Source organism: Paenibacillus sp. FW101-FHT12H11 (genome assembly GCF_058790355.1).
The window spans coordinates 801,453-1,032,138 of sequence record NZ_JBYTCO010000001.1; the positions used below are offsets into that span (position 1 = coordinate 801,453).

Genomic DNA, 230,686 nt, shown 5'->3' on the forward strand with positions numbered 1-230,686 from the left:
ATGGAGAATTGTCCGTCTCCCTAGCCAATGGGGAAACGACCGGTTTGAAGGACGCATCTCAGCTTGTTGGCTATCAAGGGTTGGCGGACGATCCTTCAGCAATTTTGTTGAAAAATAACGGGATACATGTTGAAATCCAAATCGACCGCCAACATCTTATTGGCCAGAATGATCTGGCAGGCGTGAAAGACATCCTGATGGAAGCAGCGCTAACAACGATCATGGACTGTGAAGACTCTGTTGCTGCAGTTGATGCTGAGGATAAAGTACTGGTGTACAGGAACTGGTTGGGACTAATGAAAGGAAATCTCTCGGCTTCCGTACCGAAGGGAAATAAAATCATTACAAGGACTTTGAATCCTGACCGCATCTATACATCTCTTGCAGGCGAGGAATTTAGTTTGCCTGGTCGTTCGCTTCTATTTGTCCGGAACGTAGGACATCTGATGACAATTGATGCCGTATTAGACCAGAACGGGCAAGAGGTTCCCGAAGGCATATTGGACGCCGTTGTAACCAGCCTCATTGCCAAACACGATCTTTTGAGAAATAGCGCGTATCAAAATTCGCTTAAAGGTTCCGTATATATTGTAAAACCAAAAATGCACGGCTCCGAGGAAGTGGCTTTTGCTAATCTTTTGTTTAATCGGACGGAAGATATGCTCGAGTTGGAGCGCAATACGATCAAAATCGGTGTGATGGACGAGGAACGCCGTACGTCCGTAAACTTGAAGGCTTGCATTCGCGAAGTGAAGGATCGCATTGTTTTTATTAACACAGGGTTCCTAGACCGTACAGGCGACGAGATGCATACCTCAATGGAAGCAGGACCTATGGTTCGGAAAAATAATATGAAGTCATCCCGTTGGCTGCAAGGCTATGAGAAATCAAACGTTACCATAGGGTTAGCGTGCGGCTTGCAAGGTCGTGCTCAGATTGGCAAAGGGATGTGGGCCATGCCGGACCTGATGAAGGATATGATGCATCAAAAGATTGCTCATCTACAGGCTGGTTGCAATACGGCATGGGTGCCGTCACCTACAGCAGCGACATTACACGCACTTCATTATCATCAAATGGATGTAAAGGAAGTCCAGAACGAATTAAAAGCGGGCGGGAAAGATTATCTGAATGAGATACTAAATATTCCTGTGGAAGCAAAACCCCAATGGACTCCTGAAGAAATTCAACAGGAACTGGACAATAATGCTCAAGGTATTCTAGGTTACGTTGTCCGCTGGGTAGAGCAAGGCATTGGTTGCTCCAAAGTTCCGGATATCAATAATGTGGGACTGATGGAAGACCGCGCCACCTTGCGTATTTCCAGCCAACACTTGGCTAACTGGCTTCATCACGGGATTTGTACAGAGGAGCAAATTCTTAAGACTATGCAGCGTTTAGCCAAGGTGGTCGATGAGCAAAATGCCGGAGATCCTGCTTACCGTCCGATGGCCGATAATTTGGATCACTCGGTAGCCTTTCAAGCTGCGTGTGAGCTGGTGTTCAAAGGGTATGAACAACCAAGCGGTTACACAGAACCGATCTTGCATCGCAGACGCAGGGAATTTAAAGCAATGGTGCCGGCTTCAAATAGATAAAGACGTTATTGGCCAGGAAAAAAGAATTTCCGTATTACGGAGGGGGAGAAGTATAGTGAAATCTTCATCTAACAGCCTCATCTTGCGTATAGAATTGGATCAGAAGGTGACTACTTTCGGAGAAGTGGCGAATGCGGTAAGTCGTGCCGGTGGAGATATCGTCGCCATTGACGTGATTCGTTCCGATAAGCAATCGACCACGAGGGATATTACCGTCAATCTGGGTGAACAAGCCGAGGAATTGATAGCGGATAAAATCAGAATGCTACCGGGTGTTATTCTGCATCATATCTCGGATCCTACGTTCCTAGTGCACCTGGGGGGGAAAATTGAAATCCAACCCAAAATACCGGTGAAAAATCGGGATGATTTATCAAAGGTTTATACACCTGGTGTAGCCAAAGTCTGCATGGCGATTCATGAAAATCCGGAAAAAGCCTTTACGTTGACGATTAAACGCAACACTGTTGCTGTGATCTCCGATGGTACAGCTGTGCTAGGTTTAGGGGATATCGGTCCTGAAGCAGCGATGCCGGTGATGGAAGGAAAGGCAATGTTGTTTAAGCAATTGGCCGGTGTGGACGCTGTCCCCATCTGCTTAAATACCAAAGATACGGAAGATATTATTCGAACCATTAAGAATATGGCGCCGGCCTTTGGTGGAATTAATTTGGAAGATATCAGTTCTCCGCGCTGCTTTGAGATTGAAACCCGCCTGAAGGAAGAGTTGGACATTCCCGTGTTTCACGATGACCAACACGGAACAGCGGTGGTTGTTTTAGCCGGACTAATCAATAGCCTAAGGTTAACCAAAAAGAAAATTGAGGATATCCGAATTGTTGTTGTGGGGATTGGTGCAGCGGGAGTTTCCATCGTTAAAATGCTGTTGGGAGCTGGGGCGAAGACCATCCTTGCTGTGGATCGCCAGGGCATTTTGACACGTGACCACACCTACGAGAATCCATTGTGGGACTGGGTGGCGCGGAACACCAATCAGGAGAACACAAAAGGCAGCTTATCTGATGCTATGAATGGCGCAGACGTTTTCATTGGTGTATCCGGACCGAATGTGTTGAAGCTGGAAGAGGTCCATCGAATGGCTAATGATCCGGTCATTTTCGCCATGGCGAATCCAACGCCTGAGATCGATCCGGAAGCGGCTGCTCCTTTTGTTAGAGTGATCGCCACGGGCCGTAGCGACTTTCCGAACCAAATCAATAATGTACTATGTTTTCCAGGTATATTCCGAGGGGCGCTTGATTGCAGAGCGAGCCAGATTAATGAAGAAATGAAACTGGCCGCATCGAAGGCCATTGCTTACACGGTCACAGATGATGAGTTAAATGAACAGTATATTATTCCTTCCATTTTTAATGAGAAAGTCGTACAAGAAATTCGCGATCAAGTGGTGCAGGCTGCCATTCAAACAGGAGTTGCACGTCGAATACCGCCTGAGTTTAGAGGCTCGAAATTCGCAGAACGTAAGTTAACGCCGATTAGTTAAGATAAGGTCGACCGGAATTTATCCGGTTGGCCTTTTTGCTGCTATCGCTTGAGCGGTTTCTCCTGGGCAGGAAGGGGAACTGCAGGGCGCTATTTCTGCGAAATAGCCACTTTTTCGCACGGAGGGGAACCGTGGGCCGTTATTTGTCCTTCTTTTTAAAGAAAACAGGATTAGGCGGTCAAATAAAGCCCAGCAGTTCCGCTAGAGCGAGGAATGGGCTGAATTTGCTAGAATAGCGGCCGGTAATTCCTCTAGTTTGAGATTAACCTGCTTCAAGTGTGTCACAGTAATGGTTACGGACAAAAAATGATCAGGAAGACAATTATTGTCCCTGAATAAGCAGGAAGGGGACATCAAGAACTGACGGTTCTATGCCTCGAAATCACTTGTTACAATCAAGCTGGAAGCAACGATAACGATAATGCCTTAATGAGGGGAAGGAGTGAGCTGAAAGTGACTACGACCGTTGTGTATCACAAGGATTCATCGATGATCCGTTTTGCAGCTTCTAAGCTGCTAGACACCATTGCACGATTTGAGAGGACAGCTAAACCTTTGGATATAGCAGCTAACGTTATATCTGCGAGCGTAATGATCATCTCCGATAGGGAGGAAGCCGCCAGTCAACATGGCGTAACCATAGATAACTCTGTCGCTCCAGAGGGTTTCGAACTCCGTAAGCGGGAAGGGCATGGCTCCTTAACCTGGTACATTTTGGCCGGGGATGAAGCGGGGGCGATGTACGGAACGCTGGAGCTGGAAGAGCGGCTCCGGAATTATGGATCGCTGATGGCCATCCCACCATGTGTCATGAATGCTCGTTTTCCATTCCGTGCGATCAAATTCAATCTTCCTTGGTCAAGCTACCGAAAGAATGCGTGTTTTGAGCTTCAAAAAGACACGGTCCGTGATCTTGCCTTCTGGCAAAAGTTTCTCGATATGATGGCTGAGAACCGCTATAACGTGTTAACGCTTTGGAATCTGCACCCGTTTCCCTACATGATTCGTCCTGCGCATTTCCCGAAGGCATGCCCTTTCAATGAGGAAGAACTATCGGAGTGGAAACAATACTGGACCGCTTTATTCCGGATGGCCAAAGAACGTGGAATCGAGACGTATATGGTCAATTGGAACATTTTCGTATCGGAAGCCTATCGGGAGCATTACGATCCACAAGCGATAAGCGACGAAACCTTTTATCATTATGGAGATTCTTACTCCACGGACATGATCAAACAATACACCCGGGAATGTGTCACTCAGCTGATTGAAGAGTATCCGGATCTTACTGGACTCGGTATTTCGCTGGGGGAAAGAATGAACGATATGACGCCGCAAAGTCGGCAGGATTGGGTGAATGACGTTTATTTTGAGGGGATGAAGCAAGCGAGCCGGGCGGTGAAATTCATTCATCGCGCACCGTTTTCCGTAGATCCTTCCATCACGCGAAATGCGATAGAAAGCAACGGCTTCATGCCTGAACCGGTATGGGTGGAAGTAAAATTCAATTGGTCGCATGCCTACTCCTCTTCGAAGCTGCTGCTGACGCATGGAGGCTCGAATGGGATGGAGGGGTATTGGAAACCGTCGCCATCGAATTACAAAATCACCTGGATGGTCCGCAACGAGGACTTCTTCACGCTTCGCTGGGCGCAGCCGGATTTCATCCGGGAGCATATTTCAGAGAACGGGCAGGAATACGTTGGAGGTTACTATATCGGGTCGGAATGCATGATTCCCGGCATTGATTACGCCCATTTGAAGGATAGCGATCATATGGACTGGACCTATCTGTTTGAAAAAAACTGGCTTTATTACATGCTATGGGGAAGGCTGCTGTATGAACCGGATACACCCGACCCTGTATTTGAGAAAGCGATTGAACAGCGCCATCGTGCACCGATTGGAGTGCCATTATTGAAAGCGTATGCAGCTGTTTGTAAAATGCCAATGGCTCTCGCGTCCATGTACTCGTTCACATGGGATTTCACCTTGTATGCCGAAGGCTTCATGTCCACGGACGAAGCGGAATATGATGGAGGCGCATCGTTTATTTCGTTGCAGGACCTTCTGGTGCGGAAAACGTTCAATCCTGAGTATCTATCTGTGTCCGAATATGTGAATCAACGCTTAGAAGGACAAAAATCGGACAGAATTTCACCTATTAAGCTGGCAGAGACGTTAGAGGCGGATGCCAATCACGGGCTCGAATGGTTGGCGGCTATTAAAGCCGATACGCCTGTACTCTGTTGTGAAAAGGCTGACATAGAAGCATGGGCTCATTTGAATTATTATTTTGCGGATAAACTGCGGGCTGCTGTTTCTTATGAGCTATATAGAAGAACTGGCGATGAAGCCGAACGCCTTCATGCGATTCAGCTTCTGGAGGCGCCGCATGCAGCCGGACATTGGGAGCGGCTGATCGCAGTGACCAAAGCGCACTATGTAGAACATCCTTTGATGCACCTTGGCAAGACACCTTTCTCATGGGAGCTGTATCGTCCGCAGGTACTTGAGGATATTGCCTTTGTACACGCCGGCGGTAATCAGACGTAAGCGAATAGATGACTTCTACTTGCTTAACAACGGAAGGACAGATTATGACTTCTTGGACAAATATTGCGCTGAGCAAGAGCGGGGGCATCGTAACAAAATGTGTCTATAGGATGCGGCATTAACCGTATCTATAATCAGATTGGGCAGAGTTCACACTACGCATATTGGAGGATGAATATGGCAAAATCGGATTGGTTGAGCGAGCGAAGCAGAGGCGTACATCTGACAATCAGGGATATCGATTGTCTTGATTTTGACACGGAGCGTTTTGCGAAAGATTTGAACGAACTCGGTGTAAATGTGTTGTCGTTTTTTTGCGCAGGGTATGTTACGGTTCATCCTACTAACTTGTCGATCAGAAAAAGCCCTTTTTTGGGCGATCGGGATCTGACAGGGGAAATTGTGAAAGCGGTTCAATCTTATGATATCCGCGCAGTGGCGGCAATGGACCTAAGTTTGATTCCAGGTAATGCTGCGTTAGAACATCCCGATTGGTGCTCCTGTGACCATGAAGGCAAGCCGTATAAAGCAAATCAGGATTTGGGAGATTTCTATATCGCATGTCCGCTAAGCGGATATCAAAATGAATATTTAGCGGAAATTTTACGTGAAATCGTGAATCGCTACAACGTCGACGGCATCAAATTCGGCGGAGGCAGCTACGGCTTTTCCTCTTATGGCAACGGTATTTGCCACTGTGCCCGCTGCAGAGAAGCATTCGGAGCTTATGCCGGCAGCCAGATTCCGGTGAAGGAGGATTGGAACGATCCTGTCTGGGGAACTTTCCAACGGTGGCGGCAGCAGCGTGTCGTGGAGCGTTCCAAATTTTTGTATGACTTAGTGAAATCGCTTGATCCGAATATGCCGGTGATGTGTAACAGCGTGTGCTTTGGGGAAACGGGATGGACGACCAAAGGCGCGTTAGATATTGAAGGAATGGCGGCCTATATCGACGCGGTTCAAGTGGAAGCGCAAACCCGGATTCGTGTGGAAGGGGAGTCAAGCCATTGGGACTTTCTGCTGTGGCCTGCGGAGGAAGCGAACTTCCTGGACAATGTCAGCGATCATCAGCCTTGGGTGCTGGCTTCCTATTTCCAAGCGTGGCCGTGGCGCAGAAATGCTGTACCGCCGGCTGAGCAGAAGGTGTATATGGCCCAGATTTACGCTAACGGGGGCAATGCCATCTTGAATCTATCCGGAGGGCCGATTCAGGGGCATCAGGATCAGAGAGGTTTTCCGGCCGTGAAATCGCTATATCACTTTGTAGCCGGCAATCAAGCATATTATAACGATGACCGATCCGGTGCAAACGTAGCCATCGTATACTCCCAGGATACCCTCTTTTACTACGGAAAAGAGAAGCCAAAGATGAACTATGTCGATGCGATCAGAGGAATTGAATTGGCGCTATCGGATAATCACATTCCGTTTGATATCATTTCGGATGCCGTCGTGAAGAAGGGGAATCTCAGCAAATACCGGACAATCATCCTGCCTTCCACTGCCTGCATGTCGGAAGAGACAGCTGCTGCACTCAGCCAATATGCGAAGAACGGGGGGGGTGTCATCGCCACGTTTGAAACTTCCTTGTTCGATACGGATGGCAGCAAGCGCTCAGACTTTTTACTGGCCAATTTATTAGGTGCCTCCTATATAAGCACGAATTCCGTGATGGGAGAGGAGAATGGCGTATATAAGCAAAGCTACTTGAATGTACAAAATTCCTCGCATCCTTTGCTGGATAGGCTTGGGGATACATCGGTAATTCCGGCTTCAAACGCTTATTGCCGGGTCGCCGCAGACCAAGACTCCGACGTGCCGTTGACGTTGTCCGCGCCATTCCGTGTGTTCCCCGAGGGGCAGTCGTACACGTTGGAACCGGATACCGGAATGCCGATGTTGATTGCGAAAGAGCATGTTGGCGGTGGCCGAACGGTCTATTTTCCGGGACAACAGGATACCGCGTTTGCACGATACGGTTATCCGGATTGGGCGCTTATGCTGGTGAATGCGGTGTTATGGACGACAAAGGAACGGTTGCCGTTGCAGGTGGAGGGTCCGGACACGCTGTTGGCCACATTAAGGGTTCAAGAAAAACGGCGCCTGGTTCATCTTGTGAACGTGAATGGCGGACGGAGAATGTTCAGACAACTCATTCCGGCCCGTGACGTGACGATTCGTTTGCCGTTAGGTGATGGTTTCGAGCCACAGCGAGCCTTCAGGCTGTCCGACCATAGCCCGTTAACGATGACCAGAGAAGGAGATGCTGTTTCTGTCATCGTATCCAGCATCCTCGATTATGATGTCGTTGTTTTTGAATAAGGGGGGTGCTCAGCATGATTCATGAGATTTTGATGCCGGTGAGAATCAGCATAGGATTAGGTGCTTTCTCAGAGGTGGCTTCCTATGCATCGAGTCTGGGAAGCAAAGCCCTAATCGTTAGCGATCCCGTTATGGCTCAAATCGGCCACGTCCAGACATGCAGAAATTATTTGGAACAAGCAGGCTTCTCCTGTGCGATCTATAGCGGTGTTGAGACGGAGCCAACCGACCGACATGTGGATGAAGCGCTCGCCATCTGCCGGCAGGAGCAGTGCGATGTGATTGTCGCTTTGGGAGGAGGCAGCTGCATTGACGCCGCCAAAGCGACTGCTGTCATGATGACGAACACAGGATATATCGCAGACTATGCCGGCGGTATGAAAAAGTTCGAGAATCGGCCATTGCCGTTAATTGCCATACCAACGACGGCGGGTACAGGGTCTGAGGTCACAAAAGTGACGGTCATCATTGATACCCGCAGGGATGTCAAAATGATGATCGCCCAGCCGGAGCTGGTGCCGCAAGTTGCGATTATAGATGCACTGCTGTGCATGTCGTGCCCTCCGTCCGTGATCGCTTCGTCAGGCATTGATGCTTTGTGCCACGCCATCGAGGCGTATTGGTCCCGGAAGGCCAATCCGCTAAGTGACGGTTGGGCTCTGCAAGCCATAGCCTTACTGATCAAACATTTGCCCGTCTGTTATGCAAAAAAGGGGGATGCGGAAGACTTCGCGCAAATCGCACTTGGCTCTATGTTGGCAGGTGCCGCATTCTCCAACGCTTCGGTGACCTTAATTCACGGGATGTCCCGACCGTTGGGAGCGCTATTCCACGTTCCTCACGGAATTTCCAACGCGATGCTGCTGCCTGCCGTTCTTGAATTTACAGCAGGCTATGCGCAGGAGCGTATAGCTGAGATCGGGCACGTGATGCGGCCCGACCTCGTTAATAGCGGAAGAGACAGGCTGTCAACCTCCGTCATGGAGGAGGTTCGGACACTATGCAGCCTCATGAAAATTCCGAATTTACGCGATTGGGGAATCGAGCGCGAGGCGTTTGAAAAGGCGATTCCACAGATGGCTTCTGACGCGATGGCCAGCGGAAGTCCCGGCAATCATCCGAGAGCTGTAACCGCAGGTGAAATTGAAGCTCTATATCGATTTTGTTACGATTACGAATTAAAGCAAGAAGAAGGAGCGGCGCGATGACAACGATTCCGGTTATACAAAATTATGTAGGGGGCAGATGGGTTCCGTCCGATAGCTCCTCCTATGAGATCGTGCCGAACCCGGCGACAGGAGAACCTATTGCGCGAGTCCCTCTGTCTACGCGCAGTGACCTAGATGCGGCAGTAGAAGCAGCACGCAGCAGCTTCACAGCCTGGAAAGAGACCCCTGTACCGAAGCGTGCGCGCATTCTTTTTAAATACCAGCAGCTCTTGGTAGAACACTGGGACGAGCTTGCCCGGCTTATTACGCAGGAGAACGGCAAAAGCTACACGGAAGCCTATGGTGAAGTGCAGCGCGGGATCGAATGCGTCGAGTTTGCGGCGGGTTCACCGACGCTGATGATGGGTTCCCAGCTGCCCGACATTGCGACGGGTATCGAATCGGGCATGTACCGGTATCCGCTTGGTGTCGTTGCGGGCATCTCGCCCTTTAACTTTCCGATGATGGTGCCATGCTGGATGTTTCCGTTGGCGATTGCTTGCGGGAACACGTTTATTCTGAAGCCATCGGAACGAACTCCGCTGTTAGCGAACCGGTTGGCAGAGTTGTTCTCCGAGGCAGGGCTTCCGGTTGGCGTGCTTAATATAGTGCACGGCTCAAAGGAGATCGTGAACGGGATCATCGAGCACCCGGACATCCAGGCTATTTCGTTCGTAGGTTCCCAACCTGTTGCGGAGTATGTGTACAAAACATCCGCCGCTCATGGCAAGAGAGTTCAAGCGCTGGCAGGAGCCAAAAATCATAGCATTGTGCTGCCTGACGCGGATCTGGAACTTACGGTCAGCAATATCTTGGGCGCAGCGTTCGGCTCGGCCGGCGAACGGTGTATGGCTTGCTCCGTCGTCGTAGCCGTAGGAGACATCGCTGATCCTTTGGTTCATAAATTGAAGGAAGCAGCAAGCCAGTTGAAGATTGGCAACGGGCTTGAACCCGAGGTCTTCCTCGGTCCGGTTATCCGGCCGTCCCATAAAGACAGGACGATCGACTATATTGAAGCGGGTATTCGCGAAGGAGCTTCAATGGTCGTGGACGGACGAGATGCGGCGGCGGCACAGGGGAGCGGATTTTTTGTCGGCCCGACGATATTTGACGGGGTGCAAACCGATATGAAAATTTGGCAGGATGAAATTTTTGCACCGGTCTTAAGCATTATTCGCGCAAGCAGCTTGAAGGAAGCGATTGAGATCGCCAACCGTTCGGAATTTGCCAATGGCGCGTGTTTGTATACAGACAGCGCAAAAGCGATCAGGCAATTTCGCGAGCAGATCGATGCGGGTATGCTTGGCATCAATGTCGGAGTTCCTGCGCCTATGGCTTTCTTTCCATTCTCAGGTTTCAAGAAATCCTTCTATGGGGATCTGCATGCTAATGGCAGAGACGGGGTTGAATTCTACACCCGCAAGAAAATGGTAACTTCGCGCTACTAAGAGGCTTGCCGCCCGTGCTACAATGGGGAGCAGACAGTTTATTGCCGCCCGGACAAAATTTGCGGTTGGCTCCAAATGGCCGCAAGAACAAGAAGTGTCACTAACTTGCTTCCGGATGAGAAGCTAGAATAAGGAATGTAAGCGTTACCGAAATACAGCGGGCTTGCGAATGGTCACGCGATTCGAAATAACTTGAGGAGGGGTTCCGATGTCGAAGTTTTATCGAAAGTGTTTCAGTTTGATAATGGCTAGCATGCTTTCCGTTGGCGTCTTGGCAGGATGTGGGGAGAACAGCGCACCGGCGGGAGGTGCAGACAATGCGGCGAAACAGGGGGATTCGAACAAGGCAACACCAGCATCAGCGGAGCCGTTGAAACTTCAATTCCTTGTTCCTTCTTATGCGGATGTGCCGAACATGAATGATGAGTATTGGACGGAATGGCAGAAGAAAACCAATACCCAATTAAATGTGGAATGGGTTCCATCCGGCGACTACGATACGAAATTTGACCTGGTGCTGGCATCGGGGAATTTGCCTGAAATCATTGTATCCACCAATATGACCCGACCTACTTTGCTTCAGGCCATCAATCAAGGAGCTTTCTGGGATTTGACGCCATTCCTCGGCGATTTCAGCAAATACCCGAACATGAAAAATAATAGTGGCCCGAACGTTTGGAACTATATGAAATTAGATGGAAAGGTATACGGCATTCCTCGCAACCGTCCACAAATCGATTTGGGCATTAAAATGCGCAAAGATTGGCTGGATAAGCTAAACTTGCCTATTCCTACTACGATTGATGAGTATGCGGCAGATCTGAAAAAGATTGTGGACAGTGACGTAGACGGCAACGGCAAGAAGGATACGATTGGCATCATTGGTCACGGCTTCTTACTGGCTGACGGTGATGATACGTATTCAGGAGCCTTCGGCGCGCTTGACCCGGTTTATGATAAAGACGGCGGCTTGATCAAAAATCAATTAACGCCTAATTATACCGCAATGGTCGAATGGCTCCGCAAACTGTATGCAGACGGCATTCTGGCGAAAGAATTCTCTTCGATGAAGAAAACACAAGCGGAAGAAATGTACGCAACTGGGCGCGCCGCCTCCTATGTACGAAATATCTGGCGCGATTATACGTGGGAGCAGATGAACCAGAAGACACAGCCCGATGCGAAAGTCATTACCCTCCCGCCACTTAAAGGGCCTGGCGGTGTGACGGTCAGTTTGGCGAATCCGACATTCGGCGCATTCTATATTTCCAAAAAGGTGCCGGAAGCCAAAGTGAAGCAAATTCTTGATTATTTTGAGAAAACCACGACGGCTGAATATACGGATTTTAACTACTACGGTATCGAAGGTGTGCACAACAAAGTCGTAGATGGCCAACCGCAGCTGACGGATTTGGGAGTCAAGCAGGTTACCACCAATGCGAATCAGGTATTTTCACTGGCGTTTAACAACAAGATGAAAGTGCTCAATCCATCAGCGCCAAAAGCTTACAACGATGCCAAAATGAAAGAAGTCGAAGTCTACGGACAAGTAGGAAAGCTTAATCCGTTCTCGATTATCAATTCCAATACGTGGACGAACGTGTGGCCAAAATATGAGAAGGAATGGCAAGCAATGGCAACGAAAGCGATTGTTGGCCAGATTACGATGGAAGAGTACAAGAGTTATGTAGATAAACTGAATGAAAATCAGGACTTGAAGAAAGCCTACAAGGAATTTGCGGAAAGCTACAAGCAGTATTTCGGCAAATAAGAATAAGCAGGAGGAGATCGCAGGCTAAGGCCTTAGACTCCTCTTTGCTATATGAAAGGGCTTAAAATGAATACCTGCTGCCAAAGGGTTCGTCTTAGGACAAAGCGAAGTATACTTAGACCGTATAAACATGCAAATGGATGTGGGGGGCAATATGAGTAACTGGATAAAACACATTCGTCAGTCAGGTTCCAAACATGTCACCAGTCATGGTAGGTATTTGTATAAGCTGATTTGGCTTGGATGCATTTCTGTTTGCATTCCTTTAATACTGGCTAGTGCAGTGTACTATCAATTCGCTATGAACCGGGCGCAGGAGCAAATCATGAACGAAAGCAATTCGTCGTTATCGAGCATGAAGGATCGTGCGGAGAGAATTTTTCAGACCATTGAGCAGGAATCGCTTCAGCTCGCAGTTGATCCTATTTTAACAGGCTTCTTCCTAGACCCGAATCAAGACAACAGCTGGCTGTGGCATCGGGATTTCCTGGATAAAATCAATTTGGTCAAAAATAGCGACAGTTTTATTGATGAAGTTTATTTTTACAATACCGTGGAAAATGTGGTGTTATCGAACCGTTACGGAGTTATCGAAAAAGAGAGTTATCCCTATAAAAATGATATTGATACGATTATCGCTAGCGAAGAACTCTCTCAGTGGGCCTACTTGCCTTCTGCGCAGAAGGACGGTTATGTGACATTTGCCCGCCGGCTTCCTAATATGGGCGACGGTCAAGCGCAAGGTATTCTTGCTTTTGAAATTGAAAAGTCTGCGATCAGTGAATTTTTGGATTCCGACACGTATTTACTGCCGATGGGACAGAATTTGTTCGTCATTCATCATAAGGTTGTTCCTGGCAGTGAGGAGCTGGGTTACGATCAGGTTCTTGCTTTAATGAAAGGTTTGGGCAGCATAGACGGTATCAAGGATAGAAGCAGCAATACTGGCAGTTTCCTGAGCAAAGGCATCGATGGGGAACAAGCGCATTTTCTATATACCAAAAATATATACGGGCGAATTTACGTTACCATCGTACCTGAGAAAACCATTGCCGGCCAGCTGAACTGGATACGCAATGTAACCCTTCTATTTTTGTTTATTTTCATTACCTTCGGAGTCGTATTGACCTATTTCAATTCCAAGTGGGCTTATAACCCCATCGGACAGTTGATGAAGCATAGCAAGGCGCTGAGGATCGGGCAAATCCAAAATAAACAAAATGAACTCGATTATATCAAGGAATGTCTGGATTTTCTAAACATGGAAACGGAAAAGCTAGGTGGTTTTATGGCTAGCATTCAACCTACACTGAGGGAGAAATTTCTTCAGCAGTTGATTAACGGCGAATACTTAAGAAAAGAACCGCTGCTTCGTGATTGTGAAGCCAATGGCATTACCGTACATGCGACGAATGTCGCCATCATTGTGGATGCCGATAATATTGCGAGGGAGAAGCGTTTTCGGCCGGATGAAAAGGGAATCATTGCCTTTGTCATCTCCAATGTCATGCAAGAAATCATTCAGACTTATCCCAGCGTGCGCGGGTATGTGATTCCTGACAGAGGCCGGGGGGTAGCGCTGCTGCAGTTCAGGGCGGATACGGAGCAAGAAGAGATGCTTCGTCTTACAGAAGAATATGCGGAATCCGTCTGCGACTCCTTGAAGGAGCATCTGTCGATGAAGGCGACGGCTGGCGTCGGCCGGTTCTACTTTCATATCGAGGATGTGCCCGTTTCTTGCAAAGAAGCGGAAAGCGCGCTGCAGTATCGCATTTTTAACCATACGAAAAACGTCCTGTTTATTGAACATTTGGAAAATGAGAAGAAGCAGACGGCTTTCCGCTACCCTCGGGAATTCGAGACCGCCATTATTGACGCCTTGGATAAAGGGGAGCTGGAGCTGGCAGTGGAAGGTTTATGCGCTTTTTCCGAAGCGATTCGCGCTTCCCAGTCCTATCGTTTTATTTATCAAAGCTATCATCTACTGCTGTCCACGCTCATTTCATCTTTGGAAAAGCAAGGAGCCACACTTCTCGATATCTTGGATCACGACTGGTTTGGGCAGCTTCACACCAGGCAGACGTCGCAGGAAATCGCGGATTGGTTTGCAGGCAGCTTATTTCCGATGTACATCTGGCTGACAACGAATTACCGGAACGAATCCGGCCAATCCGTTATCCAGCAAGTATGCAAGCATATTCGGGCGAACTGCGGCAGCGATTTGTCATTGGTGCAATGCGCCGAGCAAGTAGGGCTCAGTCCTTCGTATTTAAGCCGTCTTTTTAAAAAGGAGATGGGTGTGAACTTCCTTGATTTCGTTGTGGAGTGCAAGGTCGATGAGGCGAAGAGGCTGCTCACGGAAACGGATCAAAACGTAAGTGAGATCGCGCTGGCCGTGGGGTATTCCGAGCGTAACCTGAACCGTATCTTTCAACGGTTTATTAAAATGTCTCCGAGTAGTTTTCGGACACGTCAACGTTAACAGCAGTTGGAGGTTGTTCCGAAAGCCATGGCAATGGCGGGGGCAGCCTCTATTGGGTGCTGGGGTAAGCGAAGCTTACCCCTATATTTGCGTTGAGCACACCGTTCTGTGAAATTCGCTGCTATGGATACCGGACAGATCTTGCTGCAAGGACAATTCTTGATGTTCGCACAGTCAGCCCAAGTTTCTCAAGAATTGTCTATAGGATGCCTAACAGTCCGGTTATATAGTAAGAATTGTATTGAAAGGGTTTACATGAATTCGAGCGTAGAACATCAGAACATCCAGGAATCTAAAAAGAGAGGTGCAAGATGATGCCGTCGACAGCAGAGTTAACGACCAAACCTATGGCGAAGACCCACTCCCGCAGCTGGACAAATTTGGCCCGGCACAAATATGTCTATTTACTTGCTTTACCTGGCGTGCTTTATTTCATCGTCTTTAAATTCGCTCCGATGTGGGGGCTGGTGCTGGCCTTTACCGAGTATAATCCCTATGCAGGAATAAGCGGAAGTGAATGGGTGGGGATGAAGCATTTCGTGGAGCTGTTTTCGGATCCCAACTTTTATATCATGCTGCGCAATACGTTTGCGATCAACATCTTTGGTTTGATCTTCATGTTTCCTGTTCCCATTGTGCTTTCACTCATGCTGAATGAAGTGCGACATGAAGCGTTTAAACGCTTTAACCAATCTATCGTCTATTTGCCGCACTTTTTGTCCTGGGTAGTCGTTGTCAGTCTAACATTCTTTATCTTGTCTTCGGATGTGGGGATCGTAAACAAAGTCATTACGGGCTGGGGGCATGAGTCGATCGCCTTCTTATCCAATCCGAATTATTTCTGGGCGCTTATTACCGCACAAAATATGTGGAAGGAAGCCGGCTGGGGAACGATCATCTTCCTGGCTGCCATGGCTGGGGTAGATCCCCAACGGTACGAAGCAGCCGTCGTAGACGGAGCAAGCCGCTGGAGACAGATCTGGCATATTACACTGCCTGCCATCCGGCCCACGATTATCATTTTATTGATTTTGCGTCTCGGGCATATGGCGGATGTCGGCTTCGAGCAGGTGCTTCTCATGATGAACCCACTTGTTTCTTCCGTAGGGGAAGTCTTCGATACGTATGCCTACAGCATAGGCGTATTGCAAGGGAAAGTCAGCATCGGTGTGACGGTTGGGATGTTTAAAGGCGTGGTCGGTTTGGTACTGGTCTTGGTTTCCAACTATATTGTGAAGAAGCTTGGGCACGAGGGGATATATTGAGCTGATCAGGGATTGAAAAAGGGAGGATGGAACGATGAGCTTTGTTGCCAAAAAGAAACTAACCATGTTTGATTATGTGAACTATTCGCTGTTGGCCTTGATCTCGATTGTGTGTTTGTTTCCGTTTATTTATGTGTTTAGCGTATCCTTTACCGATCCGAAGGTGTACATCCCGCTGAAATTTTATTTGTTTCCAGACAAGTGGTCGTTGTCCGCTTATAAATATATTTTATCGACCAACAGCTTTATCCATGCGCTAAAAAGTACGGTGTTTGTCACGGTCATCGGAACAATCTTGAATCTCATTGTCTCTTTCAGCTTCGCTTATGTGCTGACCAAGAAAACACTTCCGGGAAGAAAGATCTTACTGGCAGCCGTCATTTTCACGTTGGTGTTTAATGCGGGCATATTGCCGAGTTATTTGCTCATCAAGCAGCTGGGACTGCTGAACTCGTATTGGTCGCTGATTTGGCCAACGCTTACCAGCGCGTGGAGTTTGCTTGTCATTAAAAGCTTCCTGGAGTCGCACCCGCCGGAGCTGGAGGAATCCGCACGCATTGACGGGTGCACGGAGGTTGGGGTATTTCTGCGTATCATCATCCCGCTGTCGATGCCGGCAATCGCCGCATTTATGCTGTTTTTTGCTGTCTCCCATTGGAACACGTACTTCAACGCACTCATCTATATCTCGGATTCCAAAAAGTGGACGCTGCAAGTGTTGATTAAATCCCTTGTCATCGATTCGGACTCCACTGGTGTCGGACAAGCGGGCGCAGGCGGAGACGACAGGATTGTGCCTCAGGAAACGATCCGCATGGCGGCTATTATGCTGGCTATGGCTCCTATCCTGCTCGTTTATCCTTTTTTGCAAAAGCATTTTGCCAAAGGTGTCATGCTGGGTTCTGTCAAAGGGTGATCGTAGGTAAATCTGTATAACAAATTTTAAAGTCAAAGGATGGGTATAAGAATGAATGAACTAGCATCAGCAGGAAAAGCCAAAGTCGGTTTTATCGGTCTGGGAGTAATGGGTAAAAGCATGGCGCGAAATCTGATGAAAGCCGGATATGACCTGTACGTATACAGCCGAACAAAAAGCAAGGCGGAAGACCTGCTGCACGAGGGCGCTATATGGAAAGAAGGCGCTGCGGACGTAGCTCGCCAAGCGGATGTGACGATTACCATGGTCGAGTATCCGAGTGATGTGGAGGAGATTTTCCTAGGGCCTTCAGGAATCGTAGCTGCTGCGAAACCAGGTTCCTACTTGATAGATATGACGACCTCAAGTCCAGCATTGGCGGCGCGGATTTACGAGGAGTCTCGGCAAAGAGGACTCCAATCGCTGGACGCACCAGTCTCGGGCGGAGATATTGGGGCTAGAGACGGGAAGCTATCCATTATGGTTGGCGGTGGCGAAGAGGCTTTCGAAGCCGTCCTGCCTGTCTTTCAGGCGATGGGGAGCAATATCGTTTATCAAGGAGCAGCAGGCGCTGGTCAACATACGAAAATGTGCAATCAAATCGCGATTGCAGCCAACATGATGGGTGTTTCTGAAGCGCTGGTTTATGCTGAACGATCGGGCTTGAATCCTGCCAAGGTGCTAAAAAGCATAGAAACCGGAGCTGCCGGCAGTTGGTCGTTAAGCAACCTTGCACCAAGGATTATTCAAGGCAATTATGAGCCTGGATTTTATGTCAAGCATATGATCAAAGACTTGGGCATTGCCTTGCAGTCCGCTGAGGACATGGGGCTTGAGGCATACGGGTTATCGCTGGCAAAGACGCTGTATGAGAAGTTGGCTGCGGCAGGAGAAGAGAGCAGAGGTACGCAGGCACTGGTCAAAATATACCGTTAAAATCGCCAGATTTTCTAATGAAGCGGAGGGACGTCTATGAAACTCGTTTACGACCACCAGGATGAGATGATCCTGTTCGGGATGAATCAAATCAAGAAGAGTTTGGAAGTGAAGGGACAGTTTTTCGTCGAGCAGTATAATGGCAAGGGCTTGGTACTGACGCCTGAACGGGGAATCCTCGTTCAGAAACTACCTGTAAAGAAAGGGGAATCCGCTGGCGAAGAACAGGCTTTTCACCTGTCCCGCCAAGGGGAACTGATAAGCATTGAAGGTGTCGATTCGCGTGGACTTATGTACGGTTGCCTAGAATACGCAGAACGGTTGGCACGTGGAGCGGAATTGGCGGATGGGGAAGAGATGTACCGTAAGCCGGCAATGCGCTTGCGCGGTATTAAATTTAATTTGCCGTACGCACCTTTCGACTCGGGAGACCCCTTCGTCTTGAATGAGGGAACGTGCATGGATATTGGTTTTTGGAAAGCCTATATCGATATGCTCGCCCTAAACCGGTACAACTGTTTAAGTTTGTGGTCAGAGCATCCCTACGATCGAATGGTTGTCTCTCCGAAATTCAGAGACGCCAATCCGTACAGTGATTCGGAAATCAATCAGAATATTCGGTTCTTCCGGGAGATGTTCCGCTATGCCGCCAGCAGAGGGATCGACATTTATCTCTTTACGTGGAACATTCGTATAACCCCGGAAGTGGCGAGAGGTCTGGGGCTCCCTGAAGCTGTAGGAGATTTCGGCAATATGTACGATAACCTGATCCACCGGGTGGGATACCCGCTGAATCGCTTTCGCGGTGCATCAGAACTGATTAGGGATTACATTCGAGAAATGGTGCTTCAACTGTTGCTCACGTACCCTGAGCTGAAAGGCTTAGGGACTTCGGCCAGCGAATGGATGGACGGCAACGGGTATGAGCGGGAGAAGTGGATTGTCGAGACGTATGTGGAGGCGATCAAACAGTCGGGAAGAGACATTCCGTTTATTCACCGCACCAATATGCAGAATGCGGGCAAAGAAATTAAAGAAATGGTGCAGAGCCAATTCGATTCCAACCAATTTTATATCAGCTGGAAATATTCAAATGCTCATTGCTATTCCCATCCGGAACCCCAGTTTGAGCGTCTTTGGGGTGCTTGGGAGGGCATCGACCTGGAGAAGACCAACATTCTGTACACGGTTCGTAACGATGACGTGTTCACCCATCGGTGGGGAGACCCCGACTACGTCCGCGCTTATGTCAAAGGAATGATCAAGCCACATGTGAAAGGCTTCTACTGGGGAGCAGACGGATACTTGTGGGGCAACGATTTTCAACATGTGGAGCATGGACACAAGACATGGAAGTACGATTTTGAACGGCATGTCTTCCAGTTCCAGCTCTGGGGCCGGTTGTCGTACGACCCTGAGACAAGTGACGATGTTTGGGTGCATCTATTGAAGCCCCATTATGGTCCGGTTCATGCGCCTCTATTCTTGGAAGGATTGCGAAGCGCATCATCGGTTATACCGGCTGTTAACCGTTTGTTCTGGATCGATTATGACTTCCAGTGGCATGCCGAAAGCTGCTTGTCGGAAGTCAGCGGTTTCAAGACAATCCTGGATTTCGTAAACGCTGTCCCCATGCCTGGGGTCGGTGTTATGTCCATAGCCGACTATGCAAAAGCAGAACGGGAAGGCAGCGTAGAGGGACTGCTCGAAGAGTACCGTGAAACACCTGCTGATATCTTGAAGCTGCTGCAAGAGGCTGCCGATCAAACCGAACATGTCGCTATCCAGCTGTCCAACGAGCTTGGTGAGTTATGCTGCAGTCATGCTGCATGCACACTTCACGATCTTTTTGCCTACGTAGAGATGTCCAGGTATTATGCCTGTAAATTCAAAGCCTCTCTGGAGCTTAATCGCTTTAGACTGAGCGAACATACAGAGCATAAGGCCGAGGCAGTAACGCATTTGGAGCAGGCAGCTGTACATTGGGAGAAACTTGGTCATTACTGGAGCTTGCATAATAAGCCTTACTTTATGGCTCGAGTCAAGCGCACCTTCGGGTATCCTTATTACTTGGAAGATGTAAGAGCAGATATTGAATTGGCACGTCGATTTGAAAAATAAGAAGGAGTTATTTCAATGCGTGGTTTTGCCATTTTGCTGGGATTCAACATGCTGGGAATTGGGCTCCAGCATTTCGCCTACATTCCGCTTCCCGGTAATGTTATCGGGTTGCTCCTATTTACGCTGGCTCTGTTTAGCGGCATCGTCCGGTTGGAATGGGTGGAAACCAGCACGCAGTTTCTGCTGCGCCATATGCTTGCCTTTTTTGTTCCCTATATCGTGGGGATCTTGGCCATATGGCCGCTGCTCCAAAGCATGCTGCTTCAGATTGCGCTGAGTCTCGTGGCGAGTACACTTGTCGGCCTGCTCGTCAGCGGCTGGGTGACGTCGGCTATGCTGAAGAAAAGGGAGGCTTCTTCAGGTGGATAATGCCTTTTTTCAACAGCCGATGTTTGGCGTTTCATTAACGCTTATCGTGTATGCGATCGCGCAGGGACTGCACAAAAAGTGGAACAAGGTACATCCCCTTTTCATCACATCGGCGGGTATTATTGCGATATTGCTTATATGCGGCATTCCCTATGAATCATATCGGGTTGGCGGGGATTATATTGCGTTGCTGCTGGGTCCGGCTACGGTAGGTTTGGGCGTGCCGCTTTACAAGCAGACGAGGTCGATTGGCCGTAATCTGCCGGCTATTCTGGCTGGGCTTACAACCGGTTCCATCAGCGCGTTAGTCTGCGCGGGGGGTATAACGTGGAGCTTGGGAGCAGCGAAAAACATTTGGGTAACGATGATCCCTAAGTCGGTGACGACACCGATCTCGGTGGAGATTGTCCGTCATTTGGGCGGCATTCCCGAGCTAGGCGTTATCGTGACAACGTTAACAGGCCTGATAGGGAGCATGATTGGCCCCGAGTTGTTAAGGCTGTGTGGCGTCAGGGCCGATATCGCGATCGGAACCGCCATCGGAACGGCTTCTCATGGGATCGGAACCGCCAGGCTGGTCAAGGAATCGGAGCTGCAGGCCGGTGTCAGCGGTTTCGCCATGGCGGCAACCGGGATTTTTATTTCGTTGCTTGTTATTCCGTTGTATTGGATTTTGAAGTAAACAAGGCTGTCTCGAAGGGAAACGGCTGATGTGGTCCCGCACAAGACTAACCACCGTTTCTAGCAGGCTTTCTAAAAATATCATTCGAAGATGAGGGGTGTCGCTTGCCTCAATGAATTTCTAAACGAATGCCTCTCATCTGCGATGATTTAGGGATGGATTATGCTCTAAGCTTCTTCATCCAATTTATGATTTGCGCGGCTCGATGGTCATAGGTGTGGTATTGACGTACATAGTTTTGCGCTGTACCCGCAATAAGCTGCGCTTCTTGCAGGTTATTTAAGTAGTAATCGATTTTATTCATCAAATCATTCCTCGATTGATACAATACGAAATGAGTCCTGTCCTGAAACAACATCTCCTGCTCGGGCGCATAGTCCGAAAAAACCAAAGCTCCACAGCCCATTCCTTCGAAAATCCGCATATTAAAAGCCTTAATCGAATCAGCTGTATGATTAAACACAATTTTGGATTTACCGTAAAGTGAGCTCAGATCCTGGAGAAAGACTTTTTTATTGAAAGAAACCGTTCGTTTGCCCTTGAGTTCCGTTTCCATATATTTCATTCTGGCCTCCCGCGTACGGTACAAAGCGCTTTGTCCACCGACAAAAGAAATGTCAACCGGCCGTTCTACCAAAGGAGTCGCCGAGTGAAAAATATGCGGATCGACGCCGAACGGGAAGAAACGAACCGGAGACGGGAATTGATGCGCGAGATGAAGGGAGTGAGCCATAAGCAGCAGATCCGGTTTATACCATCCGCACATCTCAATGTTCGCGTTAAGGCGATTTTCGCCGTGATGGATCCAGAACAGTTTCGGAATGGTAACGAGATGTATGTTTTTGACAAGCACTTTCGGGCGAGAGGGACTTTCAACAAAGAGTACGCCCAGATAGGAGCTCATATTAATCGCTGCAAAATCAACGGTTTCTTCCATTCGAACGACTCGGACACCAATTCGGCGAAGAGCGTCTTCTAAGTATCTTCCTGGCGTGTACGGAGTTTTTCCATAGCACATTAATAGGGCAGGTTGCGGTTTTGCTAGTTCAGGGGCGTCCATTGCGCAGCTCCTCTCTTAACGTGTTTACAAAAAAGGCGGCTGACAGCCTTCCTGCATATTTGTTGATCTCTTTCTTCAGGGTACGAACCAGAGTAGCGTGGTTTTTTTCAATGTCTTGGGATAAACGCAGGATTTCAAGGTTTACGGCAGGGTTATCGGTCGGTATGACAAAAGGCAGCATAGAGATCGAGGCTGCAAAGTCAAACATTTTGAAGCGGTAACCAAGTGAGATAAACGGAACCTGCATAACGGCAGAGAAAATAGCGGCGTGCAGCTTTAAATTGATGGTAAAGCGGCACTTCTGGATTAAGGCCATGAGCTGATAAGGATACACGGTATCCGCGAGCTTCACTTTCCCGGGCCTGTTAATTTTATTGAATAACCGTTTGCTGGCGGGGATATCCTCGGGCCATACATTATATAAAAGAATAGAGTAGCCTTTATGGATCAATAACTTAGCGGCCGCTGCAAGCTGATCTTCGACAATGTCTTCTTTGCCTCCAAAAATTTGATTGTTTGCCGTTCCCCAATTGATGCCGACAACCGCTTCCTGCGGATCGAAATATTGCGTAAACAACCCTTTGGCCCTGTCACCCGGCTGCAGTAAGAAAGCGGGATCTCCGCTGATCTGGACTTTCGCTGTATTCACGCCAATGGATTGTAGGAATCGGTGGCTTAGCGGACCTCTGACTGCTGTGTAGCGAGAATATGAAATGATTTTATTTAATTGGTTGACGATGTTTGGATCGACAAAATTCACTGGCAGTTGTTTCTTGTGTAATAAGCTGTCCAGACCGGCTCTTCCGGCAATTTTATCGATTCCTGAGCCCCAAATATAGATTGATTTGTTCAGCTCCATCGCTTTGCTAAGCAAGGAGATATAACTTGGAGCAAGCAGAGAACCGCCGCCAAGGACGATGATATCGTAGCCGGAGATATGCGCATACTCTTGCCTGCAAGCTTCCAATAAGCTCAATTCATTGGGGATGAATCGTCTGGCTTCCTGCTTGAAGATGTCCCACATGACTTCGTCTCCTGCATTTCGATACCCAATTTCACCCAAATATAATAGTTTGGCCAAGATGTGACCTCCGTTCAGAAAAAGTTGCTACAACTACATCATATTCAATGTTGACACATATGTTATATATTCATAGAAATCAGGCTGTCGACACGTAGTCGACAGCCTGATAGGCATTCATTTCTTAATCTTAGGACTCAGCTGTAACGACAACTTCATCAATATAAGTGCCAGCAACGCCTAATTCAATTAATGAAGCAAACAGGATAAAGCGAATTCTGGCTTGCTCAGCTAGGGCAGGTTTAGGACCTGTCACAACAACGTGTGTTTCCCACTCTAGTGAAAGATTTATATCCGTACCTGGCATGTCTTCCAGAACTTCGGTGGATATTGGAGCGTAAGCGCCATCTGCTCCTCGTTGCCATACGATTTGAACTTGGATATTTCCGTTTACGATCGGAGCTACCGCCACAAGTCTACGAAGCGCATAGCTCACACGCAGGTTAACGGCATCAGCAGCTACTGGGAATGCTTGGCTTATGACTGCATTGCCGGGAAGTAGTGCGACAAGTGGACCTAATGTGCCGACAAAGCTGCCTTCGAATGCGCCTGTTAAGGGATTTACTGTACCAGCTGTACCTGCTGTTTGCCATGGAGTAATGCCAGTTTCAAAGGAAAAGTTTTCGATTAAGTTAAGAGACATTTTAGTTGCACCTCCTCCTTTTTCAGACTTGCCATATCATATGCGCATTATTTACCAAACTCTTCCATCAAGCGTCTAAGTCTTCTAAAATGTATGTTTGCTAGGGATTCATAAAACTAGATTTCCTAATAATAGGTATATCCAATCCGTCATCTGCCCCTTTCCATCTCATGATAGGGTGCATCTATTAGAAGTATAGAGATGAAGCCGGAGGGTGAATGATGAGAGAAGTGATACCAGACCGTGTAAGTATCATCGTTCCTTGCTATAATTCGGAAGCTTATGTGCAATCGTGTTTGAATAGTGTTTTTAAACAGACCTATAAGGAAATAGAGATCATTGTTGTGGATGATGGATCAACGGACTTAACTTGGAACAAGATTCATAGGTGGAAGGAGATCAAAGAACAAACGGCAAAAACATTCTCGTTTGAAGATCGTTTCTATGCCGTGAAGCTGCCGCGCAATACAGGTTATGCGGGAGCGGTGAATGTGGGCATGTATTTGGCCAAAGGCGAATTTATTGCCATGCAAGATTCAGACGATTTATCGCATTCCAGAAGGATTATGAGGCAAGTCCAAGCCATGCGCGAGCATCCATCCCTTGATATGATTGGAACCTCCTATGAATATTTCCAGGATGGCCATTTCGAAAGCCGTAAACGGGAGCAATGGCTCAGCTATGGCGTTCCTAAAATAAATGCTGTCTATAAAAACGGGGGTCATTGTGTTTGTCATGGAACGATATTATTCCGTGCCGGTGTGTTCGATCAGATCGGAGGACCGATTAGGCGTGGTGTCGGCGTCGAGGATTACGATTTCATTGCTAGATGTATAGCAGCGGGTATGAAGGTCGACAATCTGAAAGAAACTCTGTATTTCTACAGGAGACACGAAAACCAACGCTCAAGAGAGTTTTTCCGAAAATAGAAATGATCTGACATGAAGAGTCAGGAAGGGAGACTAGGATGCGAAAAGTTTTCTATGTGGGTTGGATCGGTTTCGGTAATATCGGGGACGATTTAATGTGGGATGTTTTTCGTGAAAGTGCTGATCTCTTGATGCCCGAACAAACTGTTACGGTCGTACCCTCCATGCCCGGTGTAAGTTTACAGGATGTGGCTGATTATGATGTCGTGGTACTTGGCGGGGGTTCCCTGCTTATTCCAGGTTATGTGGACGTCTTGCATCATGCTTTGAAGCAAGGGAAGCAAGTGGCCGTATGGGGAAGTGGCGTCGATTGGATAACTAAAAAAGATATGTTAAATCTATTAAGCGGAGATACAGGGAAGATTCAGTATCAAGCAACGCCTGAACATAGGAAAATGCTGAAGAACATAAGCCAAAATGCTATATTCTCCGGCGTGCGGGGGCCGCTTACCAAAAAGCTGCTGGAATATCTTGAAGTGGATACCGATAGGTTCATTGTAAGCGGAGATCCGGGTGTACTGCTGCGTCCGGATGACTTGGAGCCGCCTATTAATACCAAAATGTGGCCTTCTAATGAGAAGGTCGTGGGGATCAATTGGGGGACTTCCTATAACCGGATTTACGGGGGGCAGGAAGAGCTTTTGGAGAATCAGTTGGCTGAAGCTTGCAAGATGTGGATAGAAGCGGGCTACAAGTTATATTTGTATTACGTATGGAACCCTGATAGAGAAGCATTGACAAGGTTGGCGGATAAGATCGGCAGCACGGAAGCTGTGCGGATCGCACCGAAGGTTTATTCGGCGCAAGCCTTAATGAGGATTATGAAGCGCTGTGCATTCACGGTAAATTTCAAACTGCACGCCAATGTCATGTCAGCCGCGGCTGAAGTTCCCTTCATCGCACTTGGTTATCGGATGAAAACCTTTGATTTCGTAGAATCGATCGGGCTGCACTCCTCTGTTGTTTCAACGGACGAAGAGCGGCTTGCGGAGAAATTAGAACAAACCTCATCTCACATTCTAGAGAATTGGAAACTCGATAGACATCGCCTGCAAGCTAACATTGCTGCTTATCAAACAAGCTTACGCTCTCCTTTCCTTCAGGCATGGAGTTGAGAAAATGGGTTTTATGGAAATTTAAGTAATCGTTATAAGCAACCATGCGAAGATCGTCCTCCTGTCATACATTATAGGAGTACAAGACAAACAGCCCCGGTGCGAGCGCACATGGAAGGAGTGAGGATTTTGCCGTTGCCGAAGAGAAAAGTAATTTCTTCCTTGCGCAAACCAACCAGGAAGAAACCATCTTCCCAGAATCAAAATGTGATTGTCATTAAAAATGAAAAAAGCGGTACTATTCATTTGAAGGATGTTGTCCGCTTTGAAGGCAAGCCGCAGATGGTGCAGCTCCCTGCTTCGGAAATTCGCAGAATGCAGAAACATCTGCGAGTCCTTCTGGTCATCGACCAGTTTAACGTAGGGGGAACCGAGACGCATACATTAGGTTTAGCTCGTGAGCTAATGAGAAATGGTGCGCATGTGGTCGTTGCGGCGAAGACCGGAAGAATGTTAGACGCCTTTGCTGCCCTTGGCTGCCCGGTGTATACCGTCGATTTTGTAACCGATGAGTTCAAAGAGAATACAGGGAAAAAAGCTGAAATTATCGATTATTTAAAGCTTATTATCCGTAACGAAAATATTTCCCTCTTGCATGCTCATCAGTGGCCATCAGGTGTTTTCGCCGTACAGGCTGGGAAGGAAATGAACATTCCAGTCGTGTTTACGGTGCATGGATTCGTTGATGATGCCTTAATTCCATTAGTCAAACAATGCGACACCGTGCTGGCTGTAAGCCAATCGATTGTTAAAACATTGAAAGCTAATCACGTTACCTCTATCTTGCTGCAAAATGGGATCGATGTGTCGGAGTTTTCCTCTCACAAGTCGACCAAACCTTATGTGCGTGCATCCTGGGGAATCGACCATGACGCTCCAGTCGTCACTTATGCAGCAAGGTTGTCGTTTGAGAAAGCGGATATTTCACTTGCGATTATGGAAGCTTGCCGCCGACTGATTGCAGGGGATTATCCGGAACTCAAGCTGATTATTGTCGGTGGCGGGCATCATAAGGAACTAGTTCAAACAGAAATGGCGCGAATTCAAGAAGAAGCCGGCGTCGATTTTATACAACTGGCAGGGGAGTCTCTGCATATGTGTGCTTACTACTCCGCAAGCGATTGTTTTATTGGCACAGGGCGTGCTGCGTTAGAGGCACTTGCCTGCGAATGCCCTACGATTGTTGCAGGAGCTACGGGATATATGGGGGTTATGAGCAAGGAGCTGTATGCCAAAGCATGGGAAACCTGGTTTTGCGATCACGGACCGAGCAAGCCTTGGACGGTTGAAGAGTTCGAGTCCGACATTAAGTCGGTATTGGAGTTGAAAGAGCGGGAACGGGAAGATCTCGGATGGGTAGGCCGTAAATTTGTTGAGGACAAATTTAATGTGCACGATACGATTCCAGCGCTTTTCGATGTTTACTTGAAGCATTTAAAAACATTGCCCTCGACGGAACGAGCTGCTATTCGATCGGAGATAGGAAATAGATAAGCGGAGGTTGAAGAAAGCCACTATATTGGTGGCTTTTTTTTGTTATATAAGAACACTGATTAAGTGTGTCGCGTAAAGTTCTCGAACTAAGTAGCCAAATCGCTCAGCCTGTTCGCCTCACGCCAAGTAACCAACCCGCGCAGTCTGCCCGCCTCACACTAAGTAATCATAGTGCTCTGCATGATCGCCTCGCGCCAAGTAACCAACCCGCTTAGCCTCACCGCTTCACGCCACGGCCTCTCGCTTCCAGTTCTATGCTGCACTTTGTACAACCTAGAACTGCTTTAAACCCCATCACCCCGATCTTCATTGCACAAAGTGCAACGAATTCAGTGGAAATAGCGTGAAAACCGCCTTTTTCTGCCCTTTACGTTGTAGTTTGTACAACGTAGAAGCCGGCAGCGACCGATCTGAGGCCTCTATATTGCACAAAGTGCAGCATAGAGAAAGCAATGGCCGTTGCTTTGCGCTGTCATCGGATTTCATCCGATTTCAGCCGAGGTGCAGGGCTTTAATGAAATAACTGGAGTTTGTGCAGCTAATTCAGTCGCTTTATCTCATTTCTGACGAATATGGCGGAATTAACTGTATAATCCCCATCTATTGGCTACTTGAGCAGCCGAAATGAACAAATTAGCAGTATTTTTTCCTGATAACAAGTAAAAACAAATTAAAACAAATTAAATACACAAAATTAAACTGCATTTAACATTATGATGACAAACCAAGTGTAAGATGTCCATATAGAAACAACCAAATCCAACTAGAGGTGAACATATGCCAACCAAACAAGAGCAGCAAGCATTCATGAAAACGGAAGGCGATATTAATTTAACGGAAGCAAGAAGTGAATGGTGGACAGCTCAAATTGATGAGGCAGCACGAGCTCGTTTGCAAGAGGATGAAGATATCTTTTTGCACCAAACGTTGTCTACACCTTGTCTGAATGTACTCTCCTCCTGTGAAGGAATTTATGTCGAAGATAGCCAAGGCCGCAGAATCATGGACTTCCATGGCAATAACGTGCATCAGCTTGGTTTCGGTCATCCGGCCGTTATAGAAGCTGTAAAGCAGCAATTAGACCAGTTATCCTTCTGTACGAGAAGATACACGAATTTGCCTGCCATCGAGCTTGCTAATAAATTAGTTGCTTTAACAGACGGAGCCCTGCAAAGAGTTCTATTCGCGCCAGGAGCGACATCCGCCATCGGTATGGCACTCAAACTTGCGCGCGCAGTAACCGGCAAATACAAAACATTATCGATGTGGGGAGCGTTTCACGGAGCATCGCTGGATGCAATATCCGTAGGCGGAGAAGGGGCTTTCCGCCGTGGCTTAGGTCCGCTGCTTCCCGGCGCTGAGCATGTGATCCCTTTTAACTCGTATCGCTGTGTGTTTGGCTGTCAGGATGAAGCGCACTCCCTATGCTTGAAGCCTATTGAGTATGTGCTCGAACAAGATGGAGAGATTGGTGCCGTAGTCATCGAAATCATTCGAAATACGGATGTGCAAATTCCGCCTGTCGCATACTATAAAAAGCTTCGAGAGCTCTGCGACCGCTATGGCGCTTTGTTGATCGTTGATGAGACGGCAACGGCTTTTGGCCGAACAGGGAAAATGTTCGCCTACCAGCATTACGGGATTGAACCCGACATGATGGTGCTGGGAAAAGGCTTGGGCGGCGGCGTATTCCCGATGGCGGCTTTACTCGTGAAGGAAGAGTTGAACAAAGCGCAGCAAATGTCGATCGGGCATTACACACATGAGAAATCGCCGGTAGGAGCTGCTGCCGGGTTGGCGACGATCCGAGTCATCGAGGAAGAGAACCTGCTGGAGCATGCGGACCGTATGGCCGAGCTTATGGCTAAGCGTTTGAAAAGCATGATGGAGACGTATCCTCTTATTGGAGACATCCGTCAAATCGGTTTGCTTGTTGCTGTCGAGCTCGTAACCGATCGTGAGAGCAAGGAACCTGCCGTACAAGAGGCCGAGCGCGTTATGTACAGCTGCTTGAGCAGAGGGCTTAATTTCAAAGTGTCCAAGGGGAATGTCCTTACGCTTTCACCTCCTTTGATCATTACGGAAGATCAGCTCAATGAAGCCCTGGATATTCTCGAAATGAGCATCGCCGAACTTGCGTAATTTCATCTAAATATCAAGCATAGCGATTCATCGCTATGCTTTTTGCATATCCAGAAAAGGAAGGGTTCGAAATCTTGCTGTCATCTTCGAACCGTCTTATTTTTGCGCAAACCTTTTGCTACAATGAGGTCCTGACGCCGTTGTCGTTTAACGCACATAGAGAATTTGCCATGGAGGTGCGCATCGTCCGGGTTCACATCGATGAACAACTGCAGGTGGAAGGTCATCCCAATTATATCGATCCGGCAAGGTGGAAGCCGATGATCATGAACTTTTGCGAATATTTCGGTTTAGGCCAGCAGTTGTCTTCATCCAGATTAGCGCCTGTATTTGGTCCTAAGTAAGCGATTTGAGGAATCTAATTGCCTTGGCAGGGGGGAAATCATATAATTTGCTTGAAAGAACAAGAACAACTTCTTATGGATGAGATCAGGGGAGGCAGTAATGGTAACAAATAACAGGCTGAACGTCCCTCTTCATAAATATTGGCAAGAACAGCAAGGAGAAATATCTGGTTTTCTGTCCATCGCAGAAGGCATTACGGAAGCGGTCATGGCTTTGCATAACGCAGACGAAGTCCATTGCCGCTTGAGCCCGGTTACGATTTTAATTGAAGACTCACTCAGGATCACTCTGAGCAGCGATGTGTCGGAAACATCCTGGGCTTATCGTGCGCCGGAACAGTCGGGTCGAGTGAAGCGAGACACGGATGCACGCACGGATTTGTATGCCCTAGGGGTGATCTACTACGAGCTTCTGGTGGGAGAGCTTCCGTACCAAGCGGATGAGCCGGCGGAATGGATTTATGCTCATTTGGCGAAACGTCCCCCGCATCCTAGTGAGGTAAATCACCGCATACCGCAGCAGATCGGCGACATCATCATCAAGCTGATGGCCAAAGCACCTGAAGAACGGTATCAGAGTGCGTATGGTCTTTTATATGATCTCAAAACATGTAGAAGTGAATGGGATCAAAATGGCGTTATTGGAGCATTTGCACTGGGAAGCAAGGACTTTGCAGGCCTTTTGCGAATGCCAATTTTTCTGAGCGGGCGAGAAGCGGAAATGACGGCCTTAACTGATGCTTATGCTGAAAGCTTGAATGGGAAGACGGCGTTTGCTGTCGTTAGCGGGGGCGCAGGCGTCGGGAAGACGACGCTTATTCGTGAATGGTACAGAACGCAGCAGCAAGAGAGAGGTTATTTCATCTCGGGAAAAGCGGATCCGCTCATTAGGGAGGTCCCGCATGCACCGCTGATTCAAGCCTTTCAAGAACTCATTCATCGGCTCCTTTCAGGGAGTGCGGAACAGTTATCACGGTGGAAAGACAAGCTGACTGCGGCACTTGGTAACCATGCAGGCATTGTGGCAGAGATTATTCCGAACATGCACCTGATTATCGGCGAGCAGCCGGATGCTGAGACATTGCCGTGGATGGAGTCTAGAAACCGGCTTCATTTTGCTTTTCAAGTGATGATTCGTACGTTTGCTGGAAAAAGATCGCCTTTTATTTTGTTTCTTGATGATGCGCATTGGGCGGATGCAGCCACGTTGGATTTTATTCGCAGCATGTCAGAAAGTCGGGATCTAGGGTATTTCTTATGTATACTCGCTTATCGTGACAAAGACATGCAGCCTGGACATTGGTTGAGTCATCATCATCGGGGGGAATTTGACCATCGGCGGATTATGCTTTCTTCCTTAACGTTACTGGAAACGGAGCGATTTCTGCGCCAAACGTTACAGTTGGAAGCGTCCAGGGGGCGGTCGCTGGCTGAAGCGGTATTCCAGAAGACTGCCGGCAATCCCCTTTATATGAAGCAATTCGTACAGACGCTCTATGCTCAAAAATGGCTGCGTTTCGATACGCGTGCGGAAACTTGGCTGTGGGATACAGACGAAATCCACAAGCAGGATTCGCTTGACGATGTTTGGGACCTGATGCTGGACAAGCTTCCCTATCAAGCGGGATCTGTGCTGCGCATGGCCGCGTGTATTGGCCATGCGTTTGATTTGCACACGCTGGCTGCTATTTGCCTGCAATCTCCCGAGCAAGTCATGGAACAATTGGAGCCAGCGCTGACGGAAGGTTTAGTACTTCCCGTCAGAGAACGTGAAAGGTGGCGTGGGCTGAATAGGGCTGCGGATTTCTCGTTACTGGACTCGGCAGAACCGAATGTATGGTTCGTATTTATTCACGATACGATTAGGCAGGCAGCCTATGATGCCGTAACGGCCGAAGAGAAAGAGCAGGTTCACGCGGGAATTGGCCGGTATCAATGGGGACTTCAATTGAATGACAAGCCGGATGACCTCATGTATACGACGCTAAATCATTTCATGCTTGGGCAAAATCAATTGACGGACCGTGAGGAAAAACGACTTGTCGCCGAAATGGCGCTACAGGCAAGCCGTAAAGCTAGAAAGTCGGCAGCATACTTATCGGCAGCGAAGTATCTTGCCTTCGGTACAGGGCTTCTGACCGATATGGATTGGGAGGAGCATCATGCGTTAACTTATGGCCTGTATATGGAACGCTTGCAAGCTGAGGTGTTATGCGGTCACTTGGAAACAGGGGAGTTGTTGTTCGAGCAGCTCGTGGCCCGCTCGCATACCCGTTTGGAGGAGCTGCGGACTTATGCGGTGAAACTGGAGCTTGATATCAATCGCGGCAGTGCCAGAGAGGCTTTCCACGCAGGTGTGCAGCTGCTGAGCAGATTGGGCATTGAGCTTCCCAAACAAGTAGGGGCTGATAGGCGCCAAAAGGAACTGAGTCAAACGCGCAGATTGCTTCGCGAAGGAATAGCGAAAAAGCTGGATGCTGAACGCAGGGAGGAAACGTCACCGCTCCAATTGGCCATCCTGCAGCTGCTGCCGCTCGTGGCGCGAGCTTCCTCTTTTGTGGATATGAATCTATTCGTTGTAATCATTTGCCGAAGTATACGTCTGATGCTTGAACACCATGCGGCGAACCGATTTCCGGAAATCATTGCGATTTTTGCCTCGTATATGTCCAGTGAGGAAGGGAGGCATAAGGAAGGATGCGAGCTTTCGGAAGCAGCACGGCATCTGGGTGATGCGGCTCATTCGCCAGTGAAGGCGAAGCTTGCGTTTATTTATGCGTTATCCCACTTCTGGCGCATGAGCGCTCAGGAAACGTGGCCGTTATTCAAAGAAGCTCATCGCCTCAGTCTCGCGAGCGGCGATATGTATTATGCCGGTTTTTCGCTTCGCGGCATGAAGTTCAGTTTGTTTTTCGGTGGACATCTGGAAGAACTGTACGAGTTTTGCCAAGTCCAAGGCGGCGCTTCTCATAAAAAAGATCCTTTCCTCATGAAATCGTTCACGTTATATCAGCAGTTTGCCAAATGCCTAAAAGGAGAGACGGCAGGCCGTCTGACGATGAATGATGATGCGTTCGATGAGGATTCTTTTCTTCAATCGATGAGTCCTGCAGAGACCCGTATAGGACTTGTGTTTGAATATTATATTTGCAAAATTCAACTGCTGTACGTATTCGGAAGCTATCAAGAAGCTGCGGAGCTCTGGGAACGGACGGAGCATAGCGAGCGATACTACAAGTACCATTCGCATTTGCCTGAGGGTATGTTGTACGGCTTTTTAGCCATGTCCAGTGTGTATTGTGACCAATCTGAGAAGCAACAGGAGTTGGTGGACGGAAAGATGCGGGGGATGCTGGGGCAAATGCGAAAATGGGCCGAATTAGGGCCCAGCCATTTCATGCCTAAGTTGTTATTGATGAAGGGTGAAGCGGCCCGTCTGAAAGGGAGATGGGAGCAAGCTTTAACCTGTTACGATGAGGCGATAGACGCGGCGCATGAGAACGGATATACCCATCTAGAGGCCATTTCTTGTGAGCTTGCCGGTAAATTGCTTCTAGCCATCGGTAAAAAGAAGTTTGCCAAAACGTACCTATTGGATGCGTATCATGGTTTTAAGGTGTGGGGAGCTAACGAAAAGTGTTTGCAGCTTCGCGAGCAGTTTTCTGAATTATTCCAACGGTCGAGTGAGGATGGCCGGGTATGGGAGCAAGATTTGAAGCTCACACGCGAGTCCACGCATACGGACTACAAGGATGGAAGCATGGAGCCTTCCGTGGAAGTGGAGCGGGATATGTTCAAGAAAGCGGCAGCCCGTCTAATGCAAGCGTACGGTTTCGAACAGCTGCTCGGCCACTACTTAGTGACGCTCATGGAAAATGCCGGAGCAGCCAAAGGGTTCTGGATTGTGAATAAAGCCGGCGATTTGTGGATTGAAGCCGAGCATGACATTAATCGGAACATATCCAAGAGCGGTCATTCCGCTTCGCTGGAAAGCTGCTTTGATTTACCGATTTCCGTGATCCGCTTCGTAGCCAGAACCAAGCAGCCGCTTGTCCTGGAGGATGCGCATCTGGACGACTTATTCGCGTGGGATCCTTACATTCGCAGCGTTCGCCCGCGATCGATGATTTGCTTGCCCGTTCAGCAGCTGGACCGACTAGCCGGAATCGTCTATTTGGAAAATGAAGCGGTGACCGGGGCGCAAGCCAGCCAACGTTTGGAGTTGATGCAGATGATGTCTGCCCAGCTGGCTGTGCTAAATCGCTTTGCGAGTGAGGGTACCGTTGTGAAAACGGAGCCGCTTGTCATGGATACAGGAAAGCCGAAGCTGGATACCAGTCTGCTCACCCAATCGCTGACCGAACGTGAGAAGGATGTCATGCAGCTGATGGTGAAAGGTTTATCGAATCCGGAGATTGCGCAAAGACTTGAACTGGCCGTAGGCACAGTCAAAAACATCACGCTGTCCATCTATGGCAAACTACAAGTGAATCGCCGCACACAGGCGGTTGCCAAGGCGAAGGATTGGAATATTTGGGAGTAACGAGATAGCGGTAACTTATAAATGAGCTAGGCGGATCTTTATCTGCTTAGCTCTTTTTATTTCCTAGGAAATTCCAGTATACATTAGGTCTTTTCTCATCTTTTATTTCGGGAAAATGACCTTTGGTACTATCGATATTTGTCGAAATTCGCGTAGAATGTGGGGGTTCCAATTCAGCAGGTTCGATTAAAAGGAGGCTTTATGAGAAAAATTTGGGGGCTCTTCACAAGCATGATGCTATTGGCAGGTGTCGTCTTACCCTATCCGATAACAGTAAAGGCGGCAACCTTAGCGCCTGCTGGGGCTGTCAAGCAGCCTACAGCTGCCACGATCAGTTCAATCGGAGCCACGGTTTCTCCGGTAAACGGCAAATATTTTTTTACAGCAGGACAGACGATCAAGATCAGTGTTCCCTTCGAATCGTCGAGCCCCTCTGTGAAATGCGATATGGAATCAACGATTCCCATTTCCATGAACGGTACGCAAGACTGGATGCGTTTGTATAATGCCGTGTTTGAGGGGTACTCCTCTCCGGTCTATGCCTTAGGGATTACCGCGGAAATGCCTTCGGGGCTTGTAGATATTCAAAGAGGCCCGGATGGCTGCGGTCCTTCGGATGGCGTGAACATGCCTACGAATATGTGGAACGCAACCTCGAGTGGGATGACTTATTTTACGGATGGCACGTCCATGAATAATGTGGTTTATTTCAAAAGCTTGATTCCGTCGCCCATCTATATCGACAACGCGCTACCTACCATTACGTTCGGCAATCTGCCGGCAGATACGAACTATAAGAAAACGTTAGGGATAACCGTAACCGCCAGTGACTTGCCGTTGAATGAAAACGTTAAGCTTACGTATACGTGGACACAAAGCCAGACAACACCCGCTGCGGCAGACATTAATACGGTTATCACGAGCGGTGCTGCAGTTGTAGATCCTGTAGTACCTGGCATTTACTTCCTGCACGCCAAAGCGGTGGACGTTGTAGGTCATGAAGTGATCCAAACCAGAGGGCCTTTTTATTTGGATAACACTGTTCCCACGCTCACTTTCGGCAAACAATCGGATGCCACATATAAAAAGAGCCATGGCGTGACAGTCACGACCTCCGACACACCGGCAACAGCGAACACGAGTCTCTTCTATGTATGGTCCCAGAGCGCAACGCCACCAGCGGCATCAGGTATTTCAGGAAGTCTTATTAACGGGGCCGCCCCCATTGAGCCGACGGGTACAGGCGCTTATTATTTGCATGCAAAAGCGGTCGACCTTGCAGCGAATACGGTCATAAAAACAGCGGGACCTTTTAATTACGATAACCAAGCGCCAACCATCAGCATGAATCCGACATCGGGAACAGCCAAGACGAGCCATACATTAACCTATACCGTCGCAGATCCGCATTCCGGAGTGAAACAAGTCAACTACGAATGGTTCAAAGACGGGGTTTCTTACTCAACTGGGACAGGGAGCATGACCGGTGGTACGCTCAACGTACCGAACAGTGTGGAAGGAAGCTACAAGCTGAAGCTAACGGCTGCGGACAATTTGAATAACGTTGGCACCTTGGAAAGCTCCAATTTTAACATTGATAAGACAGCACCGAGCGTTACCTTTTCAGCGCAGGGCAATAGCGCGCCAGGAACTGCCCGCCAAGTGGGCTTTACGTTGCTGGATTCGCAAGGTACGTTAGGGCAGGCCTTCTACTTGTGGGGAACGAGTGTAACGACGCCTGCAGCGAATGATTCCGGTTGGCAGATGTTTTTTGATGGAACCGGCAGCAAAACAACGGTAACAACAACGCTCTCTTCGCCCGCAGGCGCTAACGGTACGCAATATCTGCATATTAAGACAATCGACAGTGCAGGTAACATTGGATATGCGAAAACAACGCAGGGCTTTGTTCTCGACAATACGAAACCTACAGTAACGTTTACGCTTCCGAGCACAGCAGCCTACAGTAAGACGCTGTCAACGGATTTGAATGTGACGGATAACATAACAACAAACCTGGCGAATTTTGTGATTAAATATGCGGTAACAACGCAAGCAACGACGGATGGGAATGATTCGACATGGGCGACGTCTACGATTAGGACCCTCTCCATAACGAATCAAACCGGCACTTTTTATATTCATACCAAGGTTTATGACGAAGCCGGCAACTGGACGTTGGCAACCGGTGGGCCCTATAAGCTGGATAATGAAATGCCAACAGGGGCTGTAAGCATCCCGAGAAAGTTCACGAACGTTACGACAGTGCCTATCCAGCTGAGTGCTACTGATTTGCAAGGTACGGTGGATAAGATGAGATTCGCCGTGGATAGCGGTGTATGGGGGAGTTGGGAGACGTTTACGACTGACAAAACGATCACGATCCCTGCCACACAAGGCACGCGAACGATAGCGGTTCAGTTTATGGATTCGGCGGGCAACATCTCAACGACATATTCCGATACGGTAACTTTTGATACGACGAAACCTGTATTGACGAATATTGCTTATAGCACAACAGCATGGACGAATCAGCCCGTTTCTGCGACATTGTCGGCCACTGATAATGTGACGCCATCCGCTGACATAACGGTAGATGGGCTTACAGGGTTGACCTATGTTTTTCAGACCAATGGCACTTATACGTTCAATTTCCGAGATAAAGCCGGCAACGTGAATACGGCTGTAGCAACCGTAACCTGGATCGATAAGACCAAGCCGGTCATTACGTTAAGCACCAATGGATCATCTCAGCAGAAAAGTGTGAGCACGATTGTTTATGCGACGGATTCGGGGGCTTCACAGAGTGAACTCACTTATGCGCATGCCTGGTCGACATCCAATACGACGGAGCCAACAACGTGGACGTCGCTCGGAGCGGATCACAAAGCGGATAAAAGTGAAGTGACCGGCACTTGGTATTTATGGGTGAAAGTCACCGATAAAGCGGGGAATGTGACGACATTCTGCAGCAATCCGTTTCTGCTTGATAACACAAGTCCGATCGGTACAATATCCTACAAGCCTGCTGGCTTGACCGCCAATAATGTGACGGCGACGCTCACCACCAACGAGCCTGTCGTCGTAACGAATACGGAGCTTGGAAAAAAAGAACATGTATTTACAGATAATGGCCAGTTCCAGTTTGAATTTAAGGATGCAGCGGGGAATGTTGGGGTCGCTATGGCTGAGGTTGGGTGGATTGATCGCAGCTTGCCATCCTCGGATGTCACGCTCACCCCGAACGGTTGGACGAACGGACCTGTTCGTGTCACAGTTGATGCGGCAGGTAGTCCTGAGCGTGAATTAATGGATTTGACGATCACCGGTGAAGCGCAAGTGATCAGCCAGTCGGTGACGAAGGTTGTTTATGAATTTACGACGAATGGGTCTCTCCACTATAAAGTGCGTAATGTGAGCACAGGCATCGTAAGCAATGATGAGGTCTTCGTTGACAAAATTGATCAGCAGCCGCCAACAGGGGAGTTGGTCTACAGTACGGAAAGGCCGACGAATCGGGATGTTACCGTTACGCTGATCACCTATGATGACAATAACGGGACAGTTACAATTCTCAATAATGGCGGAAGCCCTTGGTATACCTTTGTAGAGAACGGACAATTCACCTTTGACTACAAAGATGAGGCAGGCAACATCGGCCACCGAACAGCAGTGGTGAGCTGGATAGATAAGGTAGCGCCTCAGGCAGAGCTCAGTTTCAGCAGTTCAACTTGGACCAAGGATAATGTTGATGTAGAAATTTCCTTCACGGATCAATCTCCAGTGACAGTAACGAACAATGGGGGCAGCAAGCGGTATACGTTTACAGACAATGGTACGTTCGTGTTTGAGTATCGCGATGCGGCAGGCAATGAAGGACAGACGGTCGCTTCAGTTACCTATATTGATCGAGAAGCTCCCGAGGCCATTGTTACCTATAGCCATATAGGGTGGACGAATCAAGATGTCGTGGCAACATTGACCGCTACAGATAACTCGGGCGTACCTGTACAGATTCTTAGTACGGGGAACAACACGCATACGTTTACGCAAAATGGGTCCTTTACTTTTGTGTTCCAAGACGTTGCTGGAAATGAGCGTGAGTTGGCGGCGACCGTTGATCGGATCGACAAGACGCCGCCTGTCGCTTCCATTCAATATTCGGAAACGACAAAAACGCGATCGGATGTGCGGGCAACCGTTCTAGCGAATGAACCCATCACCGTGATCGGCAATAATGGCAACACGGCTTACGATTTTACAAGCAATGGAACTTATTCATTCGTCGTTGTAGATCGGGCCGGCAATCAAGGTTTCGTTCAGGCGACTGTCAATTATATCGATCGAACACCACCTACACCGCGATTATCTTACAGTACGACAGCAGCTACAAAGGATGATGTCATCGTAACGGTAGATGCGGATGAGCCGTTCTATGTATTGAACAATAATCGTGCGAAGCAGGTAGTGTTTAAGGATAACGGTACGTTCACCTTCTATTTGCAGGACGTTGTAGGAAATTTGACGGAGATTCAAGCTACGGTAAAGAACATCAATAAAACAAAGGCAAAAGTGACCTATACCTATAGTGAAACAGCACCAACGAAAAATAATGTGAATGTAACCATTACTTCCGATCAAGCACTTACTTTCACAGGTATGAGTGGAAATGTAGTCACTTTTACGAGCAACGGCACACGTTGGATTGACGCTGTAGATACGCTGGGAAATAAATATGCGTTACGTATTGATGTAAGCAATATTGATCGCGAAGCACCGAAGCTTACCTTTATCGGCGGCGAGCCCTTGCTGCTTGAAGTGGGAGCCGTGGTGAAACCACTGGCGGATGTCACTGCGACAGATCAGGCAGACGGCGATATGACAGCAAAAATCAGCGTAGCTCAGAATACGATCAATTCTCAAGTACCTGGTGAATATGCGGTCGTGTATAAAGTGAAGGATCGTGCAGGCAACGAAGCGGTAGTGACTCGGAAGGCGATTGTCATCGCACCGACGGAGTTCACCGTTTACGTCAATTCCGTGAAAGTGCAGGATACCGATGTGGTTGTGTACGGCGATGCGATCCAACTTTCGTTGTTCGGCATTCAAGGAGCGAGCTCTGTGAAATGGGCGAAAGGGCCGAAGAGCATCGGAGATTTCAAGGCAAATGGCAGTCTGTTAACCAATGGTGTTTTACCTATAACGGAATATGGCTATTACACGTTACTCATTCAAAATCAAGAACGTCAGTTGAAGCTCATTCGTGTGTATATTTTACCAAGACAAGCTTCTTAGGAGTGTGAGCAATGATCAAGGATCGATTTCAGATAGGCAAAAAATTAGCGCTCATTGGAGCCGCGTTTGTCCTGCTCTTTCCGATCGGAAGCGGGTTGGCGTTGGCCGCAGAAGATGAGCTGACACCACTTACAGTTTCCAATGCATTCATGGAAGTCAGCGTGAATAAAGAGACGGGAAGGTTCAGCGTCAATACCAAACAAGGCTCTCCGTTAAAGAGCGGCGACGATAACAAGGCGCTGCTCTTTAAAGAACAGCTCCCGGAGACTTCTTTCACGACGTTCCGCATTAACGGGAAGGATTATATTTTCGGCAACGGATATGGCTTCCTCGGATCGAACGGAAGCTTTACCTCTTCCCCGGCAAATCAGGGATTGACGAATAAGTCGGTATGGAACATCGAAGGTATGAATATTACGCAGACGCTAACACTCGTCGACGATCCTACGAATCCTAACGCAGGCAATATGAAAGTTTCGTATCAAGTGAAAAATAAAACCAATCAGAATCAGAGTGTGGGCTCCCGGATTTTGCTGGATACGATGCTCGGACCGCAAGACGCTTCTCCCATTTCGGTCGCTGGCGGGAATACGTACATTTCCAATGAAAAGGTTATTACAGGGCAGCTCCCTTATTATTGGAGTGCGACGGACAATCCAATCAATCCCAAGGTGATGTCATACGGCTTTATGCAAGGCTGGGGAAACAAAGCGCCAAATCAGATGATTATTGCCCATTGGAATGGCATTTCCCAAACCAAATGGGATTACACCGTAAATCCGTTGCTCGATTTTACGAACAAGCAGAACGCTTACGGTTCTGCCGATAGTGCAGTCGCCCTTTATTGGGACCCGGCTAACATTGCCCCGGGTGGTGAGGCTGTATTCGAGACGTACTACGGTCTAGGCAGCTTTTTCACATCAAAAAAAGAAGCTACGTACCGGTTGCAAGTGGGTGCGCCCAAGCAGCTGATGCTTAACGATGATCGTAACGGCTACAAGGAAAATGAGTTTGAGATACGCGTTGATATTGATAATGCGATTGACCGTTCGGTGAATATGGAGGGCGTTCAGGTCACACTAGGCTTGCCTGATGAGCTCGAGCTCGCACCCGGACAGGGAATAACGAAAGTAGTAGGCCGTATGAAGGTCGGCGAGACACAATCCGTTTCCTGGCGCGTAAAACCTAAAGTGCAGCTTGCTTATAAAGCAGCGCAATTTCAAGTTATCGCCCAAGCAGCAGGCGGAGAGGAGAGCATTCAGGCTTCTTATGTTGTTCTTCCTGCCTTAACGGGGGAAATTCCCAGCATGCAGTTGATGGAGGTTTTCCCGAGAAAACTGTACACGCTCGATGAGAAACCTGCGCTAACGCTGCAAGGAGCAGGGTTTGAGATTTTGAAAGGGTCATCAGGTTGGAACCTGGACGTTATTCGAGATCGCGATGGAGCAAGTGTAGCGATTCCTGCTTCGGACGTATCCATTCAAGATGATAAACAAATTACGGCCAAATTGAATTTAACCAGCGACCTGTGGAAGCAGCATAAGCTTGAAGTAGGCTCCTACACGGTGAGGTTGACAGCAGGCAGCAAAGTATTCGAGAAAAAAATCGAGTTTACGCTGGATAAAAGCTTTAAATCGAAAGATTACGGTATTCTGCTGGTCGTTGGCGATAACATGACGCAAGAGACGGGGCAAACCTACCGTTTGCTGCCTGTAAAGAGTGAAACCGAGCTTGCGAATTATAAAATGGAGTTCGAACGATCCGGCGGCCGCCAAGTTTCGCTGCTGGAAATCCGTGGTTCCATCTTGGCGAAAAACGGCGATGGCGGGAAAGTTGTCTATGAAATTGATAAAGGTTCGACGATCAACTCTGTCATTCACCACGATACAACAGAGATGCTAACCGCTATCTTCGGAGAGGCTTCGCAAAAGATTACCATTCAGAAGAGCGCCAAAGATAGCACGCACGATCATGATTATATCAATTTGAAAGGAAATGGGGCACTTTCGATCCCGAACTTCAAATTTGCCTATGGGCCTTTCAGCGTTGAGTTGGAGGACGGTAAAAAATACGCGCTGGAAGCCAAGGAAGATGAGCAGGAACAGAAGATTGAAATCAAGTGGGACGTATTAAAAGGTTTATCGATTATTCAACGACTCGCGTGGTTTCAACTTAATATTAAGAACGCTGTGATTGGAACAGAAAGCGTATCCTTCGGTGGCCGGCTTGCCCTGGACTTCGAGCCAGGCCCTAAGAAAGACACGGGGAAAGAGGGGGACTCAGCCAATTCGTCGAATCCACCGACGAATCCGCCGACAGATGTAACGGAGAATGTAGACGGCGAAGACGATGGAGCAGGCTCCGTGTTGGTCTCCGTCGATTTGGATGAGGCTAAATTCGGCGTTCGGCAATTGGACAATGCTTTTGGGCCTGCAGGTAAATTCGGTTTTCTAGGTTTGCGAGCCGAAGGGGAAGCCGGGCTCCCGAAAAATCTGGTCCCAGGACTTGATCTGGGGGTAGACGGTGTTGTTCGGGTAGATACGTTCGAGAAGAAATATGAAATTGAAGCCAATGTTCAATTTAAAGTGGTCGAATTGAACGGAATGCTGACCCTACGATTAACCGATACGAATTTTCCGATTATCGATAATTTCCGCTTCGTTGTCGGCGGGGAACCGGGTATTCCGCTGATACCAATCGCTCCGGTTGCGTATATCACAAAGGGTGGAGGCGGAATTTATAACATCTACGATACGTTAATGGGCAATTATCAGTTTCTGCCACCGCTTAAATTAGAAATGATTGGCGGCTTGAGCATCGCCAAAGTGTTTAAAGCGGATGATGCCACGGTAGGGCTATCGATGCGGGGGGTTGAATTCTCCGGCGCATTCGAGGTGCTCGGGATACAGCTCCTGGAAGAAGTATACGGAAGCGTATTGCTCAAGGACTCCTTCTCGCAGTTTGGCGTTGAACTCAAGGCTGGAGCCAAAATTAATATTAAAAATTTGCTCACCGGCGAAGTCTACGTTGTCTTCCGGTACGATCCGGAGCAGCATGGCAAGCTCGGACCGGTTTATTTGGCTGGCGGCGGCAATTTGCAAGTGAAGCTTCCGAGAGGTTTGGTGCTTGCAGCGGCCGAGGGCGAAATTAGCTCGGAGAAAGTGGCAGGAAACGTAGAATTTATTGGCATTCCTTGGGGCTTTGAGTATGAATGGGGCGACAAAAAGCCGTCCATCACGTTGGGCAAGCGTAACTTAATGAGCAGCAGAAGCTTAATGGCTGGAGAGGCAGCACCAAGCAATGAAGGAGCGGCTCCCGAGCAGTCAGCTAAGAGCCTCATTGAACAGACGTATTATGATGAGTCAGGGAGCGTTTCCGGCACGATGAGCTTCGGAACGAACATGAAGACCGTTGCCAGCTCAGGGCCAAGAAGTAATGTGCAGCAGCCAACGAGAAGACTGTTGAAAGCTGCCAATCCGAATGTGTACGCCATTCCGGTTTCTTCGGAGCAAGAGATGGCCTTACTGGACATTACGTTCTCAGGGGATCCCGCTGAGCTCCAAGTCGTGGATCCAGCCGGCAATCCGTACCCGCTTGTCTCCGGCGAAAATTACGACATTCAGGAAGTTCCAGCTGAAGAATCTGCTTCCGGAGAGCGTGAGCAAAGCGTTTTGATCTCGATGAAACATCCCATGGCCGGCACCTGGCGTGTAACGACAGATCGTGAACTGGAGTGGACACTTGAAAATGTTACCGTACCTCCAACATTCACCAATGTCGATATTCAACAACCGGATGCCACGAATCCGCAACAGATATCGGTAAATTGGCAAAGTGATCATACGACGAACGAAAAGGTTTCCTTATTCCTTAGCACCAACAATGAGAACGACCCAGGCAGTCTGCTTGTTCAAGACCTTGACGTTTCCGCAGGTTCTGCGCAAATCGTTTTGCCGAACCCGACGCCCAGCGGTACGTATTATGTGAAGGCAGTTTTATCACAGGGCGATACGAATGTAACCAGCAAATACAGCAGCCAACCGTTGCACCTGGTGAATCCGCATCAACCGGCTTCTCCAGGTCAGGTTCACTTGCGCCCGGCAGGCAATGGACTGATCGAGCTTTCCTGGAATGAGCAAGCGGTAGATGGATACACCGTACAAGTGTTGGACGAGAATGGGAAGGCCATACCTAGCTTGGGTGTTATTGAACTGGCAGGCGATGTTCACAAGGCGAATATCGGAGGGACTTTGCGGAATGAAGCCGGTGAAAAAGTCGGTATGCTGCCTGGCTCTTCTTACAAAGTGTCCATCGGCGCTTACAAATTAGTTGACGGCGTCAAAGTCTACTGCGAGCCTGCGGTTACGGATGCGGTCCTTTTACCGGAACCACAGCCTGCCCATATACAATTGTCGGTGCTTCATGCCAATCATGAGCCCATTACCAATATGTATACGCAGGATGGAACGACAACCTATATCACGAATGAAAACAGTACGCTCTTGCAAATGCATGCGGATCAAGCTGTATCGTCCGACGTTATTGTAAATAACTTAAAGCAAGAACCGCAATCAGGGACCGATTGGGAACGATCCATTTCGTTAAATGAAGGGGAGAACGTCATCCAATTATTCTCGACGAATGCGCGAGGCGATACCACAGCTTCCAGCGTTCGTGTGATTTCGGATACGACTGCGCCTGATTTAAAAGTGGAAAGTGCTCGCACCGCATCTGACCAGCAAACGGTCATCGTGAAAGGGATGGCGGAGCCAGGGAGTACGGTAACGATAAATGAGGAGCCGATTGACGTTCAGACGAGTGGCGCCTTTGAGAAATCGATACCTATGGAGGGCTACTTGTCCAAACCTATCGTTGTAACTGCGAAAGATATCGCAGGGAATGAAAACCTGCTGAATGCCGAAGTTGTCAATAGTCAACTGAGCTCACTAATCAAAGTGGAGCTGCGTGCGAAAGAAGGACTGATGAATGACGATGTGTTGCAGGTAGAAGCAGGCAGTGATCAGTCGTTGGAACTCATAGGGACAGACAAAGACGGACAATCGTTCAGCATTGATCCTAACAGTGTGAAGTGGAGCGTCCTCTTGGGGGATACGAATGGGGACATTTCAGAGCAGGGACGCCTACAGGCTGAATATGAAGGTGATATGGTCATCAAAGCTTCCTATTCGGTGGCTGGAGATTTTGCTTTTGAGGATACGATGGCTGTAAAAGTAATCAAACCGCGTGGAGCGCCGGAGACTCCTCCTGTTCAATACGATGATTGGTATGTGCCGCCAACGTCCGGCGCGTCCGAACATGGCGATGGCAGTGGCGGTGAATCCACAGATTCACCCGTAAAAGATACGCTGCAAAAAATTCTGCAAAGGTTGATTGAGCAGGAGCAAGGCGTTGATTACATTACGTCTGCTATTCTTACCAACAATCAGGAAAGTGTCGTTAAAATTCGCAATCGTGCAATCATTCGCATACCGGCTCAGCCGCTTCAGGAAAGCGTTGGACTGGGCATTGGAGCCGTGCGGGATCCGAAGAAATATGAGGCAGGTCGTCTGAAAGTGATTGGCGACATTTATGAGTTTAAGTTCGATAAACCTACGGTGCTTCAAAAACCGGCAGAACTGACAGTTCGCTATAGTCTGGAAGAACTTCAGGATCCAAGTCGAGCAGCGATATACTGGTATGATGAACAGATGCATAAGTGGGAATATGTCGGTGGTCGCGTAGACCCGGCAGCAGGCACGATAACCGCTTCGTTGCCGCATTTTAGCAAATATGCCTTATTGTATAACGGTGATTTGCCGGTGTTCGAGGATATGCCACCTAGTCATTGGTCCCATGATATGGTGTACAGATTAGCTTCAATGGGAGTAGTAAATGGGGTTCCTTCTGGGAATGGTTTAGTCTTTGAACCAGAGCGTTCCATTAAGCGGCAAGAGTTTGCCAAAATCGCCGTGGGTGCCGAGGGCACAGCGTCCGTCACCACCATACACGAGATCTCACCTGAGTTCGTGGATCAAGAGCTTGTCGCTTCGTGGGCAAAGCCTTACGTAACAGCGGCAATAGAACAAGGATGGCTCGGAGGTACGAAGAGAGACGAAAAACGATATTTGGACCCTACGGTACCGATATCCAGAGCGGAGGCCATTGCGATTATCGGCCGCATGATGAAAGTGGATACAGCTGCAGCGGGTGGTGCAGAGGAGTCCTTCACCGATGCTGAAGCTATCCCCGGCTGGGCAATGCCGTATGTGCCGATGCTTGTGAAGCTTGGCGTCATCAGCGGATACCCGGACGGCTCGCTTCATCCGGAGGCACAGATTACTAGAGAAGAGGCCGCCGCCATGATTAGCAAAATGCTGGACGCCAAGAGAAGAAAATGAATCATTGCAAAAGACAACCCTTGTGGTTGTCTTTTTTGTTATTCAAGCATGTAAGACCATGTACTGTTGTCTTATGGTAAATTTGCGGATATTACACAATTGCAGGAAGCGCACATTCGAATCTTGTCTTCTTAACATATGATGACAAGATAGGGACATCATGAAAAGGATGTGTGCTGTATGAGAAGAACTTATCATCACCCCACAAGAAAGCACGGCCGCGTCAATGCCGGACAGAAAGGACGAACGCCTTCTTCGCCAACGATCGCCGCGCAAGCAGCAGCCAGTCTAGGAACACCGGTATGCGTAGTACTCAAAGATGGTTCTGTCTATTATGGCGTTCTGAAAGAAGTGCAGGTTAGTCAAGTTGTTCTCCAAGGATTTAAAGGCGACAAGAAGATTCCACGAAATAAAGTGAGATCTAAAGCGCATATATCCAGTTTCGGCGGTTTAGGTAACATACTTGGGCTGCTTGGTGGCGGAGGACTTGGCGGTTTATTTGGAGGGGGCTCCGCAGGTGGCGGATTACTGGGAGGTCTTGGTCAAGGTGCTGCCAAAAGCGCAGGCGGATCTGGCGGTTTGTTTAGCAACATAGGCAGCTTTATGAAACTTGGCATGGGTGCCATTCAATTTATCATGCCGTTGATGAAAGGTTTTTCGATTTAAAATAGACAACCAAAAGTCCGGGGATTTATATCCTTGGGCTTTTTGGCCTTTCATCCTATTTTCAGCAATAATCGTTTACATATTGAGTTTCCGCGTCCCAAGCCATTTGACCTTAGCATGAAAAGTTTTATTTGGCCAAAATAACATTTCCCAACGATACATATTTTTGTCTTCCTGTTTAATAATAAAGAACAAGAATTTAAGTTTGTAGCGAACAGGGAGAAAGATATGCCTAATGAAATAGAGGAATTAAACGTTAAAGAGAGCCGAATGGAGTTCGATTACTGGCTGCAACAAGACGTTTTTTCATTCCAGTGGTGGGTTATCGTCATTGTTAATCTGGTAGTTTTTGTGCTGCTGCTGATTGCTATGGATCGTAAAAGGACACTCAGCATCGTATTAGCCTTCATGACGGCATTTATTATTGTCGGGGCTGTCGACCAAATCGGTAAGTTTTTCGACTTGTGGCGCTACCCGCATCAGCTAATCCCATTTACTGAGAACTTAAATGCCGTCGACTTCTTTGTGGTTCCCTGTATTTTTGCCTATTTGTATCAGAGGTTTTCCAGCTGGAAGTCATTTCTGATTGCTGGTGTAGTGGCTTCGCTAGTCATTTCGTTTATCGGTGAGCCCATTTTCGTGTCCCTCGGTATGTATCAGCTTATGAGATGGTCCTATTGGCAGTCGTTCATCGTCTTAGTTCCCATTGCAATTCTGGTAAAAGGATTCGTTGACCTGACTCAGAGCAACGTGCTCCATTTTAACGTCGATCGGGAATTGGTCATCAATTTTAATACTAGGAACAAAAAGAAAATAAGATGAATAGAGAGCTCCACAAGACTGCTCTTTAATTGGAGATGACATCATGATAAAGCAAGCAGACTCCATAAGCTCATCAGAGCTCGGGACACTTTGGCTTACCTATCAGCAAAAGACACTCATTCTTCGGGTGTTGGATTACTTCATAGCGAAAACAGAAGATCATGAAGCAAGAAATATTATGGGTGGCTTATGGCAGGATCTCGATCATTATGTGAATAAAATTACCAAATTGTTTGAAAATCAAGGCATTGTCGTACCTGTTGGTTTTACCAAAGGGGATGTCAATTTAGAGGCGCCGAAACTGTATGACAATGGATTTGATATCATGTTCCTTCGCATTTTGAAAGAAATAAGCATGGGCATGTATACCCTCAATTTAAATATGTCCTACCAAGGCGAGGTGATGGATATTTATGAGGGGTTAACCGTCATTACTCAGAATATCTATAAACGATCGACCGAATATTTGCTGAAAAAAGGGATTCTCACTACGCCACCCAAAGTGACGATGCCTATTGCCAATGAGTTTATTGAGAGCAAAGACTATTTAAGCGGATTCAATCTCTTTGGGGATAAAAGGGCTTTAAATACAATCGAAGTCGGCATTCTGCATCATGGGATTGAGACAAACAATGTGGGGTTGCAGCTCATTTCAGGCTTTGCCCAATGTGCGAATACCCCGGAAGTAAAGGAATATTTTGTGAAGGGCATGGAACTTGCAAAGAAACAAATTACAATCTTTGAAGATATCCTCCTCCAAAGCAATATCCAGTTCTCGGCTACTTCCGGGAGTACCGTAACAACTTCTACGATGGCCCCATTTTCGGAGAAACTGATGATGTTTTGCATTCACCTTCTCAATACGTTCGGCATGGTCAGCAGCAGTTTTGGCACTATTTTCACGTTGCGAAATGATTTGAATTTAAAGGCAGGACTACTCGCCAAGGATATCTATGTCTATACCCACGATGGCATTAAGCTGATGATTAAACATGGTTGGTTGGAGGAACCGCCGCAAATGGAGGACCGCAAACAACTAATCAAGCAGTAAAAACAAATAAAGAAGAGACCCCTATGACAAAAGATGAACTTGAGAAAATTTTATGGAGCATCGCACTGCCAGGATTCCCTCAACTTTTGGATGGCAAGATTGCAAAAGGCGTTCTTTTCATTGGATTAGAAATATTAATCAATGTCCAATCCAATTTTAATACAGCTATCATGTTAAGTTTTCAAGGGAAAATGGAGGAAGCAGCGCAGCTATCCAATTATCAATGGCTAATGTTTTATCCTTGTCTCTATTTCTTTGCTATGTGGGACGCTTATCGAGATGCGATTGGTGAAAAAAGGCCATTCATGTATATACCGTTCGCTTTCTCTGCCTACTTGGTTACGGTCGGTGTGATGTATTCCACAACATTCCGTATAAAAAATGTGCTGCTAGGCCCGATATGGCTTCCTATGATTTGCGCGCCAATTGGTTTAGGGGTCGGGTTCATGTTGATGAAAGTAACGAAGCGATTTATACGGTCCGAAGATCAGAAATAAGGAATAGTCCATTGAAAAAGACCGGCTCACGGGTATGAGGCGGTCTTTTGCTTCCTGGATTCATTTAATTGGAAAAAGGCAGCGTTATTTCGATGAGAGTGCCTTTATTGACGTCACTTTCAACTTTGATTTTACCGGCGTGATTTTCTATGATTTTTTTGCTTACCATAAAGCCCAGGCCGGTTCCATTTTCTTTGGTTGTATAAAAAGGTTGACCTAGCTTGGAGAGAGCTTCTTTGGGAATTCCGCAGCCTTGGTCAGCTAGACGAATCATCATCTCTTGATCATTTTCGCTACTGACTTCAAGCGTTATTTTACCCCCATCGCGCATGGATTCAATGGAATTTTTGATAAAATTGATAAATACTTGCTTCAACTGATTTTCATCGCAGTAAAGATGTGTAGCTCCTGGCTTGAACTCAGCCAGAAATTCAACATTGTTCAGGATCGCTTGTGAATCCAAAAGCGTCATAACCTGGCTCAGCAGCACCCGAATATCTTTTCTCTCAAATTTAATCGATTGCGGCTTCGCCAGTATTAACAGTTCGCTTAGAATCAATTCGATCCGTTCGATTTCGGACGTCATGATATCGAAATAGAGGGGTTTTTCTCCAAACCCTGACTTCATCAATTGAATGAACCCTTTAATGGACGTAATAGGATTCCTGATCTCATGAGCGATACCAGCGGCTAACTGCCCGGCTACGGATAATTTCTCGGAATTTTGAAGATGTTCTTGGGCAATTTTCCACTCTGTAATATCCCTGAAGATAACGGACCAACCAATCTGTTTTCCTTTCCCGTCAAGAATAGGCGAAGCGGTTAATAGCACGTTAACCAGATTCCCATTTTTATGTAACCGTTTCGTTTCGACACCATTGACGGACCGCCCGGTCTGTACTTGCTCACGGCTATGCTTGAACTCCTCTGAACATTCAGGAGGAATGAAGGGGAGGAGATGTAATTTAACGCCAATGACTTCTTCCTTCGACCACCCGAAAATATGGACAAATGCCTCATTTACTCGTTGAACAAAACCTTCGTTATTAAAAATTAGAATGGCATCCGCATTATTTTCAATAAATGATTCCAATTGCTCGGTTTTCGCTTTCAGATCCTCTTCGGCTAACTTTCTTTCTGTAATGTCCTTAATTTGCGTTATAAAATATAAGGGCTGTCCACTTTCGTCCTTCATGCAATTGATAGCCAATAGTACCCATACGGTGTAACCATTTTTGTGGATAAATCGTTTCTCCATTTGGAAATTATCCATGTTGCCATCTAAAATTTGATCCCTTATATCCCACGTTTTGTCTATATCATCCATTTGAAGGATGTCTTGAATCGTCATGTCAAGGAAGTCTGATTCCGTATAACCCGTAATTCGGCATAACGATGCATTCACTTTCAGCCATTTTCCTTGCATGGAGAGTAAAGCTATGCCAATCGGGGAGTATTTGAATACTTGAGAGAACAGTTCGGGCTGTGAAACATCCAAATTCTTTGCCATATATCCTCCTAAAACGTCGTAAGATCCATATTAAAAGAATTGGACAAAGAGCAGCGTTTTCCTTTTTCATTGCGCACAAAAAGCCCCTTACCCTGACAGATGGGAGAGGCTCCTCGTTGTAGTTTCAGCTATTAACTTCGAATACCCTTGTAAATAAATTCAATAACTTCTTTCTCAATTGGATAGTCGCCGGCCTCTTTTTCTCCAATGATCACTTCTAGCATTCCGGTATGGGAGACCGAGATCATACTCATACTCCCAAAGATAAAACGCAAAGCATTCGAAAGGGATTCAAATTGAAAAACACCTTGTTCCCGTCCGTTTTCCAGAATGCTCTTTAATTTATTTGTAGAGTTTTGAATAAACGTAATGATTTTGTCCGCTCTTGTGCTATTCATGGCTAGTTCTTGTCTAACAATTAATGAAATTTCCCGATCTTGTTGATAAAAAGCAATCATAACCTCTAGATATTTCTGCAAATCTTGCTTGGGGTCCCCGGTTTCGGCAGAAAAGGGCAGTTTCTCAAGCGGTTCAAGAATAGCCAGAAATACGTTTTCCTTGCCTCCGAAATGATACGAAACCAGCGGCAATGATACACCGGCCTCGTCACAAATCTTTCTGACGCTTGTCCCTTCGTAACCTTGTTCGGAGAACAGCTTTTTGGCAGATATGATAATTTTTTGTTTAACATCGATTTCTTGTTTGTTCATGTAGGATTCAACTGCACCTCCGTATAACAGTTGTTAGCAACACCTGTTCTAACGAATTTTATAGGAGAATATCACAATAGTCAAACGCCTGTGGCTCCTTAAAAAGGAGTGCGGGTTATTTTATTTTTGGGGAATCGATTGTCGGAAAAATTTTCATTGACGGCTCTAATCCCGAGGTCATATAATAACGACCATAGAGTTTAACGTTTGTTAAAAACGAATGTTAAAAACAAGTGTTAAACGGAAAATAAGAAAGAGGAGAAAACATGAAACGAAAAATTATGCTGTATGTCATTTTAACCGTTATCGTTCTTGGCGGAGGCAGTATTGCCGGGTATTTCTGGTATGAAGGACAGAACTTCATCTCGACCGAGGATTCCCGACTGGCCGGCGATGTCTATAAAGTGATGCCACGTATTACGGGGAAAGTGACGTCCCTGCAGGTCGATGAAGGTGCGCATGTGCTTGCCGATCAGATCGTCGGACAACAGGATAGCAACAATTTGGCCACGAGCAGCTTGGATCAAGCGGCATTAAGATCTCCGATCGCAGGCACGGTGATCAAGACCTTGATTAAGACTGGCGAAGTGGCGTCAGTCGGCCAGGCTGTAGCGATGATTGTAGACCCTACCAAGCTATTTGTGTCAGCCAATATAGAGGAAACGGCCATCAATAAAATTCATGAAGGCCAGAAAGTTGAGATTAAATTGGATAATTTCCCAGGCAAGGTCTTAACAGGGAAGGTAAAAGAAATAAGCAAAGCTACCGCATCGACCTTCTCGCTGCTGCCTTCAACGAACACAAGCGGGAATTTCACTAAGGTCACACAGCGTATTCCTATCAAAATATCGATTGAAGACAATCAAGGGCTTGACCTATTGCCGGGAATCAGCACAACCATCAAAATTCACTTGAAGAGCAATTAAACAAAGAGGAGCCAGTTCAAATGAATCGATTAAATCAACTAATAGTTCCCGCTGTTTTCGTGCTTGCTACCCTTACTGTTCTACCTGCATGTGGGGCGATTGAAGCAGAAGAATCAGGAGCGTCAGGCGTTCCTGTTCAAGTCATCAAGCTGGGGCAAGGAGCAGCGGCTGGCCTGAATGGCAAAATCATTCCTGATCAGAGCATTAATATCGTTTCGAAGGCGTCCGGTAAAGTAGCCGAAGTTCGCGTGCAAGAGGGCAGCAAGGTGAAAAAGGGGGATGTGCTTGTTCAGTTGGAGACCAGCGAGTTGACCCAACAGGTTAAACAAGCTGAATACTCTTCCACCGCAGCTCAGGCTAAGCTGGCTGATACGCAAGCGGGTGCCCGTACGCAAGAGATTACAGGACTCCAGAGTTCTATTCTTGCAGCGGGTGGGGCTTACCAACAGACAACAGCGGCCGTAGAGCAAGCTAAAGCAGGGTTGGATCTTGCTACAAGCAGTTATAATCGTCTTCGCAATGCGTTCGAGAGCAGCTCGAGTGTATCGCAAGATGATTTGGATAAAGGAACGCTTGACTATGAAAAGGCAAAAGCCGGTTACGAGCAGGCTTTAGGCGCACAGAAATCTGCCGAAGCTCAATTGAGAGGGGCCGAAGCTAAGCTGGAGCTTGCCAAAGTGGGCCCGACAGAAAATACGATTAAAGCGCTCCAAGCGGATGTTGAGCGGTTGAATGCTACGCTTGAGCTTGCGAATAGCGGGCTAAGCAATGCGACAATTACGGCTCCAATCGACGGAGTCATTGTGAAAAAAGGCATTTCACCAGGTGAGTTGGCACAGGCCGGAGTGCAGATCCTCTCACTTGTCAATATGGATCAAGTCCAAGTAGAGCTTAGCGTGATGGATAGCCAGATTACACAGGTGAAAGAAGGCATGGCCGTTGAAGTGAAGGTGCAGAATATACCGGATAAAAGTTTTCAAGGCGTGATTTCATTCGTCAGCCCGGTAGCCAACACTAACAGCAACACATTTCCAGTTAAAGTAAAAGTCGATAACAAAGACGGTTTGTTATTTGCCGGCATGGTGGCGGAAGTCCAGCTGAATGCTGCACAGCAGAGTCGTCTGGAAGTGCCGAAGAGCGCAGTGGTCAAAAAGGACCAAAAAGAATATCTGTTCACCGCAGAGGGCAGCACAGCACATCTCGTTGAAGTGAAAACAGAAGAGAAAAACCAGGATTGGCTCTACGTGATGCCTAACGATAAGATCAAAGCCAATCAACAAATCATCGTGAAGCCTGCCGATAACTTGGCTGAAGGCACGAAGGTCAAAGCCGAATAGGAGGCGCTGCAATGGCTGATGAATCGGTGGTTACCCAACATAAATCGGAAGGCAATGGCCAGATGTGGCTGTCGCTGGTTGCTATCGTCACAGGTACGTTTGTCGCTGTATTGAACAGCAGCTTAATGAACGTAGCCATGAATAAATTCGTTGCCGTATTCGGCTCGGATCTCACGACCATGCAGTGGATTATTACCGGATATACGCTGGCTTCCGCCATGGTTATTCCGATGAGTGGATATTTGGGCGGAAGATTCGGCAATAAGAATTTGTTTATCTACTCTGTAGCCGGGTTTACGATATTTTCTGTATTATGCGGTTTGGCGTGGAGCGCCAACACCATGATTATATTTCGAATTATTCAAGGGTTCGCCGGCGGCTTCATCATGCCGGTCGGGATGTCGATTATTTTCACCACGTTCCCGAAGGAAAAGACAGGTACGGCCATGGGACTATGGGGGATTGCAGCCATGGTGGCTCCCGCGCTCGGGCCGACTTTCGGCGGGTATTTGATCCAGAATTTCAGCTGGAGGCTCCTGTTCTTCATCAATGTGCCGATCGGAATTCTGGCTGTCGTGCTGGGCAAGATACTTATGAAGGAATCGCCTCGCACAACAGGATTAAAATTTGATACGCCAGGGGCCATCTTGTCCATGACGTTCTTCGGGAGCTTGCTGCTAGCTTTGAGCAAAGGGCAGTCTGAAGGTTGGACTTCGTTGTTCATTGTCAGCCTGCTATTTGTTGCTATCTGCAGTTTAATGCTCTTAATTTGGGTGGAGCTAGGAGCCAAGCAGCCTGTTCTGGACTTGAATTTATTCAAAAATGTTAAGTTTACGATTAGCGTTATCTCAGGCAGTTTGGTCATGATGGCCATGATGGGCGGAACATTTTTAGCCCCTGTGTATTTGCAAAGTATTCAAGGGCTTAATGCCATGCAGACGGGAATCCTCTTGATGCCGCAATCGATTGCCATGGCGGTGATGATGGCGATTAGCGGGAAGCTGGTTGAGAAATTCGGGGTTGTTCCCATCTGTATTGCCGGTCTGGCTGTACTCGGGATCACGACGGCGGAATTGCATCTGTTGACGGCTGATACGCCGAATCATTGGCTGAATGCCTTATTAACGATCCGTGGGATTGGCATTGGTGTTTGCCTGATGCCGCTAACCTCTGCGGGAATGAACGCAGTGGCTCCGGAACAAATTAGTAACGCTTCGCCGCTTTCCAACGTTCTAAGGCAGGTAGCGGGTTCGCTAGGCATTGCGATATTTACCGCTATCATGGGCAACCGTCAAATCGTGCATTATCAGCACATTTCGGAGAGTGTAGCTGTGGATTCCGTTATGGCAAATAACACGGTATCCGCACTCACCGGGGAGATTTATGCTTGGGCGGTAGACAGGGCTACGGCTGCCGGTGCAGCGAGTTCTTACCTCGCCGGTTTTATGCAAAAAGAAGCCTATGTCAGGTCTATCGCAGATACTTTTTATATCTCAGCTATTCCGGCTTTTATCTGTATTCCTTTCGTTCTATTTTTTATTAAGAGAAAAACACCAGTTGAAATAAAAGAGTAACAGCTTGAAAGAATTCATCGGGAGGCACTAGTCAATGAAAAAGAGTTTAACAGTTATAATCAGCGCGTGCATGGCCTCTACCCTGTTATCTGTGGCTGCACAAGGTGCCGCTTCACCTATATCCTCTGTAGATTTCAATGATTTGGGCCAATTGGATGCGGGTACGAAAGCTAAATTTGATACCATGATTGCCGCAGGGATTTTTGATGGTGTGAGCGAGGGGGTATTTGGTCTCCATGACAAAATGAACCGTGCCCAGTTCGCGAAAGCTGCTGCCATGATTTTCAACTTGAAGGTGGACACCTTAAGCGGCACTTCCAGCTTTAGCGATGTGAGCGCTGCGGATCCCGCCAACGGTTATGCGCTTCCGTATATTGAGGCATTGAAAAAAGCCAATCTGACGGATGGATTTGGCGAAGGCACCTATAATCCCGCTGGTGAGGTAACCAAAGAGCAACTAGCCGCATTCTTGATCCGGGGTTTGAATAAAGAGGCTGAAGTGAAACGGGATGCAGCAACGAATGATAGCACGGTATCCAGCTGGGCTAAGGGGTATGTCGCTCTGGCTGTGCAAATGAATTTGATGGGGAATCAAACGGACGGTAAGTTCGGCGGAATGACGCCAGCCATGCGAGAACTGTTAGTTACCTCTTCTTATGAAGCTAAGCGCCTGTATGTCCCTGTGACACCGGCTGCACCGGCTGTAGCTGAGCTTCCCGTAGAAGAGATGAAAGCTTACAATTTGACGGAAAATACGCAGGCTCAAGTGAAAAGTGTCACCCAAGAAAAATCGGCAGACGGCTGGAGAGTCGGCGTTGTCATAACATTAACGAACACATCCGGATCAACAAACCGAATTCCAGATTATGAGCTTCGTATCCAAACTGGGGAAGGGACCGTTTATACGCTTCAAGCGAGCGCAAGCAATACTCGTTCCATACCTCCGCAGGGGAATGTGACTTTAAGTTATATGGCAGAAATCGGTGTGAACAAGGATGTCCAGTTGAGGAATCTTCTTTGGGTAGATGTCGATCAAAAAGTGTACCCTAAAGTAGAGAGAGTACTAGCCGCTGCTGATATCAGCTCTATCATATGGCGTGGACAAGATGCCAAAATAGACGATCCCTCCCGGTTAGGCGATTGGGGCGCAAGATTCTCCCTTCCTGGCATCCATTCCGATTTGAAATATTCTGCGGTGAAGCTGTCTAAGCAATTTACGGGCCAAACACCGAGCTATATCGTGGAAATTCAAGCGGAAAACGAAGGAAGCTATGCGGAAACCATACCGGATTTTACCTTGAGCGGGACATCGGGGGGGCAATCCTTCATCGGCAAAAGGGTGGAGGAGACGCCAATTCGTCTTGATGCAGGAGCCAAGAAGTCTCTTCATTTTGCGATTACGACCGATACAAATACGACACTGGAAGCCTTCTATGTGCTTTCACCTGAGAGTTTCTTGAAACAAGGTCAGACTGTTCCGGTTCAATATTTCACAGGGCGCCTAGGATTCAGACTCCCTGCGAACGAAGGTAACGTTTCAGGAACAGTTGCTGGTAGCTATGTTTTTGGCACGCCGATCGCATTCACGCCAAGGAATGATTTCATTAATCCGAATTTAAATATTTCACTGGAAGAGCTGCATGTCACAGATAACGAAGAAACAGGAAATAAAACGGGAGTGGCTAAATTTAAGCTTTTCAATAAAAGCGATAAACCTATTCCGGTGCCGGCTTTTGGAGCCGAATTAGCGGGGAAAGATGGCAACGCGTACGCAGGAAAACGCCAGACTGTAAGCATGGCAGAGATTGCGCCTGGAACAGGAATCGTCGTTAGCTACGGATTCACCCTTCCAACCACGGAGCAAAGTGAACAGTTTCAATTGAATGTACAAGAAGTGTTATCAAACTCTGCCTACAAATCTACAATTGCCAGCTATCCTGTAAATGTTCAGAGTGAGAACGATCATAACAACATCTCGTTGTTTCCATTCAAGCTAAACTTGAAAAGTTGGACGTTATCGCAGTTGACTGCGATGGGGACCACTGGATTTTCATACACGTATAAATTGAGTTTGGATATGGACATGCAGCGGGAATCCGAAGTGGTTCTGGATAATGCCTTTTCCAAGTTGAAATTTGAATTGGTGGATGCATCAGGGCGTTCGCTGGGCTCGAGTTCATTTCCTTTCACCGGGGCAAATCGTTTGGTCAACGGTTCTCAAATGCTGACCTTTAGCAACCTTACGCAAGATCAGATTCAGTCCCATGTATCTGTTAAAGTTTATGAAACCATCCCTACGCCGACTGGTGATGTGGATAGGCTTATTGCGGAATTGAAATAGCTTGAAGGAGACGTCTTCTAATGGGAGGCGTCTTTTGTTATATATGCGTAAGCAGATATCTCGCGTTAAGGCTTTGGGGCAAGCTTGGCTTCCCCTTATTGGTGTTCGTTGGTGGAGTAGCTGGAATTTCTACCGTTACAAATGGCGCGGAGTATGACCTCATTTCCCTAGGTACTCTTTAATTAGGGGGCCAAACAGATAGGAAGGAATTAGCGGTGCTTTTTCCAGGTAAAAGTGAGGTCTGACCGCGAATGCGGTCTTTTGTTATTTGGAGGGAACTACAGTCTGCTATTTTGTCGAAAAGGCACACTTTCCACGTGAAAGTGGAACTACAGGCCGTTATTTTTGTGGATTTCACCTATATAACAGCTACTGCGGACAAATAAGACCCTGTAGTTCCCATTGGGAGGGGGAAAAGCATGTTTTCCGCCAAATAGCGGACGCCAGTTCCCTTGAAAGTGCTTGAGCTGAAACCAGTGGGGGAAAACCCAAATATTCCCTTCATAGAAACGACATATAAATCAGGTGAATTGCCTTTAAATGACATTGATAATCATTTTCACTGTAGTATAATAAAGACATTGTAATAATGATAATCATTATCATTTAAGGTATCATCGCGTACAACACCATCAGCATCACAGTATCACCAGCATCACCAGCATCACCAGCCACAGCACCACCCAGCAATAGCACCAGACCAACAACACTAATCTCAAAGAAAAGGTGGACGAAAACATGTCATCACTAGTCATTATGGATCGCGGGGAAGCGTTAACTCTGAACTTCGCTGAGCTTCGCAACTATCACGGGAATCTAGCCTTGATGGCGATTGGGGTAGGCTTCCGCGCGGTAAAGGCAGCATTGCAAGAATTATACGGAGAAGAGTCTGCGGAGCGAAGCTCGCTCACCGTCCGCTCCGGTCATGCTGGACCGGGCTTCCGCGATGCGTTCGAATATACGACACGTGCCGTGACTCGGGGAGCTTACATCGTTGATGTGAATTATCCTGTAGCCCAATATGATCCGCACCGGGCACAGTCGTATGCCTTTGTCATTTCCGATTTACAAGGAGCTTCCGTCGAAGTGGCGCTAAAAGAGAACTTCCTGCCAGGAGTTTTCTATGACTATTTGAAAAAAGGAAGAGAAGGCACCATGACGCCTGAGGATAAAGCGGCCAATGAAAAGCTGAAAGCGGACTTATGCGAGAAAGCCCTTGCGCTGCCGCAAGATGAGCTGTTCGAGGTTAAGCGATTGTCATGACAAATCCTGCGCCAATGACAATGGACTTTTTAATGCTGGATTCGGGGGCCATCTTCAGTGAGCAGACGGTTCGCGGAGGTGAAAGCAATCCTCGAGCCAAGGTGCTGGACCAATACGACCTGCCTTCATACGATTTGCTTGGAGCGGGGCACAAGTTCCTCATCATCGACGAGTTTATCGATCAGGAGCTCATGGCCCAGCAACGAGAACGGATTCGCGCTTTTTTAGACCAGGGCAATATTTTGTCCTTTGGCGGGCATTTGTTCCGTTCCTGGATTCCGGGGGCTTCGGCTTTTATTCCGAAAACAATACATAGCCACCATGACTATCAGGTTACAGTAGGGGATCATCCGATTTTTGAGGGTGTGCGTTCCGAAGACATCACGTATAACAAAGGGGTTGCAGGCTTTTTCAGCCGTGGCCACCATCCGGTGCCGGAAGGCGCGGAAATTCTGCTAAGGCTGGCCGGAGAAGAGCCGATTACGTATATCGACCGCCAAAGCAGCGAAGGCACCATCGTCGTCCATGCCGGCCGCAATCTGCTTAATTATCGCCAGTCAGATACAAGTACAGGCCGTATAGGGGAGCAGTTCCATCGCTTCCTGTATGAAGAGCATGAAAGGCTCCAGCAAAGGCAAAGGAGGGCCTACGTATGAGAAAGATCGCAGTACTCTACACAGGCAGCTCGCATCAGCATCGTTCTTTTACAGAACCGAAATATCGCCGGTATATTGCCGATCTCTTGTATTTGCCGAAGCTGGCTGAAATTGATCTTCATGCGTACGACGTGCTGATCATTCCTTCGCAGATTCATCAAGGTTTGGTGACGCGTCATCTGCCGCAAATTCATGAATTTCTGAACAGCGGCAACGTGGTAGTGGCTTTGGGCGCGCAGCCTAACGACTGGTTCAGCGGCCACAACTGGGAGCATCGGCCGACGAATTTCTGGTGGTGGCTGGAGCCCGGCGCCAAAAGCGGTTTGGTGATAAGAAGTCCAAGTCACGATCTGTTCAGCCATATTCAGCTGGAGGATGCCACTTGGCATTATCACGGCGTCTTTTTCCCGGAGCAAAAAGTTGAATCCCTGATCGATATCGAGCAGGACGGCTCCATCTTTTATGTGGATAAGCAAAGCACGCCGGGAACTCTCGTGGTGACGACGCTAGATCCGGAGTATCATTACGGTTCGTATTTTATGCCGGCTACGGAACGGTTTTTAGACGGTTTCTTGCCATGGTTGGCAACCGGCCGCATTTAATAATAGATGAGGAGAAAAGAAGGATGTTACATACAAAAATTAAACTTACGGCGTTAACGATGGCAAGTTTACTTGCACTCCTGTCTGGATGTTCGACAGGCAAACAGGAAAGCGCTGCACCGAGCAGTTCCCCAGCCCAAGCAACTCCAGCGGCCAGTGCTGCGGCTCCTGCAGCAAAAACGGTGGATCTGCTCAAAATCGCAGGCAGCAACAACGGTTACCCGTCTCCGTTTGCTTTTAGCTCGTCGGGTCCTTTCGGCTATTTACGCAACTCATTTATTTTCGATACGCTGACTTGGAAAGATGACAAAGGCGTCATCCCGTGGCTGGGCAAATCGTGGGAGGTGTCCAGTGATGGCCTGACCTACACGTTTAAGCTGGAGGAGAATGTGAAGTGGCATGACGATCAGCCGTTTACAGCGGACGATGTCGTATTCAGCTTCAACTACTACAAAACGTATCCGTTTAACTGGAACGGCGACATTGGCCAAATCAAAAGCGTAGAAAAAGTAAACGATTTGACGGTGAAATTTACGCTGAATAATAAATACGCCCCATTTCTTAGTGACTTAGTCGGTATTGTGCCGATCATTCCAAAGCATGTCTGGGAAAAGGTGACGAAACCGGCAGAGTATCGTGATCCGGCTGCACTGATTGGAACGGGTCCGTATAAGCTGACCAAGTACGACTCCGCTTCCGGCCAGTATTTGTATACGGCGAACGATAAGTTTTTCAAAGGCCAGGTGCTTGTGAAGGAAATCGCTTATGTCACCGCATCGAATAAACTGTTGGCGCTGCAAAACGGTGAAATTGATGAGACCTATAGTGTTAGCTATGCCGATGTTCAGACTGCGGAGAAAGCGGGACTCAAGACGATCAAGAGCGAGCCGACCGGCAGCGTCGTGCGGATTTCGTTCAATTTAGAGCACCCTCAGCTAGGTGACAAACGCTTGCGTCAAGCACTGGCTTATGCGCTTAATCGTGAAGAAATTTCGGCCAAAGTCACAGGCGGGAAGCCGATGGTAGGCAGCGCCGGTGTCGTGCCGACCGACTCCCCTTGGTATAACCCGAAAGTGAAGCAATACGGCTATGACACGGCCCAAGCGGAGAAAATTCTGGACGAGCTTGGCTACAAGAAAAATGCGAGCGGGGTTCGCGAGGATCTGAAGTTGAAGTTGATGACTTCCTCGGCGATGCCGGATGCGACAATGATGAAAGAAATGCTGAAGAAAGTAGGCATCGAATTAACGTTGGTGCAGCTGGATAACGCCGCATTCACTACTGCGATGGGTGAGAACAAGTATGATATTGCGATAACCGGCCATGTTGGCGCAAGCGGAGATCCGGATTATCTGCGCTTATGGTTCTCCGGCAAAGCGGCTAATGCGTATTCCTCGCGCGGGAAAAGCTTGAAGCTGGATGAGTTCCACAAGCTTGCCGATCAACAAATGCAAGAAATGAATGAAACGAAACGGCATGAAATCGTGAACCAAATGCAGGATATTTTAGCGGAAGAGCTGCCTACGCTGGTCCTGTACCACCGCCCGTTCTATGAGATTCATAAAGCCGATAAGTTTGACGGTTGGAAAAACACGTTCGGCGGAATCGCAGACGGCATGCCGCTGTGGGAAAACAAGGCGTTCTTGATCGATGCCAAAAAATAGCAAATACCGCTCCTACCTCTTGGTGCTGGTATTTGTGATTGTACTCAATTTCTGGCTCCCCCGGTTGCTGCCTGGGGGGCCCATTGAGTCTATTGCGGGCGGCGGCGAAGACGGCGCTGTTTTTTTGACGGAAGCGCAAAAGACAGCGATGCAGCAGTATTATCATTTGGACGCTTCCCTGGGCGCACAGTTTGTTGCCTATATGAAAGGTCTTTTTACATTTGATTTCGGTTCTTCCATTCTATATAAAGCCTCTGTGTACGACATTATTCTGGAACGGTTGCCTTGGACGTTGTTCATTCTAGGGATCGCCAGCTTGTGTTCGATCGTCATCGGGCTGCTCGCCGGGCTCTATTCGGCCTGGCGTTATCCTGGCAAAACCGACCGCAGCTTATTCTTGTCGATGCTGGGTCTAAGCACAATTCCCGAGTTTCTCATCGGGATGGTGCTGCTGATGGCGATGGCCGTCAAAGTCAAATGGTTCCCGCTGAGCGGAGCCAAAACCGCCTTTATGCGCTCGGATCTATGGCTCGACCATGCGCTGGACATTGCTCGCCATGCCGTGCTGCCCGCGTTTACCTTGACGCTTGGAAGCGTAGCGAGCATCTACTTGCTCATGCGCAATGAGGCGGTCCGTGTGCGGCATGAACCTTACATTGAATTCGCATCGGCTAAAGGGATAAGGACCTCCGGCATCCTGTTCCGGCATATCGCCCGCAATGCCGCTTTACCGCTTGTCACCCTGATCATTATCCGTATGGGTGCGCTGATGGCAGGCTCCATTTTGGTGGAAACCGTGTTTGCTTACCCGGGTGTTGGGAAACTGCTGCAGGAAGCCATTTTGGGGCGTGATTATCCGCTGCTGCACGGTTTATTTTTGATGATGACGCTTATTGTGTTAGTACTGAACTGGATTGCTGATCTGATTTACCCCTATCTGGATCCGCGAATTGCCGGGAATCGAGGTGTGCAGAGATGAAGTCATGGTTGGCAAAACTTACGGTGTCTCAGCGCGTGGGCATGTTATTGTTCGGTCTGATTGTCGTGTTTGCCCTTGCAGGGCCTCTGATCCACACGGCTTCTCCTTTTGCCATTGACGCAGAGCGGCTGCTGCCGCCGTCCGAACAATATTGGCTCGGGACGAATGCCATCGGACAGGATCTTTTCAGCCAGCTCATGCACGGGTCAAGAACAACGCTCTATATTGGCCTCATGGTGGCCTTGATCAGCACCTTCTTGAGTGCAAGTCTGGGCTTGTTATCCGGCTATTCCAATAGACTGGGACTGGCGATCAACGGTTTGGCGAATATGATGCTAGTACTGCCGTCGCTGCTGCTTATTCTCATAGTCGCTTCTTTTACAGGAGGAGGGACTTGGCAGCTGATTTTAACCCTAAGTTTGCTTACTTGGCCGGGGTATATGAAGCTGATTCGAGCTTCGGTGCTTTCGTTAAAAGAACGGGAGTTTGTCAAAGCGGCCCAACTTTACCAGGGGAAGACCTGGTATGTGCTGTACTATCATTTGCTGCCGTTTATTTGGCCATTGGTTCGTACGAAATTCATTATCGCTTTCCAAACAGCGGTTGCAATGGAAGCCAGCCTGTCATTTCTGGGTGTCGGGAATCCAAGCACAGTCTCCTTGGGTAAAATGCTTCAGGACGCTTTATCGCGCACGCAAACTTTTTTGAACGATGCCTGGCAGTGGAGCATTGTGCCGCCTGCTTTGATCATTCTTATTGTGACTGTTGCGCTTGCGCTGATTGGGGAAAAAGCCGTGACGGCGAATCGCAGCGGTGCAGAACTGCCAGGGAAAGACCACCGGACCAAGCGGAGGATGTCAATGCCGCAGCAGCCTGCGGGAGATCAGCCATCTGCGGTGGCCGTTCGTGATTTACAGGTAAATTATGGCGCGAGACCGATCGTTTATCCGATTTCTTTTGAGGTAAAAAGGGGTCAGATCACTTCCTTGGTAGGGGAGTCTGGCTCGGGTAAAACAACGATGGCGCGCACCCTCTATGGGTTGACGCCTGCTGAATCGGTGAGCGGAAGCATCGTGGTGAATGGGCATGCCGTGTATCCTTCGAATGGGCAGCCAAGTACCCTGCAGCGATGGGGAGATGCCGCTTATATTTTTCAGGATCCGCGAAGCAGCTTTAATCCGATTATGACGCTCGGTGCGCAGTTCTATGAAACGATGCGACTGCAACCGGGCATAAGTGAGAAGAGAGCAGCGGCTATTGCGGCTTTGGCGGAGGTGCAGCTCAGCGAGCATGTTTTGGCTTTATATCCGCATCAATTAAGCGGCGGTATGCTTAGCAGAGCTTTGATCGCGCTGGCGCTGGTGAATAAACCGAAGGTGCTCATTGCTGACGAGCCGACGGGTGCTTTAGACCCGATTGTGAAGAGGGAAGTGTTCGATCTGCTGGTGAGCAAAGTGAAAGAGCACCAGTTGACGCTGCTTCTCATCACGCATGATTTGCCTGCGGCGCTGCATATTTCGGATGAAATCATCGTGCTGCAAGACGGTGTTCAGCTTCAGGGCGAGCAAAAGCAGCGCTATTTACATAACGGGAAGCAGTTGTTTCAGCAAGCTGTTTCCGTTTAATAACTGGCAGGAGGCGAGCGTCTTGTTACACTTAGAAAAGGTGTCCAAACAGTATGGAGGCAGCCGAAAGGAGCAGGTTGTCAAGGCAGTAGATGACGTAACGTTCAGTCTGCAGGAGAACGAAATTTTCGCCTTGATCGGGGAAAGCGGCTCGGGCAAGTCGACTTTGGCCGAGCTGATCGTGGGCCTGCAGCAGCCGACTGGCGGCTCGATCAAGTGGGCGAATGAGCAGAAGAACTCGCCGGTTTCACGCATGCAGATCGTCTTTCAGAATCCGGACCGCTCCATGAATCCTTACTGGCGTGTCAAAGACATCGTCACCGAACCGCTGCGTTTGAGCGGATTGCCGCGTAAGCAAGCCTACGCCAGGGCGGAGTCGCTGCTCGGCAAGGTGAGGCTGCCCGCCGAGTTTTTGGAACGGTACCCGTTCGAGTGCTCCGGCGGGCAAAAACAGCGAATCGCCGTGGCGAGAGCGCTCTCTATGTCGCCGCAGCTGCTGGTGGCCGATGAAATTACGTCGGCGCTGGATCCTTCCACCGAGCATGAGCTTCAGCAGCTGTTGTTGTCGCTCAAGCAATCGGAAGGCATGACGATTCTGTATATTACGCATCGGCTGGAGACGATTGCCGGCTTCGCCGATCGAGTCGCCGTGATGAAGGACGGCGTCATTCAGGAGATGGGCGACACACGGTCGCTGCTCGATGAGCCAAAGACGTCGTATACGCGAGCGCTGCTGCGAGCTGGGGTTTTTGGCTAAGGGAGTCTGCGAGAATTAGAAAATGAAGCTGCCGGTATGGATCGGCAGCTTCATTACGTTAAGGGCACAAAATAATCTACTGACCCCCACCTTATCAAGGGTCAGAACTTCTATATATAATAAGATAAAGTTAACGATTATTCTGTGGAGGGATCTTATGACCATACGATATGAGAGCATTAGAAGCGCTTGAGAACATTTTAAGTAAGGAAAAAGACAGGAAGGTATTATTCAATGCGATGTGGTCCTTGAAACAACAAAAAACACGTTTATTGGACCAGACTCTCTAAGTCGGGCTGTAATTTATTCCGCAGAATATACAGCATGACAGCACCAACAAGGAACGCGGCGGCATCTGAGATGACGAGCGACCAGACAACCCCGTGGAAACCATTCATTTGATTGGCGATATATAACACTGGAATTAACGTAACCCCTTGAATAATGGACATAATAAATGCGGCGGTTCCTTGTGCTGTTGCTTGGAAGATTCCTGTAAACAACGCGGTTATTCCTGTTATGAACAAGGACAAAAACGTCACATGAAGAATATAACTGCCCATCTGAATTAATTGCGGGTCATTCGTAAAAAGACCAATCAAGTGGTCGGAAATTAGAAAAACGATGATGCCGAAAAAGACGGCTAACGCCACAATTGCTTTGATTGTGAATTGAATGGTATGTTTCATGCGTAATTTATTCGCTGCAAAAGAGAAGGCAATCAACGGTACGACCCCTTCGCATAAGCCCATCAAAATAACCTCAGGAAATTGCAATAAACGTGATGAAATTCCGAATGCCGCTACGGCTTGCTCCCCATATTCGACCAGATAACGGTTGAAGATAAGCGACATTGCACCCAAGAAGATACTCATAATAAAGACGGGAACTCCGATTTTGAATACATTGCTTAGTATATCTTTAGAAGCCTTGAACCATCTTAAGGAGACAGTTAGGAATTGGCTCTTATATCCGATATGGAAAGCATAGAATACACTCGCAACCAAGTTAGCAATGACGGTAGCAGAAGCTACTCCGATCACGCCCCAATGGAAGACGAAGATGGCTAGCGCATCAAGAATAATATTGACGACAACACTGAGAATCATACCGATCATGGACGTGATTGCTGAGCCTTCCGCACGCACGATATTCTCAAGGGTGAAAAATAAGACGATGAATGGGGAGCCAGCAATCATTAGCGTGACATAGTCCTTCGTGAAGCCAAAAGAGTCAGGCGTCGCTCCCAAGCCATGAACGATGGAGTCGATGAATAGGAGACCGACGGCCATCAAGATAAGGCCGAGCACTATACTGCTGTAAAAAGCAAACGAGGACACATGTTTGGCGTCATCGTATTTTTTTTCTCCCAGCAAACGGGAAATGAATGCACTGCTGCCCATGCCAATCAAGTTGCCTAAGGCCATGATAGCCGCGAATAACGGCAAAGTTAATGCGAGTGCGGTTAACATAGCTGTATTGTCGAGTGTGCCAAGGAAAAAGGCATTCAAGATGGAATATATAACACTCATTGACATGCCTAACATCATGGGTACAGCGAAGTGAGCTACGGCTTTGGCGATGGGTGCTTTTTCAAAATAATGAAGGTTTTCTGTCTCCATATGCGTCACCACTTTCTGATTTATTTGTAGATGGGATCGATCCAATCTTACAGTGTTAGATTGAACCTTACAGTGTTAGATGTTATCATATGCGTATGCACCTGTAAAGCACAATCTTACACTGTTAGATAAAGGGCGGATACCGATGAAAAAGCAGCAGCCTCAGATTTCGGAGGATAAGATTTTGGAAACCTCGTGGGAGCTTCTTGGAGAGGATGGCATCGAGAAGTTCAGCATGCGACGATTAGCGGACCGTTTAGGAATTCAGGCTCCTTCCCTGTATTGGTACTTCAAGAGCAAGCAGAATCTCTTTCAGCGTCTGGCCAATCAGGTATCGAAAATGATCGTGGAGGAGTTCCACCCCGAAGGGGATTGGAAAAAGCAACTGACCGCGTTTGCGGTAACCGTGCGGAGTGTGCTCTGTCGATACCCTTGCTCAACGCAGCTTATGATGCAAACGATACCCATCGAGCCGGACATGGTTCGGTTTACCAACCGCATGCTGCTCTGCGTGGAGTCCACACCCCTGGAAGAAGAGCAGAAATTACAAGCGGTTCTTACGCTAGTGAACTATGTCTTCTACTTCGTGCTGGATAATTATCAGCATCAGCGTCTTTTCTCCACGGTCAGTAAGGAGCAGGAAGAGGAACTCGGAAGTGAGATGATCCGTCTTCTGGATGCCATGAGCGAGGCGGATGCCGGGCTGTTCCGTAGCATGTACAAAAGCGGGCTGTTCGAGCTTATAGGGACAGATAAGTCGTTTGAATTTGGCTTAAAGCTCATTCTGTTGGGGATTGAACGGGTAATCGAGGAGCAAAATTAACGCAGTATGACAGTTTAATAAAAGAACATACTAAGGCGGCCAATAATGGCTGTCTTTTTCCTTTTGAGTTCTACGAATGGGAGAGCAACATTTCATAATTCCCCTTGTGTTATAACTATCGTGTACTTATTTGACACAGGAGGAGATTAAGATATGAGCAGATTACATGGTAAAGTTGCTTTGGTTACGGGTGCAAGCCGGGGGATTGGTCGTGCCATTGCAACACGGTTAGCACAAGAAGGAGCCTTAGTAGCTGTTCATTATGGCACAAACCAGGCCGCAGCCGAAGAGGTAGTACGAGATATTGAGCTGAATGGAGGGACTGCATTCACCATTGGCACGAAACTCGGTACGATCGAGAGCATACAGAACCTTTTTAAGAGATTGGATGAGTTGTTGAAGGAGCGTACAGGTGACACCCATTTTGATATCCTGGTGAATAACGCAGGGATTGCCCTGGTAGCCCCAATTGAGGATACAACAGAAGAGGCGTACGAAGAAATGATGCAAATAAATGTAAAAATGCCATTTTTCCTAACACAACATGCTTTGCCGCGTTTGAGAAATGATGGTCGAATTATTAATTTGTCGTCCTCTATAACAAGAATTTCACTGCCTGCTATTCCTGCGTATAGTATGAGCAAAGGGGCAATCAACACGCTAACGCTTGCTTTATCCAATCAACTCGGCTTACGTGGAATTACGATCAATGCCATCCAACCTGGATTCGTAGCCACGGAGATGAATGCCGCCATGCTGCAAGATCCTGCCTCACACCAATATGGCGCTGATTTTTCTATCTTTGGCAGATGGGGGCAACCGGAGGATGTCGCGGATATAGCAGCTTTTCTGGCCTCTTCCGACAGCCGCTGGGTAACAGGGCAATTAATTGACGCCAGTGGGGGCTCTCATTTGTAAGTGGCGAAATAGGAGATTTGATTCGGAAGGAATTCATTATTTTTGCTAGAATAATATGCATAAATGATCTACATTAGTGATGAGCTCAGCATTTAAAGGAGATAGAAATGAACGAAGAAGACGTTAAGCAGCGTATTAAGGATTACCAGCAGGCAGAAGGGGTAAAATCTCTTACTTGTGGGAACAACAGCAGCCACGAGAAATTATACCCAAAAGTGCTTGAGCAAGGGTTGGTGCTTCTATGCCCTAATTGCAACTACACGCAGACATACATCCCTGATCTTTTTTTCGATGATGGGTTTTATGACTGGCTTCGCGGTATGAAGAGTTTAATTTAAATCAATTAATTCCTGAACAGCCTGGCTGTGTGTAAACACAGAAGGCTGTTTTATTTTTTTCATAGTAGATTTATAGGGCAATATGACTTTTTGCATCATAGCGGAGAAATGAATCATGGTCCAAATAGCGGAGAAACGGAACTTTGAACGCCATTTTGGCTATTCAAATGGTCAAAAATGGTATGCTATGCTCCTCGTGTAAGACAAACCAATGACATGGGAGGATTTATTCTATGAAATAAAACGGGCGATGTTGATTTACTTTCACTATTTGTAAACGTATACAATATTGAAAAACAAGACTTAAAGGGCAGGTTTTATTAACAATTGAAAGGACGTGACCCTGTTTGAAGAAGATGAAGCAAGTAACCCTGCTAGTTTCATTATTGTTAATTATTAGCATGTTTAATACGGTAATTGCCGATGCAGCAGCGCCAGTGGGCATTAGCCATGCTAGAATGATGCCCGTCGACAGCATTGCCAATCACGGTTCCACCATGGTAGAACTGCCAGATGGCACGCTTTTCTCGGTATGGTTTAATGGAGTTGGAGAAAGAGATGGGAATTTAACCAAACTTATCGGTTCTCGTTCGAAAGATGGCGGGAAAACTTGGACTGAACCCTTTGTTGTTTATGATACATGGGATTTCCCGGATAATAACCCGGTTCTTTTTGTCGACAGTCAACAAAGATTATGGTTGTTCTACGGCGTTATCTACAACGGCCAATGGGTATCTACGCAAACTAAATTTATGTACGCCGATATGGGCAACTATGAATATGCCGTTCGCAATGGCGGAAATGCAAAGTGGCACTATCCACAGCCCTTGTACACGAATGTAGGGGAAGGCATGTTTGGCGAAGGAAAGTATTCCAATGGACAGTGGAACTATGGCATCAAGGGTGCTGAGATTAAGTTTGTAAATCCAAGTTCTGTGACGGCAGCAACTTACTTAGATCCTTCTCAATATGTACCGGTCACGACAAGGTTTGGCGGCGCTACCCGTTTTATTACAGACAGCTTTGTTGTCTCGATGAGAAATAAATATGATCAGTACGTTGCCTATTTAAAATCCTCCAAGCCATACGATGATGTCTATGCGGGCAGAACGGATGAAATTATCACGATGCTGACCACGGGAGTTTCCGTAAAAGAGCCTTCCATTATTAAAAATTCAATTGAGCGTTCATCCGGCGCAGATAACGATGTCAATACTTGGGGGCCGATTTACCGCAGGCTTGGATGGCAAACAAAAAATAAGCCGATTGAAGTAACGCTTGCGGATGGCGTCACCAAAAGATTAATTTTGCCGTTGTATTCAGATTCATTGGCGAATTCCGTTTGCGCGTACACCGATGATCACGGCATCACCTGGAAGTTTAGCGACCCGATTGTAGGATCAGGAACGATCCAAGGCTCGCTGATTCAAAAGAAGGATGGCACGATTCGCGGTTATTTCAGAAGCGGTAAGTTAGATGGCCGTAACGGGCGCATGGCTTGGCACACGACTTATTCGGAGTCTACGGATTTCGGAGTAACGTGGAGTGTTCCGAAAGTTGATCCTTATTTAAAAAATGACGGCGGCTTTGAACTTTCCAAGCTTCCAAACGGTGACTGGCTGATAGCTACCAATCAAGAAACTTCACGCAGTGTAGTGAAGAAAACGCTAGACGGAAATAGAAATTCTTTCAGTTTATTGCTCTCTACCGATGAAGGAATGAACTGGAAACCGATCATGATCAAGGATGGCATGAATAATGGCGAGAGCTACGAATACCCGTCGGTTCTCGTTGATAGAGCAGGGAACGCTTTGATGAACTATACGTACAAAATTCCTTCGGCCGGGGCTACGATAGGCTTCTCCAAAATTGCAAGCAGCGAGATGGGGAGTTTGTTTGATTCGGTAATAACTGCAACGTATGGCGCTGGAAGTTCGCTGAATTTTGATAGTGTTGTCAAGTTGCCGACAATCGAACTGAACGTAGGACAAAGTACACAAACGACCTATAACCTAGCAATAGGTGGACAATCGTTTGATGCAACAATGGATACACTTACTTTGACATCCGATCTGCCTGCAGTAGCTACAATTAACACAAGCGGAACCGTCACGGCCATTCAAGCAGGAACGGCAATGGTAACGGCTGTAAGCAATAAATACGGAACTATATATAAATTCATCGTTAAGGTTACGCAATGAAAGGAGTCATGCAGATGAACAGGAAATTCAAGCTATTAATGTCTATGACGGTTTGTATCGCGATATCTGCAACAAGTCTAATTCCTGCCTTGGCTGCAAGTCCGGGAACATTCACCATTTCCGATCAAACGGTAAGTATTTTTAAACCAATTAAGGATAATGGGGCTACAGGTGATCACGTACATGGCTCCAGCATTGTAGAATTACCAAACGGAGAGTTGCTGTGCGTATGGTTTCAAGGAAATGGCGAGCGGGATGCGACTACGACACGGATTATGGGAGCACGTTCAACCGATGGTGGAAAAACATGGCTGAAGCCGTTTGTTGTCACCGACGCTCAAGACATCGCAGACATTAATCCTGTCGTCTACGTTGATGCCGGGGACCGCCTCTGGTTTTTCTGGTATCCCGTCTTGGCGGGCAGATGGCAAACTTCCCAACCTCGCTATGCGTATGCTGAAAAAGGCAGTTATGAGCTTGAGGAGGTTGGCAACAAAGCACCGAACTGGACTTTTTCAGAAAATGTCGGCATTAAACTTGGTAAAAATATTGGCGGCGTGGTCATTCCGAGCAGCGCAGACGACAATATTAGCCAGTCGCTCGATGATAGAGCAGGAGCCACTTCAAGACCTTCTTGGGCTACAGCGCCTGTTGTTGCGCGTCCTGAGTTGGCCAAAGGTTTCGTCAATACGGTAAAGGCCAAGCTTGATGAGCAAAAAGAGTATTTGTTCAAACCGGTTGCAGATGGCGGAGCAGGGATGAGCCGGAAAATGAATGAAGCTGAATTTGACGGTCTAGTCACGGAAACCATGCAGTTAATTGGCGGCGATCCAACCAAATATTTGTATGCTCCTACAGTTGCGGACACCATTACGGAAGCCCGTTCCGGTTATCCGTACGCCCGCCGACTCGGCTGGCAAACCAAAGATAAGCCTTTTGCCGCCGATTTAGGCAACGGCAAAGTTCGTCTGATCCTGCCTCTCTATTCGGACATGTTGGAAATGAGTATTATGGCTTTTACAGAGTATGACCCTTCCAAACCTCTTTCGGACAATTCGCTTCGGTGGGAGATGAGTGAGCCCATAGTAGGTATCGCCAACATTCAGGCCACGATGGCTCAAAGAAAAGACGGCACCATTGTAGCTTATATGCGTGACAACGGGCCAAGGCCTTATCGTGTGGTGGCTTCCGAGTCCAAAGACAAAGGATTGACATGGTCAACGGTCAAGGATGTGCCGGAACTGCAGGATCCGGGCGTAGGGCATGATCTTTTGCAGCTTAAGGACGGTAATTGGGCTTTCGTTCACGTAGATACGGAATCAAACCGGAACACATTGGCTGTCGCCCTTTCGGATGATGAAGGTAAAACGTGGAAATACAGAAGACATCTTGCCCTGGATACAAGAAGCAGCACGGGAAGCTACCATTATCCTGCCATTACGCAAGCGCATAACGGAGATATTCTGATCAGCTTCAGCCGGTTTTTCTCGTCGCTTGATACAGACTCTGCCAATCAACCTTTGGGCAGCTATAAAAACATTACGTTCTCCAGAATAACAGAGGACTGGATTAAGCAAGGAGATCCTGTAACCGTTATCAGAGAATATGAAAGCATCGATCGAGAAGTTGCCGTACCTGCTTCTTTCAATATCAGTACGGCATCCGATAGTGCGATTAAGGCCCTTTTCCCATCTACCATTAAAGCTTATACCTCTTATAAACCTGGTGCAGAAAATGCTGTTCTTCCTTCCGTCGATCTGCCGGTGGTATGGGATGTTGCAGCTATTAAAGCGAACTATAAGCTTAATTCCTTGATTAGCAACCTTACCGGCGTTGTGGATGAGAGCAAGCTGCCGCAGGGGATAACGAGCGATATGCTGCCATTTTTCAAAGCACCTTTGAGGGTATATCTCTACAATGATCCCAATGCTATTGCGGCCCAAAGTTTGGCGTTAAATAAAAATGACCTTGCTCTGTTCAAAGGGCAGTCTGAAGCATTAATTGCGACAGTACTCCCAAGTCAAACCACGAATAAAACAGTGCTGTGGAGTTCAAGCGATTCCAGTGTTGCTACAGTAGATACGGACGGTATTGTTACGGCTGTTAATAAAGGAGCGGCTGTCATCACAGCGAGAACACTTGACGGTAACTTTACTGCGACAGCTAATGTGGAAGTAAGAATCCCTGCTGCAAGCGTTACAGTTACACCTGGCGAAATTACGCTAAATAGCGGACAATCCAGTGTTTTGGCAGCAACAGTAACGCCGGATGACTCAACGGTTCAATCCATCAACTGGAGTTCAAGCGATGAGAAAGTTGTTGTAGTGAATGATAAAGGGGAAGTTACAGCCAAGAGTGTTGGTCAAACAATTATTACTGCAAAAGTCATTGATGGAAGCAACATAGCGTCTGGAACGGCGGTCGTTAAAGTACTGGGAAGCAGCGGTGGTGGAAGCGGTGACGGTGGTAACAATGGTAACACTGGGGGCAGCGGCACAGGCAGCAGCAACACAACAACTCCGCCTTTAGTGCCGCCTGTAACGGAGCAACCTCCTGTGAATCCACCGACGAAGCAGCCGGACACAACGCCAAAACCAGTATTTACAGATGTAAATGACAACTACTTATGGGCACAAGAAGCTATAGAAGCCTTGGCTAGCAAAGGAATCGTTAACGGTACCTCGGAGATGACGTTCTCGCCTGAGAAAAATATTTCGAGAGCTGACTTTATGACAATGGTTGTCAGAGCGCTTAATCTGAAGGCGGAAATTAACAGTAACTTCGATGACGTGAACAAAAACGATTATTATTATGAAGCGTTGGCAATAAGTAAGGCTTTGGGGATTGCGGATGGGGTAGGCGGCAATACCTTTAATCCTCAAGGGGAAGTTAGCAGACAAGACTTGATGGTGCTTGCTTCCAGAGCCCTTCAAAAAGCAGGAAAGCTGCTGTCTAAAGGCAACCTTGACGCATTAAATTCCTTCAAGGATGCATCCAGCGTTGCGGAGTATGCCAAAGAAAGCGTCGCTTTACTTGTGGAGGCTGGAATTATTGAGGGCAGTGACAACCTGATCAATCCGGAAGGCAAAGCAACAAGAGCTGAAGTGGCAACTATTGTTTATCGCGTTTTAAAATTGCTAAACTAATGGCAAGAGGGTGTCCCCGAGTTGTTGGGGACATCCTTTTTGTGTAGCGCGAGTAGCCCAAGAACGGTTCCAAGGTGAACTACCTTGGGCGTGAACTTGGCGGCCAACTCTAACGGACTCCACAGCCGTTATTATCGTAAATATCGCCCTGTTTCATTTCTAACGGACACAGGAGTTCTTATTTGCCTATTTCGAGGCGAAACCACGGTAGAAACAAGCAAATAACAGCGCTGGAGTCCGTTAAATTTTCAAAACGGCTATATTTCGCCGAATAAGAGCAGCTGAGTCCGTTAGACGAACGGGGGGAGTTTCGCTGGGCAACCACCGGTGTGCCTCGCCGTTCCGTTTGATCTTGTCCGCCCCGCTCGCCCGTCCTTCCTGATCCGTCTCGCCCCTCCCGCCCGTCCTCCTTGTTCCGTCTCATCCCGCCGTTCCGTCTTACCCCGTCCTGATCCGTCCGACCCGCCATGTTGACTATTTGCATCATAGCGGAGAAATGAATCATTGCCGGATAAGCGGAAAAACGGCACTTTAAACGCCGAATTGGACGTTCATTTGGGCAAAAATGGTGTGCTATGATCCTCGTGTAAGGCAATCCAATTACATAGGAGGATATATTCGATGAAAGCAAAAAAGGGGATTATGACAGTAACCGGCTCATTGCTTTTGTTATCAAGTGTGCTTAGCGGTTGTGGAAGCAGTTCAACCACTTCGCCAGCTTCAACCAATAATGCTTCGACTGCGGCTCCGGCAACGACAGCTGGTGCGGCGAGCACACCGGCAGCGGCCCAACCGCTATCGCTGACCTGGATGAGGTACGAACACCCGTCGCAAGCGATTGTGGCGAATTCGAAAGCTGTTCAGGAAATTGCCAAACGTAAAAATGTCAAATTAAATCTCCAAAGTGTACCTCAGAGCAACTACGATGATAAAAAGAAAACATTGATCGCAACGAATACCCTGCCTGATATCATGCTCGTCAAACAAGACGATATTCAGAACTTTGCCGACTCGGGAACCTTTCTAGATTTGACGCCTTATTTGGACAAAATGCCTAATCTGAAGAAGGTCATTTCCCAGCAGCCGGAAATCAATAAAAACAAAATTGACGGGAAGCTGTATGGATTCCCTCTCGTAGCCAATTGGCAGGGGGTTGGCGGCCAGCTTTCGATGATCCGTATGGATGTGCTTGACAAGTTAGGTTTGAAAAAGCCGACAACTTACGATGAATTATATCAAGTGATGAAGAAAATGAAAGAAGCGAATCCGGATTCCTATCCGTTCACGGCTCGTGCCGCCAATGGACTTACTGGCACAGAAAATTTAATCAATCCCATTTCGTTCGCATTTGGTAGCGGATACACAACTTTTAACGGTACGAAGGTGTACTACGAGCCCAAAGATAAAACTTACAAATTCGGTCCGGCGATGCCAGAGTTCAAAGAGGCTATTACTTGGTTGAATAAACTGTACAAAGAAAAACTTCTAGATCCGGATTATGCTACGGCTACATCGCAAATTTGGCAAGAAAAGCTAAACTCGGGCAAATCCTATTATTTCCAAGATAATAATGGTTTCGCCAGCACATTTAACATCAATTTGCAGAAGAAGGACCCGAATGCGAAGTTTGATATGTTGGATACGATGACGACGCCAAGCGGTGCAAAACGGAACCTGATCTACGCACTTGGCCACTTATCGGAATCTTACGTTATTAATGCGAAAGTTAAGAATCCGGAACAGGTTGTTCAATTCATGGATTGGTTCTATTCCCAAGAGGGAATCGAAGTTACCAACTTCGGTGTCAAAGGGGAAGATTTCACTGGCGAAAATGGCGATTACAAATTGACGGACGCTGTCGTGAATAAATACAAGGACAGACAGCCGAGCGCATTTTATGCGCTGCAATCGGAGTATGGCACAGGCTACCTGGGACTTGGTTTGAACAATGACGATCATGCCGGATTGCCGTTCAATACGAAGGAATGGGTAGATTGGAACAACAAAGCATCCAAAGGTTTGGCGGCAGGCGAGAATGTGCAATTCGTTAACGACCCGCCATTTACCAAAGACGAGCGTGAGAAACTGAAGCAAATCCGTACACAGCTCGACGCTTACCTGGCTCAAAACATGGATAAGTTCATTGTGACAGATGGAGCGCTTAAGGATTGGGATAACTTCGTGAAACAACTCAAATCCAAGGGTGCAGACGATATTGTCAAAATCTATAACGATGCCTTAGCACGCGTGAAATAAGCTCAAAGTTCAAAGTTCAATTCATATCGTGAGAGGGCAGGTTGCTAAGGCATACCTGGCGGCCTGTCCCTTTCTTTTTCGGGAAGGAGTGAAATGATTGACACCAGCTGTTGAGATTAAAAAGAATATCCGCAAGAGCATGCCCTTATATCTTATGTTTGCATTACCGTTTGCCTATTTTGTCATTTTTCATTATGCGCCAATGGTTGGGAATCTGATGGCATTTGAAGATTATTCGATCGTCAAAGGCTTCTTTCATAGCCCGTGGGCAGGGACGAAATATTTCCGCCAATTTCTGACGGATCCGTATTTTTGGCAAGTCGTGCGCAATACCGTGCTTATTAACTTGTATTCTCTTATTTTTTATTTCCCGTCATCGCTCATATTCGCTTTATTGTTAAACGAGCTGCAGCAAAAAGTTTTCAAAAAGTTTATCCAAAGCATCACGTATATCCCGCATTTTTTATCGACTGTCGTAGTTGTAGGTATGCTGGTCAACTTCCTCTCCATCGACGGGCTTATTAATGAAGTCGTGAAACTTTTTGGCGGAGAAGCGAAGACCTTCATGTCTATGCCGCAGTGGTTCCGAACGATTTATGTAGGCTCAGAAATTTGGCAGGGGATCGGTTGGAACTCCATTATTTATTTGGCGGCCCTGACTACGATCGATCCACAACTTTATGAGGCGGCAACGATGGATGGAGCAAACCGCTGGCGGAAATTGCTGCACATTACACTGCCTGGCATTTCAACGGTCGTTACGATCATGCTGCTTTTAACGCTCGGCAAAATGCTTTCCGTCGGATTCGAGAAAATTTTATTACTGTACAGTGGTCCCACGTATGAGACGGCCGACGTTATCCAAACATTTGTTTATCGCCGTGGGTTGATCGACAGTGACTTTAGCTTCGCTGCAGCCGTAGGTATTTTCCAATCGGTATTGGCTTTTGCGCTTGTCATATCAGCGAATCAAATATCCAAAAAATTGAATGGATCCCGGTTGTTCTAGCAGGAGGAATTGAGATGCGACTTCGTAACTTTTCTGTTTTTGATACGATTAACTTAGCTTTTATGTTGGCTATGATCTTTATTACGCTTTATCCCCTTTACTATATGGGAATAATTTCCATAAGCTCGGGATCGTCCGTTAGCAGCGGCGAAGTATTTTGGCGCCCTATAGAGATTAATTTTAAAGCCTACAATGTTATTTTTAATGATCCCGCGATTGTACGTTCCTACGGAAATACCATTTTCTATACGGCTGCCGGTGTGCTTATTAACTTGGCAATGACGGCTCTTTGCGCCTATCCTTTGTCCCGTAAGCATATGTATGGACGTTCTGTTCTTGCCTTGTTTGTGGTATTCACTATGTTCTTCGACGGTGGACTTATCCCGCGGTATATGGTGGTTCATGCGTTAGGAATGGTGAATACGGTATGGGCGATATTAATTCCGACTGCGATCAATGTTTTCAATATGATTCTTATGAGAACATTTTTTGAAGATATTCCAGAAGCGCTGCACGAGTCTGCCATTATGGACGGCGCTGGAGAGTTCCGAGTTTTCACCAAAATTGTGCTGCCGCTTTCTTTGCCTGTTATGGCCACGATGTTTCTTTTTTACGCGGTGGCGCACTGGAACAGCTTTTTTCCTGCCCTTATTTATTTAAATGAGAAAAATCTGTACCCCATGCAAATCATTTTGCGCAATATCGTCATATCAGGAGATATGGCTACACAATCCGCACAGCTTGGGGCAGCAGAGGCAGGGATGGCGGTCATGACGGAAAATATCAAATACGCCTGCGTGTTCGTTGCGATTTTGCCCGTGCTTGTCATATACCCGTTTGTGCAAAAATACTTTGTACAAGGAGCAATGCTTGGTTCTGTAAAAGGTTAAACTCTACTCATTTAGGGGGATAACATGGCTGTCGAAACGAAGCTTCATTTAATAGGAAACGCGCATTTGGATCCGGTTTGGCTATGGCGCTGGCAAGAGGGATATGCGGAAATCAAGGCGACTTTTCGTTCTGCGTTGGATCGATTGAATGAGTATCCTGATTTTGTATTTACATGTGCTTGCGCGGCGTACTACAAATGGGTGGAAGAGAACGCCCCTGGGATGTTTGCCGAAATTAAGCTGCGTGTTGCCGAAGGAAGATGGGTCATTACAGGCGGGTGGTGGATCCAACCGGACTGCAATTTGCCGTCAGGCGAATCGTTCGCGCGGCACAGTTTATACGGACAACGCTATTTTATGGAAAAATTCGGCGTGATGGCACGGGTCGGATACAATGTGGATTCGTTCGGCCACCACGGCATGATGCCGCAGCTTTTGAAGCTAGGCGGGATGGATTCCTATGTATTTATGCGTCCAGGTGCTCATGAGAAGACGCTGCCGCACGATTTATTTTGGTGGGAGTCGGAAGATGGCAGCCGCGTGATGACGTTCAGGCTAGCTGACAGTTACGGCAATTGGGCGAGCAATGGCATGGAAGATAAGATTCGGAGTCACAGAGCTATGGCAGTTGCAGGCGGGCATGCGTTCATGTCCTTCTACGGAGTTGGTAATCATGGGGGAGGACCGACTATCCAGAATCTCGAGCTCATCCACCAGCTCCAAGAACGGCCTGACATGGAGGGCATTCAGTTAAGTTCTCCGAATCGATATTTCTCAGAAATGAGGCGGAAGAATCCGGATATTCCCGTTATTAAGGATGAAATGCATATGCATGCCATCGGCTGTTATTCCACGCACTCGGAATCCAAAGCCGCGAACCGCAGAGTCGAGCACCTGATGCTTACGGCTGAGAAAATGTCTTCTTTGGCCAATTTGATGCGAGGTTTGCCGTATCCTATGGAAGCGCTTAATCGTGCGTGGGAAAACGTGATGTTTAATCATTTTCACGACATTATGGGCGGCTGCAGTATTAAGGAAGCTTTTGACGATGTTCGGGATTTTTACGGTGAAGCGTCCAGTATAGGAGCAAAAGCAATAAACGCCGCCCTTCAAAAGATATCTTGGTCCATTCATACGATGAAACCAGGCGTAAAATCGTTAAGCAAAGAGAAGGACTGGCAGCTCTGGGAGCAAGATGATCTAGGCTCTCCTCTAGTGGTGTTTAACCCCTTATCGTGGGAGGTGGAGGCACCCATTGTCATAAATAAGAAAGTGGCCGGTGTGACAGATGCTGCAGGCATTCCTCTGCCGTTTCAAACGGTCAGGGCCTCTCGGACTAATACCAGTGATAAATGGGATACCTTCATTAAGGGGAAAGTTCCGGCTTTTGGCTATCAAGTATTTTGGGTCTATCGAGATAAAGCCTTCAACGTTGTAGAGCCGGCGGATGCCGTCAGGGCAGAGGGATGTTGGTTGGAGAATAGTCAAATATACCTTGAACTTGATCCGGGCACGGGGTATATCCGTCGTTGGATTGACAAGCGGAATGGCGGCAGAGACGTACTAGCCAGCGACGGAGCGGTGCCAATTGTCTTGGATGAGAGTCACAGCGATACCTGGGGACATGGTCTTACGCACTATCGGGATGAGCTGGGACAATTCGGGGGCGCTGAATTAAAGGTGCTGGAGCATGGACCGCTGCGAGCGACGATCAGAGTAACCAGCTATTATGGAAGTTCCGTATTTCGCCAGGATATCAGCTTACTGCCTGACAGCTCTGATGTGCATGTCAAGGTAAAGCTGGACTGGAGAGAACAGCATAAGATGCTGAAACTGGCTTTCCCTGTTAACGTGGAGCAGCCTAAAGCCTTGTTTGAAATTCCCTATGGGTATATCGAACGTCCTGCCAATGGGAATGAAGTGCCTGGGCAGATGTGGGTGAATCTATCCGGCAATGAGCCAGGTGTAACGGACAGTAGAGAGTCAACGACGTTCGGTCTTTCATTCATCAATAATGCAAAATACGGATACGATGTGCAAGGCAATGAGCTGAGGATGACGGTGGTGCGAAGTCCGATTTATGCCGACCATTTCGGCGAACGCGATGAAGAAGTGGAATTTATGGATCAAGGCGTACAGGAATTTGCCTATGTCCTTTCAGCTCATAGCGGTTCTTGGCAAAATAGCGGAGTTGTACGTAAAGCCTACGAATTGCATAATCCGCTGCTCCAAGTGTGGGAAACGTATCACGAGGGGGATTTGCCGCAGATTTCGGAGGGAATTTCCATATCTTCAGACCATGTGATTGCAGTAGCCTTCAAACCAGCTGAGGAAGGGAAAGGATGGATTCTCCGCTGCCAAGAGATTTATGGAAGGGAAGTAGAGACGGAATTGAGCTTGCCTTCCTTGAATCGCAGCTGGCGAAGCACGTTTGGAAAATGTGAGATCAAAACGTTCTTTCTGCCTTCCAAGCTGCATGAGCCGATTGAGGAAGTGAATTTTATAGAAATGAAACATACGGAGGAGAGAGAGAGCCAATGAAAATTAACAACCCCAACGGCGTATGGCCGACGATGATTACTTTGTACAAGGAGTCAGGCGAGATAGATTTTGATGCGATGGGACGTATGGTTGAATGGTTTATTCATAACAAAGTTGACGGATTATTTGCTGTCTGTCAGTCCAGCGAGATGTTTTTCTTGAGCTTGGAAGAGCGCGTGAAGCTTGCCGCTTTTGTCGTGGAGAAGGCTGCGGGAAGGATTCCCGTCATTGCGTCGGGACACACCGCTGACTCGATTGAAGACCAAGCTCGAGAAGTGATGGCGATGTCAGAAACAGGCGTTGAGGCGGTTATCCTGATCTCGAACCGATTGGCGGACGAAGATGAGTCGGATGAAGTGTGGAAGGTTAATGCTCAGAAGCTGATTGAACAACTGCCGGAGCATATTGCGCTTGGAATCTATGAATGTCCATTTCCTTATAAGCGGCTATTAACGCCATCGACATTGAAGTGGTGTGCAGATACGGGAAGATTTTTCTTCTTAAAGGATACTTCTTGCGATGTGGAGATGATCAAAGAAAAGCTGGAAGTGATCAAAGGAACTTCATTAAAGCTATTCAATGCCAATACCGCTACGCTCTTGGAAACATTGAAGCTGGGCGTTGACGGTTACAGCGGGGTTATGGCCAACTTTCACCCGGATCTTTATGCTTGGCTTTTGCATCATTGGGAGGAGCAACCTGAAGAAGCGCAGTACTTGAGCGATTTGCTGAGTGTTGCTTCATTTATTGAGCGGCAGTTATATCCGATTAACGCGAAATATTATCAAATGAAGGAAGGCATCAGTTCGAATTATCACTCGCGCGCGAGAAATCATGACGAGTTCACAGCTACGAATAAACTCGAAGTGGATGAGTTACACCGTCTCTCCAAGAAGTTATCGCAGCAATTTTCATTCCAACGTTAACAGATAAGCAGGAAGCACACTATCGTGCTTCCTGCTTATCCTTTTATTTTCCTTTTAGAAGAAGGATTCATGTAGAAAGATGAGAATAATAGTATTTGTAACCGCTTACTATTAAAGGTAGAGCATTCATAATGGGGGAGTAAACTTGAATTGGAGACACTTGCAGCAAACGTTGAATAAAAATAGATTGTTTTTTAAGATCCTGCTTTATTTCCTTTCTTTGCTGATCCCGATTGTCATCCTCGGAGTCATCGCCTATTTGAATGCGGATCAATTAATCAAGAAGGATGCCTCCGGAAAGCTTACGGATAATTTGGTTGCCTCCTCCAAAACCATTGATATCTATTTAGGTATGGCACAGTCAACCAACAACAGCTTGCTGCTCAGCGATACCATTCAACAATATTTACGACCGTATCCATTACTTACTGATGAAGAAAAAATTAAATTGCCTTCGATTGTGAGATCCATTGCGGGGAATCGCAATACGATAAGCCACTTTGTCGACAATATCTTTCTATTTGTGGATGATCAGCGTGTTTATTTTAGTGATGGCATGGTTGACTTTGATGTTTTCTTTGACACTTTTTACAAATTCGATGGTTACAATAAAGATTTCTGGCGAAAACAATTACACGAAAGCAGCCTGTTCGAATTATTAACGCCAACGCGAGTGGCGAATCCGAATATGAATACGAATCGTGATGTCATTCCGAGTGTTACGACCCAATATTTGAATGGTCATTTGGCAACGATGGTGACGACCATTTCTATCCCTACAATCGCAGCCACGCTGCAAAACAACTCCATTTTCTCGACCACCCACTATATTGTTATGGATAAAGATAATCAAGTCATTTTGCAAAGCAGCGAATTGGAAGCAAGGGATGTGGAGCAAGTTGTTGCTGGTTTTTCGAAGGAAAAGGCAAGTAACGGAGCGCTTAACATCGGACAAGAGCAGAATTGGATTGTTCAAACCACCTCCGAATATGGATGGAAGTATTATTCGATTACGCCGGTGAGCTCTTTTAACCAGGAGTCTTCGAGCATTTTTAGCTTGATCATCTGGATCTGTATCAGTTTAATCATCATCGGTATCGCCTTTTCTGCCATATTTAGCGTTCGGCTGTATAACCCGATCAAAAATATCAGAGATATTTTACAAAAAACCGAACGAATAGAAGAAGGCAACCAAGGAACACCACGCAGCGGCGAACTTCAACGGATTGGGAATAGCGTCAGCCAATTGGTCCAGCAGCATAAGGACGCGAATATGAAAATTCATACCTTCTCAGAGGAAATTCTCGAGCAGTTTTTCACGAATTTGATTAAAGGCGTTCGTGGGGGACAGCCGTATGCGGTTAACCAGATTTTAAAAGAAATTGATTTTCATACAGGTACCTATTTATGCTGCTGTTTTGTGTTTATGTTCAGGGATCAATTCTATCATGACATTCTGGAAGCGGATCGCTTACTGATTTTCGAGAAGATGAAAAATGTACTATGGGGCATTATGAAAAAGTACGTGAATTGTTATTTGGTGGAATATGAGCCCTACTTATATGTTTGCATGGTTAATTTGAAGAGTGAGGCAGATCGTGAACAGCTGGAACAAGCTTTGGAAATGATTACAATGACCTTTGCTTACGACACCATGTATTGTGAATTAGTTATTGGGTTAGGAAAAAGATACGACAAGATTGAGGATTATTCCAAATCTTATAGTGATGCTATTACGGCTATAGATAAGCGGACAGATTCATCCAAGACGGTCATCGTCGATGCAGCGCATTTGGATATCGATCAGAACTACTATTATTCTTTCCTGGATGAGACCAAAATCGTCAATAAGCTGAAATCAGGCGATCGGGAAGGCTTAAGAGGTGAATTGGAAGGAATTATTGCTTTGAATAAAGCAAGAGGGGTTTCTTATCACTTTCTTGGGGCTTTGCTTGTGGAGTTTTTCCATACAGGCAACCGTTATTTGACTGAAAAAGGACTTCGTATGCATGACTTTCTTGAGGCTAATGAGCATGATTTTTTAAGCCAAAAGGAGCTATTGCCGACAGAGTTTGATGCAAGGCTGAAAATGATATTTGAGTTCTACGATAAAATGATCACCGAAACGTTGTATAAACCCGAAAGCAAATCAGGTACGGTCGTATCGCTTATTACGGCTTATATTGAGAAGCATTATGAAAAGGATTTATATCTGGAGGTCATTGCAAACGAGATCGGTCTGTCCGCCAAGTATGTGTCCAGGATGTTTAAAGAGACGACAGGGACGAATATTTCGGACTATATCAGCCTGATTCGGATTGCAAAAGCGAAAGAACTGTTAGCCGATACGGATATAAAGATTAGTGATATTGCAGATCAGATCGGCATTTTCAGCCGCACAACCTTCTTGCGTTTATTCAAAAAACATGAAGGCATTTCACCCAATGAATATCGGCAGATACACGGCAATAAGCAGAAATAGCTTGAAAATGGACGATTCAGGCAAGGTAGAAGAATGAATCATGGAGACTCAAGTGGAAGAATGGTTCATCGTAGGCTGATTTGGTTCTTTTAAAGCGAGGCAAGTCGCTTATACAATAAAAATGGCCAGAACAAATCCAGGTTATGGAGGGGGACCACCATGGATTTCAGAAACAGGAGATTGGTAACTGCCTGCTGTTCGCTGGTTGTAGTAGGGAGTTTAGCAGCGGGGTGTGATTACATACCAAATCATACAGTCAAGCCATCGGCGAGAGTAAGCTCTTCACCATCGGACAATCCGATGACGCTTTCATGGATGAGATACGAGCATTCTTCCCAAGCGTTAGATGCAAATTCGGTCGTTGTTCAAGAAATTCAAAAAAGAAAATACGTCAAGATTGCCTTGCAAAGCGTTCCACAGAGTAACTATGAGGACAAAAAGAAAACCTTAATGGCTACAAATTCGATTCCCGATGTCATGATGGTCAATCAAAATGATCTTACGGATTTCGCGGATACCCGCATTTTTCTAGATCTCACACCGTATTTGGATAAAATGCCGAATTTCCATAAGCTCATCGCGCAGAAGCCGGAAATCAATAAAACGAAAGTGGATGGCAAGCTGTACGGTTTTCCTTTAGTAACGAAATGGAGCGTTCAATCTGGTCTACTGCCAATGATGCGCACAGATTTGTTAGCGAAACTTCATTTAAAAGCGCCAACGACGTACGAAGAGCTGTATCAGGTACTTAAGAAGTTTAAAGAAGCTTATCCAGCGTCTTATCCTTTTACGAGTAGAGCGGCGAATGGTAAAACAGGAACAGAAAATTTGATCAATCCTATTGCTTTCGGCTTTGGAAGTGGCTATACGAATATTACGGGAACTAAAATTTACTATGAACCGCTGACGCAGCAATATAAATTTGGTCCTTTTGCCCCTGAATTCAAAGAGGCTATCGCCTATCTTCATAAACTTTACAAAGAAAAACTGCTTGATCCAGATTATGCCGTAGCAACCTCCCAAATATGGCAGGAGAAATTAAGCTCTGGCAAATCGTTCTTTTTTCAAGATAACAATGGTTTCGGAGCGAATTTTAATAAAGCACTTCAGACGAAAGAACCGGAAGCCAAGTTTGAATTGTTACCTGCTCTGGCGAGTAATAAAGGAGTTAAACGCAATACCATTTATCAGCTGGATCACCTTGGTGAAATGTACGCAATAAGCGCTAAGGTTAAGAATCCGGAAGAAGTGATTAAGCTCATAGACTGGATGTATGGGGAAGAGGGGACGAATCTAACCAGTTTCGGAGTAGAAAATGTGGATTACACGCTGGTTGGCGGCGAATATCAGATATCGGATGCAACGAAGCTGAAGTTCAAAGATAAACAAGATCCCTTCCGCTCGATGCAATCTGCCCTTGGTACCGGCTATCTTGGCTTAGCGTTTCAATCTGACGACCATCCGATCCTGTTATCTTCTGCACCGGAACTAATTAAATGGTCTGAGAAGGCAACCCAGGATCTGGCTGACGGAATGAATTACCGGGAGATCAATGATCCTCCATTTAATAAACAAGAACGAGATCGGCTTAAACAACTCCGCACACAATTGGATGCCTATTTAACTCAAAATATGGACAAATTCATTGTCAGTGAAGGGGCATTAAACGATTGGGATGCTTTTATCAAGCAATGTAAAGACAAAGGGGCAACGGAGATTGAAAAGATTTACAATACGGCACTTGCACGAGTAATAAAGTAACTTGAGTAAGGGGGTACTACGGAATGAACGCTATTTTGAGTTCAATGACGACACGTTATCCAGAATTAATAGGCTGTTTACCAGATATCGAATTGGGGTTTGAGCTGCTAAACCATTCGTTTCATCAAGGAAATAAGCTGTTATTATGTGGTAATGGTGGAAGTGCCGCAGATTGTGAGCATGTTGTAGGCGAACTGATGAAGGGATTTATCTCCAAAAGGCCTTTATCCGCATCTGTAAGCGATCGTTTTGAACGTGAATTTCCGGGAGAAGGGTTGGATCTTGCTGTTAAGCTCCAAGGGGCGCTGCCGGCGATTTCACTCGTAAGTCACTCAGCTTTGATAAGTGCTTATGCGAATGATGTTGATCCAGAAATGATTTTTGCCCAGCAAGTGTATGGCTACGGCCGTTCAGGGGATGTATTGATTGCATTCAGCACATCAGGCAACTCTACGAATATCCTTCGGGCTCTGCAGGTTGCCAAGGTGCAAGGGTTGAAAACCATTGGTTTCACGGGGGATAGCGGCGGGAAATTGAAGTCTTTATGTGATGTGACGATATGTGTGCCTTGGGAGAAAACCCTCGACATTCAAGAGAGGCATCTGCCGATCTATCATGCGTTATGCCTGATGTTGGAGGAGGCGTTTTTCCCAAAATGACTCTAGTTGCAGCAGTCGATATCGGTGGAACAAAATGCGCAGTAAGCTTGGCTGTTGTCGAGAAGGATAGCGTCGTATTCGTGGATAAAATAAGCTTTCCGACCCCATCTGGGCCGGAAATGGCAATTGGTGAAATCTGCGCATCTCTTGATACGATGTTAATGCGTTATCCAGATCGGACACCTGAAGCCATAGGTATCAGTTGTGGAGGTCCGCTTAACAGTCAAGCGGGCGTCATTCTCTCGCCTCCGAATCTTCCCGGTTGGGATCATGTTGATGTCGTATCTCCTTTGCATGTACGTTACGGTGTTCCAGTCGGATTACAGAATGATGCGAATGCTTGTGCCTTAGCTGAATGGCGTTTTGGAGCGGGAAAAGGCAGCCGCCATATGGTTTTCCTTACTTTCGGCACAGGCATGGGAGCGGGATTGATCCTTAACGGCCAGCTTTATATAGGTAAGAATGATATGGCAGGTGAAGTTGGGCATGTTCGTTTGGAAGCCGATGGCCCCTGGGGATATGGCAAGGCGGGTTCATTTGAGGGCTTCTGCAGTGGCGGCGGTATTGCGAAGCTTGCTCGGACAATGTCGCTTCAAGCCATTCAGGAAGGCAAACCACCTTCTTATTGCCAAACAATGAACGATCTGAGCAGCTTGACGGCGGAAACGGTAGGAAAGGCTGCGGAAGCGGGGGATTCCATGGCGATTGAAGTGTATGAGACGGTAGGCCGCCGCTTGGGGCAAGGAATTGCTATGTTAATTGATGTGCTTAATCCGGAGAAAATTGTAATTGGCAGTATCTATGGACGGCAGCACAAGCTGCTGGAGCCTCTGGTAATGGCAACATTAAGGCAGGAGGCGCTATCGTTCTCCTTAGATGTTTGTGAAATCGTGCCTGCTGGGTTGGGGGAACAGGTAGGGGATTATGCAGGCGTATCTGTTGCAATGGAGATGTTGAGGGGGAATTCATGATGGAGATCGGGGGCAAAAAGTACGCCATTGGCGTCGATTATGGCACGGAAAGCGGCCGGGCTGTATTGGTGGATGTGCAGACCGGTGAGGAAATAGCGGCACATGTAACGGCTTATGCACACGGTGTAATCGATCGTCAGCTGCCGGGTTCGGAAGTGATCCTTGCGAAGGATTGGGCTCTGCAGCATCCAGGGGATTATCTGGATGTGCTTCGCCAATCGGTCCCCGCAGTGATTCAGCAGGCAGGAATTCCGCCGGAGTCTGTGATCGGCATCGGTATTGACTTCACCGCTTGCACGGTGCTGCCCGTGAATGCGGATGGCGTTCCGTTATGCTTCTTCGAGGAGTATCGGAACGATCCGCACAGCTGGACCAAGCTTTGGAAGCATCATGCGGCGGCCCCGCAAGCGGAACGTATAAACCATTTGGCCAAAGAGAGGGGCGAAGATTTCCTTCCTCGTTATGGCGGCAGCATCTCTTCGGAATGGCTTCTGCCCAAGCTGCTGGAGACGGCCGAACAGTCACCGGCTGTATTCGATGGGGCCGATCGCTTCGTGGAGGCGGCGGACTGGGTTGTCTGGCAGCTTTGCGGCGAGCTGGCCAGAAGCAGCTGCTGTGCAGGCTACAAGGGAATCTGGCATAAGCTAGAAGGTTACCCGACCACGGAGTTCCTGAAGCAGCTGGATCCGCGGTTTGAAAGTTTGTACCAAACCAAGTTGGTTGGAGCTGTAGTGCCCGTTGGCTCCCGTGCAGGGGGATTGGAACCGCGGATGGCCAAAGAGCTCGGTTTGCTTCCAGGCACAGCTGTTTCTACTGCCATCATCGATGCACATGCCGCCGTACTCGGCTGTGGTGTAACTGACCCAGGCAGTATGGTTCTGGCTATGGGAACTTCGCTGTGCCACATGGTTCTCGGCGACGAAGAACATCTCATTCAAGGAGTTAACGGCGTGGTGGAGGACGGCATAGTACCAGGCATGTTCGGCTATGAAGCGGGTCAACCGGCCGTTGGCGACATGTTTGCCTGGTTCGTCAACACAGCGGTATCCGAAGAGATAACGCGTAAGGCTGCCGCCGAAGGAATCGGCGTTCATACCTGGTTGGAGCGTGAAGCCGGCCAGTTAAGTCCCGGGCAGTCGGGTCTGCTCGCGCTCGATTGGTGGAACGGAGGGCGTTCCCCCATCCTGGACGAAGCGTTATCCGGACTGCTTGTCGGGCTGACGTTGCGTACAACGCATGCGGAGATCTATCGCGCGTTGCTGGAGTCGGCAGCTTTCGGTACAAGACGGATCATCGAAACCTTTGAAGAGAGCGGTGTGCAGATAGCTTCTCTCTATGCGTGCGGCGGGTTGCCGCAAAAAAATAAGCTGCTGATGCAAATTTTTGCCGATGTTTTGGGGAAGGACATTAAGGTGGCGAAGTCGACCCAACCTGTTGCGCTTGGCGCAGCCATCTGCGGAGCGGCTGCAGCGGGCAGCCAAGCAGGCGGCTACGACAGCCTGAGTGACGGTATTCGCGCGATGGGGCAAACGAAGGAGCAGCCCATCCGTCCGAATCGTGAGCACAAGGCTGCTTACGACAGGTTATACGCCCAGTATCGTGCGATGCATGAGGCGTTCGGAGTACCTTCCGGCCCAGTGGGGAAGGTAATGCGTGAGTTGAAGCGCATGCGAACTGGGGGTTAGAACGTTTTGGAATGGCCTGACGGACAAAATGTACTCGGCCTGTGAATCTGCGTGTTCCTTTGGAACTGCGGGTGACAGGCTTTTTTGTGGTGGCATGCACCGGGTCACGAGTCGGTTGACTGTATCCCGAGGGATTGGGGGCGCAGTCTAAGATTAACGGGAAATACTACCGCAATTTAGTGGATTAATCAAGCTTCAGCGTGAATAAATGGATTTTCTCCTGTTAATGATAGCGGCTGAGCTAGGAAGCAGGGATGATGCGGTGAATTAACGGTGTTTTTTCCAATTATTTGGAATCGCAGTTGAAAAATGCTTTAAATAACGGGATTTTTTCCTGTTAATGGATGAAGCTCTATAATAGTGAGCTGTCAAAAGTGATTTGTGATGCAAAGGAATTATTAGAGAAATCTAGAAACTAGTATAGAAGAAAAAGAAAAGAAAGGTGCTGTGATGGCGGATGTTCTTCGTTAATTCTCGTGCGATCATTGAAAGAATGCAAGATGGAACAATCGAAATTGTCGTTCAGACACGAAATAAACCTGGTGAACCTCAACGGATTGAACTACCTGGTGGGCGAATAGAGCAATACGAATCGTTAATAGCAGCGCTTATTAGAGAAGTAAAGGAAGAGACTGGCCTTGATGTTGTAGAAATTGAAGGTGAGGATACAAAAATTGATACCGTTGGTATCGATCCGAGTTTTGAAGTGGAGTGTGTAAAACCCTTCGGGGCTTATCAGACCCTTAACGGCCCTTTTGATTCGGTTGGCGTCTACTTCCGTTGTAAAGTGCAAGGGGAGTTAGTGCAATCAGGTGATGAAACTAAAAACCCGAGATGGATTGCTGTAGATGAATTAAGACAACTAATGAATGATGATCCTCATCAATTTTCCAGTGTAGACAGAGCGGGAATTATGTTTTATATGAAGTATTTGGAGAAACAGAGACGGGCGTTATAAAAGACTTTGTAAATCTATTGTCTTTTTACTAGATTCAATAGATAATAATGGTAATTTACTGGATGGTGGAATTTGGGGGAAGAACAGCATGTTTAGAATCTACTTACGATGATAGGATTGAGCCCAAAAAAATTATACTTGGTGTTGCCCCGCAACGATTTATTATTGATCCAAAAGGTAACATTATCATTTATGATGATATGTATAAGATGCTCAGAAGAATTAATGTGTTTAAGTAAGGTGATAGGAAGATAGAATCAGTGTATACCCAAAAACAAAAGCTGCCGGAATCATCCGGTGGCTTTATTGACATAGTTTTGGGTAAGCGAAGCTTCCCTGCACACCGGCCCTTGACATTTGTTGCTATCGCTCGGGCGATTCCTCTCCAACGAGGGGAACTACAGGACGCTATTTCATCGAAATAAGCTCATTTTTTCGTGGAGGGGAACTGTGGTCCTCTATTTGTCCGTTTTCTTCAAGAAAACGGGATCAGGCAATCAAATAAAGCCCTGTAGTTCCGCTCAAACGCGGAAACGGGCTGAATTTGTAAGAATAGCGGCCTGTAGTTCCTCAAAGATACATCGTTAACCAACTTAACACAGCTAGTATGAGGCTACCATCTCCGCCAATTGTCTCAGTAACGTTGAATTTCTAGCGGCGCTTAATCTTCTCCCCCAAAAAAATTCGCTCCTACCAGGCTCTTAACAAGCTAAACGAAGGAGGAGAAGAGAACTCCTCCCGATCCCTTCCTCTCCAGCAAACCTACAGGGCGCTATTTCAAAGAAATAGCTCCTTTTTCACGTTTTAGCAGGATTCGTTAGCAATGAACCGAAGCTCCAAAGCATGCACAATTCCTCGAATTGAGACATTTTTGCATTAACACTTTCTTGTTCCCGCTCTCAAATTCTGGGAAAATGTGCAAATCGCGGATCGGTTCATCCCATAGAGGATTGAACGATTGTCACGGCATCTCCCCAGCAGGTAAGATTGCGGTACTAGACGTGAAGGAGGCTTGCGACAGTGGCAAAGATGTATACCGAGGCTAAGCCCGGAATCACACATAGCGATGCGAAGCATGCGAGGTTAGCGCAAAATCGATATCTCCTAAATATGCGAAAGCATTGGATGCTTTATCTCATGATCATCCCGGGGCTCGTGTATTACCTTATTTTTAAATACGTGCCGCTCATGGGAAGTGTTATCGCCTTTCAGAATTATCAAATTTTCAAAGGCATGCTGGGAAGCTCTTGGGTTGGATTGGATAATTTCAAATTCATCTTCACGTATCAAGATTTCTATCATGTTTTAAGAAACACGGCGACGATCGCCACGTATCACCTCGTGTTCGGATTTCCTGCACCGATTATTCTAGCGCTTCTATTCAATGAAGTGAGGCTGATGCTGTTCAAACGGGTCGTACAAAGCATGTTCTATCTTCCGCACTTCTTATCGTGGGTCGTTGTCGGAGGCATCGTCTTTGAACTACTGTCCACGCAAGGCGTGGCGAACATGGTCCGGGGATGGTTCGGTTTCGAGCCGATCTTGTTCATGCAGCAGCAGAGTTATTTTCGCACGATTGTCGTCTTGTCGGGCATTTGGAAGGAAGTCGGATGGGGCACGATTATTTACCTTGCCGCAATTGCCGGCATCAATCCGAACTTGTATGAGGCGGCTGTGATGGACGGGGCGAATCGCTGGAAGCAGACGCTTCATATTACGCTGCCGATCCTGTTTCCTACAATTCTGGTGTTATTTCTACTGAACATCGGCAATTTCCTTGAGCTCGGTTTTGACCAGATTTATAATCTGTTGACGCCTATGACCTATTCCGTGGGTGATATCATTGAGACGTATGTGTACCGGGCAGGGGTTTTGCAGGGCCAGTATAGCGTTACGACAGCTATTGGATTATTCCAGTCCGTCATTGGTTTCGCGCTGCTGTGGATTTTTAACCGAATGGCCAGAAAGACAGAACAGGGGTTGTGGTGATGAAACAAACGTATGGAGAAAAGGTTTTTCAAGTAGTCAACTATTTGTTCCTGGCCGCAGCTGCAGGCACGATGTTGATGCCGCTTGTTCATCTGTTGGCGGTTTCGCTCAGTTCACCCCTTGCGGCTGATTCGAAAACAGTATTCTTACTACCGGTAGAATTTACCTGGGCATCGTGGGGGCATATCCTGCAAAATAAGGGATTATGGAGCGCATTCGGCGTAACGCTATACATCACGATTGTTGGGACACTGCTGAGCATGCTGTTCTCAGTATTGACAGCGTTTCCGCTGTCCCGCAAGGAATTTCTCATTCGCAAGCCGTTTATGCTGGCTGTGATCATTACGATGATTTTTAATGCGCCGATGATCCCATTTTTCCTGACCGTTCGGGAGCTGGGCATGATGAACTCCCTGTGGTCGCTAATTTTGCCAGGATTAATTGGAACGTTTAACATGATTATTATTCGAACGTTTTTTATGGGGATACCGGCGGAACTCGATGATTCAGCGCGAATGGACGGCTGCACCGATGCAGGCATTTTGTTCCGGATCTACCTGCCTTTATCCAAGCCGGTGCTCGCGACGGTCAGTTTGTTTTATGCCGTCGGATATTGGAATACTTTCCAGAGGGCCGTGCTGTTCATCCGTGATCCTAACAAATGGCCGCTGCAAATGAAGCTGCGCGCTTACTTGCAGTCACCGGAGGAATTGGCTGCTGTGAATCTGTTCCTTGGCGATTACGATTTCAATACGACAACATTGAAAGCGGCAACAATACTGTTCGCAACAGTGCCGATTATTTTAGTATACCCGTACTTGCAGAAGTATTTTGTAAAGGGTTCCATGCTAGGCTCGCTGAAGGAGTAAAGACCGCAATACGGCTGGCTTCATCATATGATGTGCTAAAAAAGGGAGGATACATGTATGAAGAAACGTTTATTCGGGAAAAAGGGAGCGATTACGGCGGCGGTTTCGCTGCTTGCGGTTACAGTCCTTGCGGGTTGTGCGCAAACCGGTGACAAAACCCCAGTCGCAGAAGGCGGCGCCCAGAACGACAAGCTTGTACAGGTAAAGGTATTCAAAAGCCATATGGGCGTAGGCACCATTCCGGATGCGAACAACGCGCATGTCAAATATGTAGCGGAGAAAACAGGCGTTGAATATCAATTAACGACCACACCTCCGGGTTCAGAACCGACAGAGTTCCTTAATTTGATGATTGCCTCGAATGACTTGCCGGACATCCTACGCCCGATTGGCGGCATCGAGCAGACGTTGATCAAACAAGGTGGAGCGCTGCCATTGGAAGATCTTCTTCCAAAGTACGCACCTAATGTATGGAAGAACATTCCCAAAGAGGCATGGGATGTCGTTCGTTCAGCCTCGTCCGATGGGCATATTTATTATGTGCCGAAGGTGTTTCTCGTTCCTGAACGCGCACCGATGATTCGTAAGGATTGGCTGGATAAGGTCGGATTGCCTATGCCGAAGACAGCAGCTGATTATAAGGAAGTGCTGAAGGCCTTCCGTGACAAGGATCCAAATGGCAACGGAATAAAGGACGAGCTGCCAACTTCGGGCCGGGAATTCGGCAAATGGATGGATCACCTGTTTGGCATGTACGGCGTCGCCATGTGGGAAGGGAGTCCGGAGTGGGACCTGTATGACGGTAAAATTCAGTATGCGGGCGTAACCTCTAACATGAAGGCGGCCATCGGATATATCCGCGAGTTGTATGCAGAGAAGCTGCTCGATAACGAGACATTCCTTAACAAGGGCGACGTATGGCAGGCCAAAATCAACAATAATCTGGTTGGCAGCTGGTACCACCTCCCGGCAAGTGTGCGCGATCGCTATACAGCGATGCTGAAGGGAGCTCCTGATGCTTATATCGTTGGCATGCCCGTGCCTAAAGTAGATGGTTTCCAAGGTTTTGTTACGATGAAAACGATGGGGGAGCCGGAATGGATCATTCCTGCAGCAGCAAAAAACAAAGCCGAAGCCTCCCTGAAGCTGCTCGACTTCTTCTATGATACAAGCAACGATGAGTTCATCCGTTTTGGGATTGAAGGACTTCAGCATCAAGTCGTGAATGGCAAAAAGGTCCTGCTGCCGCCGGAGGACAGCCGCCCTCTTGCTCTCGGCATGCGTAACCTGACGACCAAAGAAGATATGGATATCCGGATCAAGGAAACCATTCCAGAGAACATGCAGAAGATGGTGCAGGACATTTTCACCGTCAATACAGCGGATGCCCGACGAATCGCAGGAGATGGACTGCCGAACACGGTATACGAAGGTTTCCCGGATATTCAATCGCATAAGCTTTTTCAAGAATATTTGACCAAAATTGTGATCGGTGAATGGCCGATGGCGAAATTCGATGAGTTTGTGGACCGTTGGAACAAATCGGGAGGCGACAAGGTCACGCAGCGCGCCCAAGAATGGTACGCACAAGTGAAGAAATAACAACTATCCGGCGTAAGGTCCGCCCGCAGGGACGGCTCAGCCTCCTGCGGGCCCAAACGCGCTGAGAAGATAAATGACAGCAGCCAAAGAAGGGGATGTAGCTCATGAAAAAGCGATATGCAATCTGCGGGGTAAGCGGTCGGGCGCTTGGCATGTTCGCTAAGCCCATTACGTCGACATTCTCCGCCAGAAGCGAGCTCGTCGGCTTACTGGATCGCGACCAAGCTCGCTTTGAGCTGTTTCGAACGAGATTTCCAGAGCAGCAGGAAGTCCGTACTTACGGCGAGCATGAATTTGACCGGATGGTGGAAGAGACGCGCCCGGATGTTATCATTGTCGCTGGGCGAGACGATACACATGCGAAATATATTATAGCGGCCCTTGAGCATGATTTAGACGTGATCACGGAGAAGCCGATGGTGACAACAGGAGAGGACGCAAGGCGTGTAATGGAGGCGGAGTCAGCAAGTAAAGGGACGGTCACCGTTACTTTCAATTACCGATATGCGCCCATTCATACGAAAATTAAGGAAATGCTACTGGAAGGCAAGCTTGGCAGGATTACTTCGATTGACTTGAATTGGTATCTCGACACCTATCATGGTTCAAGTTATTTTAAACGTTGGAATCGGGTTAGAGAGCTGTCCGGAGGGTTGTCTATCCATAAATGCACGCATCATTTCGATCTGGTGAATTGGTGGATTGGGCAGCAGCCTGTCGAGGTGTTCGCATATGGCGCCTTAAATTATTACGGAGCTGAAGGGGAAGCGAACCCCAAGAAGGAGGATGGCCGTTTCTGCACGACCTGTGAGCTAACGGCGGAGTGCGACTACTACTCACGTTGGAACACACGGAGCAAAAATATTCAAGTGCAGGATGATCATCTCGGATCGCTTGGTGCAGTGAAAAGCAATTTTCCTTACTCAGACTATCGGCCTGATCAATGTATCTTCGATTCCCAAATTGATATTGAGGATACCTATGCAGCAACGGTCAAATATAACGGTGGCGCACTCCTCAGCTATTCAGTTAACTTCTCTTTGCCGTATGAGGGGTATCGCTTGGCCATTAACGGTACGAAGGGGAGGCTTGAGTCGGTGGAGTATCATATGCCGAGCCGCACTCCATTTCCGACACCTGTGCAGACCATCGATTATTTCCCTTTGTTTGGCTCTAAGGAAACGATTCATGTGGTGCACCGAGAAGGCGGGCATGGAGGCGGAGACCCGCTCTTGCTTGAAGATTTATTTATGGGCGAAGATCGCCGCAGGCCTTATCGAATTTTATCCGGAGCTGTGGATGGCGCGTTCTCCGTGGCGACTGGGGAAGCGGTATGGCGCTCTGTGAAGGAACACCGTCCGGTTACCATCGGGGAAGTGCTTAGCGGTGGATTTTCTGAGAAGTCTCTCAGTTTAAGCGGGAAAGGAGTGGCAGGACAATGACGACATCTTTGACCCGCTATATAGATTCAGAGGAAAGTATGGCTGCCCAAACGGACGGTACCAACATTCCTCATGTCTTGACCGTCATGGCTCAGCGTTACATCGGCGAGCATCCGCCACACGGTCCGGTATACAGAGTGACACGCGCTAGTGAAATCCGCAAGTTGGAAAATCACACGTATTCGTTTCCGATTGAACGTATTTTCCCGGAGATGCAGGTGGGACAACGGGTATATGCCTGGGCGAAGCTGTGGATCGAGGAGCCGCAAGAGTTTATCTTTCTGCTTCGATGTCTCGGATCTGTCCGATTGTACCATAATGGGGAGCAGCGTTTTGGATCTGCCCCTGAGGAGGAAGCGGAAGGGGCACCTCCGCTGAAACTGAAGATCGGGATGGTGCGGGGCTGGAACCACTTTGTTTTGGAGCTTGGCCAACGTGCAGACGGACGATGCGGAGTGGAATTTGGCTCTGGCAATCGCAAGAATAAGCCCTATACCTTTCTTGCACCTTCACTAGAGCGTGAGGGGGAAGAGGGCTGGATCTATACGTCTCCGATGGATAGTCCGCTTGCACAAATGCCAGCTGCGACGATGAGGGAACAGGTAGCAAGTGCGGCGTCTTGGCTGCCGAAGCGCGGAGACACCAGTGGCTGGCAAGGCAGGCTAGAACAACTCTACGGTCTGTCCCCGGGTTTGAAGGCTATCTCTTGGACGTCCGTCCGAGTCGACCCGGCGATGACCGGTCCTGTAACGGTATCGGGGGTCGCCTATGGACCTGTCGCCTTCATTTGGAATGGACATAAGGTTTATGAAGCTGCTGGAGAGGGCTCGTTCAGTTTTAATTTAGAATCGTGCCGGCGAAGCGGAAGCCTCGTGGCATACTGCACGTGCAGTGGGGAGAGTTGGGGGTTTCAGCTGTTTGAGGATTTGACGAATGCCGTGCTGCACTCGCCGGTCAAAGTCCATGGCTATGCAGGCAAATGGCTGCATCTGGGGCCTTTCGCTGCTGACGCCGAGCTGCGCGCTAATGACTATATGAAGATGGATATGGTGGCGGCCGGCTCTTCAGGTGAGGTGTTCTGGACGACGAATGAGCCTGAAGCTTTCGTTAGACCCTTTCTGGAGAATGAGCTCTTCGGCCGATGGAACTATCCGCTTGGCGTAACCTTGTTCGGGCTACTAGAGACAAGCCGTTTGCTAGCGCGCAGCGACATAACGGATTACGTAACTCGTCACGTGGAATTTGCGACGTCAACGTATGCGTATTCCCTCTGGGATCGGAAGCAGTTTGGAGCGGCAGGATTAAATAATCAGTTATCGCATATTGACAGCTTGGATGATTGTGGGTCCTTTGGAGCACTTGCTATTCTAGCGAACAGGTTACGGCAGCTGAAGGGAGCACGTGAGGTTTCAGATGACATCGCCCATTACATCATGAATGTACAGGACCGTCTGGAAGACGGAACGCTTTACCGCCGTATCGGCGTATCCCCGAGCATGCATAATACGATGTGGTGCGATGATATGTACATGAGTGTGCCGTTCCTATGCCGTTATAGCGAGCTATCCGGGGATTTGCGATATGTAGAGGAAGCTTCCCGTCAACTGCTTTTGTATAAAAAGTATTTATATATGCCTGAGCAGCAAATCATGTCTCATGTGTATGACGTAAGCAGCGGCAAGCCGTCATTGACGACTTGGGGGCGGGGGAACGGCTGGGTCTTTTTCTCGCTCTCCGTGTTATTGCAAGCGCTGCCGAAAGGGCATTCCAGCTACAAGGGGATCCTCCGCTTTTACCGGGAGTTGGCGGAAGGGTATCTCCGTCTGCAGGGCAAAAACGGCCTGTGGCATCAGGTACTGACAGATCCTGAGTCATATGAGGAAGCATCGTGTACCTCCATGTTCATGTACGGCTTCGCACTCGGCGTGCGGCACGGTTGGTTGCTGGAGCCTCAAGCATTCACTCGAGCGGTAATGTCCGGCTGGAATGGCTTGTGCGCTCGTGTCATTGATAAGCATGGGAACTTGTACGGCGTATGCAAAGGCTCCAGCTGGTCCTACTCGAATGCGTATTATAAGCATGAGCTTGGATGGAACTTGAATGACACACACGGGATTGGCATTGTGCTTTTGGCCGGCATAGAAGCGAACGCCATGATGAACAGCTTAGGTATAAAAAGCTGAGGTGTTCCAGAGTGAGGATGAGAGGGAATCATTGGAAAGGATCGTGTCGCGAGGGAACAGATCGCGTTATAATAGTAAGATCTCCTAATAAGGTGGGAACCCTAACGTGACGCAATCCTTGAAGAAATGGCTGAAATACAATTTAGCCCATACGCAGACCCGGCTCGTACTCATTTTAACCATATCGGTGTTTCTCATTATTCTGGCCGTCAGCCTGACATCCTACTATACGTCAAAGTCTGTCCTGCAGGAAGAACTCAGCGAGCCGCAGCGCCAAATGCTTCAACTGAATATGAACGTCATTGATGACGCTATCAAAGAGAGTGATAAGGCTGCCATTCAGGTTGCTTTGAACGCAAATATTTATAAGTTTCTGACCAGTGAGGTGCAGAATTCATACGCTAACATATCGGACATTTATCAATTGTTGTCAACTCTGATAGGCAATTCTAAATATATCAAGAGCATCTACGTGTATGACATGACAAAAGGGAGCTTCATTGCAATTCCGCAGGGCTACAGCTCGAGCAAGCTGAACTTTGACGATTCGGATTGGATTAACGTGGTGGACGAGTTCGGCGACGGGATGACGGTCATCAAAAAACGTCAGGTGCCGGAAGGCGCGGGTAGAAAGGGCTCCGAAGTTACGCTGTTTCGTAAAATTATGATTCAAGGCCAGTTTAAGGGGATTGTCACTGTCAATCTCAAGGATGAGGAATTGTTTGCTAAGCTGAATCCTCCCGTGCTTAATAATTTAAATCGGATGCGCTACATCATCGACGAGCATGATGAGATCCTGTACGCGGTCTCCAACTATGATTTCGATCAGGAGTCCATTCGGCAGGCGCTTGCTCAACTGCGGGAAGATGGCAGCAGTGACATTACTCATCAGAACCGCAAACTGCTGGTTAATCAACTTGTTTCGCCAGTAACGGGCTGGAAATACGTGTCCATTGTCGTTCAGGACAGTTTGCTGGCCAAGTCCAAAAAAGTACGCAATGTCGTGTTGACCGTTTCCGTGGCTGCACTGGCGCTTGGTTGCGCGACGATTTTCTATATTAATGCCGCTGCTTTCCGACCGGTCCGCAGGCTGATGCAGCTGTTTAGCAGCTACGACCGCAAGTCCATGAATCCTGAAGGCATCGATTTGGAGAAGCTGGCCGGTGAACTGCTTAGCAACCATGCCCATCTGTCTCAGCTCGTCAGAGAAACGATGTCAGAGGCTTCATCCAAGCTGCTTTACGATATGTACACGGGGAATTTGACCGGCAAGCGGGATATCGAGGAAAAGTGGCATCGTTACTTTGGCGAATGGTCATCAGAGCCTGTGACGGTAGCGGTCATTTCAATCGACCGATATGAGGATTGGTCGCGGAAGTATACGGGCGACGATCAGTCGTTGCTGAAATTCGCCATGGCGAACATCGTCGCCGAGCTGTTCGAGCAAAGATGGCGGGTCGTTTGCGCCGATTTTGGCAAAGACAAGATGGCGATATTGCTGCAACCGCTTGAAGCGGGGATCGTGCTTGAGCGCAAACTGGAGGAAGCTGTTGAGGTTGTTTCCAGACTGCTCAAGTTCAGCGTTTCGGTAGGTGTAAGCACCCCTCAAACGGAAGTTGCCCGACTGCGCCAGGCGATGCTGGAGGCGGAGAATGCGCTGAATTACCGGCTGTATCAAGGTTATGGGCAGATTATCCCGTTTCATGAAGTATCGGGGCACGAAGTCAGGGAGACGGTTGTGGATGAAGGAAAGCTGGAAGAGCTTTCGCAATTGATTGAATCGGGAGACGAAACCGGATCGCTGGAAGCGATTGAACGTCTAATCTCCGATGTGCGTAGCCAATACGGGTATCCATCAGCGGCTTTAACCTTTTTGCGGGCCGTGCTTGAACGCATAGAGCAGTTATGGCAGGCTGATGACAAATGTGCGGAGGGCAGCGCGTTCGAGAGTTACTATACGTTTCATCTAGGGGATATCCAAGAGGCTCTCTGTAAGCGGGTTCAGCCGTTGGTTCAGCGCTTCCACAAACTTATTCAAAGCAAGGATTTTATTACATGCCACCGCATGATTGATTATATGAAGCAGCATTTGAGCGAGACCATCGGGATCCCGGAAATTGCTGACGATGTGGGAATTAGCAGCAGCTTGGCAAGTCAGATTTTCAAGCAAGAAACGGGAGAAACGATCTATAACTATTTGACGCGCCTGCGTTTGGAACGTGCGGCGGACCTGCTGCTGAAGACCGAAAACAAGATTTCGGACATTGCGGTCATGGTTGGTTACCAGCATGAGAACAGCTTTATTCGAAGTTTCCGCAAATTCAAGAATATAACCCCGGGCAAATACCGGGATATGATGAGAACCCGTACGGACGCGATGCTGGAATAGATAACCGGCGTCAGTCGTATTGGATAAGCGAACCTAGGAGGAACTATGGACAGACGACAGATCGTACAACGGCATAATCCCGAGTTGAACAAATGGGACCCTTTGTCCCCATTTTCCGTAGGGAACGGTGAATTCGCCTTTAGTGCGGACATCACCGGACTACAGTCATTCCCGGATCAATATGAGGTACCGCTAGGCACACAGTCCAATTGGGGTTGGCACTATACGGGCGGTCGAAATCGATTTACGGATCAAGATGTTGAATACCAAATGTTCGAAACGCACGGAAGGCCGGTCGGTTACCCGATGAAACCCGGGAGTACGGCGGAGGCTTATCACTGGCTGAGGATGAACCCGCATCGCCTGCAATTAGGCCGAGTTTCTTTTCGCTTCCTACTGGAATCGGGTGAAGTGGCAGAAGCGGCCGATGTGGCGCCGACCAGCCAGCAGCTCGATCTCTGGTCGGGCGTATTGACTAGCGCATATACCATTCAAGGCGTCCCGGTTCATGTGACCACGGCTTGTCATCCTTCCATTGATGCGATTGCAGTGCGTGTGGAATCCGGTTTAATTGCACAAGGCCGAATGCAGGTGTTCATGCGTTTCCCGGCGCCCGATATGACGAATACAGGTTGGGCGAAGGCTGTATTTCCTGACTGGGAGAATGACGATAGGCACAGGACGGAACTGCGCGAAGGCAGCGGCAACGAGGCCTTGTTGGAACGTACGATGGACGAAGATAAATACGAGGTGCGCTGGGCTTGGAGTGCCGGCAGCCTTACGCGGACAGGAGCACATGAGTTCACACTGCTCCCTCCTTCAAAACAAGTTGAATTAATTGAATTTTCTGCAACTTTTGCTCCGGAATCGTCACAAATTGCGCCGTCATTTGAAGAGACGATGGCAGCAAGCAAGCTCCACTGGGAGCAATTTTGGCTCGGAGGGGCGGCAATCGATTTCTCTGGCAGCTCCGATCCCAGAGCCTACGAGCTTGAACGGCGCGTTGTTCTGTCACAGTTCCTGTGCGCTATGCACAGTGGTGGCTCCTTACCTCCGCAAGAGACGGGACTTATGTACAACAGCTGGTTCGGCAAATCCCACTTGGAGATGCATTGGTGGCATGGCGCGCATTTTCCATTATGGGGACGGGAACATATTTTGCTGAAAAGCATGGATTGGTACAGCCGGATTTTACCGGTTGCTCGCGAGCTCGCTCAATCGCAAGGATATGAAGGCGCCCGCTGGCCCAAAATGGTGGACTTTGAAGGAAAACCGTGCCCTTCGCCTGTAGCGCCAGGGTTGATCTGGCAGCAGCCGCACCCGATGACGCTTGCGGAGCTATGTTATAAAGCTCAGCCGACGAGGGAGCTGCTGGAGCGTTTCCGCGATATTGTCTATGAATCGGCGGATTTCATGGTTTCTTATGCGCATTGGGACGAAGCTAAGCAAGTCTTTGATCTAGGCCCGCCATTAATCCCGGCCCAAGAGTGTCACTTGCTTGCAGGCAGTAAAAATCCTCCGTACGAGCTCGAGTACTGGAAATATGGCCTGGAGATTGCGATTCGCTGGGCGGAGCTTTTGCAGGAAACGCCTCATGCGAAGTGGGTGCAGGTTGCCGGAATGATGGCCACTCCTCCACAGGCTGAAGGGGTATATCTGGCCCATGAGCTGTGTCCGGATACCTTTACAGCTAAGAATCATGATCATCCATCCATGCTCGGTGCGCTTGGCGTTTTACCTGGCACGATGATTGACCGCAAAGTCATGCTTAACACCCTGTTAAAGGTGAAAGAAGTATGGAAATGGGGCTCCGCCTGGGGCTGGGACTTCCCGATGTGTGCCATGACGGCGGCACGTTTGGGTGAACCGGATCTTGCAGTCGACTTCCTGCTGATGGACGCTGCCAAAAATACATATTTAACCAATGGTCACAACTATCAGCGACCTGGTTTGTCAGCGTATTTGCCAGGTAACGGAGGTTTACTGACGGCAGTAGCAATGATGGCTGCCGGCTGGGAAGGCGGCTCGGACTTGAATAACCCGGGTTTTCCGCAGGATGGCAGCTGGAACGTGAGATGGGATGGATTAAAGCCTTGGTTGTAGGTCAACTTGCACGTTGAACGAAATGAATAATCAGGAGGAGAACGTATGGGTAAAGGAACAATATGGCCCTCGGAACGCAAATCGGCAACGGATCGATTCACTGGCCTTGAAGTGATACAGCTGACGGATTATAAGTCACACAGCCATCATTTATATTTTACGGAAAGCGGTTGGTATGACGGGGAACAACGTCTTATTTTCGTCTCGGATCGTGGCAACAGCACGAATTTGTACAGCATGCATGTGGAGAGCGGAGAGATTACGCAGCTGACTAATTACCCGGGAAATGATCATATCGATGCTTGTTTGCTGCCGGATGGGAGTGCTGTATACATTAAGCTCGGAACGCGGATTATTCGCCTGGATTTACTCGGAGATTTCGATGAAAAAGTGGTTTATGAAGCGCCACAGGGATATCACCTCGGTAATGTAAGCGCCAGCGCCGATGGACAGCATGTCTGTACTTGTGTTCAAGAAGACTTGTCGCACCGGATTCGACTGGACCTAGGCAACGGTTATGTGGGTCATCGAGAACTTATGGAAGCGGCTCCCCACAGCATGATCATACGCATTGACGCAGTGAATGGCGGCGCGGAAACCATTTATGAAGCCCATCGTTTTATTACGCATATCAACGCGTCTCCCAAAGAGCCTTGGCTGATGACTTTTTGTCATGAGGGACCTTGGCATTTGGTTGATCACCGCATTTGGGGACTGGATTTGCGCACCGGCGAAGCGTGGAAAATTCGTGAGCGTCTTGAGCCGGAGGAGAAGGTCGGCCATGAATTTTTTTATCCCGGCGGCGTAACGATTGGCTATCACGGGTTCCGTACGAACGGAACGAATTTCTTCGGCAGCATCCGGTATGACAATACAGAGATGGAAGAAACGGATTTTCATTTTGATACCTGGCATGGTTATGCAGACGGTTTGGGGCAAGCCATCGTTGACGGCAAAAGTGCGGTGAAGACGCTGAGCATTTGGCGAAAACAGGACGGGGTTTACGACGGACCTCGTATGCTCTGCGAGCTGCGCTGCAGCTTTCATTCGCAGAAAGTACATGCCCATCCGCGTTTTGATGCGCAAGGCAAGCGTGTGCTATTTACGAGCGACAAGAACGGATATGGAAATTTGTATTTGGTTCATGTTCCGGAGGATTTTACCGTATTGCCGTTATTCACGCCATAACAAATGAAGCGAGAGGGGGCATAAGCCATGAAGGCTTCCATGCTGGATACGAAAATCGAACGAATGTCCGTTAAGGTTGGCGAAGCGATTTTGTCGCATAGTCAAGACGGTTACCACCCCAAAATGGCCAACCAATGGGGTTATGTCGCAGGAATGGCGCTTGCAGCCATCGATAAGCTGGGGGATTGGACCGGCGAGGCCAAATATCATGATTTCGTCAAGCGGCATATGGACGTATTTATTCAAGAAGACGGCTCGATACGTGGTTACAAGCTTAACGATTACAACCTTGATCATATTAATAAAGGAAAAAACCTTTTCCGTTTATGGAGGGAAACAGGCGAAGCGAAATATGAGGCGGCAGCACGTTTGCTGATTACGCAGCTTGTCGGTCAACCCCGTACGAGTGAAGGTGGATTTTGGCATAAAAAAATCTATCCCTTCCAAATGTGGTTGGACGGCTTATATATGTCTTCTCCCTTTATGGCTGAATATGCCCACACCTTCCAAGACAACAGCTGGTTCGATGAGGCCGCTCATCAGTTGCTGCTGGTCGAACGGCATACGCGCAATCCGCAGACGGGTCTGCTGCATCATGCTTGGGACGAAACCCAAGAGCAGCGATGGTGCGCTAGCGGAACAGGCCAATCGAGACATGTATGGGGACGGGCCATGGGCTGGTACGCCATGGCGCTGGTGGATGCGCTTGCGTATTTTCCAATCGGGCACCCGAAACGCGGGCAGCTCATGGGCATTTTTGAAAGGATGGTCAATAGCGTTGTACGTGCGCAGGATCAAGAAAGCGGAGTTTGGTACCAGATCATGGATTGCAATGGCCAGCAGGGGAACTATCTGGAGTCATCGGGCTCCTGCATGCTGACTTATGCAATTGCGAAGGGAATCAGGCTGCAATATTTGGCGGAAATCGACCGTAGCGTTGTAGAACGAGCTTATGAAGGTATCCTGCAGCGTTTTGTGACGGAAGATGAGCAGGGGGTGCACCTGCATCAGATTTGTCATGGTGCGGGCCTTGGAGGCCGTAAATACCGTGACGGATCTTATGCGTATTATTTAAGCGAAACGATCGTAAGCGATGTGTTGATGGGGGTTGCTCCGCTGCTGCTTGCCACGCTTGAGATGGAGCAGCTGCGTGAGTCGTGTGCGGAATGAGATGCCGGATCAAGCAGAGAATCGAAACGATGATCAGCTGATGATGAGCTACCCGGCCTCCTGGTGGCGGAATATGTGGCGCGAGGCACTGCCTGCCGGCAACGGCGTGCTTGGCGCGTCCGTATTCGGTGGTGTTCAGGAGGAAACGGTGCTGCTGAACCATGCGAAGTTGTGGCACTGGGGACAACGAGATGAGCTTCCCGATGTCAGCTTCACGCTTGAGCGCACGCGGAAGTTGATGGATGAGGGGCGCTATCAGGAAGCGAGCCCGCAGCTGGCGAATGCCCTGAAAGAGCAGGGGTACGGGACGAAGCTGGCCTCCCGATTTCCACTGGCCGCCATCCGTCTGACGATGCCCAGCAAGCAGGCTTTTCGCGGATATAGCCGTACGCTTGACATGGATAGCGGCGAAATAACGGTAGCTTGGAAGGATGGAGACTGCCAGTACAAGCGGACGCTGTTCGTATCCCGTGCTGATGATTGCATCGTCTACGCGATAGACAGAGAAAGGGGGAGCGGCATAACCGGCGAAATCGGTTTGCAGCTTCATCCGAGCGACCGCTGGGCAGACACGCCTGAGTACAAGGAGCTGGAGAGCTCCGTGGAAACAGGTGCGGATGATGCTTATGCGTGGTATTCGGCAGCTAACGATGATGGAAGCGATTTTGGCGCTGTGCTGAGGGTTGTGCAGGAAGGCGGACAGATGGATATCGGACAATCCGCTGGAGCAGAGGGCGCAATCCGTTTCATGGGAGCAACTCGTGTGCTCGTGCTGGTTAAAGTATTTACACATGGGAAGCGAGCAGAAGACTGGCCTCGTTTGAAGTTGGAGCTTGCCGATCTGCTTCGCGATGAGGAAGCTAGCGCTGGCGTTGTTTATGAACGCTTGCTGGAACGGCATGTCGCGCTGCATCGACCGCTATATCACTCGGCGCAGCTTGTTCTAGGTGATCGAGAGCAGGATTCGCGCTCGAACGAGCGATTGCTGCTGGATGCCTATGAAGGAGAAGCTTCTGAGACTCTTATTCGGAAAATGTGGGCTTACGGCAGGTATCTATTCCTTAGCGGCACCTCAACGGCGGAGGAGGCTGAGCCCTTCGGCTTGTATGGGTTGTGGGGAGGGGACTATCGTCTGGTCTGGAGCCATAACATGGCTAACGAGAACATCCAGATGATGTACTGGCATGCGCATGTCGGTGGATTAAGCGAGCTGGTTCCCTCATTATTCCGGTATTACGAGTCGCTGATGGATGATTTCCGCGATAATGCCCGCAAGTTGTACGGGTGCCGGGGAATTTACATACCGGCAGGAACGACAGCAGGCGTCGGCGTACCCAGCCAGATCGTTCCTGTTATTTTAAACTGGACGGGAGCCGCTGGATGGTTGGCACAGCATTATGTTGAATACGCTAAGTTTACGAATGAAGCCGGCTTCCTGGAAAAGCGGGCGCTGCCGTTCATGAGAGAAGCCCTGCAATTTTATAAAGAGTTCCTTGTCCTTGACGAAAGTGGCCAATACAAGATTTACCCTTCTGTATCACCGGAAAATACACCGCTTAATTACATGCCGAAGGATGGCAAGCCGCTGGCGCATCCGATGCCTACAGCGATAAACGCGACGATGGAAATCGCCATTTTGAAGGAATTGTTGCGGCATTTGATAGAATTGGTTCAAGCGGTTGGGGATGACCGGAAGGAAGTTGAGGATTGGCAGGAGATGTTGGAGCGTCTGCCTGCTTATCGGGTGAACGGTGACGGAGCGGTGAGCGAGTGGGTGCATACAGACTTCGAGGACCGGTATGCTCACAGGCATTTGTCACATCTGTACCCTGTGTTTCCAGGGCACGAAGTGACCAGGGAGAAGGATTCCGCCCTGTTTCAAGCTTTTGAGATGGCAGTGAGAAAACGTGAAATTGGGGCGCAAACCGGTTGGTCATTTGCACACATGGCTGCGATTTATGCTCGGTTTGGCGATGGTGAGAGCTCGCTGGACTGCCTGGATATGATGTCGAGAGCCAGCCTGCTGCCCAACTTGTTCACGCTGCATAATGATTGGCGGGGGATGGGGCTGTCGATGAATATGCCGACGGCGCCCGTGCAGCTCGATGCCAATCTGGGTTGGGTGAACGCCATTCAAGAGATGCTGCTCCAGGTATCGCCGGGAATTATCAAGCTGCTGCCTGCGCTGCCCGGAAGATTGAAGCGAGGGAAATTGTCCAGCTGGAGATTTCATACGGGCAAAGTCGCGCTCCAGTGGGACACTGGCGCTGGGATGTTCCGAGCGGAGCTAACTGCGGACCGGGAGACGGATACCGTCGTCAAGCTGCCGGATTGGGTGCGCACCTGCACAGTTACCGGTGGGCACTTTGAGAGGTCTCCACTAGGGGAGCACTACTATTCGGTTAAAATGAAGCGGGGAGATCATCCGGTAATTTTTGAGGCGGCGGGGAGTTGATTCAAATTGCAATTACCGTTGACGGTGGGGGATTAGGATTGCTTGTAATGATCCAACCGTTGACACCGGTTTATTCCTACAATAAAATGAATTTATATTCATTATTATGTATTAATATACAGGACGGTGATCGCGTGACTCCTCATATATTGTCTTTAAAAGAACTCGATAAGGATACTTTGTTAGCCATTATTCAAAAAGGGATTGAGATCAAACGCAATCCAACGGATTTTTACCACTCATGCGAAAGAAAAGGGCTATTCATGCTTTTTCAGAAAACGTCGACCCGAACCAATTTGTCCTTCCAGTCTGGCATAAACCAAATGGGCGGTTACGCTGTAACCATGGATTGGGATTCGAGTAATTTTAGCCTGTCCCCGATTCAGTATGAAGTTCGTTATGCCTCAAGAAACTGTGATGTTATCATGGCTCGGTTGAAGAAACATGCTGATTTACTGGAGTTAGCTAACTATTCGAGTGTCCCTGTCATTAATGGATGCTGTGATAAATACCACCCGTGTCAGGCATTAGCTGATTTGATGACGATCCAAGAAGTAAAAGGCAGCTTTGATGGCGTAACTTTAACCTATGTAGGCATTCATAATAATGTCGCTAATTCCCTGGTAGCAGGTTGTGTGACATTAGGCATAAAACTTTTTTTAGTAACTCCGATCGTGAATGAGGCTTCATGGGATGAGGAATTGATGCGTACGGCATATGCAAGTGGGTGCGTTGAAACTTTGAGCAGTATGTCTGAGGCTATTCGCAGAACGGACTTTATCTATACCGACACTTGGGTTGATATGGAACATTTTTATGATGCCGACTATCAGGAGGAGAAAAATAGAAGGATTCGCACTATGATGCCATTTCAAATTAATAAGCAAAATTTAAGCGGATATTCTCCTTACATCATGCACGATATGCCCATTCATCCCGGCTATGAAATCGAAGAGAATTTGATTGAGTCGGAGCACTCTATTATTTATCAGCAAGCTGAGAATAGAATGCATGTTCAGAAAAGCTTGTTATGGCATCTATTAGAAGCTAAAACGTTGGTGGGTAGCTGAGTTTGGTGCTTTGGTGCATCTGAGGGGGGCTGTCGTTCCTCAATGGTGTATCGTTGGCGAGTGAGGGGAACTACAGGGTGCTATTTATGCCAAATCTACCACTTGGGCTAGGGGAAGGGAACTAGGGTCCGCTATTGCGCCACATTGGAGGGATTGCAGCATGATTGAGAAGAAATAGGACCCTATAGTTCCCCTGAGGCTCTGATATGCCGTGTTTTGTCTGAAATAAGGGAACCCAGTTCCCCTAATTGGGGTATCCCGAGTAGGAAAATTATAACAACTGTCGAATCAATAGTTGATCCTATCGAGATGGAGGAGTAGCCATGATTCATACGTTCAACCCTCAGCTTTATTATCATACAATGGGCAATCATCCCCCTGTATGGACGGTGTATGATGGGGATACAATCATTACCTCAACAGTCGATGCGAGAGGCTGGGACAAAAATGGTGAATGCGCAGCTGATCGCGGGAATCCGATGACAGGACCTTTCTATGTCGAAGGGGCGATGCCCGGCGATACGCTAGCGATTCGATTCGAGTCTATTACACCGAACCGAGAGTGGGCATGGACAACCAATATGCTTGCTCCAGCCGTTATTGAACCAGCTGTTGCGGCTGCATTGCCGGCATCGGATATCGTGCACTGGACGGTGGATGTCGCTCAGGGAGTTGCGTATCTGAAGGAGCCAACGCCGGGGCTTGCCCAATTGAAGCTGCCTCTGCGGCCTTTTTTAGGATGTTTTGGTGTTGCACCCTCCAAAGGGCAGTTCATCTCAACGGCTACAAGTGGCGAATACGGCGGAAACATGGACTACAAAGGTCTGGTCGCAGGCACTACCGTCTATTTTCCGGTGTCGGCTGAAGGCGCGTTGTTTTATTTGGGTGATGGTCATGCTTTGCAAGGTGATGGAGAAATCATCGGCACAGGTCTCGAAATATCCATGGATGTTCGGTTCACTGTCAGCGTTCAAAAGGGAAAAACAATCAGCTGGCCGCGGGGCGAAACGGACACGTTTTGGTTTTGTATCGGCAACGCCCGGCCGCTTGATCAGGCGCTTCAACATGCAACGACCGAGATGTTACGGCTGCTGCAGGAAGATTGCGGCTTAACCTCTTCGGAAGCCAGCTTGTTGATGGGGCAAGCCGTTGAATATGAAATTGCGAACATGTTCAACCCCGCTTACAGTGTAGTCTGCAAATTGCCGAAGGCGGTACTAACATCATTGATCTCCTAAAAAAGAAAGCCCTCAAACCTGGCCGTAAGCTAGGTTTGAGGGCTTTTTTAAATAAACTCTCGTCCACCGTCAGTTTCTGTATAAATAGAGATCAGCACGATTGCGATGTCATCTCCTATGTTTCTCACCACATGGGGCGTGCAGGCGTTCCAACTGAACGAATCGCCTTCTCCGAATTCTGCCGCATCTTCACCCTGTTCCGCGTGCACTCTTCCTTTGATAACGACATGAACCTCCTCACCTTCGTGAGCATGAGGCAACTCTCCCGTTGAGGCACCTATGGGAAATTCTACCAACATCATCCTGACATTTTTTGTAGAGCTCAAATGCTCCACCTTCAAATGGCCAGAACCACTTGTCGTAATTCTTCGTTCATCCTTGCGGACAATATGCATACGGTCCTCTTTCTTCAAGAGCAAATAAGCCAAAGGTACCTTTAGTACCTGTGCGATATTTTCAAGTGTAGAAATGGAGGGGGAAGTTTTGTTCGTTTCAAGCTGGCTCATGAAGCCTTGTGATAAGCCGGTTTCTTCACAAATTTGGGCAATCGTAATGTTCTTGCGCTTTCGAATAGCCCGTATCGTGGAGCCGATGTCCATCCCGACAGCACCTCGCATCAAATATTAGTAATACAAAACTTAATTACATATTAGCAAAATTTCTGTTGACATGCTAGGGGATGATATATTAAATTACTCATAAAAACTTTAATTTTATATTACTTATATTTTAAGGAGAGGATAATTAGAATGACAAAAACAGCACTTGTTTCGATGATTATGCGTGTGTTAATGGGAATTATTTTTATCTCCCACGGAATTGCCAAGTTTCAAATGGGACTAAGCAATGTAGAAGGATGGTTCAGTTCAATCGGTATCCCTGGATTTTTGGCTTATGCGGTAGCGGGGCTTGAGCTTGTGGGCGGGATTATGCTCGTTGCAGGATTGTTTACCCGTTATGTATCGGGCTTGTTCGTAGTGATGCTGATCGGCGCAATGATTACCGCGAAGCTTTCCGTTGGACTTCTTGGCAATGCACAGTCGCCAGGCTACGAGCTTGATCTCGGCTTTCTGTTGATTTCGTTATATTTAGTTGTCGCAGAAACGTCTCCACTTTCAGTCGACAGATTTATTATGAGAAAACATAGCGCGTAACATACAACAGAGGAGGATTATGATGAATCCGGCGTACCCATATGATGTGCATCTACCGGCGAATATAGACCCAGACAAGAAATATCCGGTCATCTTTACTTTGCATGGTAAGGGCTCCAACGAGAAAAATATGTTTGGCCTTGTCGCTCCGTTAGCTGACGACTTCATTATTATCGGCATTCGCGGCAATCTGCCTCTTGGCTCAGGTTATCAGTACTATAGTTTGAAAAGTTTAGGAAATCCCATTCGGGAGATGTTTGACGAAGCGATAAAAAACCTTGAAGCATTCATTCAATATGCAACAGAGAAGTATCCGATCGACCAGAGCAAGCGTTATTTGCTAGGTTTTAGCCAAGGTGCGATATTATCGATGTCGCTTGCGCTTACGATGGGTGAACAGTTGAAGGGGATCGTTGCGCTGAACGGGTACATTCCTGATTTTGTGAAGACAGAGTATGCTTTGAAAAGCGTGAAGGAAGTATCCGTATTTGTCTCGCATGGCGAGTTCGACTCCATTTTTCCTGTTCGGATTGGCCATGAATCGGCAGCGTATTTCCAAGATCAGACGCCGCGTTTAACCTTTCATTTATATCCTACGGACCATGGCGTATCGGAAGAAAACCAGCTTGATTTTCTAAATTGGCTTAAACAAGACCTTAATTTAATAACTACGAAGGAGCGTGAAGAGGCATGATGCCTTCCTATTTTTTCGCGCATGGCGCGCCGTCGATTGTGCTTGAGGATAACGCATATACACAACTGTTAAAACACTTTAAGGAGCATACACCTAAACCTAAAGCGATTGTCCTTTTTTCCGCTCATTGGGAGGAAACGGTTCAGAGTGTAAGTGCTGCTGAAACTTATGAAACCATTTATGATTTTGGCGGGTTCCAGGATGAGCTTTACCAAATGACGTATCCGGCCAAAAGCGACCGCTCTCTGGTAGAACAGATTCAAAAGCTGTTTGATCAGCAAGGCATTCAAAATGTTCGAAATGAGCAGCGAGGACTCGACCACGGTGCTTGGGCTGTATTGAAGCTGCTGTATCCTGATGCGGACATTCCGGTCGTCGCTTTATCCGTGAACAGGAATTTGCCTAACGAGCAGCAATATCAAATCGGTAAAGCATTGGCAGCGCTCAGAGAGCAGGATGTTCTCATTATCGGCAGCGGCGGCACTGTCCACAATTTGAGAAAATTGAATTGGCGGACTGGTGGTATTGATGAGTGGGCAGAACAGTTCGACAGCTGGCTCCAAAACAAGCTCGAGGCATGGGACACGGAAGCGTTGTTTCAGTATCGCGAACTTGCGCCTTTCGCCCAGGAAGCCGTGCCGACGAGCGAACACTTTATTCCATTGCTGCTTGCGATGGGGACCGGGGACTCCAACCGGCAGGCGAAGCTGCTTCATCGCAGCTATCAATATGGCAACTTGAGCTTAAGTTGCTGGCAGTTTAGTTAAAGCAGGAAGGCAGTCGACGATAAATCGGCTGCCTTCTCTGAGTTAAACTGTGCTCCCATCCGGATCAGGCTTTATAGTGAATAGAGCCAAAACAGCAGCAAGTACGCAAAAACCGGTAATCGTATAGAACATAAAGTGAGATGAGATTTTCACCAGGATGGCAGCAAGCGGAGGACCAATCGCCACACCAATAAATCGCATGGAGCTATAAATCGAAGTGATGGTTCCGCGCTCACTCTTATCAATGCCTTCCGTGATCATGGTATCCATACATGGCAAGGTTACACCGATTCCGATTCCTCCCACACTAATTAAACCTATCAGCCAAGCAATGCCATGCAGCATACCACTTATGATAAAACTAGCGGCGGCTAAGGTGATTCCTCCAAAGGTGATCCATTTCATGAGCATTTTATTTTTACCAATTCGTTTACCGGTAATGAATGAGGCTATGCACAAGGCAGCCGATGGGATTGCTAAAATACAGCCTTTGATGATCCCTTTCACATGGTATTCATCCTCAAGAGTGTCAGACAAATAAAACAACGTTCCGAAGATAGCGAGCATACATATACATCCGATAGCAAAAATGGCCAATAACCATTTCCCGTTATCGATGAAAATTTGTTTCAAATGGGTTCGAAATTGGGCAAAGGTGACCTTTTCGTCTTTCTTTTTAGCAGGCGATTTGACCAGAAAGGCCACTAATATAGCGGAAATCACACAAAGAACAGGAATCGCAAGAAAGGGAGCAAACCATACCATTAAGGCAAGCGCCGATCCCAGTATGGGGCTAAGAACTTTGCCAAAGGTATTCGCGGTCTCCACGACGCCTAGACTGCTGCTTACATCACTTTCTTTTTTGAAAATATCGCCGACAAGCGGCAGTACGATTGGAAAAGCACCAGCGGCACCTATGCCTTGCAAGAATCGGCCTAACATAATAACCAAGTAAGAATTTTCGATCCACCAAGCGCCTAAACCACAAATTAGCCCGCCAATTCCAGTAATGATCAGACTCGGGATAATAATGATCTTCCTGCCAAAGCGATCGGAGAGGTAACCGGCGACAGGGATAAGCAGGATGGCTACGGCGGAGTAGATCGTTATCAATAAGCTCACCTGGAGAGACGTTATTCCTAATTTGCTGCGAATGGAAGGCAGCACAGGGATGAGCATTGAATTTCCTAGTGTCATAATAAGTGGTATAGAAGCAATTGATACAAGGTCCCACTTTTTATTTTCCACCTATTACACCTAGCCTTCTTAATTTAATTGCTTGTATGAGATCTGTACGACTAACTTACTATTCCCCTATATATATTCCCAAACCAAAACACATTTATCCCACTTGTATAATCGGAATAACTGTTGTAAAATGATGAGAATTATCGTTATCTGCCAATTGGTTAACCAAAGGCTCCCTAACATAAGGTCTCCGTACAAGTTCCATGTGCGGTTGTCCTTAGTCGGGAGCCTTTTCTAATTTCACACATAAGGTGGTATCGTTATGAGCAAAAAACAACGTCAACTTCATCTGAACTTGTTCGTTTCCCCAATGGGACACCATGAGGCTGCTTGGCGGCATCCGCAGTCGAACCTCGATCAGCTGCTTGATTTCTCTTTGTACCAGCGTCTGGCTGCAAAAGCGGAAGCAGCGAAGCTGGATTCGCTGTTTTTTGCGGACCGGGTAGCGACCAGTCCGAACGCGGCCAAGTATGGCGCGATCGGCGGGTATGAACCGCTGACGCTTCTGTCGGTACTTGCCGTGGTCACGCAGCGAATCGGTCTGATCGCGACCGTGTCCACGAGCTTCAACGAGCCGTTTAATCTGGCTCGGAGGTTTGCCTCTCTCGACCATCTTAGCCGCGGCCGCGCCGGTTGGAACATCATTACATCCGGAACGGATGCGGAAGCGCAAAATTTCAATTATGAGCAAATCCCGGAACATGCTGCGCGTTATGAGCGAGCGCGGGAGTTTTTGGACGTAGCTACGAAGTTGTGGGATAGCTGGGAAGACGATGCCCTTGTCAGAGACAAGGAAGCAGGCGTTTTTGCCGATAGCTCCAAGGTTCATGAGCTTAACCATAAAGGGGACCACTTCTCCGTGAAGGGGCCATTGAACATATCCCGTGGACCACAGGGGCGGCCGCTGCTTGTCCAAGCCGGTTCTTCGCAGAATGGCAGACATTTCGCTGCAGAGTACGCGGAGGCGATTTTTACGGCTCAGCAAACTTTTGAGGAAGCGGAGTCGTTCTATAGAGATATGAAACAACGGGCGGTTCAGCTGAATCGGTTGCCGGAACATATCGTCATTCTGCCGGGAATTTGCCCGATTATCGGGCGCACCGAAGAGGAAGCCAGAGAGAAGGAAGCGAAGCTCGTGGAGCTCTCTAACCCGGCTCACAGCTTGTTGATGTTATCCAATCGAATCGGCTACGACCTGACGGGCTATCCGCTGGACGGCCCGATGCCGCAGCTTCCGGTTGAAGAAGTGAGAGGCCATCAAAGCCGCACCGGCTTGATCGTCGAGATGGCTCATCGAGAGAATCTGACGCTGCGTCAGGTGCTGGAACGCCTGGCCGGGGGACGCGGTCATCGGACAATAACAGGCACGCCTCAGCAGATTGCTGATGTGATGGAGCATTGGTTCAGGAACGGAGCGGCCGACGGCTTCAATATTATGCCGCAGCTGATGGCAGGCGGGTTGGAGGATTTCTTGGACCTCGTCGTTCCTGAGCTGCAGCGCAGAGGATTGTTCCGAACGGAGTATACGGGTACGACCCTTCGTGATCACTACGAACTTCCGTATCCCGGCAGTCAGTTTGCGGAAACCTCGCATGCGGGGAATGGTACGAAGTGGTACAGCGCGTAATAAATGCAAGTTTCAATCGGGGCCGAGCTCATTTAGCGGGCTCCTTTTTCATGATATTACCTAACGTTCCGGAGGAACTGAATTGGAACAGGATCCGCTCCTTCATGGGGAAGTAGCAGGTAGTGCATTACTGCACCCCATTGGGAAGAGGAATCTGGTAATGGCTTCGTCTATGCCAATCAAAGCAAATGAGAGGAACTACAGTCCGCTATTTCGCTGAATAGCGGAGTTTGGGTACCCCGAGGGGAATTACAGGGCTTTATTTCTTCAGCAATTTCGGCAATTAACGGCCCCTTTAGTTCCTAACCAAAAAAAGGAACCATCAGGAAGAAAGAATCTGACGTTTTTATTCTCTCCTATAGAACTTTTAAATAGATGAATAGAAGAATGCGATATACACTGCGGCCATCTGTTGGGATATAGTATTCCTATGAAATTAAATCCGATTATACACATCGGTATTAATGGTTAAAAGGAGAGTGACTTCAATGTCCAAGAGACAACTTAAGCTGGGAGCTAATTTGAACGGAGTCGGAAACAGTATATCCTTCTGGCGGCATCCCGAAGTGCCAACCAATGCGAGCGTCAATTTGGCGTTCTATAAAGAACAGGCCCGCAAAGCGGAACAGGGGAAATTCGACCTTTTGTTTATCGCCGATGGCTTATTCATTAATGAAAAGTCCAATCCGCATTTCCTGAACCGTTTTGAGCCGCTGACACTGTTGTCAGCCTTAAGCGAAGCGACTAGCCATATCGGGTTGGTTGCAACTTTATCTACTTCCTATAGTGAGCCATTCACGGTTGCTAGACAGTTTGCTTCCATCGACCATCTCAGCGGAGGCCGAGCAGGCTGGAATGTTGTCACATCACCTTTGGAAGGTTCGGCGCTTAACTTCGGCAAAGGCGAGCATCCCCATCATTCGCTGCGTTACGAGATTGCTGAGGAGCATCTTGAGGTTGTAAAAGGACTTTGGGACTCCTGGGAGGACGATGCGTTCGTTCGAGACAAAACAAGCGGGGTATTTTTCGATTCCGCCAAGCTTCACACCCTGAACCATAAAGGCAAACACTTTGCGGTTCAAGGTCCGCTGAATGTCGCACGTTCCAAACAAGGCTACCCTGTTGTTTTCCAAGCGGGATCCTCGGATTCCGGCAAAGATCTTGCAGCCAAGTCGGCGGATGCCGTCTACACGGGACACGAAACATTCGAGCAAGCGCGAGCTTTTTACCAGGATGTAAAAGGCCGAGCAGCTGCCTATGGTCGCCAGCCGGATGATATTTTGATTTTTCCGGGTATCGGACCTATTGTCGGGAGAACGGAAGAGGAAGCCGAGCGCAAATATCAGGAAATCGCTGAACTTGTCACCATTGATCAGGCATTGAACTATTTGGGGCGTTATTTTGAGCATTATGACTTCTCGCAGCATGCTTTGGATAAGCCGTTTCCGGAACTCGGCGATTTCGGCAGCAACAGCTTCCGCAGTACGACGGACCGCATTAAGCAGGAAGCCAAGGAGCAGGGGCTCACACTTCGCCAGGTCGCGCTGCGGGCATCCACGCCAAGAAGCAATTTCATCGGAACCCCGGAGAAGGTGGCTGATCTCATCCAGCAATGGTTCGAGGGAGGGGCTGCCGATGGCTTTAACATTCGAACGGTCGTACCGAATGGACTCGCTGATTTTGTAGATTTGGTTGTGCCAGTGCTGCAGGAGCGCGGGATATTCCGCAAGGAGTATGAAAGCGACACGCTGCGGGGCAACTTGGGGTTGAATGTTCCCGTGAACCGTTACATCCGGCAGGCTGAAGCGGTAAGGGGGAACTAACATGTCAACCGCGATCGATGTATCGGTAAGGGAGGCCAGACCGGATGAGCGGGAGAAGGCTGTTGCTTTAACTGTGGAGGCATACCGCCAGTATGAGCCAGGCTTTGGTCCCGCGTTCTGGGAACAGTACATAAGCAATATTAAAGCGCAGTGGGAGCGCACGGAACCTACTTGGCGTCTTGTCGCCGAGCAGGAGGATAAGCTCGTAGGGGCGGCGCTTCTATACCCGCCTCAAGAGGGGTTGTATGAGAAGCTGAGCGAGACGATTCCGTATCCGGAAATCCGCCTGCTCGGCGTACATCCTTCTGCAAGAAGCAAAGGCGTTGCTACCTCGCAGCTCGCAGAATGTGCCCGGCGTGCCAGACAAGGCGGGTACTCTTATCTTGGCTTGCACACGTCGAGCCGCATGCCCGACGCCGTACGGCTATATCTGAGGCTGGGCTTCGAGCGCGAGCCCCGGTACGATTTCTTCGCAGCTGACCAAACGACGGTGGTTGAAGCCTATCGTTTGGCGCTGGCTAAAGTCTAAACTTCATAAATAAATAGGAGGATGTATCTATGAAATTATTGAAATCGACGAGCTTTATCCTGGCTTCCGCGTTGCTATTCGCAGGTTGCGGAGCTAAAGAAGAAAAGGCAGCCTCTCCAGCAGCGGGCGGGGCTTCACCAGGAGCCTCACCGGCAGCAGCACCAGCCGCCGCAGCGCCACAGAAGGTGAAAAAAATCGTGGTCGGTACGAGCGGCACCTTTAAAGACGTGACTTTCCTCGATGATAAGGGCGTTTTAACCGGCTATGATATCGAATTGACGAAGGAAATTGATAAGCGTCTGCCTGACTATGAGTTTGAATTTAAAACGATGGAATTCGCCAATATCCTCCTGAGCCTGGAAGCGGGTAAAGTCGATCTGGCCGTAAATCAATATGAAGTGAACAGCGAACGGCAAGCCAAATTTCTGTTCAACGACGAAGCCTATAACGTATGGCCGAGCAAAGTCGTTGTGAACAAAGACAACAACACGGTGAATTCGATTGAAGACCTTAAGGGGAAAAAAGTGATCACCTCTCCGGGGAGCAATGGCGCCGTTTGGCTGCAGGATTACAATAAGAGCAAAGGAAACCCTTTTGAACTGGTCTTCTCCGGCAGCGGCGGAACGAATGATGTGATTAATCAGATAAAAACAGGCCGTGTAGACGCAACCATATCGACACCGTTCCAAGTAGCAGGCCGCAATAAAGATGCGGATGCGCAGCAAAAAGTTGTTGGCCCTGTCCTTTACACATCCAAGATTTACTATGTGCTGCGCAAAGACGAAACGGATCTGAAAAGCAAGATCGATGAGGCGATAAAAGAAATCAAAAAAGACGGCACATTAGCAAGCCTCAGCAAAAAATGGTTAGGTGAAGATTTCACCGTGACACAATAATGGGAAAACCTTTTGATTTTTCACTGATTTGGGTGTACTTGCCGAAGCTGCTGTCTTACTTGCATGTCACGTTGTTCATTGTACTGGCCTCCGTTGTATGCGGCGTACTGCTTGGCCTCGTTATTGCACTGCCAAGGCTATACCGGATCCCCCTCCTTAACCGGCTTGTGATTATTTATATTTCTTATACAAGAGGCACGCCTATACTGATTCAGCTATTTCTTGTCTATTACGGTGTGCCGGAACTGTTGAAAGCTGTTGGAATTGACGTAAGCGATGTTCAGCCCTTAGTCTTTGTCATCCTCACTTATGCGCTTCATTTCGCAGCCTACTTCTCTGAAATTGTCCGCTCTTCGGTTAATGCCATAGATCGCGGTCAGGCGGAAGCCGGTTATTCGATCGGCATGGGCGGCTACGCCGTGCTGACGCGAATCGTTTTGCCTCAGGCGTGGAGAGTAGCACTGCCAAATGTGGCCAATCTGACGATCGGCACACTGAAGGATACCTCGCTTGCTTACACGCTGGGCGTTATGGATCTGGTGGGGCGAGCGGAGATGCTGGGTACGACCTATCATTTCCTTGAAATCTGGATTGCATTGTCGATTATTTACTATGTCGTGGTCCTTTTCATGGAATTTTTGTACCATCGTTTCGAACGCAGGGTTCAACGTTTTGAGCAAGTTGTCACGGCTTTTGATTAGAGGAAAAGGGGGAGGCGGCCATTCACATCGATTTCACGTTTATGCTTGAAGCTTTTAGAGCCATGTTAAAGGCATTGCCGCTAACGCTGGTTATCTCGATTGTCCCCTTGTTTTCGGGATTCATTGTTGGTGTGCTTGTCGCTTTTATTCGGATGTACAGAATTAAATATATTCACCGTGTGGCGCAGTTTTATGTTTCCTTCTTCAGGGGCACTCCGCTACTGCTGCATATTATGCTTGTTTATTTTGCTATTCCTATGATCTTCGATTACCTCGCAGTCCGCTATGGCTGGAGTGTTCGCTCGAGCGTGATCCCGCTCATCCTGTTCATTTTCGTGGCGTTCACGTTGAATATCGGCGCTTATATGTCGGAAACCATTCGCTCGGGCATTTTGTCCGTTTCCAAAGGCCAGCTAGAAGCCGGCTACTCGGTTGGCATGACAACCTGGCAGGGGATGAGGCGTATTGTCCTTCCGCAAGCGCTGCACGTAAGCCTACCGAACCTGCTGAGCAAATTCATCGGCTTGCTGCATGGCTCTTCGCTTGCTTTTATGATTTCTCTGCAGGAGTTGAACGGCACTGCGCACATCGTAGCGATGAGGAATTGGAAATACCTTGAAGCCTACATCGCAGCGGCTGTGATTTATTGGATTTTAACCATTTTGGCCGAAAATATCTCCACTTTATTGGAAAAACGTTTGAATACTTACAATCGCAGTGGTGTCGCCTAAGTAATATTCCGGCATTTCGAAAAGGTGTATTGAATTGTTGAATCGATGTATAGAAGAACTCTATTAGACGAGAGCTTAAAAAAGATGATAAGGTTAGATCAGCTCAAATTCTTAGTAATTATATCGGAATTATATGTTTAAAAGAGATCGCGCAGGGAAAGGAGGCTCCTCATGATTCATTTATCCAATATGACCAAATCGTTCGGTCGCAACCAGGTGCTCAAAGGTATCAATCTTACGGTTAACAAAGGCGAAGTCGTCGCCATCTTGGGGCCGAGCGGTTCAGGGAAAACGACACTGCTTCGATGCTTGAATTATTTGGAAAAGCCGAATGACGGCGCGATCATGATTGATAATTTTAGCGTGGACTGCAAAAAAGCAACCAAAAAGGACATTCATCAGCTGCGCCTTAAGACGGCGATGGTGTTTCAACAATACAATTTGTTCCGCCACAAGACAGCGCTTGAGAACGTGATGGAAGGATTGCTGATTGTCAAAAAAGTTCCCAAAGAAGAGGCCCGGCGAATTAGCGTCGAGCTCCTGCAAAAGGTCGGTCTTGGAGAGAAGCTGGATGCTTATCCCTCTCAATTGTCCGGCGGACAGCAGCAGCGAGTCGGCATAGCGAGAGCATTGGCGCTAAATCCTGAAGTTATTTTATTCGATGAGCCGACGTCGGCACTAGATCCTGAACTTGTTGGCGAAGTGCTCGCGGTCATCCGGAAGATTGCCAAAGAAGGCATTACGATGATTATTGTTACCCATGAAATGACGTTTGCGCAGGATGTCGCCTCTCACGTGGTTTTTATGGACGAAGGCGCCATCGTTGAGGAAGGGAAGCCGAACGAGTTGTTTAACCGTCCCAAAGAAGAGCGGACCAAACAGTTTCTGAGCCGCATTCGTCCAGAACTTTCATATTCCATCTAGGAGGCACCCCTATGACGATATCAATAGGCATATTGGATCAAAGTCCGATCTACCCCGGAAGTACAGCGTCGGAGGCGCTTGCCCAAACCATTCGGTTAGCTCAAAAAGCGGAGGAGCTCGGCTTCCAACGATTTTGGGTGTCGGAGCATCACGATTCCGAATCTCTCGCCGGATCTTCGCCGGAAGTACTGATCTCACACTTGTTAGCTAAAACAGAGCGAATCCGCATCGGATCAGGCGGCATCATGCTGCAGCACTACAGCCCCTATAAAGTTGCTGAGAATTTCAATGTATTGGCTTCCCTTGCACCGGGAAGAGTCGACTTGGGTGTCGGGAGAGCGCCGGGCGGATTGCCTCGCAGCACACAGGCGCTACAGCGTGGCGTGACGGAACCTCAGACGCTGACCGAAAAGCTCGTAGAGCTTGAGGCGTACGTGACCAACCAAGTTCCGGAAAGTCATCCGCTGCATGGGATTAAAGTATCGCCTGTTGCCGGCATTCCGGCCGATATTTACTTGCTTGGAGCGAGCCTCGATAGCGCACAGCTTGCCGCTTCGTTGGGTCTTCCCTATGTCTTCTCCTTATCGATTAACGGGGACAGATCAACAGCAATTGAAGCTATACAGGTGTATAAATCAAACTTTCAGCGAAAGTCCAATCGATCACCACAGGCTATTCTAGCTTTGTCCGTCATTGTGGCAGACACAGATCAAGCTGCCCATGAGCTTGCTTTCGAACAGAAGCACTACAAAGTGTATTTGGCCAGCGGTAAGAAAGCGACTGTAGGTACGCTGGAGCAAGCGGAGGAATTCGGCAGACAGGCGAATGAGCCCTACACGATCGAGGAGAAGACAACGGAAGTCACCCGCGGTTCCAAAGAAACAGTTCGTGAACAGTTGGTGGATTTACAGCGGCTCACAGGCGTTGAGGAATTCATCGTGACTGCTAAAATTGAAGATTTCGCAGAAAGAGTCCGCTCTTATGAAAGGCTGGCGGAAGCGTTGAACGGTGTAGAAACAACAGCATAGAACTGCGCAGTATATGAACTATTCATTTTTTAGGAGGATAAAACGATGAGCCATTCTGACATACATCCCTATTTGGATACGTATAACCAATTACTTAAAGCCGTAGAAGGGTTAAGCCAGGAACAATTAAGCTGGAAAGAAGCCCCTGCTTCGTGGAGCGTAACGGAGGTTTTGACACACTTAGCTGATCATAGCCTAGTTATTTCCTTCCGTATTCGTGACATTTTAGCGGGGACGACGGTTCGACTGCCTGCTTTTAACCAAGACGCTTGGGTTAGCGGACAAAAGGCCAATGACGGCGCTGCTGCCGAAAATTTGACGATCTTTCATCAATTGCTACGATATAACAGCTTGTTATTTGAGCGTTTAAACGATGAGGATTGGCTAAAGACCGGCATCAATGCAAAAGGCGACACCGTAAGTATTACGAACATTATTCAGGGCTTTACGAAGCATGTGAATAACCATCTTTCCCAAATTGATCGCATTAAACGCTCTTACGCTAGCGCCAACCAGCCAGAGGTGAGCTCGCCATGAGCGAAACCTATCGCCTTGCTGAGCCCAGAGATGCCAAGAGGCTGCTGGAAATCATCTACGATGCGTACACCACAATACGTGAGCTGAAGCTGCAATGGCCCGCAGCACATGCGGATTTGGCATTAATCGAAGAAAATATCGCCAAAAACGCTTGCTACGTTTTGGAAAAGGATGGGCAGATTGCCGCTACGCTAACGTTATCCAAGGAGACTGGCAACAAGTGGAACAGGGAGTATCCGTTTCTCAAATGGTTCGCGGTCCATCCCGATGCACAAGGCGGTGGGCTTGGTACGAAGCTGCTGGCTTGGGTGGAGGAAGCCATCATTCGCGATGAACTGGGCGAATCGGCGGTCACCCTTGCCACAGCGGAGAAACATCCTTGGCTGCTGGATATGTACGAACGAAAAGGCTATGAACGCATTGATGCTATTGACCGGGGCAATGGCGACGGAACGATGTATTTGCTGCGTAAAATTGTGAACCCTCCCTTGCATGCCGACATCATTCGCCGGCACCGCCAAGGAGGTCAATGATGAAATTCGCTTTATTCAGCTTAGTGATGAATATCCGCAATGCGGTTACGGGTGAAACGCTGACAACGCAAGAGAAGTTCCAGAACATTCTCCAGCAGGCCGTTTATGCAGAAAAGCTTGGATTTGACGCCTATGGAATCGGGGAAAGACATGGGCCTCCGTTTCTTTCTTCCTCACCGGCTGTGCTACTGACGGCTATTGCTGCGCACACTTCGCGTATTCGTCTGCTGACGACGGTCGCAGTGCTTAGTTTCCTCGATCCCGTTCGCGTCGCCGAAGATTATGCCACGTTGGATCACTTATCGGGAGGCCGCTTGGAGTTGATTATCGGGAAAGGCAATGACCCACGGCATTATCCGCTATTTGGCATCAAAGAAGAAGAGCAGTGGGATTCGCTTGCTGAGCGATATGCCCTGCTCAAACGATTATGGAGCGAAGAAAATGTCAGCTGGGATGGCAAGTATCGGCCTCCATTGCGGGAAGTTACCATTTTGCCTAGACCGCTTCAATCTTCGATCCCGATCTGGCATGGCAGCGCCTCGTCGCCGCTCTCCACGGAACTAGCCGCCCAATATGGCGAACCTATTTTTTCGTCCAATACGTTTCATCCCTTACCGAAGTACAAAGCGTTGATTGATCACTACCGGGAGAGATGGGCTTATTACGGACATGATCCTCAGCGCGCTGTAGTTGGAGCAGGGGCAGGCACTCTATATTTGGCTAAAACAACAGAGGAAGCGATTCGGCGATATCGTCCGTATTACGAGGCGTTTCATTCTACGGATACCGCGAAACATAACCAGTCGCCTTTTACTTCTCTGGAGGATAACTTAGCCAACGGGCCTTTGCTAGTGGGCAGTCCTGAGCGTGTTATTGAGAAAATATTGACCTATCAAGCCGCTTACGGCCATCAGGTCATGTCGATAAGTGTAGACGGTTTGACGGAAGCTGAGCAGCGCGAGCAGATGGCGTGGTTTGCTTCTGAGGTAGCGCCAGTGCTACGCAAGGAGATTTCAAGCAATGTTTGGTCTGCTTAAATTTGGTCCGCTTAAATCTATTTATTTGACATAGGAGTGTGCGCACGATGAGGAAATTACGTTATATACCAGTCACGTTACTGCTGGCAGTTGCCATGACAGTGATGTCGGCTTGCGCAGGAGCTGGCGGCACAGGAAGCCCAACGGCCTCACTTGCAAGCTCGGCTCAAGCTGCAGGGAACGGGCAGGCGACGAGCGGAGGTGAGATTTCATTTGCTCTGGCAACCTCGCCGGATACGCTTGATCCGCATCGCAGCGGTTTAGCCGTTGCCGTTCGAGTATTCCGGACGATCTATGACAGTCTGGTCGTGCAGCTGCCGGACAACACGATTAAACCATGGCTGGCAACGGAATGGTCCATTTCGCCGGATGGTAAAAGCTACACCTTCAAGCTGCGCAAAGATGTGAAGTTTCAGGACGGGACGCCTTTTAATGCAGAAGCCGTGAAATACAGCTATGACCGTATTCTGGATCCAGCCACGAAAGCAGCTAATGCTTCCGCTTTGCTTAAGCCTTACAAATCGTCGGAAGTCATTGACGAGTATACGATTAAGATCAATCTGGAGTCGCCATCCGTCGCTTTCCTCGGTAACTTAAGCCAGGCGATGCTAGGCATCGTATCTCCAACAGCAGCCAAGAAATACGGCGATCAATTCGGTAAAAATCCAGTAGGAACTGGACCTTTTAAATTCGTTAAATGGGATGACAATTCCGAAATTAAAGTCGAGCGCAATCCGGACTATAACTGGGCTCCTGCGCTGGTTGACAATAAAGGCAAAGCCTATCTGGACGCGATTACGTTCAAAATAATTCCCGAAGAAGCGACACGGCTTGGCAGTGTGCAGAGCGGGCAGGTCACGGCGGCAGAAACGGTGCCACCGCAAAATATCGTGGCGCTGAAAAATGATGCCAAGCTTCAGCTGCTGCAAGTGAATACAAGCGGCTTGCCGTACACGCTCTTTTTTAACCAAAGCAGAGCTCCTTGGAATGATGTGAAGGCACGCCAGGCTGTGCAATCCGCCATTGATGTTGATTCCATTGTCAAAACGTTATATCTGGGCACTTATCAACGTGCTTGGTCGCCTTTGACACCTACGATTTTCGGTTACGATGCTTCGCTTGAAAATAAGATAAAACCGGATCTGGACAAAGCGAACCGCCTGTTTGATGAATTGGGCTGGGTGAAAGGGACAGACGGCGTACGCGAGAAAGACGGCAAAAAACTGACGCTGCATTATGTAGACGGTTCGCCGAACCGGGAGAAGCGCAATGATATTGCCGCCATTATCCAGCAGCAGCTGAAGAAAGTGGGCGTATCCGTCGAAGTTGAAATTACGAAGGACGTTCAAAGTGTCATTTATACCGCTCAAGCCTATGACCTCTACGGCAACAGCCAAGTCAATTCCGATCCAGTAGCCTTGAATTCCTTCTACCATACAACTGCACCGAATGTCCGCCCATCCCTTTCTCATTTATCGGATCCGGCTATCGATAAGCTGCTCGAACAAGGTGTTGTGGAAGCGGATGAGGCTAAGCGTAAGGAAATTTACAAAAATGTACAGAACTATATCATTGACAATGCCGTCATTATTCCGGTTTACATTTTCCCCTACACCGTTGCTGTCTCGAAAAATGTAAGTGGCATCAAATTCGACTCATTAGGCTACCCACTGTTCAATGACGCGTCTATCCTCAAAAAGTAAGGAGGCCGTTCAGATGGTTAACGCAATCATCGTAAGATTCATCAGCTCGTTAGGCGTTATTGTGGGGTCTTCGGTCTTGGTGTTTTGTGTGCTTTATGTGCTGCCTGGCGATGTGGTGATGAACATCATTGATCCGAGTACCATGAGTCCAGAAGCGATTGCGAATTTACGCCATCAGCTTGGGGTGGATCGGCCGTTTTTGGAGCAGTTTACGACCTATTTCAGCCATGTGCTTGTTGGCGATTTTGGTAAATCCCTGGTAAACTCAGAGCCTGTTCTGCCCAAGATCATGATGCACTTCCCGGCGACATTGGCACTCACAGCCGCAGCTTCGCTGGTTTCTGTTTCGGTTGGGCTTGTCCTTGGGGTCTTATCGGCGATTCATCGCAATAAACCCATTGATATCATCGCCAGAATTGTCGGGTTGTTCGGTATTTCCATGCCGACTTTCTGGTCAGGCATTTTGCTTATTCTCATCTTTTCGGTGTATCTTGGATGGCTGCCTGCGCTTGGCTCCAACGGCTGGCAGACGCTGGTTCTGCCGGCGGTGACTTTGGGCATGCTGGGAGCGGGTTTTATTGTTCGCATGGTGAGAAATGCCATGCTGGAAGTACTTGGAGAAGCGTTCATTACAACGCTTCGCGCCAAGGGCTTGCTCGAGCGCTCGGTCATGTACCGTCATGCGCTGCGCAACGCCTTGATTCCTGCCGTTACGATGCTGGGGATTCTTCTTGGCGAGATGTTGGCCGGCACGGTTGTCATTGAGACGGTTTTCTCGCGTCAAGGCATCGGGAGAATTATCGCGGATGCCATTATGGCCAAGGATTTACCGGTCGTACAGGGGGTAATTTTATTCTCCGCGATGATTTACATCCTGGTGAATCTTCTTGTCGATATCTCTTATGCCTATATAGACCCTCGGGTTAGACGTTTTCAAAGTTAACTTTAAGGAGGATGCCTAAGATGAGGGAAGCAGTTAACGCGAAGCCCTTATGGCGGGTCAAACGAACCGGTCTGACCGTTCACCGTAAGAATCTGAATCTGAGCCCTTCACGTTTCATTTTATATGCGTCAACGGTTGTTGTTGTCTTTCTCATCATTTGCGCTGTTGTGCCCGGGTGGATTGCACCATACGTACCGACAGACATGCAAGCGGATCAAATCTTGCTCCCTCCGGGTGGCGTCCATGTGCTAGGGACAGATTATTTTGGCCGGGATGTGTTCAGTCTTATTGTGTACGGCGCCAGGGAATCTCTGTTTATCGGTTTTGCTTCTGTTATTGTAGGCGGGCTACTGGGAGGGCTGATCGGCGCTTATGCGGGATATTTCGGAGGATGGACGGACCGTGTGCTGATGCGGCTTAATGATATCGTCATGACCGTTCCCAGTGTGTTATTGGCTTTAGCGATTGCTGCGGCGCTCGGGCCAGGGCTATGGAATATCGTGCTGGCTGTTGCTTTGGCAGCAGTTCCTAACTATGCGCGTGTTATGCGCGGGCAGATCCTAAGCGTGAAAAATCGTCCGTTCATTACCGCTTCCCGTTCCATCGGGGCGACACAACTTTCTTTATTCTTGAAGCATGTGCTGCCGAATTCGTTATCTCCACTGCTGGTTATGGCGGCTATAGGCGTGGGTACCTCAATATTGACTGGTTCCGGTCTCAGTTTTCTGGGGCTTGGCGTGCTCAAAGAAATACCTGATTGGGGTGCTCTGCTTTCCCAAGGCAGGGGATATTTAACCGTAGCTTGGTGGATATGTACGTTTCCGGGTTTGGCCATTACTTTGTTCGTATTGTCTATCAATGTTCTCGGCGATGAACTGCGCGATACGCTTGATCCCAAGAAACGGCCATCATAGGGGGGAACAGGGGATGGGTGAACGGCTATCAGTAGATCGACTTGATGTAGAGTTTGCTGTAAATCGAAATGTGATGCAGGCTATCAGCGATATCAGTTTTTCCATTCAGCCGGGCGAGATTGTTTGTCTCGTCGGTGAATCCGGCAGCGGTAAGTCCGTTACGTCCAAAGCGATCATGCGCTTAATTGAACATGAGAACGGGTCGATTGCGTCAGGCACGATCAAGCTTGGCGATGTCGATGTCACTTCGCTTTCGCAGCAAAAACTGCGCTCCTTGCGGGGGAAGAGAATTGCCATGGTTTTTCAAGAACCGATGGCGGCATTTGATCCTGTTTTTACGATTGGCAGCCAAATCATCGAGACAATTAGGCGCCATGATCGTCATATCACGGTCCGAGAGGCAGAGGACGAGGCTGTTCGGCTGCTTCAGCGAGTAGGCATTCCAGAGCCGAAGCTTCGACTCAAGCAGTATCCGGGCGAGCTGTCCGGAGGGATGCTCCAACGGGCCATGATCGCGATGGCTCTAAGCGGCAAACCGGAACTGCTGATCGCAGACGAGCCGACAACCGCTCTGGACGTCACGATTCAGGCGCAGATTTTGCAGCTCCTGCAAGAGCTGAAGAGCGAATTCAAGATGTCCATCCTGCTGATCACCCACGATCTTGGGGTTGCAGCAGAGATGGCAGACCGAATCATTGTCATGTATGCCGGTCAAATCGTCGAGCAATCGACAGCCGTGGATCTATTCACTCAACCAAGGCATCCGTACACGTTGGGGCTATTACGCTCGATTACGACACTGGACAGTGATCGCGCCCAGCCGCTTTATGCCATCCCCGGTTCGATACCCGGTATGAACAATCTCCCTTCGGGATGCCGATTTCATCCCCGCTGTGCCTATGCAACAGAGCTGTGCTCTCGTGAGGCGCCGGCGTTGGAGGATCGAGGCGGCCGCCAATCGGCTTGCTGGTATGCCGATCAGCTGCCGGAACTACAAGATGCCCGAGTGCCAGAGCAGGTTCTTGAACTTGAAGTCCGTGAGCGCTCTACGCTTGATGTAACGAACTCTAAGCAGGATGCTGTACCGAAGGATGTACCGCTCATTGAGCTGCGCCATGTTACGAAACATTATCCAGTGAAGCGGGCTTTTCTTTCAAAGGATCGGCAATGGATTCAAGCTGTCGATGATGTATCCTTCACGATTCGAAAAGGCGAAACCTTCGGTCTGGTCGGCGAATCGGGCAGCGGCAAGTCGACGCTTGGGCGGTTGCTGCTTCATTTGGAGAAGCCTACCTCCGGTACTGTCTTATTTGAGAGTCAGGACCTGGGCGCATTGTCAGGCCCCCTATTACGTCAACAACGGAAGAACATGCAGATGATCTTCCAAGATCCGCATGGCTCCGTCGACCCCCGATGGAAGGTAGGGGATATTATCGGCGAACCGTTCGCGGTTCATGATGTGCGGAAGGGGAAGGAAAGAAGGGAATCCGTGGAGTCACTGCTACACCTTGTGGGACTTGATGCAAGTGCTTATGACCGCTATCCGCATGAATTCTCCGGCGGACAACGCCAGCGCATCGGCATTGCGAGAGCAATTGCTCTGGGGCCTAAATTCCTTTTGGCTGACGAAGCGGTTTCGGCCCTTGATGTGTCCGTACAAGCGCAGATTATTAATCTGCTGCAGCAACTGCGCAAGCAGCTTGACCTTACGATGCTGTTTATCGGCCATGGCCTGCATGTTGTCCGGTATGTCTCAGACCGTATCGGCGTCATGTATTTAGGCAAGCTGATTGAAATTGCGCCCAGCGAGCAATTGTTCCGCCATCCGGCACATCCCTACACAAGAGCGCTGGTGGCGTCCATCCCGGCTCCCGATCCGCTTCGGCAGCGCTCGTTCAAAGCCATTGAGGGGGAAATTCCGTCACCGGCCAGTCCCCCGTCAGGCTGCAGGTTCCGCACGAGGTGCCCGGCGGCGACCGCTAGATGTGCTGCGGAAGAACCGTTGTTTCGCGAAATAAGCCAAGAACATTATGTGGCCTGCCACGATCCATTGTTATAAATGTGTAAATTCCGATTGACATACTTGGTATTTATCGGTAAAGTATAGAATAATTCAATAGCTGTCAACCGGGCAGCCGGAGACCTGTGAAGCCTTGATCTGTATGTTCGTCAGATGAAGTGCTCGGAGGTCTTTTTGTGCTTGGATGCTGACTTATCTTATTCTATTTGATCTGGGGTACCGCGTATGAATATTGAAAACATTGAGGCATTTGTTTATGTGTATCACTACGGCAGTTTTAATAAAGTAGCGGAAGTTTTGTTCCTGTCGCAACCCTCGGTTACTGCCCGCATTCAATCGCTCGAACGCGAGTTGGACATTCGGCTGTTCGACCGGTTGGGCAAGCAAGTACAGCTCACGGAGAAAGGCAGGCAGTTTTTGCCTTATGCCCAGCAGCTGCTGCAGGTGTATCAGAAAGGCAAGCAGCACATCCAGCGCCAGCGGACGGATCCACAGGAGCTTCGATTGGGCTGCACCGTGTCTGCCTCCAACTATATGCTGCCGGAATTGCTGCCTAAGCTGAAACGTCAGTTTCCGGGACTTCAAATCAAATTAACAACAGCAGGGACCGACGAAATCATGTCTAAAGTTCTGAATAAAGAGCTGGATATCGGTTTTGTTCGGAATATTAGCCATCCTAATTTGCATTCGGTCAAGTATTACGAAGATCCTATCCGGTTATATGCCTATGCGGACCATCCGCTTGTAGGTCAAAAAGAGGTGCCTCTTGATTTGATCCTCGACCATCCCTTCGTGTTTTTCGAATGCGGATCGCTCGATTGGCTGCGAATTCACAGGCTGTTTCAAAGTTTGGATAAACCTCCGGCCATCGAAATCCAGACCGATAACGCAGAGACGGCCAAGAAGCTTGTTTTGAATAAGGCAGGCCTCTGTTTCCTCCCGGGTCTATGCGTCGATAAGGAAGTGCGCGAGCAGCTTCTGCATCCTGTAGATTTAGCGGGAGTAGCGAGCGTCGCTCTGCAGACGAATTTGATTAGTTTGAATGGCGAGCAGTCGGAGATTTTGCAGTTTTTTCTGGCGAATCGAAGCGGGCACGAAAGATAAACAATCAGGAGGAAACACCATGGCGGAAGTTAGCATCAACAAACCACATATATTTCAACAAAAACTGGTGGATATCCGGCGTCACCTTCATCAGTTTCCGGAGCTGTCCCATGAGGAGTTCGAGACAACGGCGTTTATCCGAACGACGCTGGAGGCCGCCGGTATCCGAATTGTCTCCGAATTTCATCTGGAAACAGGCTTGATTGCCGAGGTCGGGGGGCTGCAAGGGGGGCCAATCCTCGCGCTGCGAGCCGATATCGATGCGCTGCCGATTCAAGAGGAGACAGGACTCAGCTTCGCTTCCAAGTATGGAGGCAAAATGCATGCCTGCGGCCATGATTTTCACACCGCTGCTTTGATAGGCGTGGCATTACTTCTAAAAGAGAGGGAGCACGAGCTGGTTGGGAGCGTTCGTTTGGTGTTTCAACCGGCGGAAGAAAAGGCTGCCGGTGCTCAAAAGGTGATCAAAACCGGAGCGCTAAAAGGCGTTCGTGCGATCTATGGCATGCACAATAAGCCAGATCTGCCTGTAGGCACGATCGGGATTCGCCCGGGTGCACTGATGGCTGCGGCCGACGGTTTTCTCGTCGAACTGGAAGGTGTTGGCTCGCATGCTGCCGTGCCAGAAGCTAGCGCAGATCCGGTCGTAGCGGCGGCTTATCTGGTCACGGCTCTCCAGTCGATTGTCAGCCGCAATGTAAGTCCCCTCGAAAGCGCGGTTGTCAGCGTAACGCGACTGCATACGGGGACCGCCTGGAACATCATACCGGAGAAAGCGATCTTGGACGGTACGGTGCGAACGTTCGACGCCGAGGTCCGCACCCGAGTCAAGCAGCGCTTCGGTGAAATTGTGACAGGCATCGCTTCGGCCTATGGGGTCAAAGCATCGCTGCGCTGGCTCCAGGGTCCGCCGCCCGTGAACAACGATGCGGCGCTTGCCGAAGCGGCTGGCAAGGCGGCTAAGCGGCTTGGCTTTGAGGTCACGACACCAACGCCCTCCCCGGCCGGTGAAGATTTTGCTTTTTACCAGCAGGATATACCGGGATTTTTTGCCTTTATGGGAACATCAGGACCTCAGGAATGGCACCATCCTGCTTTTGATATCGATGAAAGGGCTTTGTCCGTTTCGGCCTTGTTTTTTACCGAATTGGCAGTCGATGAGCTGAACCGGTTTGCCGCGGAGGGTTAGGCCCTGGAGGCCTTGGAGGAGGTCAGGCATGAAAAATTCGTTTGAAGTGATCGTTGTCGGAGCCGGGTCCATGGGCATGAGCGCAGGCTACTATCTGGCCAGGCGGGGAGTCCGCACCTTGATGATCGATTCGTATGATCCCCCGCACGAAAATGGAAGCCATCATGGAGAGCCGCGGTTAATCCGCCATGCCTATAGCGGGGGGAAGTCCTATATCAATTTGGCGTTGGACGCCGACCGCTTATGGAGGGAACTCGAGGATGCCAGCGGGCAAAAGCTGCTTGCTCGCTCCGGCGTGCTCAATATGGCCGATCGATCAATCGGCAAATTCATACCCAGATTACCTGGCTGCGCAGAAGCAGGCGTTCAAGTGGAAATGCTGGATGCGGCAGAGGTTCACCGGCGCTATGCAGGCATTACGCTGCCTGAAAATTATGAAGCGATGTATGAACCCAATGCCGGATATTTATTCAGCGAGCAGTGTATCGCCGCTTACCGCAAGTTGGCTTTGGCCGAAGGCGCCATGCTGCTGCCCTATAATCCGGTTCAGCATATTCAGGCGGATGGCGCAGGTGTCCGTGTACGTACACGGGCTGGAGAATTTTCAGCGGATCAATTGATTATAACCGCCGGGGCCTGGTTCAAGCATTTAGAACCATTCGTGACATTGCCGATTCGGGCTGTTCGCAAAACGGTGGGGTGGTTTCGAACGGAACCACATTTTTACGACGCAGGCATTTTTCCGGGATTTACGCTCGAAACGCAAGAGGGAGCTTATTACGGCTTTCCGAACATTAACGGCGCGGGTATCAAAATCGGCCGTCACGACGGGGGATTACCTTGGTCTCCAGGGGAGCAGGCTGCGCCATTCGGACATCTTGAGGAGGATGAAGGGGATTTGCGCCGCACCTTATCCGCTTACCTGCCGCAGTCAGCAGGGGAGCTGCTGCAAAGTGCAGTCTGCAAATACGAGTTAACTCCCGATGAGCATTTCATCATTGACCGCCATCCGCTTTATGCCAATGTTTATCTGGCTGGCGGGTTCTCAGGGCATGGTTTCAAATTTGCAAGTGCGGTTGGTTCACTGCTTGCCGATCTTGTTCAACAAGTGCCAACCACGGTGGATCTGAGTACTTTTTCACTGTCACGTTTTAATCACATAAAATCTTAGGAGGAAGAGAAATGAGCAAGAAAAAAATAAAGTTAGGTGCCATCCTTCACGGTGTTGGAGGAAATATATCGGGATGGAGACACCCGGATGCCATTACAGATGCCAGTGTGAATTTTGAACTCTATAAAAAATGGACGCGGAAAGCGGAAGAAGGCAAGTTTGACTTCGTCTTCATTGCAGACGGTTTGTATATTACCGAGAAATCCATTCCTCATTTTCTAAATCGGTTTGAACCGATTACTATTCTGAGCGCTTTGGCAGGCATTAGCTCCAAAATTGGTCTGGTAGGCACGTTGTCAACGTCCTATAGTGAACCTTTTACAGTTGCCCGGCAATTCGGCTCTCTGGATGTGATTAGCGGCGGCAGAGCGGGATGGAATGTTGTGACGTCTCCCTTGGAAGGTTCTGCGCTCAACTATGGCAAGCGGGAAGACCAGCATCCGGCTCATGCCGAGCGGTATCGGATTGCGAATGAGTATTTGGAAGTCACGACGGGACTATGGGATTCCTGGGAAGACGATGCTTTTGTGAGAGACAAAGAGAAAGGTATATTCTTCGATCCATCGAAGCTGCACACTTTGAACCATAAGGGCGAGTTTTTCTCCGTCAAAGGTCCGCTTAATGTCGCACGCTCCAAGCAAGGGCAGCCGGTTATTTTCCAGGCGGGTGCATCGGAAGACGGTAAAAACTTCGCTGCTAAAGTAGCGAATGCCATTTTCACCGGTCAGGAGACATTGGAGGATGCCCAAAAGTATTATGCCGATGTAAAAGGACGTGCGAAAGCGTTGGGTCGCAATCCCGATGAAATCGTCATTCTTCCGGGCATAGGGCCTATTGTAGGCCGAACTCAGGAAGAAGCAGAGCGTAAGTATCAGGAAATTGCGAATCTCACGTCGATCGACAAAGCACTTGATTTCCTAGGCCGCTTCTACGAGCATCACGACTTCTCGCAATATCCGCTGGATGAGCCGTTCCCTGAGCTTAGCGATCTTGGCCGCAATAGCTTCCAAAGCGCAACGGACAAAATGAAAGCATGGGCGAAAGCGGAAGGATTAACGCTTCGCCAGGTAGCCCTCCAAGTAGCCACGCCGAAGCCAACCTTCCTGGGAACGCCGGAAGTTGTCGCTGATAAGCTGCAGGCATGGTTTGAAGAAGGCGGAGCCGATGGCTTCATTGTAGGAAGCGCCACACCTCAAGGCCTCGAGGACTTCGTTGAACTTGTCGTGCCGATTCTGCAGGAGCGCGGTTTGTTCCGCGAAGAGTATGAAGCGGATACGCTAAGGGGCAACCTAGGGTTACCGACACCGGAAAACCGCTATACGAAACAAAGTCAGACTGTTGCACAGAGCTGATTTGAATAAGCAAGGACAAACCGGGACTCTTAGGGGTTCCGGTTTGTTGTTGTTAGAGCTGGGCATCCGGGTAGAAATCCGCTTGCGCTGGAGTTTACTCCATGCTTTACAATGCAGGGGTGTACAAGTGAGATGAACGAGTTCAGGGAGGAAGATAAACATGGAAAATAATAATCAAGTGACACCTCAACATCCGATCCATTCTGGATTTGGCGCGCAATCAACAGCCCGGGAGGTATTGGAAGGACAAGATCTAAGCGGGAAGATCGCCATCGTGACCGGCGGGTACTCAGGCGTCGGACTTGAAACAACCCGCGCGCTAGCTGAAGCAGGGGCGACCGTCATTGTTCCGGCACGTACACCGGAGAAAGCTCGCACATCCGTTGCCGGCATCCCTCGGGTTGAACTGGCGGAGCTGGATTTGATAGATCCTGCATCCATAGACGCATTTGCCAAGCAGTTTCTGGACTCTGGTCGTCCACTGGATATCCTGATCAATAACGCAGGTATCATGGCTCCTCCGTATGTTCTTGACAAACGCGGCTACGAATCCCAATTTGCAACCAATCATTTGGGGCACTTTCAGCTGACGCTGCGTCTTTGGCCGGCCTTGAAACAGGCGGGAAGCGCGCGGGTCGTCTCTGTTTCTTCAACCGGGGTTCGTTTCGGAGGCGTTAATTTTGACGATATTCATTTCAAGGAGCAGGAGTACAATAAATGGAAAGCATACGGCCAGTCGAAGTCGGCGAATGCGCTTTTTGCCGTTGCGTTGGACAAGCGGGGGAAGGCGTATGGAGTGCGCGCTTTCTCTGTGCATCCCGGCAGAATTATGACGGATTTGGTTCGATTTATGTCCGATGAGGAAAAGGTTGCCGCAAACGGGGTATTCAAAACGGCCGAGCAAGGAGCGGCTACGAGCGTATGGTGCGCGACCAGTAAACAACTGAACGGGAAAGGCGGCGTCTACTGCCTGGATGCCGATATTGCCGAGGTTGTTCCGGCCGATGCTCCGCAAGGGCTGAGCCAAGTCATAGAAGGCGTATTTCCATGGGCGATCGATCCGGATTTGGCCGAGCGGCTATGGCAGGTTAGCGAAGAGATGACCCATATTAAGTTCATGGCCTGATCTTAGGGGTCATCCAATGATTTGGAAAGAAGGGGAAGAATGGAGCCGACTTTTTCAATTGCTGAGATCTCCGATAAGACCGGACTCAGTTATGATACGATACGTTATTATGAGAAAATTGGATTAATGCCTACGATTAAGCGTGGTAAAACCGGGCAGAGGGAATACGATCAGGAAGATTTGAGCCGAATTATTTTCGTAACGAAGCTAAAAAGAACTAACATGCCCCTTAAGGAAATTGAAAGGTATATGACCCTGGCAGCCAATCATGAATATGAGAGCTGCCACCGCATACTCATGGAGCATCAACGCAAGATTAAGGCCCAGATTAATGAAATGCAAGAAGCTCTGTCTGTCATGAATTTTAAACTTACACATTATGAAGATCTTATAGAGCATCATTCCAAGCCTCGTGGATAGATAAAATTACTTAGTAGATAACGCCGATTACTCCAGCTATTTTGCGCGTCTGAGCTACTTTTGCTTAACTAACTGGACTTTCTACCGCTAATTTCAGCAAATCCGTCGATTTTCGACCGTCAGCAACGATTTAGATGGAGTTTCTCCAGCTATCTCTTTCCTTGCACCGGATTTGCTTCGATTAGCGGTAATTTTCCATTTTTAAGGGAGCACTTGTGTATTCAGAGTCAGGAAGTATCATTAACGGTCCCAATAATCATTAGCTCAGATTAACGGGCGATATGATCAAATGATTGTTTCGGAACCGCATTCAAAACTGATAAGCTGTGGATGTTCCAAAATAATCCAATTGGATTTGGTGATGTGAGGGGGGATAAAACGACTTGTAAGCGATTTCAGTTGTTTATGCCAATTAAACGCGGGAGGAATTCATTTGAGAAAAAGTGTTGCAAAGGTATCGAATTACGTTCTATTGTTTGCTCTTGTAATCTCTTTAATCGGAACAGGATTAGTAACGAAGGTTGCGCAAGCCTCCAGTATTTCGATCACGAATAGTGGAGGGTGGAATGAGACGGCTTTCGTTGAATGGTCACCTGTAAGCAATGCTCAAGGATATAATGTGTTTGTTAAGCCAGCAGCTGCAGCAGATTCGCAATATAAACAAATAGATACTCAACTGATACGTAAGTACGCTGCTTATTGGAGAGCCGATGCAGTAGGGCTCGCAGCTGGAAATTATATCATGAAAGTGGAAGTTGTCCTGTCAGATGGTTCCAAAGAAAGCATTGTTTCAAATGCGATATCCGTAGCGCCGCACGACAGATCCGGTTTTGCTTTTGCAAATAACTCTCCGTTTGGTACGGGTTCAGGTGCTTATAATGAGGATGGTACACTTAAGAATGGCGCTCAAGTTCTGTATGTCACATCTACAACTGCGAAAACGGTAACCCTTGGTGTGAAAATCAATAGCGCTGGCGATTTACAAACAGGTGTTGGACTAGGTTCAATTCTGGCACTCAGACAAAAAGGCTATGATAAAACACCGCTCGCGATCCGATTTATTGGAAAAGTTACAGCCTCTGACATGAGTGGACAACTAAACAGCAGTGGATTCCTTGAAGTAAAAGGGAAATCCAATTATTCAGAAATGAACATCACATTAGAAGGTATCGGAAAAGATGCCTATGCGTATGGATGGGGAATGCTGCTTAGATACGTGGGCAATGTAGAAGTTAGAAACCTAGGCATCATGTTATTCCCTGACGATGGTCTTTCACTTGATACAGGCAATGCCAATGTATGGCTGCATAATAATGATATTTTCTATGGAACAGCAGGAGGAGACGCTGACCAGGCAAAAGGCGATGGCTCCACGGATCTGAAAAAAGGAACAACGTATATTACAGTCGCTTATAATCATTACTGGGATTCTGGCAAAGCTGCTCTTGTCGGTTTGAGTGAGTCGTCCGAATTTTTTGTAACCTTTAACCATAACTGGTTTGATCATTCAGACTCTCGCCATCCGCGGATCAGAACGGGAACGATTCATATTTACAATAACTTTTTTGACGGCGTCTCCAAATACGGTGTTGGCGCTACAACAGGCAGCTCTGCATTCGTAGAATCCAATTATTTCAGGCATACCAAAAATCCAATGCTCATTTCCTTACAAGGAACGGATATGCATGATGGGGAAGGCACATTCTCTGGGGAACCTGGCGGTATGATTAAAGCCTACAACAATCTTATTCTTGATCCTGGCAGTATCATTTATGCGAATTCCGATAGTGGAACAGCCCCGGCCAGTGCTACACAATTCGATGCTTACTTAGCTTCAACAAGAAATCAAACCGTTCCAAATACATTCAAAACAGTATCAGGCGGCACAGCTTATAATAATTTTGATACTGCAATTGATACGGGTGTGATTGCCTCTAACATTGATGCTGTAGGCACTGTTGAGCAAGTTGTTACGACAGAAGCCGGCCGCCTTGGTAGTGGAGATTTTACATGGGAGTTCAATGATTCCGTTGATGACACGTCCTCTATCCTGAATACAGCACTGATGTCTAAAATACAAAGTTACACGACCCAGCTTGTATCTGTAGGTGGTAATTCAACTGGATCAACACCGACGCCAACGCCGACACCACCGACGGCAACACCAACACCAACGCCTCCGACATCAACACCAACACCGCCGGTACAAACACCACCGCCTGCATCGACAATTGTCCATAACTTCACGACAGATGGAAAAACAAGCAGCTTTTTCAATATCCAAGGGAACCTCTCCACTTCCAAGGGAACCGTGGTATATAACGGTTTAACATTAACGCAATGTTTAAAAATCGAGTCTGCCACGAGTATTGGGTTCACTTCAACAACAGCTGCAACATTAACCTTAGTTCTGAATACGGCAGAAGGAACAAAAATTAAAATAGACGGAACAAGCTATGCGATTGCAAATGGCACTGTCAGCGTATCGCTTGCCCCTGGCGCGCATACCATCACTAAGGATGACGTTACGAATCTTTTTTACATGAAACTAGAATAGAAATAGATGGCTGCACTCTCGTTCAGGAACTATGATCCCGTCATAGTTCCTTTTTTTTGTGGTAAAATATAGGTTAAGGAGTGATGGAAATGGCGCGTGTGTTATTTATTAATGGCGGCTCAGAGGGACATATCAATCCAACTATTGGCATGGTGCAAGAACTGATTTCACGTGGGGAAGAGGTTGTGTACTTTTGTATCGAGGCTTATCGGGAGCGCATAGAAAAGACGGGAGCTTCCGTACGAACATTTGACGATCAGAAATTTATCAAAGCTTTTATTTCCGGCGGGAGAGATTATTTGCTTGAGAGAATCAACGGTCTTTTGCTTACGGCAGATATCGTGATTCCTAGTGTTCTTGAGCAGATTGAAAATGAGCATTTTGATTACATCATTCATGATTCGATGTTTGGTTGCGGCCATTTGCTTGCGCAAATTCTTAAGCTTCCGGCAATCAACTCTTGTACTTCTTTTGCACAGACGAAAGGCTCGTTTGATCAATTAGTGGAACAAATTTCTACGAGAATCCCTACAGAAACCCTTAAATCTATCGATGATAAATTTCAAAGCTTAACGTCAAAATTACAGGAACAATATGCTGTGGGGATCCCTTCACGCTATGAAGTGTTTTGTAATCCTGCGTCTCTTACAATCGTTTATACAACTAGGGAGTTTCAGCCTAATGGCGCAGCGTTTGACCCTACCTTTAAATTTGTAGGTCCGTCCATTGCTTCGCGGGTGCCGCAAGAGAACTTTGAGCTTGCAGCAATTGTAGGAAAGGAACCCATTTACATTTCACTGGGGACAGTTTTTAACCAAGCCATAGATTTCTATAAGCTTTGTTTTGAGGCATTGGGGAACACGGATCATACGGTTGTCATGTCTATTGGGAATAGGGCACAGATGGCTGATCTCGGGGAGATCCCTTCAAACTTCATCGTGAAAAATTATGTTCCACAAACAGAGTTACTGCCCTATACCAAATTATTTATTACACATGGTGGAATGAATAGTGCCCATGAAGGTCTCTATTACGGGGTTCCGCTAATTGTCATCCCACAAAGCGCCGATCAGCCGATGGTTGCCGCGCAAGTCGCCTCTATCGGGGCAGGCATGCAATTGCAAATGCAAAGCTTGACAGCGAATCAACTGCGGGAAGCCGTAGACCATGTGTTAAGCGAACCCTCTTACAAGATTGCTGTAGCAAATACGAGGGAATCCCTCAGGCAATCAGGCGGGTACCGGCAAGCTGTTGACGAGATTTTTAAGTATAAAAGGCAAGATGAATAATCGAGGAACGTTAGTCAAATATCAAACCGGAGGCTGCCGCGTGCAGCCTCTTACACGCGGAACGAGTGAAATAGACTATTTAAATTTTCTTCAGAATAGGATAGTAAAAAATGAAAGGAAGGTCGAGATCGCATGAAAATGAGCGGGAATACGATACTTATCACTGGAGGGTCATCCGGCATCGGCTTCGAATTTGCCGTGCAGCTGATAAAGCAGGGGAATACCGTCATCATAACGGGGCGGGATCAAGCGAGGCTGGATGCAGCGAAGATAAAGCTGCCAACGGTACATACGATACAAAGTGATGCTGGGGATCCTAAGGCAATTGCAGCTTTGTTTGAAACGGTTGTGAAGCAATTTCCCGAGCTTAATGTGCTAATCAACAACGCAGGATTCATGCGCAGGCTTAATCTACATGATCAGGATGTTGATCTGGAGGATCTAAACCGCGAGATCGCGACGAATTTGAGCGGTCCGATCCGGATGGTGAAGCAATTTCTTTCACATTTGAAAATGCAAGAGTCGGCTGCGATCCTGAACGTATCGTCGGGCCTCGCCTTCGTCCCGCTGCCGATTTCGCCGGTGTATTGCGCAGCAAAAGCAGGAATTCACTCTTTTACACAGTCGCTGAGAGTACAGCTCAAAAACACAAGGGTAAAAGTGTTCGAACTAGCGCCTCCTCTGACGGATACTCCGCTCGTAGACTCGTTCGACCCGGCGGATCTGGCGGGATCGAAGGCGATGAACGTCTCCATCATGGTGGGCGCTGCGATTCGGGGGATGGAGCAGGATCACTTCGAAATCCGGCCTGGGCAAAGCAACGCTTTGAAGCTTATGAATCGAATCGCACCAAAGTTTATATTCAGCCAGCTCAGCAAATCGGCGGACAAGATGCTAAGTGAGCAAAATTAATTATAAATTAATTATATTATTTTTTAAAAAAATGACTGGGAATTATAGTGTATGATTTATAGTTAAATTGTAATGAGTAACTTGATATAACTATTTTCATTAGTTATAATGCTATAATAAGGATCGGAAGTTCAACAAAGGAGTAACAATCATGGCACCAAGAAACAGTATTAACTTGAACAACATTTTGAAAGCGGCAGCGGAAATCGTAGATACGAGCGGTGTTGAAGAATTGACATTAACGGCCCTTGCTCAAAAGCTGGATATTCGGTCGCCTTCCCTGTACAACCATTTCAATGGTCTCGTAGGAATTCGGAAATTGCTTTCTGTTTACGGATTGGAGCAGCTTCTCAACGTTCTGATACGCGCTGCGATTGGACGCTCCGGTGACGAAGCGATTCATGAGATGGCGAAAGCATATGTGAAATTCGCAAGGTCGCATCCTGGTCTATATGAAGTGACGCTGCAAGCTGCGGACCCGCAAGACGCTGAAGTGGTTAAAGTCGGCCAGGAAATCGTCGATCTCGTGACGCAAGTATTGAAAGCGTATCAACTTGAAGAGTTGGACGCCATCCATATGGCACGAGCGTTGCGGAGCATCTTGCATGGTTTTGCTTCGCTGGAGCAGAAGGGCGGCTTCGGCCTTCCCTATGATCTGGACGATAGTTTACAAATGATTATCGATACGTTCTTGGCCGGTTTGCATGCGCGCTATCCAAGCGCTGCTCTGAAAGCGAGATAAAACAACCCCCGCATCCACCCTTCGGAGTGGTGCGGGGGTTGTTTGGTTTTTAATGAACAATTGCAGATGCCTTGGCATTGACTTCAGGATCCGCTTCCAACTTTTCTTTGCTCATCGCTATGGCTGACAAAACGGTAAGCAGTGCTGGAATCAAAGCCCAGCCAAATGTAAGCACAATGGAAGAAGACAATGCTTGGGTGATGGTATCAAGTACCGATTCGGGAATGTTCATCCGGACAGCTGGATCAAGAAGGGCGTGCGGATCGGTAAGCGCCATCCCTTGCGGGAGCTGGTCTTTGACGGCAGCACTCGATGCCAGCTTGTTCATGAAAGATTGGCTTTGAATGATACCGAAAATCGTAATGCCTACCGTCATGCCGAGCGAACGGAGGAAAGTTAGCGTTGAACTGGCCGAACCGCGTTGGTTGGCTTCAATAGCATGAATTGAAGCATTTCCCAGGACGGAGAATGAAAATCCGATACCTAGACCAACAATGATCATGTATGTTGTAACGAGAAGTTGGGAGGAGCCCGAAGATAACGTGGTTAATAAATAGATGCCGGCTGCAAACATAATCGAAGCCGGTATCATGATAGCCCGGTAACTGAATTTACTCATCAAAAAGCCGCCAATGGTTGCAGTAACAACGGTTCCCAGCATCATTGGAAGAAGAACCAGTCCCGAGTTGGTGGCGGAACCACCGAGCACACCCTGAATGAAGATCGGTGTATAAACCGACGTGATGACGAAGGCTGCCCCACCGAATATCGCGGTTGCATTGCTCATGGCATACAACCTCTTTTTAAACATGGCGAAGGGAATAATTGGTTCTGCGGCACGCGTTTCGGCAATCAGGAATAAGACGGTCAGGATACCGAAACCTCCAAACAAGCCAATAATCAGACCCGGATTCGTACCAAGCGGCCTCCCGGTAAGTTCTAAGCCGAACATCAGACACACGATTGCTCCGACTAAAGTCAGTGCTCCCCACCAGTCGATCTTCTGTTTAGAATGCTCATGAGATTCTTGGTAGAATAGGGCGACAAAAAGAAGCGCAAGGAATCCGATCGGGAGATTGATGTAAAATACCCAATGCCAGTTAATGTGATCCGTAATGAAGGCGCCGATCAAAGGGCCAAAGATGCTGGCAATTCCGAATACAGCGCCGAATAAGCCGCCAAGCTTTCCTCGATTTTCCGCAGGTACGACATCATACATAATCGTGAAAGCAATGGGAATGATAGCGCCACCGCTAATTCCCTGAATAGCGCGATAAATGCTAAGCTGAATCATGGATTGTGCAGTTCCACAGAGAATGGACCCGATCATAAAGACAATGACGCCGAATACAAAAAACTTCTTACGACCGTACATATCGGAAAGCTTACCGAAGATTGGCATCCCTGCCATTTCAGAAATCATATACGCAGATGACACCCAAACGAATTTATCTAATCCCCCAAGATCTCCGACAATGGTTCCCATGGCGGTGGTAACAATGGTATTATCCATCGACGCCATCAGAATGCCTAATAACAGGCCTGCGAACACAATACCCAACTTCTTATTTTTTTGTTGCAGCATGTCACGTACCTCCATTAGTTTCCAGCCGTTACCTTTGCGAGAGGCGGCTTTTTCGAAATAAACTCACAGCCATCCATAAACATCCAATCGCTACAACAAAGCCGTGAGCCACCCTGATTGGCTGTGTTCCCACAAATTGTGGAATGTAGAGCAGGAATCCTAGAGCAAGGGGAATACCGCTCCACTTCGGCAGAATACGCGATTTCCAAATGCCAATGGCGGTTAAGATGCAACCAATTGCCAGTGATAAGAGCCCAATTAGAATCATAGTGAATCCAGGTCCGAAACGGACGACATTCGCCATACCGATTAAGTCTGAGTTCTGCAGCTTAATAGCTTCCTGTCCGATGGCATGCAGGCCAAAAACTTCAGCACCGTAAAAGGGCAGTGTCAGACCCATTCCCAGCAAACTCAAAACAAATCCCAGGAATGCAAGGCGATCCGTGTATGTTTCTTGGAGAAAAAGGTAAAACCCCAATAAGCCAAAAGTTAGAAGAATGAATGCGAGCATCGCCATAACGTGCGCAATCAACCATTCCGGCGAGGCGAACGCCGCCGCCCCCGACAAGGATGCTTCATCCGAGAAAGGGCGAATTGCCGGATAAAGGACAAACAGGATGCCGGAGATGCCTAATCCGATGCTTGTCAGCTGAATCCGAAACACATTCGCAGATTTGGATGAACGGGTATAGATCTTATTTTCGTGCGTGATCGTCACTTTCCCCGCAGACACACTTGATTTCATGCCAACAGACCTCCAGTAGATTAAGGATAGATTCAACCCTTATGAATGTTATGTTTTCATTATCATAAAACTAATTAACTTAGTTAGTCAACTTATTATTTTATTATTAAATTACTTAAATTAATTGACAGACTAATTATATTAGTCTAAATTCAAAGTAGTTTCATCATAATAAGTACTTGACTGTAACGAGAGAAGTGGAGGGAAAACAAATGCGCATTTTGCTAACTGGCGGTTCAGGGTTTATAGGGACAAACTTGACCAATCATTTGTTTCAGAAGCATCCAGACTACACAATCATTAATTTTTCTCCTTACAGAGCGGGAAGCCGGGCTATGAATGTCGCGCGATTCCAAGCAAATCCCAATTACATTTATGTTGACGGAATGATCGAGAATGAGCTGGCTCTTGTACGTGCTTTTGGTTTAGGGGTGGATGTCGTGGTGAATTTGGCGGGACAAACGCACATTGACCGAAGTTTGCAGACACCTGGTTCGCTCATTAGCGCCAATGTCATTGGATCGCAAATGGTCCTGGATATGGCACGGAAGTTTAGTGTCAAGCGCGTGATACAAATTTCTTCCGCTGAAGTGTACGGCCCCGTACTTAAAGGGAGCGAGGTGTCGGAAACGTATCGTCTTGCCCCTGTCAATCCTTATGGAGCAAGCAAAGTCGCGACCGAATTGATTACTCAGTCGTACCATCAGGCGTTTGGCATGGATACGATTATAACCCGATGCTCCAACAATTATGGTCAATATCAGACACCGGAGAAATTGATGCCTCTTGTGATTACGAATGCCCTTCAAAACAGGCCGATTCCGTTATACGGTGATGGGGAACAAATGCGGGACTGGCTGCATATTGAAGACCATTGTTCCGCTCTTGACGCGATTATTCATCATGGAGTCGCCGGTTCCGTTTACAATATTTCGGGAAATCAAACGGCTACCACGAAGGAAATTGTGCAAACGGTGCTTCAATGTTTAGACCGTCCATGGTCATTGGTGCAGTCTGTCCCTGATCGGCCAGGGAACTTTGACAGATACCCGCTTAGTTGTGACAAGTTGACTGCGGATACCGGATGGAAACCGACTTACCGACTCGAGGAAGGAATCCGTGAGACAGCTTCATGGTATCAAAGCAATGCCGAGTGGTGGACCGCTCAAGGAGAAGTAACTACGATCCATTAGGAGGATGATCAGATGAAAGGCATTATTCTAGCTGGCGGGCAGGGGACACGGCTATACCCGCTTACCATTTCCGTGACGAAACATTTGCTGCCCATTTACGATAAACCCATGATATATTACCCGCTCTCTGTTCTGATGCTGGCCGGTATTCGCGAGATTCTGATCATCGGTACGCAGCAGGATACCCCGCGTTACCAAGGTTTGTTCGGAGACGGGAGTACGTTAGGCCTATCGATTTCTTATGCAGTGCAAGAGCATCCGGGAGGTCTGGCTGAAGCTTTTCTGATCGGAGAATCGTTCATTGGCAACGATGATGTTGCGCTCATTCTGGGGGACAACATCTTCTTCGGTCAAGGTTTTACAGCCATGCTGCAGGAAACGGTGAAAAACAGGAATGGAGCTACCGTGTTCGGTTACCGCGTCAAGGATCCGTCCCGATTTGGCGTTGTCGAGTTTGATGCGAATAATCGTGTATTATCGGTTGAGGAGAAACCGATGCATCCGAAATCAGATTATGCGGTGACAGGGTTATATTTCTACGATAATGACGTCGTTCGGATTGCCAAGTCGCTTAAACCGTCTGCGCGAGGAGAATTGGAGATAACGGATTTGAATGCTGTTTATTTGGCGCAGAAGAAGCTGCGTGTAACGGTGCTTGGTCGGGGTTTAGCTTGGCTCGATGCCGGTACGCATGATTCCTTAATGCAAGCTTCGCAGTTCATCGAGACATTGGAGAAACGGCAAGGATTCAAGATCGCGTGCATCGAGGAAATTGCATTTCATTTAAACTATATTAATCAGGATCAGCTGATTCACATTGCCAAACGATTGAAGAACGAATATGGTCAGTATTTGCTGGACATTGTTGAAAGAGATCACAATAAGCACACGACTGCGTCCAATAGAATGGAGGTGCATTTGGCATGAAACTCTCTTATCCAATGAACCCCAATGCCATCCTGGTAACTGGTGGCTATGGATTCATCGGCTCCAACTTTATCCTTCATATGCTGTCCAAATATCCGGATTACGAAATTGTGAACCTGGACAAGTTGACCTATGCCGCCTCGGAAGACTTTAATGAGCAAGTGGAAAAGTTCACTCACTATACGTTCCTGCAGGGATCGATTGAGAATCAAGAGTTGGTTGATTTTATTTTTACAGCGTATAACATCCGTGGTGTCGTGCATTTTGCAGCCGAATCTCATGTGGACAATTCGATTTCGAACCCCGGCGTATTTGTTCAAACCAATATCGTCGGCACATTCACGTTGTTGAATGCAGTGATGCGGCATTGGATGGATGGCCCGGGTGAAGCAAAGGCGGGTTACGAAGATTGCCGCTTCCACCACATTTCAACGGATGAAGTCTATGGAGCCCTTGGGGAGACAGGAAAGTTCTCGGAAGAAAGCAAATATGCCCCGAATAGCCCCTACAGCGCGAGCAAAGCGAGCTCCGATCTGCTCGTGAGAAGCTTTAACCGCACTTATGGCCTTAATGCGGTAATCACCAATTGCTCCAACAATTACGGGCCACGGCAGCATGACGAAAAGCTCATTCCGACAGTGATTCGTTCCGCCCTTCAATTGCGGCCGATACCGATTTATGGCAACGGCCGCAATGTGCGGGATTGGCTCCATGTGCAAGATCACGTCGAGGCGATCGATCTTGTTTATCACAACGGGATCAACGGCGAGACCTATAACGTGGGCTCGGATAACGAACGCAATAATCTGAGCTTGGCGCTGGAAATTTGCGCGATTCTGGATGAATTGGCATCTGAACGGCTGAGGGAAGCGGGCTTATCCAGCTACAGCGAACTGATTCAGTTCGTTCATGATCGGCCCGGGCATGATTGGCGTTATGCGATCGATTGCAGCAAGATGTACCAAGAATTGGGCTGGAAAGCCAGTATTTCGTTTGGCTCGGGGCTGCGCCAAACCATTGAATGGTACAGGGAGCTCTATCAGCCGAAGCAAACGGTAGGTGTATAAGTTGGCACCAAGAAATAGTATTAACTTAAACGTTATTTTGCAAGCGGCTACAGAAATTGTTGACACAGGCGGGGTGGAAGAATTATCAATCACCTCGCTTGCGCAAAAGCTCGATATCCGTTCCCCATCGCTTTACAATCATTTTAAAGGCCTTCCAGCCATTCGCAAACTGCTCTCCATCTATGGGTTGGAGCAACTTCTTAATGTGCTTATCCGTGCGGCAATTGGCCGTTCCGGTGACGAAGCGATTCGCGAAATGGCCAAAGCTTATGTTGCTTTTGCAAGGTCGCATCCCGGTCTCTATGAGGTCACACTCCTGGCTGCTGGACCTCAAGAGCCAGATTCACAGGAGGTCGGACAAGAAATTGTAGATCTCGTCACCCAGGTGTTGAAAGTGTATCAGCTTGAGGAAAAGGATGCCATTCATATGGCCCGCGCTTTGCGGAGCATTTTGCACGGCTTTGCTTCGCTTGAACAAAAGGGAGGCTTTGGTCTGCCGTTTGATTTGGACATAAGCTTACAGACGATTATCGATACGTTCTTGGCTGGGCTGCATGTCCGCTTATCCCAAACAGCTCATTAATTCTATATATAAAATCCCGCATCCTCCTTGACGGAGAATGCGGGATTTTGGTCTTGGCGTTGATTAAGCAAAACTAAGCGTTTTCTCTGAACTTTTTTGAGCCGGTGGATGAGAAACTTCCGATGCCATGTTTTCGAGGCATTGAAGGGAGAGCGAGTAGGCGTCAAGAGCTTCAATCTCTTTTTGCAACTTGGTGACTCTTTGCTTAAAGCTAGGATTGGCAAACAATTGGTCAACCGCCTGTCCGACTTCCTCCGCTGTTACCCGGTTCGATTTAAGGCTGATGCCGATTCCGGACCAATCGACGCGGGCACTGACTTCGCTTTTATCTTCGGATTTCCCCCACACGATAAGCGGAACTCCGTGTTGGATGGCATAATGAACTCCGCCATACCCGGCATTGGTCACCATGGCATCCAGATGAGGCATGAGAAGCGAATAGGGAATAAATCGTTCTACCTTGACATTGTCCGGCAATTGAAAAGGTAGATTCGTCAGCGGTTTGTTGCCCGTTGTAGCTACAACCAGAACGTCTTTATTCGCCAGTGCTTGAATCGCAGGAAACATCAATTGATTAAAATCTTCATTCGCCAGCGTCCCTTGCGTGACAAGTACAACACGTTTGGCTGTCTGCAATTCCCCCCACCAGGATGGGAGCGGGAAATCATGTGCGGGAGTGGTTAAATTGAAGGGCCCAACAAATTGTACATTAGAAGGAAGATTGCGGTTCGGGTATTCAAAGGAAGGACATGTCCCTTGCAGGTACACATCCGAATAAAAGACGGCTGCGTCAAATACCCAGTGATTCAAGTTAGGAAGTCCCATTTTCTTTAAGATATTGTTAAAATGCTGCTGCTCTTTGCGAAACACGATTTTCTGAACAAGGAAATGCAGCAGGCTGTTCCGTAGGCGTCCGAAAGAGGAATCGATAGGCTTGATGCCGAGTCCGAACGGCGCAATGTCTTTGCTGGTGACCGATAAGGGCAGCATGCCGAGACAAACCGTCTTTATTTGATCCCCGCGTCTGCGCAGCGGAATAATGCCCGTGTAGGTAGGGCAGATCACAAGCACGTCCGGTTTGAAGGTTTCGCGAATCGCTTTCACATCCTTATCAAATCCTTCCATGGTGCCGCCAATGATGTTGCGGACCCCCCATTTGAACTGTTTGAGGCCCTTTAATTCCATGTACTTGGGAAAATGTTCATTCAGTGTGGAGCCGCTGAAATTCTTGAGGTGGGTGAATGGAACGAAAGTGACGCCGGTAGATTGAATTTTCTCTTTAAAAAGCGAACTGCCGTACCAGACGACCTCATGACCTCGTTCAACAAGTTTTCTGGCTAAAGGAATTGTCGGATTTACGTGTCCATCAGAAGGCCATACTGCGATTAGAAAGCGTGCCAAATTTTCTCCTCCTAATAACTTTTGATTTGGGGTGTGAAATCGTATGTAGGTGAAGCCATTATGCTAATATTAATAAATTCTTTACTTCATGTTGTTGTTGACAAACTAAAGTAATTAGTTTAATTTTTATGTGTATTAGCTTATCATAAAGGTCAATATCAGTCAACAGACGTTGGAATGCTTCGGTACCTTGCCGGGGACTAATCAAACTCAAGGAGGATTTGTTATGAATCAAGTCATTCAGGCTGATGTATGTATTGTTGGAGCTGGTCCCGCAGGTGCAATGTTAGGATTATTGCTTGCCAAACAAAGTGATCTTGAAGTAGTGGTATTGGAACAACATCAAGCATTTTCAAGGGAGTTTCGTGGGGAGTCGATTTCTCAAGGGTCGGTAGTCATTCTGAATGAATTGGACATTCTCGATGATCTCAAAAAGCACGGTTTTTTGCAGGTGGAAGGGCTGGAGATGTATGACCAGGGGGATAAAATCTTCTCCGTCAACTTTCATGAATTTCCTTATGAACAGAAGTTTATTATCGATTTGCCGCAACCGGTTTTAATTGGGGCCATATTGGACAAAGCCGGAGAATATCCTAATTTCCATTTGAAAATGGGAGCAACGGGAGTTGAGCTCATTGAACTGGATGGGCAAATCAAGGGGGCTGTGTATCGTGAAAAATCCGGGGAATTGGTGACGGTTAATAGTTCCGTCGTCGTAGATGCAAGCGGACGGTACACACGAATTCGCGAGATGGCCGGCATTCCTGCCAAAATTGAACATTTCAAGCGGGATGCCGTTTGGTTCCGCGTCCCGCGCCCTGAAGGATGGGAAAGTACAACCCGGATTAAAGTCGACGGGCATCAGCATTTGATTATTTTGCCTACTTATCCGGATCAACTGCGTGTTGGTATTAACATTGCTAAAGGTGCTTATCAGGAATTTAGAAAACAAGATATTAGTGTTTTCTATGACACCGTTTGTAGACTGGAACCTCAGTTGGACGGTATCGTACAGCAACATATTCAAAGCTGGAAAGATACGGTTCTTCTTGATATTTTCACGGCAGAGGTCTCTCGTTGGTCTCGCGACGGACTTGTCTTGATTGGAGATTCGGCGCATACGGTTTCCCCAATATTAGGACAAGGGGTCAACTTGGCTATTCAAGATGCGTATGAATTGGCGCCTGTCATCTTAGACTATCTTGCTCTAAATCCGGAATCGGTCATTCCGCAAGAAGCATTCCAGTCTTTCCAAGCGAGACGCCAGGAACATGTGGGCTTTATTCAAGCGTTTCAGGCTGATCAAGAAAAGGACCTTATGGCTGAAAGCGATGAAGACATGATGAAAAGACGTATGAAGATGCAGATGCTTAATCAGTCTCCTATGAAAGTGGAGCTTGCTACGAAAATGGCGTATGGAATCATTAGAGAGAATCTCATCCATGTCCACTAAATCCAACCTAATGGACAATCGTTTAAGCGGGACGGATGGATTCAGGGCAATGGCCTGTCTGGCCGTCATTTTCCACCACCTGTCGCAATTTCTGGCGATGCAGGCGCAGTCGCCTTGGATGCAGGAGCTGCAATCCTTTTTGCTGATGGGGAATGCTGGAGTAAGTGTGTTCTTTGTATTAAGCGGGTATTTATTGGCTTCACCATATTGGCAAAAGTACCTTGACGGCAGCGCATATCCGAATATTAAGCAGTATGTAATTAGGCGCGCAGCCAGAATCATGCCAGGTTATTATATAGCAGTTATAGTTGCAACGTTGATTACGGTTCTATTTCATGTACCAACGGAGCACTTCTGGGCGCGGTTGATGGCAGAACTAACGTTTACGGCAGGTTTTCATTACATCACATTGTTCCCTAATGAAGTGAACGGTCCTTTATGGTCTATTAGCTTTGAAGTCTTTTGTTATGTATTGATGCCTCTGTTTATGTTCGGCTTATATCGCTGGAAATTCAAGCAACGGTCTATTCGGAATGGGCTGTTGTATTGGGTGGGGGTATTTGTCTTTATCATTGGTCTAAACCAAATGGTACATCTGTTTTTTCCTACGGGCAATGAAGGGAAAGGCTGGGACTATGGCTGGATTGGCGGTGCCAAGTATTGGATGCCGAACTATAATCCTGTCGGTTTTTTCGGCCAGTTCACCATTGGGATCCTCGCTGCCGGTGTGTCTGCAGGACTGCGCCAAAGCTCTCATGGAATCAACAGGATTCGAGCCATGGGGGTATTCGATATTGTGAGTTTAGGAGGACTTCTTGGCTCGTTTGCGCTCTTGTGGTTCGTACGCCACATGCCTGAATTCAGTTTGAGTTTACAAAAACAGCCCTTTTTCTTCCCGTTTTATTCCTTGCTCATAGCCATTAGTTTGTGCGCTGCTTCACAATCGAGATGGGCTGCAAACCTATTGGATAATCGCGTGTTTAAGTTTACGTCTAAAGTGTCATTTGGACTGTATCTTTGGCATTTTGTGATCATTGGTGTCTCCTCGGTCACGTGGGCTAAGGACTTCCAGTACATGGGCACCCAAAGTCTAAGCACTTGGCTCAGTGTGTCCGGTGTCGTTCTAGTCGTCTCTTTCCTATTCGCCACGCTTTCCTTTTATTTCGTTGAAAAGCCGGTCCTTTACTGGTCTCACGGTAAGAGAAAATTTATGGGGAATACGCCTCAACCTTTATTGGAAGCGTGACATGATTCATTAATTTCCATGCTTCATTACTGGCTGTTAGGGGTGTCACTGCAGCTATTTTTTATTTTATTCATCCCATAATTAATTTTATTTTCAATCTAACTAACTTGATTAGTAAAATGATAATATGTGCTTATGAGTTGTGAAATGGTGGTGTGGTCAATTTTGTTGATCTTAAATTGGGTAAACTTAGCGCTCAGAGGGCTTATGGAGCTAGGCATTGTCGTTGCTTTAGCTTACTGGGGGTATCATAGCGGTAAAAACGCGACGCAAAGCACGCTGCTAAGCATCGGAGCACCCTTGTTGATTTTTGGGTTTTGGAGCTTGTTCGATTTTCGAAAAGTGGTTGCCACGCCTGAACCTTATCGGCTTGTTCAGGAGCTAATCTTATCCGGTTTAGCCGCAGCAGCATGGTGTTCAGCAGGCCAGCGAACCCTTGGCCTAACGCTTGGATTAATTTCGATCGTACATCATGCCTTGGTGTATGTGTTGGGGGAAAGGCTCTTGAAATAACGAATAGGGGACAGGATAATGTCATTTAAGCATTGAATAAAAATACAAATATAGGGAATTTATTTATTCGCGTTTACAAAAATTATATTAGTTAATTAAATAATCATATTATTTAATTATAAAATATATTAGTATTAACTTTAACCACTTTAAGATTATATCTTAACTATTTTTTAACTTGCCTAATATATTTTATCTTGTTATCTTGAGAATCAATGGAAATATTTGAGTGGAGAGTGTAAAAAGTAAGAAATTATTGAATTTATGTAAAATCTTAAATTTGGGTGGAGGACTTTATGAAACTGAAACCAAATAAGCGTGTCGTCGTTACAGGAATAGGTATCATTTGTTCGCTTGGAGCAGACAAGTCTCAAGTTCTTGCCAAAATGAAGAAAAATGAAACAGGTATTGGCTCCATGACCCGATTCGAGACAGACAAATTTATTAGCCGAATTGGCGCCGAAGTGAAGGACTATCACCCAGAGAACTACTTCTCGGTGGAGGAACAAGAACTGTATGACAATTGCAGCCAATTCGGGATTATCGCCGCTAAAGAAGCGATGGCCGAGAGCGGTATTGCCATAACCGGTGAGAATGCGGCTCGTTTCGGTGTCGCGTTCGGCACCTGCAACGGGGGAATTAACTCCTTGGAAGAGCAAGCGACGGTTACAGAGCTCGATGTAGATCGGACTTCGCGTTATCCGTTCTTTCAGCAAGGAGACAATATTGCCATGTATTTCGGTATGCAGGGTCCTGTCAATACCTTGAATACGGCTTGCGCCGCAAGCGGTAATGCGATTGGCTATGCGTACGATATGATCACGGCCGGCTACGCTGATAAGATGCTGGCTGGCGGTTCGGATTCCATGTCATCTTCGGTTTATGCGGGATTCAACGTCCTGCAGGCACTGAACACAGTCCCTTGTTCACCTTACAATAACAAGTTCGGTTTAAGCTTGGGAGAAGGTGCAGCTTTCGTCGTGCTGGAGTCCTTGGAGAGTGCACTGGCACGGAATGCCACGATTTATTCTGAAATTTGCGGATACGGTTTGAGCAGCGACGCCTATCATGAAACGGCGCCTGAGCCCGAAGGGAAAGGCATCCAGTTGGCAGTCGAGTTTGCCTTAAGCAACGCTGGCATATCGAAGGATCAGATCGACTATATTAATACGCACGGTACCGGGACGAAAGCCAACGATTCAGCGGAGTTATATGGTTTGCGCCAACTGTTTGGCGAAGAGCGATTCAATCAAATTTTGATCAGTTCAAGCAAGGCCTACTTCGGCCATAACTTAGGTGCAGCAGCCTCGATCGAATACGTAACGACGCTTCTCGCGCTGCAAGAAGGACTGCTGCCGGCTACCCTTCATTTTGAAACACCGCGCGAAGGTGTGAATCCAATTAATCTTGTTGTCAACGAGATGAGAGAAAGTAGTGTGAGATACTTCTTATGCAATAACTCCGCTTTTGGAGGTCATAATTGTTCCATCGTTTCTTATAACTGGGCTGATAGGGGGAGAATAACAGAAGAGTTACATGAGTTAAATGAATTAAAAACGGAAGAACCAAAACGAGTAGCTATCGTTGGACTTGGAACGGTTTCCCGATTCGGACACCGCTCAGGCAGTATTCTTCCTTGGCTTACTGAAGAGGAGATGGCAGTGACGGCAGCAGAGACCACCTTCTCCCTGAAAGAATATAACAAAGAATTATATGAACGTAGAATGAACTCACTTTCCCAATACAGCATTGGAGCCGCACATCTGGCCCTTCAAGATGCAGACCTCTCGATTAATGAGAATAGCTGTGATATCGGCTTATTCTACGGGACATCTCGGGGAAGCTTGGAAAGCGCGCAAAAATATTTATCGGCTATTTTTGAAAAAGGGCTCGAGCATGCGAGTGGCGTCTATTTTCCGGATATGGTGCTCAACTCGACAGCCGGGAAAATTGCTAAGAAGCTAGGCCTTAGGGGTTATGGTACTTCAATGAGTACAGGCGGCAACGATGGATTAAACAGTGCGCTATACGGCTACGAGACGATTCGCGCAGGAATTCAAACATACAGTCTAATTGGCGCAGGAGACGAGCGTTCTTTATTTTCGAAGCAAGTAGATACTGCCCTAGGTCTGGACAATATTCCCTATGAGATGGGCGAAGGCAGCGCATTTCTCGTATTTATGGATCTGGCACAGGCGAAGTTCGCAGGAAAAAAAGTATACGCTGAGCTTAAGGGTTTTGGAACAGCTTTTAGCGGAGCCAAAGGCGGCTCTGAAGTCAGTGTAGTAAAGCGTACTATAGAGATGGCTTTAGCACGGTCCGGTGTTGAAGCTTCTTCCATAGGTTTTGTACTATTTAACAGTTTTCTTGGCATGGACGAGCATTCAGCTGAACGAGAGGCGCTTGATGAAGTATTTTCCGGTATGGATCTGCCTGTGGTGTGTCTGAATGATCGCTTTGGCTATTGTGAGTCAGCAGGTTCCTTATTCCATTTGAGCGCCGCCGTTGATATTTTACAGGCCAATAAACAGATCTCTGACAACGGGTTGGATGTTGCTGCAGCAGCTGCTTTTGTAAACAAAGGGATGATAGGAAACCACGCTCTTGTCGTGAGTTCTTCCATTAATGGTAATTATACAGCCGTCGTCGTTGCCCCTGGAGAGCAATAAGCATTGTGAGGAGCGGTTTCAAGGAACGATTCCTAATTCGGAGTCGATTCATGAACATATAAAAAAAGATCTGATGGGAGAGAAAAATGATGAAAAATGTAGAAGAAATTAAGTTTGCTATTAAACAGAATATTTTGATTGACCGCCTTGAGCTGGAGGACATTACGGCAGAGGAAATCGAGGATAATGCTCCATTGTTCGGTGAAGGTCTTGGACTGGACTCCGTTGAGGCGCTTGATGTTGTAGCCGGATTAGAAGCGGAGTTTGGCGTTAAATTGCACGGTATGGATCAAGAAGCAATCAGAAAGCACTTCTATTCGGTAGAGACATTATCCCAATTTGTTTCCGAGCAATTGTCCGCTGTAGCGAATTAATCATCGGCACCCACTCTGCTGCGCAGCCGACGATCCCCGTAGCAACACGCTGATCGCCGGCTGCCGGAACTTTGGAGGTATATCGGAAATGAAAGAAGTTACGATCATCGGTGCAGGTCTAGGCGGGTTGGTAAGTGGAGCCATGCTTGCTAAAGCCGGAATGAAGGTTCGGGTTCTGGAGCGTCATTTTATTCCGGGCGGTTATGCAACTTCTTTTACCCGAAAAGTAAAGGGCAACGTTCGTCCGGTCGAATTCGAAGTATCGCTGCATCTGATGGGAGACCTCGGCGAGCAGGGTGCTCTTCGAGAAGTATTAAACGAAATAGGATTAATGGATCATGTTGAATTCCTTCGGGCCAAAACACTTTATCGAGCTGTCTTTCCTGGTGATGATATCCGGGTTGATAATTATGAAACCTACATGCAAGACCTGGGGACCAAGTACCCGGATGAACGGAACGGAATTAAACTGTTATTCGAACAATTTTGTCAGCTTCGCAAAGAGATCCTCTTGATGATGAACAAAACAAATCAAGGTCAAGCAAATGATTTATTTCAAGATGGACCAACGGTGCTAGCATACAACAATTTATCTCTGCAGCAGGTGCTTGATCAGTTCCTGACCAGCGCAGAACTCAAGTCCGTTATTGCTCAGCAGTGGCAGTATTATGGACTTCCCCCTTCCCAGATATCCGCCGTTTATTATGCTTACGCATGGACGGAATATATGCTGAATGGCGGTTATTATCCCAAAGGCCGTTCCCAACAAATCTCCAATGCTCTCGTCCAAATGATCAAAAGTCATGGGGGAGAAGTACTTACACGGCAACACGTCACGCGAATTCAGGTGGAGAATGGAGCCGTGAAAGGCGTTACAACGCTGAAAGGTGAATTTGCATCAGAAGTTGTTATCTCCAATGTGGACCCCATGCAGACGTTTGGCAAGATGATCGGTTACGATCAACTGCCACGCCGATATGTCAAAAAGATTGAATCGCTCAAGCCGAGCCTCGCGTGTGTTCAGGCTTATTTGCTGCTGGACATTGACTTCCCTAGCGTTTACGGGGAGACGGATCATGAAATATTTGTTAACGAGCATTATGACCTTGAGCAAGCCTACGAGGAAATGCGGAATGAAAGCTACGAGACCATGCCGTTTAGCATTACAATCTACGAAAACCTGAATCCTTCTTATCAAGCTGACGGTAAAACCACGATGTCTTTGTTTGTGTTAAGCCAGTATGATGGCTGGAATGACATCGATGAAGAAACTTATCGGCAGAAAAAAGAGGCGGTCACCCGCATCCTGATCAACAGGTTGGAGCGATTGTACCCGAATGTAAGCGAGCATATTCTTTATGCAGAGCTCTCGACTCCGCGAACGAATCATGCCTATACCAGCAACTGGCATGGCGCTATTTATGGAGCGCAGCAATCGGTTGATCAGTGCCTGCATCGCAGGCTGCCCCAAACGACCCCCATCCACGGCTTGTACTTGGCAGGCGCATGGACACAACCAGGGGGAGGATATAGCGGAGTTATTTGGAGCGGATATAATTTGGCCAAGCAACTAATGCTTCAGAACAAAGAGGTGGTACTGAGATGATGATGAAAGATCGCGTAGCGATCATAACAGGCGCTACTCGTGGGATTGGGAAGGCGATTTTGTACAGGTTTGCTGAGGAAGGCGCAAAGGTCGTGGGTGTATATGCCAGCAATGATCAAATGGCACAAGAAATCCAAGAGGACCTTCGTTCGAAGGGCGTGAAGGTTACCTTTTTCAAAGGATCGATAACCGACCAGGGATTCATTCGCCCAATGATGGAGCAAGTTATAACGGAGTACGGCAGTATTGATATTATGATCAATAATGCAGGTATTGTCGCCGACAATTTCTCCTCACAGATGTTACTGGATGAATGGAATCGGGTGTTCCGCACGAATTTCGAAGGCACCTACTGTTGTTCGAAAGAAGTCATTCCGTATATGGAGCGCAAGGGCAGTGGCAAAATCATAAACGTGATTTCGGTTACCGGTGTTCTAGGCCGTGAAGCGCAAACGAATTATGGAGCATCCAAAGGTGCCATCATCGGATTGACTCGCATGTTGGCCCGGCGTTATGCGTCCAAAGGGATTTATGTCAATGCGATCGCTCCCGGAATGATCAACACCGAAATGATCGGTCACGTCCCTCAGGACAAGCTGGATAATTTTCTCTTGCATACGAATATGAAGAGACTGGGGGAGCCACGGGAAATTGCGGATTCGGTCCTCTTCCTGGCCAGCCCTATGTCCGATTATATGGCAGGCAGCGTGTTGAAAGTGGACGGCGGCTTTATCAGATAGGAGGAGACAGGATGAACAAGTCGATCTTTATTACAAATGGGCAGCAATTATTCAACCAAATGATTGCGACTCGCATGCTGTCAATCGGGTATCGGGTTGTGCTGCACGTAGAAGATTTGGAGCAAGGGATATCCTACGCTCGTTCTTTGGAAAGTGATGCCGGTCAAAGACTGCATATCGTGAAGGGTACGCCTGCTGAAGAAAGAGAATATGAAGCGATGATGGAAGAGGCTGTCTCTGTCATGGGTGAGCTTGATGTCATGATTCATGGCAATGAAATGCTCGATGAAAAGAGCATGTTCGAAGAGGGGCCGGATGAATTTGGAGAACGAATTCCTGCCCTATTTGAGCGGATCTTTTTGTGGAACAAATCAGCGGTTAGTCATATGATCAAGCGTAAATCCGGAAAAATTGTGTTTCCGATCATCTATGACACGCTCTACTATGATGAATATCCCAGTTCTCCGATCATGAATCATGGCAAAATTTCTATGATGAAATGTTTGTCACGGGAATGCAGTGCCTTTCGCATTGACGTCAATGTCATGACATTCGGCTACCATGATGCCGATTTTGAGAAGAGCGAGAAAAAAGAAAAGCAACGAAAGCTGGAGATCTACGGATTAAAGCCGGTGATGAAGCCGATGAGCGAAATGCTGGCGATGTTGGATTTCATTATTCATGCGCCTAACAGCTTGATAGGAGGGCAAAACTTCGAAATTGGCATCGGCGTGGAAACCAATCTATAGGTTAAAATTCGACATTCTTACTCAGGGGAGGAAAATCATTTGAAATCTGTGAAGCTCATTGGAGTTGCCACCGCGCTTCCAGGGAATCCGGTTCCTAATTCCAAGATGGAAGAAGTATTTGGACTGCGCGAAGATTGGATCGACCTCATGATCGGTACAAAAACACGGCATTTTGCCGTCGATCTGGACGAGAAGGCCGTCAAATACCAGCTGCAAGAACTCGCCTATGAAGCAGCACAGAAAGCCATAACAAGAGCAGGTTTCACGAGTGATGATATTGATTTAATTGTGATGTCGACAGCGACACCGGATCATTTGATGCCTGCAACAGTCAATCTGGTAGCTGATCGGCTCGGAATGAATCGGGTACCTACCTATGAAATTCAAGCAGGTTGCTCTGGTGCCATTCAAGGCTTGGAGGTTGCGTATCGCTTCTTGCTTACAGGAGCCTTCACGAATGCACTTGTTATCGGAGGAGATGTTTGTAACAAATACATGAGTTTCCGCCGAGATTTTAAAAAGCTGCGCTCCTCGGAATTGATTAATCTAGCTTTGTTCGGCGACGGAGCAGGAGCGGCCGTGTTATCCACGGATTCGGAGCATGAGGGCATCACTATTTCGCATATCGTCAACCGCTTTGAGGGTTTAAACCGGGAGCCAGGTCAAGTGATGAATTGGTTCGGTCTGCAAGAAAGTCCGGAAGAGGGCAAGAAAGTTCAGTCTGCTAAGGAGGACTACAAAGCGATTGAACGGGATGTTCCCGTTATGGCCAAAGAAATGTTGGAGGAACTCTTGGAGAAGCTGCAATGTCCCGTCGAGTCTGTTGATCATTATTTGCCTCCGCAATTAGGCGGACATATGACCGATCGAATCGTGCAATCCCTTGAACTAGATTCAGCTCGAACAATCAATTGTGTCGCTGAGACAGGGAATAACGGGAATGCGCTCCCGTATTTGCAGTTGGAGCAGCTGATCGACAGAATGGAGCCTGGGGAAAAAGCGGTATGCATCGCCATTGAATCTTCCAAATGGATTAAGACAGGCATGGCTTTAACGAAAGAGGAAGCCAGATGATAACGAATAAAGAACTCATTGCAAGCATTCGTCAAATGAAGAACGATGGCTCGCTCGGTGCGAATCGGCAACAGGTCGTCGGTGCCATTCAGGCAAACCGCGATGCCATGTTTTGTGAAAAAATCGGGTATATGTTAAAAAACGTTGCTCTTGATGCTTGGCAAGAAGCAGATACACAGCCTATAAAACCGTTGAAGGTAGCAGTGCTCAGCAGCTTCACAAGTGATTCTTTTCCGCTCATGCTTAGACCTCTATTGTTGTGCGAAGGCGTCTGGCCTGACGTGTACGCAGCAGGGTTCAATCAATATGTGTATGAGCTTATAAACGCGGGCAGTGGCTTATACGAGATGTCTCCGCAATTGACGGTATGCCTGCTGGATGAACATACCGTCATGGAAGAACTGCCTCGTGATTGGGATATCGCTGATCTGGAGCTTGCTTGTGAAAGAAAGCTGGAGCAGCTGGGGCAGCTCATAGGCATTTATCAAGAGCATTGCAAAGGCTTGCTGGTGTTCAATACAGTTCCGCTGACTAGAGAAACGTATAATACCAAAATCGATTATAAGACGAAAGCCAAGATCAGCCGGATATGGCGATCCTTCAACATCGGGCTTTTGGATTTGGCTAATGCTTGGAGTCTGGTCATCGTAATGGATACGGAAATTTTGCTGCAAGAGCATCAAGTAGCTAACCTTTCCGACCCGCGATTAGTGCAGTATGGAAGCTTTCATCTAAGTCAGGACGTATTGTTTGCTTACGCTTCAGAAAGCGTCAAAGTAGCAAGAGGCATCTTGGGCTTAACCAAGAAGTGTCTTGTCCTTGATCTGGATAACACACTATGGGGCGGAATCGTCGGCGACGACGGAATAAACGGCGTGCATTTGGGCGATTCGGCACCGGGCAAAATCTTTGTGGATTTCCAGAGAGCAATCCGGCAGCTGAAGAATCAAGGTGTTCTGTTGGCAGTGAGCAGCAAAAATGAAGAGTCCGTCGTGCGGGAGATATTCGAAACGCATCCGCATATGCAGCTTGGTTTGGAAGATATCGTCATCATTCGTGCCAATTGGGATCCTAAACACGAGAATATTAAGACGATTGCCAGCGTACTGAATATCGGACTCGATAGTCTGGTATTTATTGATGACAATCCATTCGAGCGGAATCTGGTGCGTGATTCATTAGCTGATGTCACGGTGCCTGAGATGCCTCAAGACCCTTCCTATTATACGCAGTCTCTATTATCTGCCGGCTGGTTCAACCTGAACAAGCTGACAACGACAGATTTGGACCGCACGAATCAATATAAACTGGAGGTTGAAAGGGAGCAGTTGAAGCAATCTAGCGGATCTGTAGAAGACTATCTGCATACGTTGGATATTCAAGTGAATCTTTTGCCCGCCAATGAATTTCACCTTCCGAGACTTGCCCAGCTAACGATGAGAACGAACCAGTTTAACATGACGTCTAGACGCTATCAGGAATCAGAGATTGAACAGCTCGAAAATAGTGGCGACTATTGGGTGTTCGGTTTTCAGACCAAAGATCGCTTCGGTGACTACGGTTTAATCGGCTGCGTACTTGTGGAGAAGTCAGCGACGGAGTGGCGGATTGATAATTTCATGATGAGCTGCCGGGTATTTTCCAGAAAAATCGAGACCGCCGTTCTGCGCCATGTGTTATGGAAGGCCAAAGAAGAAGGTGTTCAGGAAGTTTATGGGGAGTATATTCCTACAGTGAAGAATGTGATCGTGAAGGATTTCTACGTGCTGCACGGGTTTGAACGCGTAGAAGCTGATCAAGATGCCCCTGTGGATGGGCGGAAGCAGCAATTTGTCCAACGATTGCAGAACATACCTGATGAAGTTGCATGGATTAACATGTTAACCGGAGAGGAGATTGCTGCTCAATGAATGCAATGATTGGGATGAAAGCACTCAAGGAAGTCGTTGCCGACGTACTGGATATGGACGAAAATGACCTGCATGACGAAATGAGAATGGAAGACCTGCCGGATTGGGATTCCGTAAATGCGGTGCGTTTAATGGTGCATTTGGAGTCGGCCTTAGGTGTACGTCTGCCGGTTGAACAAGTGATGAACGCACAAAGTCTGAAGGATTTGCTTATCGCCGCAACCGAGGAGGTTGTTTAATGGTTCGTGCCAGGGGCAAGGCGAGCATTTATCCAATGCCGCAGGCAAGAAGACATACCTATCACTTTTTGGATTATGCCAAGGAATTCAAAGCGGTTTATATAGATACAGAGATTGATATGTCAGCTGTTAAGCAGCGAAGAGCGGAACGTGCAGCAGCCGGAGAGCGGATTAGCTTTCTTGTTTATTTGATCGAGGCTATATCCCGGATCCTTCAGAAGTATCCAGAGGCCAACGCTTCCGTCAAGCATGGATGGATTCCGAAAGTGGCTGTGTATTCGAACATTTCGGCCAAGTTCACCATGGATAAGTCGATTGGCGGGAGTCGGGTTGTATTGTCGGGACTCATTGCAGATTCGGATCAAAAGTCCGTGGAAGAGATGCAGAAGGTGATCGAATACTATCGTGACAGAGATGTTGACGATATCGCTGAATTCAACGGCGTGCGCAAACTTCAGTCTCTGCCGATGTGGCTGGGCAAAATCGCTTACCGCCTGGCCATGGGAAAGCTGGAAAACCGTGACAAGCTGCAAGGGACGTTCACCATCACCTCTCTCGGACATCGGCCGATCCAAGCATTTTACCCGATTATTTCAAATACCCTTTGTTTTGGGGTAGGAACCACCCAAGACAAGCCCGTCGCAATAGCAAGTCAAATTGTGATCCGCCCGATGATGAAACTAAGCCTCGCTTTCGATCATCGGGCTATTGATGGAGCCCTCGCCGCCGACATCCTCGCTGAAGTAAAGGAATTTCTGGAGTTTCATGCTTCATCTATTCAAACAAACAATGAGGAAAAAGAGGTGAGTTTCATTGGCTCGTAAACCTAAAAAGGACAAATATGATGTCATTGTGATCGGTGCAGGTATGGGGGGCTTAGGGGCCGCAGCTTACTTAGCTCAACAAGGTTACTCTGTGCTAGTGGCCGAACGGCATTATTTTGCCGGCGGGTATGCGCATTCGTTTGGCAGGCATAAGTATACATTTGATGCTGCTGTTCGCATTGTTGCCGGTGCGGAGAAACACGGATTGCTTCATGACCTGCTTAGCAAAGCGGGACTTGCGAGTAAACTGCCTTTTATTCAACTGCCTGAAATCTTTACTGCCATCTATCCCGAACACCGTTTCACGGTGCCAAGACAAGTGGAGGGACTGATCGAAACCTACGCTCGCCTTTTTCCGAGTCAAAGGAACAGGTTTGTGAATCTCGTCCACGACATGCAGCAAATCTATAACGCAACGATTGAGCTGCTTCATGCCCGTGATCCGTTTCATGTCATGTCCAATCAGGTCATTATGAAATACCGTTATATGACGTTCCATGAACTGCTCTTTAAGCATTTGACGGATGAAAAAGCAGCGTATACGTTTGCCGCACTATGGAGTTATTATGGTGCACCACCTACGCGAGGCAGCGCGTTATATTTCGCCTATGCCACTATGAGTTATTTTAATGAAGATATTTACTATTTAAAAGGAAGCTTTCAAGAACTGGCTAATGCTTTCGTGGAACGCATTGAAGAATGCGGTGGCGAAGTATGCCTGCGCAATGAAGTGAAACGGATTGTTGTTGAAGACAGACAAGCGAAGGGAATCGTTTTGCAAACCGGAGAGTATGTGGAGGCGCCGATTGTTATCTGTAACGGGGATCTGAAAAAAATGGTGCACGGGCTCGTCGGGGAACAGCATTTCCCTGCCAGATATGTGAAACGCCTTGCTGAAATGACGGTTTCCATGTCGGCGTTCGAAGTTTTTATCGGAACCGATTTGCCTTTGGAATCGTACGGGCTGGCTCATGAAACGTTCATTTACAACCACTATGACTACTCCAAAACCTATGATCAACACTTGAATTTGAAGCAGTCGGGTGTTGATGGTTTGTGCGGTCTTGCTATTTCATGCCCGACGCTGGCTGATGCAAGCCTAGCCCCGCAAGGAAAACACACGGCGATTCTGACGACGCTTGTTCCTTATGATGTCGGTGCGGATTGGAAAACGGAGAAGCCTAAGTATCAAGAAGCACTAATACGTATGGCGGAAAAAGCCATACCGGATTTAGGCCGTCATCTCGATTTTGTTGAATCCGGTTCGCCTCTTACGATGGAGCGATATACAAACAACAGCCAAGGCGCCACCTACGGTTGGGAGCAGAATATGAAGCAGATGACTTCGCGCCCACAGCACGGTACTCCGATTTCTGGGCTCTATCTATCCGGTCACTGGACCGATCCGGGCGGCGGAGTTGTATCTGCATTGCTATCCGGATATAAGCTGTATCATAAAATCATAAATGAAACCTCTTCTTCGTCAAGCGAGATGAAATTATTGGTTCAGGCAGGTGAAGGTTTATGAGTTCGATACAAGTCGACGATAAAGAAGGGATTTATTATATTTTAATGAACAACCCTGAAACGAAAAATAGTTTGGATCTGGCAATGGCCACTGAACTATATGAAGCTGTGCGGGAAGCGAATGAGAACCCGAGCTGCAATGCGATTGTGTTCCTTTCCAAGGCGCGAGCGTTTTTTTCCTCCGGTCCTGCACTGGATGAACTCATTGAACTATCCACGCTTCAGAATGGGGCGGCCTTGTTGTCCGAGGTGGTGGAGAAACTCAATCAAGTGATTCTGGAAATCTATCATTCTCCCAAACTGACCATTGCAGGGGTTCACGGATATGCCTATGGCGGCGGTCTTAACATTATGCTTGCTTGCGATTACCGGATCGCAGAAGAGAAAGCGAAGTTTATCGAGAACTTCCATTATATGGGGTTTACTCCGGACCTCAGCGCGAGTTATTTCCTACCTCGTTATATCGGACTTTCGCATACGATGGAATTGCTGCTAACCGGACGGATGTTTACAGCGAAAGAAGTGGAGGATTGGGGGCTCTTTCATGATGTCGTAGAGAAAAGAGCAGTCATGTTAGAGCGCATAGATACGTTATGCCGTCAGTTCGTGCAAGGCGAAGCCAGGAATCTGCAGCGGATGAAAGAGCTGCTGCGCACGTCGTTTTATTCCACTTTGGAAGAGCATTTGGAGAAGGAGAAGAGGTATCTGACGGATTGCTTGAACTTTCCAGAGCTTACAGGCCGATTAAAAAGCGTTGCAGGGATATCACTGACTAATTGACAGGGGGTTAATAACGAATGAGCGTATTGGAACATAAGCGAATGGATGTACTGAACAGACCGCCGCACCAGATCTTGAAGCAAGCTCCTCCGTTCCTATTTATCGACCGCGTGATCCGTTTGGAAGGCAGTACTATCGAATGCGTGAAAAATGTTGCTTATAATGAACCGTATTTCGCCGGACATTTCCCCGGGGAACCGATCGTTCCAGGCGTTCTAATGATTGAGATGGCCGCACAGGCAAGTATGCTGCTATCGATTGCATTGGAAGATTCGGATAAAGCGGAGTCGCGCATTGGCTATTTGGTACGTACGCAAGATTTCCGGTTTATTAATCCAAGCAGACCAGGCGACACTTTACACATCATTGTGGAAATGAAGGAGAAGCTCGGCAGTTACCATACCACCAAGGTGCGGATCATTAATGGCAGCACGCAAGCCAAAGTAGCAAAAGGCGAACTGATCTTTTTCCTCCCCGAAGGATAGTCGCTATGTTGATAGGGATCGGGCTTGATTTGGTTGATATCGAACGGATTCAGAAAATCGTTGCAAGAGAAGAAACCTCCTTCATCCGGTTGTTGCTGTCAGAACGGGAGCTCCATCTGTACGAACAATTGCGGGCTCCGAGGCGGAGAACGGAATGGCTTTCCGGACGTTTTGCCGCTAAGGAAGCCGCATCTAAGGCACTGGGGACGGGGCTTTCGAGTATTGTAACACCCAAAAGCCTTGAGATCGTGCCAGACAGCTTGGGCAAACCGGAATTGTGGATGCCAGCTGTAATAGTGAATCAGTATAAGGAGCCCATTCGTTCCCATGTCACAATTACGCACACCAAACATACCGCGGCAGCGGTTGTCATGATTGAAAGGGTAGAGGTGTAGCCATGTTATTTCAAAGGAAAAAATCGTATGCCACAATTGCGTCGGCATCAGACCGTACTCCGCCTGAAATCCCCGACGGGCTGTTAAGCAAATGCCCGCAATGCACAGCGATACAATACTTTAAAGAGCTGGACAAGAACGCCAAGGTATGCTCGAAATGCGATCACCATTTCAAACTGAGTGTGCCAGAGCGAATTAAAGAAACCTTCGATGAGGGCAGCTTTAAGGAATTTGACGCGGACATGATTTCCGAGGATCCGCTCGAATTTCCTGGGTATCCGGATAAATTAGCGGTACAGAAGGAGAAGTCGGGCCTTAAGGAGGCCGTTATTACGGGAGAAGGCAAGATTAACGGAATGCCACTTGTCGGCGTGATCATGAGCTTTGACTTCTTCGCAGGCACGATGGGCTCGGTGGTCGGCGAGAAGGTGACGAGGGCGATCGAATCTGCGATGGCAAAAAAGCTGCCGCTGCTTATTTTCTCCACATCGGGTGGAGCCCGTATGCAGGAAAGCATCCTATGTCTGATGCAGATGGCCAAAACCAGCGCAGCGATCGCCAAGTTTCAGGAACAGGGCGGATTGTACATTTCTGTCATCACCAATCCGACTTACGGTGGCGTTTCCGCAAGCTTTGCCATGCTTGGCGACATTATCTTGGCCGAGCCCGGCGCCGCGTTCGGATTTGCCGGACGTATCGTCATCGAACAGACGATTAAACAAAAGCTGCCCGATAACTTCCAGAAATCGGAATTTCATTTGGATCATGGTCAATTGGATCGGGTTGTTCACCGGAAAGAATTGCGAGCATCGCTAGCTCAATTGCTGGAGCTTCATCCATCCCACAAGGAGGTTGTGTAACATGCGCAATGATCTGCCTTTTGAACAAACGCTTACGGAGCTTCGCGGTAAAATTGAAGACTTGCGATCTTTTTCCGCGGATAAAAATATGGATTTTCAGCATGAAATCTCCGTCCTTGAAGAGCGCTTCGACACTTTGAAGGATGAAATTTACAATAATTTGACAGCGGCTCAAAAGATGCAGATCGCCCGGCATCCGGGGCGTCCCACAACACTTGATTATATACGGCACATGTTTACAGATTTTTTCGAAATGCAAGGGGACCGCTTGTTTGGAGATGACCAGGCCATTGTAGGTGGTATTGCCAAATTAAACGGTATCCCAGTGACCGTTATCGGTCACCAAAAGGGAAGAAATACGAAGGAGAATCTGAGCCGAAACTTCGGAATGCCCCATCCGGAAGGGTTCCGTAAGGCGCTGCGCCTGATGCACCAAGCTAATCGGTTTAACCGTCCGCTTATTACTTTTATTGATACGCCCGGTGCTTTCCCGGGTGAAGCAGCTGAGGAGCGGGGGCAATCCGAAGCGATTGCCCGTAATCTATATGAGATGTCCAAGCTCGACGTCCCTGTCATTTGCATCGTCATCGGGGAGGGAGGCAGCGGCGGTGCCTTGGCACTTGGTGTAGGGAACAGAGTCATGATGCTGGAACATGCGATTTATTCGGTTGCTTCACCGAATGCGGCTGCGGCCATTTTGTGGAAAGATGCGTCCAAGGCGGAACAAGCTGCAGGAGCAATGAAAATTACGGCGCAAGATTTACAGGAACTTGGAATCATCGATGACATCATCCCCGAACCGTCTCCTGCCAGTCTGGAAGTACAAGCGGCTCTCATGAAAAATGCCGTCCTTCGACATCTGCGTGTACTGCAATTCATGGACAAAAAACAATTGCGTGAAGACCGCTATAAGAAGTTCCGTAAGATGGGAACATTTACTTTCGATGCCAGTGAACCCAAGATTCATAAGAATAATACCCAAGTCATGCATACCGAAATTTTAATCAACGTGTAATCCTTAGGACAGAAACCATAAGGATACGTCGGATGAAGGAGAATGCAGCATGTTGAGCTTTAAGGAAATTAGCGACCTAATTAAGGCCGTCGATGCTAGTTCTATCGAGGAGCTGGAGTTGGAAAAGGATGGCTTGCGTTTAAAGATATCCATACAAAATAAGACGAGAGCTGGGGTTACGGCACCAACGGATTACCGTCCCGTTTCTCCAGTGACACAGATTCAAGCGTCTTCGCAAGAGAGGGAACCTTCCGTTATGCAAACGGCCGTTGCCGTAGAAACGGTGAGTTCTGCACGCCCTCTAACGGATGCTAAAGCGGAACTCAAACCGATCGTATCGCCCATGGTTGGAACCTTCTACCACGCGCCTTCACCTGATAAACCAGCATTCGTAAAAGTAGGCGATCAGGTGAAAGAAAGGACGGTCGTGTGCATCTTGGAAGCCATGAAGCTGATGAATGAAATCGAGGCGGAATGTGCAGGCGAAATTGTGCAGATTCTTGTGGAAAACGGCCAACTCGTGGAATATGGGCAGCCGATGTTTCTGGTGAAGCCAATATGAGTGAGGTTCGGCAGTTTCGAAAAGTGGTTATCGCCAATCGCGGGGAAATCGCCGTACGTATTATCCGAGCTTGCAAAGAGCTTGGCATTCAATCGGTGGCTGTTTATTCGGAAGCGGATCGCGACGCGTTGCATGTACAATTGGCGGATGAAGCCTACTGTATCGGCCCCTTCGCTTCGAAGGACAGCTATCTTCGCTTCGACAATTTGATCAGTGTGGCGATGTTGACCGGGGCGGATGCTATCCATCCTGGTTATGGCTTCCTGGCTGAGAATGCTGATTTCGCTGAATTATGTTCGAGCGTGAATATGACGTTTATCGGACCTTCTGCGTCTGCTATTGCCAGGATGGGTGATAAGTCTTCAGCCAAGATGACGATGAAAGAGGCGCAAGTCCCCGTTATTCCGGGGTCGGAAGGCATCGTCGATTCCACCGAGGAAGCGATCCGGATCGCACGGGACATTGGCTATCCGGTCATTATTAAAGCGACAGCCGGTGGCGGAGGCAAGGGAATTCGCGTCGTTCACGACGAAGATGAACTGATCCGCCAGGTAGCGGCTGCCAAGCAGGAAGCTCAGATGGCATTCGGCAATGCGGGCGTGTATTTGGAGAAATTTCTAACCGGGATGAAGCATGTGGAGATTCAAATCATGGCAGACCAACATGGCAACGTGGTGCATTTGGGTGAAAGAGATTGCTCCATTCAGCGCAGGCGCCAGAAGCTTGTAGAAGAATCCCCGTGCCCAACGCTGACTTCGGAAATACGAAGACGAATGGGCGAGGCGGCGGTACGTGCTGCCAAATCGGTGAACTATGTCGGGGCGGGGACATTGGAATTTCTGCTAGGCGAGGACGGCAGCTTTTATTTCATGGAGATGAACACGAGAATACAAGTGGAGCATCCCGTGACCGAAATGGTTACCGGCGTGGACATCGTGCAGGAAATGATTCGTGTAGCGGAAGGAAATCAGCTCTCATTTCGCCAGGAAGATGTGGAAATTCGAGGCTGCGCCATCGAGTGCAGGATTAATGCGGAAGATCCTGCACGAAATTTCATGCCGTCGCCGGGCAGAATTCAATTTTATTTGCCGCCAGGCGGGTTTGGTGTTCGTGTCGACAGCGCTGTCTATGTGGATTACAGCATTCCTCCACATTATGATTCCATGATTGCCAAACTAATTGTGTGGGGCAAAAACCGGAATGATGCCATCGCAAGAATGCAGCGTGCGCTTGGTGAATTTTTTATTGAGGGTGTACGCACGACGATTCCTTTTCATCAGAGTCTTTTACAGCATCCGGTATTTGTTAGTGGGAGTTTCGATATCAAGTTCTTGGAAGAATACGATGTGAACACAGCGGGTGACACGCCGTAACCGGGGCTAGGGCTGCTAATCAAGATGGAATGGTGCAGAATGAAAGTATACGGATTGTATGGCAAAAGTGGAACCGGCAAGAGTTACAAATCCAGCGAGATTATTGCTCTCTATCAGATTGATGCTGTGGTGGATGACGGCATTCTCATTATGGGCAAACAACGTGTAGCAGGGAAATCCGCGAAAAATGAACGCACCGCGTATGCAGCTACGAAAACAGCTATTTTTTTCACAGACGCCCATCGCCTTCAAGTGTATAATTATATTGTAAGGTCCGGGATTAAGAAGATTTTAGTGATTGGTACGTCCAAGAAAATGGTCGAAAAAATTGTGCAGCGTTTGAATTTGCCGAGTGCCATCGAATGGCTGCCTATCGAATCCTTCCAATCGGAGGAAGAGTTGAAATTGGCTGGAGAACGCCGGCGCATCGGGTATCATGTGATTCCCATTCTGCCGGATGACGTCGAGAAAACGTATGTGGGCTGGTTTAGCAAGCAGACCATATATTTTGGCAAACAGAGAGAAGAAGTTATCTTGGTGAAGCCTGCGTTCTCTAGGGATAAAATAACCATATACCCGCAATGCATAAGGGATATCGTCACGCTTTCGGCAGATCCCATGCTGCAGATTCATTCCATTCAAGTCGATAGGAATAAAGTATTCATTAAATTGTCTTTGCAGCGAGGGTGCTCGATCGAGTCGCTTCAAAATTGGAAAGAACATGTGACAGCCGTCTTGCATTATTCCTTGAATATTTCATATGAAGTCAACATTGCCTGGATGTCCATCCATAAAGAAAAAATAAACAAGCCTGAACAAGCTAGAAGGAGATTGAAATAGCTTTGATAATAACGGAAGCAGGGTGTACGGTGTATCCGATTGTCGTTCCGACTCCACGCAGCTTGCGCACCTTTAACTTTTATCTGCTTGAGGAAGCCGGGGCGCTTACTTTGATTGATGCCGGAGTTAACTCCGAAGAGTGCTGGACGGCATTTTTGACAACGATGGCTGTTAATCGATTAGCCATGGAAGATTTGGATCGGATTATCGTTACGCATAGCCATCAAGACCATATCGGTATTATCAATAGAATTACTTTCAATCATGACATTCCGATCTATGCCCATCACGAATCGCTTCACAGGCTAAAGAGAGACAGGGATTTTTTGCAGTTTAGGATTCAATTTTTCGGAGAGTTATATGCATCCATGGGTTGTGGCGAGTTAGGTTTACAGCAAGTGGAAAAATTAAAAGAAGCCGCTTCAATGAACGAGCATCGAATTGTGGGAGACATTGTACCGCTATATGACGGAGACACCGTCGCGGGCGTGCAGGTCATAGAAACCTTGGGCCATTCTCCTGACCACATTGCTCTTTACAATCGAGAGCGGCAATGGCTATTTGCCGGAGATTTGATGATCGGCCATATGTCCAGCAGCGCGCTGATTGAGCCGGATCAGACGGGACGGCGCATGCCGTCTTTAATCCAGCATGTGGCCTCGCTCCAGAAGTGCTTGCAGCTTCCTATGGTGACGGTATTTTCCGGACATGGCGAACCGATTTATCTGTATAAGGAACTTATTTCGAAGAGATTACAGCACATTTATCGACGGGTGAATCGGATTTGGCAGCTGGTTGCTAGCGGGATTTCGATGCCCAGCGAGCTTGGCGTGGCCTTATACAAAAACTTGTATATAAGCGATTTTCCTTTCGTGATGGCGGAGATCATCGGGTGTCTGGATTATTTGGAGTTGCAAAATAAAGTAGGCAAAAAGCGGATTGGCCAAGTATGGCACTATTATGTTATTTAACACATGGACTGATGAATTGTATCTTGAGTACTATAGTTATACTTCTGAATTTTTGGTAAAATTTGGGATGACGGAAACCTCGGGAAGCTCTATAGGGGAACTACAGGCCTCTATAGAGCTGAAAATACATATTTTAAAACGCGAGGGGAACTACGGTACTCTATTTTGACGATTTCAAGTGGAAAACGCACCATGGAGGAGAAATAAGGTCCTGCAGTTCCCGCTCACTGAGGAAACTGGTCGTTTTTCTCTAAATAGCGGACTCCAGTTCCTCTTCACAGAGTATCCATCATGATAAGGACCGTCCCTGACGGTTTTTTTTGTTTCAAAGCGCTTGAATGCTTACAAATAGACGAAATGATGAGGTGAAAAGGACACATCGTGTGGCAGTAAAATTTAATTATAAGGATTAACTCACTTGTGGATCGCTTCGGCAAAAGCTATTTTAAAAGTATAGCTCGCAACGAACGAATAGAGAGGAAGATCGGTTGATGAAGATTATTGTCACAGGAGCGACAGGTCAGTTGGGCAATCTCGTTATACAGCATCTGCTAAAAAAAGTAACGGCAAGCCATATTATCGCGGTTGTTCGCAATCTCGAAAAAGCGGCTGCTCTTGCAGCTCTCGGCGTCGAAGTTCGTCTGGCAGACTACAATGTCCCGGAATCTCTTCAGAATGCTTTTAGACTTGGAACGAAGCTGCTGTTCATTTCCAGTTCAGAATCCGATGATACGCTGCGCGTCGTTCAACATGCCAATGTTGTCAAAGCAGCCAGAGATCAAAATGTACAACATATTGCTTACACAAGCTTCGCCTTTGCCGAGGACAATCCATTTGCTCGTGTTCATCTGGCTACGGAGAATGCGATTCATACGACTCGGATCCCCTTCACTTTTTTGCGCAATGGCGGTTATACGGAATTTTTTATTAACGCTTCACTTAAAATATTTATAGAGAATGGTACAATTTTCACTAATACCAATAATAGGAAAGTAAACTCGGTTAGTCGTAGCGACTTAGCTCTGGCGGCAGCAACAGTTCTGACAGAGGAAGGACATGAAAATAAGCAATATACTCTCGTTTCCAACACTCCGTGGAGTTTTGATGATTTGGCTCATATACTTTCGGAAATCTCCGGCAAAAGCGTGACTCATCAGTCGGTGTCGTATGAGGAGGAGAAGAGCTTGCTTGTTCAGGCCGGGCTGCCGAAATCTTTTGCGGAAACAACGGCTTTTATTTATCGTACCATTGCAGAAGGACAAATGGAGCGTACAAGCGATGATCTGCAACAGTTGATTGGGTGTCAGACTCCTACTAGGGAACTTGTCGAAAAAGCTTTGCAGTAGCATGCCCACTTTACACGGAGGGGGAAATTGCAAATATTCAAAACCATTATAGTATTTATTCTAATCTGCGTGTGTGTTTCTGGATGTAAAAGCAAGACAGTAGAAGAAGCATTTTATAAAAATCATAAAAAAGAAAGTCGCGAAATCGTTTATCAAGGCTCAGTTATGGAAAGGCCCGAAATCAGTAAGATAGATATCATAGATAAGTACAATCAATTGATAGAGGGAACGATCGTTCAAACGAACTGGAAGAGAGTATTTTACAGTTTAGTTGAAATGAACGAATTAAGATTAACAGCGTATGACAAGGACAATAGGATGATCATGGAAATTCCTCGAATAACAACCCGCGATTAGGTTAAAGATAAATTTGGTGGAATCATGCACTAATCGTGTACAAGGATGGAATTCGAGAAATGAACAAAAAGAATATGCAAAACGATGACTTTTTTGATGAGGCTTCTATCATTCAAGGGTTTGATATTGAGCTTAGTGAATCGAATGCGCTGCGTATAGACAGATTGGTTGACGAGTATGAAAAAAGTATTCTAAATCGGGTGGATGAAGAGTACTCGGAAAATACAACGATTTCCGATCGGCTTGCCGATAGCATTGCCAAGTTCGGTGGAAGCTGGACTTTCATCGGTTGCTTCGGTGCAGTGCTGGTCGTATGGATGATTTGGAATACGCTTCCTTTCATCAAACCTCTTCACTTTGACGAGCCTCCATTTATCCTGCTGAATCTATGCTTATCTTTTCTTGCAGCTTTTCAAGCGCCCATAATTATGATGAGCCAAAATCGACAAAGTGCCAGAGATAAACATGAGTCGGTTATCGATTTCGCCATTAATTATAAAGCAGAGCAAGAAATTGATGATATTCAAAAACATCTGCACCGTATGGAGGAAGATGATTTAAATACGTTAGATCAGTTTAATGGCGAGTTGTTGGAGATTAAAAAGCTTCTTGCTTCAATAGAATCTAGGCTTTCTAGACTTGATATAAAGAAAGAAGAATGAATCTGCCGCTAAATTGCAGCGATATTATGAAAAAGCGTAAGGGACGCACCATGTCCCTTACGCTTTTTGGCGTTATATGCGGCCTAACCGCACCATCCGTTCACGGCTATGGTCATGGGAGGTTTTGACAATGCGGCGAACTTCTGCCCAATCTTTAGCGGCAGTAGCTTCATAGAGCGCTTGATTCACACGATTGCCGGAGTAGTGTGGTTCATGCGGTGTGATTTTAAAATTAATGGTGGCATAAAGCACGATTTTATCTATATAAAGCTCCATCATCTTGAGCATGGCACTATTGTTCAGGATGCTGATGAAATAATACGCAAATTGCAGCGTGTATTTGACATAGAGGTAGTAAGCACCTTGCTCTGTCGCTTCCAATTGCAGATCGAGGCATTCCTTGAGCTTCTTCAGGTCCGGCACCTCGCCGTGGGTTTCAATATGCTCCAAGGCCAGCTTCTGAAACGCATACAGAATCTCCATGATATCCATGGCTTCTTTCAAGGAGGGCTCCTTGACCAGAACGCCGCGCTTCTTCAGAGAAACGACCAGTCCGTCGTGCTCTAATTGCGTAATGGCGCTTCGCACCGGCGTTCGGCTCATGTTGAGGGAATCGGCCAGTTCATTTTCAGATAAGAGCGTGCCGGGCATGAACTCTCCCAGCATGATTTGACTATGAATATAATCATAGGCAGTTTGAATCAAGGATACGGAAGCCATATGCTTGCTAGTCCTCTCGCACGATGTTTTGGGGTGGACCCGCGTGTCTACCATGTATCATATGCGATGAAAAGAAGATTTCGCAAGTAAAGCTTTCTTTACAAGATGACATTTCAGCTTCAAAAAGGGATGTCACATTTTGAATCTCCCAGTTGTCTTACTAGTGTTTATGAAGCAAAAAAAAAGGAGATTAAGTAAAATGGCGAAGGTATTGTATATTACAGCTCACCCTGATCACCAGAATTCCTATAGTTTATCCGTCGGAGATGAGTTTATTAAGGCGTACAGAGAAGCTAATCCCCGTGACGAAGTGCTGTATCTTGATCTCTACCAAATGAACATTCCACAAATTGATTCGGATGTCTGCAACGGATGGGGAAAATTAAGCTCTGGCACCTCTTTTCATCAATTGAAACAAGAAGAAAAAGACAAATTAAATCGGATGGGCGAATTGGTGGATCAATTTGTTGATGCGGATAAATATGTGTTCGTCAATCCTATGTGGAATTTTTCATTCCCACCCGTGATGAAAGCCTACATTGATTCGATTTGTGTTGCTGGAAAAACTTTTAAATATACGAGCAATGGTCCTATTGGGCTGTTAAAAGATAAAAAGGCTGTACATATTCAGGCAAGCGGCAATTTTTATGCGCAAGGGGGGCCATTTGCAGAATTTGAAATCGGTCATCGTCACTTAAAAATAATTATGGAATTTTTCGCGGTCCCTTCGTTTGAAGGCATCTTTATAGAAGGCGTTGCTGCAAAGCCTGATCAAGCATCGGCCATTAAAGAGAAGTCCATTCAATACGCTCGTGAGTTAGCTCAAAAATTTTAAAAATTTTGAATTTTTATTCATTTTTATGTATAATAATGCTCTGTTGAACCTACGGAGAAGGAGCTTATTGATATGAAAATAAGTAAACACAATGCGGAACATTATATGTGGGGAGATCAATGTGACGGATGGCATTTAGTTAAAAAGAATGACTTGAGCGTCATTCATGAAAGGATGCCTGCAGATACAGCAGAAGTTAAACATTATCACCAGCAATCGCGTCAGTTTTTCTTCGTTCTGTCGGGTATTGCAACCATGGAAATGGAGGGGGAGGAAGTTGTCCTGCATCCACAAGAAGGAGTCGAAGTTCCTCCCTTAGTCCCTCATCAATTGTTTAATAGATCAAATGAAGACGTTGAATTTTTAGTCATTTCGCAACCAATCAGCAAGGGCGACCGGATTGTCGTCGATTAAGTTAAGTTTAGTTTAAACAATCTTTTCACTTTCCTTTTATTGGGATTAACTGCATACTTAATTTAAGTCTTTGCAGAAAGTATATTTCTAATAAAGAGGGGAGTGGGAACGTGAATACCAATACAAATGTCATCAAAGAGCAATGGAATCAGTGGTCTGATACCTGGTATCAAAAGTACAGATCAGATGAAGCCATCGCAAAAATAATAAATTGTCCCGAGTCGGCTTTTCCAAGCATGACGTATGCTATGATTCAAGAAGCTATGCCAGATATGAGTGGCAAGCGGGTTTTGGTTCCCTCAAGTGGCGATAATCATGCTGTTTTTGCTTTTCATTTAATGGGTGCAAAAGTGACTTCATGTGATATTTCTGAGAAACAAGTAGAGAATGCTTATGAAATTGCGAAAAATAATCATTGGGATATTGAATTCATTTGCGACGATACGATGAAATTATCTGATATTCGTCATAATGACTATGACTTTGTTTACACATCAAACGGCGTTCATATTTGGATAAACGATTTAAGATCCATGTATAAGAACATACATAGGGTACTTAAGCAAAATGGGACCTACATCATGTTTGATATACATCCGTTTATGCGTCCTTTTGGTATCATCGCGAGTAAGTCGTTAACGGTTGAAAAACCATACGATGTAATAGGCCCTTTTGGAGAGATACCAACATATAAGTGGCGAATGCAAGACATTATGAATGCTATCATATCCGCAAATCTTAGCGTTAGTCGTATAGAAGAAATGTATGCGGAGCATGGTTCGTTTTGGGTAGACGACTCGACCGATGACGGGGCACGACCATCAGAACAAGAGCTTGAAGACCACTGCAACTGGCGTAAAAATCCTTTAGCTGCTATTCCTCAATGGCTATCTATAAAAGCAACGAAAGCGTAGTTGATTAACACACAAAAACCGCGTCCTAAAAGGCGCGGTTTTTGTGTGCATCCTGCTGGGAAGGCTATACGATGCTTCCTACATTGTATGATTAATCGCATAGTGCACTTGAACGACGCCGCTGCCGAGCGACTTGAAGTTCAACAATTCCACCTCTTTGTATCGGTATTTCTCCGTATCGATTAATAGATTAAGGCCTTTGCCTTCGAGTACCGGCGCGATATTGAATATGAGTTCATCGACAAGCCCTTGACTTAGGAAAGCATTGTGAAGGTGTGCACCTCCCGAAATGAGGGCAGTTGGATAGCCTTTACTCCGCAGGTAGCTTAGGGCTTCGCTCGGCGAGCCAACAACCGTCACACCGGGGATTTCTTTTACGCTCCCTGATACAACGACGATATCCATATCGGCAAAAGCGTCGCCACCGCCGCTTGCCTGCATCCCTTCAAACGTACGTCTTCCTGCAATGAAATTACCTGCTGCCTGGGCATGTGCTGCAAAATCGGTGAGGGCTTCCTGCTTCGGCGGGTTGTTCGGACCCGATTGCGCGTAGTTTCCATTTCCTGTTAAAGTCGCCCATAAAATTGTTTTCATCCTATAACCTCCTTAGGTTGTTGCGCTGTCCGTTTAAGGACTCTGCGAATGGATGCGGTCACCCGGTCTGGCCGATCTTCCTGCACATAGTGGGAGGCGTCGGCTAACGACTCGGTTTCATTCATTTTCAAATAACTCTGCCATTTGGCCATCTCTTCGGGTGGAAAGCCCGCACTATCTTTCGTCCCCCACAGAATCTGAGTTGGCATATGGGATAGAACCGGAAGTTTCTTCTCGATCTCCTCAAACCAAGGTCGTGCCTTTCGGATCTGCCTCGGGAATACCCAGGTAGGTTTCCGTGATGTTGGCGTTGGGAATGGATCGGTATAGGCCTTTCTCAAGGTATTCGTGACTTTCTCCGTATGATGGATCCCATGTGGAACAATTTTCTTAGCGAAAAAGTTATGCCTTGTTTGCAGCCAATAACCGATTGGCCATCCCCCCATCGCTAACGAAAATAGCTTCATCGCGGGGAGTGTTGCCGGCCATGCCCATGTATTCATAAGGACAATTCCGCGCAAATTCTCATGGTGTTTCACGGCGTAATTGAACCCGATCGGACCGCCCCAATCTTGCACGACTAGTACGAAGTCTCTGAGATCTAAGCGCCGGATGAATTCCGTGACCGCTTCCGAATGCTCCTGAGGTGTGTAGCCATAGCCGGAAGGAGCCCGTGACATCCCGAGTCCTGGGTAATCCAGTGCAATAAGCCGACATTCACCACTCAACTCTTTGATGACATTCCGGTAAAGATACGACCAGGTGGGATTTCCGTGTAGAAGAAGAATGACGGGGCCTTGCCCCTCGTCAACGTAATGAATCATGCCATCGCGATACGGCATCCAGTTGTCCTTAAACGGATACTCCGATGGATCTACAGCAAATGGTCTTTGCATATGTGCCTCCAATCAGCCTTTTCAGGCAAAGTTTAAATGGTATGGATTAAATAACTGAATATTCAGTTTATTGAAATAGTAGAAAGCCCTGATCCTATCGCTTAATCGCCCTGGTTGCGCGCACCACGCAGGGGTTGATATCGATATGAAGTAGAATCTTATATTTCTGCTCTTCAATAAGACTACAGTACTGTGGTACATTTGAAAAGTAGTTACAATAAGGTGCAATAGTTTCACAAAATGAACTATGGAGGAAACGTGCATGTTGGATCGTTCTTGTATCGAAGCCATTGATCCTTTGCTCGAAATCTTGGATGGTAAATGGACACTTCCTCTTTTGTTGGAGTTGTTCGTCGGCACGAAGCGATTTGGAGAGTTGCGGCGAAGGTTGCACCCGATAAGCCCGAAGACATTAACAGATCGACTGAGGGTACTAGAGGAAAAAGGCATTATTACGCGCACGCTATACCCCGGGGTTCCCCTACATGTAGAATATGAGCTAACGGAGCGCGGGTGGGAACTGCAGCCTATTTTTGCAGCTATGTGGGCTTGGGTTCAGGAAAATGACTTAAACGCAAACAAAAAGAACCAGCTTTAAGAGGCAGGTTCTTTTTGTTTGCGTTCATTATGTTTTTCTCCCCAAGCACACATGAATTCTGCTACAGGGACCAATGTTCGGCCATATTCACTAAGCGAATATTCTACTTTTGGAGGGACGGTAGGGTATACCGTTCTTTGGATCACGCCTTCGTGTTCTAAATCACGAAGATGTTGTGTGAGCATTTTCTGGGAGACATCCGGAATTAGCTTTTCCAGATCGTTATACCGCCTGGTTGATTCAACTAAATGCCATAAGATCGTCGGTTTCCACTTTCCACCTAAAACATGAATGACCGTCTCGATGGGACACTCGCGCTGATGAATCATTGATATATCACACCCTTACTTTTAAGTATGTGGCGTACTTTAAAGTGCGTTCTTAACAGAATAATAGTCCCGCTGTACAATAAAGTCAATCAAATAAATTGGAAAAAGGAGACAAAAAAATGAGCACATCGAATTGGGGATTAAAGTCAGTATCGTTTTGGTTAGTGGGGGTTGTTACGCTGTTGATGTTGTTTTTAGGAGTAAAAGGTTTTATCACACCGGAAGCGGCGATTCGGGATTTTGGCCTCCCTCTGCATGATGTTTCTGATAAATATCTTGTTCATATTAAAGCAGATCGTGATCTGTTTATTGGTATCTTCCTGTTAGCTTTAATGGTACTCCGAATGAGAAAAGCAATGCTTGTTGTCATGCTAACTTCTATAGTAATGCCTATTATCGATGCCCTATTGGTAATAACAAATGCCGCAGATAAAACGCCTTCTTGGATCCATATTGTTACCGCCGTTTACGGACTTGTCGTAGGTTGGATGTTATATCGCGAAGAGCAGCGTGCCCGGATCGCGAATACAGAAACAACGATAAGTACGAAAACCGCAACTATCAAAACAATATCCTCATTAGAAGCTTAAATCAAAAGTAGGGGGCCGTACATGTATATTTACCTGTTATTCGTCCATATCCTTGCAGCCGTAACAGCTATGGCTGCTGTCATCTGCTACCCCTTAATTATGAGCAGCGCCAGAACAACAGGTCAAGCCAAGTTCGCGCTCGCACTGTTGGAGAAGACGGCAATCCTCCCTAAACTAGGCGGCACATTGCTGCTGCTTACAGGTTTGGCCCTTGGCTTTCTTGAAACCTCTTTGTTCAAAGAGCTGTGGTATTTGCTCTCGATTGTCATCTTCCTAGTCATTCTCGTCATCTTTGCTGGACTCATTCCGGCGGGCATTAAGCAGCAGCTTACACTGCTGCAGATGACGCAGGGCGATGATTTGCCTGATGCGTACAGGCAAAGTCGCAGGCGATCTGCCTGGTTGGAAGTGATTGCAAATCTTGCTGCATTCATCGTCATTTTGTTAATGGTGTTTAAACCGTAGTGATAAAAAAGAAGAACAGGCTGCTATCTTTACAGATTAGCGACTTGTTCTTCTTTTTTATTGTAGCGAGCGAAAAGCCAGTAATGACGCGGAATTTCACTGAGAAAAAAAGTCTAATTGCGGCAAGAACGCTATTCTCGTAGGCTGTGAGTATCAATTCGAACACCAAGAGAAGCGAGAGGAGGTGTACAATAAAAGAATGAACAGTGAACTCAGTCAACACTTACCGTCGGAACTTGGGTCTCCTGCAACCAAGCAGCGATCCCGGATTTGGGCTATTATGAAACGCGATAAATTTCTGTATATGTTGGCGTTGCCGGGCATTCTGTTTATGATCTTGTTCAAGTATGTACCGATGTGGGGCATCATTATTGCATTTCAGAATTACTCACCGTACAGAGGTGTGTTTGGAAGTGATTGGGTCGGGCTTGAGCACTTTGTCCGTTTTTTTTCCAACCCTGATTTTATGATGTTGTTCCGCAACACGATGGCGATTAATTTGATGAATTTGGTCTTTTATTTTCCGCTGCCGATCATCATTGCGTTGCTGCTGAATGAAGTCATGAGCAAGCCCTTCAAGAAGCTGGTCCAATCCATCGTTTATTTGCCGCACTTTTTGTCCTGGGTCATCATTGTAGGAATCACGATTCTGATGTTGACGCGGACAGATGGATCGATCAACAACCTGCTGGTGTATTTCGGCTTTTCCAAAATTGATTTTTTGACAAACCCGAAATTGTTCTGGATTTTGCTTACGGTGCAATCGATTTGGAAGGAAGCGGGCTGGGGCACGATCATTTTCCTGGCGGCTATTGCCGGGTTGGATACACAGTTATACGAAGCAGCCAAAATCGACGGAGCTAAGCGTTTGCGACAGATTTGGCACATTACGCTACCAGGAATCCGCAGTGTGATTCTTATCTTACTCATTTTACGAATAGGAAATATTATGGATGTCGGTTTTGAACAAGTATTCCTTATGGGGAATGGGGCGGTATCGACCGTAGGCGAGGTTTTCGATACGTATGTGTACCGGCTCGGTATTCAACAAGGTCAGTTCAGTTTCAGTACGGCTGTCGGGCTTTTTAAGTCAGTCGTGGGGCTGGTGCTGGTCGTTATCGCCAACAAGCTGGCCAAACGGTTTGGCGAAGAAGGCGTGTATTAAGGAAGGAGGATGAAGAATGAGAAAGAGCACGAAGGACCTCTTTCCGATTGTTAACTACACGGTGTTGGCTCTTATTGGGCTAGTGACGTTGTTCCCGCTTTATTATGTCGTCGTCGTTTCGTTTATGGATCCATCGGAATACTTGAAGGGAGGGCTCCGGCTGTTTCCCTCTACGTGGTCGCTGGCTTCCTACAAATATTTGCTGTCGACAAAGTCTTTCCTGAATGCCTCGATGATCAGCGGTTTCTTGGCGATTGTCGGCACATTCTGCAGCTTGGTCATTACGGCGGCGCTTTCTTACGCACTTTCGCGAAGAAGAATGCCGGCACGCCGGGCGATTCTGTTGTTAATTCTGCTGACGACGCTCTTCAACCCGGGGATGATTCCACCGTATTTGCTCATTCGCGATTTGCACTTGATCAACAGTATCTGGGCATTGATTATCCCGGTGCTGACGAGCGGCTGGTATGTCATTCTGATGAAGGGTTTCTTCGACAGCATTCCGGATAGCCTTGAGGAAGCGGCTCAGATGGATGGCTGCAATGATATCGGGATCTGGTTCCGAATTATTTTACCCTTATCGCTGCCATCGTTAGCGGCGTTCGGGCTTTTCTATGCGGTTAGCTACTGGAACACTTTTTTCTCGGCTGTGTTATACATGACCGATGCTTCGAAATGGCCGCTGCAAGTTCTGCTGCAGAACATGTTGATCGATTCGTCTACGGCGGCAGGAGGAGGCGCTGCACAGGAGCTGATGAACGAGCAGTCCATTCCTCCGGAGACTTTGAAGATGGCTGCTGTCGTCATTGCGACAGTCCCGATTTTATTTGTTTATCCGTTTTTGCAGAAACATTTCGCCAAGGGTGTCATGGTAGGTTCAATCAAAGGGTAATGAGGCAAATATCCGACTATGGATCAGGGGGTTTTTCATTTGTTACAACGTAAACATGGTATAGTAAAAATTGCAACGATTTTGACGGCGGTCGCTCTAGCCTTAACGGGCTGCGGTGGTGGCGATGCTGCAAAATCTTCCCAGAAAGCGACCGAGATTTCGATCATGACGAACTTCAGCACACCGGAACCGCCGGGCGCCGACAATGTGATCGTCCAGGAAATCGGCAAGCGTACGAATACGAAGTTAAATATTCAATGGGTCTCGTCCAATAACTATGCGGAAAAAACGAAGGTGACGCTGGCTTCCGGCGATATCCCGGATCTGATGTTTGTTCTGGATCCATTCGACCCGCTTGTCATGCAGATGGCGATGGAAGGAGCATTCTGGGAGCTTACGCCTGATCTGGTGAAGGCCTACCCGAATCTGGCCGCCTACCCGTCAGCTGTTTGGCAAAGCTCCAAGATGCAGGATGGCAAAAACTACGGTATTCCTGCGGTTCGCCCAATGGGCGGGTGGTCTTTTATCAATATTCGTAAAGACTGGTTGGATAAGCTTGGTATGAAAATGCCAGAGACGATGGATGAATTGTTCGAAACGATGAAGGCTTTTACATATAAAGATCCAGACGGCAATGGCAAGCAGGACACATTTGGACTGGCTGGTAATCAAGGTTCCTTCCTATTTGAGCCGCTTTTTAACTCGACGCAGGGCAAGTGGAAACTGAAAGATGGTAAACTGGCGCATATTTATCTGGAGCCGCAAACCCGCGATGCCATTTTGTATCAAAAGAAACTGTACGACGAGAAAGTCATTCCCGAAGACTTTGCGGTGCTCAAACTGAGCCAGTTCGAGGATATGGCCAAGTCTAATAAAGCAGGCATGTGGGTTGATACGGTTGAAGCCTCCTGGCGTCCGACAGAAGAACTGCGGAAAACGAATCCAAATGCGGATTTCTTGCCAATGACCTATTTGGTTAGTCCCGAAGGCAAAAAGATGGCGTATCAATGGCGTGGCTTCAATGGTATCTTCCTGATTCCGAAGAAGGTATCCGAGGCGAAGCTGAAAACAATTTTACAATTAATGGACTATGGTTCATCGACGGAAGGCACGGATCTGGCATGGTATGGCTTTAAAGATGTTCACTATACAGAGAAGGACGGCATAAAGCTGGCCACAGAACAGGCTAAAAAGGATATTGTCTCTCAAAGTGCACTGGGTAAAATATTCAGTCGCGACGAGAAGTACCTCTGGGCTTACCGGACGGGGATGCCTGCCGATGTCTTCGAGCGCAACAAGAAAATCGTAGACGCACGGGAACCGTATCTGGTCGGCGATATCGGCAACGGATTATACTCGGAAACGGCGAGCAAATTCGGAGCGGAGATCGATAAGAAGGTAGACGATCTGCGGGTCAAAGTCATCATGGGCAAGGAACCGATCAGCGCTTGGGATGATTTCGTAAACAATCTGTCCAAGGACCAGAACTTCCAGGCCATTATCAAGGAAGTCAACGATTCGTATCAGAAACGGACAGCAGGTAAATAAAAGACTTCAAAATCAACAGGAAGCGGCTTTTCGGGCATTTGCCCAAGAGCGCGCTTCCTGTATGAGCATAAAAGATGGGATGGATGGGCATGAAGAAGCGGCTAGGAAAAGGATTGCTATTATATCGGGGACACGCATTCCGGCGGAGCTTGCTGCTCATTCTGATTGTCACGACCATTCCCACCTTGCTGATTGCAGTCAGCAGTTATTATATCGGTGTCAGCTACATAGAGCGCGAGGTTGAACGGACGCATAAACTGCAGCTTGATTACACGGTCAAGCAAGTGAACGATGCACTTGGACATCTGCAAGTCGGTATGAACCAGTGGACGCTGAATCCGATGAGCGATAAGCTAAGAGGCATTGATTTTAAAGATAATTATGCGTTTAGCAAGGAGTTCTTTGAATCTCTGACTGTTTTGAATAACAGCAGTGCGCTAATTGAGCAGTCCTTTGTGTATCTTGAGAACCCACCACGCCTTATCTCGGATAGCCAAGGTATCCACAAGTTGGAAGAAAGTGGAGCTAAGCCCTACCACGAACTGCTTGCCGTCAAGGAGCGCTTGTTTTGGCGCATGCTCCAAGTACCTGCGCTCGATGGGCTGTTCGTCATTCACAAGCTGCCGGTTATCGGCGAGCCCTTTGGCGTAATCATGGCCCGAATTAACGAGAAGCAGCTTTTAAATTTGGCGGGCTTCGATGCAGGATTGGGCGGTACGGTTTTCATTCTTAATCGAGAAGGAACGCTGCTGTCACGAGATTTGTTTTCGCCTGCCGTTAAAGAGATGAACGAGGCACTCGTTAAGGAGCTAAGCGGGAAGCAGGAAAAATCCTCTTCCTTCCGTTGGAGTTGGGGCAATGAGCTGTACGTAGTATCGACGGCGACGATACCGATTACCGGTTGGGAGCTGGTTTCGGCCGTGCCGATGTCTGAATTTCTGAAACCGATCGTGCTCGTTTCCCGGCTCATTATGGCGGTGGGGTTGATCAGTTTGTTGTTTGTTCTGCTCAGCTCGTGGTACGCATCCGTCCGGCTGGTCCAACCGCTTCATCGGCTTCTCCGTACGCTGATTTCCCCGGCAGGGCCGGAGCCGCTGCTCGTTCCAAAAGACGAGATCCAGTACATCGAGGAGCAATGGCGGAATCTGAGCAGAGAAAGTCATTTGCTGCAGTCCCGGCTGGAAGGGCAGCACTCCTCGCTGAGGACGGGGTTCTTGCTGCAATTGGTGCAGGGCCATCTGCAGCTTTTACAGGAGCAGGAGATTACGCAGCGGATGGAGCAGTACGGATGGGAACCGGAAGGCCAGCAATTTGTCGTGATGGTCGTGCAATTGTTGGGTTTCCACCGGCTGCAAGGTTCCTTTCGCGAGGATGAACAGCCGCTCGTGACGTTTGCGGCGGTAAATATTATTGAAGAGCTGACAGGCAACGACAATGTATCCGTCATGAACTTGCATGACTTATCCGTCGGCTTGTTCACGATGTTTCCCCGGGAGGTGTCTCCTCCTGAGGTGGCTGAACGGCTAAAGCGGATGGCTTCGGAGATTGGCCACAGTTTGCACCGCATTTTGAAAATGGATACGGTCATCGGCCTAGGCCAGCCTGTATCCGCCATCAGCCGCGTTCCGATCGCTTGGGAAGAGGTGCAGCAGGCGCTGCGGCACAGAAAGCTGGATGTGCCGAACCAGATTATCGACTTGAACGAACCGATGAGCGAGCACGCGGATTCAAGATATCCCTTCACGTTGGAGCAGGACCTGGTTCATGCGATGGTGAGTGGTCTGGGCGAAGAGAGCCACCGATTGTTGGGTTTGTTTTTCCAAGAGCTGAAGGCGCATGCGAAGAGGGAACTGCTTTTGCAGCAGGGCAGTCTTAAGCTTTTGGGAGCTGTGCAGGGGGCTTTGATGCAATCGGACGTGATGCAGGCCGGTTCCCTGTTCGATTGGGGCCAGCTTTATGCGGAGCTGTTGGCACTTAAGGACAGTGACGAGATGCAGGTTTGGTATGCCGCTCGAATCGTGGAACCGTTGATGGCGGAGCTTATGCATCATCAGAACGACAGGGCTCGCGACTTGGTTGAGCGAACGGTTGGGATGATTCGTTCGGAATATCAAACGGATATTTCGTTAGACTCCTGCGCTGAGCGCCTCGGCATCTCCTCATCGGGTCTGAGTAAGCTTTTTTTGCAAGTGACCGGCATGTATTTTGTCGACTACTTGACCAAGACAAGGTTGGACCAGGCAAAAGAACTGCTTGTCGGCTCCGAGCTGAAAATGCAGGAGATTGCCGTACAGGTTGGCTATCAACCGACGTATTTTAACCGGATTTTCAAAAAGATGGAGGGCATGACGCCTAAGGATTTTCGCGAACATAATAAACTATAGACCTTAGGGGAAGAAGCAGAACAAATGACAGACCTTAAGAAAAGAAAGGGAGTGGGCGTAGACATGATGATGGAACGCTTGGATCAGGTAAGGGAGACGATTCGCTCGATTGAGCTATATCGGTATGACGTGAACGTGCAGCGGACTTTCAGTCATGGTGCGTGGACCAACCGCATCCACGGATTTATCCGCATTTCAGCGGGGGATCGGAGCGGCTGGGGAGAAAATATTATGGCTGTCAACCGCGAGGAGTTGGATTTGAACGAATGGCTCAGCCCGTTGCAGGATCTGATCGGGATGTCTATCGGGGAAGCGGTACGCACAGTGATGAGCCGGCTTGCGGAGCTGGGCTCCAAGCGTGCCGAGATGGTGGAGACAGCTTTGCTGGATCTTGCGGGGCAACTGCTCGGCCAGTCCTCTCTCGAGCTGTTGGGGTTGGATGGCAAGAAGCCTGTTCCGGGGCTATTCTGTATCCTGGAAAACGACCCGGAGAAGGTACGAGTGAGGGCGCAAGAGTCTTGGGACCAAGGTTACCGCACCCACCTCAAGGTCAAGCTGTTCGGGGACATCGCACTGGATAAAAGGGTCGTTGAAGCAGCCCGTGAAATCATGGGTCCGGAAACGTTCATCGTCGGCGATGTGAACGACGGCTATCGGCCGAAGAAGAGTGAAGATGGCCTTGACGGCATCGTGGCTTCACTGCGCATCCTGGAAGAGGCTGGTCTTAATGCCTGCGAAGACCCGGCGAGCATGACCATGCCGCAGTGGATCGAACTGCAGCGTCGGGCTGGTGCGCTGCAGCTGCTGCCAGACGCGCCTCTCCGCCCCGCGGTTGAGGCTGCACGTACGGTAACGGCGGGCATGGGCGGCATCTACAACATTCACCCAGGCTGTGCGGGTTCTCTCATTCATGCGGTAGAGCTGGCCCGCAAGATCCAAAGTTTTGGCGCCAGGCTCATGATTGGTGATGACAGCTTGGTTGGCCCGGCCTGCACGGTCTGGCAGCAGCTCGCGATCGGCCTGTCGGCCGATTGGGTCGAGGCGCTGGAGAAACCGGGCGAGTCTGACGCCTTCGAAACCTGTGTCATTGCTCAGGTTACATCGAGGACGGCTGACAGCCAGGTCAACCTGCGCAGCGATTCGCCAGGCTTCGGCCTTGTGCTGGACACGAAGCAGTTAAGGTCTGTCTGCCGGGATTACGGGCAGATCGGATTGATTTGACCTTCGTCTTGGTATAGGCGAAGGGAACTGTAGGGTGCTATTTCTTTGAATAGCGCCTTTTTATTTGGTGAAGGGGAACCAGGGGCCACTATTTCTTCGTATTTGGCTATGATTCAGCCAAATGAGGAGAAATAAGGCCCTGTAGTTCCCCTCAGCCAATCCAACCCCCGCTATTCGCCGAAATAGCGGACTGTAGTTCCTCCAAGTTGGCTGAGCAGCCTTGGGGGGGGCGTAACCACACAGACTACATTTTTCTAAAACGAAATATAACCGCAGGCGGAATATCATACCAATCAAATTTACTGGTTGCCTGTTCATCCCTCTCGAAGCTTGGCTCATGCAACCCATCCAGAACAAAACCCGAGCTGAAAAATAAGCTCATATAATAGGATAAAGGCCTATGAAATAGGAGATGAGGAACAGGCTGGCCTTTTATACCTATTGTTTGGCTAGGCTCTGGTGTTAAGTAGGTTGAAATTTGGACACTATTTCTTGTGACAATCTCTCCGTTTCGGTCTTCCGATTCATGTATTTTTCTTGTAGTTGGCGTTTGAAAACAAGGATGCGGGATGGAGAATACGAAAATCCCGCTCTTTTTTAGTAACTGCGAAAGCGCCTTTGTTAAAAAGGTTATATCCGCAATATCCATTAAAGCCATATTAGCTACAGCACCATCATACTTTTCTTTTCCAAGGGTTAGTAATGAATGATAGTTAGTTGCATCAACCACTTGATAATCTATGCGATTTAAATAGTTAGTTGACCTTAATTTTGCTCGCTCGATCATGTTAGGACTATAGTCGAAAGCAACAACCTCAGCGCCTAAATCAGCCAACCTGCGTGAGAAGTTTCCATTGCCACATGCTATATCCAGCAGTATCTGGCCTTCTTTTACTTCAAGAAGTTCTTCCGTCTTCGGTCTGATAATTTCACGATGGAACCGATTGCTGTGTTCACCCATGTAATTATCCCAAAACGCTGCAATCTCGTCCCATCTTGACTGGGAATCGTCCGTCATTTCATTCCATTTGCTCAGAATATCCACGTCCCTTCCACTCATGTTACAGGCTTATCCAACTCTCATAATACCATATGCTGGTATAAATATCCGTTATCTTCTAGAACTCCAACAGCAAATAAAGCCCAAGCGGGATACGCCTGAGCTTGCACTTGCAGTTCTAATCAGTCACGACCCGCCTCGTACAGCTTCTGTGCTACAACGGCAGGTTTTGTGCGGGTATAGGTAAAATGGTCTCCGTCGCCGACGATCAATCGGAACACACCGAGCCGTGAGGACATATGCGGATTCCAGCCGAAGCCTTCTCCTTGTGGCAATACGTTGTCTTGGTAGAAATAGACGTAACTTTTGGGTGTAGGCAATGTATAGAACACTTTGAGATCTAATTTCTCGAAAAGTGGTTTCGCAGGTTCAGGCATGACTCCTGTATAAAATCGTTTGGCTTCCTCCAAAGTTGCCAAATTGACGAATAAATCGCGAAACAGCGGAAATGGAAGCAGGATGGTATCGTCCTTCGATCCGGCTCTGAGCTGCTCGAACCCCTCCCTCGTCTGGGGCGGCAACTCGTCGGCTAGCGACCCGCCGTCTTTCAGAACAAATGCGTCCCAGAAGACGAGGCGTTTGATGCGGTCTGGTATTTGTTCAGCAACCTTCTGGATGACGGTGCCACCGAAGCTGTGTCCTACGAGAACGATATCGCGCAGGTTCAGCTTCGTTATATAATCGACGACAGACTTCGTGATCATCGCATGCGTGACATTTTTGGTCGGATCTGTGCCGTGACCCGCGTATTCCGGCGCATGGACGGTATGCCCCTGACTGCGCAGCACGGCAGCAACGCCGTCCCAGAAATGAGCATCGGCCCAGGCTCCATGCACAAGCACGAAAGAAAGCCGCTGCTCAGGCAGGCGACTGATTCCGTCGGATCGGGCGGCGCTACGCCACGAGAGCCACTCGCTTTCCGCATAGGGGGAATAATATGGCCAGTGGGGAACAAATCGGTAATACGTGTACAAACATCCTTTCAAAATGACATATATCAGCTTATGCCTAATCCGCTCACGTGGTGTCTAAGACAGTTTTGTGTGATTTTACACCAGTTCTGTTCCTAGAATCTATGCGGACTATCACGTACAATTGGATTTGTAGGACTTGGAAATATTTTGTTAAAGGGGTATTAATGGGTTCGGTTAAAGAATAGAAAAAACAGAAAAGATCAAGTTGGTAGGATCTCCAGGAGGGAAATATATGTTTAAGTTGGGTTTAATGGGTTGTGGAGTTGTTGCAAATTACGGGCATATTCCGTCAATAATGGATTCGTCTACATTTGAATTAACGGCTATTTATGAACCGGTTGTTACTCGAAAAGAAGAGCTGCAGAAGAAACATCAGGTTGAAGTTTTTAGTGACGTAGAGCTGTTCTTCCAATCCGGAATTGATGCCGTTGTCATTACATCACCGGCGCCTTCCCATTATCAAAATGTTCGCGACGCCGCACGTTATGGAAAGCATGTCTTATGCGAAAAACCATTGGCTATGGATGACGAAGAGGCTGCAGAGATGATCGCTTTGATGGAAAAAGCGGGCTTAATGCTGTTTACAGCCTTTGACTATCGATTTAGTCCCGTTGCTCAGATGATCAAAACTATCGTTGAAAATAAGAGCATCGGTGACGTTCGCTCACTGAGGCTAAGTTATATATGGAATAATCATGGGAAATATGTCAATGATGATCAGGTTCCTCCACAGTTAAACCTGAGACGTGCAAACCGAATGGTCGAAGGCGGACCTATGGTTGACTGTGGTGTGCATCAGATTGACCTTGCAAGATGGTGGTTGAATTCGGATGTGCAGCTTCAGCATTCGGAAGGGGCCTGGGTGGACGAATATGAAGCTCCAGACCATATGTACCTCCATATGAAGCATGCTAACAAAGTGCATACGATGTTGGAAATCAGCTATTCTTACTGTTTTACGGCCAAAGAACCGGTGTCACATTTTATCTATGAACTGATTGGGACTGACGGAGTTATTCGTTATGATCGTGAAGCCAAAATATTTGAAATGCGGAATGCATCCGGCACGATCCGGTTTCCTTATGCGTCAGAAAAGAATTTCAAGGGCATGTACGAGGCTTTTGCTTTATCGCTTGAGACTGGTCAAACGGGAGATATGCCGACTGGACTGGACGGGCTAATTGCAACCCGGATCGCTCGCAGGGCAACGAATGAGCTCATTCAAAAAAATGCGTTGGTGCAAACAAGCGAGTAACAGAAAGCCTCCGTAGAATATAAAAAAGTGCTCTTCAGCAGCGGAAGGGCACTTTCTCACTTTCTTACATTAAACGAGTGATACAGGTTTTTGTATTCGCTTTTTTCGAAATTCGGAAGGCGTATACTCGTTATAGCGCTTGAAAATACGAATGAACATATTGACATTCGGGAACCCCGATTGAACACCAACATCGGCAATACTAAACGATTCGGTAAGCAGCAGATGCTCAGCTGTTTTTATGCGTCTCAAATGAAGATAATCGACAAAGGACATGCCGATACATTGCTGGAAATATTTGATGAAATAGTGATACTCCAAATGTACGAGATGGAGCACATCCTGAATGCGAATCGGATTTCGATAATTGATTTCAATATAATCCAATACGGGCTTGAGACGCTGCCAATCTGCAGGTGAAAGGGGAGGCGAAGAGGGAGCATGACGAATGAGCAGGGAGAGCAGCTGCTTGAAGGCGCCACTTATCGCCAGTTCGTAGCCAGCCTCCATACGGCTTGCTTCTTGGTACACTTGGACTAACAGCTGAAACATCGTTTCTTTGACGGATGGGTTGTTAGCCAGCACCTCATTCATACGATCCAGCGGTTCCGATAATTCCAGCAAAATAGGCGAGAAGTCCTTGGTATACTGATCTAATTGTGCAAGGATGTCCAATTGCAGTACAATTTGTTTGACTAACTTTTGTCTTCGGGTACGGTGCAACCGAGAGGATCCGATAATTAATAGATCCTGATCTTGTAATTGATAAATCTTGTCAACCGTTTCAACTTGCATGGAACCTTCAAATAAGAGAATGATTTCTATTTCTTTATGATAATGCCACATATTCCAAGGTAACGAAGGCAGTGGCTCTAAAGTAATGTCCCATATTTTGTAACGCAGCAAGGGATGATGGTAATTAACGTGTTCATTTTTGGCGTTTTCTTCCAAAGTTGTCCCTCCAACATGTTTAATTATAAGGCTGTAAGGCGACATGTAAGTAAGCGCTGCCATGATTTTAACATAGAACGAGGGATATCACAAAGTGAAAAAGGGCAAAAAGAGGACTACCGATTCATTACTATCGGTAGTCTTCTTCATTTACTTGGTTATTTTTGCAATTCCCATAAAGCTGGAGTGACCGTTGTTGTCCAAGTGTAGATGGACTTATGGGACTGCAGACATTTGTAGGTGTGCCCATTTTAGGTAACGAAAGTGCCTTTTGTATAAGAGGTATTTGTCGCCCAAGCAGCAATCGCCGGAGCTTCGCCTGCAGCTGTTGTTCCGCTGACCGTGCTGCCAGCCGACTGATTACCTGCCGCATTGATTGCGTAAACTTTAAAGTTATATGTTGTATTCGCTGCCAGCCCGGTTACGGTATAAGAATCCGCTGTGGCTGAAGTTGTTGTGACCAGCGTGGAACCCTTATAGATTCTGTAGCCTGTTACCCCAACGTTATCGGTGGAAGCCGTCCACATCAACATCATGCTGGATGCTGTAGGTGCTCCCATGATATGAAGACCTGCCGGTGCGGTTGGCGGGGTAGTGTCTATTGCCGGCGGCGCTGTCGTTGTAATGCCCAGGCTGTTGCTTGCTCCGGATTCGTTGCCTGCTGCATCAAAGGCTTTCACCGTAAAGGTGTAAGCGGTGCTCGCTGTAAGTCCCGTTACGGTATAGCTGGTTCCGGTCACATTCGCGACAAGCGTAGAGCCTTTATAGACTTTGTAGCCTGCTACGCCAACATTATCGGTTGAGGCTCCCCACGACAAAGCTACACTCGTTGCGGCTGCTGTACCTTTAAGCGAAGTTGGTGCTGTTGGCGAAGTTGTATCTACCGGATTGGTACCTGAGAAATTAGCATCAATTACGTTATAAAAGGCATTGCCGGTATCTGCAATTTCCCATACAGCTAAGATGACTTGATACCCGCTGCGCTGAGGCACATGACAAGTATCCGTGTGACCGGATGCGGGTTGTGCATTGTTATAGGCTACTGAGCAGAACGGTGTCAAGTCAAAAGAGTTTCGGCTGAGAGGGGCATTTGGGTCCCAATTTGATTTCGTGATGTAGTACTTCCAGCCTGTTGTTGCGTGATTTGCGGTAAACGTCCAAGTGAAGGAATTTGTTCCACTAGCCATGTTCACTTTGGTCCAACGAGTAGCCAATTGTTGGTCAAGCTCGGGAAATTTGCCGCCGGCACTGGCAATTTGGCCGTCTGCAGGTCCTGCAGCAGGGAATCCCTTTGGTGCTTCCAAACTCTGTAAAGGAAATACTTGGATTCCTCATGAGTAGAGCAGTCTTTTCACAGTGGCTTTAAGCCGGCTTAGAGCTTTTTCAGTACTTCAAAAATTCGCAAGTCATTGATGGTTTGGATAACCATTGCGGAATCAGACATTTGGAATTTCTTGAGAATGGAATTTATTTGTTTCTTAATGGTTTCATACTCGACAAATCGCTCTTCGGCAATTTGCTTCCTTTTCTTGCCTTCGCATAGTAAGCGGAGGACCTGCAGTTCGCTTGGCGTAAGCTCTGAAATGATCTGAATAATATTCAGCAGGCTGTTCTCTGCTCGCTTCACGCGCGCAAATTCTTCACGGATTTTCTCAGCAATCATCGGGCGGATCGGGGAAGCGTTCATGTAGGCGGCGCGTATGGCTTCCATAATTTCGACGTCCGTAGCGGTTTTTAACAAATAGTCCGTAATGCCTGTCTGGAAGGCGGCAAAGATGAAGTTTTCATCCTTGTGAACGGTGAGTACGATAATTTTCATCTGGGGATATTTATCGTGAATGATTTTCGCTGCTTGAATCCCCGCGAATTGGGATTCCATCTCAATATCCATGAGAATCACATCCGGTTGATGCAGCGCAGCTTGAATAACGGCGTCGTGCCCCGAGGAAACACGCGCCACACAGGCAAAATCATCATGTCCGGCGAATGTCCTTTCCAACCTTCGAAGGTGAGCTTCCATGTCATCAGCGATGAGAATACGGATAGGTTGATATGTCATTGTACAGGATCTCCTTTCGTCAGCTTTTAGATCATCGGCAAGTAGACTGTAAAGGTCGTTCCGACGTCTTTCTTGCTCTCGACGACGATCTTCCCGTCGTGTCCAATGATGATCTTATGGCAATAGGACAAGCCAATGCCCCAATTATTAACCGATGCTTTGGTGGTGAAAAAAGGATCGAAAATGGCCTCCAAATGCTCCTCGGCGACGCCGGGACCGTTATCGGTAATCCGGATGAGCGCCCATCCGTTTTGCTGGCTGCGTTCGACCACAATGCGGCCGTCATTCCGAAACAGGAGCGATTCACTGGCATTGAGGAGCAGGTTGTAGATGGCTTCAGTCAAATGCTTGAAGTCAATATAACAATTAGCGGGCAGTGTGTCTGGCGAATAATCGACTTGGCAGCGGCTAGCCTGTTCGTTCAAGCGGTCAATCGCCTGCTGAACCGGAAGATCGATAGCCATCGGTTGGAGATTCAGGCTTATATTTTTTAGTTTATCAGCGGCATCGTTAATGCTGGCGAGTGCCGACTGCGACGATCGTAAGATGAGATCCAGACTATACTGGGATTCGCTGTCCGCCTGATGGCGTTCTTTCAGATAAGCTGCCTCGGACTGGATGCCGATCAAATGATTTTTGAGGGCATGTGTAAAAGCGCGTGTACCGAGCGTTGCCGTGTCGATGCTTTTATTAATTTGAATATCGCGGTTTTTGCGGTAAATCTCGATGGAATTAAACTTATACACCAGGTAAATCATCAAAAACAAAATTAAATAGATGGCAAATGGAAACACAGGCAGAAGGATCGACTGATAGCCAAGAGGAGGCTGCAGATAGTTGAAATAACCTTTCAAATACGTTTCTTTAACCAATACTTTTGGCGCCCAGGAAAATATAAACAGATGGATGACGACGAGCGGAATAAAGAGCAGGACATGATACAAGGTTAAATTTTTGATAAACTTAATTTTCGGATAATTCAAATAATAGTTGATCAGTAGGCCAAAAGCAACAAAAAGTATGAGGTAGCGAAGGCTCTTTATAACCATTTCCATCACACGAAAGAACATTAAGCTATCAATCTGATTGCTTAGGGCGATGTGAAAAGAAGGGTCAAAGTAGGTGGTCTCGATAATAAAAAAGAGTAAGATACCTCCATAGCCGATCCTTTGGTTCCATGGGCTTAAGCTGCGGGTGAAGGCAATGGCGAAGCCAAGCAGCGAGCAGTAGAACAACCCAACGCCGATATTCAGCATGCGAATAAGCCAATCGGGATTAAATTTGGTCAAAACCAAATAATTCCAGGTGCCGGGACTGAAATCAAAGAAGGTGTGAATGACATTGAAATAGTAATTAAATTTACTCAGGTACAACGTAAAGGCTACAAAAGAAAGCACCCAGCCGATGATGATGCCGTACATGAAGCGAGTTGACGTATGATTTAGCTTTTTGTACGTGAACAATATGGTAAAAATAAGCAGTACAAGAGTAACGAACAGCATAGAATCACTTCCTTCTCTTCAGGCAAAAGGGGGGAATAAAACATTCATCTGTCGGCCTGCCTGGTGTCTACGTATAATTCAAAATAAGAAAGCGCACACAAATCATATCAAAAAAAGGGTGGGTGTCAAATGAAAAAAAGTTTAAAGCTTGCTGTGACAGGCTCTTTGCTGTTGGGATTGCTGGCTGGATGCGGGTCCGCCGGGCAAACGGCAGGAGATAAAAGCACGGCATCTCCGGATGCCAAAGCGGCTCAAGTGAGCTTGAAAGCCACGGTACTTCAGGATGATTTGGAAACGTTTAAAACCGCTTACGAAGAATTTAGCAAAGAGAATCCGACGATCCAAGTGCAATTTGAAACAATTCCACAGGCGCAGTACTACGAAAAGCTTCGCATGCAGCTGTCTTCCGGGGATAATATCGATTTGTTCGGCGGCAACATGGATGTGTTTCTGGACACTGGCATCTTGGAGCCGTTAGACGATTATGTCAAAAAGGCGAATGTGGATGTTTCCGGATATGGACCGTTGTATGATTCTTTAAAAGTAAACGATAAAGTTTACGGGCTTCCTTACCGGAAATCCAACTGGATGTTGTTCTACAACAAAACGTTGTTCGATCAAGCCGGCGTAGCCTATCCGAAAGCGGATATGACATGGGATGAATTCCGTGAACTGGCGAAGAAGATGACCAAAGGGGAAGGCGCCAATAAAACGTACGGGGCATTCTTGCATCCATGGGCACAAACGTGGTATATGCAAGGCGTTCAAACCGGTGCTTCAATCATCGATAAAGACTTATCGGCGTTCAAGAAAGGCCTTCAATTCCGTTTGGATATGGAAAAAGACGGTTCGATGATGGGTTGGGCCGAACAAATTACGACAAATGCGCATTACAACGCTGCTTTCCAGAAGGGCAATGTGGCAATGAATCTGATCGGGGACTGGCACGTGGCACAGCTTAGACAAGCGGAAGCCGAGAAGAAAATCAGCTTTGATTGGGATGTTGTTCCCGTTCCGCATCCGGAAGGCGTAGCAGCCAATACGAGCTTGGCGACTCCGGTGTCCTTGATGGTGAACAAGAATTCCAAGCACAAGGAAGAAGCTTTCAAAGTGCTTCAGTTCATGACCGGCGTGAAAGGCGCGAAGCAGTTTGCAGCGAAAGGCTTTCTCACAGGTTATATCGACGATGAAATCCGCAAGACGTATATTGGCGACGGCACCTTGAAGCCTAAAAACATCCATTATTTCGTGGAACAAAAAGAATATCCGGAATATCCGCTGCTGCCAGGCGTGAAAAACATTTTGGTAGGAAGCGTCTACAAGCAAGAAGGCGAAATGGCGCTAACGGGCGCTCAGACCGTCGATCAAGCGATTCAAAAGATCGGCCAACGCGTTGCCTCCGAATGGGCCGATAAATATGCCAAGGATTACAAATCAGGCAAAAAGTAAGGGACAGACAGAAACGGCCGGGCTTCGCTCCATGTAGGGAAGCTCGACTGCTTTGATAGGGGTGAAGCATATGAAGGGTTCGAGCAAAGCATTACGGCGTAATCGATTGACAGGGTATACATTTTTGCTTCCTAATATACTTGGATTTTTGATTTTTATTTGCTTACCGGTGTGTGCTTCCTTCCTCATGAGTTTTACGGAGTGGAACGGGTTTGGTGAAATTGAATTTGCGGGATTATCGAATTATACGCGTTTATGGAGCGATGAAACGTTCCGAATCTCCCTGCTAAATAGTTTACTTATGACAGCCGTTTCCGTACCGGTGACGCTGATTCTTGCGATTTTGGCAGCAGTCGCCCTCAATAAAGGCTTGAGAGGCGTTAAAATATTTCGTACGGCAATTTTTCTGCCGCATATTACGGCAACCATTGCCGTAGCTGTCGTGTGGCAGCTGCTTTATAACCCGACCATGGGTCCGATTAACGGCTTTCTCAGAAGCCTTGGGATCGACAATCCGCCAACTTGGCTTGCATCGACACACTGGGCGCTCCTCTCGGTCATTGTCGTCAGTATCTGGCATTCAATCGGTTACTATATGGTGCTTTATTTAGCCGGCCTTCAAGGAATCCCAAAGGATCTCTATGAAGCAGCGGAAATTGACGGCGCAGGCAAAGTCTCACAGTTCCGCAATATAACACTGCCGATGCTGTCACCGGTTATTTTCTTTACGATTATTATGGGCATTATCAATTCCTTCAAAGTATTCGATCTGGTCTTTGTTTTGACCAAAGGGGGACCCGGCCGTTCCACGCACATGCTGGTTTACGACATTTATTATACAGCGTTCCAACGCTTTGAATATGGCTATGCCTCTGCCATGGCTTATGTGCTGTTCGCGATTATTTTAGTCATTACGTTGATTCAATTTAGAGGGCAAAAACGTTGGGTGAACTACTCCTAACGAGCTTATCGGGTTAGAGAAGGGAGAAGCCAACATGAATATACAAGTAGAATCAAGCCGGACGATGGTGACGTTACCGAGGCGAACTCCAATTGGCGCATGGATTAGAAAAACGGTTTTATATGCGGTCGTGACCGTTGTCGCCTTGTCCATGGTTGTTCCGTTCCTTTGGATGCTTTCCGCATCGGTGAAGTCGGAGGCGGAAATATTCAGCTTCCCCATTCAGTGGATACCGAGTCACTTTTACTGGTCAAATTACAGCAAGGTATGGACGCAGCTTCCTTTTTTCACCTATTACTTGAATACGATCAAAATCGCCGTGCTAACTACACTGCTGCAAATTATAACTTGCTCTACGGCTGCTTATGCGTTCGCCAAAGTGAAATTTCCGGAACGGGATAAACTGTTTTTCCTGTATGTGGCAACGATGATGGTGCCTTATCAAGTCATGATGATTCCACAGTTTATGTTAATGAAGAAAATCGGGTTAATCGATTCGCATTGGGCATTGATTTTGTTGGGGGCTTTTAGTCCATTTGGCGTGTTCTTGTTCAGACAGTTTTTTATGTCTATTCCAGAGGAACTCTCGGAAGCTGCCAGAATTGATGGCTTGAGCGAGTTTGGCATCTATGCACGGGTCATCCTGCCACTCATTCGGCCGGCGATTGCCAGCTTGACGATCTTTACCTTCATGCACGCATGGAATGATTTCCTCGGTCCTTTGATCTACCTGAATTCGGATAACTTATTTACGCTCCAGCTTGGCATGCAGCATTTCCAATCCGAGCATGCTACGGAATACGGCCCGTTAATGGCCGCAGCGGTTTGTGCGATTATTCCGACGATCATCATTTACTTTATGGCGCAAGACCACTTCGTCGAAGGGATTTCCGCAGGCGCGGTTAAAGGGTGAGTCGATCATGAAGCCAAATATCATTTATATTTTTGCTGATCAATGGCGGAAACAGGCTGCCGGTTTTATGGGGGAAGATCCTGTCATCACGCCCAATATAGACCGATTCGCACAGGAGAGCTTGGTGTTTAACCATGCGTTCTCTTGCACGCCGCTTTGTTCTCCGCACCGGGCAGCGCTCATGACAGGCAGATATCCGCAATCGACCGGTGTCTATACGAACTGTAAGATCGGTGCAGATATTATGCTAAGCCCGGACGAAGTTTGTGTGGGAGATGCGCTGAAGGCGGCTGGGTATCAAACGGGTTATATTGGCAAATGGCATCTGGATTTACCTGAGCAAAATCGTTGCCCGGAACCGGAATCCGGAGCGCGTGAATGGGATGCGTACACACCGCCGGGACCCAAACGGCACGGCTTTGATTTCTGGTATTCCTACGGTGCATACGACCATCATCTGAAGCCGCATTATTGGAAAGACACGCCGGAAATGATTAAAGTGGACCAGTGGTCATTGGAGCATGAAACGGATGTTGCGTTAGACTTTATTCGGGCAAAAAGACAAGAAACAGAGAAGGACAATGGGCCGTTTGCTCTATTTGTCTCTTGGAATCCGCCTCATAGCCCCTTTGAACTTGTGCCGGAACGCTACAAGGAGATCTATGGCGGACGGGAGTTGAGTTTGCGACCGAACGTAAGTTCGAATCGTCTTGCTGCGCACACGGGTGAGCCCTTTGAAAGCGGGGATGAGGCGCTGGACCGGTACACCCGAGATTACTTCGCAGCGGTGTCCGGCATGGATGAACAATTCGGCCGGATTTGGCGGGAAGTCGAGCAGCTCGGGATAGCGGAAAACACGCTGATCGTACTCTCGTCCGATCACGGCGAGCTCATGGGCTCGCATGGCTTAATGGCGAAGCATTCTTGGCATGAGGAATCCATCGCGATTCCTTGTCTAATGAGTTGGAAAGGCGTGATTGGCCAGGGCAGCACGAATCTGCTTTTTAACAGTGTGGATATTATGCCTACGCTGCTTGGTCTTGCCGGCATTCCCGTCCCTGCTGCTGTAGAAGGGATGGATCTGTCCGGCGATATCCTCGGTACGAGAGAAACGGATATTTCCTCAGTGTTCATTTCCGGTTTCCCCGGAAGAAAGGATGCAATGGAGCTCTTCGCCGCCTCTGGCTTGGACAACCGCCAGTATGGTTGGCGGGGTATCCGCACAAGCATGTACACCTATGTTGTACATAGAGGATATGCACCTGGAGCGGAAGTGCAACGCTTCTTTTATGAGCATGAGAAGGATCCTTATCAGCTCAATCCTGTTGTGCTGTATGAGCGGCCCCAGACGGAACTTTTGATCTCACTGGAAAAAGAGCTGCAAAGTTGGTTAGATCGGACCATGGATAAGTTTGACCTGGGGGAATAACTGTTTGCAGCAAGTTAAAAAGAGCGCACAGAGTTTGAATGTGCACTCTTTTTTGCTGTTTCTTTATCTAATCGCAAGATATGCGAGATTTGATTATTTTTTAGTTAAAAATGCGGAGAATGCCCTCGCAAATCATGTTATTTTTATAGGTAATGTGCGTTAAAGCTATAGATTTCATCAGGTAGAATAGATGGAGGTGTCGATCCTATGCGGAAATTTGAATGCAATGAAAATGAAGTAAAAGAACTCATAGACCGGGTAGTCCGCAGAACGATGAATATGGATTTCACATGGAACTGGTCTTGTGGCGTAGCTTATTACGGCATTTGCAAAGCTTGGGAAGTAACGGGGAATCAAGAGTACATCGATTTTCTGGTGAAATGGGTGGACGAGTATCTGGAGCTTGGGTTGCCGCCGATGATGGTTAATGCTTGTGCGATGGGGCATACCATGCTGACTTTGTATGAAGCTACGGACGATTCCAAGTACCTTGACCTGGCGCTCTTGAAGGCCGAATATTTGCGCAAGGATGCCATCCGATTCGGATCGGGTGTTTTCCAGCATACGGTATCCTCCAAAAATGATTTCCCAGAGCAAGCGTGGGCGGATACGTTATTTATGGCGGCATATTTCCTGCTGCGGCTTGGATTTAAAATAGACAATAAAGCTTACATAGAAGATGCGCTGAATCAATTTTACTGGCATGAAGAATACCTGCAGGATACAAAAACGAATTTGTTCTACCACGCATGGGATAATGTGAGGCAAGATCATTTGTCCGGTATATATTGGGGCAGAGCCAATGCATGGGCGGCTTATACGATGGCGCAAGCGTACAAAATGCTGAACCCTTTCATGCCAATGTGGATGCAAATTGGAGGAGCTCTAGGCGATCAATTAAGCGCTCTGGTCAGGCTGCAATCAGAGAATGGGCTGTGGCGCACGGTATTGACGGATGAAACCTCCTACGAGGAAACATCAGCCTCCGCCGGTATTGCTGCCGCACTCACCACTTATGCGCACCCGCTGCATCAAAATTATATGGCCAAAGCCTATGAGGGCATCTTGGCCAACATTGATGAAGACGGCTCCGTGCGGAACGTATCGGCAGGTACGGCCGTGATGTACTCCGTAGATGATTACAAAGTCATCTCCAAGAAAAGAGTACAAGGATGGGGGCAAGGATTGACCTTGGCTTACTTGGTTGCTCTTCTTCAAAATAGGGAAGTTGTTAGTAAAATTTAAGAGTCAGCGGCAGTCTGGGGCCTGATTTTCTCCCAGGACTGCCGCTTTTTTATTTATCAGAATTGGTATGTTATGGATTTGGGCCGCCCCAAGGTAAAGGTTGCAATCGTTCGAGCGGTTCCTTCCTGGCCAACGATGGGAGAACTACAGGGCGCTATTTCAACGAAATAAGCTCTTTTACGCGCGGAGGGGAACTGTGGGCCGCTACTTGTACGTTATTTAAAAGAAAACTGGACTAGGCGGTCTAATAGAGCCCTGTAGTTCCGCTTGAACGCGGAAACGGGTTGAATGTGCTAGAATAGCGCCCTGTAGTTCCTCAAGGATGTAGCGTTAACCAACTTAACACTAGGACGAGGTTCCCCCTCCGCCAAGTGTCTTAGTATCGCTTAATTTTAGCGGCGCTGGTGTTTTCCACTCTTAGCAAGCTTAATCGACGGAGGAGTTGTTAACACCTCTAACGCGCTGGTTCTAAAAGGACGATGAAGTTGTTTATCCTTCGAGCACGGAAGCAGAATATAAAACAGAACCTGCTGTGGTATAATATGTTACTATTGTACAGTTTTATGGATTCCATAGGGGGCGTAGTAGGTGGATATAAAAAAAATCCTGGTGACCGGGCGGATGTTCAAAGAGCTGGAGAAGTTAGCTTTGCTGGACACTAAGCGGGAATATCTGTTTCTTCCAGAGTCGGAAGTGCATCCGAATCATTTCGATTGGGCCGATGGATATGTGGCTTTTAAACCGACGGAGTCGTTTCATTTCGGTAAGCTGCGGTGGGTTCATGCGCTTGGAGCTGGCGTTGATGCTTTTTTACATAATCGTGAGTGGAAAGAGGATGTATTATTGACCCGAACGATCGGCAGCTTTGGAGCTAAGATAGGGCAATATTGCTTGAGTTACCTACTTGCCGATGTGCAGCAGCATCAAAAATTTCAGCAATTTCAAACAGAAAGACAGTGGCAGCCTTCACAGCAGCTGCTTCTACAGCAGCTTCGCATTGTCATTTTCGGTACCGGAACAGTTGGTATAGAAGTCGCGAAGATGTTTAAAGCCTTCGGGGTAACCGTTTACGGTATATCGCGCAGCGGAGCATCGAACCCTCATTTTGATAAGGTTGTTCCGATTAACGAAGCGAATTCGTTGTTAACAGAAGCCGACTGGGTTATTAACACGCTTCCGTTTACTCCAAAGACGGATAAATTATTCGAAAAGCATTTGTTCTCCTGCATACACGGTGCTGGCTTTATCAATGTAGGCCGGGGAGCTTCCGTAGATGAAACTGCACTGCTTGAGGCAGTAGACCGAGGTCAGGTACGCAGAGCTGTTCTTGACGTGTTCCAAGAGGAGCCGCTGCCCGCAGCATCGCTGTTGTGGTCTCATCCGAATGTGACCATTACCCCGCATATTTCTGCCGTTACCGGGGTGGATGAAGCGATGGACGGCTTGCTCGCTGTACTCGAAGATATGGACAGCGGGCAAGAACCAATTCGCCATTTGGTGGACGTAAGCCGAGGGTATTAGCGTACTCAATTACGAAGAAATAGATAAAAAGGGTGGATTTTTCATTCATTTTCACGTACAATGACCTAACTCTAGCTTGTTACATTACATCATAAGTGAGGTTAGGTTGAATGCGTACAATTGCAAAAGTAAGCCGGTTCGTAGGAGGTACTTTTTCTCTATGTGTTATCCTATTTGCTTGTCTGGGATTTTTTTGGCCTGAGGTATTTATTCCGCTGAAGGGTTACATTTCCATTTTTCTTGGTGTCGTCATGTTCGGAATGGGACTTACGCTGTCCTCTGCTGACTTCCGCGAAGTATTTCGTCGTCCGTTAGAAGTGTTGATCGGTGTTGTCGGTCATTATATTATTATGCCGCTGCTCGCCTATGTGCTGGCTATTGTGTTGAACCTGCCGCCAGAAATAGCAGTTGGCGTTATTCTGGTCGGCTGCTGTCCAAGCGGCACATCCTCCAATGTGATGGCGCTGCTTGCAAAAGGTGACGTTGCGCTTGGTGTGTCCATTGCTTCCGTTTCCACACTCATCGCACCGCTCGCCACGCCAGCTTTAATCAGCCTGCTTGCGGGACGCTGGATGCCGATCGATGGCGGAGCGCTCATTAAGGACATTTTGACAGTTGTTATTTTGCCTATTATTCTAGGCGTTGTCGTAAAAAGTCTGTTCAGAAAACAAGCTGAAGCGAGTGTACAGGCTCTCCCGCTCGTATCTACATTGGCCATTGTCATCATTGTGGCCATTGTAGTTGGCGGCAGCAAAGCGAAAATTATCGAAAGCGGCTTGCTTATTTTTGCGGTTGTCATTCTGCATAACGGTCTCGGGTATTTATTAGGTTACTTGTTCGCTAAGCTGTTCCGGATGAATGCAAGCAAGCGCAAAGCTATTTTATTTGAAACAGGCATGCAGAACTCCGGCCTCGGGGCGGCGTTAGCTTCAGCCCATTTCAGTCCGATCGCAGCCGTTCCTAGTGCAATCTTTAGTGTGTGGCATAACATTTCTGGTTCCTTGCTGGCTACATGGTTTGCGCGCCGTGCTGAGAAAGAGGCCTTGAAGGAAAACCAAGCCGACGGATAGTTGATCTATACTCTTTAATACGCGAAATGAAAAAGACCAATTTGCAGGCCCTTAAATGGGCCTGTATTAGTTTAAAGTGAAAGGCAGGTATTCCCATGGCCAAGGAAGTTATAATTACAGAATATACGCCTGAATGGGCTGCAGAGTTTGAGAGGGAGAAGGCGAAGATACAGCAATCTCTGCAACATAAGGCGTCTATATCGAACATATAGACAGCACCTCAGTGGTCGGATTACCCTTTTCATTCAATCGGTTATAGAACTGGCGAGGAAATCATGAAGAAATGTCAATTGGCTATTTGCTAAGTGGCCTTTTTCAGGCATAATCTAAATTGAATAACTTTGTATGGGAGGGCTTATGTTAGATTACATACTCTTAAACTTTCTATTTATTCTGGTAGGTGCCCTTTCATACTTTGCTTTTGGATTATACAAGAATAAACACTCTAAATTAATTATTGGCGTATTTTCGGGTGTATCCGTTGTATTTTGCATGTCGTTTCCTTTTACGGTTTTTCCAGGGTACATCTACGATTTGAGAATAATTCCATTTCTAGTAGCGCTGATTTACGGGGGGTATGGCGCAGGAGGGCTCGTAGCCGTTACTTTGCTTCTGTATCGCTTTTATCTCGGAGGCAGCGGGTTTATCGTAACTACGTTATCTTACATTCCCATTTTCATTCTTGTTCTTGTGTTTCTGAAGCTTCGAAAAGAAGGAAAACAAAATATTTTATTTGGTATGTTGTTCACTTTATTGTCAGCATTAATTGTATCCGTGTGGAGCACTATTCAATTGCAGCATGATGTAGATCACCATGAGATCTTTTTTGTTTATTATTGCGTCATTCTAACGGTTTGTTCATGGATTACTTTCTTTTTCATTGAAACGATGAGGGACAACATCCATATGCGGGATGAAATCTACCGGTCTGAGAAACTTAGTGTTTTGGGCGAGCTTGCCGCCACCATCGCTCATGAAATTCGAAATCCAATTACCGTATCCAAAGGTTTTCTTCAATTATTAAAATCCCGTACGCAGAATGAAACGGATCTTAAATATTCTATTCTTGCATTAGAAGAGATTGATCGAGCGGAAGCTATCATTTCCGAGTACCTCATGTACGCCAAGCCTCAGGCTGAAAGAGTAGAAAAGATTGATGTTAAAGCCCATTTGAGAAACGTTATAAGCATAACCGAACCCTATGTTACGTCAAAAGGCCACATCGTGGATAGCCAGTTGGAGGAAGTGTATGTTTATGCCGATTCGAAAAAATTAACGCAAGTCATGATCAATTTAATTAAAAATGCCGCTGAAGCGATTGAGAAAAACGGGAAAATAACGATTCATGCGTTTGCCCAAAATAAATACGCTGTTATCGAAATTATGGATACGGGAATCGGCATGAATGAAGAACAGCTTCAGCGATTAGGGAATCCCTTCTATTCGACGAAGGCGAAAGGAACGGGGCTCGGACTTATGGTCAGCTACCGAATCATTGAAGCTTTGGGCGGAACGATTCGCGTTCAAAGTAAACAGGGGATGGGCACGAAATTCAGTGTTCTCATTCCATTGGAAAATGAGGCCATACAATAAGATGAAATTTATTCCTCTAGAAGCTTGTTAAGCTTGAGAGTCGTATCACTATCGAGTGTCGGTACATTGATTGTCACCGTAAGGTGGGGCAAATCCGTTACATGGAAAGAAAGTTGATCGAAGATCAGTAATCCGGCTGCCGGATGATGATTGATTTTCTTTCCTTCGGGCCCATTCAGAACATCATGCTGCGGCCACCATGCCCTGAATTCTGTGCTGACTCGATTCAAATCCCCAATAAGCTCCATCCACCAAGGATCACCAGCAAATTTGCCGTAATTGGCACGAAAATGAGCCAAACGGTGCCGGGCATGATTTTCCCAGTTGTCTTGAAGCATTTCACGCACGTATGGCGAAGTGAACGTTCGCCATACCGAATTGCGCTCGCGCATCGACATGGCACGATAATCCCCATAAATCAGATTTGCTGCTCGGTTCCAAGCAACAATATTCAGGCGCTGATCGGTCACATAAGCCGGACTCGTTCCTTGTATATCAAGGAAAAGCTGAAGCGTCGGACTAATCGTAGTTTCAACGGGCGTCAGATCGGCAGGCAGCTGCTGTAAAGCCAGCAGAAATAAATGCTTGCGTTCACTCGAATCCAGCCGGAGAGCCCGCGCAATATTGTCCAGCACTTGAGCCGATACCTGAATATTTCGCGCTTGTTCCAGCCATGTATACCAATCCACGCTTACGCCGGAGAGCTGCGCTACTTCCCCGCGTCTAAGACCGGGTGTGCGCCTCCGGCCTCCATGCGGCAGACCCACTTGCTCGGGCGAGAGGCGTGCGCGACGAGTTTTAAGAAACTGCGCCAATTCTTCAAGGCGCGTATGGTTTGAATGTTCCATATAGCAGCTTCTACTCCTCTCCTCTTATCTGGCTCCTATCGTAGGAGCTCATCTCCTAGGATAAACCATCATCTTATTCTATTATACAATCCATTATACACTTTCTATTGAGATGAATTTCATATTAATGGAAGGGGACTTACTTTGGAAAAAGCATTGCAATTACAGTCCAACCTTACAGGAAAGCTAGCCAAAACGCTGCTGCTTCTTGGACTTTCGCTTGGATACTTTATGGTACTCCTGGACATGACGGTGGTGAGCGTCGCGCTGCCGGCGATTCGCACCGAATTAGGCGGAGGATTACCCGGACTTCAATGGGTGGTCAACGCATACACAATTGTATTTGCCGGTTTACTGTTATCCATGGGTTCGTTAGCGGATAAACTTGGTGCCAAACGGGTCTATGCTGGTGGTTTGGCCCTTTTTCTCGGGGCTTCAGTCCTAGCCGCATTTGTTTCGTCGCTGGGGATGCTGATCGGCTTACGTGCGATACTCGGCATTGGAGGAGCAGCGCTGATGCCAGCTTCGCTTAGCCTATTGGTCCATGCCTACCCTGAGACGGCTGAACGCGCCCGGGCGCTTGGTCTATGGGCAGCGGTTACCGGGGCAGCGATGGCGGCGGGACCTGTTATCGGCGGACTCTTGGTAGATTCGTTTGGTTGGCGAAGCATTTTCTTGCTTAATGTGCCGCTTGCAGTCATTAGTCTAATTTTGACGTTTCTGTTAGTTAGGGAAACAGACCGTAGAGCGCGGAGAAGCTTTGACATAGGGGGCCAAATAACGGCCATTGTCGCCATAGCTGCCTTGTCATTCGGACTGATGGAGGGAGACGGCTATGGATGGCAGGCTCCGATGATTATTATGGCATTTGGCGTAGCCCTGCTAAGCGCCATTCTCTTTCTCATATTCGAAGCGAAAGGTGAATCCCCATTACTTCCTTTGTCATTATTTAAACATACGACAGTATCGGCGGGTATGATAGCGGGTATGGCTATTAACATCGGCCTGTCGGGCATTTTATTTATCGTGCCGGTATTTTTTCAACAAGTGCGCGGATTATCGGCCCACATCACAGGGCTCCTGCTTCTTCCCATGATGATTCCGCTTGCTTTTAACCCGATTCTGACTGGTCGGATCGTTGGCAGAATCGGAGCTCGGATACCGATGACTGTCGGTTTTTGCCTTGGTGCTGTGGGTACACTGCTTCTGGTGTGGACGGAAGCGAATACCAACTATGTAATTACGATGATTGGTTTGCTGTTTATCGGTTTCGGAGTATCCTTTACGATTCCCTCGCTGATGGCGGCTGTAGTCTCTTCTGTCCCGAAGGAACAGACCGGTGCGGTATCCGGCGCTCTTAACGCAAGCCGTCAGCTCGGCGCCACGCTAGGGGTTGCCATTCTCGGTGCGATTCTGAGCAGCAGCGCTTCGTTTATTGACGGCATGCATCTGTCGTTCATCGTGACAACCGTTATCTTGTTTGGCGGGAGTAGCTTGTCGTTCTTATTTATCGATAGAAAAAAATAAAACAGCGGCAGTCAAGGACGAGATGTTCCGTCCAAGGCTGCCGCCGTTTGTTGTCCCTGGCTATTCAATCTGCCAAGGAGGAAATGCCAGTTTTTCTTGCCCGTTTCATCGTATACATAGCTTCATCCGCGTTCTTCATTAATGTCGTGATGTCCGTGGCATCTCGAGGAAATTGGCTGACTCCGGAGCTAAACGAAATCGGAATTTCAATCCCTTTATACGTAAAAGGGCTCTTCTGTAAGAGAGACAACCGATGGTCGACTAAACGATCTAACTCGCTATTTTCATCTATGGAGGAAATAATCCAAACGAATTCGTCTCCCCCAATCCGTCCGATCCTATCATCAGGTTTGGAACAGTTTTCCAACATAAGTGCAATATGTTTGAGATAAAGGTCGCCAACAAAATGCCCGTATCGATCGTTAATTGGTTTGAAATTATCCAGGTCAATTAAGATAAGAGCAAAACTTTCACGGCGCTCGATCTTTTCTAACAGCAGCTCATGAAGGGCAGCCCGGTTATATAAATCCGTAAGTGAATCATGGTGCGCTAAATATTTGTAATTTTGCTCGGAATTCAATAATTTACGTTCCGCAACCTTGAGAGACGTAACATCTGTCAGGTGCATCACGTATAGCTTCTCGTCGGTTTCCTCAATCAATTCAAGGCCCATAATCAAATCCAAATCGCCTTTCTTCGGATTATGCAGTTGAGCCTCCCACTGGACTTCATTCTCTTGCTGAACCAGAGCCAACATGTCGACTACGGGCATGTTATTCTCAAACTGGAAATAGCTCATAATATGATAGACAGGAATCCCGTCCAGCCATTGTTTGGCCCGGGGATTCATTTCTTTAACGTCTCCCTTTTGATCCAGAAGCAGAATGGCGGTCGGCGCAGACTTGAAAAGAATATGGAAGAGCTTGCGGTAATCCGGCATAATGTCATATTTACCAACCAAATGGCGGAGGGTAACAGCCCAGAGCAAATAGCCGATAAAAAATAGGATCATGGCATTTCGTGACGTTAATACTTTCGATTGCAAAAGGTAGATAACCAAGACAAACCAGGCAAACAGCAAAAATAAGCTGAGAAGCAGGGAACGCAGAACCTGTCGATGTTTGATTTCCTTCACACAATACCAAGAAACGGCGAGGATGATCACCGAAAGCAGGATATATCCTGCTATAAAGAGAACGGTAATAAGTAAAAATTGCGGATCAAGCGGACTTCGTCCATCCGTCACTTCAGCGTTATATAAGACGCGATGATCTTTGGTGATTAAAAACCCAAGCCACAATGTATACGGGGCTGCGTAAATGAAAGGCAACAATCGCTTGAAAGCCGAAGTTGCAGGGTTTCCGATGAGCACGCTGAGATGGACCAAACAGCAGATGACCAATAGAAGCATCGGGCTATTCCCATACAGAACAATTTGCATTTGATATTGAGGCAGCAAAGATGTTTTAATGTATTCTCCTAAAAAATAAAACTGAAAAGCCAGCATAAGCAGAGCGGCAATTCGGTTCAACATGCTTTTTATATTTCGATGTAGTAAGGTTACTGCCATGTAGAAAAAGAAAAAACTAGGGAGCAAAATCGTTAAGAAGTCCATGAAAAGTTCGTTCATTATAAAATGTACCTTCTCGTGATCGTATAGTGGAGTGTTCACTCTCACAGTAGCATGAATTTTGCTTGCTATGCAATAACAAAAGGGGAGGAAAATATAAGGTGATTTGACGAAGATTTTTAACTATCAATAAAAAGGGGATCGACTATGGAAATTAGAAATATGACTCGGCGTCTTCAGTTTCCTTTTCAAATGAGTATGAGATACAAGCTTATGATTCTAATGGTTATTATCGCTGTGCTGCCGTTAACCTTAGTAACGATTTTCGCTGCAAAGACGACCAAGCACTCACTAAGTCTGGAAATCATACGTTCTAACGAGTCAAGGATGGACTGGGCAGCGAAATATTTTGATGAAAAATTTGGCCAATTGCATTCGGTGGCGTATTCCCTTCTTATGGATAATAATTTATTTCCGAATACCAATGGCGAAACGATTAGCGCTGGTACCGGTCTGGATACAGGTAAACCGTATATAGACGAGAAGCTCAGATCTCTCTATGTGGCCAACAACACGAATATTGCTTCAATTTCTCTGTATCTGAATGCCAAACAGCGCCTCTATATTGTGGATAAAGATGCCGTTCGATCAACAGATCAGAAAGTGAATCCCGCTTTGGAAGAAGGAGAATCAGCCAACAACCATCAGACCGTCAATAAGATTGTGAAATCTACACACAATAATTTCAAATTGATACGCAGCATGAATCGGTTTGAAGATCGCGAAATTCTTGGCGGCGTGTTTATTGAAGCCAGATGGAATATGATGGATAATGTCATCAACATGATCCATTCGGAGCCCAATAGCGAAGTGCTTGTATTGGATGCGCAGGGAAACATGATGTACAACCCTTACCCCGTACAAACGATGATGGATCAGGAAATGCTGGAAAAGGCGATACACGGCCCAATGGAACCAGGCTTTATTAAATCCAAGCAAGGAATTCTGTTTTATCAGCCTGTTGTGTCGGCCAACTTATGGATCGTGAAATTTATCCCGATTAGCTATGTGAATGAAGGCGCTTCCACGACGCTGAGTTTTAGTTTTTATACAGCGATGGTCTCTACACTGTTGGCGATTATTCTTTCCGTATTGATTGCTTATTTCACGACAAAGCCAATTATTCGATTAACGAGGTCGATGAAGGCCTTGGAGCACTTGAATTTCAACGTGGGTGTCGACAAGGTGCGAAGCGATGAGATCGGTACACTGGAGAGACGATTTAATTCCATGCTGCTGAAAATTAAAGAGCTGGTGCAAATTGAGTATAAAAGCAAAATTGAGAAGAGGACCGCACAGCTGAAAGCGATGCAGGCACAGATTAATCCTCATTTCCTGTATAATGCGCTGCAATCCATAGGCGGGGTTGCCCTCTCCCGACATGCACCGGAAATTTATGAGTACGTCAGAGCGCTTAGCGAGTTATTTCGTTATACGATCAAAATGAAATCGGATCTGGTCACCGTGGCTGATGAAATCGAACATGTCACGAACTATTTGCAGATTCAGAAATTGCGTTTTCAAGACATGATTCATATTCAAATGGACATCGAAGAGGACTGTGGACATTACGAGCTTCCCAAGTTCATCCTTCAACCTATCGTAGAAAATTGTTTTGTCCATGGTTTGGAAGGAAAGATGGGCCAATGGATCATCACGATCAGAGTCGAGAAAATGATGGATGACATCGAAATTAGTATTGAAGATAACGGACTAGGCATAGATGAGGCTCGATTGGAGGACATTCGGCGACAATTAAGCCGCCCTGGGGAGGATCAAGTGATAGGGGAAAGCATGGGAATGAACAATGTGAATTCACGGATTAAGCTTATTTTTGGTCAAGAGTACGGGATGTTTGTTACAAGCTCGAAAGGTGCCGGAACGACGGTCAAAGTCGTTATCCCCGCCATTGTTAAAGGAGAGGAGCCTATACAATGAAAGCTGTCATTATTGATGATGAATTCTGGGTCCGCAACAGTATAAGGCATTTGGCTGATTGGGAGCGACTAGGCATCTCTCAGGTTGAGGAAGCCGAAGATGGGCTTAGCGGCCTAAATATCATAGCGCAGATTCATCCTGAAATCGTCATAACGGATATGAAAATGCGAGGCATGGACGGAGCTCAGCTATTGCAAAAAATAAGTGAAGATTACCCGTTTATACGCAAGATTGTCATTAGCGGATTTGATGATTTTACCTATACGAAACAGGCGATTTTATCCAAGGTGGATGAATATCTGATCAAGCCGATCAACCCGGAAGAGCTGAACAGAGCTTTGGAGAAAGCGGTTCGAGAGTTGGGCGTAACACGGGGGATTCATGCGGCCAAGCCGTTGGATAAGCAGTTATTGAAGGTCATTACCGAGATGAAGCACACGGTCACCAGGCATTTTCAAGAGATGAACACAGAGGCGATCAAAAAAAGTTTTAAGCAGTTGGAGCAAGTGTTGAGCGATCAAGAAAGCCTGCAGCCTGGACTGAATAATTCACTCTACAAGCAATTCATGCTGCTATTGGAGGAGCAATGCGCCCTTTCAGGAAGCGAATTAACTCCGGATGCTCAAGCAAGCGTCAGCCATTTTTTTGTTACGGATGATACGAAGGTAATGGAGTGGATCGAGGTGTTAACTACCACCTATGTCGGGATCTTGGAAGCACTTATTCACCAAAGGAAAAATAAGAATCGCATTAATATCGACGAGATTCGGAAGTATCTTGATCTTTCCTATGCCGAGCAAGTGAGTCTAGGTACTATTGCGAACACATTTTTTGTCAGCAAAGAGCATCTCTCCCGCATGTTCAAACAAGAAGTGGGCGTCACCGTCATGGATTACTTGATTGCCAAGAGGATGGAGAAAGCGCTGGAGCTTCTTCAGGACGCCTCTGTATCTATCAAGAGTGCCGCAGAAGCAGTCGGCTATTCCGATCTCACTTATTTTCACCGCATATTCAAAAAAATGACAGGAATGACGCCATCTCAGATGAGACAGGATGATGAATGAGCTTAAGCCAGTGGAGTGATATCAATATTATCCAATCCGAGATGCTTTTTCTGTCCAATGAATGGTGGCGCTTTCTTAAGTATACTAGGTTCGTAAGCGTTACCATAACAAAGGGGGCGACAAAATGAAGAAAGCATTTGTAATGATAGTTGCTACGGCTCTGCTAGGAAGCACGGTAGCTTGTTCTTCGGGTCAAAGCACGCCAAGCGCTGGAGGAAGCAGCAATGCCAAAAGCGAGGGGGCGGCTAAAAAGGTTGAATTAAAAGTATTCCTTGGCGGCTTGGACCGTTTTCGCGATCAATTTGAGAAGTATTTCGCTGAATTTGCTAAAAAAGAAAAGAAAGAGAAAAATATCGAGGTTACGATCAATACCGAGTATCCGGGCTCCGATAATTCCACACAAATTTTGAAAACGCGTCTAGCCACCGGCGATGTTCCCGATATTTTCAGTTTGCATGCCGTGAACGACATTCCTGACTATTACAAAGCCGGTTATTTGGACGATTTAACGAAACAACCGCTTTCCCCTAAGCTAATTGATGGCATTAAGTCACTCGTGACAATTGATAATAAAGTCGTAGCGGTACCTATGGAAAGCTTGGCATGGGGGTATCTTTACAACAAAAAAATCTTTAAAGATTTAGGCATCAAGCCGCCGTCCACTTTGACAGAAATGAAGGCTGTTGTTCAAAAGCTGAATGACAATAAAATCAAGCCGTTTATGCTAAGTTACAAAGAAAGCTGGATTCCTCAGCTGTTCTTGCCTCTGGCCATTGGTGGGTTAGGCAACTCCAGCCACAAGGATTTTGTTGATAAAATGAACAAAAACCAAGGAAGCTTTGCAGATGTGAAAGAGATGTTCGGAATCATCGATCTTGTTAACAGCAATGGCACTGATCGTGTATTTGAAGTAGGCAACGATGACGGGGCTGCTGATTTCGCTGCCGGCAAAGCCGCTATGTGGGTGCAAGGTCCATGGGATGCAGACAGCCTATTGAAGGCTAATGATAAGTTCGAATTCGGGGTTGCTCCACTTCCTATTAATGATGATCCTGCTGCAACACTAATCAACGTATCCGTGTCAACTTCCTTAGCGATGGCTTCCCAAGGGAAAAATAAAGAAGTTTCGGCGGATCTGCTGAACTTCATTTTGGATGATCAAGCGTCGAACGATCTGTACCAAGGTTTGAAGTTCAATCCAGTGTCCAAAAACCACACGTTCAAACCGTACCCTTGGGTCGAGGACGCTTCCGTTTTTGTAAACAAAGGGCAATCGTATAAAGATCCGCAGATTCCAGCTGCCGTGAAAGATGAGTCGGGCAAAGCGCTTCAAGCCTATTTTAACAAGAAAATGTCCGCAGATGATGTCATTAAAGATCTGGATAAAACGTGGAAAGATGCGAATGCGATAGCCAACAAAAAATAAAGATTGGAAGTCATGTTGTGCTCTGCCCCGGTCCTTGTAAGATCAAGGCAGAGCACGAGATTTTCCTAAGGAGTGAGCCCACGTGCTGAAACGCCTTGCCAAAGATCATACATCATTGATTTTGTTCGTGCTGCCCGCTTTTATCATGTATGTGATATTTCTGGTTATTCCGATGCTCCAAGGCTCGTATTACAGCTTTACGAATTGGGATGGCTTGAACAAACATTACAGTTTCATTGGGATAGAGAACTTTATAGAAGCTATTCGCGATGATGCGAATTTTCGATCCTCGATTGTATTCACGGCCAAATACGTCTTGTTTGCTGTCGTTTTCCAGAACGCCATAGCGCTGCTGCTTGCCCTCATGATTGAATCTCAAAGCAAAGGAAAAGGGTGGCTTAGAACCATTTTTTTCATGCCTAGCATGTTAAGTATTATCATTAGTACGTTCATGTGGGTATTCGTGTTTACAAAGGTCATGCCTGCATTGTCCAAGTATGCCGTTTTGAAATTTCTCGATATTTCGTGGTTGGGCGACCCCAACGTCTCTTTTTTCACGATCATGCTCGTTTCGGTTTGGGGCGGTATTGGAACTTTAATGATTATTTACATGTCGGCCATTCAAGGCATTCCCATGCATCTCAAAGAAGCGGCTATTATTGACGGCGCCAAACCTTATCATATGCTGCGCTATATTACTCTGCCGTTGATTGCGCATGCGCTCACGATCTGCATCTTTTTAACCTTGAACAACTCGTTTAAAGTGTATGACCTAATCTATGCTTTGACAGGCGGAGGACCTGCCCGGGCAACGCAAGTTATCTCTATGAATATTCTGGAAGAGGCTTATCAGCGCAATTTTCGATACGGATATGCGAGCGCGAAAGCAATTATTCTCTTCCTGATCATACTTGTCATTACGCTTATTCAAGTGTCGGTGATGAAGAAGCGGGAGGTAGAGGCATGAACAAGCGGCAGTATTCGGGGCTGTCTCTATGGGTACTAGGCATCTTGGCTGTTTTTTTCCTTTTTCCGATCTACATGGCTATATTGAATTCTTTCAAAACGCAGGGAGAGATGTACAGCTCCGTTCTAGGCTTACCCGTCAAGCTTCACATTGAGAATTATTTGCAGGCCTTTAGCAAAGCGAACATGCTTAAGAGTGGCTGGAATACGATTGTTGTCACTGTAACTGGCATTGTGGTCATTGTGTTATGCAGCTCTTTGGCGGGCTACAAGCTTTCCCGAACGCCTGGAAAGTTGAGCAATGTGATATTCTTGCTGTTCGTATCCTCGATGCTGATTCCTTTTCAGACGATAATGGTTACTTTAACGAAGATGGCAAAATCGCTAGGACTGCAGGGCTCGCCATTTGGTTTGGGCATTGTTTGTGCCGGACTTGGCGTCAGTATGGCCGTGTTTCTGTATCACGGTTTTGTGAAAGGCATTCCACGAGAGCTCGATGAGTCGGCGAAAATGGATGGATGCAGCGAAGTAAAAACCTTTTTCATGATCATTTTACCGCTGCTGCTGCCGATTACCTTTACGATTGGTATCCTCAATCTGTTGTGGTTGTGGAACGATTTCCTCTTGCCGGTGCTCATGCTGACCGATTTCCGCCAATATACGTTAGTTTTGACCATCAATATGTTCTTCGGCAAGTACAGCCGGGAATGGTCGCTCATTCTGGCCTCTCTGATTTTGTCATCCATTCCGATCGTCGTCATATTTGCCTTGTTCCAACGTTGGATTATCCAAGGGATTACGGACGGGGCTGTAAAAGGATGACGGAATGACAAGAATTATGCATAAGGGTACTGCAAAATTAGTCGAAATCAGTCGAATGGTTTTCGGGAAACCGCCCATATTGGGTGGTTTTTTCGTTTTTTCAGGCCTATTATCCTAGCGGAATCGCGTGTTTTTCCTTGTTTTTACATATTCTTCACATTTTAATCACACTTCTATCATCAATGTCAAATATGTTGAAAGAGAGTATTTGCCCAAATGAAATGAAGCAGACGGAGGTTTCCATCCCATGAGGAAGTACAGTTCACTCAAGAGTACCACAATCATCGCAGTCGTTACCGCGATAACCGTCACCATAGCGGGTTGCAGCGCACCAGCAAGCACCGCTAAACCAGGGGCAAACGGACGAACGGGAACACGTCAGATGACCGTAGAAACACAAGTTGTTAAATTGTCGGACATCGGTGGCGGGCAGGTCTTTACAGGCTCGATCACGCCGGCCTTCACTACGAATCTTTCTTCCAAAGTGAATGGCCGCATTACTTCTCTTGATGTGAATATCGGGGATAAAGTGACGGTCGGACAGGCTTTAGCGCACATTGATACCACTACGCTTCAGCAATCTGTCGAGCAGAGCAAAATCGACTATGCTTTAAGTCAAGTACAGTACAACAAAGTGGTGAATGATCAGGCGAACAGTCTGGCTCTAGCTCAGAAAACGCTGGCCGTTCAGCAAGCCGCTTACGAGAAAACCATTAATGATCAGAAGAATGCTGTGGCTCTGGCGCAAACGCAATTAAATAATGCGATTACGACTCAGCAAAATTCGATTGAAACCGCAAAACAAGGGGTATCTACGGCACAAGTAGGCTTCAGTAAAGCACAAGCTGATGCCGCTACCGCCGTGACTGTCGCCCAGACGAACTTGAATTCCCAGTTAGACAGCTTATTAACAACACAGAATAATAATATAGATGCTTCTCAATTAAGCGTGCAGCAAGCTGTTGCTGCTTACAATTCAGCTCTTCAGACGGGGAAAGACGTAGACAGCGCATTAGCTAAGCTGCAAACGACACAGCTTTCCTTGCAGCAAGCGCAGCAGGCGCAGTATAAAGATACACAGTCGGCGCAGCAATCGTTGACGAGCTTGCAAAATGCGCTGTTGACGGCACAAAGCTCACAATCGGTACAAGTTGCGCAGGAATCCTTAAATTCAGCGCTATTATCACTGGCTAATACACAAGCGACCGCTGCAGCTCAGCTGGATCTCAGCCGTACTCAGCTGGCGCAGTCACAATCTTCTCAGGATATTTCCAAAAACAGTGCGGAGGCTGCGCTCGAACAATCCAAGCAGCAGCTGAAATCTGCCCAGTCTACGGATTCCTTGGAGGTAAGTGCTGCTCAGCTGCAGCAAGCTCAAACTAGGCTGAGTATTTTAAGTGAACAGCTTCAAGATGGTGTGTTGACGAGCCCTGTTGCAGGGATCGTAAGCGCGATTCTGGTTCCAGTCGGACAGAATGCCGGACAAGCTGCTGTCATGTCGATTGCTACGGTAGATCCATTGTTGGCAACCGTAAACGTATCCGAAGCATCCATTGGCAAAATCAAGTCCGGCTCACCGATGTCGGTTAAAATTCCTACATTGAATAAAACGTTTGATGGAACCGTGTATACCATTCATCCAACCATGGACGCTACGTCCAAATCTTTCCTGGTCGACATCAAAATTAAAGATGATAACCATGAAGTATTGCCTGGGATGTTTGCGGAATCGTCACTCAAAAGTGAGGGTAAACAATCCATCGTTGTACCTGCAGACGCCGTGCTCAGCCAACCAAGCGGTAATGCGGTATACATTGTGAAAGACGGGAAAGCGTCTAAGGTGCTTGTAAAAGTAGGCGTGATGACCAGTTCATCCTTCGAAATTACTAGCGGGCTGAAAGTTGGAGATGAGCTTGTCGTTAAAGGACAAGAGCTGCTCTCTGATAACGTTCCGGTTCAGATTAATCAACCAGGACAAGAAAATGGAGCAGGCAAAGGCCAGGGGCAGGCCGGTCAGGGTCAAGGCAAGGGCGGAGGCCAAGGGCAAGGACAAGGACAGGGTGGTCAAGGCCAAGGCCAAAGCAGAACTGGCGGACAAGGCGGTCAAGGCGGCCAGGGTGGCGGTCAAGCTGGTCAAGGCCAAGGCCGAAGCGGCGGCCAAGGACAAAACGGACAAGGCACCCCAGGTAAGGGAGCTGACCCATCAGGGGCTAAGCCAACCGGCAACGGCGCTGATGCAGCAGCTCCGAAAGCGGGGGCTGGACAGTGAAATTAGCTAATTTCTCCGTTCATCGTCCTGTCACCATCTTGATGATCATGATTTCACTCGTGATCGTAGGCTCGATCGCAATTCCGCTACTCCCCGTGGATCTGTACCCGAACCTGGAAATTCCATCAGCAACGGTATCGGTTTCTTGGAGCGGCGCATCGCCAGGACAGATTGAACAACAAATTACGAAGCCGATTGAGAATGCAATGGCTACCGTCACAGGAGTCACGAGTATATCCTCGAGCTCCCGTACGGGATCAAGTAACGTTACCCTGCAATTTAATTACGGAACGAATATTGATCAGGCAACCCTGACCATGCGGGATAAATTAGATCGTGTCCGAAGGCAGCTTCCTACGGATGCGGATGCCCCTGTCGTTTCACGTGTAGATCCGAACAGTACACCAATCATGACGTTAGCCTTGTATGGTAAAACAGATCTGGTCACACTGCGCGACATCGCTGACAATATTGTGAGTCCTGATGTTCAGCGATCCGATGGCGTTGCATCGGTTGGGGTTACCGGCGGACGTGTCAGACAAATACAAATTCTTGTCGAACCAAGTCGCTTGCAGCAATACAATATCTCTTTCAGTACGTTGGTTTCAGCTCTCGGTAATGATAACTCTTCCACGGACGCCGGTCTTGTGAATAAAGGCAGCCAACTGGTGCCTTTGCATATTGACGGAGAATTTAAGTCAACGGCTGATATCGGAAAAGTACAGGTTCAGCTAGGACGTGGACAAACGATCGCGCTAAGCGAACTCGGTACTATTATTGATACTTATCAAGATGTTACGCTTGAAGCGCGCAAAGACGGAGAAGTCAGCGTTTCCCTCTCTGTTCTTAAGCAATCGGATGGGAACACGGTTTCCGTGTCCACCAACATTCAGAACTCGCTTCAAGAAATTCAATCCAAGCTTCCGGAAGGCATGCATATCGCGGTATTGAATGATTCCGCCAAGTTTATTCGCGATTCCTTACGTACCGTTGTTGAGCATACGCTGCTTGGTGGCGTGTTCTCGGTCATCATCTTGTTGTTCTTCTTGCGAAGTGTAAGGGCGACGCTCATTATCGGTGTCGTTATTCCGATTTCAATCATAAGCACATTCAGTATGATGTATTTCGGTCATCAGACGATTAACACCATCACGCTCGGGGGCTTGGCGCTTGGTCTTGGTTCACTCGTAGACTTCGCGGTCGTTGTTTTGGAAAGTATTTTCCGTAAGCGCCATGAAGGCTTGTCTCCTGAAGAAGCTGCCAAAGTAGGAACAGCCGAGGTAGGTACAGCGGTTATGGCTTCAGCATTGGCTCAAATTGCGGTTTTTGCGCCGACGGCTTTCATTAGTGGCTTAGTTAAACAGTTTTTCTGGCCGATGGCATTGGTTGTTTGTTTCTCCCATATAGCCGCATGGTTTGCCGCTGTAACATTGGTGCCAATGCTAGCTGCGAAAATTTTGCGCCGCAAAGTCGATGAAGAACTGCCAACCGGCAGAAGCCTGAACCCTTTCGTTTGGTTCGGCAGAGGTATGGAGTTTCTCACGAAGGTGTACGGAAGGCTGCTGCGTTGGTCAATGCTTCATCGTTGGGTGATTATCTCGATAACAGTTCTGTTATTCGCTGCCAGCGTGTACTCGGTTCGTTTTGTTGGTAGTGAGTTAACGCCAAAAACAGATCAAGGGCAAGTCAACTTAAATATCAATCTGCCGCAAGGGACAGATTTCGCCGTGACGAATCAAGTAGCTTCTACACTGGAGACGAGATTGAAAGACGTGCCGGAAATCGATACGGTCTTTACTTCTGTCGGATCTGCCGGTGGCGGAGCCTTTCAATCAGCGTCAACGAATACGGGAAGCATTCAGATCCGGTTAAAACCGCTCAGTGAGAGAAAGAAAAGTACCGATCAAGTCGCCGAACAAATCCGGACGCTCACAACGGGCTTTGCAGGTGCGCAAATCGGTGTAAGTGTTCCATCCGGTGTACGTCTGCCAGGACTTGGCGGGGGCGGCAACTTTGGTGGCGGCGACATTCAAGTTGATTTATCCGGACCGGATTTAGCCGTACTGCAAAAGCTGGGCGACCTCGTCGCACAGGAGATTACTTCCGTAGACGGCACACGTAATGTGCAAAATACGTTAGATCGTTCGATTCCACAGTTTAATTTAACGATCGATCGCGATGCAGCGGCGCATTACGGCGTTTCGTTAAGAGACGTGATGACGGCACTGCGTACAGCTTATCAAGGAAGTGTGGCTACGCAGTTTAAAACCGCTAGCTCGCAAATTTCCGTTCTAGTGAAGTATCCGAATGAATTCACCAATAAGTTGGAGAATTTCAACAATGTGACGATCAATACGGCAAGCGGAACGATTGTCCCTGTTAGTCTCATTGCCAAAGTTGAGCCAGGTACAGGACCTGCACAAATTCGCAGACAAGATCAGAACCGTGTGGCGTCGGTGCAAGCTTCCGTATTTGGCGCATCCGTAGGGGAGGTATCGGCGCTCGTCAAAGCGAAAATTGATGCGATTCAACCACCGGACGGTTACCAAGTTAAAATGGGCGGCCAGCAGACTAGTCAGAATGATTCTTTTAAAAGCTTATACTTAGTTCTTATTCTATCCGTCGCTTTGGTGTACATGGTTATGGCTAGCCAATTTGAATCGTTATATGGTCCATTCATCATCATGTTCTCCCTACCGCCAACGTTTATTGGCGGCATACTGGGACTTCTCGTCACACATCGAACGATTAATATGAACTCTATCATTGGAATGATCATGCTAATAGGGATTGTCGTTAATAATGCCATTGTATTAATCGATTATACAAACCAATTGCGTGCCAAAGGGATGCCGCTGTTCGATGCTTTAATTGAAGCGGGTAAAGTGCGGTTGCGGCCTATTCTGATGACTACGGCGACAACGGTTCTAGCAATGCTGCCCCTTGTTATCGGATTTGGGGAAGGTGCGGAGACACAGGCTTCCATGGCAACGGTTGTAGCTTTTGGTTTGACTTTATCCACTTTAGTTACACTTGTATTGGTTCCTGTTGTTTACACATTGCTGGAAGGTTGGAAAAATGGCATTACAAAAAGATTTAAACGCAAACCAACCATTACCCAGGAGCCAGGGACGATCGTTTAGTGATAGAGATCTACGAAGATAGCTTTCATGATGGAAAGCTTTAAGGAGAAGGAACATGAAAACAGTGAAACGTAACGTTACTTTCTGGCTGCTAGGTTTTCTGCTTTTTAGTTCCTTTACAGCTTTCTCGGTATTTCCCGGGAAAGTTTTTGGGGAAACTAACAGCCCTATTACAGCCACATCTGACATGAACTCTGCCTCGATTCAGCAAATTCGGGGCGGGAAAGGTTTTACGGTTGTTTTGAAGAAAGACGGTACCGTTTGGACATGGGGAAATAACCTTCGCGGTAAGCTGGGGGGAGGACTGAGCAATCGTAATCAAGCGACACCAATTAGCGGATTGTCGGGTATTACAGCCATTGCGGTTGGTTCGGCTCATTCCTTGGCACTCAAGTCGGACGGCACCGTGTGGTCTTGGGGGGAGAACACCTTCGGCCAGCTGGGCGACGGATCCACAATAGATCGGTCGACACCTGTCCAAGTGGCTAATCTCACTCATGTGACGGCAATTTCCGCAGGTAGTTTCCACTCGGTTGCCATCAAGGACGATGGAACAGCTTGGGGCTGGGGAGATAATACGTACGGTCAACTCGGAGACGGTACGAATACTACCCAAAATAAGCCCGTTCAAGTCCTCGGCAATATCGCATCTGTTAAAGCGATAGCGAGCGGTGCTTACCATACTTTGGCGCTTGATCAAGACGGCGTTGTATGGGCTTGGGGCGACAATTTCTTTGGCGAGCTTGGTTATGGCTTTGATCAGAACCGTTTGAGTACGCCGATTATGGCTACAAGCGCCAACTGGCATATAACTCAGATCGCTGCCGGATTCGACTACTCATTAGCCCTTAAAGATGACGGTACTGTGTTAACTTGGGGATTGATCGATTCGGACCCAAGCACAATGTATAGCGCTATTACGACTAATTCGCCTGATGAACATAAGTACCCAGTTCTTATCTCCGGGCTGGATCACGTGTCTCAAATAACGGCTGGAGGTTCCCATGCTGCTATTTTAAAAGAGGATGGCAGCGTCTATACATGGGGAAACAATACCTCTGGTCAGTTAGGCGTTGGAACCGGAATTGATGGAAGAACATGGAGTCAAATATTTCCCGATCGTGTAAATAATTTGCCGGAAATAACAGGAATAGGGGCAGGTTCCAATTCCACTTTTGCAATCGATAAAGAGGGTAAGCTTTGGGCATGGGGGAACAACAGTTACAGCCAGCTTGGCGACAATACCCTGAATAATCAAGCTACTCCGGTTCAAACAAAAGTGGACGAGTGGTTGAATCCTTCCGTGGTTAAGCCCGGCGAAGGGACAGTTATTATAAAAGCACCTAAAGATCAGCCCCTTATGGCGAGCGAAAGCAATACATTTATTATAAAAAATAATCAGCTGTACGGTTGGGGCAGTAACACGTTCGGCCAATTGGGAGACGGAACGCATACTTCCGCCATTTCTCCGAAGGCTTTAAGTTTGGACGGGATTTCTGCCATTGAAGGCGGAGATACTCACATGGTTGCCGTTAAAAAGGATGAGACCCTATGGACATGGGGGCAAAACTTCTTTGGTCAATTGGGCGATGGAACAACGACGCCAAGCACGGCACCCGTTCAAGTAAAAGGCTTGAACGGTGTGGTATCCGCGACAGCTGGAAGCAATCATACTTTGGCCTTGCTTAATAATGGTTCTGTTTGGAGTTTTGGCGACAATACCTATGGACAATTAGGCCATGACACAACGGCAGCGTCGAACCAAATTATCCAACTTTCCAACATTGTTGCTATCGCTTCAGGCGCTAATTTTAACTTAGCCCTAGAAAATACCGGGAAAATCTGGGCATGGGGAGATAACACGAGTGGACAGCTAGGAGATGGGACGCTTGCCAGTAAGCAGCAGCCTGCGCAGATTTATGATCTAGCTGGTGTTATCGCGATATCGGCCGGTAAGAACTTTGCGCTTGCTCTAAAGGATGACGGCACCGTCTGGGCTTGGGGCTACAATGCCTTCGGACAGCTAGGGAACGGAACAACCGTTAATCAGTCGAAGCCGGTTCAAGTGACGACATTGCCTTCCATGAAGTCCATACATGCAGGCTCTTATCACAGTCTAGCGATTGCGAAGGACGGAAGTGTTTGGGCTTGGGGCCAAAATCTTTTTGGACAAATCGGCGATGGTACGAAGGCCAATCAGAATAAACCGGTACAAATCAAGGGGATTGCCAAAGCAGATGATGCTGCGGCAGGCGGGACACATAGCGTAGTGAAAGGAACGGACGGCACCATTTGGACGTGGGGCGGCAATTACACAGGCCAACTGGGGAGCAGTTCCTTAGCAAATCGCAATCTGCCGGAGGTTGTTACTGGGTTAAATGCTTCTTTCAATGACTTGGAAGGTCACTGGGCGAAGGGAAATATTCTTCAAGCATCAGAGCAAGGCATTGTAAATGGCTATAGCGACGGCAGCTTTCTTCCTGATCGTGTCATTACCAGAGGCGAATTTCTGAAGCTTGCGGTTACGGCTATGCATCTGCCTATTGCTTCAGAAAACACAGGCGGCGCCTGGTATCAACCCTACGTTGACGCTGTACAAAAGGCGGGCATTCTGCAAGCGGGGGACCTGCAACAGGGCTGGGATCTTCCGATTACCCGTCAGGAGATTGCAACCGTTGCTCTCCGTGTCATAACCCCGGATTTGCAAAAAGCAAATACCGTCATTGACCCAAGCTTTGTGATGAGCGAAGCCGTGAGTAAAGGAATTATACAAGGTTTAAGCGACGGAAGTTTGGCACCGAATGAAGCAACGACAAGAGCGCAAGCGGTCGTCGTTGTCGAGCGTGTCGGAAACGTTCTGCAAGGCAAGTAATTCTAACCAGATAGCTGAATAGGGAATCTGTTAAAGGTACAGCTGGAACACGAAGAGTGAATATTACTCTTGTGATCCAGCTGTATTTTTTCGTGTTGCACCAGAAAGATGGATAGAAAGATTTTCTATCTATCCTGCTTTCCATATTTATGTATAATAGGAAGGGGAGTATTTTCCATAAACTAGTTAGGGAGAGATTTATTTGAAAGTGCACACTCGCTATGTAATATCTACTTTACTAGCACTTACGCTTTTGGGAGGAAATGGCCAAGTATTCGCAGCTCAAGCCACCAGTGTTTCGCATTGGCAAACGAAGGAGCTGGACGGTGAGGTCTATGTGAAGGCATCCGACGTTGTCAAAACGCTTGGGGGAAGTGGAAATTACCGGGCTGAAGAGAACGATTTTAGCTATACTTCTGCATCACGTATAACGGAGGTAGTCAAGAAGGTATCTCCATCCATAGTCGGAATTATTGGCAAGCCGATGAGTGGGAGCCAGGCTTCGTCGGACAACCGTTTTAATTTAGCACATGGCACTGGAATTATTGTTCAATCCGATGGGCTTATTGTTACCAATGCGCATGTAGTCGAAGACATGAAGCAGATTATCGTAGTAACCTCAGACGGGAAGCAATATGCGGGAAAAACGATTCATTTGGATGAAGAAAGCGATCTGGCGGTCGTTCAAATCGACGTCAAAGACCTGCCGGCAGCCACATTCGCCAAAAGCAGCAATGTTGAGGTCGGTGAACTTGTTGTTGCAATCGGCACACCGATTACTTTTGCGCTTCGCAACTCCGTTACCTACGGCGTGATTAGCGGGACTGACCGCTCGCTGCATTCAACGTATCGCCTGCTCCAAACCGATGCGGCTATTAATCCAGGCAATAGCGGCGGGGCATTAGTTAATCTGCAGGGTGAGGTTATCGGTATTAATTCATTGAAGTTATCTGCCGCAGGCATCGATGGACTTGGATTCGCTATTCCTTCAGACACAGTTCAATATATTTTGAATCAGTTTATAAAATTCGGCAAAGTCAAACGACCTGCGCTTGGTCTGGAAGTAGAGGAGAGCTGGGCGGCTGTTGTCGGGCTTCCTACAGATGAGCCGCTTAAGGTTTCGCGCGTAGATCCGCATACGTCCGCTGCCGATGCCGGAATTAAAGAAGGCGATGTCCTGTATTCTGTCAATAATTCCAATGTGAAAACACTGGTTGATTTAAATGAGTTATTGAAACAATATCTACCCGGAGACAAGGTTACTTTGACCCTGCAGTCTAACGGAGACATTATCCAAAAGGATATTATCTTGCTGGATGCGACCCAAACCCAATAAACTCGGAAGGTGACAAATGATTAAATTACGCTCTACATACCTGATTTTACTAGCATTTATACTCATCATGATTCAACCGCTCAGCGCTTTTGCCGCTGATACAGAAACGAAGGATCAATCCGTACAGATTCAATTGAAGCTTGGTGAAGATCATATTACGATTAACGATCAATCCATTTCGGTTGAAACTCCTTATGCGAACAATGGCGTGACGCTTGTACCTCTGCGAGTCATCACATCGGCGTTCGGCGCAGCGTTAAGCTGGGCATCTGAAACACAGACGGTAGGACTCACCTATAATGGTACATCCATTTCGTTACAAATCGGCAGCACAACAGCGACAGTCAACGGGAAAGAAGAACAAATCGAAGTTGCTCCCGAGTTGAAAAATGGGACGACCATGGTACCACTCCGATTCATTTCGGAAAAGTTCGGAGCCAATGTGAAGTTTGATGAAGCGACTTCAACGATTGCGATTTCCAGCACGCGTGCAGCCGGCACGGATGCCGGAGGCATTGATTCAGATCTAGGAAAGACGCATATCGGCAACAGCTATTATGGCTGGTCGATGAAATATCCGACAGGTTTGGTGAAGAGTTATCAGAGCTTTAAGGAAGATTATGTTTCATTCAATGATGCAAATGGTGAGTACCACATTAACATTTCGGTGAAGTCCGATATGACCGAGAATATGTCGGAGGATGCTCTACTGGACTTGTTGGTGGATGAAACAGATGGTGAACCGCTGCTAGAGAAAAAATATGTTTCAAGCAGTGCACATCCATACGCGCTCATTAAATCCAAGGATGATGGTGAACTCTTTGAATATCGCGCTTATCAAAGCGGCGACAAAGTATATATCCTTATTTTCACGATTATAAAGGAAGAAACGGATAAAGTCATAACGAAACATAATGCTTATCAGGATCTATTAAACAGCTTCCAAATGTCATTCGATACAAATGTTAAAACCTTGAAAGACCTTTCGACAGTGAAAGATGGCTTGCGCATGTATACGGATGAAACGTATGGGATTTCCATCAAGATCCCAGCTGACTGGTCGAAATCCGGTAGCAACAGCGAAATGATTCAATTCATTGATCCGAAGAAAAAAAGAAGTATCGGTTACAAAGTGACCTCCAAGTCGGATAGCGATACGCTGCAAAATTGGTCCGATCGAGATGCTGCCAATTATAAGCAGCTGTATACTCCAGCATATAGCAAAATGGAAGCTTCACGAAGTATCGTCGTTGACGGGAATCAGGCGCTTGTGACGCGAACATCGAATACATTCGACACTCGCATTTGGGATTCAACGGAGAACGTGAATCTCATCAAAGGAAATTATAAATACTTTATAGCGATTGATTTTAGCAATAAGGATGATCTTTCCGATAGCTTTATTCAATCCACACTGCAATCGATTAAAATCGGTAAACCTTCCAGTTCGATCGGGACGATTAAAGATAGCTCGGAGAACTTGGATCGTTCGAAAACGAGTGTAGTGAAGAATAAGAATTATAACTACACGATTTCAATTCCTGATTACTGGAAGCTGAATGCAGCAAAAAGTAAAAACAGCAGTCTAGAGTATAACTTCGGGGCAGGGTATTTTCTGTTACTGCCTGATGATTCGGAACTATCTGGTTATACTCCCCAAGAGGTTATCAAACAAATTAAGGAAAAATCACTAGCAGAGTTCGGCGGTACTGATCTCAAAGAGACCGCCAACCGGACGGAAACCATCAATGGTGTTCAAGCGCTCTGGGTAGAATGGGAGTTTAAGAATCTCGTAACGACAGTCAGCTTCTTTCAAAAGGATGGAACTTCCTATCTGTTCATGACGATGTACCCGAAGGCAATCCAAACGGAGTTCTTGCAAAAACAAATTTTGGATACAATCAAATCCTTCCAAACAACGAAATAAAGCACCAAAAAAGCCGGAGACCATCTCCGGCTTTTTTGGTGCTTTTTATGCCGACAATTAAATATCGTCCGTCAAAACAAGTGTATCCCCGTTAACGGTTCCCTTCAGCTTCAACAACGAAAGATTAACGTAGGCCGTGCCGTCATAGGTAAAAGATCCCGTTCCTTTGGAATATTGGCTGTTGGTGGCGAATGAGCCGACAAGCTGGCCATTATAACTCAGCTGCAGCATGGGATCTCCCCAGCTAATCGTGTAGAAGCTGCTTAAGGTCGAAAGAGAGACATAACGCGCTCCATCCACTTGGATCAGTCCGAATTCACCTGTACTTTTTTGGGATTTTTCATCCTCTAAACTGAGAATCACCGTTTTAATTGCTTGGTAGCCGCTGCTTGGGTCACCAGGCACTTGCGGTTCAGGTGTTGCGGATGGGGAAGGCGTCGGAGATGGCGATGGCGTTGGGATGGCTGGCTGTACCTCCTTTTTCTTTAGCGAAATGCCGAGGTCGGCATCGAAAGAAACATCGTATCCGGTTGCTTCACCAAGAGCACGTACCGGCAAATAGGAAGTGCCGTCCACAACGATAGCTGGAGTTGCCAGTGTTTTGCCTTCAATTTGGAAGGGGAAAGCCCCCTGAATTGTTTTTCCTATTAAACTAGTAACTTCTTCTGCATGCGCAGAAAGTGTCGTAGCCAAGAGAAATCCGGCGATCCCGCCGATGATATACTTTTTCAAATGATGCACCGCCTATTGGGTAGATTGTCTATGATTAATAATACGCTATGTTGTTTTTGTGCTGCAACTGTATGGCTTTTGAAATTTACATAAAGTAAATGCAGAATTTATATAATCCCCGAACTCCTTTTATATACTTAAATTGCTTGAATATAGGGATTAGGTGGTAGAACAAAATGATCAGAAAACGCAACTTGCAAGAATGCCATTCTCTGTATAACTTAATCAATGATCCTGAGGTTTTTCCTTATGTGCGTTATAAATGCCAGTCGTATGAAGAATATTTATTCGTTACCAAGCAGTTAATGGTGGAAGAAGAGCAGATGACGTGTATTTCAAGAACGATTCTTAACGAGATCGGGCATCCCATTGGTACGATAGATTTATATAACATTGAGAATAGAGCAGGTTTCCTGGCGACATGGATTGGAGCTCCTTATTTCGGCCAAGGTTATAACCAACGGGCGAAGGAATCCTTTTTTACGGAACTTTTCCTTGAACATAGGATTGAAACGGTGTTTTTGAAAGTCAGGAAACAGAATATTCGCTCCAAAAAAGCCGTTGAAAAACTGCCGTATGCCAAATTAGCCAATGATTTGAACCCGCATGTTTATGCATCTATCAATTCTACTGAACAAATCTATGATTTGTATCAAGTGGAGCGGTCGGACTTTTTAGAAGCTAGTGAAGGTATGCAGCATGAGGTAGCGACATAATGAGAGAAATGGGCCGGTACTCCAGTGGGGGGCCGGTTTTTTCACTTTTGGGGACCTAGAGTCCTCTATTATGGAAAAAATGGGTCTGTATCCTCTTAAGGGGAACTACAGGCTCTTATTTGACCTTCATGACCCGCAGTTCGCGTCGAATTGGCAAAATAGCGGACCGTAGTTCCCCTCTACCTCTGAAACTGTGCGTTTCCCTAGAAATAGAGGACGCCAGTTCCCCTAAGGAAGCATCTTAGCCAGATTTCTGCGGCTCTTCTGATAGAAAATGATTTTACCCCCTACGAATCATGAGATTACCTATCACCCAATCGCCTTCAAAAGCGTTAAAATAGACATATCCATCCCTCTGGGATATAGACTTATATAAAACGGTGACACGATCACAGGTTTGAAGGGAGTATGTCAATGTTTTGGACTGTTGAGAAATTGCATGCGCGAATCCATGAACTGGAACCATTTCGCTACCGTGATGCGAGGGTTATCGATACTTTTCGAATGAAACACGATGCCGAAGGAGCGGTTGGAGCTTATCCGACAGAAGACGGCGAGTGGGGGAATATTCATATTGGAGATCGCTGGAAAGGGCGCGATGTCTACTACTGGTTAGCTGCGGACCCTGTTATCCCAGCTGAGTGGAAAGGAAAGAAGGTCATCGGCCGATTTAACTTAGGCCAAACGGGCGGAGGAACGAACAGCGGGTTTGAATCGCTGCTTTTTCTGAACGGGGAGCCGTATCAGGGCGTGGACTCGAATCATGAGGAAGTATTTTTCGCTGAGGAACTGATAGGTTCTACGATCCAGCTTCGCTTCCGCTTATGGTCGGGGTTAGGCGGCTATCAAAGCCACCTTGAAATGGAAAGCCAGCTGGAGATGGCAGCTTTGTGCTGGCTGGATGAAGCATGCGACGATTTGTTCTACACAGCCAAAGCTTTGCTGGAAACGATTCGCATCCTGGATGAAAATCGTCCGGAACGGCACCAGCTGCTGTCTATGCTGGATCAAGCTTTTCTGCTGCTCGATTGGTCAAGGCCGGGCAGCGATGCCTTTTACCACTCAGTTGCCAGCGCGCAGGAGCAGCTTCAAAATGCGTTGTCAGCGGTGCCCAAGCTGCACTCGGTTGTGGTTCAATGCATCGGGCACACGCATATCGATGTCGCATGGCTCTGGCGTTTGAAGCATACGCGGGAAAAAGCCGCAAGATCTTTTTCGACGGTACTGCGATTAATGGAGCAGTACCCGGAGTACATTTTCCTACAAACACAGCCGCAACTGTATGAATACATCAAATCGGATTATCCGGAAATTTATGAACGCATCAAGGAACGTGTGCAGGAAGGACGTTGGGAAGCAGGCGGTGCGATGTGGCTGGAGGCGGATTGCAACTTGGCTTCCGGGGAATCGCTTGTGCGGCAGCTTCTGTATGGCACCCAATTTTTCCGTGATGAATTTGGCGTTGACTGCAAATATTTGTGGTTGCCTGATGTATTTGGATACAGCTGGGCGCTGCCGCAGATTTTGCGAAAGGCCGGTATTGAAACTTTCATGACGACGAAGATCAGTTGGAATCAATACAACAGGATGCCTCATGACACATTTATGTGGAGGGGGATTGATGGCACGGAAATTTTGACTCATTTCATTACAACGCCGGATCCTGGCTCCAGCGAAGGAGCCTTCTACTATACGTATAATGGAAAAGTTACGCCATCCTCGGTCCAAGGGATTTGGGACGCCTATCGTGATAAATCGCTCAATTCGTCTTTGCTGCTGGCCTATGGATACGGCGATGGCGGGGGTGGCGTAAACCGGGAAATGCTGGAGATGAGGCGCAGGCTGGATCAAATACCGGGTATCCCCGCGGTGAAAACGGGACGCGCCGATACGTATTTCAACGAGTTGCAACAACAGGTGTCCAACTCAAATTCCTATGTGCACACATGGGACGGTGAATTGTATCTGGAGCTGCATCGCGGCACCTACACCAGTCAAGCGTATAACAAGCTGATGAATCGAAAGCTGGAGCTTTTGTACAGAGAAACCGAATGGATGCAAGTCATAAGCAGTCTGTTGAATGCTGACGCACATG

At 47.5% G+C, this 230,686-nt stretch carries 179 protein-coding genes and 2 pseudogenes (2 of these 181 only partly in view); 155 read left to right on the forward strand and 26 right to left on the reverse strand.

Going from position 1 to position 230,686, the window contains the following annotated elements; genetic code table 11:
* The 14 genes from AC3WTJ_RS03400 to AC3WTJ_RS03465 form a co-directional block, all read left to right on the forward strand.
* Nucleotides 1–1,598 carry the 3' portion of a malate synthase G gene (locus AC3WTJ_RS03400; RefSeq protein WP_492520566.1) on the forward strand. 586 nt of this gene lie to the left of the window's left edge, so 1,598 of the gene's 2,184 nt are visible here — the last part of the coding sequence; its start codon lies beyond the left edge, outside the window; its stop codon occupies nt 1,596–1,598.
* A 79-nt stretch (nt 1,599–1,677) separates the two neighbouring features.
* On the forward strand, nt 1,678–3,102 hold the full coding sequence (locus tag AC3WTJ_RS03405) for an NAD-dependent malic enzyme (protein ID WP_407873138.1): 1,425 nt from the start codon (nt 1,678–1,680) through the stop codon (nt 3,100–3,102).
* Nucleotides 3,103–3,555: 453 nt separating this feature from the next.
* Complete coding sequence (locus AC3WTJ_RS03410; RefSeq protein WP_492520567.1) at nt 3,556–5,658, forward strand: hypothetical protein; 2,103 nt, start codon at nt 3,556–3,558, stop codon at nt 5,656–5,658.
* Between the two features lie 177 nt (nt 5,659–5,835).
* The gene (locus AC3WTJ_RS03415) at nt 5,836–7,980 is read left to right on the forward strand and encodes an alpha-amylase family protein (RefSeq protein ID WP_492520568.1); all 2,145 of its coding nucleotides are present in this window, start codon (nt 5,836–5,838) and stop codon (nt 7,978–7,980) included.
* Between the two features lie 17 nt (nt 7,981–7,997).
* Complete coding sequence (locus tag AC3WTJ_RS03420) at nt 7,998–9,188, forward strand: iron-containing alcohol dehydrogenase (protein WP_492520967.1); 1,191 nt, start codon at nt 7,998–8,000, stop codon at nt 9,186–9,188.
* The gene (locus AC3WTJ_RS03425) at nt 9,185–10,636 is read left to right on the forward strand and encodes a CoA-acylating methylmalonate-semialdehyde dehydrogenase (protein ID WP_492520569.1); all 1,452 of its coding nucleotides are present in this window, start codon (nt 9,185–9,187) and stop codon (nt 10,634–10,636) included. The genes AC3WTJ_RS03420 and AC3WTJ_RS03425 overlap by 4 nt, the downstream gene beginning before the upstream one ends.
* 208 nt (nt 10,637–10,844) lie before the next feature.
* Nucleotides 10,845–12,407 carry a type 2 periplasmic-binding domain-containing protein gene (locus AC3WTJ_RS03430; RefSeq protein WP_492520570.1) on the forward strand — a complete coding sequence of 521 codons (1,563 nt, stop codon included), beginning with the start codon at nt 10,845–10,847 and terminating at the stop codon, nt 12,405–12,407.
* Nucleotides 12,408–12,561: 154 nt separating this feature from the next.
* A complete protein-coding gene (locus AC3WTJ_RS03435) occupies nt 12,562–14,889 on the forward strand; it encodes a helix-turn-helix domain-containing protein (protein ID WP_492520571.1) in 2,328 nt (775 codons plus the stop codon).
* Between the two features lie 347 nt (nt 14,890–15,236).
* Complete coding sequence (locus AC3WTJ_RS03440; protein ID WP_379172534.1) at nt 15,237–16,154, forward strand: ABC transporter permease; 918 nt, start codon at nt 15,237–15,239, stop codon at nt 16,152–16,154.
* A 34-nt stretch (nt 16,155–16,188) separates the two neighbouring features.
* The gene (locus tag AC3WTJ_RS03445; RefSeq protein WP_157318785.1) at nt 16,189–17,070 is read left to right on the forward strand and encodes a carbohydrate ABC transporter permease; all 882 of its coding nucleotides are present in this window, start codon (nt 16,189–16,191) and stop codon (nt 17,068–17,070) included.
* A gap of 51 nt (nt 17,071–17,121) precedes the next feature.
* Nucleotides 17,122–18,006, forward strand: a complete 885-nt coding sequence (locus tag AC3WTJ_RS03450; protein WP_492520572.1) for an NAD(P)-dependent oxidoreductase — start codon at nt 17,122–17,124, stop codon at nt 18,004–18,006.
* A 36-nt stretch (nt 18,007–18,042) separates the two neighbouring features.
* Entirely contained in the window at nt 18,043–20,127 is a 2,085-nt protein-coding gene (locus tag AC3WTJ_RS03455) for a hypothetical protein (protein WP_492520573.1), read from the forward strand.
* 15 nt (nt 20,128–20,142) lie between these two features.
* The gene (locus tag AC3WTJ_RS03460; RefSeq protein ID WP_492520574.1) at nt 20,143–20,496 is read left to right on the forward strand and encodes a CidA/LrgA family protein; all 354 of its coding nucleotides are present in this window, start codon (nt 20,143–20,145) and stop codon (nt 20,494–20,496) included.
* On the forward strand, nt 20,489–21,178 hold the full coding sequence (locus tag AC3WTJ_RS03465) for an LrgB family protein (protein WP_492520575.1): 690 nt from the start codon (nt 20,489–20,491) through the stop codon (nt 21,176–21,178). Before AC3WTJ_RS03460 ends, AC3WTJ_RS03465 begins: the two co-directional genes overlap by 8 nt.
* Before the next feature lie 160 nt (nt 21,179–21,338).
* Here AC3WTJ_RS03465 and AC3WTJ_RS03470 read toward each other — a convergent pair whose 3' ends face one another.
* From AC3WTJ_RS03470 to AC3WTJ_RS03480, 3 genes are all read right to left on the reverse strand, one after another.
* On the reverse strand, nt 21,339–22,238 hold the full coding sequence (locus tag AC3WTJ_RS03470) for a glycosyltransferase family protein (protein ID WP_492520576.1): 900 nt from the start codon (nt 22,236–22,238) through the stop codon (nt 21,339–21,341).
* Entirely contained in the window at nt 22,225–23,319 is a 1,095-nt protein-coding gene (locus AC3WTJ_RS03475) for a polysaccharide pyruvyl transferase family protein (RefSeq protein WP_492520577.1), read from the reverse strand. Before AC3WTJ_RS03475 ends, AC3WTJ_RS03470 begins: the two co-directional genes overlap by 14 nt.
* A gap of 130 nt (nt 23,320–23,449) precedes the next feature.
* The gene (locus tag AC3WTJ_RS03480) at nt 23,450–23,962 is read right to left on the reverse strand and encodes a hypothetical protein (RefSeq protein WP_492520578.1); all 513 of its coding nucleotides are present in this window, start codon (nt 23,960–23,962) and stop codon (nt 23,450–23,452) included.
* Between the two features lie 218 nt (nt 23,963–24,180).
* Here AC3WTJ_RS03480 and AC3WTJ_RS03485 point away from each other — a divergent pair, with 218 nt between their 5' ends.
* The 12 genes and pseudogenes from AC3WTJ_RS03485 to AC3WTJ_RS03540 all read left to right on the forward strand — a co-directional run bounded on the left by AC3WTJ_RS03485 (nt 24,181) and on the right by AC3WTJ_RS03540 (nt 49,258).
* Nucleotides 24,181–24,891 carry a glycosyltransferase family 2 protein gene (locus AC3WTJ_RS03485; protein WP_492520579.1) on the forward strand — a complete coding sequence of 237 codons (711 nt, stop codon included), beginning with the start codon at nt 24,181–24,183 and terminating at the stop codon, nt 24,889–24,891.
* Nucleotides 24,892–24,929: 38 nt separating this feature from the next.
* A complete protein-coding gene (locus AC3WTJ_RS03490; RefSeq protein WP_492520580.1) occupies nt 24,930–26,006 on the forward strand; it encodes a polysaccharide pyruvyl transferase family protein in 1,077 nt (358 codons plus the stop codon).
* 129 nt (nt 26,007–26,135) lie between these two features.
* Nucleotides 26,136–27,500 (forward strand): glycosyltransferase, encoded by a 1,365-nt coding sequence (locus AC3WTJ_RS03495; protein ID WP_492520581.1) that lies wholly within the window; start codon nt 26,136–26,138, stop codon nt 27,498–27,500.
* A 777-nt stretch (nt 27,501–28,277) separates the two neighbouring features.
* The gene (gene pbfA, locus AC3WTJ_RS03500; protein ID WP_492520582.1) at nt 28,278–29,642 is read left to right on the forward strand and encodes a (R)-1-hydroxy-2-aminoethylphosphonate ammonia-lyase; all 1,365 of its coding nucleotides are present in this window, start codon (nt 28,278–28,280) and stop codon (nt 29,640–29,642) included.
* Nucleotides 29,643–29,809: 167 nt separating this feature from the next.
* Nucleotides 29,810–29,986 (forward strand): annotated as a pseudogene (locus tag AC3WTJ_RS03505) (flavin reductase family protein); the annotation flags it as partial.
* 100 nt (nt 29,987–30,086) lie between these two features.
* Nucleotides 30,087–34,529, forward strand: a complete 4,443-nt coding sequence (locus AC3WTJ_RS03510; protein ID WP_492520583.1) for an AAA family ATPase — start codon at nt 30,087–30,089, stop codon at nt 34,527–34,529.
* Nucleotides 34,530–34,730: 201 nt separating this feature from the next.
* Nucleotides 34,731–39,824, forward strand: coding sequence for an immunoglobulin-like domain-containing protein (locus AC3WTJ_RS03515; protein WP_492520584.1), 5,094 nt, complete (start codon nt 34,731–34,733; stop codon nt 39,822–39,824).
* 11 nt (nt 39,825–39,835) lie between these two features.
* On the forward strand, nt 39,836–46,222 hold the full coding sequence (locus AC3WTJ_RS03520) for an S-layer homology domain-containing protein (RefSeq protein ID WP_492520585.1): 6,387 nt from the start codon (nt 39,836–39,838) through the stop codon (nt 46,220–46,222).
* Nucleotides 46,223–46,402: 180 nt separating this feature from the next.
* Nucleotides 46,403–46,888, forward strand: coding sequence for a hypothetical protein (locus tag AC3WTJ_RS03525; protein ID WP_492520586.1), 486 nt, complete (start codon nt 46,403–46,405; stop codon nt 46,886–46,888).
* A gap of 228 nt (nt 46,889–47,116) precedes the next feature.
* The gene (locus tag AC3WTJ_RS03530; protein ID WP_492520587.1) at nt 47,117–47,710 is read left to right on the forward strand and encodes a CBO0543 family protein; all 594 of its coding nucleotides are present in this window, start codon (nt 47,117–47,119) and stop codon (nt 47,708–47,710) included.
* A gap of 43 nt (nt 47,711–47,753) precedes the next feature.
* A complete protein-coding gene (locus AC3WTJ_RS03535; protein ID WP_492520588.1) occupies nt 47,754–48,761 on the forward strand; it encodes a DUF3231 family protein in 1,008 nt (335 codons plus the stop codon).
* A gap of 23 nt (nt 48,762–48,784) precedes the next feature.
* Nucleotides 48,785–49,258, forward strand: a complete 474-nt coding sequence (locus AC3WTJ_RS03540; RefSeq protein ID WP_407868664.1) for a hypothetical protein — start codon at nt 48,785–48,787, stop codon at nt 49,256–49,258.
* Between the two features lie 64 nt (nt 49,259–49,322).
* Here the strand turns inward: AC3WTJ_RS03540 and AC3WTJ_RS03545 are convergent, their stop codons facing one another.
* Both AC3WTJ_RS03545 and AC3WTJ_RS03550 read right to left on the reverse strand, forming a co-directional pair.
* Nucleotides 49,323–50,768, reverse strand: a complete 1,446-nt coding sequence (locus AC3WTJ_RS03545) for a PAS domain-containing sensor histidine kinase (protein ID WP_492520589.1) — start codon at nt 50,766–50,768, stop codon at nt 49,323–49,325.
* A gap of 131 nt (nt 50,769–50,899) precedes the next feature.
* The gene (locus tag AC3WTJ_RS03550; RefSeq protein WP_492520590.1) at nt 50,900–51,478 is read right to left on the reverse strand and encodes a TetR/AcrR family transcriptional regulator; all 579 of its coding nucleotides are present in this window, start codon (nt 51,476–51,478) and stop codon (nt 50,900–50,902) included.
* 266 nt (nt 51,479–51,744) lie between these two features.
* Here AC3WTJ_RS03550 and AC3WTJ_RS03555 point away from each other — a divergent pair, with 266 nt between their 5' ends.
* The 11 genes from AC3WTJ_RS03555 (at nt 51,745) to AC3WTJ_RS03605 (ending at nt 65,202) form a co-directional block, all read left to right on the forward strand.
* The gene (locus tag AC3WTJ_RS03555; RefSeq protein WP_492520591.1) at nt 51,745–52,404 is read left to right on the forward strand and encodes an HlyD family secretion protein; all 660 of its coding nucleotides are present in this window, start codon (nt 51,745–51,747) and stop codon (nt 52,402–52,404) included.
* A gap of 20 nt (nt 52,405–52,424) precedes the next feature.
* Entirely contained in the window at nt 52,425–53,741 is a 1,317-nt protein-coding gene (locus AC3WTJ_RS03560) for an efflux RND transporter periplasmic adaptor subunit (protein WP_492520592.1), read from the forward strand.
* A gap of 11 nt (nt 53,742–53,752) precedes the next feature.
* Nucleotides 53,753–55,315 (forward strand): DHA2 family efflux MFS transporter permease subunit, encoded by a 1,563-nt coding sequence (locus AC3WTJ_RS03565; protein ID WP_492520593.1) that lies wholly within the window; start codon nt 53,753–53,755, stop codon nt 55,313–55,315.
* Nucleotides 55,316–55,349: 34 nt separating this feature from the next.
* Nucleotides 55,350–57,656, forward strand: coding sequence for an S-layer homology domain-containing protein (locus AC3WTJ_RS03570; protein WP_492520594.1), 2,307 nt, complete (start codon nt 55,350–55,352; stop codon nt 57,654–57,656).
* A gap of 738 nt (nt 57,657–58,394) precedes the next feature.
* Nucleotides 58,395–58,919: an FmdE family protein gene (locus AC3WTJ_RS03575; protein WP_492520595.1), complete on the forward strand. Its 525-nt coding sequence runs from the start codon at nt 58,395–58,397 to the stop codon at nt 58,917–58,919.
* Nucleotides 58,916–59,575, forward strand: coding sequence for a phosphate starvation-inducible protein PhoH (locus tag AC3WTJ_RS03580; RefSeq protein WP_492520596.1), 660 nt, complete (start codon nt 58,916–58,918; stop codon nt 59,573–59,575). The genes AC3WTJ_RS03575 and AC3WTJ_RS03580 overlap by 4 nt, the downstream gene beginning before the upstream one ends.
* Nucleotides 59,572–60,177 (forward strand): hypothetical protein, encoded by a 606-nt coding sequence (locus AC3WTJ_RS03585; protein WP_492520597.1) that lies wholly within the window; start codon nt 59,572–59,574, stop codon nt 60,175–60,177. The genes AC3WTJ_RS03580 and AC3WTJ_RS03585 overlap by 4 nt, the downstream gene beginning before the upstream one ends.
* Before the next feature lie 23 nt (nt 60,178–60,200).
* On the forward strand, nt 60,201–61,841 hold the full coding sequence (locus AC3WTJ_RS03590; protein WP_492520598.1) for an ABC transporter substrate-binding protein: 1,641 nt from the start codon (nt 60,201–60,203) through the stop codon (nt 61,839–61,841).
* Nucleotides 61,828–62,820, forward strand: coding sequence for an ABC transporter permease (locus tag AC3WTJ_RS03595; RefSeq protein WP_492520599.1), 993 nt, complete (start codon nt 61,828–61,830; stop codon nt 62,818–62,820). The genes AC3WTJ_RS03590 and AC3WTJ_RS03595 overlap by 14 nt, the downstream gene beginning before the upstream one ends.
* The gene (locus tag AC3WTJ_RS03600; RefSeq protein WP_492520600.1) at nt 62,817–64,445 is read left to right on the forward strand and encodes an ATP-binding cassette domain-containing protein; all 1,629 of its coding nucleotides are present in this window, start codon (nt 62,817–62,819) and stop codon (nt 64,443–64,445) included. The genes AC3WTJ_RS03595 and AC3WTJ_RS03600 overlap by 4 nt, the downstream gene beginning before the upstream one ends.
* On the forward strand, nt 64,366–65,202 hold the full coding sequence (locus tag AC3WTJ_RS03605) for an ABC transporter ATP-binding protein (protein ID WP_492520601.1): 837 nt from the start codon (nt 64,366–64,368) through the stop codon (nt 65,200–65,202). The genes AC3WTJ_RS03600 and AC3WTJ_RS03605 overlap by 80 nt, the downstream gene beginning before the upstream one ends.
* Before the next feature lie 269 nt (nt 65,203–65,471).
* On the opposite strand, the gene AC3WTJ_RS03610 is transcribed toward AC3WTJ_RS03605, so the two are convergent.
* Nucleotides 65,472–66,824: an MATE family efflux transporter gene (locus AC3WTJ_RS03610; protein ID WP_492520602.1), complete on the reverse strand. Its 1,353-nt coding sequence runs from the start codon at nt 66,822–66,824 to the stop codon at nt 65,472–65,474.
* Between the two features lie 145 nt (nt 66,825–66,969).
* Here AC3WTJ_RS03610 and AC3WTJ_RS03615 point away from each other — a divergent pair, with 145 nt between their 5' ends.
* From AC3WTJ_RS03615 to AC3WTJ_RS03635, 5 genes are all read left to right on the forward strand, one after another.
* Entirely contained in the window at nt 66,970–67,647 is a 678-nt protein-coding gene (locus AC3WTJ_RS03615) for a TetR/AcrR family transcriptional regulator (RefSeq protein ID WP_492520603.1), read from the forward strand.
* A 153-nt stretch (nt 67,648–67,800) separates the two neighbouring features.
* A complete protein-coding gene (locus AC3WTJ_RS03620) occupies nt 67,801–68,565 on the forward strand; it encodes an SDR family oxidoreductase (RefSeq protein WP_492520604.1) in 765 nt (254 codons plus the stop codon).
* Nucleotides 68,566–68,672: 107 nt separating this feature from the next.
* Complete coding sequence (locus tag AC3WTJ_RS03625) at nt 68,673–68,903, forward strand: hypothetical protein (RefSeq protein ID WP_407868645.1); 231 nt, start codon at nt 68,673–68,675, stop codon at nt 68,901–68,903.
* A gap of 356 nt (nt 68,904–69,259) precedes the next feature.
* Complete coding sequence (locus AC3WTJ_RS03630) at nt 69,260–71,104, forward strand: exo-alpha-sialidase (protein WP_492520968.1); 1,845 nt, start codon at nt 69,260–69,262, stop codon at nt 71,102–71,104.
* A gap of 14 nt (nt 71,105–71,118) precedes the next feature.
* Nucleotides 71,119–74,250, forward strand: a complete 3,132-nt coding sequence (locus AC3WTJ_RS03635; RefSeq protein WP_492520605.1) for an exo-alpha-sialidase — start codon at nt 71,119–71,121, stop codon at nt 74,248–74,250.
* A 178-nt stretch (nt 74,251–74,428) separates the two neighbouring features.
* Here the strand turns inward: AC3WTJ_RS03635 and AC3WTJ_RS03640 are convergent, their stop codons facing one another.
* Nucleotides 74,429–74,719, reverse strand: coding sequence for a hypothetical protein (locus AC3WTJ_RS03640; RefSeq protein ID WP_492520606.1), 291 nt, complete (start codon nt 74,717–74,719; stop codon nt 74,429–74,431).
* Nucleotides 74,720–74,871: 152 nt separating this feature from the next.
* On the opposite strand from AC3WTJ_RS03640, the gene AC3WTJ_RS03645 reads away from it, so the two are divergent.
* The 23 genes from AC3WTJ_RS03645 to AC3WTJ_RS03755 all read left to right on the forward strand — a co-directional run bounded on the left by AC3WTJ_RS03645 (nt 74,872) and on the right by AC3WTJ_RS03755 (nt 110,086).
* Nucleotides 74,872–76,506, forward strand: a complete 1,635-nt coding sequence (locus AC3WTJ_RS03645) for an extracellular solute-binding protein (RefSeq protein WP_492520607.1) — start codon at nt 74,872–74,874, stop codon at nt 76,504–76,506.
* Between the two features lie 97 nt (nt 76,507–76,603).
* On the forward strand, nt 76,604–77,515 hold the full coding sequence (locus AC3WTJ_RS03650) for an ABC transporter permease (RefSeq protein WP_492520608.1): 912 nt from the start codon (nt 76,604–76,606) through the stop codon (nt 77,513–77,515).
* 14 nt (nt 77,516–77,529) lie between these two features.
* The gene (locus AC3WTJ_RS03655; protein ID WP_492520609.1) at nt 77,530–78,405 is read left to right on the forward strand and encodes a carbohydrate ABC transporter permease; all 876 of its coding nucleotides are present in this window, start codon (nt 77,530–77,532) and stop codon (nt 78,403–78,405) included.
* A gap of 24 nt (nt 78,406–78,429) precedes the next feature.
* Entirely contained in the window at nt 78,430–80,946 is a 2,517-nt protein-coding gene (locus AC3WTJ_RS03660) for an alpha-mannosidase (protein ID WP_492520610.1), read from the forward strand.
* On the forward strand, nt 80,943–81,872 hold the full coding sequence (locus AC3WTJ_RS03665; RefSeq protein ID WP_492520611.1) for a dihydrodipicolinate synthase family protein: 930 nt from the start codon (nt 80,943–80,945) through the stop codon (nt 81,870–81,872). The genes AC3WTJ_RS03660 and AC3WTJ_RS03665 overlap by 4 nt, the downstream gene beginning before the upstream one ends.
* A gap of 145 nt (nt 81,873–82,017) precedes the next feature.
* Nucleotides 82,018–84,354, forward strand: a complete 2,337-nt coding sequence (locus AC3WTJ_RS03670; protein ID WP_492520612.1) for a helix-turn-helix transcriptional regulator — start codon at nt 82,018–82,020, stop codon at nt 84,352–84,354.
* Between the two features lie 159 nt (nt 84,355–84,513).
* Nucleotides 84,514–86,115 (forward strand): extracellular solute-binding protein, encoded by a 1,602-nt coding sequence (locus tag AC3WTJ_RS03675; protein WP_492520613.1) that lies wholly within the window; start codon nt 84,514–84,516, stop codon nt 86,113–86,115.
* Nucleotides 86,116–86,138: 23 nt separating this feature from the next.
* On the forward strand, nt 86,139–86,774 hold the full coding sequence (locus AC3WTJ_RS03680; RefSeq protein WP_407868636.1) for a D-sedoheptulose-7-phosphate isomerase: 636 nt from the start codon (nt 86,139–86,141) through the stop codon (nt 86,772–86,774).
* Entirely contained in the window at nt 86,771–87,745 is a 975-nt protein-coding gene (locus AC3WTJ_RS03685) for an ROK family protein (protein ID WP_492520614.1), read from the forward strand. The genes AC3WTJ_RS03680 and AC3WTJ_RS03685 overlap by 4 nt, the downstream gene beginning before the upstream one ends.
* Nucleotides 87,742–89,430, forward strand: a complete 1,689-nt coding sequence (locus AC3WTJ_RS03690; RefSeq protein WP_492520615.1) for a ribulokinase — start codon at nt 87,742–87,744, stop codon at nt 89,428–89,430. The genes AC3WTJ_RS03685 and AC3WTJ_RS03690 overlap by 4 nt, the downstream gene beginning before the upstream one ends.
* Before the next feature lie 457 nt (nt 89,431–89,887).
* Nucleotides 89,888–90,388 (forward strand): NUDIX hydrolase, encoded by a 501-nt coding sequence (locus tag AC3WTJ_RS03695; RefSeq protein WP_492520616.1) that lies wholly within the window; start codon nt 89,888–89,890, stop codon nt 90,386–90,388.
* A 1,029-nt stretch (nt 90,389–91,417) separates the two neighbouring features.
* Complete coding sequence (locus tag AC3WTJ_RS03700; RefSeq protein WP_492520969.1) at nt 91,418–92,377, forward strand: ABC transporter permease; 960 nt, start codon at nt 91,418–91,420, stop codon at nt 92,375–92,377.
* The gene (locus tag AC3WTJ_RS03705) at nt 92,377–93,246 is read left to right on the forward strand and encodes a carbohydrate ABC transporter permease (protein WP_127456997.1); all 870 of its coding nucleotides are present in this window, start codon (nt 92,377–92,379) and stop codon (nt 93,244–93,246) included. Before AC3WTJ_RS03700 ends, AC3WTJ_RS03705 begins: the two co-directional genes overlap by 1 nt.
* Before the next feature lie 57 nt (nt 93,247–93,303).
* Nucleotides 93,304–94,848: an extracellular solute-binding protein gene (locus AC3WTJ_RS03710; protein WP_492520617.1), complete on the forward strand. Its 1,545-nt coding sequence runs from the start codon at nt 93,304–93,306 to the stop codon at nt 94,846–94,848.
* 104 nt (nt 94,849–94,952) lie between these two features.
* A complete protein-coding gene (locus tag AC3WTJ_RS03715) occupies nt 94,953–96,290 on the forward strand; it encodes a Gfo/Idh/MocA family protein (RefSeq protein WP_492520618.1) in 1,338 nt (445 codons plus the stop codon).
* Entirely contained in the window at nt 96,287–98,473 is a 2,187-nt protein-coding gene (locus tag AC3WTJ_RS03720) for a glycoside hydrolase family 88/105 protein (RefSeq protein ID WP_492520619.1), read from the forward strand. Before AC3WTJ_RS03715 ends, AC3WTJ_RS03720 begins: the two co-directional genes overlap by 4 nt.
* Before the next feature lie 106 nt (nt 98,474–98,579).
* Nucleotides 98,580–100,862 carry a helix-turn-helix domain-containing protein gene (locus AC3WTJ_RS03725; RefSeq protein WP_492520620.1) on the forward strand — a complete coding sequence of 761 codons (2,283 nt, stop codon included), beginning with the start codon at nt 98,580–98,582 and terminating at the stop codon, nt 100,860–100,862.
* A 45-nt stretch (nt 100,863–100,907) separates the two neighbouring features.
* Nucleotides 100,908–102,965, forward strand: coding sequence for a glycoside hydrolase family 65 (locus tag AC3WTJ_RS03730; RefSeq protein WP_492520621.1), 2,058 nt, complete (start codon nt 100,908–100,910; stop codon nt 102,963–102,965).
* Between the two features lie 45 nt (nt 102,966–103,010).
* Nucleotides 103,011–104,153 carry an oligogalacturonate lyase family protein gene (locus tag AC3WTJ_RS03735; RefSeq protein ID WP_492520622.1) on the forward strand — a complete coding sequence of 381 codons (1,143 nt, stop codon included), beginning with the start codon at nt 103,011–103,013 and terminating at the stop codon, nt 104,151–104,153.
* A 27-nt stretch (nt 104,154–104,180) separates the two neighbouring features.
* Complete coding sequence (locus tag AC3WTJ_RS03740; protein WP_492520623.1) at nt 104,181–105,323, forward strand: glycoside hydrolase family 88/105 protein; 1,143 nt, start codon at nt 104,181–104,183, stop codon at nt 105,321–105,323.
* Nucleotides 105,304–107,778 carry a glycosyl hydrolase family 95 catalytic domain-containing protein gene (locus AC3WTJ_RS03745; RefSeq protein WP_492520624.1) on the forward strand — a complete coding sequence of 825 codons (2,475 nt, stop codon included), beginning with the start codon at nt 105,304–105,306 and terminating at the stop codon, nt 107,776–107,778. Before AC3WTJ_RS03740 ends, AC3WTJ_RS03745 begins: the two co-directional genes overlap by 20 nt.
* Nucleotides 107,775–108,848, forward strand: a complete 1,074-nt coding sequence (locus tag AC3WTJ_RS03750) for an ornithine carbamoyltransferase (RefSeq protein ID WP_492520625.1) — start codon at nt 107,775–107,777, stop codon at nt 108,846–108,848. Before AC3WTJ_RS03745 ends, AC3WTJ_RS03750 begins: the two co-directional genes overlap by 4 nt.
* A gap of 323 nt (nt 108,849–109,171) precedes the next feature.
* The gene (locus tag AC3WTJ_RS03755; protein WP_492520626.1) at nt 109,172–110,086 is read left to right on the forward strand and encodes an acetamidase/formamidase family protein; all 915 of its coding nucleotides are present in this window, start codon (nt 109,172–109,174) and stop codon (nt 110,084–110,086) included.
* A gap of 47 nt (nt 110,087–110,133) precedes the next feature.
* On the opposite strand, the gene AC3WTJ_RS03760 is transcribed toward AC3WTJ_RS03755, so the two are convergent.
* Nucleotides 110,134–110,685, reverse strand: coding sequence for a helix-turn-helix domain-containing protein (locus AC3WTJ_RS03760; protein WP_492520627.1), 552 nt, complete (start codon nt 110,683–110,685; stop codon nt 110,134–110,136).
* A gap of 150 nt (nt 110,686–110,835) precedes the next feature.
* On the opposite strand from AC3WTJ_RS03760, the gene AC3WTJ_RS03765 reads away from it, so the two are divergent.
* From AC3WTJ_RS03765 to AC3WTJ_RS03775, 3 genes are read left to right on the forward strand one after another with little or no spacing between them, the layout of a single operon-like run.
* Nucleotides 110,836–111,240: a DoxX family protein gene (locus AC3WTJ_RS03765; RefSeq protein WP_492520628.1), complete on the forward strand. Its 405-nt coding sequence runs from the start codon at nt 110,836–110,838 to the stop codon at nt 111,238–111,240.
* A gap of 22 nt (nt 111,241–111,262) precedes the next feature.
* Nucleotides 111,263–111,934 (forward strand): alpha/beta hydrolase, encoded by a 672-nt coding sequence (locus AC3WTJ_RS03770; protein WP_492520629.1) that lies wholly within the window; start codon nt 111,263–111,265, stop codon nt 111,932–111,934.
* Nucleotides 111,931–112,701 (forward strand): DODA-type extradiol aromatic ring-opening family dioxygenase, encoded by a 771-nt coding sequence (locus AC3WTJ_RS03775; RefSeq protein ID WP_492520630.1) that lies wholly within the window; start codon nt 111,931–111,933, stop codon nt 112,699–112,701. The genes AC3WTJ_RS03770 and AC3WTJ_RS03775 overlap by 4 nt, the downstream gene beginning before the upstream one ends.
* Before the next feature lie 42 nt (nt 112,702–112,743).
* Here the strand turns inward: AC3WTJ_RS03775 and bcbE are convergent, their stop codons facing one another.
* On the reverse strand, nt 112,744–113,949 hold the full coding sequence (gene bcbE, locus AC3WTJ_RS03780; protein WP_492520631.1) for a bacillibactin exporter BcbE: 1,206 nt from the start codon (nt 113,947–113,949) through the stop codon (nt 112,744–112,746).
* Nucleotides 113,950–114,211: 262 nt separating this feature from the next.
* Between bcbE and AC3WTJ_RS03785 the strand changes: the two genes are divergently transcribed.
* The 25 genes from AC3WTJ_RS03785 (at nt 114,212) to AC3WTJ_RS03905 (ending at nt 141,757) form a co-directional block, all read left to right on the forward strand.
* Nucleotides 114,212–115,576 (forward strand): LLM class flavin-dependent oxidoreductase, encoded by a 1,365-nt coding sequence (locus tag AC3WTJ_RS03785; RefSeq protein WP_492520632.1) that lies wholly within the window; start codon nt 114,212–114,214, stop codon nt 115,574–115,576.
* 488 nt (nt 115,577–116,064) lie between these two features.
* The gene (locus AC3WTJ_RS03790; protein WP_492520633.1) at nt 116,065–117,399 is read left to right on the forward strand and encodes an LLM class flavin-dependent oxidoreductase; all 1,335 of its coding nucleotides are present in this window, start codon (nt 116,065–116,067) and stop codon (nt 117,397–117,399) included.
* A 1-nt stretch (nt 117,400) separates the two neighbouring features.
* On the forward strand, nt 117,401–117,928 hold the full coding sequence (locus tag AC3WTJ_RS03795) for a GNAT family N-acetyltransferase (protein WP_492520634.1): 528 nt from the start codon (nt 117,401–117,403) through the stop codon (nt 117,926–117,928).
* Between the two features lie 29 nt (nt 117,929–117,957).
* Nucleotides 117,958–118,824 carry a transporter substrate-binding domain-containing protein gene (locus tag AC3WTJ_RS03800; protein ID WP_492520635.1) on the forward strand — a complete coding sequence of 289 codons (867 nt, stop codon included), beginning with the start codon at nt 117,958–117,960 and terminating at the stop codon, nt 118,822–118,824.
* A complete protein-coding gene (locus AC3WTJ_RS03805; protein ID WP_492520636.1) occupies nt 118,824–119,525 on the forward strand; it encodes an amino acid ABC transporter permease in 702 nt (233 codons plus the stop codon). The genes AC3WTJ_RS03800 and AC3WTJ_RS03805 overlap by 1 nt, the downstream gene beginning before the upstream one ends.
* Before the next feature lie 20 nt (nt 119,526–119,545).
* Nucleotides 119,546–120,256 carry an amino acid ABC transporter permease gene (locus AC3WTJ_RS03810; RefSeq protein ID WP_492520970.1) on the forward strand — a complete coding sequence of 237 codons (711 nt, stop codon included), beginning with the start codon at nt 119,546–119,548 and terminating at the stop codon, nt 120,254–120,256.
* 171 nt (nt 120,257–120,427) lie between these two features.
* A complete protein-coding gene (locus AC3WTJ_RS03815; RefSeq protein WP_492520637.1) occupies nt 120,428–121,180 on the forward strand; it encodes an amino acid ABC transporter ATP-binding protein in 753 nt (250 codons plus the stop codon).
* Nucleotides 121,181–121,191: 11 nt separating this feature from the next.
* The gene (locus AC3WTJ_RS03820; RefSeq protein WP_492520638.1) at nt 121,192–122,208 is read left to right on the forward strand and encodes an LLM class flavin-dependent oxidoreductase; all 1,017 of its coding nucleotides are present in this window, start codon (nt 121,192–121,194) and stop codon (nt 122,206–122,208) included.
* Nucleotides 122,209–122,253: 45 nt separating this feature from the next.
* On the forward strand, nt 122,254–122,745 hold the full coding sequence (locus AC3WTJ_RS03825; protein ID WP_492520639.1) for a DinB family protein: 492 nt from the start codon (nt 122,254–122,256) through the stop codon (nt 122,743–122,745).
* Nucleotides 122,742–123,278, forward strand: coding sequence for a GNAT family N-acetyltransferase (locus AC3WTJ_RS03830; protein ID WP_492520640.1), 537 nt, complete (start codon nt 122,742–122,744; stop codon nt 123,276–123,278). The genes AC3WTJ_RS03825 and AC3WTJ_RS03830 overlap by 4 nt, the downstream gene beginning before the upstream one ends.
* Nucleotides 123,278–124,315 (forward strand): LLM class flavin-dependent oxidoreductase, encoded by a 1,038-nt coding sequence (locus AC3WTJ_RS03835; protein ID WP_492520641.1) that lies wholly within the window; start codon nt 123,278–123,280, stop codon nt 124,313–124,315. The genes AC3WTJ_RS03830 and AC3WTJ_RS03835 overlap by 1 nt, the downstream gene beginning before the upstream one ends.
* A gap of 47 nt (nt 124,316–124,362) precedes the next feature.
* Complete coding sequence (locus AC3WTJ_RS03840; RefSeq protein ID WP_492520642.1) at nt 124,363–126,018, forward strand: ABC transporter substrate-binding protein; 1,656 nt, start codon at nt 124,363–124,365, stop codon at nt 126,016–126,018.
* A 13-nt stretch (nt 126,019–126,031) separates the two neighbouring features.
* A complete protein-coding gene (locus AC3WTJ_RS03845) occupies nt 126,032–126,961 on the forward strand; it encodes an ABC transporter permease (protein WP_492520643.1) in 930 nt (309 codons plus the stop codon).
* Between the two features lie 20 nt (nt 126,962–126,981).
* Nucleotides 126,982–127,875 carry an ABC transporter permease gene (locus AC3WTJ_RS03850; protein WP_492520644.1) on the forward strand — a complete coding sequence of 298 codons (894 nt, stop codon included), beginning with the start codon at nt 126,982–126,984 and terminating at the stop codon, nt 127,873–127,875.
* 13 nt (nt 127,876–127,888) lie between these two features.
* Complete coding sequence (locus AC3WTJ_RS03855) at nt 127,889–129,934, forward strand: dipeptide ABC transporter ATP-binding protein (protein ID WP_492520645.1); 2,046 nt, start codon at nt 127,889–127,891, stop codon at nt 129,932–129,934.
* A 186-nt stretch (nt 129,935–130,120) separates the two neighbouring features.
* Nucleotides 130,121–130,999: a LysR family transcriptional regulator gene (locus AC3WTJ_RS03860; RefSeq protein ID WP_407868604.1), complete on the forward strand. Its 879-nt coding sequence runs from the start codon at nt 130,121–130,123 to the stop codon at nt 130,997–130,999.
* 19 nt (nt 131,000–131,018) lie between these two features.
* Entirely contained in the window at nt 131,019–132,188 is a 1,170-nt protein-coding gene (locus tag AC3WTJ_RS03865) for an amidohydrolase (protein ID WP_492520971.1), read from the forward strand.
* A 28-nt stretch (nt 132,189–132,216) separates the two neighbouring features.
* Nucleotides 132,217–133,359 carry an N-methyl-L-tryptophan oxidase gene (solA, locus tag AC3WTJ_RS03870; RefSeq protein WP_492520646.1) on the forward strand — a complete coding sequence of 381 codons (1,143 nt, stop codon included), beginning with the start codon at nt 132,217–132,219 and terminating at the stop codon, nt 133,357–133,359.
* 11 nt (nt 133,360–133,370) lie between these two features.
* Nucleotides 133,371–134,711 (forward strand): LLM class flavin-dependent oxidoreductase, encoded by a 1,341-nt coding sequence (locus AC3WTJ_RS03875; RefSeq protein WP_492520647.1) that lies wholly within the window; start codon nt 133,371–133,373, stop codon nt 134,709–134,711.
* Between the two features lie 160 nt (nt 134,712–134,871).
* Nucleotides 134,872–135,837 (forward strand): oxidoreductase, encoded by a 966-nt coding sequence (locus AC3WTJ_RS03880; protein ID WP_492520648.1) that lies wholly within the window; start codon nt 134,872–134,874, stop codon nt 135,835–135,837.
* A 39-nt stretch (nt 135,838–135,876) separates the two neighbouring features.
* Nucleotides 135,877–136,257, forward strand: a complete 381-nt coding sequence (locus AC3WTJ_RS03885) for a MerR family transcriptional regulator (RefSeq protein WP_492520649.1) — start codon at nt 135,877–135,879, stop codon at nt 136,255–136,257.
* Between the two features lie 433 nt (nt 136,258–136,690).
* Nucleotides 136,691–138,814 (forward strand): pectate lyase family protein, encoded by a 2,124-nt coding sequence (locus tag AC3WTJ_RS03890; protein WP_492520650.1) that lies wholly within the window; start codon nt 136,691–136,693, stop codon nt 138,812–138,814.
* A gap of 89 nt (nt 138,815–138,903) precedes the next feature.
* Nucleotides 138,904–140,103 (forward strand): macrolide family glycosyltransferase, encoded by a 1,200-nt coding sequence (locus AC3WTJ_RS03895; RefSeq protein ID WP_492520651.1) that lies wholly within the window; start codon nt 138,904–138,906, stop codon nt 140,101–140,103.
* Between the two features lie 132 nt (nt 140,104–140,235).
* On the forward strand, nt 140,236–141,015 hold the full coding sequence (locus AC3WTJ_RS03900; protein WP_492520652.1) for an SDR family oxidoreductase: 780 nt from the start codon (nt 140,236–140,238) through the stop codon (nt 141,013–141,015).
* A 151-nt stretch (nt 141,016–141,166) separates the two neighbouring features.
* Nucleotides 141,167–141,757, forward strand: a complete 591-nt coding sequence (locus AC3WTJ_RS03905) for a TetR-like C-terminal domain-containing protein (RefSeq protein ID WP_407868595.1) — start codon at nt 141,167–141,169, stop codon at nt 141,755–141,757.
* Nucleotides 141,758–141,806: 49 nt separating this feature from the next.
* Here AC3WTJ_RS03905 and AC3WTJ_RS03910 read toward each other — a convergent pair whose 3' ends face one another.
* Both AC3WTJ_RS03910 and AC3WTJ_RS03915 read right to left on the reverse strand, forming a co-directional pair.
* Nucleotides 141,807–143,342, reverse strand: a complete 1,536-nt coding sequence (locus tag AC3WTJ_RS03910) for an MDR family MFS transporter (RefSeq protein WP_492520653.1) — start codon at nt 143,340–143,342, stop codon at nt 141,807–141,809.
* Between the two features lie 28 nt (nt 143,343–143,370).
* Nucleotides 143,371–144,087 (reverse strand): hypothetical protein, encoded by a 717-nt coding sequence (locus tag AC3WTJ_RS03915; RefSeq protein ID WP_492520654.1) that lies wholly within the window; start codon nt 144,085–144,087, stop codon nt 143,371–143,373.
* Nucleotides 144,088–144,299: 212 nt separating this feature from the next.
* Here AC3WTJ_RS03915 and AC3WTJ_RS03920 point away from each other — a divergent pair, with 212 nt between their 5' ends.
* From AC3WTJ_RS03920 to AC3WTJ_RS03935, 4 genes are read left to right on the forward strand one after another with little or no spacing between them, the layout of a single operon-like run.
* Complete coding sequence (locus tag AC3WTJ_RS03920; protein WP_492520655.1) at nt 144,300–145,280, forward strand: dTDP-glucose 4,6-dehydratase; 981 nt, start codon at nt 144,300–144,302, stop codon at nt 145,278–145,280.
* Between the two features lie 12 nt (nt 145,281–145,292).
* Nucleotides 145,293–146,207, forward strand: coding sequence for a glucose-1-phosphate thymidylyltransferase RfbA (rfbA, locus tag AC3WTJ_RS03925; protein WP_492520656.1), 915 nt, complete (start codon nt 145,293–145,295; stop codon nt 146,205–146,207).
* Nucleotides 146,204–147,274, forward strand: coding sequence for a dTDP-glucose 4,6-dehydratase (rfbB, locus tag AC3WTJ_RS03930; RefSeq protein WP_492520657.1), 1,071 nt, complete (start codon nt 146,204–146,206; stop codon nt 147,272–147,274). The genes rfbA and rfbB overlap by 4 nt, the downstream gene beginning before the upstream one ends.
* A 1-nt stretch (nt 147,275) precedes the next feature.
* Nucleotides 147,276–147,857, forward strand: a complete 582-nt coding sequence (locus tag AC3WTJ_RS03935) for a TetR-like C-terminal domain-containing protein (RefSeq protein ID WP_407868589.1) — start codon at nt 147,276–147,278, stop codon at nt 147,855–147,857.
* 63 nt (nt 147,858–147,920) lie between these two features.
* Here the strand turns inward: AC3WTJ_RS03935 and AC3WTJ_RS03940 are convergent, their stop codons facing one another.
* Nucleotides 147,921–149,258 (reverse strand): glycosyltransferase, encoded by a 1,338-nt coding sequence (locus AC3WTJ_RS03940; RefSeq protein ID WP_492520658.1) that lies wholly within the window; start codon nt 149,256–149,258, stop codon nt 147,921–147,923.
* 226 nt (nt 149,259–149,484) lie between these two features.
* Between AC3WTJ_RS03940 and AC3WTJ_RS03945 the strand changes: the two genes are divergently transcribed.
* The 25 genes from AC3WTJ_RS03945 (at nt 149,485) to AC3WTJ_RS04065 (ending at nt 173,828) form a co-directional block, all read left to right on the forward strand.
* On the forward strand, nt 149,485–150,711 hold the full coding sequence (locus AC3WTJ_RS03945; protein ID WP_492520659.1) for an FAD-dependent monooxygenase: 1,227 nt from the start codon (nt 149,485–149,487) through the stop codon (nt 150,709–150,711).
* Nucleotides 150,701–151,957 (forward strand): acyltransferase family protein, encoded by a 1,257-nt coding sequence (locus AC3WTJ_RS03950; RefSeq protein ID WP_492520660.1) that lies wholly within the window; start codon nt 150,701–150,703, stop codon nt 151,955–151,957. The genes AC3WTJ_RS03945 and AC3WTJ_RS03950 overlap by 11 nt, the downstream gene beginning before the upstream one ends.
* A 165-nt stretch (nt 151,958–152,122) precedes the next feature.
* A complete protein-coding gene (locus tag AC3WTJ_RS03955; protein WP_492520661.1) occupies nt 152,123–152,470 on the forward strand; it encodes a YrdB family protein in 348 nt (115 codons plus the stop codon).
* Between the two features lie 296 nt (nt 152,471–152,766).
* On the forward strand, nt 152,767–155,139 hold the full coding sequence (locus AC3WTJ_RS03960) for a beta-ketoacyl synthase N-terminal-like domain-containing protein (protein WP_492520662.1): 2,373 nt from the start codon (nt 152,767–152,769) through the stop codon (nt 155,137–155,139).
* Between the two features lie 86 nt (nt 155,140–155,225).
* A complete protein-coding gene (locus tag AC3WTJ_RS03965; RefSeq protein ID WP_492520663.1) occupies nt 155,226–155,513 on the forward strand; it encodes a phosphopantetheine-binding protein in 288 nt (95 codons plus the stop codon).
* Between the two features lie 88 nt (nt 155,514–155,601).
* Nucleotides 155,602–157,119: a phytoene desaturase family protein gene (locus AC3WTJ_RS03970; protein WP_492520664.1), complete on the forward strand. Its 1,518-nt coding sequence runs from the start codon at nt 155,602–155,604 to the stop codon at nt 157,117–157,119.
* Nucleotides 157,116–157,859: a 3-oxoacyl-ACP reductase family protein gene (locus tag AC3WTJ_RS03975; RefSeq protein WP_492520665.1), complete on the forward strand. Its 744-nt coding sequence runs from the start codon at nt 157,116–157,118 to the stop codon at nt 157,857–157,859. The genes AC3WTJ_RS03970 and AC3WTJ_RS03975 overlap by 4 nt, the downstream gene beginning before the upstream one ends.
* An 11-nt stretch (nt 157,860–157,870) precedes the next feature.
* Complete coding sequence (locus AC3WTJ_RS03980) at nt 157,871–158,608, forward strand: SDR family NAD(P)-dependent oxidoreductase (RefSeq protein WP_492520666.1); 738 nt, start codon at nt 157,871–157,873, stop codon at nt 158,606–158,608.
* A gap of 48 nt (nt 158,609–158,656) precedes the next feature.
* Nucleotides 158,657–159,682, forward strand: coding sequence for a beta-ketoacyl-[acyl-carrier-protein] synthase family protein (locus AC3WTJ_RS03985; RefSeq protein WP_492520972.1), 1,026 nt, complete (start codon nt 158,657–158,659; stop codon nt 159,680–159,682).
* Nucleotides 159,679–161,592: an HAD-IIIC family phosphatase gene (locus tag AC3WTJ_RS03990; RefSeq protein WP_492520667.1), complete on the forward strand. Its 1,914-nt coding sequence runs from the start codon at nt 159,679–159,681 to the stop codon at nt 161,590–161,592. The genes AC3WTJ_RS03985 and AC3WTJ_RS03990 overlap by 4 nt, the downstream gene beginning before the upstream one ends.
* Complete coding sequence (locus AC3WTJ_RS03995) at nt 161,589–161,831, forward strand: acyl carrier protein (RefSeq protein WP_492520668.1); 243 nt, start codon at nt 161,589–161,591, stop codon at nt 161,829–161,831. Before AC3WTJ_RS03990 ends, AC3WTJ_RS03995 begins: the two co-directional genes overlap by 4 nt.
* Nucleotides 161,831–162,655 carry a 2-oxo acid dehydrogenase subunit E2 gene (locus AC3WTJ_RS04000; protein ID WP_492520669.1) on the forward strand — a complete coding sequence of 275 codons (825 nt, stop codon included), beginning with the start codon at nt 161,831–161,833 and terminating at the stop codon, nt 162,653–162,655. The genes AC3WTJ_RS03995 and AC3WTJ_RS04000 overlap by 1 nt, the downstream gene beginning before the upstream one ends.
* Nucleotides 162,645–164,183 (forward strand): phytoene desaturase family protein, encoded by a 1,539-nt coding sequence (locus AC3WTJ_RS04005; RefSeq protein ID WP_492520670.1) that lies wholly within the window; start codon nt 162,645–162,647, stop codon nt 164,181–164,183. The genes AC3WTJ_RS04000 and AC3WTJ_RS04005 overlap by 11 nt, the downstream gene beginning before the upstream one ends.
* Nucleotides 164,180–164,962, forward strand: coding sequence for an enoyl-CoA hydratase/isomerase family protein (locus AC3WTJ_RS04010; protein WP_492520671.1), 783 nt, complete (start codon nt 164,180–164,182; stop codon nt 164,960–164,962). The genes AC3WTJ_RS04005 and AC3WTJ_RS04010 overlap by 4 nt, the downstream gene beginning before the upstream one ends.
* Before the next feature lie 17 nt (nt 164,963–164,979).
* Nucleotides 164,980–165,447 (forward strand): 3-hydroxyacyl-ACP dehydratase FabZ family protein, encoded by a 468-nt coding sequence (locus tag AC3WTJ_RS04015; protein WP_492520672.1) that lies wholly within the window; start codon nt 164,980–164,982, stop codon nt 165,445–165,447.
* Nucleotides 165,448–165,452: 5 nt separating this feature from the next.
* Nucleotides 165,453–165,842, forward strand: a complete 390-nt coding sequence (gene acpS, locus AC3WTJ_RS04020) for a holo-ACP synthase (protein WP_492520673.1) — start codon at nt 165,453–165,455, stop codon at nt 165,840–165,842.
* A gap of 2 nt (nt 165,843–165,844) precedes the next feature.
* The gene (gene accD, locus AC3WTJ_RS04025) at nt 165,845–166,702 is read left to right on the forward strand and encodes an acetyl-CoA carboxylase, carboxyltransferase subunit beta (protein WP_492520674.1); all 858 of its coding nucleotides are present in this window, start codon (nt 165,845–165,847) and stop codon (nt 166,700–166,702) included.
* Between the two features lies 1 nt (nt 166,703).
* Entirely contained in the window at nt 166,704–167,717 is a 1,014-nt protein-coding gene (gene accA, locus AC3WTJ_RS04030) for an acetyl-CoA carboxylase carboxyl transferase subunit alpha (RefSeq protein WP_492520675.1), read from the forward strand.
* A 49-nt stretch (nt 167,718–167,766) separates the two neighbouring features.
* Nucleotides 167,767–168,279, forward strand: a complete 513-nt coding sequence (gene accB, locus AC3WTJ_RS04035) for an acetyl-CoA carboxylase biotin carboxyl carrier protein (RefSeq protein ID WP_492520676.1) — start codon at nt 167,767–167,769, stop codon at nt 168,277–168,279.
* On the forward strand, nt 168,276–169,652 hold the full coding sequence (accC, locus tag AC3WTJ_RS04040) for an acetyl-CoA carboxylase biotin carboxylase subunit (RefSeq protein WP_492520677.1): 1,377 nt from the start codon (nt 168,276–168,278) through the stop codon (nt 169,650–169,652). The genes accB and accC overlap by 4 nt, the downstream gene beginning before the upstream one ends.
* Nucleotides 169,653–169,691: 39 nt before the next feature.
* Nucleotides 169,692–170,492: a hypothetical protein gene (locus tag AC3WTJ_RS04045; protein WP_492520678.1), complete on the forward strand. Its 801-nt coding sequence runs from the start codon at nt 169,692–169,694 to the stop codon at nt 170,490–170,492.
* Between the two features lie 2 nt (nt 170,493–170,494).
* Nucleotides 170,495–171,463, forward strand: a complete 969-nt coding sequence (locus AC3WTJ_RS04050; protein ID WP_492520679.1) for an MBL fold metallo-hydrolase — start codon at nt 170,495–170,497, stop codon at nt 171,461–171,463.
* Between the two features lie 491 nt (nt 171,464–171,954).
* Nucleotides 171,955–172,809 (forward strand): SDR family oxidoreductase, encoded by an 855-nt coding sequence (locus tag AC3WTJ_RS04055; protein ID WP_492520680.1) that lies wholly within the window; start codon nt 171,955–171,957, stop codon nt 172,807–172,809.
* Nucleotides 172,810–172,836: 27 nt separating this feature from the next.
* Nucleotides 172,837–173,166, forward strand: coding sequence for an EexN family lipoprotein (locus AC3WTJ_RS04060; protein ID WP_492520681.1), 330 nt, complete (start codon nt 172,837–172,839; stop codon nt 173,164–173,166).
* 59 nt (nt 173,167–173,225) lie between these two features.
* On the forward strand, nt 173,226–173,828 hold the full coding sequence (locus tag AC3WTJ_RS04065; RefSeq protein WP_492520682.1) for a DUF1003 domain-containing protein: 603 nt from the start codon (nt 173,226–173,228) through the stop codon (nt 173,826–173,828).
* Between the two features lie 72 nt (nt 173,829–173,900).
* On the opposite strand, the gene AC3WTJ_RS04070 is transcribed toward AC3WTJ_RS04065, so the two are convergent.
* Nucleotides 173,901–174,548, reverse strand: a complete 648-nt coding sequence (locus tag AC3WTJ_RS04070) for a GntR family transcriptional regulator (RefSeq protein ID WP_492520683.1) — start codon at nt 174,546–174,548, stop codon at nt 173,901–173,903.
* A gap of 199 nt (nt 174,549–174,747) precedes the next feature.
* On the opposite strand from AC3WTJ_RS04070, the gene AC3WTJ_RS04075 reads away from it, so the two are divergent.
* The 3 genes from AC3WTJ_RS04075 to AC3WTJ_RS04085 all read left to right on the forward strand — a co-directional run bounded on the left by AC3WTJ_RS04075 (nt 174,748) and on the right by AC3WTJ_RS04085 (nt 176,711).
* Nucleotides 174,748–175,383: an FMN-dependent NADH-azoreductase gene (locus AC3WTJ_RS04075; RefSeq protein ID WP_492520684.1), complete on the forward strand. Its 636-nt coding sequence runs from the start codon at nt 174,748–174,750 to the stop codon at nt 175,381–175,383.
* A gap of 72 nt (nt 175,384–175,455) precedes the next feature.
* On the forward strand, nt 175,456–175,797 hold the full coding sequence (locus AC3WTJ_RS04080) for a cupin domain-containing protein (RefSeq protein ID WP_492520685.1): 342 nt from the start codon (nt 175,456–175,458) through the stop codon (nt 175,795–175,797).
* 110 nt (nt 175,798–175,907) lie between these two features.
* Complete coding sequence (locus AC3WTJ_RS04085; protein ID WP_492520686.1) at nt 175,908–176,711, forward strand: class I SAM-dependent methyltransferase; 804 nt, start codon at nt 175,908–175,910, stop codon at nt 176,709–176,711.
* Between the two features lie 78 nt (nt 176,712–176,789).
* Here AC3WTJ_RS04085 and AC3WTJ_RS04090 read toward each other — a convergent pair whose 3' ends face one another.
* Nucleotides 176,790–177,305 (reverse strand): dihydrofolate reductase family protein, encoded by a 516-nt coding sequence (locus tag AC3WTJ_RS04090; RefSeq protein ID WP_492520687.1) that lies wholly within the window; start codon nt 177,303–177,305, stop codon nt 176,790–176,792.
* A complete protein-coding gene (locus AC3WTJ_RS04095; protein WP_492520688.1) occupies nt 177,302–178,201 on the reverse strand; it encodes an alpha/beta fold hydrolase in 900 nt (299 codons plus the stop codon). The genes AC3WTJ_RS04090 and AC3WTJ_RS04095 overlap by 4 nt, the downstream gene beginning before the upstream one ends.
* Before the next feature lie 262 nt (nt 178,202–178,463).
* Here AC3WTJ_RS04095 and AC3WTJ_RS04100 point away from each other — a divergent pair, with 262 nt between their 5' ends.
* On the forward strand, nt 178,464–178,799 hold the full coding sequence (locus AC3WTJ_RS04100) for a winged helix-turn-helix transcriptional regulator (RefSeq protein WP_492520689.1): 336 nt from the start codon (nt 178,464–178,466) through the stop codon (nt 178,797–178,799).
* Here AC3WTJ_RS04100 and AC3WTJ_RS04105 read toward each other — a convergent pair.
* The gene (locus AC3WTJ_RS04105) at nt 178,796–179,128 is read right to left on the reverse strand and encodes a winged helix-turn-helix transcriptional regulator (protein WP_492520690.1); all 333 of its coding nucleotides are present in this window, start codon (nt 179,126–179,128) and stop codon (nt 178,796–178,798) included. The genes AC3WTJ_RS04100 and AC3WTJ_RS04105 overlap by 4 nt on opposite strands.
* Nucleotides 179,129–179,247: 119 nt before the next feature.
* Here AC3WTJ_RS04105 and AC3WTJ_RS04110 point away from each other — a divergent pair, with 119 nt between their 5' ends.
* From AC3WTJ_RS04110 to AC3WTJ_RS04140, 7 genes are all read left to right on the forward strand, one after another.
* On the forward strand, nt 179,248–179,718 hold the full coding sequence (locus AC3WTJ_RS04110) for a DUF4267 domain-containing protein (RefSeq protein WP_492520691.1): 471 nt from the start codon (nt 179,248–179,250) through the stop codon (nt 179,716–179,718).
* A 21-nt stretch (nt 179,719–179,739) separates the two neighbouring features.
* Complete coding sequence (locus AC3WTJ_RS04115) at nt 179,740–180,183, forward strand: DUF2269 family protein (protein ID WP_492520692.1); 444 nt, start codon at nt 179,740–179,742, stop codon at nt 180,181–180,183.
* 199 nt (nt 180,184–180,382) lie between these two features.
* Entirely contained in the window at nt 180,383–181,348 is a 966-nt protein-coding gene (locus tag AC3WTJ_RS04120; RefSeq protein WP_492520693.1) for an ABC transporter permease, read from the forward strand.
* A 16-nt stretch (nt 181,349–181,364) separates the two neighbouring features.
* Nucleotides 181,365–182,240 (forward strand): carbohydrate ABC transporter permease, encoded by an 876-nt coding sequence (locus AC3WTJ_RS04125; RefSeq protein WP_157318610.1) that lies wholly within the window; start codon nt 181,365–181,367, stop codon nt 182,238–182,240.
* Nucleotides 182,241–182,279: 39 nt separating this feature from the next.
* The gene (locus tag AC3WTJ_RS04130) at nt 182,280–183,788 is read left to right on the forward strand and encodes an extracellular solute-binding protein (RefSeq protein ID WP_492520694.1); all 1,509 of its coding nucleotides are present in this window, start codon (nt 182,280–182,282) and stop codon (nt 183,786–183,788) included.
* Between the two features lie 89 nt (nt 183,789–183,877).
* On the forward strand, nt 183,878–186,172 hold the full coding sequence (locus tag AC3WTJ_RS04135) for a helix-turn-helix domain-containing protein (protein WP_492520695.1): 2,295 nt from the start codon (nt 183,878–183,880) through the stop codon (nt 186,170–186,172).
* A 63-nt stretch (nt 186,173–186,235) separates the two neighbouring features.
* Complete coding sequence (locus AC3WTJ_RS04140; RefSeq protein WP_492520696.1) at nt 186,236–187,393, forward strand: enolase C-terminal domain-like protein; 1,158 nt, start codon at nt 186,236–186,238, stop codon at nt 187,391–187,393.
* A gap of 244 nt (nt 187,394–187,637) precedes the next feature.
* Here the strand turns inward: AC3WTJ_RS04140 and AC3WTJ_RS04145 are convergent, their stop codons facing one another.
* Together AC3WTJ_RS04145 and AC3WTJ_RS04150 are read right to left on the reverse strand one after the other, a co-directional pair.
* A complete protein-coding gene (locus AC3WTJ_RS04145) occupies nt 187,638–188,438 on the reverse strand; it encodes a class I SAM-dependent methyltransferase (protein ID WP_492520697.1) in 801 nt (266 codons plus the stop codon).
* A 137-nt stretch (nt 188,439–188,575) separates the two neighbouring features.
* The gene (locus AC3WTJ_RS04150) at nt 188,576–189,427 is read right to left on the reverse strand and encodes an alpha/beta fold hydrolase (RefSeq protein ID WP_492520698.1); all 852 of its coding nucleotides are present in this window, start codon (nt 189,425–189,427) and stop codon (nt 188,576–188,578) included.
* A 232-nt stretch (nt 189,428–189,659) separates the two neighbouring features.
* Between AC3WTJ_RS04150 and AC3WTJ_RS04155 the strand changes: the two genes are divergently transcribed.
* Entirely contained in the window at nt 189,660–190,682 is a 1,023-nt protein-coding gene (locus tag AC3WTJ_RS04155) for a Gfo/Idh/MocA family protein (RefSeq protein ID WP_492520699.1), read from the forward strand.
* 69 nt (nt 190,683–190,751) lie between these two features.
* Here the strand turns inward: AC3WTJ_RS04155 and AC3WTJ_RS04160 are convergent, their stop codons facing one another.
* The 5 genes and pseudogenes from AC3WTJ_RS04160 to AC3WTJ_RS04180 form a co-directional block, all read right to left on the reverse strand.
* Nucleotides 190,752–191,633 (reverse strand): AraC family transcriptional regulator, encoded by an 882-nt coding sequence (locus AC3WTJ_RS04160; RefSeq protein ID WP_492520700.1) that lies wholly within the window; start codon nt 191,631–191,633, stop codon nt 190,752–190,754.
* Between the two features lie 158 nt (nt 191,634–191,791).
* A pseudogene (locus AC3WTJ_RS04165) lies at nt 191,792–191,872 on the reverse strand (carbohydrate-binding protein); the annotation flags it as partial.
* A gap of 12 nt (nt 191,873–191,884) precedes the next feature.
* Nucleotides 191,885–192,937: a lytic polysaccharide monooxygenase gene (locus AC3WTJ_RS04170; protein ID WP_492520701.1), complete on the reverse strand. Its 1,053-nt coding sequence runs from the start codon at nt 192,935–192,937 to the stop codon at nt 191,885–191,887.
* 68 nt (nt 192,938–193,005) lie between these two features.
* A complete protein-coding gene (locus AC3WTJ_RS04175) occupies nt 193,006–193,692 on the reverse strand; it encodes a response regulator transcription factor (protein WP_492520702.1) in 687 nt (228 codons plus the stop codon).
* 26 nt (nt 193,693–193,718) lie between these two features.
* Nucleotides 193,719–195,194: a sensor histidine kinase gene (locus AC3WTJ_RS04180; RefSeq protein WP_492520703.1), complete on the reverse strand. Its 1,476-nt coding sequence runs from the start codon at nt 195,192–195,194 to the stop codon at nt 193,719–193,721.
* Nucleotides 195,195–195,323: 129 nt separating this feature from the next.
* Between AC3WTJ_RS04180 and AC3WTJ_RS04185 the strand changes: the two genes are divergently transcribed.
* From AC3WTJ_RS04185 to AC3WTJ_RS04220, 8 genes are all read left to right on the forward strand, one after another.
* Nucleotides 195,324–196,643: an ABC transporter substrate-binding protein gene (locus AC3WTJ_RS04185; RefSeq protein ID WP_492520704.1), complete on the forward strand. Its 1,320-nt coding sequence runs from the start codon at nt 195,324–195,326 to the stop codon at nt 196,641–196,643.
* 70 nt (nt 196,644–196,713) lie between these two features.
* Nucleotides 196,714–197,604, forward strand: coding sequence for a carbohydrate ABC transporter permease (locus AC3WTJ_RS04190; RefSeq protein ID WP_407868538.1), 891 nt, complete (start codon nt 196,714–196,716; stop codon nt 197,602–197,604).
* Between the two features lie 34 nt (nt 197,605–197,638).
* On the forward strand, nt 197,639–198,517 hold the full coding sequence (locus AC3WTJ_RS04195) for a carbohydrate ABC transporter permease (protein ID WP_407868537.1): 879 nt from the start codon (nt 197,639–197,641) through the stop codon (nt 198,515–198,517).
* Nucleotides 198,518–198,524: 7 nt separating this feature from the next.
* Nucleotides 198,525–199,946, forward strand: coding sequence for a sulfatase family protein (locus AC3WTJ_RS04200; protein ID WP_492520705.1), 1,422 nt, complete (start codon nt 198,525–198,527; stop codon nt 199,944–199,946).
* Nucleotides 199,947–200,153: 207 nt separating this feature from the next.
* Nucleotides 200,154–201,191, forward strand: coding sequence for a glycoside hydrolase family 88/105 protein (locus AC3WTJ_RS04205; RefSeq protein ID WP_492520706.1), 1,038 nt, complete (start codon nt 200,154–200,156; stop codon nt 201,189–201,191).
* Between the two features lie 588 nt (nt 201,192–201,779).
* Nucleotides 201,780–202,712, forward strand: coding sequence for a D-2-hydroxyacid dehydrogenase (locus tag AC3WTJ_RS04210; RefSeq protein ID WP_492520707.1), 933 nt, complete (start codon nt 201,780–201,782; stop codon nt 202,710–202,712).
* 110 nt (nt 202,713–202,822) lie between these two features.
* Complete coding sequence (locus AC3WTJ_RS04215; protein ID WP_492520708.1) at nt 202,823–203,782, forward strand: bile acid:sodium symporter family protein; 960 nt, start codon at nt 202,823–202,825, stop codon at nt 203,780–203,782.
* Between the two features lie 357 nt (nt 203,783–204,139).
* On the forward strand, nt 204,140–205,375 hold the full coding sequence (locus tag AC3WTJ_RS04220; protein ID WP_492520709.1) for an ATP-binding protein: 1,236 nt from the start codon (nt 204,140–204,142) through the stop codon (nt 205,373–205,375).
* 8 nt (nt 205,376–205,383) lie between these two features.
* Here AC3WTJ_RS04220 and AC3WTJ_RS04225 read toward each other — a convergent pair whose 3' ends face one another.
* Nucleotides 205,384–206,223 (reverse strand): helix-turn-helix transcriptional regulator, encoded by an 840-nt coding sequence (locus AC3WTJ_RS04225; protein ID WP_492520710.1) that lies wholly within the window; start codon nt 206,221–206,223, stop codon nt 205,384–205,386.
* A gap of 144 nt (nt 206,224–206,367) precedes the next feature.
* On the opposite strand from AC3WTJ_RS04225, the gene AC3WTJ_RS04230 reads away from it, so the two are divergent.
* Entirely contained in the window at nt 206,368–207,750 is a 1,383-nt protein-coding gene (locus AC3WTJ_RS04230; protein WP_492520711.1) for an MFS transporter, read from the forward strand.
* A 64-nt stretch (nt 207,751–207,814) separates the two neighbouring features.
* Here AC3WTJ_RS04230 and AC3WTJ_RS04235 read toward each other — a convergent pair whose 3' ends face one another.
* Entirely contained in the window at nt 207,815–209,380 is a 1,566-nt protein-coding gene (locus tag AC3WTJ_RS04235; RefSeq protein WP_492520712.1) for a GGDEF domain-containing protein, read from the reverse strand.
* 147 nt (nt 209,381–209,527) lie between these two features.
* Between AC3WTJ_RS04235 and AC3WTJ_RS04240 the strand changes: the two genes are divergently transcribed.
* The 10 genes from AC3WTJ_RS04240 to AC3WTJ_RS04285 all read left to right on the forward strand — a co-directional run bounded on the left by AC3WTJ_RS04240 (nt 209,528) and on the right by AC3WTJ_RS04285 (nt 227,143).
* Nucleotides 209,528–211,318, forward strand: coding sequence for a sensor histidine kinase (locus AC3WTJ_RS04240; RefSeq protein WP_492520713.1), 1,791 nt, complete (start codon nt 209,528–209,530; stop codon nt 211,316–211,318).
* On the forward strand, nt 211,315–212,382 hold the full coding sequence (locus tag AC3WTJ_RS04245; RefSeq protein WP_492520714.1) for a response regulator transcription factor: 1,068 nt from the start codon (nt 211,315–211,317) through the stop codon (nt 212,380–212,382). The genes AC3WTJ_RS04240 and AC3WTJ_RS04245 overlap by 4 nt, the downstream gene beginning before the upstream one ends.
* Nucleotides 212,383–212,506: 124 nt before the next feature.
* The gene (locus tag AC3WTJ_RS04250; RefSeq protein WP_492520715.1) at nt 212,507–213,808 is read left to right on the forward strand and encodes an ABC transporter substrate-binding protein; all 1,302 of its coding nucleotides are present in this window, start codon (nt 212,507–212,509) and stop codon (nt 213,806–213,808) included.
* A gap of 145 nt (nt 213,809–213,953) precedes the next feature.
* On the forward strand, nt 213,954–214,775 hold the full coding sequence (locus AC3WTJ_RS04255; protein ID WP_157317415.1) for a carbohydrate ABC transporter permease: 822 nt from the start codon (nt 213,954–213,956) through the stop codon (nt 214,773–214,775).
* The gene (locus tag AC3WTJ_RS04260) at nt 214,772–215,596 is read left to right on the forward strand and encodes a carbohydrate ABC transporter permease (protein ID WP_492520716.1); all 825 of its coding nucleotides are present in this window, start codon (nt 214,772–214,774) and stop codon (nt 215,594–215,596) included. The genes AC3WTJ_RS04255 and AC3WTJ_RS04260 overlap by 4 nt, the downstream gene beginning before the upstream one ends.
* A gap of 247 nt (nt 215,597–215,843) precedes the next feature.
* Entirely contained in the window at nt 215,844–217,865 is a 2,022-nt protein-coding gene (locus AC3WTJ_RS04265) for an efflux RND transporter periplasmic adaptor subunit (protein WP_492520717.1), read from the forward strand.
* The gene (locus tag AC3WTJ_RS04270; RefSeq protein ID WP_492520718.1) at nt 217,862–221,008 is read left to right on the forward strand and encodes an efflux RND transporter permease subunit; all 3,147 of its coding nucleotides are present in this window, start codon (nt 217,862–217,864) and stop codon (nt 221,006–221,008) included. The genes AC3WTJ_RS04265 and AC3WTJ_RS04270 overlap by 4 nt, the downstream gene beginning before the upstream one ends.
* 55 nt (nt 221,009–221,063) lie before the next feature.
* Nucleotides 221,064–223,880 (forward strand): RCC1 domain-containing protein, encoded by a 2,817-nt coding sequence (locus tag AC3WTJ_RS04275; protein ID WP_492520719.1) that lies wholly within the window; start codon nt 221,064–221,066, stop codon nt 223,878–223,880.
* 202 nt (nt 223,881–224,082) lie between these two features.
* The gene (locus tag AC3WTJ_RS04280) at nt 224,083–225,216 is read left to right on the forward strand and encodes a S1C family serine protease (protein WP_492520720.1); all 1,134 of its coding nucleotides are present in this window, start codon (nt 224,083–224,085) and stop codon (nt 225,214–225,216) included.
* A 16-nt stretch (nt 225,217–225,232) separates the two neighbouring features.
* Nucleotides 225,233–227,143 (forward strand): stalk domain-containing protein, encoded by a 1,911-nt coding sequence (locus tag AC3WTJ_RS04285; protein ID WP_492520721.1) that lies wholly within the window; start codon nt 225,233–225,235, stop codon nt 227,141–227,143.
* Nucleotides 227,144–227,200: 57 nt separating this feature from the next.
* Here AC3WTJ_RS04285 and AC3WTJ_RS04290 read toward each other — a convergent pair whose 3' ends face one another.
* Nucleotides 227,201–227,875, reverse strand: a complete 675-nt coding sequence (locus tag AC3WTJ_RS04290; protein ID WP_492520722.1) for a stalk domain-containing protein — start codon at nt 227,873–227,875, stop codon at nt 227,201–227,203.
* 176 nt (nt 227,876–228,051) lie between these two features.
* Here AC3WTJ_RS04290 and AC3WTJ_RS04295 point away from each other — a divergent pair, with 176 nt between their 5' ends.
* A complete protein-coding gene (locus AC3WTJ_RS04295) occupies nt 228,052–228,591 on the forward strand; it encodes a GNAT family N-acetyltransferase (RefSeq protein WP_492520723.1) in 540 nt (179 codons plus the stop codon).
* A gap of 414 nt (nt 228,592–229,005) precedes the next feature.
* Nucleotides 229,006–230,686: the 5' portion of an alpha-mannosidase gene (locus tag AC3WTJ_RS04300; RefSeq protein ID WP_492520724.1), read on the forward strand. The gene runs 1,469 nt beyond the window's last position; only the first 1,681 of its 3,150 coding nucleotides appear in the window; the start codon lies at nt 229,006–229,008; its stop codon lies beyond the right edge, outside the window.

Bases quoted from the DNA above. Each gene is read 5' to 3' on its own strand.
- AC3WTJ_RS03415 (WP_492520568.1), top strand. From the start codon at position 5,836: ATGGCAAAATCGGATTGGTTGAGCGAGCGAAGCAGAGGCGTACATCTG.
- AC3WTJ_RS03425 (WP_492520569.1), top strand. From the start codon at position 9,185: ATGACAACGATTCCGGTTATACAAAATTATGTAGGGGGCAGATGGGTT.
- AC3WTJ_RS03430 (WP_492520570.1), top strand. From the start codon at position 10,845: ATGTCGAAGTTTTATCGAAAGTGTTTCAGTTTGATAATGGCTAGCATG.
- AC3WTJ_RS03435 (WP_492520571.1), top strand. From the start codon at position 12,562: ATGAGTAACTGGATAAAACACATTCGTCAGTCAGGTTCCAAACATGTC.
- AC3WTJ_RS03440 (WP_379172534.1), top strand. From the start codon at position 15,237: ATGGCGAAGACCCACTCCCGCAGCTGGACAAATTTGGCCCGGCACAAA.
- AC3WTJ_RS03445 (WP_157318785.1), top strand. From the start codon at position 16,189: ATGAGCTTTGTTGCCAAAAAGAAACTAACCATGTTTGATTATGTGAAC.
- AC3WTJ_RS03450 (WP_492520572.1), top strand. From the start codon at position 17,122: ATGAATGAACTAGCATCAGCAGGAAAAGCCAAAGTCGGTTTTATCGGT.
- AC3WTJ_RS03455 (WP_492520573.1), top strand. From the start codon at position 18,043: ATGAAACTCGTTTACGACCACCAGGATGAGATGATCCTGTTCGGGATG.
- AC3WTJ_RS03460 (WP_492520574.1), top strand. From the start codon at position 20,143: ATGCGTGGTTTTGCCATTTTGCTGGGATTCAACATGCTGGGAATTGGG.
- AC3WTJ_RS03470 (WP_492520576.1), bottom strand. From the start codon at position 22,238: ATGGACGCCCCTGAACTAGCAAAACCGCAACCTGCCCTATTAATGTGC.
- AC3WTJ_RS03480 (WP_492520578.1), bottom strand. From the start codon at position 23,962: ATGTCTCTTAACTTAATCGAAAACTTTTCCTTTGAAACTGGCATTACT.
- AC3WTJ_RS03485 (WP_492520579.1), top strand. From the start codon at position 24,181: ATGATGAGAGAAGTGATACCAGACCGTGTAAGTATCATCGTTCCTTGC.
- AC3WTJ_RS03490 (WP_492520580.1), top strand. From the start codon at position 24,930: ATGCGAAAAGTTTTCTATGTGGGTTGGATCGGTTTCGGTAATATCGGG.
- pbfA (WP_492520582.1), top strand. From the start codon at position 28,278: ATGCCAACCAAACAAGAGCAGCAAGCATTCATGAAAACGGAAGGCGAT.
- AC3WTJ_RS03510 (WP_492520583.1), top strand. From the start codon at position 30,087: ATGGTAACAAATAACAGGCTGAACGTCCCTCTTCATAAATATTGGCAA.
- AC3WTJ_RS03515 (WP_492520584.1), top strand. From the start codon at position 34,731: ATGAGAAAAATTTGGGGGCTCTTCACAAGCATGATGCTATTGGCAGGT.
- AC3WTJ_RS03520 (WP_492520585.1), top strand. From the start codon at position 39,836: ATGATCAAGGATCGATTTCAGATAGGCAAAAAATTAGCGCTCATTGGA.
- AC3WTJ_RS03525 (WP_492520586.1), top strand. From the start codon at position 46,403: ATGAGAAGAACTTATCATCACCCCACAAGAAAGCACGGCCGCGTCAAT.
- AC3WTJ_RS03530 (WP_492520587.1), top strand. From the start codon at position 47,117: ATGCCTAATGAAATAGAGGAATTAAACGTTAAAGAGAGCCGAATGGAG.
- AC3WTJ_RS03535 (WP_492520588.1), top strand. From the start codon at position 47,754: ATGATAAAGCAAGCAGACTCCATAAGCTCATCAGAGCTCGGGACACTT.
- AC3WTJ_RS03540 (WP_407868664.1), top strand. From the start codon at position 48,785: ATGACAAAAGATGAACTTGAGAAAATTTTATGGAGCATCGCACTGCCA.
- AC3WTJ_RS03545 (WP_492520589.1), bottom strand. From the start codon at position 50,768: ATGGCAAAGAATTTGGATGTTTCACAGCCCGAACTGTTCTCTCAAGTA.
- AC3WTJ_RS03550 (WP_492520590.1), bottom strand. From the start codon at position 51,478: ATGAACAAACAAGAAATCGATGTTAAACAAAAAATTATCATATCTGCC.
- AC3WTJ_RS03555 (WP_492520591.1), top strand. From the start codon at position 51,745: ATGAAACGAAAAATTATGCTGTATGTCATTTTAACCGTTATCGTTCTT.
- AC3WTJ_RS03560 (WP_492520592.1), top strand. From the start codon at position 52,425: ATGAATCGATTAAATCAACTAATAGTTCCCGCTGTTTTCGTGCTTGCT.
- AC3WTJ_RS03565 (WP_492520593.1), top strand. From the start codon at position 53,753: ATGGCTGATGAATCGGTGGTTACCCAACATAAATCGGAAGGCAATGGC.
- AC3WTJ_RS03570 (WP_492520594.1), top strand. From the start codon at position 55,350: ATGAAAAAGAGTTTAACAGTTATAATCAGCGCGTGCATGGCCTCTACC.
- AC3WTJ_RS03575 (WP_492520595.1), top strand. From the start codon at position 58,395: ATGTCATCACTAGTCATTATGGATCGCGGGGAAGCGTTAACTCTGAAC.
- AC3WTJ_RS03580 (WP_492520596.1), top strand. From the start codon at position 58,916: ATGACAAATCCTGCGCCAATGACAATGGACTTTTTAATGCTGGATTCG.
- AC3WTJ_RS03585 (WP_492520597.1), top strand. From the start codon at position 59,572: ATGAGAAAGATCGCAGTACTCTACACAGGCAGCTCGCATCAGCATCGT.
- AC3WTJ_RS03590 (WP_492520598.1), top strand. From the start codon at position 60,201: ATGTTACATACAAAAATTAAACTTACGGCGTTAACGATGGCAAGTTTA.
- AC3WTJ_RS03595 (WP_492520599.1), top strand. From the start codon at position 61,828: ATGCCAAAAAATAGCAAATACCGCTCCTACCTCTTGGTGCTGGTATTT.
- AC3WTJ_RS03600 (WP_492520600.1), top strand. From the start codon at position 62,817: ATGAAGTCATGGTTGGCAAAACTTACGGTGTCTCAGCGCGTGGGCATG.
- AC3WTJ_RS03610 (WP_492520602.1), bottom strand. From the start codon at position 66,824: ATGGAGACAGAAAACCTTCATTATTTTGAAAAAGCACCCATCGCCAAA.
- AC3WTJ_RS03615 (WP_492520603.1), top strand. From the start codon at position 66,970: ATGAAAAAGCAGCAGCCTCAGATTTCGGAGGATAAGATTTTGGAAACC.
- AC3WTJ_RS03620 (WP_492520604.1), top strand. From the start codon at position 67,801: ATGAGCAGATTACATGGTAAAGTTGCTTTGGTTACGGGTGCAAGCCGG.
- AC3WTJ_RS03625 (WP_407868645.1), top strand. From the start codon at position 68,673: ATGAACGAAGAAGACGTTAAGCAGCGTATTAAGGATTACCAGCAGGCA.
- AC3WTJ_RS03630 (WP_492520968.1), top strand. From the start codon at position 69,260: ATGAAGCAAGTAACCCTGCTAGTTTCATTATTGTTAATTATTAGCATG.
- AC3WTJ_RS03635 (WP_492520605.1), top strand. From the start codon at position 71,119: ATGAACAGGAAATTCAAGCTATTAATGTCTATGACGGTTTGTATCGCG.
- AC3WTJ_RS03640 (WP_492520606.1), bottom strand. From the start codon at position 74,719: ATGGCGGGTCGGACGGATCAGGACGGGGTAAGACGGAACGGCGGGATG.
- AC3WTJ_RS03645 (WP_492520607.1), top strand. From the start codon at position 74,872: ATGAAAGCAAAAAAGGGGATTATGACAGTAACCGGCTCATTGCTTTTG.
- AC3WTJ_RS03655 (WP_492520609.1), top strand. From the start codon at position 77,530: ATGCGACTTCGTAACTTTTCTGTTTTTGATACGATTAACTTAGCTTTT.
- AC3WTJ_RS03660 (WP_492520610.1), top strand. From the start codon at position 78,430: ATGGCTGTCGAAACGAAGCTTCATTTAATAGGAAACGCGCATTTGGAT.
- AC3WTJ_RS03665 (WP_492520611.1), top strand. From the start codon at position 80,943: ATGAAAATTAACAACCCCAACGGCGTATGGCCGACGATGATTACTTTG.
- AC3WTJ_RS03675 (WP_492520613.1), top strand. From the start codon at position 84,514: ATGGATTTCAGAAACAGGAGATTGGTAACTGCCTGCTGTTCGCTGGTT.
- AC3WTJ_RS03680 (WP_407868636.1), top strand. From the start codon at position 86,139: ATGAACGCTATTTTGAGTTCAATGACGACACGTTATCCAGAATTAATA.
- AC3WTJ_RS03685 (WP_492520614.1), top strand. From the start codon at position 86,771: ATGACTCTAGTTGCAGCAGTCGATATCGGTGGAACAAAATGCGCAGTA.
- AC3WTJ_RS03690 (WP_492520615.1), top strand. From the start codon at position 87,742: ATGATGGAGATCGGGGGCAAAAAGTACGCCATTGGCGTCGATTATGGC.
- AC3WTJ_RS03695 (WP_492520616.1), top strand. From the start codon at position 89,888: ATGTTCTTCGTTAATTCTCGTGCGATCATTGAAAGAATGCAAGATGGA.
- AC3WTJ_RS03700 (WP_492520969.1), top strand. From the start codon at position 91,418: ATGTATACCGAGGCTAAGCCCGGAATCACACATAGCGATGCGAAGCAT.
- AC3WTJ_RS03705 (WP_127456997.1), top strand. From the start codon at position 92,377: ATGAAACAAACGTATGGAGAAAAGGTTTTTCAAGTAGTCAACTATTTG.
- AC3WTJ_RS03710 (WP_492520617.1), top strand. From the start codon at position 93,304: ATGAAGAAACGTTTATTCGGGAAAAAGGGAGCGATTACGGCGGCGGTT.
- AC3WTJ_RS03715 (WP_492520618.1), top strand. From the start codon at position 94,953: ATGAAAAAGCGATATGCAATCTGCGGGGTAAGCGGTCGGGCGCTTGGC.
- AC3WTJ_RS03720 (WP_492520619.1), top strand. From the start codon at position 96,287: ATGACGACATCTTTGACCCGCTATATAGATTCAGAGGAAAGTATGGCT.
- AC3WTJ_RS03730 (WP_492520621.1), top strand. From the start codon at position 100,908: ATGGACAGACGACAGATCGTACAACGGCATAATCCCGAGTTGAACAAA.
- AC3WTJ_RS03735 (WP_492520622.1), top strand. From the start codon at position 103,011: ATGGGTAAAGGAACAATATGGCCCTCGGAACGCAAATCGGCAACGGAT.
- AC3WTJ_RS03740 (WP_492520623.1), top strand. From the start codon at position 104,181: ATGAAGGCTTCCATGCTGGATACGAAAATCGAACGAATGTCCGTTAAG.
- AC3WTJ_RS03755 (WP_492520626.1), top strand. From the start codon at position 109,172: ATGATTCATACGTTCAACCCTCAGCTTTATTATCATACAATGGGCAAT.
- AC3WTJ_RS03760 (WP_492520627.1), bottom strand. From the start codon at position 110,685: ATGGACATCGGCTCCACGATACGGGCTATTCGAAAGCGCAAGAACATT.
- AC3WTJ_RS03765 (WP_492520628.1), top strand. From the start codon at position 110,836: ATGACAAAAACAGCACTTGTTTCGATGATTATGCGTGTGTTAATGGGA.
- AC3WTJ_RS03770 (WP_492520629.1), top strand. From the start codon at position 111,263: ATGAATCCGGCGTACCCATATGATGTGCATCTACCGGCGAATATAGAC.
- AC3WTJ_RS03775 (WP_492520630.1), top strand. From the start codon at position 111,931: ATGATGCCTTCCTATTTTTTCGCGCATGGCGCGCCGTCGATTGTGCTT.
- AC3WTJ_RS03785 (WP_492520632.1), top strand. From the start codon at position 114,212: ATGAGCAAAAAACAACGTCAACTTCATCTGAACTTGTTCGTTTCCCCA.
- AC3WTJ_RS03790 (WP_492520633.1), top strand. From the start codon at position 116,065: ATGTCCAAGAGACAACTTAAGCTGGGAGCTAATTTGAACGGAGTCGGA.
- AC3WTJ_RS03795 (WP_492520634.1), top strand. From the start codon at position 117,401: ATGTCAACCGCGATCGATGTATCGGTAAGGGAGGCCAGACCGGATGAG.
- AC3WTJ_RS03800 (WP_492520635.1), top strand. From the start codon at position 117,958: ATGAAATTATTGAAATCGACGAGCTTTATCCTGGCTTCCGCGTTGCTA.
- AC3WTJ_RS03805 (WP_492520636.1), top strand. From the start codon at position 118,824: ATGGGAAAACCTTTTGATTTTTCACTGATTTGGGTGTACTTGCCGAAG.
- AC3WTJ_RS03815 (WP_492520637.1), top strand. From the start codon at position 120,428: ATGATTCATTTATCCAATATGACCAAATCGTTCGGTCGCAACCAGGTG.
- AC3WTJ_RS03820 (WP_492520638.1), top strand. From the start codon at position 121,192: ATGACGATATCAATAGGCATATTGGATCAAAGTCCGATCTACCCCGGA.
- AC3WTJ_RS03825 (WP_492520639.1), top strand. From the start codon at position 122,254: ATGAGCCATTCTGACATACATCCCTATTTGGATACGTATAACCAATTA.
- AC3WTJ_RS03830 (WP_492520640.1), top strand. From the start codon at position 122,742: ATGAGCGAAACCTATCGCCTTGCTGAGCCCAGAGATGCCAAGAGGCTG.
- AC3WTJ_RS03835 (WP_492520641.1), top strand. From the start codon at position 123,278: ATGAAATTCGCTTTATTCAGCTTAGTGATGAATATCCGCAATGCGGTT.
- AC3WTJ_RS03840 (WP_492520642.1), top strand. From the start codon at position 124,363: ATGAGGAAATTACGTTATATACCAGTCACGTTACTGCTGGCAGTTGCC.
- AC3WTJ_RS03845 (WP_492520643.1), top strand. From the start codon at position 126,032: ATGGTTAACGCAATCATCGTAAGATTCATCAGCTCGTTAGGCGTTATT.
- AC3WTJ_RS03850 (WP_492520644.1), top strand. From the start codon at position 126,982: ATGAGGGAAGCAGTTAACGCGAAGCCCTTATGGCGGGTCAAACGAACC.
- AC3WTJ_RS03855 (WP_492520645.1), top strand. From the start codon at position 127,889: ATGGGTGAACGGCTATCAGTAGATCGACTTGATGTAGAGTTTGCTGTA.
- AC3WTJ_RS03860 (WP_407868604.1), top strand. From the start codon at position 130,121: ATGAATATTGAAAACATTGAGGCATTTGTTTATGTGTATCACTACGGC.
- AC3WTJ_RS03865 (WP_492520971.1), top strand. From the start codon at position 131,019: ATGGCGGAAGTTAGCATCAACAAACCACATATATTTCAACAAAAACTG.
- solA (WP_492520646.1), top strand. From the start codon at position 132,217: ATGAAAAATTCGTTTGAAGTGATCGTTGTCGGAGCCGGGTCCATGGGC.
- AC3WTJ_RS03875 (WP_492520647.1), top strand. From the start codon at position 133,371: ATGAGCAAGAAAAAAATAAAGTTAGGTGCCATCCTTCACGGTGTTGGA.
- AC3WTJ_RS03880 (WP_492520648.1), top strand. From the start codon at position 134,872: ATGGAAAATAATAATCAAGTGACACCTCAACATCCGATCCATTCTGGA.
- AC3WTJ_RS03885 (WP_492520649.1), top strand. From the start codon at position 135,877: ATGGAGCCGACTTTTTCAATTGCTGAGATCTCCGATAAGACCGGACTC.
- AC3WTJ_RS03895 (WP_492520651.1), top strand. From the start codon at position 138,904: ATGGCGCGTGTGTTATTTATTAATGGCGGCTCAGAGGGACATATCAAT.
- AC3WTJ_RS03900 (WP_492520652.1), top strand. From the start codon at position 140,236: ATGAAAATGAGCGGGAATACGATACTTATCACTGGAGGGTCATCCGGC.
- AC3WTJ_RS03905 (WP_407868595.1), top strand. From the start codon at position 141,167: ATGGCACCAAGAAACAGTATTAACTTGAACAACATTTTGAAAGCGGCA.
- AC3WTJ_RS03910 (WP_492520653.1), bottom strand. From the start codon at position 143,342: ATGCTGCAACAAAAAAATAAGAAGTTGGGTATTGTGTTCGCAGGCCTG.
- AC3WTJ_RS03915 (WP_492520654.1), bottom strand. From the start codon at position 144,087: ATGAAATCAAGTGTGTCTGCGGGGAAAGTGACGATCACGCACGAAAAT.
- AC3WTJ_RS03920 (WP_492520655.1), top strand. From the start codon at position 144,300: ATGCGCATTTTGCTAACTGGCGGTTCAGGGTTTATAGGGACAAACTTG.
- rfbA (WP_492520656.1), top strand. From the start codon at position 145,293: ATGAAAGGCATTATTCTAGCTGGCGGGCAGGGGACACGGCTATACCCG.
- rfbB (WP_492520657.1), top strand. From the start codon at position 146,204: ATGAAACTCTCTTATCCAATGAACCCCAATGCCATCCTGGTAACTGGT.
- AC3WTJ_RS03945 (WP_492520659.1), top strand. From the start codon at position 149,485: ATGAATCAAGTCATTCAGGCTGATGTATGTATTGTTGGAGCTGGTCCC.
- AC3WTJ_RS03950 (WP_492520660.1), top strand. From the start codon at position 150,701: ATGTCCACTAAATCCAACCTAATGGACAATCGTTTAAGCGGGACGGAT.
- AC3WTJ_RS03960 (WP_492520662.1), top strand. From the start codon at position 152,767: ATGAAACTGAAACCAAATAAGCGTGTCGTCGTTACAGGAATAGGTATC.
- AC3WTJ_RS03965 (WP_492520663.1), top strand. From the start codon at position 155,226: ATGATGAAAAATGTAGAAGAAATTAAGTTTGCTATTAAACAGAATATT.
- AC3WTJ_RS03970 (WP_492520664.1), top strand. From the start codon at position 155,602: ATGAAAGAAGTTACGATCATCGGTGCAGGTCTAGGCGGGTTGGTAAGT.
- AC3WTJ_RS03975 (WP_492520665.1), top strand. From the start codon at position 157,116: ATGATGATGAAAGATCGCGTAGCGATCATAACAGGCGCTACTCGTGGG.
- AC3WTJ_RS03980 (WP_492520666.1), top strand. From the start codon at position 157,871: ATGAACAAGTCGATCTTTATTACAAATGGGCAGCAATTATTCAACCAA.
- AC3WTJ_RS03990 (WP_492520667.1), top strand. From the start codon at position 159,679: ATGATAACGAATAAAGAACTCATTGCAAGCATTCGTCAAATGAAGAAC.
- AC3WTJ_RS03995 (WP_492520668.1), top strand. From the start codon at position 161,589: ATGAATGCAATGATTGGGATGAAAGCACTCAAGGAAGTCGTTGCCGAC.
- AC3WTJ_RS04000 (WP_492520669.1), top strand. From the start codon at position 161,831: ATGGTTCGTGCCAGGGGCAAGGCGAGCATTTATCCAATGCCGCAGGCA.
- AC3WTJ_RS04010 (WP_492520671.1), top strand. From the start codon at position 164,180: ATGAGTTCGATACAAGTCGACGATAAAGAAGGGATTTATTATATTTTA.
- AC3WTJ_RS04015 (WP_492520672.1), top strand. From the start codon at position 164,980: ATGAGCGTATTGGAACATAAGCGAATGGATGTACTGAACAGACCGCCG.
- acpS (WP_492520673.1), top strand. From the start codon at position 165,453: ATGTTGATAGGGATCGGGCTTGATTTGGTTGATATCGAACGGATTCAG.
- accD (WP_492520674.1), top strand. From the start codon at position 165,845: ATGTTATTTCAAAGGAAAAAATCGTATGCCACAATTGCGTCGGCATCA.
- accA (WP_492520675.1), top strand. From the start codon at position 166,704: ATGCGCAATGATCTGCCTTTTGAACAAACGCTTACGGAGCTTCGCGGT.
- accB (WP_492520676.1), top strand. From the start codon at position 167,767: ATGTTGAGCTTTAAGGAAATTAGCGACCTAATTAAGGCCGTCGATGCT.
- accC (WP_492520677.1), top strand. From the start codon at position 168,276: ATGAGTGAGGTTCGGCAGTTTCGAAAAGTGGTTATCGCCAATCGCGGG.
- AC3WTJ_RS04045 (WP_492520678.1), top strand. From the start codon at position 169,692: ATGAAAGTATACGGATTGTATGGCAAAAGTGGAACCGGCAAGAGTTAC.
- AC3WTJ_RS04055 (WP_492520680.1), top strand. From the start codon at position 171,955: ATGAAGATTATTGTCACAGGAGCGACAGGTCAGTTGGGCAATCTCGTT.
- AC3WTJ_RS04065 (WP_492520682.1), top strand. From the start codon at position 173,226: ATGAACAAAAAGAATATGCAAAACGATGACTTTTTTGATGAGGCTTCT.
- AC3WTJ_RS04070 (WP_492520683.1), bottom strand. From the start codon at position 174,548: ATGGCTTCCGTATCCTTGATTCAAACTGCCTATGATTATATTCATAGT.
- AC3WTJ_RS04075 (WP_492520684.1), top strand. From the start codon at position 174,748: ATGGCGAAGGTATTGTATATTACAGCTCACCCTGATCACCAGAATTCC.
- AC3WTJ_RS04080 (WP_492520685.1), top strand. From the start codon at position 175,456: ATGAAAATAAGTAAACACAATGCGGAACATTATATGTGGGGAGATCAA.
- AC3WTJ_RS04090 (WP_492520687.1), bottom strand. From the start codon at position 177,305: ATGAAAACAATTTTATGGGCGACTTTAACAGGAAATGGAAACTACGCG.
- AC3WTJ_RS04095 (WP_492520688.1), bottom strand. From the start codon at position 178,201: ATGCAAAGACCATTTGCTGTAGATCCATCGGAGTATCCGTTTAAGGAC.
- AC3WTJ_RS04100 (WP_492520689.1), top strand. From the start codon at position 178,464: ATGTTGGATCGTTCTTGTATCGAAGCCATTGATCCTTTGCTCGAAATC.
- AC3WTJ_RS04105 (WP_492520690.1), bottom strand. From the start codon at position 179,128: ATGATTCATCAGCGCGAGTGTCCCATCGAGACGGTCATTCATGTTTTA.
- AC3WTJ_RS04110 (WP_492520691.1), top strand. From the start codon at position 179,248: ATGAGCACATCGAATTGGGGATTAAAGTCAGTATCGTTTTGGTTAGTG.
- AC3WTJ_RS04115 (WP_492520692.1), top strand. From the start codon at position 179,740: ATGTATATTTACCTGTTATTCGTCCATATCCTTGCAGCCGTAACAGCT.
- AC3WTJ_RS04120 (WP_492520693.1), top strand. From the start codon at position 180,383: ATGAACAGTGAACTCAGTCAACACTTACCGTCGGAACTTGGGTCTCCT.
- AC3WTJ_RS04125 (WP_157318610.1), top strand. From the start codon at position 181,365: ATGAGAAAGAGCACGAAGGACCTCTTTCCGATTGTTAACTACACGGTG.
- AC3WTJ_RS04135 (WP_492520695.1), top strand. From the start codon at position 183,878: ATGAAGAAGCGGCTAGGAAAAGGATTGCTATTATATCGGGGACACGCA.
- AC3WTJ_RS04140 (WP_492520696.1), top strand. From the start codon at position 186,236: ATGATGATGGAACGCTTGGATCAGGTAAGGGAGACGATTCGCTCGATT.
- AC3WTJ_RS04155 (WP_492520699.1), top strand. From the start codon at position 189,660: ATGTTTAAGTTGGGTTTAATGGGTTGTGGAGTTGTTGCAAATTACGGG.
- AC3WTJ_RS04175 (WP_492520702.1), bottom strand. From the start codon at position 193,692: ATGACATATCAACCTATCCGTATTCTCATCGCTGATGACATGGAAGCT.
- AC3WTJ_RS04180 (WP_492520703.1), bottom strand. From the start codon at position 195,194: ATGCTGTTCGTTACTCTTGTACTGCTTATTTTTACCATATTGTTCACG.
- AC3WTJ_RS04185 (WP_492520704.1), top strand. From the start codon at position 195,324: ATGAAAAAAAGTTTAAAGCTTGCTGTGACAGGCTCTTTGCTGTTGGGA.
- AC3WTJ_RS04190 (WP_407868538.1), top strand. From the start codon at position 196,714: ATGAAGGGTTCGAGCAAAGCATTACGGCGTAATCGATTGACAGGGTAT.
- AC3WTJ_RS04195 (WP_407868537.1), top strand. From the start codon at position 197,639: ATGAATATACAAGTAGAATCAAGCCGGACGATGGTGACGTTACCGAGG.
- AC3WTJ_RS04200 (WP_492520705.1), top strand. From the start codon at position 198,525: ATGAAGCCAAATATCATTTATATTTTTGCTGATCAATGGCGGAAACAG.
- AC3WTJ_RS04205 (WP_492520706.1), top strand. From the start codon at position 200,154: ATGCGGAAATTTGAATGCAATGAAAATGAAGTAAAAGAACTCATAGAC.
- AC3WTJ_RS04215 (WP_492520708.1), top strand. From the start codon at position 202,823: ATGCGTACAATTGCAAAAGTAAGCCGGTTCGTAGGAGGTACTTTTTCT.
- AC3WTJ_RS04220 (WP_492520709.1), top strand. From the start codon at position 204,140: ATGTTAGATTACATACTCTTAAACTTTCTATTTATTCTGGTAGGTGCC.
- AC3WTJ_RS04225 (WP_492520710.1), bottom strand. From the start codon at position 206,223: ATGGAACATTCAAACCATACGCGCCTTGAAGAATTGGCGCAGTTTCTT.
- AC3WTJ_RS04235 (WP_492520712.1), bottom strand. From the start codon at position 209,380: ATGAACGAACTTTTCATGGACTTCTTAACGATTTTGCTCCCTAGTTTT.
- AC3WTJ_RS04240 (WP_492520713.1), top strand. From the start codon at position 209,528: ATGGAAATTAGAAATATGACTCGGCGTCTTCAGTTTCCTTTTCAAATG.
- AC3WTJ_RS04245 (WP_492520714.1), top strand. From the start codon at position 211,315: ATGAAAGCTGTCATTATTGATGATGAATTCTGGGTCCGCAACAGTATA.
- AC3WTJ_RS04250 (WP_492520715.1), top strand. From the start codon at position 212,507: ATGAAGAAAGCATTTGTAATGATAGTTGCTACGGCTCTGCTAGGAAGC.
- AC3WTJ_RS04255 (WP_157317415.1), top strand. From the start codon at position 213,954: ATGTATGTGATATTTCTGGTTATTCCGATGCTCCAAGGCTCGTATTAC.
- AC3WTJ_RS04260 (WP_492520716.1), top strand. From the start codon at position 214,772: ATGAACAAGCGGCAGTATTCGGGGCTGTCTCTATGGGTACTAGGCATC.
- AC3WTJ_RS04265 (WP_492520717.1), top strand. From the start codon at position 215,844: ATGAGGAAGTACAGTTCACTCAAGAGTACCACAATCATCGCAGTCGTT.
- AC3WTJ_RS04275 (WP_492520719.1), top strand. From the start codon at position 221,064: ATGAAAACAGTGAAACGTAACGTTACTTTCTGGCTGCTAGGTTTTCTG.
- AC3WTJ_RS04285 (WP_492520721.1), top strand. From the start codon at position 225,233: ATGATTAAATTACGCTCTACATACCTGATTTTACTAGCATTTATACTC.
- AC3WTJ_RS04295 (WP_492520723.1), top strand. From the start codon at position 228,052: ATGATCAGAAAACGCAACTTGCAAGAATGCCATTCTCTGTATAACTTA.